This window comes from Halomonas sp. CnH100-B, from assembly GCF_024124605.1.
GTDB lineage: Bacteria > Pseudomonadota > Gammaproteobacteria > Pseudomonadales > Halomonadaceae > Vreelandella.
This window is the reverse complement of sequence record NZ_JAMXRX010000003.1, coordinates 343,825-574,510: the sequence shown is the minus strand read 5'-3', so window position 1 is coordinate 574,510 and position 230,686 is coordinate 343,825. Positions and strand designations below refer to the sequence as shown.

Annotated in this window: 201 protein-coding genes, 1 tRNA gene and 1 riboswitch (2 of these 203 running past the window's edge); of the genes, 77 read left to right on the top strand and 125 right to left on the bottom strand. The window is 57.8% G+C overall.

Annotated features, from left to right (window positions below; genetic code table 11):
• Nucleotides 1-519, bottom strand: the 5' portion of a protein-coding gene (gene wrbA, locus NH398_RS09315) for an NAD(P)H:quinone oxidoreductase (RefSeq protein ID WP_253018077.1). Its footprint begins 81 nt before the window's first position; 519 of the gene's 600 nt are visible here — the first part of the coding sequence; it begins with the start codon at nucleotides 517-519; its stop codon lies beyond the left edge, outside the window.
• A 229-nt stretch (nucleotides 520-748) separates the two neighbouring features.
• Between wrbA and NH398_RS09310 the strand changes: the two genes are divergently transcribed.
• The 9 genes from NH398_RS09310 to NH398_RS09270 all read left to right on the top strand — a co-directional run bounded on the left by NH398_RS09310 (nucleotide 749) and on the right by NH398_RS09270 (nucleotide 9,008).
• The gene (locus NH398_RS09310; protein ID WP_159342784.1) at nucleotides 749-1,189 is read left to right on the top strand and encodes a hemerythrin domain-containing protein; all 441 of its coding nucleotides are present in this window, start codon (nucleotides 749-751) and stop codon (nucleotides 1,187-1,189) included.
• 204 nt (nucleotides 1,190-1,393) lie between these two features.
• Nucleotides 1,394-2,380, top strand: coding sequence for a succinylglutamate desuccinylase (locus NH398_RS09305; RefSeq protein WP_253018075.1), 987 nt, complete (start codon nucleotides 1,394-1,396; stop codon nucleotides 2,378-2,380).
• A gap of 228 nt (nucleotides 2,381-2,608) precedes the next feature.
• On the top strand, nucleotides 2,609-3,379 hold the full coding sequence (locus tag NH398_RS09300) for an ATP-binding cassette domain-containing protein (RefSeq protein WP_089676064.1): 771 nt from the start codon (nucleotides 2,609-2,611) through the stop codon (nucleotides 3,377-3,379).
• A 19-nt stretch (nucleotides 3,380-3,398) separates the two neighbouring features.
• Complete coding sequence (locus NH398_RS09295) at nucleotides 3,399-4,100, top strand: ABC transporter permease (protein ID WP_253018065.1); 702 nt, start codon at nucleotides 3,399-3,401, stop codon at nucleotides 4,098-4,100.
• A gap of 1 nt (nucleotide 4,101) precedes the next feature.
• Complete coding sequence (locus NH398_RS09290) at nucleotides 4,102-4,833, top strand: ABC transporter permease (protein WP_253018063.1); 732 nt, start codon at nucleotides 4,102-4,104, stop codon at nucleotides 4,831-4,833.
• A 135-nt stretch (nucleotides 4,834-4,968) separates the two neighbouring features.
• Nucleotides 4,969-5,739, top strand: a complete 771-nt coding sequence (locus NH398_RS09285; protein WP_253018061.1) for a transporter substrate-binding domain-containing protein — start codon at nucleotides 4,969-4,971, stop codon at nucleotides 5,737-5,739.
• Between the two features lie 335 nt (nucleotides 5,740-6,074).
• Nucleotides 6,075-6,872, top strand: coding sequence for a transporter substrate-binding domain-containing protein (locus NH398_RS09280; RefSeq protein WP_253018060.1), 798 nt, complete (start codon nucleotides 6,075-6,077; stop codon nucleotides 6,870-6,872).
• 90 nt (nucleotides 6,873-6,962) lie between these two features.
• Entirely contained in the window at nucleotides 6,963-8,108 is a 1,146-nt protein-coding gene (gene iadA, locus NH398_RS09275; RefSeq protein WP_253018059.1) for a beta-aspartyl-peptidase, read from the top strand.
• 75 nt (nucleotides 8,109-8,183) lie between these two features.
• Nucleotides 8,184-9,008, top strand: coding sequence for a TraX family protein (locus tag NH398_RS09270; RefSeq protein WP_159342790.1), 825 nt, complete (start codon nucleotides 8,184-8,186; stop codon nucleotides 9,006-9,008).
• Here the strand turns inward: NH398_RS09270 and NH398_RS09265 are convergent.
• From NH398_RS09265 to purE, 4 genes are all read right to left on the bottom strand, one after another.
• Entirely contained in the window at nucleotides 8,986-10,611 is a 1,626-nt protein-coding gene (locus NH398_RS09265; RefSeq protein ID WP_253018058.1) for a diguanylate cyclase, read from the bottom strand. The genes NH398_RS09270 and NH398_RS09265 overlap by 23 nt on opposite strands.
• Nucleotides 10,612-10,814: 203 nt before the next feature.
• Complete coding sequence (locus tag NH398_RS09260) at nucleotides 10,815-12,413, bottom strand: sensor domain-containing diguanylate cyclase (protein ID WP_253018056.1); 1,599 nt, start codon at nucleotides 12,411-12,413, stop codon at nucleotides 10,815-10,817.
• Nucleotides 12,414-12,636: 223 nt separating this feature from the next.
• Entirely contained in the window at nucleotides 12,637-13,767 is a 1,131-nt protein-coding gene (locus tag NH398_RS09255) for a 5-(carboxyamino)imidazole ribonucleotide synthase (RefSeq protein ID WP_253018055.1), read from the bottom strand.
• A 33-nt stretch (nucleotides 13,768-13,800) separates the two neighbouring features.
• Nucleotides 13,801-14,319, bottom strand: a complete 519-nt coding sequence (gene purE, locus NH398_RS09250; protein WP_253018054.1) for a 5-(carboxyamino)imidazole ribonucleotide mutase — start codon at nucleotides 14,317-14,319, stop codon at nucleotides 13,801-13,803.
• Between the two features lie 215 nt (nucleotides 14,320-14,534).
• Here purE and NH398_RS09245 point away from each other — a divergent pair, with 215 nt between their 5' ends.
• Nucleotides 14,535-14,807 carry an XRE family transcriptional regulator gene (locus NH398_RS09245; RefSeq protein ID WP_253018053.1) on the top strand — a complete coding sequence of 91 codons (273 nt, stop codon included), beginning with the start codon at nucleotides 14,535-14,537 and terminating at the stop codon, nucleotides 14,805-14,807.
• Nucleotides 14,808-14,861: 54 nt separating this feature from the next.
• Here NH398_RS09245 and chrA read toward each other — a convergent pair whose 3' ends face one another.
• From chrA to NH398_RS09225, 4 genes are all read right to left on the bottom strand, one after another.
• Nucleotides 14,862-16,058, bottom strand: a complete 1,197-nt coding sequence (chrA, locus tag NH398_RS09240; RefSeq protein ID WP_253018052.1) for a chromate efflux transporter — start codon at nucleotides 16,056-16,058, stop codon at nucleotides 14,862-14,864.
• A gap of 101 nt (nucleotides 16,059-16,159) precedes the next feature.
• Entirely contained in the window at nucleotides 16,160-17,845 is a 1,686-nt protein-coding gene (gene ilvD, locus NH398_RS09235; RefSeq protein WP_253018051.1) for a dihydroxy-acid dehydratase, read from the bottom strand.
• A 95-nt stretch (nucleotides 17,846-17,940) separates the two neighbouring features.
• Nucleotides 17,941-18,231 (bottom strand): helix-turn-helix transcriptional regulator, encoded by a 291-nt coding sequence (locus NH398_RS09230; protein ID WP_058578231.1) that lies wholly within the window; start codon nucleotides 18,229-18,231, stop codon nucleotides 17,941-17,943.
• Complete coding sequence (locus NH398_RS09225) at nucleotides 18,231-18,551, bottom strand: type II toxin-antitoxin system RelE/ParE family toxin (protein ID WP_159342797.1); 321 nt, start codon at nucleotides 18,549-18,551, stop codon at nucleotides 18,231-18,233. The genes NH398_RS09230 and NH398_RS09225 overlap by 1 nt, the downstream gene beginning before the upstream one ends.
• 145 nt (nucleotides 18,552-18,696) lie before the next feature.
• On the opposite strand from NH398_RS09225, the gene recC reads away from it, so the two are divergent.
• Nucleotides 18,697-22,251 carry an exodeoxyribonuclease V subunit gamma gene (gene recC, locus NH398_RS09220; RefSeq protein ID WP_253018050.1) on the top strand — a complete coding sequence of 1,185 codons (3,555 nt, stop codon included), beginning with the start codon at nucleotides 18,697-18,699 and terminating at the stop codon, nucleotides 22,249-22,251.
• Between the two features lie 13 nt (nucleotides 22,252-22,264).
• Here the strand turns inward: recC and NH398_RS09215 are convergent, their stop codons facing one another.
• Together NH398_RS09215 and pncB are read right to left on the bottom strand one after the other, a co-directional pair.
• A complete protein-coding gene (locus NH398_RS09215; RefSeq protein WP_253018049.1) occupies nucleotides 22,265-23,851 on the bottom strand; it encodes an ATP-binding protein in 1,587 nt (528 codons plus the stop codon).
• 66 nt (nucleotides 23,852-23,917) lie between these two features.
• Nucleotides 23,918-25,114, bottom strand: coding sequence for a nicotinate phosphoribosyltransferase (pncB, locus tag NH398_RS09210; RefSeq protein WP_253018047.1), 1,197 nt, complete (start codon nucleotides 25,112-25,114; stop codon nucleotides 23,918-23,920).
• Nucleotides 25,115-25,400: 286 nt separating this feature from the next.
• Here pncB and recB point away from each other — a divergent pair, with 286 nt between their 5' ends.
• Nucleotides 25,401-29,075, top strand: coding sequence for an exodeoxyribonuclease V subunit beta (gene recB, locus NH398_RS09205; RefSeq protein WP_253018045.1), 3,675 nt, complete (start codon nucleotides 25,401-25,403; stop codon nucleotides 29,073-29,075).
• Complete coding sequence (gene recD / locus NH398_RS09200; RefSeq protein ID WP_253018043.1) at nucleotides 29,072-31,327, top strand: exodeoxyribonuclease V subunit alpha; 2,256 nt, start codon at nucleotides 29,072-29,074, stop codon at nucleotides 31,325-31,327. The genes recB and recD overlap by 4 nt, the downstream gene beginning before the upstream one ends.
• 221 nt (nucleotides 31,328-31,548) lie before the next feature.
• Here the strand turns inward: recD and NH398_RS09195 are convergent, their stop codons facing one another.
• The 10 genes from NH398_RS09195 to NH398_RS09150 form a co-directional block, all read right to left on the bottom strand.
• Entirely contained in the window at nucleotides 31,549-33,402 is a 1,854-nt protein-coding gene (locus NH398_RS09195; protein ID WP_253018041.1) for an ATP-dependent helicase, read from the bottom strand.
• The gene (locus NH398_RS09190; protein ID WP_253018039.1) at nucleotides 33,399-35,681 is read right to left on the bottom strand and encodes an AAA family ATPase; all 2,283 of its coding nucleotides are present in this window, start codon (nucleotides 35,679-35,681) and stop codon (nucleotides 33,399-33,401) included. The genes NH398_RS09195 and NH398_RS09190 overlap by 4 nt, the downstream gene beginning before the upstream one ends.
• A 207-nt stretch (nucleotides 35,682-35,888) precedes the next feature.
• Nucleotides 35,889-36,587: a hypothetical protein gene (locus tag NH398_RS09185; RefSeq protein ID WP_253018037.1), complete on the bottom strand. Its 699-nt coding sequence runs from the start codon at nucleotides 36,585-36,587 to the stop codon at nucleotides 35,889-35,891.
• Between the two features lie 105 nt (nucleotides 36,588-36,692).
• On the bottom strand, nucleotides 36,693-37,229 hold the full coding sequence (locus NH398_RS09180) for a hypothetical protein (protein WP_253018035.1): 537 nt from the start codon (nucleotides 37,227-37,229) through the stop codon (nucleotides 36,693-36,695).
• Nucleotides 37,230-37,428: 199 nt separating this feature from the next.
• Complete coding sequence (locus NH398_RS09175) at nucleotides 37,429-37,749, bottom strand: DUF427 domain-containing protein (RefSeq protein WP_253018033.1); 321 nt, start codon at nucleotides 37,747-37,749, stop codon at nucleotides 37,429-37,431.
• A gap of 84 nt (nucleotides 37,750-37,833) precedes the next feature.
• Nucleotides 37,834-38,622: a carbon-nitrogen hydrolase family protein gene (locus NH398_RS09170; protein ID WP_253018031.1), complete on the bottom strand. Its 789-nt coding sequence runs from the start codon at nucleotides 38,620-38,622 to the stop codon at nucleotides 37,834-37,836.
• A gap of 92 nt (nucleotides 38,623-38,714) precedes the next feature.
• Nucleotides 38,715-38,981, bottom strand: coding sequence for a Txe/YoeB family addiction module toxin (locus tag NH398_RS09165; RefSeq protein ID WP_159342812.1), 267 nt, complete (start codon nucleotides 38,979-38,981; stop codon nucleotides 38,715-38,717).
• Complete coding sequence (locus NH398_RS09160; RefSeq protein ID WP_062372652.1) at nucleotides 38,974-39,228, bottom strand: type II toxin-antitoxin system prevent-host-death family antitoxin; 255 nt, start codon at nucleotides 39,226-39,228, stop codon at nucleotides 38,974-38,976. The genes NH398_RS09165 and NH398_RS09160 overlap by 8 nt, the downstream gene beginning before the upstream one ends.
• Nucleotides 39,229-39,310: 82 nt before the next feature.
• Nucleotides 39,311-39,589: a zinc ribbon domain-containing protein YjdM gene (locus tag NH398_RS09155; RefSeq protein ID WP_253018161.1), complete on the bottom strand. Its 279-nt coding sequence runs from the start codon at nucleotides 39,587-39,589 to the stop codon at nucleotides 39,311-39,313.
• 162 nt (nucleotides 39,590-39,751) lie between these two features.
• On the bottom strand, nucleotides 39,752-40,114 hold the full coding sequence (locus tag NH398_RS09150; protein ID WP_153842707.1) for a helix-turn-helix domain-containing protein: 363 nt from the start codon (nucleotides 40,112-40,114) through the stop codon (nucleotides 39,752-39,754).
• A gap of 92 nt (nucleotides 40,115-40,206) precedes the next feature.
• Here NH398_RS09150 and NH398_RS09145 point away from each other — a divergent pair, with 92 nt between their 5' ends.
• Together NH398_RS09145 and NH398_RS09140 are read left to right on the top strand one after the other, a co-directional pair.
• The gene (locus NH398_RS09145; protein ID WP_253018029.1) at nucleotides 40,207-40,536 is read left to right on the top strand and encodes a nuclear transport factor 2 family protein; all 330 of its coding nucleotides are present in this window, start codon (nucleotides 40,207-40,209) and stop codon (nucleotides 40,534-40,536) included.
• Nucleotides 40,533-41,306, top strand: coding sequence for an SDR family oxidoreductase (locus NH398_RS09140; protein WP_253018027.1), 774 nt, complete (start codon nucleotides 40,533-40,535; stop codon nucleotides 41,304-41,306). Before NH398_RS09145 ends, NH398_RS09140 begins: the two co-directional genes overlap by 4 nt.
• Before the next feature lie 92 nt (nucleotides 41,307-41,398).
• Here NH398_RS09140 and NH398_RS09135 read toward each other — a convergent pair whose 3' ends face one another.
• Nucleotides 41,399-43,069: a methyl-accepting chemotaxis protein gene (locus NH398_RS09135; protein ID WP_290441438.1), complete on the bottom strand. Its 1,671-nt coding sequence runs from the start codon at nucleotides 43,067-43,069 to the stop codon at nucleotides 41,399-41,401.
• A gap of 630 nt (nucleotides 43,070-43,699) precedes the next feature.
• On the opposite strand from NH398_RS09135, the gene NH398_RS09130 reads away from it, so the two are divergent.
• A complete protein-coding gene (locus tag NH398_RS09130) occupies nucleotides 43,700-44,668 on the top strand; it encodes a putative zinc-binding metallopeptidase (RefSeq protein WP_253018023.1) in 969 nt (322 codons plus the stop codon).
• A gap of 25 nt (nucleotides 44,669-44,693) precedes the next feature.
• Here NH398_RS09130 and NH398_RS09125 read toward each other — a convergent pair whose 3' ends face one another.
• From NH398_RS09125 to trpB, 6 genes are all read right to left on the bottom strand, one after another.
• Nucleotides 44,694-45,587, bottom strand: a complete 894-nt coding sequence (locus NH398_RS09125) for a dihydrodipicolinate synthase family protein (RefSeq protein WP_253018021.1) — start codon at nucleotides 45,585-45,587, stop codon at nucleotides 44,694-44,696.
• Between the two features lie 46 nt (nucleotides 45,588-45,633).
• A complete protein-coding gene (locus NH398_RS09120) occupies nucleotides 45,634-45,954 on the bottom strand; it encodes a hypothetical protein (RefSeq protein WP_253018019.1) in 321 nt (106 codons plus the stop codon).
• A 42-nt stretch (nucleotides 45,955-45,996) separates the two neighbouring features.
• Nucleotides 45,997-46,281 carry a type II toxin-antitoxin system RelE/ParE family toxin gene (locus NH398_RS09115; RefSeq protein WP_089675540.1) on the bottom strand — a complete coding sequence of 95 codons (285 nt, stop codon included), beginning with the start codon at nucleotides 46,279-46,281 and terminating at the stop codon, nucleotides 45,997-45,999.
• Nucleotides 46,271-46,522: a type II toxin-antitoxin system Phd/YefM family antitoxin gene (locus NH398_RS09110; protein ID WP_062372637.1), complete on the bottom strand. Its 252-nt coding sequence runs from the start codon at nucleotides 46,520-46,522 to the stop codon at nucleotides 46,271-46,273. Before NH398_RS09110 ends, NH398_RS09115 begins: the two co-directional genes overlap by 11 nt.
• Nucleotides 46,523-46,634: 112 nt before the next feature.
• The gene (trpA, locus tag NH398_RS09105; RefSeq protein WP_253018017.1) at nucleotides 46,635-47,453 is read right to left on the bottom strand and encodes a tryptophan synthase subunit alpha; all 819 of its coding nucleotides are present in this window, start codon (nucleotides 47,451-47,453) and stop codon (nucleotides 46,635-46,637) included.
• A gap of 20 nt (nucleotides 47,454-47,473) precedes the next feature.
• On the bottom strand, nucleotides 47,474-48,691 hold the full coding sequence (trpB, locus tag NH398_RS09100) for a tryptophan synthase subunit beta (protein WP_253018015.1): 1,218 nt from the start codon (nucleotides 48,689-48,691) through the stop codon (nucleotides 47,474-47,476).
• Nucleotides 48,692-48,814: 123 nt separating this feature from the next.
• Here trpB and NH398_RS09095 point away from each other — a divergent pair, with 123 nt between their 5' ends.
• Nucleotides 48,815-49,705 (top strand): LysR family transcriptional regulator, encoded by an 891-nt coding sequence (locus NH398_RS09095; RefSeq protein ID WP_253018013.1) that lies wholly within the window; start codon nucleotides 48,815-48,817, stop codon nucleotides 49,703-49,705.
• Here the strand turns inward: NH398_RS09095 and NH398_RS09090 are convergent.
• Nucleotides 49,702-50,100, bottom strand: coding sequence for a VOC family protein (locus NH398_RS09090; RefSeq protein ID WP_159342823.1), 399 nt, complete (start codon nucleotides 50,098-50,100; stop codon nucleotides 49,702-49,704). The two genes, NH398_RS09095 and NH398_RS09090, sit on opposite strands and share 4 nt — an antisense overlap.
• A gap of 33 nt (nucleotides 50,101-50,133) precedes the next feature.
• Entirely contained in the window at nucleotides 50,134-50,823 is a 690-nt protein-coding gene (locus NH398_RS09085) for a VIT family protein (RefSeq protein ID WP_253018011.1), read from the bottom strand.
• A gap of 243 nt (nucleotides 50,824-51,066) precedes the next feature.
• On the opposite strand from NH398_RS09085, the gene NH398_RS09080 reads away from it, so the two are divergent.
• The 5 genes from NH398_RS09080 (at nucleotide 51,067) to NH398_RS09060 (ending at nucleotide 57,650) form a co-directional block, all read left to right on the top strand.
• Nucleotides 51,067-52,002 carry a glycerophosphodiester phosphodiesterase gene (locus NH398_RS09080; RefSeq protein ID WP_253018009.1) on the top strand — a complete coding sequence of 312 codons (936 nt, stop codon included), beginning with the start codon at nucleotides 51,067-51,069 and terminating at the stop codon, nucleotides 52,000-52,002.
• Between the two features lie 264 nt (nucleotides 52,003-52,266).
• Nucleotides 52,267-52,734: a hypothetical protein gene (locus tag NH398_RS09075; protein WP_339119463.1), complete on the top strand. Its 468-nt coding sequence runs from the start codon at nucleotides 52,267-52,269 to the stop codon at nucleotides 52,732-52,734.
• Entirely contained in the window at nucleotides 52,715-53,914 is a 1,200-nt protein-coding gene (locus NH398_RS09070; protein ID WP_253018007.1) for an OprO/OprP family phosphate-selective porin, read from the top strand. The genes NH398_RS09075 and NH398_RS09070 overlap by 20 nt, the downstream gene beginning before the upstream one ends.
• Before the next feature lie 28 nt (nucleotides 53,915-53,942).
• Nucleotides 53,943-56,801 (top strand): EAL domain-containing protein, encoded by a 2,859-nt coding sequence (locus tag NH398_RS09065; RefSeq protein ID WP_253018005.1) that lies wholly within the window; start codon nucleotides 53,943-53,945, stop codon nucleotides 56,799-56,801.
• Between the two features lie 6 nt (nucleotides 56,802-56,807).
• A complete protein-coding gene (locus NH398_RS09060; RefSeq protein ID WP_253018003.1) occupies nucleotides 56,808-57,650 on the top strand; it encodes a PEP-CTERM/exosortase system-associated acyltransferase in 843 nt (280 codons plus the stop codon).
• On the opposite strand, the gene NH398_RS09055 is transcribed toward NH398_RS09060, so the two are convergent.
• Genes NH398_RS09055 through NH398_RS09045 form a run of 3 tightly spaced genes read right to left on the bottom strand, consistent with a single transcriptional unit; the run spans nucleotide 57,647 to nucleotide 60,008 of the window.
• Entirely contained in the window at nucleotides 57,647-58,300 is a 654-nt protein-coding gene (locus NH398_RS09055; protein ID WP_253018001.1) for a hypothetical protein, read from the bottom strand. The two genes, NH398_RS09060 and NH398_RS09055, sit on opposite strands and share 4 nt — an antisense overlap.
• A 10-nt stretch (nucleotides 58,301-58,310) precedes the next feature.
• Entirely contained in the window at nucleotides 58,311-59,042 is a 732-nt protein-coding gene (nfsA, locus tag NH398_RS09050) for an oxygen-insensitive NADPH nitroreductase (RefSeq protein ID WP_253017999.1), read from the bottom strand.
• A gap of 36 nt (nucleotides 59,043-59,078) precedes the next feature.
• Nucleotides 59,079-60,008 (bottom strand): formate/nitrite transporter family protein, encoded by a 930-nt coding sequence (locus NH398_RS09045; protein WP_253017993.1) that lies wholly within the window; start codon nucleotides 60,006-60,008, stop codon nucleotides 59,079-59,081.
• Between the two features lie 178 nt (nucleotides 60,009-60,186).
• On the opposite strand from NH398_RS09045, the gene NH398_RS09040 reads away from it, so the two are divergent.
• Complete coding sequence (locus NH398_RS09040) at nucleotides 60,187-60,954, top strand: methyltransferase domain-containing protein (RefSeq protein ID WP_159342831.1); 768 nt, start codon at nucleotides 60,187-60,189, stop codon at nucleotides 60,952-60,954.
• Nucleotides 60,955-61,053: 99 nt separating this feature from the next.
• On the opposite strand, the gene NH398_RS09035 is transcribed toward NH398_RS09040, so the two are convergent.
• Nucleotides 61,054-62,703, bottom strand: a complete 1,650-nt coding sequence (locus NH398_RS09035; RefSeq protein ID WP_253017991.1) for a methyl-accepting chemotaxis protein — start codon at nucleotides 62,701-62,703, stop codon at nucleotides 61,054-61,056.
• Nucleotides 62,704-62,874: 171 nt separating this feature from the next.
• Complete coding sequence (locus tag NH398_RS09030; RefSeq protein ID WP_253017989.1) at nucleotides 62,875-63,936, bottom strand: NAD(P)-dependent alcohol dehydrogenase; 1,062 nt, start codon at nucleotides 63,934-63,936, stop codon at nucleotides 62,875-62,877.
• A gap of 194 nt (nucleotides 63,937-64,130) precedes the next feature.
• On the opposite strand from NH398_RS09030, the gene NH398_RS09025 reads away from it, so the two are divergent.
• On the top strand, nucleotides 64,131-65,024 hold the full coding sequence (locus NH398_RS09025; protein WP_253017987.1) for an AraC family transcriptional regulator: 894 nt from the start codon (nucleotides 64,131-64,133) through the stop codon (nucleotides 65,022-65,024).
• Between the two features lie 20 nt (nucleotides 65,025-65,044).
• On the opposite strand, the gene NH398_RS09020 is transcribed toward NH398_RS09025, so the two are convergent.
• Entirely contained in the window at nucleotides 65,045-65,470 is a 426-nt protein-coding gene (locus tag NH398_RS09020) for a VOC family protein (RefSeq protein ID WP_159342835.1), read from the bottom strand.
• 144 nt (nucleotides 65,471-65,614) lie between these two features.
• On the opposite strand from NH398_RS09020, the gene NH398_RS09015 reads away from it, so the two are divergent.
• The gene (locus NH398_RS09015) at nucleotides 65,615-66,484 is read left to right on the top strand and encodes a LysR substrate-binding domain-containing protein (RefSeq protein ID WP_253017985.1); all 870 of its coding nucleotides are present in this window, start codon (nucleotides 65,615-65,617) and stop codon (nucleotides 66,482-66,484) included.
• Between the two features lie 64 nt (nucleotides 66,485-66,548).
• Here the strand turns inward: NH398_RS09015 and mqo are convergent, their stop codons facing one another.
• Nucleotides 66,549-68,222 (bottom strand): malate dehydrogenase (quinone), encoded by a 1,674-nt coding sequence (gene mqo, locus NH398_RS09010; RefSeq protein WP_253017983.1) that lies wholly within the window; start codon nucleotides 68,220-68,222, stop codon nucleotides 66,549-66,551.
• A 147-nt stretch (nucleotides 68,223-68,369) separates the two neighbouring features.
• Here mqo and NH398_RS09005 point away from each other — a divergent pair, with 147 nt between their 5' ends.
• A complete protein-coding gene (locus tag NH398_RS09005; protein ID WP_159342838.1) occupies nucleotides 68,370-68,582 on the top strand; it encodes a DUF3820 family protein in 213 nt (70 codons plus the stop codon).
• Here NH398_RS09005 and NH398_RS09000 read toward each other — a convergent pair.
• Nucleotides 68,579-68,926, bottom strand: a complete 348-nt coding sequence (locus NH398_RS09000) for a hypothetical protein (protein WP_253017981.1) — start codon at nucleotides 68,924-68,926, stop codon at nucleotides 68,579-68,581. The genes NH398_RS09005 and NH398_RS09000 overlap by 4 nt on opposite strands.
• A 113-nt stretch (nucleotides 68,927-69,039) precedes the next feature.
• Between NH398_RS09000 and NH398_RS08995 the strand changes: the two genes are divergently transcribed.
• Nucleotides 69,040-69,822 (top strand): DUF1499 domain-containing protein, encoded by a 783-nt coding sequence (locus NH398_RS08995; RefSeq protein WP_253017979.1) that lies wholly within the window; start codon nucleotides 69,040-69,042, stop codon nucleotides 69,820-69,822.
• Here NH398_RS08995 and NH398_RS08990 read toward each other — a convergent pair.
• The 6 genes from NH398_RS08990 to NH398_RS08965 form a co-directional block, all read right to left on the bottom strand.
• A complete protein-coding gene (locus tag NH398_RS08990) occupies nucleotides 69,819-70,187 on the bottom strand; it encodes a ribbon-helix-helix domain-containing protein (protein ID WP_159342841.1) in 369 nt (122 codons plus the stop codon). The two genes, NH398_RS08995 and NH398_RS08990, sit on opposite strands and share 4 nt — an antisense overlap.
• Before the next feature lie 91 nt (nucleotides 70,188-70,278).
• Nucleotides 70,279-70,848 carry a DJ-1/PfpI family protein gene (locus tag NH398_RS08985; protein WP_159342842.1) on the bottom strand — a complete coding sequence of 190 codons (570 nt, stop codon included), beginning with the start codon at nucleotides 70,846-70,848 and terminating at the stop codon, nucleotides 70,279-70,281.
• 173 nt (nucleotides 70,849-71,021) lie between these two features.
• Nucleotides 71,022-71,648, bottom strand: a complete 627-nt coding sequence (locus NH398_RS08980) for an SDR family oxidoreductase (RefSeq protein ID WP_253017977.1) — start codon at nucleotides 71,646-71,648, stop codon at nucleotides 71,022-71,024.
• Between the two features lie 126 nt (nucleotides 71,649-71,774).
• On the bottom strand, nucleotides 71,775-73,886 hold the full coding sequence (locus NH398_RS08975) for a methyl-accepting chemotaxis protein (protein ID WP_253017975.1): 2,112 nt from the start codon (nucleotides 73,884-73,886) through the stop codon (nucleotides 71,775-71,777).
• A 51-nt stretch (nucleotides 73,887-73,937) separates the two neighbouring features.
• Nucleotides 73,938-75,095, bottom strand: coding sequence for an ABC transporter substrate-binding protein (locus NH398_RS08970; RefSeq protein ID WP_253017974.1), 1,158 nt, complete (start codon nucleotides 75,093-75,095; stop codon nucleotides 73,938-73,940).
• 102 nt (nucleotides 75,096-75,197) lie between these two features.
• On the bottom strand, nucleotides 75,198-75,809 hold the full coding sequence (locus NH398_RS08965; RefSeq protein WP_253017972.1) for a flavin reductase family protein: 612 nt from the start codon (nucleotides 75,807-75,809) through the stop codon (nucleotides 75,198-75,200).
• 108 nt (nucleotides 75,810-75,917) lie between these two features.
• On the opposite strand from NH398_RS08965, the gene arfB reads away from it, so the two are divergent.
• Nucleotides 75,918-76,334 (top strand): alternative ribosome rescue aminoacyl-tRNA hydrolase ArfB, encoded by a 417-nt coding sequence (arfB, locus tag NH398_RS08960; protein ID WP_159342847.1) that lies wholly within the window; start codon nucleotides 75,918-75,920, stop codon nucleotides 76,332-76,334.
• 44 nt (nucleotides 76,335-76,378) lie between these two features.
• On the top strand, nucleotides 76,379-76,585 hold the full coding sequence (locus NH398_RS08955) for a DUF1289 domain-containing protein (protein ID WP_253017970.1): 207 nt from the start codon (nucleotides 76,379-76,381) through the stop codon (nucleotides 76,583-76,585).
• Between the two features lie 14 nt (nucleotides 76,586-76,599).
• On the opposite strand, the gene NH398_RS08950 is transcribed toward NH398_RS08955, so the two are convergent.
• From NH398_RS08950 to NH398_RS08940, 3 genes are all read right to left on the bottom strand, one after another.
• Nucleotides 76,600-77,649, bottom strand: coding sequence for a proline racemase family protein (locus NH398_RS08950; protein WP_253017968.1), 1,050 nt, complete (start codon nucleotides 77,647-77,649; stop codon nucleotides 76,600-76,602).
• A gap of 11 nt (nucleotides 77,650-77,660) precedes the next feature.
• Complete coding sequence (locus NH398_RS08945) at nucleotides 77,661-78,833, bottom strand: zinc-binding dehydrogenase (RefSeq protein WP_253017966.1); 1,173 nt, start codon at nucleotides 78,831-78,833, stop codon at nucleotides 77,661-77,663.
• A 64-nt stretch (nucleotides 78,834-78,897) separates the two neighbouring features.
• Nucleotides 78,898-79,476: an NnrU family protein gene (locus tag NH398_RS08940; RefSeq protein ID WP_253017964.1), complete on the bottom strand. Its 579-nt coding sequence runs from the start codon at nucleotides 79,474-79,476 to the stop codon at nucleotides 78,898-78,900.
• Nucleotides 79,477-79,640: 164 nt separating this feature from the next.
• Here NH398_RS08940 and NH398_RS08935 point away from each other — a divergent pair, with 164 nt between their 5' ends.
• Nucleotides 79,641-80,819: an MFS transporter gene (locus NH398_RS08935; RefSeq protein WP_253017962.1), complete on the top strand. Its 1,179-nt coding sequence runs from the start codon at nucleotides 79,641-79,643 to the stop codon at nucleotides 80,817-80,819.
• On the opposite strand, the gene NH398_RS08930 is transcribed toward NH398_RS08935, so the two are convergent.
• From NH398_RS08930 to NH398_RS08915, 4 genes are all read right to left on the bottom strand, one after another.
• Nucleotides 80,816-81,784, bottom strand: a complete 969-nt coding sequence (locus tag NH398_RS08930; protein ID WP_253017960.1) for a magnesium transporter CorA family protein — start codon at nucleotides 81,782-81,784, stop codon at nucleotides 80,816-80,818. The genes NH398_RS08935 and NH398_RS08930 overlap by 4 nt on opposite strands.
• Before the next feature lie 17 nt (nucleotides 81,785-81,801).
• A complete protein-coding gene (locus NH398_RS08925) occupies nucleotides 81,802-83,232 on the bottom strand; it encodes a diguanylate cyclase (protein WP_253017958.1) in 1,431 nt (476 codons plus the stop codon).
• Nucleotides 83,233-83,306: 74 nt separating this feature from the next.
• Nucleotides 83,307-84,686, bottom strand: a complete 1,380-nt coding sequence (locus NH398_RS08920; RefSeq protein ID WP_253017946.1) for a sodium:solute symporter — start codon at nucleotides 84,684-84,686, stop codon at nucleotides 83,307-83,309.
• Nucleotides 84,676-84,779: riboswitch (TPP riboswitch) on the bottom strand. It overlaps the preceding gene by 11 nt.
• 44 nt (nucleotides 84,780-84,823) lie before the next feature.
• The gene (locus NH398_RS08915) at nucleotides 84,824-85,435 is read right to left on the bottom strand and encodes a peroxidase-related enzyme (RefSeq protein WP_253017944.1); all 612 of its coding nucleotides are present in this window, start codon (nucleotides 85,433-85,435) and stop codon (nucleotides 84,824-84,826) included.
• A gap of 174 nt (nucleotides 85,436-85,609) precedes the next feature.
• On the opposite strand from NH398_RS08915, the gene NH398_RS08910 reads away from it, so the two are divergent.
• A complete protein-coding gene (locus NH398_RS08910) occupies nucleotides 85,610-86,299 on the top strand; it encodes a hypothetical protein (protein ID WP_159342857.1) in 690 nt (229 codons plus the stop codon).
• Nucleotides 86,300-86,348: 49 nt separating this feature from the next.
• Here NH398_RS08910 and NH398_RS08905 read toward each other — a convergent pair whose 3' ends face one another.
• Complete coding sequence (locus NH398_RS08905; RefSeq protein WP_253017942.1) at nucleotides 86,349-87,845, bottom strand: CoA-acylating methylmalonate-semialdehyde dehydrogenase; 1,497 nt, start codon at nucleotides 87,843-87,845, stop codon at nucleotides 86,349-86,351.
• Nucleotides 87,846-88,066: 221 nt separating this feature from the next.
• Between NH398_RS08905 and NH398_RS08900 the strand changes: the two genes are divergently transcribed.
• Entirely contained in the window at nucleotides 88,067-89,128 is a 1,062-nt protein-coding gene (locus NH398_RS08900; RefSeq protein ID WP_253017940.1) for a putative zinc-binding metallopeptidase, read from the top strand.
• Here NH398_RS08900 and NH398_RS08895 read toward each other — a convergent pair whose 3' ends face one another.
• Entirely contained in the window at nucleotides 89,129-90,127 is a 999-nt protein-coding gene (locus NH398_RS08895) for an alpha-E domain-containing protein (RefSeq protein ID WP_253017938.1), read from the bottom strand. It lies immediately after the preceding gene.
• 4 nt (nucleotides 90,128-90,131) lie between these two features.
• Nucleotides 90,132-91,616: a circularly permuted type 2 ATP-grasp protein gene (locus tag NH398_RS08890; RefSeq protein WP_159342861.1), complete on the bottom strand. Its 1,485-nt coding sequence runs from the start codon at nucleotides 91,614-91,616 to the stop codon at nucleotides 90,132-90,134.
• Between the two features lie 434 nt (nucleotides 91,617-92,050).
• Between NH398_RS08890 and NH398_RS08885 the strand changes: the two genes are divergently transcribed.
• From NH398_RS08885 to NH398_RS08875, 3 genes are all read left to right on the top strand, one after another.
• Nucleotides 92,051-95,404, top strand: a complete 3,354-nt coding sequence (locus tag NH398_RS08885) for a transglutaminase family protein (RefSeq protein WP_253017936.1) — start codon at nucleotides 92,051-92,053, stop codon at nucleotides 95,402-95,404.
• 73 nt (nucleotides 95,405-95,477) lie between these two features.
• On the top strand, nucleotides 95,478-97,886 hold the full coding sequence (locus NH398_RS08880) for a circularly permuted type 2 ATP-grasp protein (RefSeq protein WP_159342863.1): 2,409 nt from the start codon (nucleotides 95,478-95,480) through the stop codon (nucleotides 97,884-97,886).
• A complete protein-coding gene (locus tag NH398_RS08875) occupies nucleotides 97,883-98,761 on the top strand; it encodes a transglutaminase family protein (protein WP_159342864.1) in 879 nt (292 codons plus the stop codon). Before NH398_RS08880 ends, NH398_RS08875 begins: the two co-directional genes overlap by 4 nt.
• 18 nt (nucleotides 98,762-98,779) lie before the next feature.
• On the opposite strand, the gene NH398_RS08870 is transcribed toward NH398_RS08875, so the two are convergent.
• The 4 genes from NH398_RS08870 to NH398_RS08855 all read right to left on the bottom strand — a co-directional run bounded on the left by NH398_RS08870 (nucleotide 98,780) and on the right by NH398_RS08855 (nucleotide 102,451).
• The gene (locus tag NH398_RS08870; RefSeq protein ID WP_253017935.1) at nucleotides 98,780-100,045 is read right to left on the bottom strand and encodes a TRAP transporter large permease; all 1,266 of its coding nucleotides are present in this window, start codon (nucleotides 100,043-100,045) and stop codon (nucleotides 98,780-98,782) included.
• A complete protein-coding gene (locus tag NH398_RS08865; RefSeq protein ID WP_253017933.1) occupies nucleotides 100,042-100,578 on the bottom strand; it encodes a TRAP transporter small permease subunit in 537 nt (178 codons plus the stop codon). The genes NH398_RS08870 and NH398_RS08865 overlap by 4 nt, the downstream gene beginning before the upstream one ends.
• 43 nt (nucleotides 100,579-100,621) lie before the next feature.
• On the bottom strand, nucleotides 100,622-101,608 hold the full coding sequence (locus NH398_RS08860) for a TRAP transporter substrate-binding protein (RefSeq protein WP_253017931.1): 987 nt from the start codon (nucleotides 101,606-101,608) through the stop codon (nucleotides 100,622-100,624).
• A 135-nt stretch (nucleotides 101,609-101,743) separates the two neighbouring features.
• Nucleotides 101,744-102,451 carry a DUF3581 family protein gene (locus tag NH398_RS08855; RefSeq protein WP_159342868.1) on the bottom strand — a complete coding sequence of 236 codons (708 nt, stop codon included), beginning with the start codon at nucleotides 102,449-102,451 and terminating at the stop codon, nucleotides 101,744-101,746.
• Nucleotides 102,452-102,558: 107 nt separating this feature from the next.
• Here NH398_RS08855 and NH398_RS08850 point away from each other — a divergent pair, with 107 nt between their 5' ends.
• Nucleotides 102,559-105,507, top strand: a complete 2,949-nt coding sequence (locus NH398_RS08850; protein ID WP_253017929.1) for a hypothetical protein — start codon at nucleotides 102,559-102,561, stop codon at nucleotides 105,505-105,507.
• Here NH398_RS08850 and NH398_RS08845 read toward each other — a convergent pair.
• Nucleotides 105,504-106,217 carry a trimeric intracellular cation channel family protein gene (locus NH398_RS08845; protein WP_253018159.1) on the bottom strand — a complete coding sequence of 238 codons (714 nt, stop codon included), beginning with the start codon at nucleotides 106,215-106,217 and terminating at the stop codon, nucleotides 105,504-105,506. The two genes, NH398_RS08850 and NH398_RS08845, sit on opposite strands and share 4 nt — an antisense overlap.
• 235 nt (nucleotides 106,218-106,452) lie before the next feature.
• Here NH398_RS08845 and tssI point away from each other — a divergent pair, with 235 nt between their 5' ends.
• From tssI to NH398_RS08800, 10 genes are all read left to right on the top strand, one after another.
• Nucleotides 106,453-108,564 (top strand): type VI secretion system tip protein TssI/VgrG, encoded by a 2,112-nt coding sequence (gene tssI / locus NH398_RS08840; protein ID WP_253017927.1) that lies wholly within the window; start codon nucleotides 106,453-106,455, stop codon nucleotides 108,562-108,564.
• On the top strand, nucleotides 108,549-109,373 hold the full coding sequence (locus NH398_RS08835; protein ID WP_253017925.1) for a DUF4123 domain-containing protein: 825 nt from the start codon (nucleotides 108,549-108,551) through the stop codon (nucleotides 109,371-109,373). Before tssI ends, NH398_RS08835 begins: the two co-directional genes overlap by 16 nt.
• Complete coding sequence (locus NH398_RS08830; protein WP_253017923.1) at nucleotides 109,370-112,630, top strand: hypothetical protein; 3,261 nt, start codon at nucleotides 109,370-109,372, stop codon at nucleotides 112,628-112,630. The genes NH398_RS08835 and NH398_RS08830 overlap by 4 nt, the downstream gene beginning before the upstream one ends.
• Before the next feature lie 29 nt (nucleotides 112,631-112,659).
• A complete protein-coding gene (locus NH398_RS08825) occupies nucleotides 112,660-113,658 on the top strand; it encodes a tetratricopeptide repeat protein (RefSeq protein WP_253017922.1) in 999 nt (332 codons plus the stop codon).
• The gene (locus NH398_RS08820; protein WP_253017920.1) at nucleotides 113,658-114,611 is read left to right on the top strand and encodes a tetratricopeptide repeat protein; all 954 of its coding nucleotides are present in this window, start codon (nucleotides 113,658-113,660) and stop codon (nucleotides 114,609-114,611) included. The genes NH398_RS08825 and NH398_RS08820 overlap by 1 nt, the downstream gene beginning before the upstream one ends.
• 61 nt (nucleotides 114,612-114,672) lie before the next feature.
• Complete coding sequence (locus NH398_RS08815; protein WP_253017918.1) at nucleotides 114,673-115,680, top strand: tetratricopeptide repeat protein; 1,008 nt, start codon at nucleotides 114,673-114,675, stop codon at nucleotides 115,678-115,680.
• Nucleotides 115,680-115,811 (top strand): hypothetical protein, encoded by a 132-nt coding sequence (locus tag NH398_RS16740; RefSeq protein ID WP_290441437.1) that lies wholly within the window; start codon nucleotides 115,680-115,682, stop codon nucleotides 115,809-115,811. The genes NH398_RS08815 and NH398_RS16740 overlap by 1 nt, the downstream gene beginning before the upstream one ends.
• Nucleotides 115,812-116,021: 210 nt before the next feature.
• Nucleotides 116,022-116,444 carry a hypothetical protein gene (locus NH398_RS08810; protein WP_253017916.1) on the top strand — a complete coding sequence of 141 codons (423 nt, stop codon included), beginning with the start codon at nucleotides 116,022-116,024 and terminating at the stop codon, nucleotides 116,442-116,444.
• A 23-nt stretch (nucleotides 116,445-116,467) separates the two neighbouring features.
• A complete protein-coding gene (locus NH398_RS16810; RefSeq protein WP_366070380.1) occupies nucleotides 116,468-116,929 on the top strand; it encodes a DUF3304 domain-containing protein in 462 nt (153 codons plus the stop codon).
• A gap of 1,083 nt (nucleotides 116,930-118,012) precedes the next feature.
• Complete coding sequence (locus NH398_RS08800) at nucleotides 118,013-119,251, top strand: DUF2235 domain-containing protein (RefSeq protein ID WP_366070334.1); 1,239 nt, start codon at nucleotides 118,013-118,015, stop codon at nucleotides 119,249-119,251.
• Between the two features lie 9 nt (nucleotides 119,252-119,260).
• On the opposite strand, the gene NH398_RS08795 is transcribed toward NH398_RS08800, so the two are convergent.
• The gene (locus NH398_RS08795) at nucleotides 119,261-119,695 is read right to left on the bottom strand and encodes a DUF305 domain-containing protein (protein ID WP_253017914.1); all 435 of its coding nucleotides are present in this window, start codon (nucleotides 119,693-119,695) and stop codon (nucleotides 119,261-119,263) included.
• 163 nt (nucleotides 119,696-119,858) lie between these two features.
• Here NH398_RS08795 and NH398_RS08790 point away from each other — a divergent pair, with 163 nt between their 5' ends.
• Together NH398_RS08790 and NH398_RS08785 are read left to right on the top strand one after the other, a co-directional pair.
• The gene (locus tag NH398_RS08790; RefSeq protein ID WP_253017912.1) at nucleotides 119,859-120,353 is read left to right on the top strand and encodes a nodulation efficiency, NfeD-like protein; all 495 of its coding nucleotides are present in this window, start codon (nucleotides 119,859-119,861) and stop codon (nucleotides 120,351-120,353) included.
• 1 nt (nucleotide 120,354) lies between these two features.
• The gene (locus NH398_RS08785; protein WP_253017910.1) at nucleotides 120,355-121,404 is read left to right on the top strand and encodes an SPFH domain-containing protein; all 1,050 of its coding nucleotides are present in this window, start codon (nucleotides 120,355-120,357) and stop codon (nucleotides 121,402-121,404) included.
• Nucleotides 121,405-121,443: 39 nt separating this feature from the next.
• Here NH398_RS08785 and NH398_RS08780 read toward each other — a convergent pair whose 3' ends face one another.
• The 3 genes from NH398_RS08780 to NH398_RS08770 form a co-directional block, all read right to left on the bottom strand.
• Entirely contained in the window at nucleotides 121,444-122,772 is a 1,329-nt protein-coding gene (locus tag NH398_RS08780; protein WP_253017908.1) for a DUF2252 family protein, read from the bottom strand.
• Nucleotides 122,773-122,834: 62 nt separating this feature from the next.
• Nucleotides 122,835-124,325, bottom strand: a complete 1,491-nt coding sequence (locus NH398_RS08775) for a sodium:solute symporter family protein (RefSeq protein ID WP_253017906.1) — start codon at nucleotides 124,323-124,325, stop codon at nucleotides 122,835-122,837.
• Complete coding sequence (locus NH398_RS08770; protein WP_083024844.1) at nucleotides 124,318-124,545, bottom strand: hypothetical protein; 228 nt, start codon at nucleotides 124,543-124,545, stop codon at nucleotides 124,318-124,320. Before NH398_RS08770 ends, NH398_RS08775 begins: the two co-directional genes overlap by 8 nt.
• A gap of 106 nt (nucleotides 124,546-124,651) precedes the next feature.
• Between NH398_RS08770 and NH398_RS08765 the strand changes: the two genes are divergently transcribed.
• Nucleotides 124,652-125,830, top strand: a complete 1,179-nt coding sequence (locus tag NH398_RS08765) for a glycosyltransferase (RefSeq protein ID WP_253017904.1) — start codon at nucleotides 124,652-124,654, stop codon at nucleotides 125,828-125,830.
• A gap of 68 nt (nucleotides 125,831-125,898) precedes the next feature.
• Here the strand turns inward: NH398_RS08765 and NH398_RS08760 are convergent, their stop codons facing one another.
• Nucleotides 125,899-126,654, bottom strand: coding sequence for an NAD(P)H-dependent oxidoreductase (locus NH398_RS08760; RefSeq protein WP_253017902.1), 756 nt, complete (start codon nucleotides 126,652-126,654; stop codon nucleotides 125,899-125,901).
• A gap of 88 nt (nucleotides 126,655-126,742) precedes the next feature.
• Between NH398_RS08760 and NH398_RS08755 the strand changes: the two genes are divergently transcribed.
• Nucleotides 126,743-127,612: a LysR family transcriptional regulator gene (locus NH398_RS08755; RefSeq protein WP_253017901.1), complete on the top strand. Its 870-nt coding sequence runs from the start codon at nucleotides 126,743-126,745 to the stop codon at nucleotides 127,610-127,612.
• Nucleotides 127,613-127,671: 59 nt separating this feature from the next.
• Here NH398_RS08755 and NH398_RS08750 read toward each other — a convergent pair whose 3' ends face one another.
• Nucleotides 127,672-128,157, bottom strand: coding sequence for a MarR family transcriptional regulator (locus NH398_RS08750; RefSeq protein ID WP_253017899.1), 486 nt, complete (start codon nucleotides 128,155-128,157; stop codon nucleotides 127,672-127,674).
• A 97-nt stretch (nucleotides 128,158-128,254) separates the two neighbouring features.
• Between NH398_RS08750 and NH398_RS08745 the strand changes: the two genes are divergently transcribed.
• Entirely contained in the window at nucleotides 128,255-129,259 is a 1,005-nt protein-coding gene (locus NH398_RS08745) for a DMT family transporter (protein ID WP_253017897.1), read from the top strand.
• Between the two features lie 10 nt (nucleotides 129,260-129,269).
• Here the strand turns inward: NH398_RS08745 and NH398_RS08740 are convergent, their stop codons facing one another.
• The 6 genes from NH398_RS08740 to NH398_RS08715 all read right to left on the bottom strand — a co-directional run bounded on the left by NH398_RS08740 (nucleotide 129,270) and on the right by NH398_RS08715 (nucleotide 136,006).
• Entirely contained in the window at nucleotides 129,270-129,695 is a 426-nt protein-coding gene (locus tag NH398_RS08740) for a GNAT family N-acetyltransferase (protein ID WP_253017895.1), read from the bottom strand.
• Between the two features lie 56 nt (nucleotides 129,696-129,751).
• Nucleotides 129,752-131,110 (bottom strand): N-succinylarginine dihydrolase, encoded by a 1,359-nt coding sequence (gene astB / locus NH398_RS08735; RefSeq protein ID WP_253017893.1) that lies wholly within the window; start codon nucleotides 131,108-131,110, stop codon nucleotides 129,752-129,754.
• Nucleotides 131,107-132,579, bottom strand: coding sequence for a succinylglutamate-semialdehyde dehydrogenase (astD, locus tag NH398_RS08730; protein ID WP_253018153.1), 1,473 nt, complete (start codon nucleotides 132,577-132,579; stop codon nucleotides 131,107-131,109). Before astD ends, astB begins: the two co-directional genes overlap by 4 nt.
• Before the next feature lie 81 nt (nucleotides 132,580-132,660).
• Nucleotides 132,661-133,692, bottom strand: a complete 1,032-nt coding sequence (gene astA / locus NH398_RS08725) for an arginine N-succinyltransferase (protein WP_253017891.1) — start codon at nucleotides 133,690-133,692, stop codon at nucleotides 132,661-132,663.
• Nucleotides 133,692-134,756 carry an arginine N-succinyltransferase gene (locus tag NH398_RS08720; protein WP_253017889.1) on the bottom strand — a complete coding sequence of 355 codons (1,065 nt, stop codon included), beginning with the start codon at nucleotides 134,754-134,756 and terminating at the stop codon, nucleotides 133,692-133,694. Before NH398_RS08720 ends, astA begins: the two co-directional genes overlap by 1 nt.
• A 35-nt stretch (nucleotides 134,757-134,791) precedes the next feature.
• Nucleotides 134,792-136,006, bottom strand: a complete 1,215-nt coding sequence (locus NH398_RS08715; protein WP_139526614.1) for an aspartate aminotransferase family protein — start codon at nucleotides 136,004-136,006, stop codon at nucleotides 134,792-134,794.
• 229 nt (nucleotides 136,007-136,235) lie between these two features.
• Between NH398_RS08715 and NH398_RS08710 the strand changes: the two genes are divergently transcribed.
• Complete coding sequence (locus NH398_RS08710; protein ID WP_253017887.1) at nucleotides 136,236-137,030, top strand: SDR family oxidoreductase; 795 nt, start codon at nucleotides 136,236-136,238, stop codon at nucleotides 137,028-137,030.
• Nucleotides 137,031-137,034: 4 nt separating this feature from the next.
• Here NH398_RS08710 and NH398_RS08705 read toward each other — a convergent pair whose 3' ends face one another.
• The 4 genes from NH398_RS08705 to fabV form a co-directional block, all read right to left on the bottom strand.
• Complete coding sequence (locus tag NH398_RS08705) at nucleotides 137,035-138,009, bottom strand: GlxA family transcriptional regulator (protein WP_253017886.1); 975 nt, start codon at nucleotides 138,007-138,009, stop codon at nucleotides 137,035-137,037.
• Nucleotides 138,010-138,164: 155 nt separating this feature from the next.
• The gene (locus tag NH398_RS08700; RefSeq protein ID WP_253017885.1) at nucleotides 138,165-139,010 is read right to left on the bottom strand and encodes a PRC-barrel domain-containing protein; all 846 of its coding nucleotides are present in this window, start codon (nucleotides 139,008-139,010) and stop codon (nucleotides 138,165-138,167) included.
• A gap of 283 nt (nucleotides 139,011-139,293) precedes the next feature.
• On the bottom strand, nucleotides 139,294-139,509 hold the full coding sequence (locus NH398_RS08695) for a hypothetical protein (RefSeq protein WP_253017884.1): 216 nt from the start codon (nucleotides 139,507-139,509) through the stop codon (nucleotides 139,294-139,296).
• Nucleotides 139,510-139,577: 68 nt separating this feature from the next.
• Nucleotides 139,578-140,783, bottom strand: a complete 1,206-nt coding sequence (gene fabV / locus NH398_RS08690) for an enoyl-ACP reductase FabV (protein WP_159342886.1) — start codon at nucleotides 140,781-140,783, stop codon at nucleotides 139,578-139,580.
• A gap of 161 nt (nucleotides 140,784-140,944) precedes the next feature.
• On the opposite strand from fabV, the gene NH398_RS08685 reads away from it, so the two are divergent.
• Nucleotides 140,945-141,328: a hypothetical protein gene (locus NH398_RS08685; protein ID WP_159342887.1), complete on the top strand. Its 384-nt coding sequence runs from the start codon at nucleotides 140,945-140,947 to the stop codon at nucleotides 141,326-141,328.
• 18 nt (nucleotides 141,329-141,346) lie between these two features.
• Here the strand turns inward: NH398_RS08685 and NH398_RS08680 are convergent, their stop codons facing one another.
• Together NH398_RS08680 and NH398_RS08675 are read right to left on the bottom strand one after the other, a co-directional pair.
• Nucleotides 141,347-141,832, bottom strand: coding sequence for a glutathione peroxidase (locus tag NH398_RS08680; protein WP_159342888.1), 486 nt, complete (start codon nucleotides 141,830-141,832; stop codon nucleotides 141,347-141,349).
• A gap of 76 nt (nucleotides 141,833-141,908) precedes the next feature.
• Nucleotides 141,909-142,526 (bottom strand): LysE family translocator, encoded by a 618-nt coding sequence (locus NH398_RS08675; protein ID WP_159342889.1) that lies wholly within the window; start codon nucleotides 142,524-142,526, stop codon nucleotides 141,909-141,911.
• Between the two features lie 232 nt (nucleotides 142,527-142,758).
• On the opposite strand from NH398_RS08675, the gene NH398_RS08670 reads away from it, so the two are divergent.
• Nucleotides 142,759-143,490, top strand: coding sequence for a YebC/PmpR family DNA-binding transcriptional regulator (locus NH398_RS08670; RefSeq protein ID WP_159342890.1), 732 nt, complete (start codon nucleotides 142,759-142,761; stop codon nucleotides 143,488-143,490).
• A 4-nt stretch (nucleotides 143,491-143,494) separates the two neighbouring features.
• Here NH398_RS08670 and NH398_RS08665 read toward each other — a convergent pair whose 3' ends face one another.
• The 3 genes from NH398_RS08665 to NH398_RS08655 are packed head-to-tail and all read right to left on the bottom strand — an operon-like array spanning nucleotide 143,495 to nucleotide 146,265.
• A complete protein-coding gene (locus NH398_RS08665; protein ID WP_253017883.1) occupies nucleotides 143,495-144,250 on the bottom strand; it encodes a DUF429 domain-containing protein in 756 nt (251 codons plus the stop codon).
• On the bottom strand, nucleotides 144,250-145,077 hold the full coding sequence (locus NH398_RS08660) for a mechanosensitive ion channel domain-containing protein (RefSeq protein WP_159342892.1): 828 nt from the start codon (nucleotides 145,075-145,077) through the stop codon (nucleotides 144,250-144,252). Before NH398_RS08660 ends, NH398_RS08665 begins: the two co-directional genes overlap by 1 nt.
• A 9-nt stretch (nucleotides 145,078-145,086) precedes the next feature.
• Nucleotides 145,087-146,265: a hypothetical protein gene (locus tag NH398_RS08655; protein WP_159342893.1), complete on the bottom strand. Its 1,179-nt coding sequence runs from the start codon at nucleotides 146,263-146,265 to the stop codon at nucleotides 145,087-145,089.
• A gap of 137 nt (nucleotides 146,266-146,402) precedes the next feature.
• Here NH398_RS08655 and NH398_RS08650 point away from each other — a divergent pair, with 137 nt between their 5' ends.
• Nucleotides 146,403-146,669, top strand: coding sequence for a hypothetical protein (locus NH398_RS08650; RefSeq protein ID WP_159342894.1), 267 nt, complete (start codon nucleotides 146,403-146,405; stop codon nucleotides 146,667-146,669).
• Between the two features lie 101 nt (nucleotides 146,670-146,770).
• On the opposite strand, the gene NH398_RS08645 is transcribed toward NH398_RS08650, so the two are convergent.
• From NH398_RS08645 to ybaK, 6 genes are all read right to left on the bottom strand, one after another.
• Nucleotides 146,771-147,778 (bottom strand): NAD(P)-dependent alcohol dehydrogenase, encoded by a 1,008-nt coding sequence (locus NH398_RS08645; RefSeq protein WP_159342895.1) that lies wholly within the window; start codon nucleotides 147,776-147,778, stop codon nucleotides 146,771-146,773.
• 45 nt (nucleotides 147,779-147,823) lie between these two features.
• On the bottom strand, nucleotides 147,824-149,716 hold the full coding sequence (locus NH398_RS08640; RefSeq protein ID WP_290441435.1) for an ABC transporter ATP-binding protein: 1,893 nt from the start codon (nucleotides 149,714-149,716) through the stop codon (nucleotides 147,824-147,826).
• A 67-nt stretch (nucleotides 149,717-149,783) separates the two neighbouring features.
• On the bottom strand, nucleotides 149,784-150,827 hold the full coding sequence (locus tag NH398_RS08635; RefSeq protein WP_253017882.1) for an AbrB family transcriptional regulator: 1,044 nt from the start codon (nucleotides 150,825-150,827) through the stop codon (nucleotides 149,784-149,786).
• A 98-nt stretch (nucleotides 150,828-150,925) separates the two neighbouring features.
• Nucleotides 150,926-151,783: a PA4780 family RIO1-like protein kinase gene (locus NH398_RS08630; protein ID WP_253017875.1), complete on the bottom strand. Its 858-nt coding sequence runs from the start codon at nucleotides 151,781-151,783 to the stop codon at nucleotides 150,926-150,928.
• 48 nt (nucleotides 151,784-151,831) lie between these two features.
• Complete coding sequence (dbpA, locus tag NH398_RS08625; protein ID WP_253017873.1) at nucleotides 151,832-153,229, bottom strand: ATP-dependent RNA helicase DbpA; 1,398 nt, start codon at nucleotides 153,227-153,229, stop codon at nucleotides 151,832-151,834.
• A gap of 108 nt (nucleotides 153,230-153,337) precedes the next feature.
• Nucleotides 153,338-153,805: a Cys-tRNA(Pro) deacylase gene (gene ybaK / locus NH398_RS08620; RefSeq protein WP_253017871.1), complete on the bottom strand. Its 468-nt coding sequence runs from the start codon at nucleotides 153,803-153,805 to the stop codon at nucleotides 153,338-153,340.
• Between the two features lie 107 nt (nucleotides 153,806-153,912).
• Between ybaK and NH398_RS08615 the strand changes: the two genes are divergently transcribed.
• Nucleotides 153,913-154,101 (top strand): DUF3008 family protein, encoded by a 189-nt coding sequence (locus NH398_RS08615; RefSeq protein WP_139526597.1) that lies wholly within the window; start codon nucleotides 153,913-153,915, stop codon nucleotides 154,099-154,101.
• Nucleotides 154,102-154,158: 57 nt separating this feature from the next.
• Here the strand turns inward: NH398_RS08615 and NH398_RS08610 are convergent, their stop codons facing one another.
• Together NH398_RS08610 and NH398_RS08605 are read right to left on the bottom strand one after the other, a co-directional pair.
• The gene (locus NH398_RS08610) at nucleotides 154,159-154,428 is read right to left on the bottom strand and encodes a hypothetical protein (RefSeq protein WP_253017869.1); all 270 of its coding nucleotides are present in this window, start codon (nucleotides 154,426-154,428) and stop codon (nucleotides 154,159-154,161) included.
• Between the two features lie 104 nt (nucleotides 154,429-154,532).
• Nucleotides 154,533-155,396 (bottom strand): cation diffusion facilitator family transporter, encoded by an 864-nt coding sequence (locus tag NH398_RS08605; protein WP_253017867.1) that lies wholly within the window; start codon nucleotides 155,394-155,396, stop codon nucleotides 154,533-154,535.
• A 117-nt stretch (nucleotides 155,397-155,513) separates the two neighbouring features.
• On the opposite strand from NH398_RS08605, the gene NH398_RS08600 reads away from it, so the two are divergent.
• Nucleotides 155,514-156,383, top strand: coding sequence for a LysR family transcriptional regulator (locus tag NH398_RS08600; RefSeq protein ID WP_290441453.1), 870 nt, complete (start codon nucleotides 155,514-155,516; stop codon nucleotides 156,381-156,383).
• 214 nt (nucleotides 156,384-156,597) lie between these two features.
• The gene (locus tag NH398_RS08595) at nucleotides 156,598-158,007 is read left to right on the top strand and encodes a PhoH family protein (RefSeq protein WP_159342903.1); all 1,410 of its coding nucleotides are present in this window, start codon (nucleotides 156,598-156,600) and stop codon (nucleotides 158,005-158,007) included.
• 77 nt (nucleotides 158,008-158,084) lie between these two features.
• On the opposite strand, the gene NH398_RS08590 is transcribed toward NH398_RS08595, so the two are convergent.
• From NH398_RS08590 to NH398_RS08565, 6 genes are all read right to left on the bottom strand, one after another.
• A complete protein-coding gene (locus NH398_RS08590; RefSeq protein WP_253017862.1) occupies nucleotides 158,085-159,080 on the bottom strand; it encodes a YihY/virulence factor BrkB family protein in 996 nt (331 codons plus the stop codon).
• Entirely contained in the window at nucleotides 159,081-159,746 is a 666-nt protein-coding gene (locus tag NH398_RS08585) for a dienelactone hydrolase family protein (RefSeq protein ID WP_253017861.1), read from the bottom strand.
• A 72-nt stretch (nucleotides 159,747-159,818) separates the two neighbouring features.
• Complete coding sequence (locus tag NH398_RS08580) at nucleotides 159,819-161,588, bottom strand: SLC13 family permease (RefSeq protein WP_253017860.1); 1,770 nt, start codon at nucleotides 161,586-161,588, stop codon at nucleotides 159,819-159,821.
• Nucleotides 161,589-161,883: 295 nt separating this feature from the next.
• Nucleotides 161,884-162,090, bottom strand: a complete 207-nt coding sequence (locus tag NH398_RS08575; protein ID WP_054641278.1) for a cold-shock protein — start codon at nucleotides 162,088-162,090, stop codon at nucleotides 161,884-161,886.
• Between the two features lie 190 nt (nucleotides 162,091-162,280).
• On the bottom strand, nucleotides 162,281-163,957 hold the full coding sequence (locus NH398_RS08570) for a GMC family oxidoreductase N-terminal domain-containing protein (protein ID WP_253017859.1): 1,677 nt from the start codon (nucleotides 163,955-163,957) through the stop codon (nucleotides 162,281-162,283).
• Nucleotides 163,958-163,984: 27 nt separating this feature from the next.
• Complete coding sequence (locus NH398_RS08565) at nucleotides 163,985-165,496, bottom strand: CoA-acylating methylmalonate-semialdehyde dehydrogenase (RefSeq protein WP_253017858.1); 1,512 nt, start codon at nucleotides 165,494-165,496, stop codon at nucleotides 163,985-163,987.
• A gap of 138 nt (nucleotides 165,497-165,634) precedes the next feature.
• On the opposite strand from NH398_RS08565, the gene NH398_RS08560 reads away from it, so the two are divergent.
• From NH398_RS08560 to NH398_RS08550, 3 genes are all read left to right on the top strand, one after another.
• Complete coding sequence (locus NH398_RS08560) at nucleotides 165,635-166,543, top strand: LysR family transcriptional regulator (RefSeq protein ID WP_253017857.1); 909 nt, start codon at nucleotides 165,635-165,637, stop codon at nucleotides 166,541-166,543.
• A gap of 73 nt (nucleotides 166,544-166,616) precedes the next feature.
• Nucleotides 166,617-167,240, top strand: coding sequence for a peptide-methionine (S)-S-oxide reductase MsrA (gene msrA / locus NH398_RS08555; RefSeq protein ID WP_159342910.1), 624 nt, complete (start codon nucleotides 166,617-166,619; stop codon nucleotides 167,238-167,240).
• Nucleotides 167,241-167,471: 231 nt separating this feature from the next.
• On the top strand, nucleotides 167,472-168,854 hold the full coding sequence (locus NH398_RS08550; protein WP_253017856.1) for an NAD-dependent succinate-semialdehyde dehydrogenase: 1,383 nt from the start codon (nucleotides 167,472-167,474) through the stop codon (nucleotides 168,852-168,854).
• Nucleotides 168,855-168,958: 104 nt separating this feature from the next.
• Here NH398_RS08550 and NH398_RS08545 read toward each other — a convergent pair whose 3' ends face one another.
• From NH398_RS08545 to NH398_RS08515, 6 genes are all read right to left on the bottom strand, one after another.
• Nucleotides 168,959-169,438: a phosphatidylglycerophosphatase A gene (locus NH398_RS08545; RefSeq protein ID WP_253017855.1), complete on the bottom strand. Its 480-nt coding sequence runs from the start codon at nucleotides 169,436-169,438 to the stop codon at nucleotides 168,959-168,961.
• Nucleotides 169,438-170,166: a tellurite resistance TerB family protein gene (locus tag NH398_RS08540; RefSeq protein WP_253017854.1), complete on the bottom strand. Its 729-nt coding sequence runs from the start codon at nucleotides 170,164-170,166 to the stop codon at nucleotides 169,438-169,440. The genes NH398_RS08545 and NH398_RS08540 overlap by 1 nt, the downstream gene beginning before the upstream one ends.
• A gap of 109 nt (nucleotides 170,167-170,275) precedes the next feature.
• Complete coding sequence (locus NH398_RS08535) at nucleotides 170,276-173,341, bottom strand: SMC family ATPase (protein ID WP_253017853.1); 3,066 nt, start codon at nucleotides 173,339-173,341, stop codon at nucleotides 170,276-170,278.
• Complete coding sequence (locus NH398_RS08530; protein WP_253017852.1) at nucleotides 173,338-174,486, bottom strand: exonuclease SbcCD subunit D; 1,149 nt, start codon at nucleotides 174,484-174,486, stop codon at nucleotides 173,338-173,340. Before NH398_RS08530 ends, NH398_RS08535 begins: the two co-directional genes overlap by 4 nt.
• A gap of 61 nt (nucleotides 174,487-174,547) precedes the next feature.
• Nucleotides 174,548-175,870: an ammonia-dependent NAD(+) synthetase gene (gene nadE, locus NH398_RS08525; RefSeq protein WP_366070317.1), complete on the bottom strand. Its 1,323-nt coding sequence runs from the start codon at nucleotides 175,868-175,870 to the stop codon at nucleotides 174,548-174,550.
• A 185-nt stretch (nucleotides 175,871-176,055) separates the two neighbouring features.
• Nucleotides 176,056-177,726 carry a DASS family sodium-coupled anion symporter gene (locus NH398_RS08515; RefSeq protein WP_253017851.1) on the bottom strand — a complete coding sequence of 557 codons (1,671 nt, stop codon included), beginning with the start codon at nucleotides 177,724-177,726 and terminating at the stop codon, nucleotides 176,056-176,058.
• 226 nt (nucleotides 177,727-177,952) lie between these two features.
• On the opposite strand from NH398_RS08515, the gene NH398_RS08510 reads away from it, so the two are divergent.
• Both NH398_RS08510 and NH398_RS08505 read left to right on the top strand, forming a co-directional pair.
• Nucleotides 177,953-178,564: a CDP-alcohol phosphatidyltransferase family protein gene (locus NH398_RS08510; protein ID WP_253017849.1), complete on the top strand. Its 612-nt coding sequence runs from the start codon at nucleotides 177,953-177,955 to the stop codon at nucleotides 178,562-178,564.
• 572 nt (nucleotides 178,565-179,136) lie between these two features.
• Entirely contained in the window at nucleotides 179,137-179,454 is a 318-nt protein-coding gene (locus tag NH398_RS08505) for a hypothetical protein (RefSeq protein ID WP_253017847.1), read from the top strand.
• Nucleotides 179,455-179,529: 75 nt separating this feature from the next.
• Here NH398_RS08505 and NH398_RS08500 read toward each other — a convergent pair whose 3' ends face one another.
• Entirely contained in the window at nucleotides 179,530-179,859 is a 330-nt protein-coding gene (locus tag NH398_RS08500; protein WP_253017845.1) for a hypothetical protein, read from the bottom strand.
• A 234-nt stretch (nucleotides 179,860-180,093) separates the two neighbouring features.
• On the opposite strand from NH398_RS08500, the gene sstT reads away from it, so the two are divergent.
• The 9 genes from sstT to NH398_RS08455 all read left to right on the top strand — a co-directional run bounded on the left by sstT (nucleotide 180,094) and on the right by NH398_RS08455 (nucleotide 188,263).
• Nucleotides 180,094-181,311, top strand: coding sequence for a serine/threonine transporter SstT (gene sstT, locus NH398_RS08495; protein WP_253017843.1), 1,218 nt, complete (start codon nucleotides 180,094-180,096; stop codon nucleotides 181,309-181,311).
• An 81-nt stretch (nucleotides 181,312-181,392) separates the two neighbouring features.
• Nucleotides 181,393-181,923, top strand: a complete 531-nt coding sequence (locus NH398_RS08490; RefSeq protein ID WP_159342921.1) for an XRE family transcriptional regulator — start codon at nucleotides 181,393-181,395, stop codon at nucleotides 181,921-181,923.
• On the top strand, nucleotides 181,920-182,660 hold the full coding sequence (locus NH398_RS08485) for an AzlC family ABC transporter permease (protein ID WP_062362169.1): 741 nt from the start codon (nucleotides 181,920-181,922) through the stop codon (nucleotides 182,658-182,660). The genes NH398_RS08490 and NH398_RS08485 overlap by 4 nt, the downstream gene beginning before the upstream one ends.
• Entirely contained in the window at nucleotides 182,657-182,992 is a 336-nt protein-coding gene (locus NH398_RS08480; protein WP_253017841.1) for an AzlD domain-containing protein, read from the top strand. Before NH398_RS08485 ends, NH398_RS08480 begins: the two co-directional genes overlap by 4 nt.
• A gap of 159 nt (nucleotides 182,993-183,151) precedes the next feature.
• Entirely contained in the window at nucleotides 183,152-184,612 is a 1,461-nt protein-coding gene (locus NH398_RS08475) for a DHA2 family efflux MFS transporter permease subunit (RefSeq protein WP_253017839.1), read from the top strand.
• Entirely contained in the window at nucleotides 184,609-185,589 is a 981-nt protein-coding gene (locus NH398_RS08470; RefSeq protein WP_253017838.1) for an iron-siderophore ABC transporter substrate-binding protein, read from the top strand. The genes NH398_RS08475 and NH398_RS08470 overlap by 4 nt, the downstream gene beginning before the upstream one ends.
• Complete coding sequence (locus NH398_RS08465) at nucleotides 185,579-186,583, top strand: iron ABC transporter permease (protein WP_253017837.1); 1,005 nt, start codon at nucleotides 185,579-185,581, stop codon at nucleotides 186,581-186,583. The genes NH398_RS08470 and NH398_RS08465 overlap by 11 nt, the downstream gene beginning before the upstream one ends.
• A complete protein-coding gene (locus NH398_RS08460; protein ID WP_253017836.1) occupies nucleotides 186,580-187,620 on the top strand; it encodes an iron ABC transporter permease in 1,041 nt (346 codons plus the stop codon). The genes NH398_RS08465 and NH398_RS08460 overlap by 4 nt, the downstream gene beginning before the upstream one ends.
• A gap of 19 nt (nucleotides 187,621-187,639) precedes the next feature.
• Nucleotides 187,640-188,263, top strand: coding sequence for an RraA family protein (locus tag NH398_RS08455; protein WP_253017835.1), 624 nt, complete (start codon nucleotides 187,640-187,642; stop codon nucleotides 188,261-188,263).
• Nucleotides 188,264-188,316: 53 nt separating this feature from the next.
• Here NH398_RS08455 and NH398_RS08450 read toward each other — a convergent pair whose 3' ends face one another.
• The 6 genes from NH398_RS08450 to NH398_RS08425 all read right to left on the bottom strand — a co-directional run bounded on the left by NH398_RS08450 (nucleotide 188,317) and on the right by NH398_RS08425 (nucleotide 198,382).
• Entirely contained in the window at nucleotides 188,317-190,224 is a 1,908-nt protein-coding gene (locus tag NH398_RS08450; protein WP_253017834.1) for an IucA/IucC family protein, read from the bottom strand.
• A gap of 43 nt (nucleotides 190,225-190,267) precedes the next feature.
• Nucleotides 190,268-191,041 carry an aldolase/citrate lyase family protein gene (locus NH398_RS08445; protein WP_253017833.1) on the bottom strand — a complete coding sequence of 258 codons (774 nt, stop codon included), beginning with the start codon at nucleotides 191,039-191,041 and terminating at the stop codon, nucleotides 190,268-190,270.
• A complete protein-coding gene (locus NH398_RS08440) occupies nucleotides 191,035-192,915 on the bottom strand; it encodes an IucA/IucC family protein (RefSeq protein WP_253017832.1) in 1,881 nt (626 codons plus the stop codon). Before NH398_RS08440 ends, NH398_RS08445 begins: the two co-directional genes overlap by 7 nt.
• A 35-nt stretch (nucleotides 192,916-192,950) precedes the next feature.
• Complete coding sequence (locus NH398_RS08435; protein WP_253017831.1) at nucleotides 192,951-194,219, bottom strand: type III PLP-dependent enzyme; 1,269 nt, start codon at nucleotides 194,217-194,219, stop codon at nucleotides 192,951-192,953.
• Nucleotides 194,212-196,029 (bottom strand): IucA/IucC family protein, encoded by a 1,818-nt coding sequence (locus NH398_RS08430; RefSeq protein ID WP_253017830.1) that lies wholly within the window; start codon nucleotides 196,027-196,029, stop codon nucleotides 194,212-194,214. The genes NH398_RS08435 and NH398_RS08430 overlap by 8 nt, the downstream gene beginning before the upstream one ends.
• A 217-nt stretch (nucleotides 196,030-196,246) precedes the next feature.
• A complete protein-coding gene (locus NH398_RS08425; RefSeq protein ID WP_159342926.1) occupies nucleotides 196,247-198,382 on the bottom strand; it encodes a TonB-dependent receptor in 2,136 nt (711 codons plus the stop codon).
• Between the two features lie 271 nt (nucleotides 198,383-198,653).
• Here NH398_RS08425 and NH398_RS08420 point away from each other — a divergent pair, with 271 nt between their 5' ends.
• Together NH398_RS08420 and NH398_RS08415 are read left to right on the top strand one after the other, a co-directional pair.
• Entirely contained in the window at nucleotides 198,654-199,475 is an 822-nt protein-coding gene (locus NH398_RS08420) for an ABC transporter ATP-binding protein (RefSeq protein WP_253017829.1), read from the top strand.
• Nucleotides 199,472-200,368, top strand: a complete 897-nt coding sequence (locus tag NH398_RS08415) for a sucrase ferredoxin (RefSeq protein WP_253017828.1) — start codon at nucleotides 199,472-199,474, stop codon at nucleotides 200,366-200,368. Before NH398_RS08420 ends, NH398_RS08415 begins: the two co-directional genes overlap by 4 nt.
• A 72-nt stretch (nucleotides 200,369-200,440) precedes the next feature.
• Here NH398_RS08415 and NH398_RS08410 read toward each other — a convergent pair whose 3' ends face one another.
• A complete protein-coding gene (locus NH398_RS08410) occupies nucleotides 200,441-202,441 on the bottom strand; it encodes a TonB-dependent siderophore receptor (protein WP_253018147.1) in 2,001 nt (666 codons plus the stop codon).
• 630 nt (nucleotides 202,442-203,071) lie between these two features.
• Here NH398_RS08410 and NH398_RS16735 point away from each other — a divergent pair.
• Both NH398_RS16735 and nadS read left to right on the top strand, forming a co-directional pair.
• Complete coding sequence (locus NH398_RS16735) at nucleotides 203,072-203,398, top strand: type II toxin-antitoxin system RelE/ParE family toxin (protein ID WP_366070378.1); 327 nt, start codon at nucleotides 203,072-203,074, stop codon at nucleotides 203,396-203,398.
• Entirely contained in the window at nucleotides 203,395-203,679 is a 285-nt protein-coding gene (gene nadS, locus NH398_RS08400) for a NadS family protein (RefSeq protein WP_253017824.1), read from the top strand. Before NH398_RS16735 ends, nadS begins: the two co-directional genes overlap by 4 nt.
• Nucleotides 203,680-203,722: 43 nt before the next feature.
• Here nadS and NH398_RS08395 read toward each other — a convergent pair whose 3' ends face one another.
• The 12 genes from NH398_RS08395 to NH398_RS08340 form a co-directional block, all read right to left on the bottom strand.
• Nucleotides 203,723-204,139 carry a DUF6088 family protein gene (locus NH398_RS08395; protein ID WP_253017822.1) on the bottom strand — a complete coding sequence of 139 codons (417 nt, stop codon included), beginning with the start codon at nucleotides 204,137-204,139 and terminating at the stop codon, nucleotides 203,723-203,725.
• A gap of 250 nt (nucleotides 204,140-204,389) precedes the next feature.
• Nucleotides 204,390-205,556, bottom strand: a complete 1,167-nt coding sequence (locus tag NH398_RS08390) for a hypothetical protein (protein WP_253017820.1) — start codon at nucleotides 205,554-205,556, stop codon at nucleotides 204,390-204,392.
• A gap of 93 nt (nucleotides 205,557-205,649) precedes the next feature.
• Nucleotides 205,650-208,535: a DUF499 domain-containing protein gene (locus NH398_RS08385; RefSeq protein WP_253017818.1), complete on the bottom strand. Its 2,886-nt coding sequence runs from the start codon at nucleotides 208,533-208,535 to the stop codon at nucleotides 205,650-205,652.
• The gene (locus tag NH398_RS08380; RefSeq protein ID WP_253017816.1) at nucleotides 208,535-210,898 is read right to left on the bottom strand and encodes a DUF2357 domain-containing protein; all 2,364 of its coding nucleotides are present in this window, start codon (nucleotides 210,896-210,898) and stop codon (nucleotides 208,535-208,537) included. The genes NH398_RS08385 and NH398_RS08380 overlap by 1 nt, the downstream gene beginning before the upstream one ends.
• Nucleotides 210,899-210,970: 72 nt before the next feature.
• Nucleotides 210,971-213,487, bottom strand: coding sequence for an AAA family ATPase (locus tag NH398_RS08375; RefSeq protein ID WP_253017814.1), 2,517 nt, complete (start codon nucleotides 213,485-213,487; stop codon nucleotides 210,971-210,973).
• Entirely contained in the window at nucleotides 213,484-214,080 is a 597-nt protein-coding gene (locus NH398_RS08370; protein ID WP_253017812.1) for a hypothetical protein, read from the bottom strand. The genes NH398_RS08375 and NH398_RS08370 overlap by 4 nt, the downstream gene beginning before the upstream one ends.
• A complete protein-coding gene (locus tag NH398_RS08365) occupies nucleotides 214,073-215,122 on the bottom strand; it encodes an AAA family ATPase (RefSeq protein ID WP_253017810.1) in 1,050 nt (349 codons plus the stop codon). The genes NH398_RS08370 and NH398_RS08365 overlap by 8 nt, the downstream gene beginning before the upstream one ends.
• Before the next feature lie 8 nt (nucleotides 215,123-215,130).
• Nucleotides 215,131-218,037, bottom strand: coding sequence for a DUF1156 domain-containing protein (locus tag NH398_RS08360; RefSeq protein ID WP_253017808.1), 2,907 nt, complete (start codon nucleotides 218,035-218,037; stop codon nucleotides 215,131-215,133).
• Complete coding sequence (locus tag NH398_RS08355) at nucleotides 218,034-218,774, bottom strand: retron system putative HNH endonuclease (RefSeq protein WP_253017806.1); 741 nt, start codon at nucleotides 218,772-218,774, stop codon at nucleotides 218,034-218,036. Before NH398_RS08355 ends, NH398_RS08360 begins: the two co-directional genes overlap by 4 nt.
• Nucleotides 218,771-220,144: an AAA family ATPase gene (locus NH398_RS08350; RefSeq protein ID WP_253017795.1), complete on the bottom strand. Its 1,374-nt coding sequence runs from the start codon at nucleotides 220,142-220,144 to the stop codon at nucleotides 218,771-218,773. Before NH398_RS08350 ends, NH398_RS08355 begins: the two co-directional genes overlap by 4 nt.
• Nucleotides 220,141-223,692 (bottom strand): helicase-related protein, encoded by a 3,552-nt coding sequence (locus NH398_RS08345; protein WP_253017793.1) that lies wholly within the window; start codon nucleotides 223,690-223,692, stop codon nucleotides 220,141-220,143. Before NH398_RS08345 ends, NH398_RS08350 begins: the two co-directional genes overlap by 4 nt.
• A gap of 511 nt (nucleotides 223,693-224,203) precedes the next feature.
• Nucleotides 224,204-224,280, bottom strand: a tRNA-Ile gene (locus tag NH398_RS08340).
• 138 nt (nucleotides 224,281-224,418) lie between these two features.
• Here NH398_RS08340 and NH398_RS08335 point away from each other — a divergent pair.
• On the top strand, nucleotides 224,419-224,994 hold the full coding sequence (locus tag NH398_RS08335; protein ID WP_139526549.1) for a hypothetical protein: 576 nt from the start codon (nucleotides 224,419-224,421) through the stop codon (nucleotides 224,992-224,994).
• A gap of 25 nt (nucleotides 224,995-225,019) precedes the next feature.
• On the opposite strand, the gene NH398_RS08330 is transcribed toward NH398_RS08335, so the two are convergent.
• The 5 genes from NH398_RS08330 to NH398_RS08310 form a co-directional block, all read right to left on the bottom strand.
• Nucleotides 225,020-226,795, bottom strand: coding sequence for an ABC transporter ATP-binding protein (locus tag NH398_RS08330; protein ID WP_253018145.1), 1,776 nt, complete (start codon nucleotides 226,793-226,795; stop codon nucleotides 225,020-225,022).
• A 112-nt stretch (nucleotides 226,796-226,907) separates the two neighbouring features.
• Complete coding sequence (locus NH398_RS08325) at nucleotides 226,908-227,708, bottom strand: ABC transporter ATP-binding protein (RefSeq protein WP_253017792.1); 801 nt, start codon at nucleotides 227,706-227,708, stop codon at nucleotides 226,908-226,910.
• Nucleotides 227,705-228,835 carry an iron ABC transporter permease gene (locus NH398_RS08320; protein ID WP_253017790.1) on the bottom strand — a complete coding sequence of 377 codons (1,131 nt, stop codon included), beginning with the start codon at nucleotides 228,833-228,835 and terminating at the stop codon, nucleotides 227,705-227,707. The genes NH398_RS08325 and NH398_RS08320 overlap by 4 nt, the downstream gene beginning before the upstream one ends.
• Before the next feature lie 25 nt (nucleotides 228,836-228,860).
• Nucleotides 228,861-229,829, bottom strand: a complete 969-nt coding sequence (locus NH398_RS08315) for an iron ABC transporter permease (RefSeq protein WP_153842620.1) — start codon at nucleotides 229,827-229,829, stop codon at nucleotides 228,861-228,863.
• 62 nt (nucleotides 229,830-229,891) lie between these two features.
• Nucleotides 229,892-230,686 carry the 3' portion of an ABC transporter substrate-binding protein gene (locus tag NH398_RS08310; RefSeq protein WP_253017788.1) on the bottom strand. 141 nt of this gene lie beyond the right edge of the window, so the window shows 795 of its 936 coding nt (coding positions 142-936); its start codon lies beyond the right edge, outside the window — the gene reads right to left on this strand; its stop codon occupies nucleotides 229,892-229,894.

The window sequence follows — 230,686 nt, the reverse complement described above, 5'->3', positions numbered from 1 at the left end:
GCGGGAGCCATCGCCACCGGCCAGCGTCGCGGCACCGTAGGGCGTGCCGCCGCTTACTTTCGAAATATCGAACTGCTCTTCGATGCCGTAGCCAATCGGCACGATAACCATGCCGTGGTGGGCCAGCGTGGTCCAGGTGGACGTAATGGTCATCTCATCGCCACCGCCGGTACCAGTCGAGGTGAACACGCTCGCCACCTTGCCACGCAGCGCGCCGTTGGCCCACAGGCCGCCGGTTTGGTCGAGGAAGGTACGCATCTGACCGGCCATGTTGCCAAAGCGAGTCGGCGTGCCGAAGATGATGGCATCGTAGTCCGCCAGCTCTTGGGGCGTGGCTTCCGGCGTCGTGAAATCCTGCTTGCCGCCCGCGTTTTTGAACGCGTCTTCCGGCATGGTCTCAGGCACGCGTTTAACCGTGACGTCGACACCTTCAACCCCTTTCGCGCCTTCAGCGACAGCGGCGGCCAGCGTGTCGATGTGACCATACATGGAATAATACAGCACCAGTACCTTCGTCATTACTCACTCCTTTGCATCTGCATTCAAGCATCAGACAGGTTGCCCGTAGCGGGCGGCTAAAACTCATTCAAACATAGCCTAATCAAGCGTAGAGAAAAGCGAATGTTTTCGATGCCCCGCTTCGATTTCATCGATGCGCCGACCTTGCGCTTTTGCCACTTCGGCACTAATTTTTCTTGTATCGTTTTTACGGTATGTTTCATTCACGTATAACGCCAAGGAGTCCGGCATGACGATTTTCGAAGCCCTGCGCAAAGACCACGACATTCAGCGAGACCTGCTGGCCCGCCTGGTAGAGACCCATGGCGATAGCGAAGAGCGCGACACGCTCTATCAACAGGTGCGTGCCGAGCTGAAATATCACGCTAACGCCGAAGAGCGCGCGCTGTACATCCCTATGATGGACATCGACCTCACCCAAGAGAAAGCGCGCCACAGCGTGGCCGAGCACCACGAGATCGACGAACTGATCGAACTGTTGGACGACACCGACTACAGCGCCAGCCACTGGCTTACCCATGCCAAACAGCTTCAGCATCTGGTCACGCACCATCTCGATGAAGAAGAGCAAGAAGTCTTTCAGTTGGCAGGTCGTGGCCTGCAAGAGAACCAAAAGTCCTCGCTGGCCAAAGAGTACCAAGAGGAAATGCAGCGACAGCGAGCAGGCTAAACGTCTCTCGTGCGTGACACACTCATACGCACCGGTGAACAAAGCGCTTGTGGCCACGGGCCATGAGCGCTTTTTTGTACCGGCCACTTTCATCATCCCACCGGCCATTTTCACGCGAACGACGCCTCCCCTTGTGAACAGCCGCGAGCGTGGTTAAAGGTAGGAGCAATAAAAAAGCGAATGCCCATGCTCAAGGACACTTTCATGCTAGGCCAATGGCTCGACTGGACCCTCGACGAGGAACGCCCCACCCCGCGCATCGGCCGCTTCCCAAGCGGCACGTATCATCTTCACGGGCCAGGGATTCTGGAGCTCACCCCTAACATTCTTCGCCCCGGCGCCCGTGCCTGCGTTTTCTCTGCAGCCATTCATGGCAATGAAACCGCCCCGGTAGAACTGATCGGCGACTGGCTGAGTGCCCTGGAAGCCAGCACACTGCAGCTAGGCGCACCGGTGCTGGTGATCTTGGGCAATATTCCGGCGCTAAAAGCACAAAAACGCTTCATCACCACCAATCTCAACCGGCTGTTCAAACGCGACCTCGACGACAAGGGCAGCGAACCCGATCGAGCGCGGGCGTTGATGGAAGCCGTGGATGCGTTCTTTGCCCGCCATCATGCGCTGCCGAAGCTGCACTACGACCTGCACACGGCCATTCGTGGCAGCTTGTACACCCGTTTCGTGGTAGAGCCTTATGCGCTCTCGACCACCGATGCAGAGCAGTGGCAGTGGCTGGCCGCTGCTGACATGCAGGCGGTGCTTCACCAGCATCAGCACAGTTGGACCTTTTCCCACTACAGCAAGCATTACCACCACGCTCAAGCGTTTACCTTCGAGCTTGGCCGCGTCGCCCCGTTCGGTGCCAATGACATGGCGGCGCTGGCGCCAATGTTGCGTCTGCTGAGCGCGCTCAGCGCGGGTTACGAACCGCCGAAACAGCCCGCAGACAGCCTGGTCTTTTTCAAAGTGCAGCACGAGCTGATGCGCCAAGCGGAGGACTTTACCCTCTGCTTCGACGACGACGTGCCCAATTTCAGCCGCTTCGAACCCGGTACCTGCTTAGCCAAAGATGCGACGGCAGGCGACTTCGTGGTAGAAGAGACGCCGCTGCACGTCGTGTTTCCCAATGCCCAGGTCGACATCGGCGCACGCGCTGCCTTGCTGGTGGTGCCAAGTCATGCCATCACGTGACCGTCATACCACCCGTACAACCGATTAGCGTCACAAAGTCGCTTTCATAACAACAACGTAAGGGGCCGTCAGGACGCACGGCAACGTACCAAGACCAATGTCGCCCTGATAAAGTACGCGCATTTGGCACAGTCCTGATAGAATCGCCCCTTTTTTCGCGCCAGCCGCACCGAAAGCACATTGATTCATCCGTTGCTGCTGCGGCAACCCTGTACTGGAGCCTAAGTTATGGCCGCTACGCCTACTCCCCTTGAAGTGCGCAATATCAAAAAGCGCTTTGGCGATACAGAAGTCCTCAAAGGCCTCTCTCTGGAAGCCCAAAAAGGTGACGTCATCACCCTCATTGGTGCCTCAGGGTCAGGCAAAAGCACCTTCTTGCGCTGCATGAACCTGTTGGAACAGCCCGACGATGGCGAGCTGTACGTTCACGGCGAGCAAATCCGCTTCAAGACCACCAAGCATGGCCGCGAACCCGCCGACTGGAAACAGGTGGTACAGATGCGCGCCAAGCTCTCGATGGTGTTCCAGAGTTTCAATCTATGGGCGCACATGACGCTGCTGGAGAACATCATCGAAGCGCCGATTCACGTGCTCGGCAAGCCGAAAAAAGAGGCCATCGAGCACGCCCATGCGCTGCTAGACCGCGTAGGACTGAGCGCTCGCGCCAACGCCTATCCGGCACAAATGTCCGGTGGCCAGCAGCAGCGCGGTGCCATTGCCCGAGCACTCGCCATGGACCCAGAGGTGATGCTGTTCGACGAGCCGACCTCGGCGCTGGACCCCGAACTGGTGGGCGATGTCCTCAAGGTCATGCGTGACCTGGCCGATGAGGGACGCACCATGGTCGTGGTCACTCACGAGATGAGCTTTGCCCGTGACGTTTCCAGTAAAGTGATTTACTTGCACCAAGGCTTGGTAGAAGAGCAAGGGGCACCCGACGATGTGCTCGGTAACCCGCAGTCACCGCGCCTGAAGCAGTTCCTGGCTCCCAAATACTGATCCGCGAGGCACGCACACCATGCTCGATTTGCAAGGTTACGGCCCCCGCCTGATCGAAGGGGCGGGCGTCACTGTTCAATTGGCCGTTCTATCGCTGATCCTGGCGATCGTCCTGGGCCTTCTCACCGCTAGCGCCAAGATGTCGCGTAACTGGCTATTACGCCGCACGGCGACCGTCTACACCACGGTCATCCGTGGCGTACCGGATTTGGTCCTGATGATGCTGCTGTTCTTCGGCGGCCAGATCGGTGTCAACGCCATCAGCGACCTGCTGTACTATAACTATGAGATCGATATTTATATCAATTTCAACGCCTTTGCCGCTGGCGTGCTCACCATTGGCTTCATTTTCGGTGCCTACATGGGCGAAACCTTTCGGGGAGCGTTCATGGCGGTGGACAACGGCCAAATCGAAGCCGGTAAAGCCTACGGCATGAGCAGTGGCTTGGTCTTTCGGCGCATTCGCTTTCCCCAAATGATGCGCCACGCCCTACCCGGCCTCTCCAACAACTGGATGGTCCTGCTCAAAACCACCGCGCTGGTCTCGGTGATCGGCCTGACCGATATGGTCCGCGTCGCCGCCGAAGCCTCCCGCGCGACCCACGAGCCTTTCGTGTTCCTGATTCCCGTCGCGCTGGCTTATCTCCTGATCGCCAGCGTGTCCGAGTGGATCTTTGCACGGCTACAAAAACGTTACGACATCGGCTTTGGGGGGCAGTGACATGCTAGATATCTCTGCATGGTTCAATGAGCTGCTGGCAGACAACCTGATTTTTACGCCCACCACGCTGGGCTACTATTGGGAAGGTTTGGTGACTACCACGCAGCTAGTGTTTCTCTCGCTGGTGGCAGGTTTGATTCTGGCGGTGCCGCTGGCCATCATGCGCAGCTCCAAGCGCAAGTGGATCAGCCTGCCGGTCTATCTCTATACCTACGTGTTCCGCGGCACGCCGCTGCTGATCCAGCTCTATATCATCTACTACGGCGTGGTGTTCATCGACGGTATTCAGGAGACCTTCCTGTGGGCCGTGTTGAAAGAGGCCTTCTACCCCGCCCTGATCGCCTTTACGCTGAATACGGCGGCCTACACCACCGAGATCTTCCGCGGGGCAATCAAAGCCACCTCGCAAGGTGAAATCGAGGCTGCACGCGCCTACGGCATGTCGCAACGCCTAATGATGCGGCGGATCATTCTGCCCAGCGCGTTCCGCCGTGCACTGCCCGCATACGGCAACGAAGTGATCTTCATGCTACACGCCAGCGCCATTGCCAGCGTGGTGACGCTGATGGACCTGACCGGCGCGGCACGCTTTGTGTATGCCCGTTTTTATGCGCCCTTCGATGCCTTCCTGTTCGTCGCGGCGATCTACCTCTGCTTGACCTTCGCAATTTTGTACTTCTTCCGGTTCTTGGAGAAAAGACTGCTGGCCCATCTGCGGCCGCTAAATAGCTAGCCCTAACAAATCCAACACGCGCCAGCGTAAAACAAACGTTGGTTTATATGCAGGCTCCCCCTTTTCGCCAACCTCAACCTGGGGTACGTTAAAGGGGATCACCTTGGGTGAACCTGCTTCTTTTGGAGTTTAAAAATGAAAAAACTACTGACTGTTTCTCTGCTGGGCTTGGCCGTTGCGGCGGCATCTTCTGTGCAAGCGCGCGACTACGATAACGTGCGTATTGGCGTTGACGTTCCCTACGAGCCCATGGAGTACCGCACCGCTGAAGGCGAGCTGACCGGTTTCGATATCGACCTGGGCAACGCTCTTTGCGAGCGCATCGGCATTACCTGCGAGTGGGTCGAGCAAGAGTGGGACGGCATCATTCCGGGCCTGATGTCGCGTAATTACGATGCGATCATGTCCTCCATGACCATCAACGACGAACGCCGCCAGCAGGTGCTGTTCTCCGACCCCTACATCACTATGCCGTCTGCCTGGTTTGCACCCAGCAGCCTCGACATCAGCGAAGCCAACGAAGAGACCCTGGCGGGCAAAACCATCGGCGTTCAGCGTGGCACCCTGCAGGATAACTACGTCACCGATAACTTCAGCAGCGTCGCTGACATCAGCCGCTACTCCACCGCCGACGACATGGTGCTGGACATGGAAGCACAGCGTCTGGATATCGTCTTTCTCGACTTCCCGATCGGCCAGTCCACGCTGCTAGAGAGCGAAGAAGCTGAGTACGTGGTCGTAGGTGAGCGCATCAGCGAACCGAAAGAGTACTTCGGCGACGGTTTCGGTATCGCCTTCCGTCAGCGTGACGAAGCGCTGGCCGAACAGTTCAATGAAGCCCTTGCTGAGCTTCAGGAAGACGGCACTTACGATGAAATCTACGCCCGTTACTTCGGCGAAGAGTAAGCGCTAGCTGCTTAAGTGTGCCTCCCCGCCAGGGGAGGCATGCAAGCGAGACGCCATCATGCCCTCACGCCGCCTCTTATCCCCCGCGCTGCATGCGCTCCGCCCAGGTACCCGTGGCACCATTGCCCGTTTTTACCTGAGCGAATGGTTCGACGAATAGCCTTCCCCTTTGGCACGCCCGTGCCAACGCGCGCCTGCGTGTACGTTGCCATGCGTAAACGACGCACGGCACTCCCGCGCTTAGCGCACCCCTTGCCATAGCTGCCTTACGTACGCGGCACTTGGCATTCAGTAACACCATCATCGCTACTAACAATCGCTTCAGGAGACTGACTATGCGTTATGCAACGCTGTCCGTGGCCGCTATTCTTGCGGCAGGTGTTTCACTCTCATTGGTATCCACTGCCGCACTGGCGCGGGACTACGACGAGATCCGTCTGGGGGTCGATGTTCCCTACGAGCCGTTTATGTACCGCGAGGCTGACGGCACGCTCACCGGTTTTGAAATCGAGCTAGGCAACGCCGCCTGCGCCTACCTGGAGGTCAGCTGCACCTGGGTAGAGCAGGACTGGGACGGCATCATTCCCGGCCTGCTGGCACGCAACTACGACGCCATCATGTCCTCCATGGCAATCACCGACGAGCGCGCCCAGCGGGTGCTGTTCTCCGAGGCGTACTACACCACGCCCAGCGCCTGGATCACCACCCGCGATAAAGAGATCAATATCGAAGACCGTGCCAGCCTGGAAGGCTTGACCGTTGGCGTGCAGCGGGCGACGTTGCAGGACAACTACGTCACTCAGCTTTATGGCGATGTCTTGGAGATCCGTCGCTATACCGGCGCGGACGATGTGGTCACTGACCTGATGGGGGGCCGCCTGGACCTCACCTTTATGGACTACCCCATCGCCGAAGCCACCATCGACATCGACACCCCGGAAAGCGATTTCCAGCGCATCAGCGACTTCATCAAGCAGCCCGAAGAGATCTTTGGTCAAGGCGTGGGCATGGCATTTCGTCCCCGTGATGAAGCGCTCGCCGAACGCTTTAACGAGGCTCTGCGTGCGCTCAAAGAGAACGGCACTTATGATGAGATCATGAACCGTTACTTCAACTACGATGTACGCTTATAAGCGATCTGTTTAAATAGTGTAACGATACCAACACCAGCGCCGACCCCAGGTCGGCGCTTATCGTTTGCCCATTACTCTCCTGGGAAACCCATGCTGACACTTGTAAAAAACGCCCAGCTCTTTGCCCCTGAACCTCGCGGGTTGTGCCACCTGCTGATCGCCGACCAGCGCATTGCGGCGGTACTGGATACCAGCGAGGCGTACCAGCTTGGTACGCTCATTCAGACCATCGACCTGGAGGGCCGACGCGTGATTCCCGGCCTGGTCGACCCACTGGTGCACTACATCGGTGGCGGCGGTGAAGGCGGCTTTGGCAACCGCACCGCCGAACTCAGCCTGGAAGACGCCTGCGCTTCGGGTGTGACCACGCTGATTGGCGCGCTGGGCACCGATGCGCTCACCCGCACCCCCGCCAACCTGATTGGCAAAGCGCGGGAGCTGGCGGCAGGCGGTCTGAGCACTTACGCCTACACCGGCTCTTATCAGCTGCCGCCCGTCACGCTAACCGGCTCGGTGGCCAGCGACATTCTGTATATTCCTGAATTCATCGGCGTGGGCGAAGTGGCAATCAGCGACCATCGCGGCTCCCAGCCCACCACCCAAGAGCTGACACGGTTGGCGTCTGACGCCCGCACCGCCGGGCTGCTCGCGGGCAAATCGGGCATCGTGTTCATTCACACCGGCGACGCCGACTCCCACTTGGAGCCGCTGCGCCAAGTCGCCAAAAACAGCGCCATTCCGCTGGCACAGTTCTACCCCACTCACATCAACCGCACTGCCGCGCTGTTCGAAGATGGCCTGCGCTTTGCCCGTGAAGGCGGGCGCATCGACTTCACCACCAGCACCACGCCGGAGCTGCTGGCCGGTGGCGAAGTACCCGCTTCTGAAGCAGTGGCGCGGGCGCTAAAAGCACGGATCGAACCGAGCCAACTCAGCCTCTCCTCCGATGCCAACGCCTCGCTGCCGGAATTTGATGATCAACACCGGTTTATTGGCTTGAAACCCGGTAAACTCAGCAGCCTATTCGAGGTGCTAGGCGAGTGCGTCAACGACCACCAGATCAGCATGGAGCACGCGCTGCGCTGTGCGTCCACCACTGCGGCCGATGCCCTGAAGCTACCCCAAAAAGGCCGCCTTCAGCCCGGCGCGGATGCGGATTTCATCGTGCTAAGCGAACAAGGCTGGGCCATTGATCATGTTTGGGCGCTGGGTAAACCGATTTTCAGCGCCAGCTAATCCCCCATCCCCTCAGCGAACTTGCTCAGCCAAACCGGGTCTTTACTATCACTGAACCACATACAAGGAGGTAGCATGGCTGAAACAACGGCGGCTCACTCGGCCCCAGCCACAGATGCGGCGGCCGCGCTACGGCCCTCATCCCACTGGACGGCCTGGGGGCAGTGGCTGGCGCTCTTCACCATGACCGTGGATCACCTCACCCGCTACGTACTGCCTGGAGATTGGGATTTAAGCTGGGCGGGCTCTTCGATTGGGCGCATAGCGTTTCCGCTGTTTGCCGCCATGGTGGCGTGGCACGGCTTGTTCAACACCCGCAACCCGCTGCGCTATTCACGGCGAATATTGATCATCGGGATCGCCGCGCAGCTCCCCTATATGCTAATGCCCCGCGCCTCCGATGCGTTCATCTTGAACGTCTGTTTTACCCTGGCCAGCGGCTTGGCACTGGGTGCTTTGGTGCGCCAGGGGTGGCAACACTACCAGCAACAAACCTTAGGTTTGGGCTGGCTGATGCTGGGAGCCGCCGTCGGCGTGACCGCGTGGTACCTGCTCGGGTTCTGGGTGGAGTATGGTCACAACGGCCTACTGCTGATTCCGCTGTTTATGTTTGCCATGCAGACGCTCAGCGAAACTCGTAACGTGCTGAAATCTCGCCTCTGGGCGGGGCTAGCGGCGTTTCCCGTACTATGGATTGCCGGGCAGATGAACGCCTCCGACATGGCCAAATCGTTCACCGTCGCCACCTGCGTACTGGTCTTGATGCTTGCCGCAGGCGCGGCTCAGCGAGTGCCGCCCGTAGCTTTAGCCATGCCCCGCCGTTTATGGCTGGCGTGGTACCCTGGGCACTTTGCGTTGATTGCCCTGTGGCTGCTGCTTAGCGGTCAACTGGCAGGTTAGGAGCCTGTTCGGCCACGCGCTTATTGATTTCGTCACTCATCCAGGGCTGGTAGCGGCGTAGCCGCGCCCGGCCCTCGGTTTTCGCTTGATACATCGCCGTATCGGCCTGTTTGAGCACATCCGCATGGTCGCAGTCGGCCGCATTGAAGCAGGTATAGCCCATGCTGGGGGTGACCTCGACCCAGCGGCTCTCCAGGCGGTACTTGCCCGCCAGCGCCTGCTGCACGGTCTCCATATAGCGGGCAGCGGCGGCGATGAGCGACTCCCCCTCCGTCACTTCAAAAAGTGCGAGCAGCACGAACTCGTCGCCACTCAGACGGGCGGCCATATCATCGTTCTGCAAACAGGACTCCAAGCGGCGTGCCACCTGTACCAGTAGGTCATCCCCCGCCGCGTGGCCCAAGGTATCGTTGATCAGCTTGAAGCGGTCCATATCCATGAACATCACCAAACCACCGCGCCGGTCGCTGGCCTGCTCGCTGCACAGCGCTTCTAAACGCTCGATGAACAGCCGTCGATTGGGTAAATCGGTCAGCGCATCGTAGTAGGCTTGGCGGTAAATGATCGCCTCGCTGCGCTTTCGTTCGGTGAAGTCCTCGATAATCGCCACGCCGCCTACCCTTTGATTGCTGGCGCTATGGACGCCGTTGAAAAACGCCCGCAAAGGGATCCCCACACTGGCGTTGGGCAGCCGGTAGGTGCCTTCGTAATAGCCGGTACCTTTTTCCAGCGCGTCTCTCACGGCTTGCGCCACGTCAAGGTCAGCAGAGCGGTCCAGCATGCGGTAGCCGAGCAGCTTTGGGCGCTCCACGCCCAGAATATCCAGCAGCTTGCCGTTGCAGTCGGTAATCTGCCCTTGCTCATCGAAGTGCAGCACCCCCAGCGGCGAGTGCTGAAAAATGGAGCGATAGCGATTTTCGCTTTCGCGAAGCTGCGCTTCCCGCGCCGCCATACTTACCCGCAGGGCAATGTTGTCATGGATGGTGCGGCTAAAGCGGCGGCTGGTGGCAATGATTAACCCCAAAAAAAGCACAAGCATGAGGCCAATCAGAATGGAGAGTGGCGAGCCCTGGAGCCAGAACTGTATCTTCAGCGGCAATAAAATAGGTAGTACGAAGCCAACCGCAATCCAGCCCACCGAGGAAAGCGTGGTCACGCCCCCTGCCGCAATGCCAGCCAGTACGATCGAGAGCGCCGCAATTTGGCCGGGGTGATCATGACTGAACAGCAGCACGCCGGATGCCCCCCAGACGCAGCCTGACGCAATGGCTCCAATAGCAAACCAGCGCAACCAGCGTTGACGCTGCTGCTGGAGCGCGGGCAACCGTTTGAACCGCTGCGCCAGCAGTAGCCTTAGGGTAGAAATCAATGCCAGTGATACAAACCACCCCAACAGCAGTGGGGTGTCCACTACGGGCCACATGGCCGCCACCAGCAGCCCACCTGCCAGTACACTGCTCAACACCGGTTGCCATAAGTTGTCGTAAAGCAAGCGCACTTTTTCACCGCGCAAACGCTGCAACGTAAGGTGGTGATCACGCTGATAACCACTGCGCAGCCCAGAGGCCGTTGCCGTGGCGGCAAGGGGGGTGGGGGGCGACATACAAACTCCCTGTTTTTAGTCGGCTTGACGCCAATCTTATTGGTTAGGTTGTTTTTAATACACCTGTTTTATCACGTTTACGCGCTATTAAGGAGTAGCCGCCGACAATAAAAAAGCCGCGTTATTAAGCGGCTTGCCTTACGAAAAGAGGGCGGTGACGTCAGCCCATCAGGACTGCCTGGATCGCTTCATGCCCTAGAGATCTAGTGGCGCGGGGCCACATGGGAAGATTGTTCGCTAACACGCCTGTTGATCTCATCACTCATCCATGGCTGATAGCGACGCAGCCGCGCACGGCCTTCGGATTTGGCCTGATACATGGCGATATCGGCCTGCTTGAGCACGTCGACATGGTTATAGGCCGCCGTATCAAAGCAGGTGTAACCCATACTCGGAGTAACATCGACCAAGCGGTTTTCCAACCAGTATTTCCCCGACAGCGCCTGCTGAACGCGGGCCATGTACTGCTCGGCAAGAGCGTCCGTTTGGCTCGAGTCCCCTTCGTCAAACAGGGCCAGCAAAACAAATTCATCGCCACTTAACCGTGCGGCCATATCGCCGTCGCGTAGGCAAGACTCCAAGCGCCGCGCGACCTGCACCAGCAATGCATCCCCAGCCGCATGCCCCAGGGTGTCGTTGATCAACTTGAAGCGGTCCATGTCTAGAAACAGAACCAACCCGCTGCGCTTTTGGTCGATCGTGTGGGTATCGAGCGATTCCAGCCGTTCGATGAACAGGCGCCGATTGGGCAAATCCGTGAGCGCATCGTAATAGGCTTGGCGATAAATGATCTCTTCACTGCGTTTACGCTCGGTGAAGTCCTCGATAATGGCCACCCCACCGATGATGCGATTGTCCATGCCGTGCACACCGTTAAAAAAAGCACGCAGTGGCGTCTTTTTTTGAGTGTTGGGGAGATGGTACGTGCCTTCGTAGTAACCCGCCCCTTTTTCAATCGCATCCCTGACGCTGTCGGCCACCCGGGGGTCTGCGGAAGGCACAAGCAAGTCATGGCCCACGATGCAACGACGATCAACGCCCAGGATCACCGGCAGCTTGCTATTGCAGTCCGTCACCTTGCCGTCTTCATCGAAGTGAAGCACGCCCAGCGGTGAGTTTTGAAAGATGGAGCGGTAGCGATTTTCGCTCTCAAGCAGCTGCGCTTCACGATCGGCCATGCTCATGCGTAGCGAAATATTATCGTGAATGACTTGTCCCAGGCGTCGGCTGGTAAGAATCAACAAACCGACAAACACAATAATCAACCCACCGATAGCCTGCTGGGTCGGCGCTGGCGAGAGCAGTAGCAGCACTTGCAAGGGCAAGCTAATCGGGATGATGAAGCATACGGCCACCCACCACACAGCCGAAAGCATCGTAACGCTACCCGCTGCCACGCCTGACAGCACAATCACGAGAAAAGCCACATAATCCGTTTGCTCACCCTGAAACATCAAGACGCCACCGCCGCCCCACGTGCACCCCGCCACCAGCGCTCCCAGAGCGAATCGCCACAGCCACTGGGCATTCGCCTGTTCTTCCAGCGACGACCGCAAAAAACGACGGGCGTCACACAACCGCCAGGCAGACACGGCTAAAAGGACGATAAACCACATCACTACATGTGCCGTATCCACTACGTTTCGCATGACGGCCGCTAATACGAGAGCACCTAAAATGCCTGCTGACACAGGCTGCCAGATGTTGGCGTAAAGAAGGCGTACTTTTTCGCTGCGTAAACGCATGGTGTCTACCGAGCATGGTTGAGGAAAATCACTGGGCAAGCCTGAAGACGTTATCATGGGCAAGACACCATACGTTCAGTGATACGGAGAGCGACCTTTCACGTAGGTAATGCCTTTCACGCATTCATGGGGGAACGGTGGCGACATCCAGACGGTTTCGTCCTTGTACCATGGTGGCGTCGTTTGAGGAGTCCTTGTCACAAAAATTCACCTCCATCGCTGGGGCATCCAACGATGGAGGTGCAGTAGTAAAAGGCGAGGGGTCGACCTGTAGGAATCCCTATAGCGTCGATTCGAAACTCCACTCCACGGGAGGCGCATCGGGGATCAACGCTTGGCAAGCGCGGACTTTCTCCAACAGCTCGGCGTGGGTGGCGGCCACGACGTTAACGTGGGCTAGTTTACGCCCTGGACGCTCGGCTTTGTCGTAGCGGTGCAAGTGAGTGTCGGCAATGGCTAGCAGTGCGGCGTTATCGCCTTCTAGGCCAATCACGTTCACCATGCAGGTGGGCGCAATGGCATTCGTGGCGCCTAACGGCAAGCCCTGTACCGCCCGCAAATGGTTCTCGAACTGGCTGGTAGCCGCGCCATCCATCGTCCAGTGGCCGGAGTTATGCACCCGGGGGGCCATTTCATTGGCCAACAGGCTGCCGTCGCGGGTTTGGAACAGCTCCAGCGCCAGTACGCCTACGTAATCCAGCTCATCCAGCAGCGCTCGGATGTAGCTGTCGGCCGTCTGTTGAACGCTGGCGTCCAAATCCGGTAGCGGCGCCACGGAGTAGCGCAGAATGCCGCCCACGTGCTGGTTTTCGGCCATGGGGTAGAACACCACCTCCCCATCGCGGCCGCGCACGGCAATCATCGAGACTTCGCGCACGAAATCGACGAAAGCCTCGACGATGAGCTGTGAATGGCCAATGGCCTCCCACGCCTCTTGGGCCTGCTCCGGCGCTTTCAGCACCGCTTGCCCCTTGCCGTCGTAGCCTTCAGTGACCGACTTGGCCACCACCGGGCAGCCCAGCTCGGCGGCAGCGGCGGCGAGCTGCTCAGCGCTTTCCACCACGCGGTAAGCGGGTGTTGGAATACCCAAGCGATCGAACAGCGCCTTCTCTTCTACCCGGTTTTGGCACACCGCAATGGCGCGACTGCCAGGGTACACCGGCTTATGCTGCTCGATCTGCTGAACCAGCGCCACAGGCAGGTGTTCGAACTCGTAGGTCACCACATCGACCTTGTCGAGAAACGCCGCCAGATGCTGGTTATCCGGGTCGACGATCACCTCGCCGATACCCGCACTGGGGTTACCGGTGGTATCCAAAAACGTGAAGGTGTTACCTAGCGGATAGCCCGCCAGTGCCAGCATACGGCCTAACTGGCCTGCCCCAAGGACACCAATATTTTTTGCAATCATACGGTTTGCACTCTGTGCGCTCATGATGGCTACCTATTGGGCCTGAGGGTCGGCGTCGGGGCGCGGGTCGGGGTTATCCAGAACAAGTTGGGTCTGTTCGGCACGGAAGGCTTCGACGGCGTCACGTACGGCGCTGTCCTGCAGGCCCACGATTTGTGCCGCCAAAAGGCCCGCATTGGTCGCACCGGCTTTGCCGATGGCCAGGGTGCCGACCGCAATGCCGCCCGGCATTTGAGCAATCGAGAGCAGCGAATCCAAGCCCTTGAGCGCTTTGGACTCTACCGGCACACCCAGTACCGGCAGCGCCGTTTGTGATGCGACCATACCCGGCAAATGAGCGGCACCACCGGCGCCGGCCACGATCACCTGCAGGCCGCGCTCAGAGGCACTTTTCGCATATTCGAACAGCAGGTCGGGGGTGCGATGCGCCGAGACCACACGGGTTTCGTAGGGAACGCCCAGCCGCTCCAACATCGCCACCGCGTGCTCCATGACCGGCCAATCCGACTTCGACCCCATGATCACGCCCACCTTGGGTGCGCTGTTCGACATGCAAAACTCCTCGGCCAACGGCCTCTTCAAGCTAGAAAGCAGTCCATAAGCCGCGCAACGCGCCGCTCACTCAGAAATAGGAAGGCGCATAGTTTACCAGAGCTACGGGCGTTTGCGGGGGTGACGAGAGGCGTGAAATTTTCCTCAAATTAAGCATTGAAAACCGCGTGAGTTGGCGGCATTGTGTGCTTGTCATTTCCGACTGATGGAGTCACATGAGTACGGCATACTCAACTGCTCACGCAGAAGCGCTGGATCCTCCGCGAAGCAGCCCTGACCTCGATGTCAGGGATCTTGAAAAACGTACGCGCCTCATGCGCATCATTACCCGTCTGATCGCCGTATCAGACCTGGGAAGCCGTGAAATCGCCCGCCGGGCTGGCCTACCAGTGCAAAAGATCAGCGACCTGCTCGCCGGAAGGCTAGAGCATCTGGACATCGATGAACTGAATGTCCTGCGTCGCACGTTAGAGCTGGAGGCGCCATAGCAGCCACGCCACCTCCACGCTAACTATCACCGCTTGATTATCTTCCCGCCCCGGTTACTGGGGCGGAATCATGACGCCGCCCAACGCCACCACGATGACCACCAGCCAAGCCGGCAGTTTCCACACGGTGAGCAGCAAAAAGCCCGTCAACGCCAGCACGAACTCGTAAGGCCCAAGAATGGCGCTGGTCCACACCGGCTGATAGAGCGCCGCGCCTAAAATCCCCACCACCGCCGCATTGGCACCACGCATCAGCGCTTGAGCACTGCTCCACTGGCGAAACTGATTCCAAAACGGCAACACGCCGACCAGCAGCAAAAATCCCGGCACAAAAATCGCCAGCAGCGCCAGTAACGCGCCAATCACGCTGGGTATCCCTGGCAGCAGCGCCCCCAAGTAAGCAGCAAACGTAAACAGCGGCCCCGGCACTGCTTGTGCCGCGCCGTAACCCGCTAAGAATTCATCTGCCGTGACCCAACCCGATTGCACCACTTCCGCTTCCAGCAGCGGCAGCACCACATGGCCACCGCCAAATACCAGCGCGCCTGAACGGTAGAACGCATCGACGACGTTCAACCAACCGGTGCTCGCCGCTAACAGCGGTAAGAGCACCAACAAAGCGGCGAATAAACCTAATGCTAGCGTGCCCGCTCTACGCGTTACCGGGAAGTGCAGCGATTCGCTAGACGATGCTGCAGCGCTTTGGCGACAAAGCAGCAGCCCCGCCACGCCACCTAGCACAATCGCCGCCACCTGCCCCAACGGCCCGCTGACCAGCACCACCGCCAACACCGCTGCCAGGGCAATGCCCGTGCGGGTTTTATCCGGGCAGAGGTTACGCGCCATGCCCCACACCGCGTGGGCCACAATAGCCACCGCCACCACTTTCAAGCCGTGAATGATGCCGCTGGCCACCGGGCCATCCAGCACTGCCGCACCCAATGCAAACAGCACCAGCACGATGGCAGAGGGCAGCGTAAACGCCAGCCACGCCATCGCCGCCCCCCAGGGGCCTGCGCGCATCAACCCTAAGGCAAAGCCTACCTGGCTACTGGCGGGACCCGGCAGAAACTGGCACAGCGCGACCAAATCCGCGTAGGCCTGCTCGCTGAGCCACTGGCGGCGTTCGACAAACGCCGTGCGAAAGTAGCCCAGGTGCGCCACCGGCCCGCCAAAGGAGGTCAGCCCCAGCGCCAAAAATGCCCAGAACACCTCGTTGGCCCGCCCTCGAACCGGATTCTTTTCTGACATCGTGCTCACCGTTTACCCATTAAAAAGCGCAAAGCGTTTAGGGTACGCCTTGCGCTTGACGACTTAGTGACAGCCTAATCGTGCCGGTGACTCTTCACAGATTATTCTTGGTCGGTCACCGCACCGGTACTGGCCGAGCTGACCAATTTGGCATACTTCGCCAACACGCCTTTACGATAGCGCGGCTCAGGCTGTTGCCAGGCCGCACGGCGGCGCATCATCTCTTCATCGCTGATATGCACATCAATGGTATCGGCTTCGGCATTAATGGTGATCGGGTCGCCATCTTCCACCAGCGCCAGCGGGCCACCGTCGAAAGCTTCTGGAGACACATGCCCCACCACGAAACCGTGGCTGCCGCCGGAGAATCGGCCGTCGGTAATCAGCGCCACGTCGTTGCCCAAGCCACGGCCCATAATGGCCGAGGTCGGCGTGAGCATTTCACGCATGCCGGGGCCGCCTTTCGGGCCTTCGTAGCGAATCACCACCACATCGCCCGCCACTACGGTGCCATCGTTAATGCGCGCCTGGGCTTCCTCTTCCGAGCCAAACACCCGCGCCGAGCCGCTAAAGCGCGTGCCCTCTTTACCGGTGATTTTCGCCACCGCCCCTTCCGGCGCTAAGTTGCCAAACAGAATACGCAGGTGGCTTTCGGCTTTAATCGGGTTACCCAGCGGCGCGATGATTTGCTGATCCATCGGGTACGGCTCGACGTTGGCGAGGTTTTCCGCCAGCGTTTTACCGGTCACCGTTAAACAGTTGCCGTTAAGCAGCCCAGCATCCAGCAGGATTCTCATCAGTGGCTGAATGCCGCCAATCGCCACCAGCTCGCTCATCATGTAGTGGCCGCTGGGGCGCAGGTCGGCCAGTACCGGCACGCGCTTACCGATCTCGGTGAAGTCCGCCAGGGTCAGCTCGACACCGATGGTGCGCGCCATGCCAATCAGGTGCAGCACCGCATTGGTGGAGCCACCCAGGGCAATCACCACAGTCACGGCGTTCTCGAACGCCTCGCGGGTCATGATATCGGAGGGCTTGATGTCTTGCGCCAGCAGCGCCAGCACGGCTTCGCCAGCGGCTTTGCAGTCGTCGCGTTTCTCTTGGGAGATGGCATTCTGCGCCGAGCTTCCCGGCAAGCTCATGCCCAGCGCCTCAATGGCCGAAGCCATGGTGTTGGCGGTGTACATGCCCCCACAGGAGCCAGGGCCAGGAATGGCGGTCTCTTCGATGTTTTTCAGCTCGATCAGGTCGATGTCGCCACGGGAGTGGGCGCCCATCGCCTCGAACACCGAGACAATATCGGTGTGGCCCTTGCCGGGCATGATGGTACCGCCATAAACGAACACGCTGGGGCGATCGAGCCGTGCCAGCCCCATCACGCAGCCCGGCATGTTCTTATCGCAGCCGCCAATCGCCACCAAACCATCAAAGCCTTCGCAGCCCGCCACGGTTTCGATGGAGTCGGCAATCACTTCCCGCGAGACCAGCGAGTACTTCATACCTTCGGTGCCGTTGGCAATGCCATCAGAAATGGTAATGGTATTGAACACCACGCCTTTGCCACCGGCGGCATCGGCCCCATCCCGAGCAAGCTCCGCCAGCTCACCAATATGGCTATTACACGGCGTCACCATACTCCAGGTAGACGCGATACCTACCTGAGGCTTTTGAAAATCGTCATCGTTGAAGCCCACGGCGCGCAGCATGGCGCGGCTAGCCGCTTTACCGGGGCCATCCACCACTTGGGCAGAGTGGCGGCGGGTATTATGGTTGGTCGGCTCGGTCATCACGGACTCCTCTCAATTGCATGGCAAAGGGCACAGCTTGGCGGCGGTAAGCCGATGACGCAAGGAGAGTTCCAATATTGCAGCGCGTTGACTGCTTAATGGGCTGGCTGTTTTTGTTGTTCAACATGTACCGTCAGCTCAAAACCACAGGCGTGTGCATAGCGCTGTAATGTTTTCCAGCCGGGGTTACTGCTTCCCCGCTCCAAGCGGCTAATGTTACTTTTTTGTGTATCCAAGCGTTTGGCAAGCTCTTCTTGGGTCAACCCGGCACGCTGGCGCATAGAAATCAGTGTGGAAGCCAAGGCAAACTCCGGTGCCAAACGCTCATACTCCGCCTCTACTTCAGGGTTTTGAAGCGCCTGCTCTTTTAGTGCCTTTAAGTTCATTATGACTGCACCTCGCGCTGTCTTGTCCGCGCTAACGTTAACGCCTGACGCGGCGTTTTTTGGCTTTTTTTGACGAACGCATGAAGAACGACAATATGTTTCCCATGCACATAACAAAACAGAGAACGGCCAATTCCCTCTTTTGCCTTTGCCCTAATTTCAAACAAACCGTCGCCCATCGATTCCGTGTGTGGTGGCCCAAGGTTAGCGCCATGAGTCTCTACCATCTCCAGTAACCGGAGCATTCTGGCCTGTATTTTGGGCGGCATACTTAAAATTTCTTGCTCGACACCTGGATAAAACTCAACCTGCCACTCCATAGCATAACCCCGCTCAAGTTATCTTTTATGATAACCCAACGTACATAAAAGTTCCTACTCCAGATACACGCGAGTACCCCCAACTTATGGCACCATAGCGTCACCGCTACCCGTGATGCTGATTGCCGTGAAGGAACGCCGCCGTATGCCTGCCAATGCTTTGTTCTCCCCCACTTCGCTCCCCCCCGGTTTTATGGTGGTACATGCTAACCGCTTGGAAGATTTACGCGGTTTGGCGGTGGAGTGGATGCGCCGCCAGCCGTTGGGGCCGTTGGAGAACGAAACCATTCTGGTGCAGAGCAACGGTATTGGGCAGTGGCTGAAACTGGCGTTGGCGGAAGAACCCAAGAATGGCGGCGCGGGCATTGCGGCGGCGCTAGAGGTGATGCTGCCCGCGCGGTTTCTATGGCAGGCCTACCGCACGGTGCTCACTCACGTATCGCAAAACGCCGATGCCGTGCCGGAAACCTCGCCGTTCGATAAATCGCGCTTGGTATGGCGGCTGCTGCGCCTGCTGCCTACCCTGGCCGGGCAGCCGGTGTTTGAGCCGCTGGCGCAGTTTCTAGAAATTGACCGCGACCAGCGCAAGCATTACCAATTAGCCGAGCGGCTGGCGGATCTCTTCGACCAGTACCAGGTCTACCGCGCCGACTGGCTGGACGCCTGGGCTAACGGCCACGATGTGCTAATTACCGCCAGAGGCGAGCACCGCCCGCTGGAAGAGCACCAGCGCTGGCAGCCCGCACTCTGGCGCATCCTGCGGGACGATGTGGCCGCCACCCAAGGCGATGCCGGATTGAACAGCAGCCGCGCCCAGGTTCACCAGCGTTTCTTGAAGGCCACCGAGCACCTGGAAGGCCAAGACTGCCCGCCGGGGCTGCCTCGTCGGCTGATCATCTTCGGTATTTCATCGCTGCCCCAGCAAACCCTGGAAGCGCTGGCGGCGCTCTCCCGCTGCTGCCAAATCGTGCTGTGCGTTCACAACCCCTGCCAGTTCTACTGGGCGGATATCATCGAGCACAAAGACCTGCTGCGCGCCCAGCGCTACCGCCAGCGGCGCAAAACCGGCATGCCCGAAGCGCTGGATGTACTGGGCACTGGCGATGCCGATGACGCCCTGCACCTGCACGCCCAGCCGCTGCTAGCCGCCTGGGGCAAGCAGGGCCGCGACTACCTGCGCCTGCTCGATGAGCACGACGACGCGGGCAACTACCAAACTCTATTCGAGCAGCAGGCACTGCGCATCGATATGTTCGAGCCGTTCAGCGGCGAGGATCGCCACTGCCTGCTCAGCCAGCTGCAAGACGACATCCGCGAGCTGCGCCCCGTGGCGGAAACGCAAGGCCACTGGCCCGCACTGCCCGCTTCCGATGACTCCATCGTGTTCCATATCGCCCACGGCCCCCAGCGGGAAGTGGAGATTCTCCACGACCAGCTGCTGGCCGCCTTCAGCGCCGACCCGCACTTGCGCCCACGGGACATCATCGTCATGGTGCCGGATATCGACCGCTACGCGCCGCACATCGAAGCGGTGTTTGGCCAGCTGCCCACCGACGACCCGCGGCACATTCCCTACACGCTCTCCGACCAAGCCAGCCGCCACCGCCTGCCGCTGATGATTGCGTTGGAAAAGCTGCTACGGCTGCCGGAGCTGCGCCTGTCGGTGAGCGATTTACTCGACCTGCTGGATGTCCCCGCCCTCCGCCAGCGCTTCGGCCTAGAAGAGCGCGACCTGCCGGTGCTGGAGCGCTGGATGGAAGGCGCGGGCATCCGCTGGGGGCTCAACGCCAAGCAGCGCCAGCGGCTGGAACTGCCCGGCGGGCTGAGCCAAAACACCTGGGCATTCGGCCTGCGCCGATTGCTGTTGGGCTACACCGTGGGCGACGGCCACGCGTGGCAAGGCATCGAACCGTTTGATGATATTGGCGGGCTGGAGGCGGGCTTAGCGGGGCCGCTGGCGACGCTGCTGGAGAAGCTCGAAGCCACTTGGGAAGCTTTCTGCCAACCCACCGATGCCGCTACTTGGGTAGCGCGGCTACGGGAGCTGCTGGAAACCTTCTTTCTTACCGACGACGCCCAAGAGAGCATCATGCTCACCAAGCTGGAGAGCGGCTTGCAGCAGATGCTGGAAAGCAGCCGGGAAGCCGAACTCAACGACCCGCTGCCGCTCTCTATGGTACGGGAGCACTGGCTGGCGCAGATTGATGAGCACAGCCTTTCCCAACGCTTCTTGGCCGGAGCGGTCAACTTCGCCACGCTGATGCCCATGCGCGCCATTCCCTTCAAGCGGGTGTGCCTGCTAGGCATGAACGACGGCGAGTACCCCCGCTCCCAGCCGCCGCTGGATTTCGACCTAATGGGCAGCGACTACCGCCCCGGCGACCGCTCCCGCAGGGAAGACGACCGCTACCTGTTTCTGGAAGCGCTGCTCTCCGCCCGCGACCAGCTCTACGTGAGCTGGGTCGGCCGCAGCCAGATTGATAACACGCCGCTGCCACCCTCGGTGCTGGTGGGCCAACTGCGCGACCACTTAGAAGCCGGCTGGCAAACGGAAAACGGCGCGCCGCTGCTGGAAACACTCACCACCGAGCATCCGCTGCAGCCTTTCAGCCGCGCTTACTTCAACAGCCCAGCAAGCCGGCTGTTCACCTACGCCCACGAATGGCGCGAGGTGCACGCCCCGCGCACGCCACCCGCCGCTAGCCGCACGCTGCCAGCCCCGGAAAACGCCCCCACCAGCCTCTCGCTTGGGCAGCTAGGCAGCTTTCTACGCGAGCCGGTGCGCAGCTTCTTCAATACTCGCTTGGGGGTCTATTTCGAGCAGGAAGCCATCGCCGAGCTGGACGCCGAGCCCTTCGCCCTGGATGGCCTGCAAAACTGGCAGCTCCAAGACCAGCTAATTGCCGCCCAGCGCCACGCGGTGGATAACGGCCAGCCTCGCATGCAAGCATTGCATGACGCGTTGGAGCGCTTTCAAGGCCAAGGCGTGCTGGCCATGGGCGCGTTCGGCGAACGCATGCGCGCGGCACTCGCCGAACCCATGGAGGCGCTTTTCAACGCCTACGAAGACGCGTTAGACGCGTGGCCGCATACCCTGCCCGACACCATGATTCACTTCGAAGCCCACGGCCTCACGCTGGAAGAACCCTTGGGCGAGCTGCGCCAGGACGAAGCAGGCCACCGCTGCCGCCTGCTGCTACTCAGTAGCAGCCTGATTAGCCAAGGCAGCGGGCGCGGCCAGTACCGCTGGAGCCACCTGCTGCACCCTTGGGTTGCGCACCTAGCTGGCAACCTGGATGGCCCGATGACGACGCAACTGCTCTCCAAAGCGGGGCATGTCACGTTAGCGCCGGTGGATGCCGAGACCGCTCGCCAGCACTTGGAAACCCAGCTAGCCGCGTGGCAAGCGGGCCTAGAAACCCCGCTGCCGCTTGCACCGCAAGCCGCGTTTGCTTGGCTAAGTAAGCAAGGCACGCCGGATATGGCGCAAGAAAAAGGCCGAGACAGCGACGCCTACGCCGCCGCCGAAAGCGCCTATGAAGGCGGCCGCTACCAAACCGGTGAAGTAGCCCAAAGCGCGTATTTAAGCCGCCAGTGGCCCCGCTTCGAGCGCCTGTTCTTCGAGCAAGCCAACGGGCACACCTTTGCCACGCTCACAGAAGCGCTCTACGCGCCGCTTCATCAGGCGGTCAAAGGGTAAACCAGCGTGGGTGTTACATAGCGTCGAGCGTTTCCACATCGAACGCCACAATCTGGCGTTTGGCACTGGAAAACTCGACGCCGATCAGGTGTATGGGCTTGCCAGAGGCGCGGTACTTGTCCGCATACCCTTTGTGTTTGATTTGAGCCAGCGCCTCACCTTCCGGCAGTTGCTCCACCACTTTGAACTCGAACAGGTAGATATGCCCACCAAAATCCACGCTCATATCTACCTTGCCGTGGTGGCTGGCATCTTCCACCGTCACATCCAGACCCAGGGCCGCGAAGTGGCTGTAGAACACGCTGGCATAGACCTTCGAGACAGTATGGCCTTCGTAGCGAGCAATCGGGTTGTTACGATACCAGTCGTGAGGGAGTCCGGCATAGAGCGCCTTTAGATGCGCTTCTAGCCCGACAAGATCATGCTGGCTTAAATGGCGGAACAGCGTCCTGCGTTCGCGTGGGGCATTTTCGACCCCCAGCGATGGCAGCAAGGCGTGGTTGAGGCTGGTTTCGACTTCACGATTAGGAAAGCCCAGCGTGTACTGGCGGTATCCCAACAGCGGCTCCTCTACCTGCTGGATGGTCAGGTAGCCGGTTTGAAATAACAAGCCCTCGGTACTTATGTGGTCGACGTCGAACTGGCTGAGCAGTTCATACTCGGTTTCCCAGTGGTCTAACGAAGGCGTAAATACCCCCCGCTGCTTGAGAAGATCGACCAGAAACGTCGGCGTAGCAGACTCGAACCAGTAAGGGCCAAATTCTTGCTCCTGGAACAGCAGCAGCACATCGAAGGGGTTATAGACGGACTCTACCTCACGGCCACCCCAGCGGTAGCCGTTATACCACTGGCGAATCTCCTCACGATCCAGGCCGGGTAGCTCTGGCGCGAACACCGTATCGATGTTCTCATCGGTGTAGCCACAAATGGTCGTATAGTCGGGAGACAGGGTAATATCGCGCAGATTGTTCAACCCCGAAAACAAGCTCACCTTACTGAACTTGGAAACCCCGGTGAGCAGCACGAAGTGCAAATGAGGATCGGCGTCTTTCAGCACGCTGTAGAGGTTTTTCAGCCCTTCGCGCACCTCCCGAGCACGCTCAGGTTCCAGAATGTTATCCAGAATCGGCTTGTCGTATTCATCGATCAGCACCACCACCCGTTGGCCGTATTGCTGGTGGGCAATGCGAATAAGGGCGGAAAACTCGCCGGGAATATCGGCTTCATGGTATTGAGTAATGCCCAGCCGCTCGCGCTGAACCCGAAGCTGCTCACGGATACGTTCATCCAGCCCTTCACGGCTCTGCATGACGCCATCGGCAAAGCTGATACGAATGACCGGGTAACGCTGTTGCCAGTCCCACTGATCGTGAATATAGAGCCCTTCAAACAGCGCCTGGCGGCCCTCGAACAAGCAGCGCAGCGTATCCAGCAACAGGCTTTTACCAAAGCGGCGCGGCCGCGAGAGAAAGTAGTATTTGTTCTGGTTAACCAAGCGCTCGATATGCGGGGTTTTATCGACGTAGTAATAGTCGCCCTCACGGATATCCGAGAACGTCTGAATCCCGATGGGTAGCTTACGGCGATGGGCATCCTGCACGGCGGCCTCCAGAACAAAAAACAGCGATATGAAAAGCAGTTTAGCATGCGGCTGATTCGGGCAGCGTCAGATCAGCGGGCTTTCATCCCCCTTTCCACCCAGCGATAAAATGCGCTTCGCCAACGCAATCATCTCCGGGTCGCCGGTGTTCTTAGTGGGCACATCGGACAGCTTCACCACTGGCAGCCAGCCCTGCCCTTCGGGGCGGGCCTCGACCATTTTGATCACCATGTTCATGGGCGCCACGCCAATATCGTTGGTAAAGTTGGTGCCAATGCCGAAGGCCATGCCAATCCGCCCTTGGCAGAAGGCGCGGATGCGCTCCACTTTTTCAGGCGTGAGGGCATCGGAGAAGATGATGGTTTTGCTCAGCGGGTTAATGCCCAGGCGCTGGTAGTGGGCAATGGTGGCATCGGCAAATTCAATCGGGTCGCCGCTATCGTGGCGCACGCCGTCGAACAGCTTGGCGAACTTCTTATCGAAGCTCTCGAAAAAGGCGCGGGTAGTAAACGTATCGGTCAGCGCGATGCCCAGATCTCCCCGGTACACGTCCACCCAGTGCTCCAGCGCCAAACTGTTGGCCATTTTGAAACCAAAGCGAGCGCCGTGGAACATAAACCACTCATGGGCGTGGGTGCCGATGGGCTTCACCCCGTGGCGCATGGCCAGCAGCACGTTGCTGGTGCCGCTAAACGCCTCGCCGCCGTAGTGGCGCAGTGCTTTGACGACTCGGTCGTGCACCGCAAACGAGAAACGCCGGCGGGTGCCGAACTCGGCAATCTTCAGTCCGTGCTGGCGGTACAGCTCAATTTTCTCCCGCGTACGCTGCTCGATGAGCGCTTCGTCATCTTCCGACACGCTCACGCCACGCAGTTGGTACCAAAGCTCGCTGATCAGCGCCATCAGCGGCACTTCCCACAAGATGGTGCGGTACCAGGGGCCTTCCATCACCACCGAGAGCTCGCTGCCCTGCTGCTCGATCGTCACTTCGCTGGGGTCGTAACGAAAGCCCGCCAGAAAATCGAGATAGGTGGGGTCTAGATAAGGGCAGGTGGTTTGCAGGTAGCGCTTCTCTTCATCCGACAAGCGCAGCGTCGCCATGCGATCCACTTCACCACGCAGCGCCTCACCAAAGCCCTCAGGAAACGCATGCTCGCCGCGATTGATAAACGCGTAGCGGGCATGGGCATAGGGGAAGCGTTTAATCACGGCGTTCTGCATCGTGATCTTGTAAAAATCGTTATCCAGAAGCGAGGTCAGCATGAGATCCCTTCACCAGCATCAACAGATCGCCAAGAGCGGCTAGCCCGCTAGATTACCAGTTGGCGACGATACCTCACAGCCTAACCCCTGTTTACTGTGGCTTACGGCCATGGAAGCCGAGCGTGCCTACCTGTTTACAACGAATTCGATACCGTCTTTCAAACCAGCCTCTAACGCTGCTTTGCTCTTTTGCCCAGCTCTTGGCAACGCGATATAGTGCCGGTGCCTTTGGCTACCCGCCAAAGGCGCTTTGCTTTCCGCCTGCCGTGATGTTCGGAGAATGAGAATGAGCCAGCCCGCCCCGCTGAACCCGCTGACGCTACCGCTTCACGGCAGCCGTTTGATTGAAGCCAGCGCGGGCACAGGGAAAACCTTCACCATTGCGCTGCTGTATGTGCGCTTGGTGCTGGGCGGGCAGCACAGTGAAGACGACACCGCCTTCGTACGCCCGCTCACCCCGCCGGAAATCCTGGTGGTCACGTTCACCAACGCCGCCACGCAAGAATTACGCGAACGTATCCGTCATCGGCTGGTGGAAGCAGCGGCGGTGTTTCGGCATCAGGGTGAAGACTCACTTCTGCTAGCACTGCGCAGCCAATACCCCGAGGCCACTTGGCCCGCCTGCGCCCGCCGCTTAGAGCTGGCCGCTGAGTGGATGGACGAAGCCGCCGTTTCCACCATCCATAGCTGGTGCTACCGCATGTTGCGGGAGCACGCCTTCGATAGCGGCAGCCTGTTCTCGCTCAATTTGGAAAACGACCAGCAAGAGCTGGAGCAAGAGGTAGTGCGCGACTACTGGCGCACCTTCTACTACCCGCTGGACGCCGAGGCGCTGGGCAGCATTACCGGCTACTGGAAGTCGCCGGACCAGCTCCACGGGCAGGTGCGCAAACTACTGGCCGAAAGCGAGGCCCTAGGCAGCCCCCGCCCCGCCCCCGAGCAAACCCTAAGCGCCGCCCAAGCCGAGCGCAGCGCACGCCTAGCCGAGCTAAAAGCCCCCTGGCCTGCGTGGCTGGATGACCTAGTGCCCGCACTAGAAGACGCCGCCAAACGCAAAGCCTTCAAAGGCCAAAGCTTCAACGCCAAAAGCCGTGCCAACTGGCTAGGCGCGCTGCGGGAGTGGTGCGACAGCGACGCCACCCGCCCCGCACTCACCGATGCCGCCTGGAAACGCCTCACCCCAGACGGCATGGCCGAGATATGGAAAGAGGGCGCGCCCCCTTGCCCCGCCGCCTGGGAAGCGCTGGCCGAGCTGCCCGCCGCACTGAACGCCCTGCCCGAACCGCGTAACGACTTGCTGATTCACGCCGTGCAGTGGTGCAAAGTACGCCTGGAGCGGGAGCAAGAGCGACGCGCCGAAATGGGGCCCAACGACCTGCTCACCCACTTGGACCGCGCCCTGCAAGGCCCCAACAAAGAGGCCCTGGCCGCGCAGATACTGCGCCAGTTCCCCGTGGCGCTGATCGACGAATTCCAAGACACCGACCCCATCCAGTACCGCATTTTCAACGCGGTGTATGAGGTCGCCAAGCCCCGCCGAGACGCCGCCATGCTGCTGATCGGCGACCCCAAACAGGCCATTTACGCCTTTCGCGGCGCGGATATCTTCACCTACTTAAAAGCCCGCGAAGATACCGCTGGCCGCCACGTGACGCTGGGCACCAACTATCGCTCCAGCCGCGCCATGGTAGAGGCGGTGAACCACTGCTTCCGCTACGCCGATGAGCACCCGGCCGGGGCGTTTCTGTTCCGCGAAGAAGACGGCGACAACCCGCTGCCGTTTCTGCCGGTAGAGGCCAAAGGCCGAAATGAACAGCTTGTTCACCAAGGCCAGCCGCTGCCCGCCATGACGCTCTGGCCGCTGGAAGCCGACGAGCCGCTTTCCAAAACTGCCTACCAAACCGAGATGGCCGAACGCTGCGCCTCTTTCATGGCAGAACTGCTCAGCGCAGGGCAGAAAGGCGAGAGCGGCTTTCAAACCGACGACGCGCTCACCCCGCTCAAACCTTCCGATATGGCGGTACTGGTGAACGGCCTGCAGGAAGCCCGCGCCATTCGCCAAGCGCTTGCCAGCCGTGGGGTGAAGAGCGTGTATCTCTCTGATCACGATAAGGTGTTTAGCTCGCCCATGGCCGCCCAGGTAGAGCGCTGGCTGCGCGCCTGCGCCGAGCCGCTGGCTAGCTCCCGCCAGGCCGAAGCGCACCTGCGCGCCGCGCTGGCCACGCCGGTGCTAGGGCTAAGCCTGGCGGAGCTGGACCACCTGCAGCAAAACGAGCTGGCCTGGGAAGCGCGGGTAGAGCAGTTCAGCCACTACCACCGCCTGTGGCAGCGCCAGGGCGTGCTGCCGCTGGTGCGCCGCATGATGGTGGATTTTGATATTCCCGCCCGTCTGCTGGCGGAGTTTGAAGAGGGTGAGCGCTTGCTCACCGACCTGCTGCACCTGGGCGAGCTGCTGCAGCAGGCCAGCGCCGAACTGGACGGCGAGCACGCGCTGATTCGCTTTTTGTTTGACGCCATTGCCGACCCGGAAAGCCACGGCGACAGCCACAAACTGCGCCTGGAGAGCGACGCAGATTTGGTCAAGGTGGTCACCATCCACAAATCCAAAGGGCTGGAGTACCCGCTGGTATTCCTGCCCTTCATCGCCAACCACCGCCCGGTCAAAGCCGAGGACGTACCGCTGCGCTGGCACGACGGCGAGGGCAATCTACAGCTCAGCCTAGAAGCGGATGACGCGATACTCGCCACCGCCGACCGCGAACGGCTGGGGGAAGATCTGCGCAAACTCTACGTGGCGCTTACCCGCGCCCGCCACGCCACCTGGCTGGGGCTGGCCCCGCTGAAAGGCCTGGAGAACAGCGCGCTGGGCTACCTGCTAAAAGGCGGCAATGCCCTTTCACCGGAGGCGCTCAATAACGCGCTTGGTGAGCTGGTGGAAGGCAGCGAGATACAGATTCACCAACCACCCGCGCCCACCGCAGAGCGCGTTGCTACCGTGGAGCAAAGCAGTGCGCTGGGCCACGCCCGCACGCCCACCCGCCCCGCCAAAGAGCACTGGTGGATTGCCAGCTACTCCGCGCTGCGGCTTTCCGGCACGCTCACCGCCCCGGTACTGCCACCGCTGGAACCCACCACCGCCCAAGAAGCCACCGCCTTCGAAGTGCTGGATGAACCTCGGGATCTATCTCAACCGGAAGCATATCACCTGCACAAATTCCCCCGTGGCCCTGGCCCCGGCACCTTTCTGCACGGGCTGCTGGAGTGGGCGGGCAAGCAAGGCTTTAATACCGCCGCCAACGATATGGACGCCCTCAACGACATGTTGTGGCGGCGAGTGCAGCTACGCGGCTGGCAGGCATGGCAAGAACCGCTGGCGGGCTGGCTAAGCGCCCTGCTCACCACGCCGCTACCGCTGGCCGCGCCCACCCCGCAAAGCGTGGCGCTGAATGAGTTAGAAAGCTATCAGGTAGAGCTAGAGTTCTGGTTTGCCGCCAAGCGGGTGAACACCCAAGCCATCGATGCGCTGGTAAGCAAGCACTTACTACCAGGGGTAGAGCGCCCCGCGCTGGATGCCGACACCCTGCACGGCATGCTGAAAGGCTTCATTGACCTGGCCTTCGAGCACCAGGGGCGCTTTTACGTGCTGGACTGGAAATCGAACTACCTAGGCCCCAACGACAGCGCCTACGAACCCGAGGCCTTACGCCACGCGCTGCTCGCCAAACGCTACGACCTACAGGCCGCGCTCTACTTACTCGCCATGCACCGGCTGTTAAAAGCGCGCCTGCCGGATTACGACCCGCACCAGCACTTGGGCGGTTCGATGACGGTATTTTTACGCGGCAGCCGCAGCCTTGGGCGCGGCGTAGTAGGCGAACCCGCCCCGGTTAAACTCATCGAAGCCCTGGACAGCCTGTTTGCAGGCGAGCCACACGCCACCCAGCAGGAGGCCACGGCATGAGCCGCCAGCACGACACCCACACCTTCGATATGTCCGGCGATGCCGCCAGCGCCCACCCGGCACTCAGCAGCACCCCGGAACTGCTGGCCCTGTGCGAACGCTGGGTAGCGCGGGGCTGGCTGCGGGATTTAGACCGCGCCCTGGTGCGCTTTCTCGCCAGTGAAGCCCCGGACGCCCCCACGCTGCTGCTACTGGCGGCAGCACTTGCCAGCCACCAGCTAGGCCGCGGCCACGTATGCCTGGATATTAACGCCACGCTCAACGCGCCGGATTTCGCCCTTTCGCTACCACCCGAAGGGGACGACCTCACCGACCCGCCGCTGCTACCCAGCGACGTGCTGGCCACGCTCACGCTCAGCGAATGGCAAGCCGCCTTGCACCACCCGCTGCTCACCAGCGAAGGCCCCGGCAACACGCCGCTGGTCGTAGTGACCACTCACTCAGCCAGCGGCTCCCCCAACACGCGGCTCTACCTGCGCCGCTACTGGCAGTACGAGCAAAGCCTGCACCAACACATCGCCGCCCGCCTGGAAGCAACCGACACAGAAAGCACGAGCACAGAAGGCCAACGTGGGAGGCCAATTCATTGGGCGACGGGTGACGCCAGTCACCCTGGGTTACTCCCCCAAGCCCTGAACATACTGTTCAAGCAAAGCAGCGGCCTAGACTGGCAAAAAACCGCCTGCGCCCTGGCCGCCCGCAGCCGCTTCGGCATTATTACCGGCGGCCCCGGCACCGGCAAAACTACCACCGTTGTCCGCCTGCTCGCCCTGCTGCAAACCCTGCAACTGGCCCAGCAGCCCAGCCAGCCGCTGCGCATCCGCCTAGCCGCCCCCACCGGCAAAGCCGCCGCCCGCTTGAACGAATCTATTGCGGGGCAGGTGAATGCGTTACCGCTCGCTGAGTTGGCAACGCTACTCAGTGAACACTCACCTGCGGCGGCAGCCAGCGAGATCGCGATTCCCACGGAAGTCACCACCCTCCACCGCCTGCTCGGCGCACGCCCCGACACCCGCCACTTCCGCCACAGCGCTGCCAACCCGCTGGCGCTGGATGTGCTGGTGATCGACGAAGCCTCGATGGTGGATATTGAAATGATGGCCGCCACCCTCAGCGCCCTCCCCGCCCACGCCCAGTGCATTCTGCTGGGGGATAAAGACCAGCTCGCCTCAGTAGAGGCAGGCTCGGTACTCGGCGACCTATGCCGCCGCGCCGACGCCGCCCACTACACCCCGGCCACCGCCGAATGGCTAGCCCAGGCCACCGGCCAGCCGCTGCCAGCCGAGTTCATCGACCCCGCAGGCCAACCGCTCGACCAAGCCATTACCATGCTGCGGGTTAGCCACCGCTTCAATGAACACAGCGGCATCGGCCAGCTGGCAAAAGCCATTAACCAGCCGGGCCATGCGCAAAGCGAGCGGGAAAAACAGCAGGCCGTCACCGCCGTGCTGCGCCACGGCTACCCGGATATTCACCATTTGGTGATGAATGACGGCACCGCGCTGGATAAGCTGGTAATTCACGGCAGCCCCAACGGCTTTGCGGGCAACGGCGAAGGCCGCACCGACCACGAAGGCCAGCCCATCGCCCCGCCCACTGGCTACCACCACTATTTAAACGTGCTGCAAGCTCAGCGCCCACGAGGGGAGTCGTTCGAGGGTAACCAAACCGCTTTTGACGCCTGGGCCAGCGAGGTGCTCAGCGCCTACAGCCACTTCCAACTGCTGTGCGCGCTGCGCAAAGGCCCCTGGGGAGTAGAAGGGTTAAACCAGCGCATCGCCAGCACGCTACGTAGCGAAAAGCTGCTATACGGCAGCGATTACACGTTGGAGAAAGGCTGGTATGAAGGCCGCCCGGTACTGGTGACCAAAAACGACTACGGCCTGAAACTGATGAACGGCGATATCGGCATCACCCTGGCCGTGCCCGACCCGCGCAATCCGCAGCAGAAGCTATTAAGAGTCGCCTTCCCCACTAGCGACACCGAAAAACCCATCCGCTGGGTGCTGCCTTCCCGCCTGCACGCGGTGGAAACCGTGTTTGCGATGACGGTTCACAAATCCCAAGGCTCGGAGTTCCTGCACACCGCCCTACTGCTACCGCCCACGCTAAACCCCATTCTGACCCGCGAGCTGGTATACACCGGCATCACCCGCGCCCGCGAATGGCTCACGGTGGTGGAAGCCAAGCGCGGGGTGTTGCATGAGGCGGTGGTGAGGGAGGTGGTTAGGGTTAGTGGGGTTGGGGGTTGATTGAAACCGACACCACCAGCGCTGGTAGTGTCGGTTTTCGACTAAGAGCAGTTTTTGAGATAGTGCTGATATAACGCTTTGCTCACCAGTAAATGGCGAGCGCAGCGAGTAATTTATCCGCGTGCAGCAAATTTTGATACGTGATCTCTATGTTCACATCCAACCAATAGCCAAAGTTGAATCCTCTTAAAAAGAAGCTGAGGTGAAGATAAATATTGATACTACAATGTGACAATTTCCTCTTCCGCAAACCATTTTTGTCTTAAAGCATTTTCCTTCACTTTAATAGGCTCACTGGTGTAAGCAATGATCGCCAGACTTTCTTCTGCTCTACTGCAAGTCACATAAAATAAACGTCTAGTGCGATCGATACTGGTTTCTTTACCTTTTTCTTGATTCTCAATGTCTGATTTTGTCGGGGCCTTCACGCCGAATAACTTTTCATAACTAAAAAAATTACCACCGGCATCTTCATCATCAAGAACCACTATTACGCGCGGGAATTCGAGCCCTTTGATTCCCTGATGCGTTCCAAAACGGGATTTATCGGAGATGTAATACACATATTCTTTGAATTCACTAAAGTGCGACGCCAATGCCTTATCCCAAGCATCAATAATGGGATCAACATCATCTTCGAATAATTCGAAGTCTTTTTCCTGTCTGCCTGCAATAGTAGCTAGGCTATCGGGCAATTCAAATATACCACTGCGATAAATTTCTTTGAGAATGCTTTGTAATGTTGGGTCCGAATCGTTTTCCCATAAGGAGTAAAGCGCATCTACTGCTTCCTTCGCTTTTTTAATTTCGGCTTTAGGATTTTCACTATTTTCAAATTTCTCCTTGATCATTAATGGAGAATGATTGCTCAGCATTCGAGATACAGCAAATTGGTTATTAATTTCTAGGCTATTAATTAGCGGCAGAACCCTTTGAGAAAATAAAGTAATGCTGGATAAAGTTCCATCTATTAATCCAGTTTTGAGTTTATCGACGTACAGAGCGCTGAAAAAACTTGAAAATCCACCACGCTGAGCCGCCATATGGTGCTCTAATGTCAGAGTCTTATTTTCTTTTGGATCGGCCCAAAGCATGTCATTGGTAAATTCAGACATTTTTTGACAAACAACATTTTCAAATTCCATTTTATCAATTGGCTGGCCAACATCTTTAATAAACAGCCTTACTAAACCTTCATTTTCTTTAACAGGTTCTTGTGAGTTTTTATCAACATCCTGCCGAATTTTATTGATGAGTTTAACTACTCGGCGCGAGCATCTGTAATTGTATATTTTCTTCGGGGTCACCCAATCATCAGGTAATGCCAGCCCTAGATCCTCTTTGCCATCCATGTAGATTCGCTGCATGACGTCGCCAAAAAGCCCAAGTGAAAATTGAGCTTTATGTATTCGCTGAACTGTAAAAAGCGCTTCGATTAATTCCTTTTTTGTGTCTTGGCTTTCATCTACAAGCAAGACTGGAAATTTACGTGTCAAAATTTTTTGCAGAAGCGGACGGCTTGTGAGTAATTCCGCCGTTAATGCTATTACCTCAGCATGATTAAGCGCGTCTCTGCCAGAGTTTTCCCCATTGGGGTTGTAGGTAAATTTTCGTACTGTACTTAGTGACTCAAGCCGTTTGCATTTAGACGCTATTTGTCTAGGCCTATCCTCAGCCGCCTTTGAACCTGATCGCCCTTTGCTTTGCGCTAGTTCAAGTTCATAAATATCTTTTTGAAGGCGTACTCTAAGAAAGTTTTTAATATCGGTTGTATGTGACTTAACAAGCTCCCAAGCGAAGCTATGAATGGTTGATACACTGAATGCTGGATCGAATTCTAGTCGCCGTTTAATTTCATCACAGGCTGCATTGGTATAAGTGATAATTGCCACTTGTTGTGCATTTGCTCGTAAGCGATGGATATTATTTACCCGAAACCGTTTTAGCACTTCGACCAATGAGCGAGTTTTACCTGATCCTGCGCCTGCAAAAAGAAAGAAGCTTTTAGGCTTGTCGAGGTCGAGACAGCTATAGATTTCATCATCAACAGCTTTTGTGTCGATTTCATCTGTCATAACTCTTCCTCCTGCATAACTAACGAAGTCGTTACCAATGATGCGTCATTGATTAACATAGCATTAAGCCAATCAAGGCCTTCTTTAATATATGCGGGAGGTTCAAGTAAATTTGGCTCGGTGGTGTAAAGCAATTCAAGAGCCATTTCAGCCTTCTTAGCATTCTTGTCGAGAGCATCAAACATATCCTTGCAGGCCTCATCGAGAGTTGCTTTGTTAACAGCGACGGCCATTTTCTTTACAAGACCTTTGCTATCCGTCATCGTTTTAAAGAGCGTGAGATTTTCCAGAACTAAAGCGTCTTCAAACGTATAGGGTATAGCGTCTTCTTTTTCTGAGAGATATTGAACCTTTGTAAGGCAGGGATACGCCACCCGAACCAATCCTTCGTCAGTTATTTTTTCCTGAGGTGTTGCTGCCAAGACTTCATCTAAAGCGGTTTTAGCTGGCGCCCAATTTTTTAATGTATCATTCCCCGTTCTAAGGCTTTGGCCTCTCTTCGGCTGTGCTTTACCAGTAGATTCTTTTTTAATTGAATCAAGATCGGTGAGCACAAGCGTGGGAATTCCTAAGGCTTTAATCAGCGGGCGCAATGTATGCGCGTGGCTACCACCTATTTCTAGTAGAGATATATAGCTTCTCTCTAACTCTGGATAATGTTCTCTAATGAAGTGAGGAACCACCATGCGCTCTACCGGCCCCTCAACAAGAATTGCAGCGTCAGCAAAAAATAAGTCGCAATGTGTCGTTTTTAAGTAGCGACTCGCAAACTTCGATGTTTCAGTCCCACCACCAAATATTACGCTCATGCTTACGACTGAGGCGCAGGGTATTTCTAGCCCGCTTGCCAGCAGTTTTCTCCGGAAATAGCGTAATCCAGTAAAGTCTGTCTCATGCGCGATATGACTAGAATGCGTGCTCACCACCATCTGGCTAGAAAATTGAGGTTTTTCAGCTAGTTCAGAGTGGTTGCGTAATACGCTATATGCCTTCTTAATAAAAACCTGCTGCACTTGTGCGTGTAGATGCGCTTCCGGTTCTTCAATGAGCATTAAGTGCAAAGGCTCTATAGGCGTATTACCAATTTTCACCCGCTTACCTACTTTCCCAACACGCATCCATTCATCACGAAAGCGGATCAGATTAAAAATCATAGAGATCAGGTTTTGGTAGCCTAAACCGTTGTATTTTTCAGGTAGGCATAGATCGTTAACCGATGGGTCTTCACTGCGAACAACTTTAAATTGAACGGCTGAGTCATGGTTTAAACCTTCAACAGGTTTCACTTTACTTGACAGTAAAATTTGTGGGTCACTAAACCCTGGGTAATTCAGACCTTCAAGTTCGCCAATGGCGACACTAAAGCTACTCTTCAATTTCTGATCGAACGCTGTTCTCGCAGCTTCCATGGCCTCAAGTGCATCCAAATCACTTGCGTCCGGTAGCTCGCTTGGGTCCAGATGCTCATTAAAGTAATGCCTTAATTGCGAGGAGAGGCGGCGATCGGTGTTGGCAGTTCCCTCACCTGAATTCGGATCAGAGAACCCTCTTTGAGCGTTAATGATGTCGATTTTGAACAGCCCATCAAAAGGGTCGCCTTCAAGTGGTTCCATGAATTCTGTAAAAGGTTGAGGCAAATCCGATTGTGCATGCGCTGGATCTAACACATAAGCATTAATAGAGAAAAAGTCTTGTAGCTTTCTATCCAAAAAATCACGCATCGACGTAGGCCATAGCGCCAGTGTCGATAGAGATTCATTGGCACCTTTATTTTCTTTTGTACTCTTGCGCGCTGCTAACGTTCCTTGGGCTGCTGAATACGCTTCCATATAGGAATTATAAATGGCTTCTGGAGTTTCTTGCTCTTTCGGCTCCAGTATCAACCTGACACCCAACAAGCCACCATCCCAATCTAAAGTAGGCAGAATATGGCTAACGTAATGAATTTGTAATTCATCTACCTCAAGCCAAACATCAATAGCTGGTAAAAATGGTCGCCAAATATTTAGAGATAGGTCTGATGGCTTTGGTGGTTCTGCAGAAGCATTAGCAACCCAGTCTCTTGCAATTTTATTAATTGCTTCCCAATTAGATAATGTTATATCAGTAGTGCTTATTTCTCGGCGTTTTGATTTTTTCAAAAACATAATTAGCGCATCCATAGCGGAGGTTTTCCCGCTATTGTTTGCACCAACAAAAATTGTACTTTTATCCTCAATTTCAACTCGACATGTTTTTAATTTTCGGAAGTTTTGAATATCAATATGAGAAATTTTCAATTGGGAAATCCTTTATTTTGTTAATCTTGTATATAACTTACTTTTCATAATATAAAAATTCACCATTTTTTCCAGTTCATATCTTGCTGTCCGCTTCGGATCTTAATCTTAATTATCCTCATCATCGTATAGCGCCCAAATAACCGGCGCGCGTTTTTTTGCGCGTCCAACGCCGTAGGCGCGTAGTTAATTTTATTTTTATAACTTTTATAGGTCAAAATCTCTCAGTCTAGATTCTCTCAAATCTTTCGGTAAAAATTGTAGCCACTTTGACAATCCAGAAATCTGTTCTTTAGTTAGACTACAATACATCTTGATTCCGCTTTCTCCATTGAGCAAATCGCTGACATATGAAACTCCATCAGCATTATCTTTAGCGTCCAATGATGCTATTGTTCTTTCTAAAATGTATTGATATGCATAACAGGTGGAAAGGTTTTTGAGAGACAATCTCTTATTATTTTTTGATACTTTTTTTTCAATATTCAATATGTGAGATACAGCACTTTCTGGTAAATCATGATTTTTATTGTATTCATTGTAATACTTTTTTAGCACATCGTACGACAAAGACTTACCTTTAAACTCATAATCAGAAAGTTTTTCTTCCCTTAGAAGCATATAAGCCACTGCTTGGGGTTTAGATAAATCATTTTGATCGCCACCTGAGCCTGTGTCACTACCACCTTTTGAGTGCCCCTCGCGTCGAGCAATTAATGACTTAGTAAGATCTGGGACTTGGCTTAAATCGTTGGTTCCGTGCATTTCGGCGCATTGCTTTCCACCAAAGTATATTTTTCCATTCTTGTCTTGTAGGAAATACGCTTTTCCAGAAGAAAGCTTCTTGCCTTTTGCACAATATGACTCTGTGTTTTCATCTACAAAATCTTTTTTCAATATATACATTTATAGACCATCTCCATTTTGGTATAACGCCGCCAACACGGCCCGAGCGATAGCGAGGTCCAGCCCGCGTTTTTTGCGGGCGATGTGCTTGGCCTTGTTAATGGTTTACTCACTATGAACCACGACCATTTCGCCATCACTGTTTCTTTGCATGATTGTTCTCCCGATGTAGCACTGTGCTATTGGAGATAGTAATTCGATCAAATCCGCGATTTTTAGCATATATAGTTCCCTCTTCTTGCTGCGATCCGAGTTGAACAGAATCCCTTCGATATTACTTTTTGACTTGAAAGCGAATAAAAACGTATAGCTATGTATTATTTGATTAATAACATATGAAAACGGTTTTTTTATTTCTTGAGGCTGCTCAACTTCGTATAAATCGTCTACTCGATGCCAATTTAGCAGATCTACAGTTTTCCCTTTATTTTTATAGGAATACAACTTCACTTGGCATTCGAAAATATCTTTTGTAATCTTATTAGCTTCTGCCAGCTTCCTAACGATATAGCAAGACAGCATTACTCTTTTCTCTAAAGCAGCAAAGGAAGCTTCCCTCCAAGTGGTCTGATAAAGCTTGTTGTGGAAGAATTCGACGTTCTTCTGTAGGTCATTTTTCCAGTATTGTGATTCAGAAATCATTGCTTTTGACCATTAACAGCGTATTAGACGGCGCGCTTTATGATTGAATGAACGTGCTGGCACTTTTTTCCGGCAAATGCAGCCTGCCAAACTCTCACAAGTCTATGATTCTTTGAGCAATTAATTTAAGTTAAGCTATATATCCAAAACTCGCGTGCCTGGTGGATTTCCCGGCATGTCCACTGCGGTTCGAAAAGCGTCATTTGTTTACATCTCCATAAAACGCCACCCTATCCGCAATAGCTTCCATCCCCTCAACCGGCTCCTCATAACTCCAAGCAATATCCCGTCGCCCACCCAGCGAAAAATACACCGTATGCCCTTTAAACGGGCAGTAAGTGGTCGTTTCTGAAACGGTGAGTAAGTCCATTCGCACGTCTTTACGTGGGAAGTAGTGGCGCGGCGGGTAGCCGTGTTCGCGGAGTTCAAGCGTATTGGTGGAGTCGGCTAGCAGAATGCCATCCACCTGCACTTGCATGCGCTGCTTGCTGGGGTGAAGCGTTATGCGGACATTCTGCATCGTGTAGTCCCTGCGGCATTGTCTGCTCTAATGCTTCGAGACTAGCAGTTAATTTAGGTTAAGCCTACTTTAGGTGATTAGTTTTTAGTCGGTAATGGATGCTTTGGAAGGTAGGTGAGTCATCACTTCCACGTAACCGCTTATAACACCGTGATGAATGCGGCACAGCACTAAGCTAGGTTCCGTGCCGTTAGCCTTAACAATTAGCTCCCCCGCTGCGTTCCAGCCACCGCTATTGCCACAGGTTTGCCAGCCGCCCGTGGTGGAAACGTGGTTGGCGAGCAGTACCGGCAGTTGGTGGCGCTTTGCGATGGCGGCGAGCAGCTCGGCATCTTTTGCATAACCGCCAGGGGAAATCAGCGCGCTGGCGAGGTAGACGTCCGCCTGTTGTTTAGCGGCGGTGGCAGCGTGGCTTGGGTGGGTGAAGTCGGCGCAAACGGCCAGGGCGATGCGGGTGCCGTTAACGTTGATCAGGCCACTTTCATGGCCGGGGGCACAGTAAACCTCTTCCCCTTCGTGAAGGTGCTGTTTTAGGTAGAAGGTATGTTCACCGTTGGGGAAGCAGATCACCGCTGCGATGTAGGGCTTGCCGTTCGGGTTGTGCAGTGGGCAGCCTGCGATTACCACCGTGTTATTGGCTACGGCTGCGGCGGTGAGGGCGGCAAAGGTGGCATCGTCGCGGGGCATGGCCAGTTGGCTGAGTAGCGGCAGCTCGTAGCCGGTGAGCGAGAGTTCGGGAAAGGCCACCACGTTGGCCCCCAGCGCGGCGGCGCGCTCTATGTAGGCCAGGTGCGTTTGTAGGTTGTCGTCTACCGCTGCTTTAGTGACGGGCAGTTGGGCGAGTGCGATGGTGATGGCTTTGCTGTTGGTCACTTTTGTCCCTTGGCTGGCTGGGTGCAGGCACAGTCGCGGGCTAAAGTCACCTCCCACTGCTGGCTCACTCTCGGGGCCGATTCAGTTGCGGGCTAATAGTGATAGCGGCAAGAAATGACAGTGATCGCGTGGTGATCGACTGCATAAACAAGCCGATGAGTATCGTCTATACGCCGAGACCAAAAGCCCGCTAGGTTTTCTTTTAAGGGCTCTGGCTTGCCGATTCCCTCAAAGGGGGAGCGCTTTACATCGTTTATCAGCTTATTAATGCGCTTAAGGGTTTTCTTATCCTGCGCTTGCCAATAGACGTAGTCGTTCCAAGATTCATCTGTCCAACACAACAGTCGCTGACTACTCATCCATTAACTCTCGTGCGCTTGTTTGGCCAGCACGATATTGCGCTATTGAGCGGTTAAGGTGTTCAGCATTTTTAGGCGAACGAAGCAGGTGCACTGTTTCCATTAGGCTATTGTAATAATCCAGCGACATCACCACGGCATCTTCAGCATCCCTGCGCGTGATCACGGTGGTATCCGCATCATTAACGACGCCATCCAGCACAGCTTTCAAGCCATTCCTCGCTTCTGTAAAAGACACGATTTTCATACACGCCTCACATGTACTATTTAGGGTACAAGTCTAGCCGTTGCCCGCAAACATGTACAGCTAACAAGACAGAACGACTGCTTCAAGCCTTTTTCACAAACTGCGCGGTCACCATCATGTCGCCTGCGCCGTCTACTTTGCAGTCTAGCTGGTGGTCTTTGCCCTCTTTTAGCCGTTTGATGACGGCTTTGGTGCCGATCTTGAGCACTTGGGAGCTGCCTTTCACCTTGAGGTCTTTGATCAGCGTGACCTTGTCGCCTTCGGCAAGCGGCGTGCCGTTAGCATCCGCCACGTTAACGGCCTCTTCGGCGGCGGCTTCTTCAGGGTTCCATTCGTGGGCGCATTCGGGGCAGATGAACAGGCGTTAGTCCTGATAAACGAATTCCGACTGGCAGCGGGGGCATGGCGGGCAAGACATAAGCAGTGGCTTCTGTGGTGAATGAGCGGGTGATGATACTGAGCCAGAGCGGCCTTAGCGACTGGCGAGCGCCTTGGGTAGCGCCGCCGTGGGCGCTGGCGAGGCTCAGGCGCTGGCATCGTCCGCGTGTTCGCTGGGGTGAAACGCTTCTTTCTGCTCAGCCCATTTCAGCAGCGCATCCAGCGCAGGGCAGAGCGCTTGGCCCCACTCGGTTAGGCGGTACTCCACTTTGGGCGGCACTTGCGGGTACACCTTGCGCGCCACGATGCCATCGGCTTCCAGTTGCCGTAGCTGCTGGGCGAGCATCTTTTGCGAGATGCCGGGGATCAGCTTTTCAAAATCGGAGTAGCGCTGCACGTTACCGTCGAAGAGGTGGAAGAGAATAATCAGCTTCCAGCGCCCTTCCAGCATTTTTAATACATCTTCCACTCCGCTGGCCGCGCTAGTGGGCGTGTAAATCCTTCTCATGGGTAAGCCACTTACCTTTTTGTGCGTTCTTGATAATCGGTAAGCCTAAGCAGAAGATCCTCGTACAGCAACCACCATGAGGAAGGCTTACCATGAGCGTGTCACTCTCTACTCCCATTGCCACCTATATCGCCATTAGCAACGGCGCGGATGATGCCTCACTGGCGGAGTGCTTTACCGCCGATGCCCGCGTGGTGGATGAAGGGCAAACCCACCAGGGCATTGCCGCCATTCGTGCCTGGTTACGCGGCACCCGCCGCCAGTTTGAGTACCACGTGGAGCCCACCGACGTCTCTCGCGATGGCGACAAGATGGTGATTACCACCACCGTGACCGGCGATTTTCCTGGCAGCCCGGTGCAGCTGTTTCACCATATCGAACTGGCCGATGAACGCATTCAAAGCTTGGAGATTACCCCATGAACCTGCAGCTTAGTGGGCGTCGCGTATTGATCACGGGTGGCGGTAAAGGCGCGGGCGCGGCGGTGGTGGCGCTGTTTCGTGAAGAGGGCGCGCAGGTGCTGACGACTGCCCGCAACCGCCCCGCTGCCCTACCTGAAGAGCTGTTCGTCGCTGCCGATCTCACCACTGTGGATGGCTGCGCCACTGTGGCAGAAGCCGTGAAGGCGCGCATGGGCGGTGTGGATATCATCGTGCATGTGGTGGGCGGCTCGTCTGCCCCGGCGGGCGGCTTTGCGGCCCTGGGTGAAGACGAGTGGCAACAGGAGCTGAACCTGAACCTGTTCCCCGCCGTGCGGCTAGACCGCGCCCTGCTGCCGGGCATGCTGGCCCAGGGTGAAGGGGTGATCGTTCACGTGACTTCTATTCAGCGGGAGCTGCCTTTGCCGGAATCCACCACCGCGTACGCGGCGGCTAAGGCGGCGCTCTCGACCTATAGCAAGAGTTTGTCGAAGGAGGTCTCTCCACAAGGCGTGCGGGTGGTGCGCGTCTCGCCGGGTTGGATCGAGACGGAAGCCGCCGTTGCCTTGGCGGAGCGGCTGGCCGAGCAGGCAGGCACCGATTACGAGGGCGGCAAGCAGATCATCATGGGCGCGCTGGGCGGCATCCCGCTGGGCAGGCCTTCTACCCCGGCGGAAGTGGCGAACCTGATTGCGTTCGTGGCCTCGCCGCTGGCAGGCTCAATCACGGGCACGGAGTTTGTGATTGATGGCGGCACGGTGCCGGTGGTGTGAGGCCGTGATTGCAGCGTGATGGATGGCCAACAGCATCAGCGGCATATAAAAAAAGCGCCCCGGCTGGGGCGCTTCCAGATAATGTGCTTAGCTTAGAAAGAGGCCCAGTCCTCGGCCTCCTGGCGAGTAGCCAACGGCGGACGAAGAGTCTTCTCCAGCGGCTTGACGACGGGGCGTTGAAAATTAGAGGGTAACGCGGCCTGAGGCTTCTCCGCAGCCCCCCCTTTGAAGAACGCTACTTCTTTCATCAGCGCCTCGGCTTGAATCTGAAGGGAGCGGCACGCCGCGCTGGACTCTTCCACCAAGCTCGCATTTTGCTGGGTCACACTGTCCAACTGTGCGACGGCCGTATTGACTTGATCGATGCCTTGAGACTGCTCGTGGCTGGCCGTGGCGATCTCCCCCATCAATAAGGAGACGCGCTGGACGCCAATAACGATATCTTCAAGCGCTTTGCCCGCCTGATTGACGAGAGTAGACCCATTACCAACTAAATCGATACTCTCTTCCACCAGTTGCTTGATCTCCTTCGCCGCGTTGGCACTGCGCCCCGCCAGGTTTCGCACCTCACCAGCCACCACCGCAAAGCCACGGCCATTCTCGCCCGCACGGGCGGCTTCCACCGAGGCATTGAGCGCCAACAAATTGGTTTGAAATGCGATTTGATCGATCAAACCAACGATACCGGCAATCTTGCGGCTAGACGCATTGATGCCTTCCATCGCATTCACAGCGTTACTTGCGATTTCACCGCCCGCATTGGCTTGTTGCGTCACAGCGTGAACAAGCTTTTCGGCTTCGGAGGCGTTGTCTGCGTTTTGCCTAACGGTGGATGTAATTTCATCCATCGAGGCGGCAGTCTCCTCGATGCTGGCCGCCTGCTGCTGCGTCCGACTGCTAAGGTCTTCGGTGCCATGAGCAATCTCTTCAGCCGCCCCATTCACCGATTCGGCGTTGTGACGAACGGACATCACCACCTGTGAGACCTTGACCTCCATGGCCTTTAATGACCTCAGCATGTCGCCAAACTCATCTTGGCAAGTAATGTTGATGGCGTTATCCAGCTGGCCTTGCGCCATAGCGTTTGCGAGCGCTTGCGCTTTGCCTAGTGGGGTCATAATGCCGCGAATCAGCCATATCGCTAAAAGAATGCCCACGATCACCGCCCCTGCGATCACGCCGATGACGATATTGCGCGTCCATACGTAGTCTTCGGACGTTTGCTGATGAGCCGACGCTGCTTGGGCGCTGTTACGATCGATCAGCGCGTGAAGCGTATCGAGCACTTGGGGGTAGGCTGCCCGTAACGTCGTGGTGGCGATGCTGCGGGCCGCGTCGAAATCATTGTCGATCATTGCTGCGTTGACCTCGTCGATCCCCGCACGCAGCACCGCCAGCGACGCGATGAACTCTTCGGCGATACCTCTTTCGACCTCGTCAGACACCCGCTGAGGAAAATAATCATTCCAGGCGGCATCGATAAGAACATCGTTTTCGGCTATTTCTTGCTGTGTCGTCACAGCAGAAGCAGGATTCCGGTCGCGCTGTTCCGCCGTGATTTTAACTCGCGTGCTAAGCAGTGCTTCATTCACTTTCCCCAGGTCGATCAGCGTCAACACGTTGCCTTCAAACGTTTGGGTAATGGCATCGTTCATTTTGCTCAAATGGTAGAGGCCGAATACCCCAACAGCGATCAGCATGACAACGCATACGCCCAAACTCACCGCTAGCCGCCTTTTAACGCTTTTTTTTAGGTATAGCATGGCAATTATTCTCATTAGTCCGCAACGAACCGCTTCGATAAGGGAGTCTCATTGCGCCAGTAAAGGTGCTGACGCATAGCACGTTAGAAAGAGGCAATGAGTATCATCTGTTGCTGGGGTCATTGGATACCTTGAGAAATAGAAACTTTCTTACGAAGCAGCAGGCCAAAGTCTTACACAACAGATAGAAAATATCCTACAAAAGAAATGGCAGATGTCTTACAAAAATCATTACTGCAAAGAGTGAAAAAAAGTTAAAACCATATAAAACAAGAACTTAAAAATAAAAAAATCAAAACCATGCTTTTATCAAATAATAACTAACCAGCCAAGCTTATCTATCGGTCAAAAACCCTTCATCATTAAGCACGTTTACAATTAGCACGCTATTAAGTAACACCCGCGTACAGCAATTGGTTAAATTAGTGTCTAAGAAACACCTATTTTTTATCTGTTCTTTTATTCAATATGACAGTTATGTGAACTAGATCGACTTACGGTAAGGATAGATTTTTATGCTGTAATAACATCGTCAGAACCACTATTCATTTCCCCGTTCACAGCTGCCATTGGCGTCGGCGTGCCTCGGCGCCTAAACTGAAGCTTCGTTTCGCTTGAGATACCCGACCTATGCGCGTTTTTTCTAATCCGGTCGGTGCCGGTTCACTCTGGTTCGATAATTTGGTCACGGCGGATGGTGTGCCGGTGGCCTACGACCCCCAGGCGCGGGCGTTCATTCCCATGCCGCCCTTCTGTGCCAACCGCGACGTGATTGGCTGTAACTGGATTGCCACGAAGCCGGGCGAGTTCTGCCGCGCCTGCGCGATGACCGCCCTAGCCCCAGACCCTTCCATTTCCGATGCGATACCCCACTGGGCGCAAACCGAGGCAGCCAAGCGCTGGGTGATTGATAACCTGGGCCGCTGGCACTGGTTTCGCCCGGAAGACCCCGGCGCGCCGCCGGTGTTTCATATGCTGGCGGAAGGCGACACCCCGGTGCCCATGGGGCACGTGGGCGGCGTGGTAACGATTAGCGTGGCGGAAGCCGATGCCGTGCTGCGCACCACCCGCAAAGAGGCGTTAGATGAGCCTTACCGCACCATGATTGGCCATATGCGCCATGAAATTGCCCATATGCTGTGGTGGCGGCTTAGCCTGCGGGAGGATTTTCTGGATGCCTTCCGCGAGATGTTTGGCGATGAGCGGGAAGATTACCCGGCGGCCTTGCAGCGCCACTACCAAAACGGCCCGCCTGCAGATTGGCACACGCGGTTTCTCTCCACCTATGCGTCTTCCCACCCCCACGAGGATTGGGCGGAAACCACCTCGCACCTGCTGCACTTAACCGATATCACCGATAGCTTTGTATCGTCGGGCATGACCTCGCCCGTGCTACCGGATGACCACAACTGGGATGCCTACGCTGAACCGGATTCAGAGCGGCTGATTCATATTGCGGCATCCTTAGTGGCAGGCGTGAACCATGTAAACCGTTCGATGGGGCTGTCGGATCTCTACCCGTTTGTGCTTTCCGAAGTGGCGCTGCGCAAGCTGGCGTTTGTTCATAACTGGCTGCGGCGCGGTGCGCAAGGGCTGTAGCCACTTGCGCTTTGCTTGATGCGGGTTAGTGAAGTCCCAGCGTTTCAATCACCGCTTCAACCTGTTGGCGAGCTTCCCCTTGCAGGGTGTTCAGCGGTTGGGGCAAGCAGGGGGCGCTAGCGCGACCGGTGAGTTCAGCAATGGTCGCCGCCACCCGCAGGCTCCCGCCGTATTCGTGATACAGCGCCCATAGCGGTGCTAAGGCGTCTGAACGGGTTTGAGCCTGTTCGGCGTCGCCCGCTTGGGCGGCGCGTGTTAGCGCCAACGCTAATTCTGGGTAGAGCCCGCCCATCACCGAATACCAAGCCTCGCAGCCTGCCAGCAGGCCCGTCGCGGCGGCGGGGTCGCCGCTGATGCCGATGGTTACATCATTAGGAATCAGCGCCCGCAGCCGCGCCACGCGGGCTTTGGCGTCTTCTAGGTTATTGGGCACTGGCGGAATTTTAATCGAGCGCACCTGGGGCAACTCGGCAATGCGCCCGTGCAGCTCGTCGCTGAACGTAAAATGCGTGGTACCGGGGTTGTCGTACACGCACAGCGGCACGCTGATGGCGCGGCTGACGGTACTGAACAGGTTAAAAACGTCGTCATCAGTCAGCTTTTGGTACGACACAGGCGCTAACAGCACCCCACTCGCCCCGGCCTGCTGGGCATGTTCGGCATTGGCCAGCACATCGCGGGTGCGCAGCGCGCCAATGCCTACCACCACCGGCACCCCCGCCGCACTCTCCACACTCAGCTTGGCCACCCGCGCCCGCTCTTCCACGCTTAAATAAGCATAACTCCCGGTAGAACCCAGCACGCCAATGGAATCCACCTGCGCCCGTGCCAAACGGGCCACTAGCTGGGTAAATTCCTGCTCGTTGATGCCCTGCTCATTCATGGGGGTTAGCGGAAACGCACTCAGGCCGGTAAACATGGGGTGTCCTTTTAGATGGTTGTTTGCACGAGGCGGCTATTCAGCATTACTGCCCAAAGCTAAGTCCCAAGCGCAGCGCTTGCAGGCTATCGAGCTGTACCGTGACCTCATCAGAAAACAGCGGGTGGCCTTGTAGCTGCATGTTGACCGCTGCTTGAGAGCCACGGTAGCCAAGCGTGACGGCCACATAAGCGCTGTCACTCACTGGGGCCAGCCAATCGTACTCGACGTTATCCACACTCACCGACGACAGCCCACGGGCTTCTAACTGCTCCGCGACTTCCTTCTCAACCACAACGCCGTAGTAAAAATAGAGTCCTGCGTAGCCCAGCCCCAGCAGTACCAGCAATGAAAAGAGCTTGCCCATTATTTGCCTCTGTTTGTGGTCATTTGCACGATAGGTGATGGATTACATCCGGCGCTTTAGCGACGCGTAGACTTTGCCTTTGTCACGCTTACCCACAGCAATAACGTAGATAAACAGTTCATCATCCACTACTTCATAGACCAGACGATAGCCTACGCTTCGAAGCTTTATTTTATAGCAGGCATCGAAACCACTGAGTTTATCGGCAGGCACACGTGGGGTTTCTAGCCTTTCAGCCAGCTTCTTTTTGAACTGTTGTTTGACGGGTGGGCTAAGCTTTTCCCACTCTTTCAAGGCCGCGGGCAAAAAGCGTAGCTTATAGGTCATCCAGTGATACCGTGACGGCCTTGTCTTTATCGGCGCGACGCTCTTCCACTAGCTTGGCCAGCTCGTAGTCTTCCAGCATCTCCATCATCGCCTCATAAGTTTCTACAGGGACAAGGTAAGCGGCGGGCTTGTTGTGATTCAACACAGCAATGGGGGCACCGCTTGCCTGGCTCAGCAGTGCCGAAGGGTTTTTCTTTAGCTCAGAAATACTGACCGAAAAGTTAGCTAATACTTGGTGCATGGAAACCTCCTGAAGCCATAAAAAAGCTCCTTTTCTAGCCCTCATATTAGCTCTTTTTTTGCAACTACTCCAAGCGTTCGCTGTTTACATTCACTGCTCAACGATGCGATGCCTAATGTCTACAACCTCTCACACTCTCCGCCAGTTCTTTCACCAGCCCATGCACCCGCGTCACGACGTCATCACCGCTGCTGGCGTGTTCGATGCAATCTACCAGCGCAGAACCTACAACCACGGCGTCGCTGAAGCGGCCAATGGTGGCGGCCTGTTCGGCGGTGCGAATACCAAAGCCTACGGCGATGGGCAGCGGCGTGTGTTCACGCAGCTGATCAACGGCGCTTTCTAGACGCTCCGGTGTGGGGGCGCTGCCGCCCGTCACCCCCGCCACGGAAACGTAGTAGATAAACCCGGAAGCGTTGGCCAGCACTTTGGGCAGGCGCTTGGCATCGGTGGTGGGCGTGGCGAGGCGGATAAAATCGATGCCGTGCTGGGCGGCGGGCTGGCACAGCTCTTCGTCATGTTCGGGCGGTAGATCTACCACGATCAGCCCGTCTACCCCGGCCTTGGCGGCATCGGTTAAGAAGCGCTCGACGCCGTAGCAGTAAATCGGGTTGTAGTAGCCCATCAGCACGATGGGGGTGGTGCTGTTCTGTTCACGGAACCGGCGCACCATTTCCAGCGTTTTGGCTTGGGTCTGGCCGTTTTCCAGCGCACGCAGGGCGGCTTTTTGAATGGCGGGGCCATCGGCCATGGGGTCGCTGAACGGCATGCCGAGTTCGATGATGTCCACGCCTGCTTCCGGCAACCCATGCAGCAGGCGGCGGGAGGTCTCGGCGTCCGGGTCGCCAGCGGTAAGGTAGCTGACCAGCGCGGGGCGGTTTTGTTGCTTGAGCGCGGTAAAGCAGTGTTCAAGACGAGAGGTGTTAGTCATGTCGTTCTCCTGTAGCGCGCTCATACGTTTTTTACTCCGAACTTATCCCCCAGATGATGGGCCACGCTCATCATGTCTTTATCACCACGGCCACTGAGGTTGACCACCATCAGGTGCTCGCGGGGAAGTGTCGGCGCGCGCTTAGCCACTTCCGCCAGGGCGTGGGCAGTTTCCAGCGCGGGGATGATGCCCTCTTGGCGGCAGCAGATTTGGAATGCTTCCAGCGCTTCGTCATCGGTGGCGGAAACGTACTCGACCCGCCCTTGCTCGTGCAGCCAGGCGTGTTCGGGGCCGATGCCGGGGTAGTCCAGCCCTGCGGAAATCGAGTGAGCGTCGATAATCTGACCATCTTCGTTTTGAAGCAGGTAGGTGCGGTTGCCGTGCAGCACGCCAGGGGTGCCGCCGTTCAGGCTGGCGGCGTGCAGGCCGCTGTTGACGCCTTTGCCGCCTGCTTCCACTCCCACCATGTGAACGCTGTCGTCATTAATGAACGGGTAGAACAGGCCCATGGCATTAGAGCCGCCGCCCACGCAGGCAATCAGCGAATCCGGCAAACGCCCCTGTTTTTCGAGCATTTGGGTGCGGGTTTCGTGGCCAATGACCGCTTGGAAATCGCGCACCATGGCTGGGTACGGGTGCGGGCCTGCCACAGTGCCAATGATGTAGAAGGTGTCGTCGACGTTAGTAACCCAGTCGCGCAGCGCTTCGTTCATGGCATCTTTCAGCGTGCCGGTGCCGGAAGTGACCGGCACGATCTCTGCGCCCAGCAGCTTCATGCGGAACACGTTGGGCTGCTGGCGTTCGATGTCGGTGGCGCCCATGTAAATCACGCAGGGCAAACCAAAACGCGCAGCCACGGTGGCGGTGGCAACGCCGTGCATGCCTGCGCCGGTTTCCGCGATGATGCGCTTTTTGCCCATCTGCTTGGCCAACAATACTTGACCAATGCAGTTGTTAATCTTGTGCGCGCCGGTGTGGTTAAGCTCTTCACGCTTGAGATAAATGCTCGCGCCGCCGAAGTGCTCGGTGAGCCGCTCGGCAAAGTAGAGCGGGCTGGGGCGGCCGACGTAATCACCCTGAAAATAGGCGAGCTGGCGCTGAAACTCCGGGTCGTTTTTGGCGGCGGTGTACTCATCCTGCAGTTCAAGAATCAGCGGCATTAGGGTTTCAGCGACAAAGCGGCCACCGAAACTGCCAAACAGCCCGTTGGCATCGGGTAGGCTTAAAGGTTTGTTCATCACGACCTCTGCGTTTTGGGTGCGATTTAGGGTTGTGATGACGTTAGCGCAGGCAGGCGGGAAGAAAAATCGATAAGATGGCAATCACCTGTGAGTTTTACGCAACTATTTGAAGAGGCACCCATGCACCACAGCCTGCCGCCCTTAAGTGCTCTGCGCGCCTTTGAAACCACCGCCCGGCTAGGCAGCGTAACCGCCGCCGCCGATGAGCTAAGCGTGACCCACGGCGCGGTAAGCCGCCAGCTAAAGAGCCTGGATGAGCATTTTGGCGTAGCCCTGTTCGCCAAAGCTGGGCGGGGGCTAGTACTCACCCACCACGGAGAGCAATTGCAAAACGGCGTGGGGGAAGCCTTCGCCAAGCTTAGGGATAGTTGCACCCGGCTCAAGCATGAGGTGGAAGAAGCGCCGTTTACCCTGGCCTGCCCCGGCAGCCTGCTGGCCCGCTGGCTGATTCCTCGTTTAGACCGCTTAAACCAGGCGCTACCGGAGCTAAAACTTCAGGTAGTTGTGAGCGATTCTGAGCAGCCCGGCCAGCCGGAGACCAGCGCAACGCTGGCCTTTTTCGAGCCACCGTGGCCTGACGAGGGCGAGCTGATTGAGCTGATGTCTGAGGAAATTTGCGCCGTGGCCAGCCCACGTTTGGTGGATGGGTGCGATGCCGCTCATCCCGCATCGCTGTTTACCAACAAGCTCCTTTACACCGCCTCACGCCCCCAAGCGTGGCCCCAGTGGGCAGACGCCCAAGGGCTGGAAACCGCCGCATTGAAAACAGCCCTCCAACAGGGCCAAGGCTTTGCGCACCTGTACTACCTCATAGAGGCTGCTGTGGCGGGCCTAGGGGTCGCCATCGCCCCGAAGCTACTCGTAGAAGATGATCTAAAAAGCAGACGGCTTGTCGCCCCTTGGGGCAGCATCGCAACCCCGGCACAGCTTTGCCTGTGGCTGCCCAAACACGCCAACGCCCGCCGCAGCGAATCGCTGGCTGATTGGTTACGTAAGGCGTTGGAAGGTTAAAGCCCTACTCGGTGCGGGTACACCACAAACGCCAGCTTGTTGCCATCCGGGTCGCGGACGTAGGCGGCGTAGAAGCCTTCGCCGTATTGGGGGCGAAAGCCCGGTGCGCCTTCGTCGCTTCCGCCGCTTTCCAGGGCGAGCTGGTGCAGCGTGTCGACTTCTTTGATGTCGGTGAATTGAAAGGCGGTCATGGTCCCGTTGCCCACCGTGGCGTCGTGGCCATCGAAGGGATAGCCCACGAAGTACTGGGGTACGTTGACATCGTCCGGGTCGCCAAACGAGACACCGCTATCCTCCTGCCAGCAAATATCCAGCCCCATGGCATTGAACAGCGGCGTATAAAATTGCAGGGCACGCGCTAGGTCTTGGGTTCCCACCATTGTATAAGCCAGCATACGGTTCTCCTTATCGCGCTTGGTCCCCCTAGGTTATGCCATAACGCCAAACAGTCGGCCAATCAGCGACGTCAACGCCATGGCCAGCGCTCCCCAAAACAGCACACGCAGGGCGGCAGTTCGCACCGGAGCGCCGCCCACTTTGGCAGCCAGCGCGCCCAGGAGCGCCAAGCACGCTAACGAGGCCATGGCCACCAGTGGGATCAGCAGCACCGAGGGTGCCCACCAAGCGACGAGCAGCGGCAGCAGTGCCCCCAGGGTAAACATTGCCGCCGATGAGAACGCGGCCTGCAACGGCCGCGCTTGGCTGACAGTAGTGATGCCGATTTCATCGCGGGCATGAGCGCCCAAGGCATCTTTTTGCATTAGTTGATCGGCCACTTGACGGGCTAGATCTGGCGTTAATCCTCGCTCGACATAAATAGCGGCCAGTTCCTCTTTTTCGTCGTCGAAATGGTGATCTAACGCTTTTCGCTCCATGGCCAAATCGGCGCGCTCGGTATCCGATTGCGAGCTGACCGAGACATACTCCCCCGCCGCCATCGACATGGCCCCTGCGACCAACCCCGCAAGCCCCGCCAACACGATCTCATTTTGCGCAGTTGACGCCGCTGCCACCCCTAAAATCAGGCTACTGGTGGACACGATCCCATCGTTAGCACCAAGCACGGCGGCTCTTAACCAACCTGAGCGATGAGAGCGGTGATGTTCTTGATGGGTCATGGCTATCCTATCCGTTGGATGAGTGACGTGGCGCTGATGTCTCATCGGCCCTCTTTTTAAACTAGCAGGTTATGACCCGACCGCAGCAGGCATATTGTCTGCCTCCCCCTCACGCCGCGCAGTGACTGGCTCCCTCACGTCGTTTAGTCGTATGGCGAGATCATCATCGTGGCCTGCCCCACGACTTCGTGCGTTTGTCATGTGAGACAGGTAAGGTCATACCTCTCTCGACGACAAGGAGTGATGACGTTGCGCATCTCATGGATCACCCCCCTCACGCTGCTGGCCAGCACTTCCTCGTTGGCCCTGGCAGCCGACGCCACCCCGCTAGCTGAACAGCTCGATGATCTGAATCGCTTTCAGGTCATTGCTCACCGAGGGGCCAGCGGGCACGCCCCGGAAAGCACGCTGGCCGCTTACGAGCTAGCCCACCGCTGGGGGGCGGATTACCTGGAATTGGATGCACAGCTCAGCGCCGATGGCGAGGTGGTCCTGTTTCACGATAGCACCATCGAGCGCACCAGTGACGGCGAAGGGCATATCCACGATTACACCTTGGCCGAACTGAAAACGTTGGATACCGGTTCATGGTTCCATGAAGCCTATCCTGATCGCTTGGACGAGGATTATCGCGGCACACAGATCCTGACGCTCGATGAGCTCTTCGATCATTTCGGCCATACCACCCGTTACTACATCGAAACCAAGTCTCCCGATCTCAACCCTGGGTTGGAAGAAGCCCTGGTGACGCGTCTGGAAGCCTACGACATGATCGAGCAAGGCCGCGTCCTGGTGCAGTCCTTCGATCAGGAGAGTTTGCTGAAAGTGCGCGACCTGAATCCAGACGTGCCGCTCATTCAACTGTTGTGGTACTCCCCCAGCGAGCAAGATAACGCCACTTTCACCGAGTGGAACGACACCACGCCGGGGGCCGACACGATCCGTGACGAGGATTTCGAGCGCATTGCTGAATACGCCGTGGGGATTGGCACCAATGCCGCCTACCAGGGCCAACCCGTGATCGATGCTGCGTTTGTTCGTCAGGCACAGGCAAATGGCCTGCCGGTTCACGTGTACACCATCAATGAACAAGAGGACATGAAGCGTTTGATGGCGCTGGGCGTCAATGGCCTGTTTACCGATTACCCTGACCGCCTGCTGGAACTGGTAAACGAATAAGCCGGAGAGTGAGTGGCAACGTTGATACGCCGCAGCGCAAGGGCGCTTAGGGTGATGTAAATTACCCTAAGTGCCCTGTCACTTTTTGCCATTTTTTGTTGCTTGCGTTACGTAAAAAAGCCGATAAGCTCTTTTCTCTAACTCAACTTTTTGGTTGATCGCCGCAAGGGAGAAACGTCATTCACTCATTCACAGCTAACGTGTGGGCCACCCCCACAGGGTGCATGAACCTGACGTTCGGCAAGCCAAGGTACCCCCTGAGCCATGCCGTTTAAGAGGCCGCGACGCACGCTCATTAGCGCTTCACTGACAGCGTTAATGACGCTCGGCCTGTTCTTGGTAACGACGTCAGCCCAGCCCAACGAATTACCCGATACGATCGTGTTGATTGCCCACCCGTCCGTGGGCACGCTAAAGGTGCACCGCGATACGGTGCGGGCCATGTTCGCCATGCGCCAGCGCACGTGGCCCAATGGGCAAGCCGCCCAAGTCTTCGTGCTGCCTAACCGAGATCCCGTTCATGGCCGGTTTACCAAGGAGCAGCTGGGGGTCTATCCCCATCAGCTACAGTTAGCGTGGGATCGAATGGTGTTTTCCGGCATGGGGCAAGCCCCCAACCGAGTACGCGACCAAGCCGAGATGCGTGAGCGGGTCGCTGGCACTCCGGGTGCGCTGGGTTACCTTGAAAGGGAGTACTTGGATGAGAGCGTCCTTGTCATTTCAATGGAGTGAATACCGAGCGCCGACGGCGTGGCTAGCCGCAGGGCTGTTGGCCCTGCTGCCCCTGAGCGCCCATGGCGATGGAGGCCGCTGGGATACGCTTCAGGTTCACGGTTTTCTCAGTCAGGCGTTGGTCATTACCGATGATAACGACGTTTTTGGTGCCAGTAGCGATCACGCGGGTAGTCTGGAGTTCACCGAGCTGGGGCTGAACGCCTCGTACCGCCCTCACCGTCAGGTGCTGGTGGCTGCCCAACTGCTCAGCCGTCGTGCCGGCGGCGATACCGAGGATGCCGTGCCGACGCTGGATTACGGGGTGATCGACTACCAAATGCGCTCGACCACCTCGCGCACGCTGGGTGTCCAGCTAGGTCGCTTCAAGAACCCTTTTGGCCTGTACAACCAAACCCGCGACGTGGCGTTTACCCGGCCCAGCATATTGCTGCCGCAATCCATCTATTTTGACCGCACCCGCGCCCTTGGCTTGGCCGCCGACGGCGTTAGCTTTTATTGGGAAGAGCACACGGACGCGGGCACACTGCGTTTTCGTAGTGGGCTGGGCCGCCCGCAAACGGGCTCGGAGCTAACGCGACAGCTCTTCAACGGTGCGGCCAACGATGTCTCGGCGGCAGAGCCTTCCGCGATTGCCCAGCTGCTATACGAAGCCCCTTCCGGCCAGTGGGTCGCGGCGCTAAGCACCGCCACGGTGAACCTCGACACCTCGTTCGGCGGGCAAGCGGCCGACTTCGATTTCCAGCCCTGGATTGCGTCGCTTCAATACAACGAAGAGTTCTGGAGCCTGACGGCGGAATACGCGCTACGCCAGCAGTCGCTGGTTGGCGAAAACCTGCCGCGCACGTTCGATATCACCGGCGAGAGTTGGTACGTGCAGTATCAGTATCGCTTCACGCCTAGCTGGAGTGGGCTAGTTCGTTTTGATCGCCTGATCAACAATACCGACGACCGCTCGGGCCAGCGTTACGAACAGTCAAGCCTCGGCCCAGCCCACTCACAGTTCGCCGATGACGTCACGCTGGGCGTACAGTGGTCGCCCACGCCTACGCTCATGTTAGCGGGTGAGTACCACGCCGTGGATGGCACCGGGTGGCTGCCGAAACAAGACAACCCAGAGGCCAGCGCCACACGCCAACACTGGAACATGCTGCTGTTTCAACTATCGCTGCGCTTCTAGCCCATTGAACGGATCGGGAACTGCCGTGATGAATCGGTTTTCACCATTGCCAACACGTCATCGGTTTAGTCTCGCCTGGCGGGTCACCGCGCTTAGCAGCCTGCTGTTGCTGATCTTGGTCGCGCTGTTCATTTGGTTAGGGCATCACCATCTTGCCCAGCAGTTCGAAAGTAGCCGCTTGGCCCACCATGAGCGCCAGCAGCGCGAAATACGGCTCGCCCTTCAACGCTCAGCAAACAACCTGCGTCAACTAGCAGGATTGACCGCCTCGGCACCGCCCCTCGTGGATGCGCTGGCCGTGGGAGACACCACCGCCATCGACGACGCCCTACGCGCTCAGTGGCCCTCTTTGCAGTTGGAGGCGGGGATCGATGAGGTCTTCGTCTTCGATCCGCTAGGGCGCTTGCTCGGCCACTCCGGCGGCATTCAAAGCGCGGTGGATATCCCCGTCGAGGGGTGGGTGGAGGACGTGCTCGCCCGCGAGACCCCCATCACCACGCTACGCTGTGGGCTGAACTGCCAGCAGTATGCGGCCGTGCCCATTTTGATGGAGGGCAGCAGCATTGGCATGGTGGTGCTATCCCGCTCGCTGGCCGACGTGACCCGCGAAGCCAGAGAGGTGTCCGGCAGCGAAGTCGCGTTGATGGTGACGGGCTATAGCGGCACGCCCGGCATGGACGCCAGCCGCCGGATAGCACAGTGGAACGGCCATTTGGTTGCCCTCACCAGCCGCGAGGTCACGCTCCCCTTATTGGAGCGCGCTGCGCTCACGGCGCCCATCGTGGAGCTGGCCGAGCGGCCGCTGAATTTGCCGTACGCGGAGCGCTACCTGGAACTCAGCGCCGTGTACATGGAGGACGATGCCGACTGGCGCAGCACGGGCTATTTTCTACTGATTTCCGATGTCACGGCGCAAACCGTGGCCATTCAGAAAGCCACCAATACGCTGCTATTACTCGGCGTGGTGGGCTGGCTGGCCGCCGAGCTGCTGCTGCTCGCCATTCTGCTCGGGCCCATGGCCCGGCTGCGCCGGGTCGCCGCGCTGCTACCAGCACTAGCGAGGGGCGACTTTACGGGAGTGCGAGGCAAGCTGCCCCAGCGCGCGCCTCGGCTCTCCAATGAGATCGATGTCCTGGAGAACGCGACCCGCACCCTGGCGAACCAGCTCGAGCACTTGGAGTCCAGCGTGACCGAGCACAGCAGCCAGCTTGCCGAGCGCATCGACGAGCTGGCCCATGAAAGAGACTTCGTGAATAGCCTGTTGGATACCGCTCAGGTCTTCATCGTGGTACACGACCGTGAGGGGCGCATTCAGCGAGTCAACGCGTACACGCGCACCCGGCTCGCGCTGAAAGATAGCGAACTGATGGGCCGGTATTTTGCGGACATTTTTGACCATGCCCCGCTCACCGGGCTGCCAAGTCGTTTCATTGCCAAAGACGCGCCGCTCGATACCGCCCTGACCACGCCCCAGCAGGAAGAAAAAATCCTGCAAACTGCCGACAAGCGCTGCTGTACCGTGGTCTGGTACCACTCCGTGCTGCCAGTCAGCCCCCGAGACGATGCGCTGCGCATTTCGGTCGGGCTGGACATTACCGAACGCAAAGCCGCCGAAGAGCGACTGACCTGGCTCGCTGAGCGCGACCCGCTGACCGAGCTGTTCAACCGTCGCTATTTCCAGGATGCGCTGCAGAGCGCCCTGCTGAAGAACAGCGAAGGGGCCATCGTGCTGCTGGATTTGGATCAGTTCAAAGAGATCAATGAACTCAGCGGCCACCATGTCGGCGATCACTTGCTGCGTGAGGTCGCCGAGACGCTGTTCTTGAACCTTGGCCAGCGCAGCATCATCGCCCGTCTGGGAGGCGACGAATTCGCCCTGCTACTGGAGGGCGTCAGCAGTGAGCAGGCCATTAGCATGGCGGGGTACATCAGCCAGCTACTGAGCGGCATCGGTTTTCAATCGGCAGGCCGAAAGCACCATATTTCTGCCAGCATGGGCATTGCGCTTTTCCCTCTACATGGCCGCACCCCCGCCGACCTGCTGGCAAGCGCCGATATGGCGATGTACAAGGCCAAAGAGAGCACTCACCAGCGCTGGTATCTACTCTCTCAGGCCGAGAACGCCAAAGACGAACTACAAGATCGCGTTTACTGGGTCGAGCAGCTCCATCACGCGCTGGAGAACGACAGCTTCGAACTGATGGTGCAACCCATCGTGCACTTGTCCGACCAATCAATGAAGCACTATGAAGTGCTGCTGCGTCTTCGCGCGCCGGACGGCAGCCTGATCGCCCCTCAGCACTTCATTGCCATTGCCGAACAGAGCGGCTTGGTCGTGCCGCTTGACCGATGGGTCCTCCGACATAGCCTGGAAGCCCTGGGTACGCTGCAAGCGCGGGGCATTTCCTTGGCTGTGAATTTGTCGGGGCAGTCGCTGCACGACCTGGAGCTCAAACAGTACTTGACCGACGAGTTACAGCGCAGCGGCACCGACCCCCACCATTTGATTCTGGAAGTCACCGAAACCGCCGCGATCACCGACTTTTCGACCGCGCGCAACGTGCTGCAAACCGTACGCGATTTAGGCTGCCGTACGGCCCTGGACGACTTCGGCATTGGGTTCAGCAGCTTTCACTACTTGGGTCAGCTACCGGTGGACTACATCAAAATAGATGGCTCGTTCATTCGCAGCTTATTGATCAATCCCGATAGCCATACCATTGTGAAAGCCATCGCCGACATCGCCAAAGGGTTTGGCAAACAAACCATTGCAGAGTTTGTCGACCAGGCGGCACTGCTGCCTATTTTAAAAGAGTACGGCATTGCTTACGGACAAGGCTTTTATGTAGGCAAACCCCTGCCCCTGGCGCAGCTACTAAAAGGATGAACGCTGGTGATAACGACAATAACCCCCGCCATGACCACGCCAGAGATCCTCGAAGACACGACCTTTAGCCCTACGTTTTTCAACGACCACTTCAGACTGCTGATTGCCCAAACCCCCGACGAGCAGCACCGGGCGTTTGCACTGCGCCACGCCGTCTTCATCGAAGAACTCAACTACGCCATTGGCAAGGAAAGCGCTCTGAACATCGAGCGCGACGAGCACGATCAACACTCGCTGCTCTGTTTGCTTCACCATAACGCCACGGGGATCGACGTGGGCTGCGTCAGGGTGGTATTGATCGACCCCGCCCCAGGACAACCCGCCCGAGGCCTACCGCTGGAAGATTACTATCATGCCCACCTCTTTATTCCCGACGCCCACCCGCATACGTTTCCACTTCATAAAACCTGCGAAGTATCGCGCTTAGCCGTTCACCCCACCGTTCGTAAAAAGCCGAAAGGCCGCGCTGGGCCAGCCGCTTCCACCTCTGATGCACGACGTCCCTCGCCTTTTCCAGCGCTTCAAACGCCTTACGAAAGCATCAAAGAGAGCCCGGCGCTCTTAAGCCTGAGCCTCTTTTTAGCGGCCACGGCCATGGTGGGGCTCAGCGGGCGCTACCATGTTTTTGCCATGTTAGAGCCGCGCTTTAGCCGTTTATTGAAAGCCTCGGGGCTGCATTTCCATCAGGTAGGTGGGGTCATCAATTACTGCGGCAGTCGCGCGCCCTACTACATCGACCAGCGGGTCGCGGAAGAGAGCCTGCCTAAGCGCATCGTTCCGCTTTACCACACCATCAAGACGCAGCTTGCCGCCCAACTACCGGCCACCACCTGCGTCTATGCTCATTAAGCCGCAGGCGCAGCGGTAGATGGCGTCGACACGCTTTGGGGGGTGATGCTGGCAAACTTGTCGACGAAATAGACCAGCGTTTCGGGATGTCGGAAGCGACGTTCGAAGGTTTCCTGGCGAACCTCGTCTTCGGTGTGATAGCGACGCGTGACGTTGGCGAGGTAGTCGCTGCCCACCTTCGCCACCTTGACGCTGTTTTCATGGCCCGGCTCCCGGTGTAACAGCGTGACGTTTGGCTGCTGCGCCAGCAGCGTCGCTAGCCGCTGGGCCGCGTCACGCTCTTCGTCAGTGGCCCATAGCGGCTGGTCGCGGTTGCCGTAGTGGTAGAGCAGCACCGCCAGCAGCACGGCGAAAATGCTGCTGGTGAGCATCCAGGTCAGCAGCACGCCGGACACCGGCATGGTCAGCATGATGACGAGCTGCAGCAAACTCCCCAACGACAAGACCGCTGCCAATGGTCGCCACATGCGCTGACTCATGACGGCGCGATTCAAGATGTATCCCCACAGCCCTGCCACGCCCAGCGCCCCGAAAAACAGGTGCGCCATGGCAAGCGGTGTTCCCCCACCGGAAAAGATCGCCACGACTCCCATCACGGGTAGCAGGCTATAAAGTCCGGCCAGTAGCACGTAGGCACGCTGTAGAGACATAGAGGACTCCTTATTTCATGGTAAAGCCGCGTTTCACCAAGAAGTCACGCATATGGGGGCGCAGCTTGCTATCGAACAGAGGGGTTAGGTTGTGCGACCAATCACTGTTTTTATTGCCGCTACTCCGAGACTGATAGTACGCCTGCATGGTGTCGTCAAAGGCGGCCACATGATCGCTATCATCAGTGTAGTAGTCCTCTTTCAGAATCGCTTCAACGGGCAGGCGCGGCTTCACTTCCGGCTGATGCGCTGGGTAGCCCAGACACATGCCGAACACCGGGTAGACATGGGCTGGCAGACGCAGCAGCTCACTGACGGCGTCCGGGTCATTGCGAATACCGCCGATGTAGCAAATACCCAGGCCTTCTGATTCGGCGGCGACCGCCACGTTTTGCGCCATGAGCGCCGTATCCACGGTGGCGACCAGTAGCTGTTCGGTCATGCCGCGCTCGACGTTGGCGCCGGTACGCTCAGAGGCGTCGGTGGGGCGCTTCATGTCGGCACAGAAGACCAAAAACGCCGCGCTGCTAGCCACGTAACCTTGGCCACCGGCCAGCTCGGCAATCGCTTCGCGATTGGCGGTATCTTTGACATGAATCACCGTGTACGCCTGCACATGGCTCGATGTCGCTGCCGCTTGGCCCGCTTGAATCAGTTCACGCAGTAGCCCCTGGGGAATCGCTTGATCGGTGAATTTACGAATCGACCGGTGGGCATTGAGTAGCTTGATCACATCGTTCATATCACGTACCTCTTGGGTGGTTGTCCATTGGGCGGGTTAGTGTTTACGGCGGTTGAACAGGCCCTGCTTACACTCCCGCTGCGCCTCGACGTCGCCACGAATCTGTGCATGGCTGATCAGCGCGAAAATGAAGGTGCCGCCAATGACGTTACCGGCCAGCGTCGGCAGTGCAAAACCCACCACCGCGTCATACCAGGAAATATGGCCATCGAACACCAAATACAGCGCTTCGCTGGTGCCGACGATGATGTGAGTGAACTCTCCAATCGCCATGACGTAGGTCACGATGATGATGATCCACACCTTGGCCTGGTCGGCGGCGGGAATCAGCCACACCAGGGTCGCAATCATCCAGCCAGCGAGAATCCCTTTAGAGAACATTTCCATGGGCGTATTCGCCATCATGTGCTCCCCAAGGGCGATGAACGCTTGGTGCGTTGCCTCGTCGAACATCGGCATGTGCAGGAAGGTAAAGGAAGAGAGCGCGGCCCCCATCAGGTTGCCTACCAGTACCACGCCCCATAACCTGCCCAATGCTCCAAGGTTCGGCAACGTTGGGCGGCTCATGACGGGCAGCACGGCCGTGACCGTGTTTTCGGTAAAGAGCTGTTGGCGGGCCAAAATGACGGCAATGAAGCCCACGGTATAGCCTAGGCACTCGACTAAAAAACCAATGTCGGTTTGCGGCAGATGGGCATGCATGACGCCGCGCGCCACCATGGAGAAACTCATCGAGATACCCGCCGCAATGGCCGACCATAGCAGCGCCATGGAGTCTCGCGAGAGCTCCTTTTGCCCCTCTAAGCGTAAATGCTGATGCACCACGGCAGCTCTGGAGGGCAAGTTCGCCTCTCGCGCTTCCTGCTGATTACCCGACGCCTGGGAAGTTGGCTCATGCTGGCCGTGCTCCTCACGACGCTGATCCCCCCCTTCAAAATTGTCATCCGCTTGGTGCTGTTGGTTCATGCTGGCTCTCTCCCTAGTGAGTTTTCAGCGTAACGCTATTGTCTAAGATTGGGTAGCCACTCAAGGGGGTTAACGTACGGTGGATAAAGAATTTTTACGCGATGTTGCACGCGAGAAAGACAACGCTCGCTATACTATTTCTAACCCTCAGGCCTCATCACGTTGCTAGGAAGCCGATATGTCTAACGCCTCTCACACACCGCCCGGCCAGGCATGGAACGCCGGTCGGTATGCGGAGCACGCCAGCTTTGTTCCCGATCTAGGTACGGAGGTCCTCCGCCTGCTTTCGCCCCAACCAGGGCAGCGCATTTTGGACGTGGGCTGCGGCGACGGTGCCCTCACCGAACGCATCATGCAGCTTGGCGCGGACGTCGTAGGAATCGATGCCTCAGCAGAGATGGTTGCCGCCGCCCAACAGCGCGGCGTAACGGCGCGCGTGATCGACGGGCATCAGCTGCCCTTCGACCACGAATTCGACGCGGTCTTCAGCAACGCGGCGCTGCACTGGATGCTCGACCCGCAAGCCGTCCTGGCGGGCATAAAACGCGCCTTGAAGCCCGGTGGGCGTTTCGTGGCAGAGTTTGGTGGCCATGGCAACGTGGCGGCTATCTGCACCGCGCTGATTGCCTCGCTCCAGTTCCGTGGTATCAGCTCGAAGGGCCGTCACCCGTGGTACTTCCCCACTACCCAGGAGTACACCAACCTGCTGCAAACGGTCGGCTTTCGGGTCGATAGCGTCGAGCTCATTCCCCGCCCTACGCCGCTGCCGACGGGCATGGCGAGCTGGCTGGATACCTTTGCCACTCCTTTCTTCCACGGCCTGGAAGAGGACCTGAAAGATGCCATTTTCGATAACACCCTCAACCTGCTGGCCCACAGCCTAAGCGACGGCCACGGTAACTGGACGGCAGACTACGTGCGTATCCGCGTCGTCGCCCACGTTTAAACGCGCTCCCTCTTATCGTTCCCTAAAAAAACAGGGCGGCTCAATAGCCGCCCTGAGAGGGATGTACGGATGAGAAAGATAGACAGATAGGGCCGCTGGCTAGAACTCATCCCAGTCGTCGCTGCTCGACACCGTCGACTGCGCAGCAGGCTTGGCCGCCGGTCGCTGCTCCACCAACGGGGCACTGGCCGCAGGCGGCTGGCTCCCTTCGGCTAGCCGGAACGTCGCCATGAGCGTCGCAAGCTGGCTGGCTTGCCCTTCCAGCGCGCTTGCCGCCGAGCTGGTTTGCTGCACCAGCGCAGCGTTTTGCTGGGTCACCGAGTCCATTTCCGTCAGTGCGGCGTTGATCTGTTCGATGCCACTGTTTTGCTCTCGGGTAGCCGTGGAGATCTCCCCCATCAGCGTGGTGACCTGACGAATGGCGTCGACGGTCTGGCTCAGCGTCTCGCCGCTCCGTTCGGCCTGCGTAGCGCCGCTGTTGATTTGGGTGGTGGTTTGTTCGATCAGCCCCCGAATCTCTTTGGCCGACTCCGCACTGCGGGTCGCCAGCGAGCGCACTTCGCTCGCCACCACCGCAAAGCCACGCCCCTGCTCGCCTGCCCGCGCCGCCTCTACCGAGGCGTTGAGCGCCAGAATGTTGGTTTGGAAGGCAATCGAGTCGATCACACCGATGATATCGTTGACCCGATCGGCGCTGGCGGCGATCTCGCGCATGAGCTGGACGGTACGCTCGACCTCTTCGCCGCTCGCCTCGGCAGATTGGGAGGCCGCGACCGAGAGCTGGTCGGCCTCCTGGGCTATTTCGGCATTTTTGCTCACCGTGGTGGCCATTTGCTCCATGCTGGAGGCCGTTTGTTGCAGCGCCGAGGCCTGCTGCTCGGTACGTGAAGAGAGGTCTTGACTGCCCGACGAGATATCGCTGGCGCCGCTGTAGACGTGTTCACTGCTGCTACGCAGCGACATCACCAGTGTCTTCAGCTTCTCTTGCATGGTCGCTAAACCGATGAAGAGCTGACCAATTTCGTTACGGCCACGGTCTTCGATACGCCCGGTCAAATCACCGTTGGCAATGCGGTCGAAATGCCCCAGCGCCTGCTGGAGCGGGGTCACCACACCACGCATCATCGCCATACGAATGACGACCGCCGCCAGCAGGGAAAACAGCAGCAGACCAACCGCTACCACACCGCCAATCGTCGCCAAGCGCTCCACCTGGCCCATGACTTGCTGGCCGCGTGCCTCGGTGTAGGCCACGAACTCGCCCATCGCGGTATCCAGGTTAGCCCCCAGCTCGCCCAACGCTTCCTGTTGACGCTGAATTTGAAACGGCGCGGCATCCAATAACGGCACGATGCCGTCGGTCACGAAGGCGTGATAGGCCGCGATCACGTTGTCACGCCGCTGGGCCAGCTCGCTTTCTGGTGTTACGGGAATCGCCGAGAACTCGTCAAAGCGGCTTTGCGCTGCCGTCACGGCGTCTGCCGCCATGGCCAGGCTCTCCTGCCCTTTATCCGGATTGCCCTGGGTACTGAAACTGGCCGAGCGGTCGAGGAAGGTTTGCGCCCTAAGCGCATTCACTTGGGTGCGGTTCGCCAAGTTGGCGAGTCGCACGTTGATGTTATTGATCTCGCTGAGTGCTCGATCGCTGGTGGTATTGGTGTAAAACCCCAGCGCGCTGATCAAGCCGATCATCACTACGAGCAGTGCCAAGGCAGCCGTCAGGCTCCACTTGATGGAGAGTTGTTTCATCGCTGCGTTCCCTTCTGCTTTATTAGTTGTTACCCCACCTGTCAGGAGGGTAAAGCAAGACGAGCAGAAATATGACGCCACTACGACCTTTGTATACCAATAAATTTTACATAACGACAAAACAAAAAAGCCCACCGCCTTGAGGGGGTGGGCTTGCCGACGCTCGATGGCTTAGACAGCGGTCTCTTTTAGAGTCGCCATATCAATCACGAAGCGATAGCGCACGTCACCTTTCTCCATGCGCTCGAAGCCTTCGTTGATCTTGTTGATATCGAGCATTTCGATATCGCAGGTGATGTTCTGCTCGGCGCACAGCTTGAGCAGCTCCTCGGTTTCTGCAATGCCGCCGATCAAAGAGCCTGCCACGACGCGACGCTTGAACACGAGGTTGAACGCTTCGATGGCTGGTTCGATGGGCTCTAGCAGGCCGACCAGAATGTGCGTACCGTCATACTTCAGCGACGCCAGGTAGGGGTTCAAGTCGTGCTGAACCGGCACGGTATCGAGCATGAAGTCGAAGGTTTCGGCCACGGCATCCATCTGTGCTTGGTCGCTGGAAACCACCACGTGGTCGGCACCGTTGCGCTTGGCTTCTTCGACTTTGGCATCGGAGCGCGTGAATACGGTCACTTCGGCACCCAGCGCCTTGGCCAGTTTGACGCCCATGTGGCCCAGACCGCCCATGCCGATCACGCCGACCTTGTGGCCTTTGCCCACGCCGTGATGCTTCAGCGGCGAGTAGGTGGTGATACCGGCACACAGGATGGGCGCAGCGGAGGCCAGATCGATACCGTCAGGCATCTGCAGAACGAAGTGCTCGCTGACCACGATGGAGTCGGAGTAGCCGCCCTGAGTCAGGGTACCGTCCTGGCGGTCCGGGCTGCCGTAGGTCATGGTGAACCCTTCCAGGCAGTACTGCTCTACGCCATCTTGACAGGCAGAGCAGGTGCGGCAGGAATCGACCATGCAACCCACGCCGACCAGGTCACCGGCTTTGAAACGGGTCACGTCGCTGCCCACGGCCGTGACGCGGCCCACGATTTCGTGGCCCGGCACGACCGGGTACTGGCTCATGCCCCAGTCGTTACGGGCAAAGTGCAGGTCGCTGTGGCATACGCCGCAGTAAAGGATTTCAATGGCAACATCGTCGGGACGCGGCTCACGACGATCAAAGGTAAACGGCGCGAGGGGCTTATCAGCGGAAAACGCGGCGTAAGATTTTGCTTGGCTCATGAAAACTCCTTTTTAATACATCCCGCAGGTGCGGAAAGGTGCTTCCATTATTGGCCGCCTAAGGGGAGATAGCGATGAACGAAGCTACGTTTTTTTTGCTTATTTCTCTAATCAGGTGCAATAAAATAACAAAATAAGTCAGAAAAACGTCATAATTCTCGCAACCCAACGATTGCAAAGCGTAAGGAGAGTCCATGGCCAGCACCGCCCATGTCGGCAATGCCCTTGCCGACCTCATCACTCCGCTCGTAAAGAGCGATGGACCCACCCCCTCCCGCCTGAACCGCGTCAGCCTGCTCTGCCTAGGCCGACACCAGGTACGCACGCCGCTGATGTATGAACCGAGTCTCATCATCATCGCCCAAGGGCGTAAAGTAGGCTATCTGGGCGATCGGGAGATTCACTACAACCCTGGGCACTACCTGGTTCAAACACTCCCTCTGCCATTCGAGTGCGAGACCCACGGCTCTCCGGAGGCACCGCTACTGGGCATTTCGGTCAAACTCGACCCGGCACTGCTCAGTGAAATGGTCACCGCCATGGGCGACCGTTACCAGCCGGACATCACGCCCCTGCCGATGGCCTCGGTGGCAATGAACGAGGGGATGCAGGCGGCCGTCTTACGCTTGGCGCGCACCCTGCACGATGCGGTGGAGTGCAGCACCATGGGCGATGCCCGCATACGCGACGTGGTATTCGAGGCGCTCAAGGGCGAACAAGGGCCTGCCTTACGCGCGCTGGTACAGGGGCACGGCAACTACTCACGTATCGTGCAAGTGCTCTCGCAGCTCCACAGCCACTTTGCTGACGATTTTTCAGTAGATCAGCTCGCGCAGCAGGCGAACATGAGCGTGTCGACGTTTCACCAGCACTTCAAGCAAATTACCCGCGCCTCGCCTGCCCAGTACCTCAAACGGCTGCGCTTGATCAAAGCGCAGCAGCTCCTCTTGCAGGATAGCCACAACGTGAATCAAGCGGCACTGGCGGTGGGTTACCGCAGCGTGCCGCAGTTCAGCCGCGACTATAAACGCTATTTTGGTGAGTCGCCCCTCCAGCATCGCCGCCAGGAGCAGGCGCTGCGCGCGTGAGGCGCACGGGCGTTCGACGCTTATTTAGCGAAAATTTGGCGCTTGTCTTTGAAGGCCTTGAACTCCAGCGCGTTACCGCAGGGGTCGAGCAGGAACATGGTGGCCTGCTCGCCCACTTCGCCTTTGAAGCGAATGTAAGGCTCGATAACGAAGTCAGTGCCACGCGCTTTCAACCGCTCGGCCAGCGCTTCCCACTCGTCCCATTCCAAAATCACCCCAAAGTGCGGCACCGGCACGTTATGACCATCTACCGGGTTGGTATGGGCGCTCTCCTGACCCGGCGTTTTGGGGTGCTCATGAATGACGAGCTGATGGCCGAAGAAGTTGAAGTCAACCCAATGATCGCTGGAGCGACCCTCTTCCAAACCAAACACATCGTTGTAGAAAGTGCGCGCCAAAGCGACGTCGTAGACGGGAATCGCCAAGTGAAACGGGGAAAGGCTCATGGGTGTCTCCTGATAGAGTGCTTTTGTTGGTAGATGGCTAGCGCGCTGCGCTAGGCCCGTGTCACTATCCTAAAAGGCGACATGTAAAAATAAAATCAATTGTTTTTGATCTATTCACAACTTTTATTGATGAATACATAGACCATGATCCGCGAACTCAGGACGCTCATCGCCGTTGCCCAGCACGGCACCTTTGCGGCAGCGGGCCAACGTATCGGCTTGACCCAAGCCGCCGTCAGCGCGCAGATGAAGCGCTTGGAGGCCGAGCTTGGCGTGGCGCTGTTCGAACGCAGCGGGCGGGCAGCGGTTCTCACCCAGCGCGGACACGAAACGCTACAACAAGCCCAGGCACTGCTGGCTCTTTACGGCACCTTAGGCGCCTCCTCCGCTGGGCAAGAGGCCGCTACCCGCGTTACCTTGGGGGCGATAGCCTCCATTCAGCGCTCGCTGTTACCAAGCGTATTGGCGCGCTTTCATCGCCAATTTCCCGAATGCCGCTCCCGCGTGGTGCCGGGACTGTCACTGGCGCTGATGAATCAGGTGGATGCGGGGGAACTGGATATGGCGGTGATCATTCGTCCACCTTTTTCGCTACACAGCGACCTACGCTGGCAGCCTCTTGCCCATGAGCCGTTTCGGTTACTGGTGCCCCGCCAAATGGCCGGTAACGATTGGCGTGAGTTACTCTCCAGCCAGCCGTTCGTGCGCTATGACCGCGCCTCGTTTGGCGGGCGCCAGGTCGACCGCTTTCTGAGAGACAATCACTGCCAAGTACATGATGTGTGTGAAGTCGACGAGCTCGACGCCATCGTACAGCTAGTGGCCAACGGCGTGGGCGTCGCGCTGGCACCGCAACCAAGCGCTCTCCAGCGCTGGCCCACTGGCGTGCGGGCCATCGACTTGAACGAGCACACCTTCCATCGCGATATCGGTATCGTTCACCGCGCCAGCGGTCAGCTCAGCGAACCGGCCCAGGCCCTGGCCGCCCTGCTGACGCAAGTAGCCACCAAGTAACCGCTGCTGCACACTAAAACGCCAGCCCGAAGGCTGGCGCAAATGAGCCCATCCTGCACGTGGCCTAGGCCTCGGTGGTGTTCTCGTCTTCCGTAGCGCTGTCTTCTGTAGCGCTCGGCTCTTCTTGCGATGCCTCGTCAGCGGCTTGGTTGGATTCGTCTGCGGCGTCGGCCTCGTTGGACAGATTCATGGGCTCGTCTAGCGCGAGCGTCCGTGCCGTGTAAGCGCGCACCTCGCTCAACAGCTCAGGGTTCTCTGCCAGCTTTTGGCCGTAGGAAGGAATGATCTCGGTCAGCGTGGCCTGCCACTCGTCGCTTGCCACGTGAGTCGGGAATACGCGATCCAGCAGGCCAAGCATGATCGACGGCGCAGTCGAAGCACCCGGCGAAGCGCCCAGCAGCGCAGACATGGTGCCGTCTTGCGACGTCACGACTTCCGTACCGAATTGCAGCACGCCGCCACGCTCGGGGTCGTTCTTGATGATCTGTACGCGCTGACCCGCCGTCCACAGTTCCCAGTCGTCGCGGTTAGCGTTGGGGTAGTAGGCTTGCAGCGCTTCGAAGCGGTCATCGTCAGACATCAGTACCTGGCCCACGAGGTAGCTCACCAGATTGAAGTTATCCAGACCGACTTCCACCATGGGCCAGGTGTTGTTCAGCGTCATGGAGCCAAACAAGTCCGTCCAAGAGCCCTCTTTCAAGAACTTGCTGGAGAACGTGGCGAAGGGGCCGAAGAACAGCGCCGGTTCACCATCCAAGTAGCGCAGGTCCAGGTGCGGAACGGACATGGGCGGCGACCCTTCCCCCGCTTTACCGTACGCTTTCACGTCGTGCTGCGACACCACGTCCGGGTTGGTGGTGTAGAGGAACTGGCCGCCAACGGGGAAGCCCGCGTAAGCCTCGGCCTCGGGAATCCCCGATGCCTGCAGCAGCGGAAGCGCAGCCCCGCCTGCGCCGATAAACACATAGCGCGCATCGACGGTGCTCTCTTCACCGCTTTCCAAGTTGGCAATGGTGACGTGCCAAGTGTCATCGTCGTTGCGGGTCAGGTCGCGCACTTCGCTGTTCAACCCCAGCGTGAAGTGCTCGCTGCGCGTCAGCGCTTCGACCATCTCACGGGCCTGAGCCCCGTAGTTCACCTCGGTTCCCATCTGCATGCGCGTGGCAGCCACCGGGCGGTCGTCGTTTTCACGACCTTCCATGACCAGCGGCATCCACTCGGCCAGCTCAGCGCGATCTTCCGAGTACTCCATGCCCGCGTACAGCGGATTCTGCGTCATGGCGTCGTAACGCTCGCGCAGGAAATTGACGTCCTCATCGCCCCACACCACGGCAATGTGCGGCACGCTATTGATAAATGAGGAGGGCTCACCAAGAATGCCGTTCTCGACCTGATGCGCCCAGAACTGACGAGAGATCTCGAACTGCTCGGTGACGTTGATCGCGCGCTGGATCTCGACACGGCCACTGGCATCCGGCGTGTAGTTCATTTCCATGAACGCAGAGTGGCCGCTACCGGCGTTGTTCCAAGCATTGGAACTCTCTTGAGCGACTTGATCCAGGCGCTCATAGAGATGAATGTCCCACTCAGGCTCTAACTCTTGCAAGTAAGTGCCCAGGGTCGCGCTCATGATACCGCCGCCAATCAGCACTACGTCGACCGGTTCATCGGCGGCGACGGGCATGGTGGCAAGGGCTAACAGTGGTGAACAAAGTAACAGACTTAAACGTTTTTGCATGTCATGTCCCTGACGATACAGAAATGACGTGCCGGAACAGCGGGTGCCCAGCGTCGAGGGGATAAAAATTGCGACGAAAGTCTAACAAATAACCCTGTTCACGGGAACATAAAAGAAATCTTAAATGAGAATGAAAGGAATTAACGCATGAAGCCAGAAGACCTGGAAACCTTGGTGACGCGAACGATGCCGTTTGGCAAATACGAAGGCTGGCTCATCGCCGATCTACCGGGCCCTTATTTGAACTGGTTTGCCCGGGAGGGGTTTCCCAACGGCGAGATTGGACAGCTCTTGCAACTGATGCATGAGATCGACCATAACGGCCTGAGCGATCTGCTCACACCGCTACGCAACCGTTAACGAGCGCGCAGCGCCTGCGCTCGCTCTTCCATGTAACGGTGGCGATGCTGGTCGGGGTCGTCCGGAAACCGGCCTAGCGCGACGGCTTTCTCGAAAAAGCCGGTGGCCGGTATGTCGTCACCCCGACGGCTGATGACCAGTGCGGCGATCATGGGTCGCCCGGCGGCAACGTCCTCGTCCATCAACTGCTCGAGCGCTTGGGCCGCCCGTGCAATGGTGCGCGGGGGCGTCAGCCCTAGCGCGTTGGCAACGTGCTGATAGGTCATCGGCAACGCGTTGGCGGGAGCTTGCATCAGAAGGGCACGGACTTGGCGGGCAAGAGCGTCGACATCGGCTGAGCGCATGGGGGAGTTACTCGTTCTAAGCGGCGGTAGAGAAAGATAGCCACGCTACCACATCGCTGGCTATGCTGTTGCCAATGCGTGACGATTGAGTGGCAATCACCAAGAGGGAGCTTATGGTTAGACAACGCCCACATCAGCCCGCTAGACGCCGCTGGCTCCATGTCATCGTTTGGTTGAGCGTGCTGGCGCTGCTGGCAGCGGCACTACTCATGGCAGGCGCTGGTCCCGCCTATCGCTGGCAGTGGATCTCCTTAGGGAAGGCCTTCAATCTACTGCGAAACGGCGTTTATGCGGCGACGGCCGCCGTCGCGCTGAGCGTACTCGTGCTGCTGGTCAGTGCCATCCTGCGGCGCGGGGGAACGGCTATCGCGGCCATTGGCGTTCTGCTTGCCACGGCCGCCCTACTCTACATGCCATGGCAACAGTGGCAGCGCGCCCAAGAAGCGCCGGTGATCCATGACATCACCACCGATACCCAGCAGCCGCCCCCATTCGTTGCCCTACGCGATGAGCGCGAGGCGGCCCCTAACGGGGTGGCGTATCCAGGCGATGCCACCGCCGAGCAGCAGCGGGCCGCTTACCCGAACGTACAACCCCTGGTGGTGAATGCTCCCGCCGCGACCGTGCTGGCCGCGGTTCAAGCCGAAGTAAATGCCGCCGGCTGGGACATTGCCGAGATCACCCCGACCCGTTTGGAAGCCACTGCCGTGACGCGCTGGTTTGGCTTTGAGGATGACGTGGTGATTCGACTGACCGAACAGGGCGAGCGTACTCAGGTGGACATGCGGTCGGCATCGCGGCTGGGTGCCAGCGACGTGGGCACCAATGCGCTGCGCATCGAGACCTTTTTGAACGCACTACGCAAGCGCGTTGGAGTAGCTTCGGGCCGACCTTAGTGAACGCGTTTTTGGTGGTCATGCCGCGTACGTTCGCGGGCCAAAATCTGCTGGGCGTCCAGCTCGCCAATGGGCACGGTCACGCTGGCGGGAATCTCCCCACTTAGCTGTAGCGCCTGGTAGCGCAGCGCACACACCCGCAAAAACGAGGTGAAGTTACCCAGGTCATGCCCGGCATCGATCGATTCATGGTACAGCCGGGTGATCATCTGCGCGGTGTTCATTCCGTCGCGCTGGGCAATCTCTTCCAGCAGTTGCCAGAAATAGTTCTCCATCCGCACGCTGGTCACCATGCCATCGATACGCAGTGAGTGCGTGGCGCTGCGCCACAGTGCCGGGTCCGCATCGATAAACAGTTTGCACATGGTCACTTCCTCCAAACCAACCGTCTCCGATTAGCATAGCGGCTGAGCGAGTGCGCGCCCAGCAGAGGCGCGCACCTTCACGACGAGGCCACTATTTGTCGAGTAGCGCCATGAACTGCGCCAGCCAAGCGGGGTGGGCGGGCCAAGCGGGGGCCGTGACGAGGTTGCCATCGGTCACCGCCTCGGTGACGTCTAACGCTGCGAACCGACCACCGGCCAGTTCGACCTCGGGCTGGCAAGCGGGGTACGCCGAGCACTGCTTGCCCTCCAGCACCTTGGCTGCCGCCAGCAGTTGAGCCCCGTGGCAGATCGCCGCGACCGGTTTCTGGGTATCGAAAAAGTGTTTCACCATGGCGAGCACGTCTTGATTGAGCCGCAGGTACTCCGGCGCTCGACCGCCGGGCACGACCAGGGCGTCGTAATCCGCCGGGTCGACGCTTGCGAAATCCGCATTGAGGGCAAACCGGTGGCCTGGCTTTTCTGTATACGTTTGGTCGCCTTCGAAGTCGTGAATGGCTGTGGCCACGGTATCTCCCGAAGCCTTACCCGGGCAGACTGCGTCGACGCGATGCCCGACCGCCATCAGCGCTTGGAAAGGCACCATGGTTTCGTAATCTTCGGTGAAGTCGCCGGTGATCATTAAAATGCGTTTGCTGCTCATCTCCGTTCTCCTTGTGATTGTCGTCGGTCGAGCACGCGGTGGGCGTGTCATGGCAGACTAGCAAGCCATCAGGCGGGATAGGTAGTACGCCGTTACTACACGCCCAATGGCACCCGCTTATCATAAAAAAAAGCCCGCTACGAACGAGCGGGCTTGAGCTGGATGGATATCGATTACAGCAGCGCGTCGATGGGCCGCTGCCCATCCAGCAGCGTTATCTCCTGGTTGATGAGACTCGGGGTCTGCACCACGCGAAGCAGTGCATAAGCCACGTTGGCCCGGGAGATCTGGTTGTCTCCCGCTTCCTCGACGCTGTTGGCGAATTTGTGCGTCGGCGCCTCATCGGTGAGACGGCCGGGCTTCAAAATCACATGGGAAACGTCGCTTTGCCGCAGGTGCGCATCGGCTGCGAATTTGGCGGCCATGTAGGGGCGCATTTTTTCGGGGGCTTCCAAGGGTTTTTCCGCCCGAATGGCGCTGACCATGATGTAACGCGACAGGCCCTGCTGGCTGGCGATATCCGCCGCACGGATCGCGCCAAACAGATCGATGAGTAGCGTTTTGTCCGGCCCGGTGTGCGGGCCAGAACCGGCGGTAAAGACGACTTGATCGCACCCTTCGAAGGCGTGTTCCATGTCGCCTTCCAAGTCGCCCACGACGGTTTGAATGCCCCGCTCTTGGAACCAGGCGGCCTGCTCTTCATGGCGAATCATGGCTTTGATGGGCGTGCCAGCCTCTTGGGCTAACGCGCAGAACTGTTTACCGATCTGACCATTGGCACCAATCACTAGGGTCGTCATTTTGCCTCCTTGTCTATCGTGTCTGCTTTATCAGTGTAGGCGGCACGCCTAAAGTTCAACCCTAGAGGCAAAAACCGCGGGCACCTTTCGGTGCCCGCGGTAAGAACGTTGGTCCCGCTCATCGGCTTACGTCAGGCGCGCGTGCTCCTCACGAGCAGGCAGCACAGCCTGTTGTCCGGCGCTGGGACTGACGTGAAAGCGGCTGACCAGCGTATGCATGTCGCCCGCGCGCTCATCCAGCGTTTGGCTAGCGCTGGAGGCATCTTGAACCAAGCGCGCGTTTTGATGCGTCACCTGATCCAACTGGGAGATGGCTTGGTTGATCTGATCGATACCCGCCGACTGCTCTTTCGTGGCATCGGCAATTTCGGTGACGTAGCGGGTTACCTCCGAGAGGCTGTCGATGATGTCCTGCAAGTGATGGCTCGACGCGTTGACCAACTGCTCGCCTTCGCTCACTTTTTGCACGCTGTCGTCCACTAGATGGCGAATCTGCGCTGCTTCTTCTGCGCTGCGCCCCGCCAGCTTGCGCACTTCCTGTGCCACCACGGCAAAACCGCGCCCCTGCTCACCGGCACGGGCCGCTTCTACCGAGGCGTTCAGCGCCAGCAGGTTGGTCTGGAAGGCGATGTCGTCGATGGCTTTGATGATGGACGTGATCTTCTCGCTCGCCTGACGAATATCGCTCATGGCGGCCGTGGTGCGTTTAGCCACGTCGCCTGCAGAGCGCGCCCGATCATCCACACTGCTGCTGGCGCCTTTGGCCTGATCGGCGTAGTCAGCGGTCTGCTTGACCGTGGCGGTAATCTGCTCGAGGCTGGAGGCCGTCTCCGCCAGCGATGCCGCCTGTTGGTCCGTGCGCTGCGACAGGTTTTCATTGCCGGAAGCGATTTGGCGGCTGCTGGCGGCAATCGCCTCGGCGCTTTCACGAATCTGCGACACCATGCCTTCGAAGGTGTCCATCATCCGGTTGAACGCCTGGGCAGCTTGGCCGACCTCATCGTTACGCTGAAGCGCTAACCGCATGGAGAGGTCGGCGTTTTCACCGGCGGCACCGCTAATGCTCTCCATTTGACGACGCATGGCCACCAGCGGGCCAAGCACACGTACCAGCGTGCGCCAGCCAAAGATGGCCAGCACCCCGATGACCCCTGCCGTCACCAAAATCAGTAGCGTACGCCCTGCATTGGCCAGTGTTTCGGCTTCTTCGCTGGCGCTGGCTGCCTGGGCAACGGTATAGGCTTCGATGTCACTAAGCGCTGCGCGCATTTCGGTCGTCGCGGCAGCCACGTTGGTCAGTGCGGCCTGTACTTGGGCCCCCAGCTCCAACTGCTGCTGGCGCAGCGCATAGACCGAATCGGCGTCTTCCACCATCACGCCGTTCAACTCGACGATGACCTCATCGAGTTCGCTGATCAGGGCGCGCTGCTCGACGGTGGTGCTGGGCGCCTCGGCGATCGCCGCCAGGGACTGGCGCGCCAGCGACACCTGTTGGGAAATCTCGTTGCTGCGCAGGTTGACCAGGGCATCGATGCTATCCACCTGCATCATTTGTCGCCCTAAATCGGACAGCGTGGCGACGGCCATGCGCGCATTGCCACTCAGGCGACCAATATCGACTCGGGCGGTAAACATGTTATCCAGCAGCTGGGTAGGCAGCGTCGTGGTGCCCTCCTCCCGCCAGGCTTCCATCAGTTCCCGCTGGCGGCGCTCTTCACGCACTTGAGCCAAGGCAGTACGTCCGGCAATGTCTTCGGCACTGCGCATGACGTTGGTGATGGCCGCTTGCATCTGAACGATCTGCTCGTCCATCTGCGCTTGCAGAGTCAGCGCATCACGGCGCACGTTTTCCAGCGCCTCGTCACCGGCCAGCAATGCGTCATACTCGTTGTCCAGCGCGGCAAGCTGTTCGGCGGCATCGGTTTGCTCGATACGCGCCAGCCCCGTACGCGCTTGGCGATAGCGCGCGTCCAACTCACTACGAGGCGTCACGTCATCTAGCGCTTGGTTGCTGTCGACCGCCAGCAGGTCGGCATGGCGCTGCCCAAAGGCTCCCATGGTCAACACCATGCTACGGCTGGCGTCTTGCAGCGGCAGCACCTCATCGGTCACAAAGTGCTGGACGTTGATCAGCCGCTGGTTGGTCATCCAACCCGTACCTGCCAGCACCATGCTACCCAGCACGGCGGCAGCAAAGAGGCTAATGAGCATCGCGCGGATACTTATGGTTTTTTTCATCAGGGGTATTCGCTGTGTCAGAGATAATGCATACGGAATATGGAACCACGATTACTGCACTAAGTTGTTCCAATCCACCGGCTCGAACTGGCCGTTTCGGATAATGGTGGGCCATACGGCATCGCTGGCTTGATGGTCGTTCGGCCCTAGCGTCAGCGGCTCGCCAACGCCGATATCGATGCTGCCCAGGCTCAACAGGCCATCCACGATGGCTTCACGATCTGGTTGATCACCTGCGGCTTTGACGCCTTCGGCAAACAGTTTGGCGGCCAAATAGCCTTCCAAGGAGATAAAGTCCGGGTTGGCATTGGGCGCGAATTCCGCCAGTGCCTGACGGTACTCTTTGACCGCAGGCAGGTCGGCGTCCAACGGGGGCACGACTTGCGTCACGATGACGCCTTCGGCCAGCGGGCCGAGCGTGTCCAGCAGCGCTTGGCTACCCACGAACGAGACGTTCAGGAACAGTGCATCGGGCAGGTCTTGTCGCGCTTCGCGAATGAAATCCGCAGCGGGGCCAAACGTGCCGACAATGATCACCGCCCGAGGAGTGACCGGCGCTTGCAGAATGCTGGCAAGGCCTTGGTGAATGTTACGCGTACCGCGAGTGAAGCGGCCATGCACGAGCTGAGACGTGTTCGAGAAGCCCTGCGCATTGAGCGCGCGAATCGCGCCGTTGTAGCCCGCATCGCCGAAGCTATCGTTCTGGGTAAAAAATGCGATTTCCTCAGGCTCGATACCGGCGGCCAACAGCCCCTCGATCATCGTCGCCGTCTCTTGCACGTAGCTGGCCCGATAGTTGATCACATAGCGGTCTGGCGGGGAGCGACGCAAAATACCGGCGCCGGTAAAGGCCCCAAATAGCAGCGTCTTTTCCTGGTTGTAGATGGGTATAGTGACGGCGGCGGTGGGTGTTCCTACGTTGCCGATGGCCGCCAACAGGTTGTCATTTCCCACCAGGTCGCGGGTGTGTTTGGCCGCCAGCAGCGGCGAGTATTGGTCATCGAAGGTCGTTAGGCTGAGCGTTTCTCCATCGATGCCGCCTTCGCTGTTGAGTTGGGCGAAATAGGCCTGCACCCCTTGCTGCATGCCGATGCCCAACGGCGCCGCGCTGCCGCTCGCTGGGGCCACCATGCCAACCTCAAGCGCTGCGTGCGCCAGTGGTGCGGTCAATAGTCCCGCCGTCATGAGCCATGTCGTGATTCGTCGCATCGATTCTCCCCCACATCGTGATGCTTTTTCTCTTATCGGCGGAAGAATATACGACTTAAGCCTAGCTAGCTTTAAACAGAATGTAATAAAACGTGTCTTGGACTAAGAGGGGCGTTCGATGGCGAAACGGTCGGTGATACGCACGTAGTCGCTCCCAGCCAAACGGCCGATGGGCTGGAGCGCCTCCATATCCACATGCCGTCCATCCCAGAGCGCATCGTCGATATGTATCGCGACGACTTGCGCCAGCACCAGGCTGCCCGCCAGCGGCCGGTCACCAAAGCGAACCACGTCCACCAGCTTGCAGCCAAACGCCACTGGGGCTGCTGCGATGCGAGGCACGCGAACGCCCGGCATGGCGGCCTTCTCGAGCCCTGCCAGGGTGAACTCGTCCTCCCCCCTGGGCAGGCTCGCGCTGGTGGTGTTGAGCGCGTCGACCAGCCCTTCCGTGCCTACATGCACCACGCACTCATCGACCTCTGCCAAGTTGCGCAGCGTATCTTTGGGTTGCGCGCTACCATCCAGCAAAGGCGAAAACGCCAGGATGGGTGGATCGATGCTGGCGACGTTGAAAAACGAGAACGGCGCCAAATTGGCGTTACCGTGCTTGTCTTGGGTGGCCACCCACGCAATGGGCCTTGGGCACACGCTGCCCGACAGCAAGCGGTAGAGCGTGCCTGCACTGAGAGGGGACTTTTCGAGTAGGGTATCCATGGGCGCTCCTGATCACTGGGTGATAACGATGCCCTTAATAGGCCGCCGACGCCCGCCCCCTGTCAAGTGTGTTAGCCTTGTACGCACATTGAAAGACGAAGGATCTGAATGCTCACTATTTCCAACAGCGTTAGCTTGGCCGATTGGGAAATCGACTTGAGCCAAATTCGCGCGCAGGGGGCTGGCGGTCAAAACGTCAACAAAGTCGCCTCTGCCGTGCACCTGCGTTTCGACATTCAGCGCTCGACGCTACCGCCGGTTTACAAAGAGCGGCTGATGGCCCTCTCGGATCAGCGCATTAGCAAAGAGGGCGTGGTGATCATCAAAGCCCAGAGTTACCGCACGCTGGAGCTGAACAAAGAGGATGCCTTGAAGCGTCTTCAGGCGCTGATCAAGAGCGTGGCCAAACAGCCTAAAACGCGCCGCCCTACAAAACCCACGAAGGGCTCACAGCGTCGCCGGGTAGACCATAAAACCCGCAAAGGAAAAATCAAGTCGCTGCGTGGTAAAGTGCCGGTAAGCTAGCGCTGCACGCGCCGCTTTTCTCTCTACCTGACACAGTGACCTTGATGCCAACGACACCCCGTCCGCTTTCGCCCTGTATCCACGTTTGCCAAATCGTGCCAAGCACCCAGATGTGCAAAGGGTGCGGACGTACGCTGGATGAAATTGCCTGCTGGGGAAGCATGACCGAGGCCGAGAAGGCCCCGGTGTGGGAACGTATCGAACAAGCGGGCTATGTCGAGCGGCAGTCCGATGATGCCGCCCCAGAGTGAACGCTTGGGATCGCTCAACGCTCTTCGTCGTGGCGGTCGCTCAAGATATGGTGAAGTTCACCACAGGCCACCATCGGGTCATCGCAGTTGATGACGATGTTAGACTCCGCCAGCACGTAGCTGCGTCCGGTAATGGTGTTTTCTACTACTTGGTAAGCGCCTTCTTGATGCGTACCGGTAAAGGTACCGATGAAACCGGTCTCCCGCAGCGATATCGTTTCTAACTTGTCGCCCAGCTTTAACCGCCCTTCGTAATTCATCAATGCCAGCCGTGCCGACGTACCGGTGCCCGTCGTGCTGCGACAAATCACGCCCGGGTGAACATACGTCGTGGAGCGAGAGCGGATATAGCCTTCCGCCACCGGCTCTTCTGGCCCCATGAAGTGCAAAAACGGCAGCGGCCCCACATCCCCGAGAGTGTAGTGGGAGAAGCCGCGCTGCGCCTGAATCGCCTCGACGATTTTGTGAGCGCACGCCGCCAGCGCCTGCTCTTCATCACGCACCAGTTTGAAGCCCAGCGCCTCGGCATCGACCAGAGCGTAAAAGCCGCCGCTGTAAGCGACCGAGTAAGTCACTTCACCGATCCCCGGGACTTGGATGGTATCGCGGTAGGTGTCGATATAGCTGGGCAAGCCTTCGCAAGTCACGGATTCCACCACGCCGTTATGCACCCGCGCTTCGATTTGCACCAAGCCCGCCGGGGCTTCCAGCTTGAAGCGCTGAATCCCCTCCTGCTTGGGCACGATACCGGTCTCGAGCACGGCCGTCGCCGTACACAGCGTGTTCGAGCCCGAGTAAATTGGGTAACCCATCACTTCCATGATGATGTACCCGGCAACTGCTTCTGGGTCGGTGGCGGGCACCAATAGATCCACCGACATTTCGGGAATGCCGTAAGGTTCTTCCAGTAGCAAACGGCGCAACCCATCGGCGTCGTCACGCAGGTACTCCATCTGCTGGCGAACCGTGGCACCGGGCAGCGTATCGATACCGCCAGTGACGATGCGGCTCACATCGCCCCCGGCATGTGTGTCCAACAATTGAATCGTATGAAGGTTTTTCACTCACCCGGCTCCTAGGCAGTGGTAATGGCAAACGGTGCACCGTGGGTGTCCCACTGAGCATCGGGGACAATAACGATTTTCCCCAGGTAGTTGCTGCCCCGGTTCACGAAATAGCGCTCGGCCTGATGTAATGCCGAGAGTTTGAACGCGCCGTGCAGCACCGGCTTCAACTCACCGCTACGAATCCAGGCGATTAGCTGCTCTGCCTCCTCGCGAGTGCCGTGGGAGACCCCGAATATCTGCACCTGATACAGGTAAATGCGGGTCCACATGATTTCGCTAAGATTGCCACCGCTGGCACCGGCAATGGAAAGCCGAGGATACGTGGTGCGGCGCTGCATGTCGCCAATCATGGTATCGATGAACAGGTCGGTCATCTCACCGCCAACGAGATCCATCACGGCATCGATGGCTTGCCCCTTGGTTTCCGCCAACACACGCTCGACAAACGTCGGTAAGTCACCGCGATCGATCACCGCTTCTGCGCCCAGCGCGCGCAGCGCGTCGGCTTTATCAAGCTGACTGACGGCGTAGGGAATCGCGCCGACGATGCGGCAGAGTTGAATCAATGCCGTGCCGACCCCTCCGCTGGCACCGCTGACCAGTACGCGCTCGCCCGCTTGAACGTTGGCGGCGGTCATCATGTGATAGGCCGTTTGATAGGAGCACATGCCCATGGCCGCCAGCTCCGCATCGTGCAATTCGGGGTTGGCCACGTGGTGAAACTGATCGGCAGGCACCGCCACGTACTCGGCGTAGCCGCCATCGGCACCGTGGCCGTAGTAGTCCGGCGTCAGGTTGATGTCGCGACGCTCATCGGCGTATAGGTTGAAATCCAGCAGACCGCGCTCGCCGATGCGCTGGGCGTCAACGCCCTCCCCCACGGCGACGATCCGCCCAGCCACGTCGGCCCCCTGTATGCGGGGGAACGTCAGCGTTGGGGAGCCGCCCATGGCAAACGAGGTGACGTCCTCTTTCCCTTTGGTGGGGTATAGCCCTTCGCGTGCTTTGCGGTCGGTGTTGTTTTTCGCCGTGGCCGTGACCTGCACCAACACCTGGCCGGGGCCGGGTTGTGGCGTGGGCACGTCTTGGCGGTACTGCAGCGCGTCCACATCACCGTGGCCGGTTAAGAGCATCGCTGACATCGTGGCCGGTATCGCCGCGCTGTTATCGGTGTGGGCCATGGGTAGGCTCCTTATTCAGTGCATATGCCGCGACAATAACAAACGCCGGGCGAGGTTCAAGGGACTAGCCGAAGACCGGCACACCGATGATCACCGGGTGTAGATAGAAGGCAAACAGGGCATACGCCACTACGCCGATCGCCACCGTGGCCAGCGTCGCCGCCAGCGAAGTTGATTGCGGTGCAGCGGGCTGTTGACGGCTACGCTGTTTCGCGGCTTTAAACGCCAAGATTGCCCAGACGAGAAACGCTGCAAAGAAGAGCACATCGCCCAGTCGGCCATTCACAAGCAGGTGCGAAAACGCCCAAATCTTGACGGCCAGCATCATCGGATGGCCCAGTTTGGCTTTGATCGCATTGCCCGGCACATACGCCGCCACCAGCATGATAAAGGCGGGCAGCATCAGTAGCGCTACTGCATGGCGTAAGCCCATCGGCGGAAACCATAGGTAGATAGGGTCGAGGCGCGTTTGACCGTAGCCATATATGGCGATGGCAAGGCCAATGAGGGCCACCACGGAGTAAGCCAGCTTCCACGTGCTCTGGCCACGGTTAGCGATCTGCTGCTGTCGCCAGGATTCCGCAAAGATACGTACCGAGTGCCCGCCTAAAAAGATCAGCAGGCCTAAGATCATGAGGGTCATGGTGGTCACTCTCCGGTGAGTTGCAAGTCGTTGGTCGAGTGGGAGCATGCCACACTCCTTGGCAAACCACATGGCGCGGCGTCAACTTTTCGCCAATAGTGATGGAGAGCAAAACCCGTCAAGCTAGACGACTGACTGTGCCTCTGCCCTCGCCAAGGATCGGTATGCTTCACTTCCCCTCGACGTACCATCGCCGTCTCACCTGGACCTATTTTGGGCTGTTCATTGCCATTGGCATGACCGGCGGCCTGCTTGGCCCGGCCCTGCCACACCTGGCCGAGGTCAGCGGTGCCTCCATGAGCCAGATCGCCGTGCTGTTTACCGCACGCGCCGTGGGCAACATGAGCGGCGCGATGGTCACCGGGCTGCTCATGGACCGCTTCAACGGCCACCGCGTGCTGGTGATGATGGGCATGCTGGCGGTGGCTGGGCTAGCCGTGGCTCCGCTTAGCCCGCTTTTGCTGCTGTTGACGCTTCTATTCATGCTGCTGGGGTTTGCGGAGGTATCGCTCAACGCGGGAGGCAACACGCTGCTGCTATGGCTGCATCGAGATGCGGCAGGCCCCAACGTGAGCGCCCTGCACTTCTGCTTTAGTTTCGGCAACATGCTGACGCCGTTGATCATGATTGCCGCGCTATCGCTCACCGGGCAGTTCCACCTCACGTTTTGGATCGTTGCGGCTAGCGTGGCGGTCATGTTGTGGCCGCTGTCCCGCTTCGTCAGCCCGTCCATGCCCGCCGTCGACCCTCATCCCGACACCGCGGCCGCCCTCAAGCACCGCGACCCGCTGCTGCTGGGGCTATTCATGCTGCTGTTTTCCGTTTATGTGGGCATCGAGATTACGTTCGCCGGTTGGGTTACCGCGTATGGCACGCTCTCCGGGTTGAGCACCGAGCAGGCGGCGCTGCTGGCAACGCTGTTTTGGCTGGCACTATCGGCAGGGCGTCTTCTGGCGATTCCGCTGCTGCGCGTTTGCTCACCTTGGCAGGTGCTTGCCGGCTGCTTGGCGCTGGGGTTGAGCGCGGCGGCAGGGCTGCACGCCAACGCGCTGCCGCTTAGCGTCGGCGCGCTGCTGTTTGGCCTATCCGCCTCGGCTTTCTTCCCCACGCTGTTTGCGCTGTGCAACCAGTCGATCGTCATGCGAGGACGCACCACCGGCGCCATCTTCACCGCTGCGGGCAGCGGTGCGCTGGTCATCCCGTCACTGACCGGCCCACTGTTGGATATGGCGGGGGCCCAGGCGTTTCCCATTCTACTGGCCACGCTCTGGCTACTGATTGCACTGGGGCTGATGCTGCTGGCGTACCGTCTGCGGCAGTTGACGGCTCGGCAAGGGCTTTAAAACCAGTCTTTCCGTTTGAACAGCCAAATGAGAATCCCACCAATTCCGAGCATGGCGCCCCAAACGAAAAAGTAGCCGTACTGATAGCTCAGCTCAGGCATGTACTCGAAATTCATGCCGTAAATACCGGCGATAAACGTCAACGGAACGAAAATAGCGGTAATCACCGTCAATACGCGCATGGTGATGTTCAGCTGGTGAGACGAAATGGAGATATAGCCATCGACCAAATCACCACAAATGTCGTAGTACATCTGCGTCAGCGTATAGAGTCGCTCGAAACGCTCTTCGACATCGGTAATGGCATGCAGCGTTTCGCTTTCGCCTCGGGGTAAATGCGCGTAATCATACGCCGTCAGCTCTTGTGTGATGCCTTTGTGGTAGCTGAAGATGCGGCGCATTTTGACCAGACGAGAACGGTAAGTGGTGATTTTACGCATCAACACATCGTTGCCGTTCTCCAGCAGCTCATCTTCGAGATCGCTCAACTCCGTCTCGAACTCCAGCAAGCTGTCGATGTAAAAGCCCGCAGAGGTATACATCACTCTTAACGCGACCTGCTCGGGCGATTGGGCCAGCAGGGCTTTGCCGTGCTCATTGAATAAACGCTCGATACTGAGCGCCTCGCCGGGGTGCAGCGTGACCAGAAAACGCTCGCCAACAAAGAAACAGACCTGCTGGGGCACGAAATTGAGCTGGGCATCGAACGACGAAATACCGCGATAGATGATCAGCGTGTGATTGTCGAACTCTTCGATCTTTGGGGGGTGGCGCTCTTTATGAGCATCTTGGATCGCCATGGGGTGGCAATCGAAACGCTCTAGCACGTCACGCTCCTGCGCTTCGCTCTCGCCTTTCATATCGACCCACAGATGTGCCGTGGGCATGCGTTTCCACTCGTCCATCAGGCTCAAATCGCCCTCACGCACATCGCCTTCTGGGGTGGTTAATAAACAACGAATCATACGCGTCCCTGGGTTCGTTAAAGAGGGTTGGGGGTATCCGCCGGACGCGCCAACGCGACACGCGCTTTACCTGCGCGTTTGGCGTTATACATGGCGTCGTCGGCACGTTTCAGCAGCTCCTGTGGCGTCTCAGCCGCGTTGGGCACGAACAGCGCCACGCCAATGCTGGTGCTCACTCGCAGCGTGGCACTCCCCACGTGTAGCGGCTCTTCGATCACCTGAATCAGCTTGTTTGCCAACGGTGCAAGAGCCTCGGTAGTCACCCCTTCGAGCAGTACAACGAACTCATCCCCCGCCCAACGGGCAATGAAGTCCGTCTCGCGGACGGCGTTCTGAAGGCGCTGCGCGACCTCACGGAGCAGCTCATCGCCCATGCCGTGGCCGTGCTGGTCGTTGATGCGCTTGAACCCGTCGAGGTCCAGAAACAGCACGACAAGCGGCGCCAGGGTACGACGTACCCGCGCCATCGCTTCGGGAAGCCGCTCATCCAGGGCGCGACGATTGGGCAAGCGCGTCAGTACGTCCTCTCGGGCCTGCTGGTCACGCAGACGCTCGAGCTGCTGGCGTTCGGTAATGTCGTGGATGAAGACGCTGCGGCGCGGGCGGCCATTCACTTCAAAGCTCTTTAGCCGCACCTCGACCGGCAAGCGAACCCCGTCTCGTCGTATGGCGTCGCAGGTCAAGGGCATCGCGGCGTCGTCACAGGTCAGCCCCTGCGGGAACATGAGCGAGGTGAGTGGGCGCGTCAACGCGTCTTTGCGGCTCCAGCCGAACATGCTTTCGGCGGCCCGGTTCCAGTCCAACACGCGCCCCTGCGCATCGATGCACAGATAGGCGTCGTAGGCAGACTCGATCACCAAATTGAGCTCACGCGTGCGCTGCTCAATACGCTGTTCAAGACTTTGATGAAGCGCCGTGAGCGACTGCTGAGTGGCGGCGCGAATTTTCTGCTCGTTGATGAGCCGCTCGCGCAGATGAATTTCGCCGATCACGATATCGGCCAAATCCTGCATCGCAGCTTGTTCCTGAGGAGTCAACTGGCGCGGCTGCGTATCCATCGCACACAGCGATCCAAGCACTAGACCATGGGAGTTGCGCAACGGTATCCCGGCATAAAAACGGATGCCGCCGGGTTTCGTCACGATGGGATTGGTAGCGAAGCGCTCGTCACTCTGAGCGTCTTCGACCACCAGCGGTTCGTCCTCCAGCACGGTATAGGCGCAAAACGCCATGTCCCGGGGGCTCTCGGAGAACTCCATGCCTACTTGCGACTTGAACCACTGACGGTCGGTATCGATCAAGCTGATGGTGGACTTAGGAACGCCGAGCAGCACGGTGACCAACCGCGTGATGCGATCGAAAACGGGCTCGTTCGGCGTATCCAGCAGGGCCAGCTCGTTAAGCGCAGCCAAACGGGCGGTTTCGTTAGGGGGTAACAGGTGGCTCATGGCGATCACACCTAAGTGGTCATCAGTCCCCTAACAGCATACCGTGAAACGGAATTTTCTGCTCAACGCCCCACTTAACGCACGGCGATACGCCGCGGGGTCAACCCGGCCCACACAACGCTCAACACCGTGGAGAGCAGCAGCGCCCCCACAAACGGCCCCAGTGTCGGTACACTGCCGGGGAACGTCGCGGCCAATACTCCCGCGCTGACGCTACCTTGACTCAGCCAGCCAGGCAGCACGGCGCCTACTAGCCCCGCTAGCCCACCGCTGATCGCAGCCGTCGGTGTCATTCGTTGCCACAAGCCCAGCAGCACCGGCACCACGATCGCTGCACACAGCAGGTCGGCAATCAAAAACAGCCGCAGCACCGACAGCCCCTGTAAAGCAATCACGATCACGGGCAGCATGATGGCCACGGTGAGCCAGCGCGCTTTGTTAAGGGCCTCGGGCCGGTGGCCGCTGGCCCACAGTGACGCAATACCGTTTTGTAAAGTGTCGACGCTCGAGGTGACCAGCGTGACGGCCAGGACCAGGGATGGCAGCGTGATCCATACCGGGGCATCGCTAAGCAGCGCAAAAAACGGCATGGGCGGCTCGCCGAGGCTGACCCCGCTCATCGCTGCCATGATGCCAACACCACCGATCACCATGACGACCAGAACGGTCAGGCCGCCGCCCAGCCAGGCACCGCGCCCCAGGCTCGCGTCGTCTTGGGCCGCCCACACCCGCTGCCAATAGCCTTGGTGAAACAAGTTCGCTGCCGTCACGGCGATCACCAGCGTCAACGCGACGCTGAGCGAGCTGCCGATGGGGAGCGACGGGAGTTGTGCGTCACTCGGCATATTGGGTAGTCGCCAGAGCGTTACGCTGGCGACGGCGAGCAGCAGCGCCAAAAGCAGCCACGCTTGCCAGCGGTCGGTGGCGAGACTTGCCCGAAGCCCTCCCATCACGGTGTAGACCAGCGTGGTGAGCGCCACTCCGATGATGACCACGGCAGGAGGCACGTCGGAGAGTAGCGCGGTAATCGCCCCGATGGCGGTGAGTTCAGCAGCCAGGAAGCAGCCCATGTAAGCCACGGAAACGAGCGCGACGAAGCGGCGCACGCCCGTGCCGTAGCACGTATCGGCAAACTCGGCGATGCTGCGCCCTTCCGGCAGCGCTTGGCGTATTTTGGGGCCATAAAGGCCCAGCACGATGAACGGCAGCGCCGAGCCAAGCGCATAGCCCAGCAGCGCTACGGGGCCCACGAACGCGCCAATTTCCGGGGGCGCAAACAGAATCCACGCCCCCATACCCGAGGCCAAAAAGGAGAGCCCCAAGGTAGACGCGGTTTGAGAATTGCGGGCGGTGACATAGTCATCCAACGAACCGCCACCAAAGCGGGCCCGAAGGCCCAAAAAAGCAAAGCAGCACAACGCTGCGCCTAATACGAGAGACGTTAGGTAAGGCATGTCGCGCTTCCTCCGCCGGTACGAACCGGATCAGGTTCCAGGGTCTGCGTTACGCGCATTCTCAGCCCCGATGGGGCTCCCCTGGCGACAGTGAATGGAGGCGACATCCTCAATCAAACTAGCGCATTAGTAAAGTCTCAGGTGGTCTGCCGAGCACTCTCCTCCGGCTGTTTGGGGACGCGCCCTATCGTATAGAACTCGGCGTTGGGCGGCGTTCCCGCCAGCGTCACCAAGCGGTTGGACATGCCGAAAAAGGCCGCAATGGCACCAATGTCCCAACAGTCGTCCAGGGTAAACCCAACGGTTTCCAGGCGCATTTGCCACTCGGTTGAAAATTCCCCCAGTTCGATGGCGCTATGCAGCGCAAAATCGAGCATCAACCGATGACGCTCGCTGAGTCCCGCCACGCGATGGTTAATGGCGATATTGTCCGCCAGCAAAGGGTCTTTACTATAAATACGCACCAGTGCGCCATGGGCGACAACGCAGTACAAACAGCGATTACGGGCACTGGTGGCCACGACGATCATCTCTTTTTCCGCTTTCGTCAGCGTATCGGACGCCCGCTCCATCAACGCATCGTGATAGGCAAAAAAAGCACGGAACTCCTGGGGACGATGCGCGAGCATGAGAAACACGTTGGGTACGAAGCCCGCTTTTTCCTGCACCGCTAACATGGCTTCCCGGATATCCTCGGGAACTTCTTCTAGCGTCTCAGGAAGTGTAAATCGACTTATCGAGACAGACATACGCACTCCTGTTTTTTGTAACGTGGCGCCTAACTGCTGAATGGCGTTTACTCGTAACAAATTGCTAACTAAAGAGTCTTTAAATACGCCTTAACGCTCGCCATACTCTTAATGATTTAATGTCATAAGAGCCGTACGCTATTAGCCAAGCGGTGTACTAACAGGGAAACCACCATGTCATACTCCGAAGCAAAAGAGCACACGCCAGGGCGTTTGCATGAACTGTTCGCCGACCCTTACCGTGCGTTCGAAAACGATACGGATGAGCGTCAGCTGCATATCCGCGTCATGCTTCACACCCTGCTGGCCCGCCCCATGAAGCGAGGTCAGGTAACGCTTCGTGTGATTCACGGCTGGGAGAACGGTGGCTTCGAACCCGCCGACCTGCAGCACGCCGACTTTACCCTGCACAGCCTGACAGATTTCGATGCTGCCGTGACGCGCTTCGCTACGGCTGCCGAGAAAAACGCACCGTTGCCCGCAGATCAAACCGCCATTCTGGCCGAGCCGCTAGCCGATGCCATTGCCGATGCCGAAGCAGATGGCAACGCACTGACCGACGACATCCGCGAAACGCCGGCCCGTTGGCCCGCGTTCGAAGGTGGGCTCGCCCTCTACACGCTGTTCAAGATGTACCACCGCTTGGTTTACGGCGAAGATGACACCTACCGCTGCTCCCAGTGCGACACCCCCCACGGCCCTCGCGAGATCCATGAGTTTCATTTGGAGGAGGGCGAGTTTGCGCTGCTGGTGCCCATCAGCGAGGAGCAGGACGCGCCTTATTTGCTAGTCCTTCACGAAAGTCAGCTGGGTCCCATCGCCCAACTGCTCTCGGAAAGCCTGCCGCTGTTCGAACGTTATTGAGCTGCGCGCCTCCTCGGCCGAGGAGGCGCTTCACTGCGCCCGGGGCGCGCTATAGCGAAATCGTGCTGTTGATACCGCTTGAGACGTTTTCCGGCTCGAACCAGCGGGCAGTGACCGTTTTGGTTTGGGTCCAGAAGGCAATCGCCTGCTTACCGTTGGGCCCCAAGTCACCCAGTTTCGAGGCCCGAGAGCCGGTAAAGCTGAAATAAGCCACCGGCACTGGAATCGGCACGTTGATACCGATTTGGCCCACGTCGATGTCGGTCTCGAAGCGCCGTGCTACCCAGCCCGAGTTGGTGAAGATCGAGGTGCCGTTGCCATTCGGGTTGGCATTAATGAACGCGATGGCGTCGTCCAGCGTCTCGACGTTGACGACGCACAGCACTGGGCCAAAAATTTCTTCGCGATAGATCGTCATGTCTGCCGTCACATCGGAAAACAGGGTCGGTCCGACGAAGTTACCATCCGGGTAGCCGTCGACCGTGTAGCCGCGACCATCCACCAGCAGCGTGGCGCCCTCTGCTTCGCCTGCGCTAATCAAGCGCTCGACGCGGGCCTTGGCCTGTGGCGATACCAGCGGCCCTAGGTCCGCTTCACGCTGAGTGCCCGGCCCCACGGTCATACCGCGCGCACCGGCTTCGATATCCTTGATCCACTCGCGCGCCTCTCCCACCAGCACGACCACCGAGTTCGCCATGCAGCGCTGACCGGCGGCACCAAAAGCAGAGCCCAGCAGGCTATCGATGGCTTGACTACGGTTGGCATCCGGCATGACGACACAGTGGTTTTTTGCGCCCATCATGGCCTGCATGCGCTTGCCAGCGGCGGCAGCGCGGTTGTACAGCAGTGACCCCACATGGGTCGAACCGATGAACGACAGTGCCTTGATATCCTGATGGTCGGCAATTTGGTTAGCGACATCCGGCCCACCGTGGACCACGTTCAAGACCCCGGCAGGAATACCCGCTTCGTGCGCCAGCTCCACGAGCCGCATGGTCGAGCTGGGGTCCTGCTCGGAGGGCTTCAACACGAAGGTGTTGCCCGTGGCAATGGCCAGCGGAAACATGAAACAGGGCAGCATGATCGGGAAGTTGAAGGCCGTAATGCCCGCTCCCACGCCCAGCGGCTGGTGCATGGTGTATACATCGACGTCATTGGCGGCATTTTCGGCCAGCTCGCCTAGCTGAAGCGAGGTAATGGAGCACGCATGCTCGACCACTTCCAAGCCGCGCCCCACTTCACCTTCCGCATCCGGCAGGGTTTTACCATGCTCTTCGGTAATCAGTGCCGCCAGCTCCGCCGTGTTGTCTCGGATGAGCGCCTGCAGTTTGAGCATGATGCGCATGCGTTTGCCCAGCGGCACTTTACGCCACTCTTTGAACGCCGTCTTGGCGCTGGCGATGGCGCGCTCGACCTCGTCGGACGTACAGAAGGGCACCCGGGCGACCACTTCTTGAGTCGCTGGGTTCACCACGTCGCGCCACTCTTGGCTTTGGGACATGACCGGCTGGCCATCGATATACATCGGTATTTCACGAACAGACATGATGCGTTTCCTCGGGTTGTGTTTGTTATGGGATCGAATAAGGCGCTACTAGGGTATATCAGCAAGTTAACGTAAACGTCAATTAGCCTCTGGACAAAGATAATTTCCGCATCGAGCGACGATTTGCTTTCCCTCTCAGTCAGGGCCTCGCTATGCTGAGACAGTTGCGTATCAGCACTCACCTTCGTGAGATGCGCTGTGGTGATCACAAGGAGGCATCCATGCAGACGTTTAGCTGCCGCTGTGGCAATCCGCTGTTTTTCGAGAACACTCACTGCTTGGCCTGTGAGTCGGAGGTAGGCTGGTGCCCCGCTTGTCGTCATATCGTGGCACTAGCACCGCTGGATAGCGGCGGCTACCGCTGCACCCATGAAGGCTGCGGTACGGCGCTGATGAAGTGCCACAACTATGCCGTCGAAAACGTTTGCAATCGGATGGTCGTGATGGCCGAAGGGCACGCGGATACGCTGTGCGACTGCTGCCGCTATAACGAGGTGATTCCCGATTTAGAGGTCGACGGCAACCGGGAGCGTTGGGCAGCGCTGGAGAGTGCCAAACGGCGGCTTTTCTATACGCTGGATTTGCTCAAGCTTCCCCATGGCGTCGAGGGCGAGGACATCCGCGTTCCGCTGAGCTTTTCGTTCATGGCCGATGCGCTGCCCGACCAAGGACTATGGCGCTCCACAGCGAACCAAGAGAAGGTCTACACCGGCCACGCCAACGGCCATATCACCATCAACGTCAAAGAAGCCGATGACGTAGAGCGTGAGCGGCTGCGTGTCGACATGAACGAATCCCACCGCACGCTGATCGGCCATTTTCGTCACGAAATCGGCCACTACTACTGGGATCTGCTGGTCAAAGACCAAGACGAAGCCGCCAGCATTCGCGTATTCGGCGACCACAACCACCCTACCTATGGCGAAGCCCTGGAGCAGTACTATCAGCAAGGCGCGCCGGCAGACTGGCCCTCGCGGTTCATTTCCGCCTACGCCGCCATGCATCCGTGGGAGGATTTCGCCGAGACGTTTGCCTTCTATCTGGACATGGTGGCCGTGCTGGATACGGCACTGCACATGGGCCTCTCACGTGCCGAGTACGACGGCTCTTTGGAGAGCATGCTTCAGGCGTTTCATCAGGTGGGCATGGCAGTGAACGAACTCAATCGTGACATGGGCCTGCTGGACTTGGCACCCGGCGTCATCGCCCCGGCGGTGCGTGAGAAGCTGGCGTACCTGCATGAACTCATTCAACAGGCGAACGCCAGCTCTCAAGCGGCCTAGTTAATCGTTGTCATGGTCGCCTGTGTGGCTTTGGGGTTGACGCTGGGTGACCCGAGGAACGCCGTCGCCGTTCACGAAGTAGGTAGCGCTAAGCGTATCGTGGATGGCGGCAAAGCCAATTTGCAGTTCGTCCACGAAAGCGTGCAGCTTGCTCGGCGAGTGCGCCAGCGCCTGAATATCCGCATCGACCACGTCGGCCCGTACCAACGACACCGTCGCCGCGACGCGGTCTTGGCGGGGCAGTAGCTGTAGCTCGTGCCCCAAGGTTTCCAAACTACAGGCAATGGAGCGAGGCAAATGCGGATCTTGCAGCAGAAAACGCAGCACGTCCGGGCCGCGCACCCGTAGCCTGACCTGTTGACGATACATCTGATACGCGGTGAGTGACTTCAAGACGCTCATCCACTGCAGGTTCTCGAACGGCAGCAGCTCTTCAGGGTTTTGCGGCAGCAGGCTGGCCGAACGCACATCGACGATCCGCGTGGTCATATCTGCCCGCTCAAGCTGGCGGCCCAGTTTGATGAACGTGCGCGCCGGGCCGTGGCTCAAGGTGCCTTCGATCAACCCGGTCAACGTTTGGCAGCCACGAATGACGTTTTTCAAAAATGCGTCTCGACGTCGAGGGCTCACGCCGTTTTCCGCGTGGTCCGCGACGTTGAGATAGAGCTGATTGACCTCTTCCCAAATCTCGCGGGGCACTACGTCCCGGGTGGTGCGTAAGTTCTCCCGGGCGCTCGCCAGCGCCGAGAGAATCGAGCTGCCGTTTTGGGCATCGGCACACAAAAAGTGCACCACGCTACGCTCGTCGAAACTGGAGTGGCGGGCATTGAAGGCCTCCAGCGTCCCGGTCATTTCGATGAGCGGCGCCCAGCCCAGTGGCAAATGCCGAGGCAAGTCCAGCATCAAATGGCTGTTGACGCTCAGTAACCGCGCGGTATCTTCGGCACGCTCGATGTAGCGCGCCATCCAGTAGAGGTTTTCAGCAACGCGTGACAGCATGGCGCTAGGCTCCTTTCTGCTCAGCGGCACCCGCCGCGTTCTCGTCGGTCTCGACGATCCAGGTGTCTTTACTACCGCCCCCTTGGGACGAATTGACCACCAACGAACCCTCGACCAGCGCCACGCGAGTGAGTCCTCCGGTGGTGACGTGGGTTTCCGGGCCGGAGAGAATGAAGGGACGCAGATCGACGTGGCGAGGCTGAGGCAAGCCGTTGGCCAGCGTTGGCGTGGTCGAGAGGGCCAGCGTCGGCTGGGCCATGTAGTTACGCGGATTTTCGTTGATCAAGCGCGCGAACTCGTCGCGCGTCTCTTTGGTGGAGCGTGGGCCGATCAGCATGCCGTAGCCGCCGGACTCGTTGGCGGGTTTCACCACCAGCTCATCCAGATGGTCCAGCACGTACTTGCGATCCTCTTCGAACATGCATAGATAACTCGGCACGTTCGGCAGCAACGGCTCTTGATCCAGGTAGTAGCGGATCAGCTCAGGGACGAAGGCGTAGACGACTTTGTCGTCGGCAACCCCTGCCCCAGGTGCGTTGGCCAGCGCGACCTTTCCTGCGCGCCAGGCGCGCATCAGCCCCGGCACGCCCAGCATGGAGTGCGGGTTGAACGCCTCTGGATCGAGGAACTCATCGTCCACCCGGCGATAGATCACGTCGACACGGCGCAGGCCCTCTACCGTGCGCATGTAAACCACGTCGTCGTCATCGACCAGCAGATCGCTGCCTTGCACCAGCTCGACGCCCATTTGTTGGGCAAGGTAAGCGTGTTCGAAATAGGCAGAGTTATAGATCCCCGGTGTCAACACGACCACCTGTGGGTCATCACCCGGGCGCGGCGACATGGCTGCCAGCATGTCGTAAAGCTGCGCGACATAGTCATCCACCGGCAAGATCTTGCCCGACGCGAACAACTCCGGTAGTACGCGTTTGGTGACGTTGCGGTTTTCCAGCATGTACGAAACGCCCGACGGAATGCGCAGGTTATCTTCCAACACATAGAGCGTGCCATCACCGCCACGCACCAAGTCAGACCCGCAAATATGTGCCCAAACGCCATGGGGAGGATTGATGCCTACACATTGAGGTCGGAAATTGGCCGACTGAGCCAATACTTCCGCGGGGAGTACTTTATCTTTAACGACGCTCTGTTCGTGATACAGATCGTCGATAAACAAGTTCAGCGCTTGCACCCGCTGCTTCAAGCCCGCTTCCGTTTTACGCCACTCATTGGCGGGTATGATGCGGGGAACGATATCGAAAGGCCAAGCACGGTCGATCATCGCCCCTTCCGAATAAACGGTAAACGTAATACCCATCGTGCGAATGGCAATTTCTGCCGCCGTTTTGCGTTCGGCCAACTCTTCAGCGCTGAAGCGCGCCAACATGTTACATAACTCATCCGCAGAAGCACGTGGTTTGCCCGGTGCCGCCAGCAGCTCATCGTAAAAATCACGGCACGCATAGTTATTCCAATCGACTTGGCTCATGGGCGCTCTCCTGGCGCTAGGGTGGAAGCGGCAACTTCCTTAATTCAGTAGTGTAGGCCTGCCGCGTGCAATGTACGTAGCAACTTGACCATATAAACACGCAAAACTCGTACCATATTCCCCGCTATTTCAACGCTTAATCCGAGTTTGATACTCGCGGTTCTCTCTATCTAACGTTATTGGCTCCCTTGTTATGCATAAATGCACTGATACTGCTCTTTTTTAGTCATCCATTAAATTAAAGGCACCAAAACAGTGCATGAAAGTTAATACTCATGAGGCGATGACAATTTTCCACACTCTTTAAACGTCTTAGTTCATATTGCAGCTGCAAAATGGTTCAACTCCAACGATACTTCTGGGTACTTATTTTCTTCACCGTCGCGTTACGCTGGCGTCGCGCGGTGACTTTTGGCTTTCTTTGAGGGTGGCTCATGACCATTCGCGTTGCCTTGCATCACCGCACGACCTACCGCTTCGACCGCCCCGTCAAGCTGTCACCTCATGTGATCCGGTTACGCCCGGCCCCTCACTGCCGTACTCATATCGATGCCTATTCGCTGACTATCTCTGGAGATGATCATTTTCTGAATTGGCAGCAAGATCCGTTCGGTAACTTCAATGCTCGTGTGGTATTTCCTGAACCGCGCAAAGAGCTGACCATTGCCGTCGAGCTCGTTGCGCCGATGACGGTGATCAATCCGTTCGACTTCTTTTTGGATGACGCTGCCCAGAAGATTCCGTTCACCTACCCCGACGAGCTCACCAAAGAGCTTGGCCCCTACCTGGAAGTGACCGAAGCGGGGCCACGGCTGCTGGAGTGGCTAAAAGACGTCTCTCTCGAGCCGACCACTAGCGTCGACTTCCTCGTCGCTCTCAACCAGCGCCTGCAGAAAGACATCAGCTACTTGGTACGCATGGAGCCTGGCGTACAAAGCTGCGAAGAGACGCTGACCCTGGCGAGCGGCTCTTGTCGCGACAGCGCTTGGCTGTTGGTGCAGATACTGCGCCATTTGGGCCTGGCGTCGCGGTTTGTGTCGGGCTACCTGATTCAGCTCACGCCGGATGTCAAAGCGCTCGATGGCCCTAGCGGCACCGACGTGGACTTTACCGACCTCCACGCCTGGACCGAAGTCTTCCTACCTGGTGCAGGCTGGGTCGGCCTCGATCCCACCTCTGGCCTCTTTGCCGGTGAAGGGCATATCCCGCTAGCCGCCACCCCCACCACCGGCAGCGCTGCGGCCATCACTGGTTTTTCTGATAAGTGCGAGGTGGAGTTTGATGTGGAAATGCGCGTTGAGCGCATTCATGAAGACCCGCGTGTCACCAAACCGTACAGCGACCAACAGTGGGAAAAAATTCTTAAGCTAGGCGACCAAGTGGATCGCGAGCTCAACGAGCAGGATGTTCGCCTCACCATGGGCGGTGAGCCAACGTTTGTTTCCATTGATGATATGGAAAGCCCCCAGTGGAACACTGAAGCATTGGGTGAACATAAGCGTGAACGTGCCGAAGCGCTGCTAACACGGCTTCAAGCTGCCTACGCTCCGGGCAGCGTCATCCAACAACAGCAAGGCAAGTGGTACCCCGGCGAGCCGCTTCCCCGCTGGGCATTGGCCTGTTACTGGCGCAAAGATGGCGTGCCGCTATGGCGCGACCCGACCTGGCTCGCCTGCATGGAGGGTGCGCCCTCTGTGGCCGTCGATGATGCTATGGCGCAGCGCTTTACCCGTGCGCTTAGCAAACAGTTGGGTATTGCCGAGCGCCACTGGATTCCTGCCTTTGAAGATGCCTACTACTACCTATGGAAAGAGCAAACGCTACCGGTCAACGTGGACCCACGCAAAGCTGATTTGAAAGACGACGCCGAGCGCCGACGCCTCGCTCGCCTGTTGGAGCAGGATCTCAGCGCGGTCGTTGGCTATGCGCTGCCGCTACGCCACTCTATCGCCCAGTCGCACCGCTGGGAGAGCGGTCGCTGGCCGTTGAAGCGCGACCACCTTTTCCTGGTGCCCGGCGACTCGCCCATGGGGCTGCGCCTGCCGCTCTCTGCCCTGCCCTGGGCCGACCCAGAAGACCAGCCCCAGCCGCAGTCGCTGTTTGCCCCACGCCCGGCGCTGGGCGACATCCATGGCGAAGTGGCCTGCCGTAACGCCGAACAGCACCGCTTCACAAATGCCGAGCGCTTGGGGCAGACCATCCATCCAAGCCATCGTCACCCGGAAGGCGAATCGGTCCAGCAGCAACCCAGCGCAGAGGAGGATCGAGAGCACACGATTATTCACACGAGCCTGTGTGTCGAACCCCGTGAGGGACGATTGCATATTTTCTTGCCGCCCCTGACTCAGCTCGAGCACTACCTCGACCTGCTCAGCAGCATCGAAGAGTGCGCCCGCGAGCTTGCCTGCCCGGTCATGATCGAAGGCTACGCCCCGCCCCGTGACCCGCGCCTGGAAAGTTTCCAGATCACTCCCGACCCGGGCGTCATCGAAGTCAACATCATGCCCGCCGCCAGCTGGCAGACGCTGGTTGCCCAGACCGAACGGCTCTATGACGAAGCGCGTCAAGCACGCCTGGGTACCGAAAAGTTCATGCTGGATGGCCGCCATACCGGCACCGGAGGCGGCAATCACGTTACCTTGGGCGGCGTCACCCCGGACGATTCGCCGTTCTTACGTCGTCCCGACTTGCTGGCCAGCCTAGTGACTTTCTGGCAGCATCATCCGAGCCTGTCGTACTTGTTTTCTGGGCTGTTCATTGGCCCCACCAGCCAAGCGCCGCGCGTCGATGAAGCGCGCCACGAAGCACTCTACGAACTGGAAATTGCCCTACAGCAAATGCCCAAGGGCGAGGTAGTACAGCCATGGCTGGTCGACCGCCTACTGCGGCACCTTCTCACCGACCTGACCGGCAACACTCACCGCGCCGAGTTCTGTATCGATAAACTCTATTCGCCGGATAGCGACAGCGGCCGCCTGGGGCTACTGGAGCTGCGTGGCTTCGAAATGCCTCCCCACGCGCGGATGGGACTGATGCAAATGTTGTTGATTCGCGCGCTGGTCGCCCGCTGCTGGAAAACGCCGTACCGTGCCAAACCGGTTCGCTGGGGAAGTGCGCTACAAGACCGCTGGATGCTGCCCCACTATTTATGGGAAGACTTGAACGACGTGCTCAGCGACCTGCGCCATCATGGCTTCGATTTCGAGCTGGCTTGGTTTGCGCCGTTCTTGGAGTTCCGCTTCCCGGTGCACGGTCGTCTGAATACGCCGATGCTCTCGATCGAGCTTCGCCAAGCCATTGAGCCATGGCACGTACTGGGCGAAGAGGCGACCGCAGGCGGCACCGCACGCTACGTCGACTCATCGGTGGAGCGTTTGGAAGTCAAAGTGAGCGGCATGAGCGGCGACCGCTACGTCGTTACCTGCAACGGCCGTCCGGTGCCGTTGGCCGCCACCGGACGTAACGGTGAAGCCGTGGCTGGGGTACGCTACCGCGCTTGGCAGCCCCCCTCTGCGCTGCATCCGCAGATTCCGATTCATGCGCCGCTGGTGTTCGATGTCATCGACACCTGGAACCAACGTTCAGTAGCAGGCTGCACTTACTATGTGGTACATCCCACAGGGCGCAGCTTTGAAACCTTCCCTGTGAATGCGTTTGAAGCCGAAGCCCGCCGTTTAGGGCGTTTCAGCGACAGTGGCCATACCCATGGCTATCGGGTTCCTACGCCCGAAATGCCGAGCCAGGAGCTGCCCTGCACGCTAGATCTACGCTGGAACCCACGCTCATGAAACGGCTAATGCTTTCTTATCCGCGCTAGCTACAGGATAATCCGCCCCCTACCCGCTTAGGACAAACAGGATCATGACCGCCCCTGTCTCTCCCTCACTGCTCGAGCTCGGCGCTGCCGGGCTCGTTGAGGATTACTCGAATCAGCTAGGCAAGGGACAGCCCGGCACGTTTGATGCGATGCTCGATCGGCAGGGGCAACTGCGCCCCGGCTGGCAGAGCTTGCTCAACGCCCTGGAAACACTCGGCGCGGATGGCCGCTACCAGCAGCACGAAGAGATTCAGCGCCTGCTGGCGGAAAACGGCGTGATTTTCAATATGCACGAAGATACCCAGGGCCGCTCCTGGCGGCTCGACCCGCTCCCCTGGGTGATCGATCAAGTGCAGTGGCAAGCGCTAGAAGTCGGATTGATGCAGCGCACGCGCCTGTTCAATGCGCTCTACGATGACCTGTATGGCCCGCGCAAACTGGTCGACGCGGGGCTACTACCGACCCAGGCCATTCTCGCTTCTCCCCACTTTTTGCTGCCTTGCCACGGTTCGCAACCCAGCGACCGCCCCGCGATCAGCTTTCATGGCATTGACGTTATCCAAGATACCGACGGCCAGTGGCGGGTGATCGGGGATCGCCTGCAGGCCCCTTCGGGCACCGGGTTCGCGCTGGAAAACCGGATCTTGATGGCCCGCGCGCTGCCGGAGATGTACCGCAACGCGCCGCTCAAGCGGTTGGCCGGCTTCTTGGACAAGTACCACCGCACCCTGACCGCGCTGGCCTACCAGCACCGCGATAACCCAACGATCGTGCTGCTCACCCCCGGTCCTGGCAGCCCACGCTACTTCGAGCACGCGTATCTGGCGAACTACCTGAACATCGACCTCGCCGAAGGGCAAGACATGGTCGTGCGCGATAGTCAGCTATGGCTGCGCACTTTAGGGGGATTGCAGCCCGTGGATGTGGTGCTGCGCCACTGCGACGACGCTTACTGCGACCCGCTGGAGCTGCGCGGTGACTCGCAACTGGGCGTGCCGGGGCTGCTACAAGCGACCCGCGCCAGCGGTGTGGCCATGTCGAATGCGCTAGGCGTGGGAGTGCTGGAGATGGCCGAGCTGGCAGACTACCTGCCTGCCCTTTGCCAGCATGTGCTGGGCGAAGAGCTGCTGCTGCCCAATGCCGACACGAGCACTCGACCGGCCACGGCACCGGTGTTCGATGCCCATATGCAGCGGTTATCCCCAGCGACGCTCAACCTACGCTGCTTCGTCTCGCGGATGCCGGGCAGCGTCGCGACACAGCGCCAGCAGCCCAGCGACTACCACGTCATGCCAGGCGGGCTTGCGTGGGTGGGTACGCCGGGGTCTCCATCACTGAGCAGCCCGATCGTCAAAGATGTGTGGGTGACCGCAAATACGCCCCAACCCCATGTCAGCCAGCTACGCCAAGCGCGTGGCCCGGTGGTCGCCACCCGCGATGGCACCGACCTGCCCAGCCGAGTGGCGGAAAGCCTGTTTTGGCTGGGTCGCTACGGCGAGCGCTTGGATGCGCGCGCCCGCTTGCTGCGTGAAGCGCTGATGCGGCTGATGGAGTACGATCAGGACGAAATCGCAGACCAACTGCTGGATGAGCTGCTGCTAGCCCTCGACATCACCACGCTCCATCGTGATGGTGAGGATGCCAAACCGCCGCTCGTCGGCTTTGCACAAAAACGCACGGCGCTGTTGGCCCAGTTCGATGAACGCGACCCTCAAGCCCTGCAGCCGCTCTTTGCGAACATGCTGCGCAATGCCCGCAGCGTTCGCGACCACCTGGGAGATGACTCCTGGCGAGTCGTTCACCAACTGCGCCAGCGGGTGGATACGTTCAATCCAAGCCTCGGCGCCAGCGCCGCACGCCGCGCCTGCGAAGGGCTTTCCGCGCAGATCGCTGCGTTCTTTGGCTTGTGTAACGAAACCATGCCCCACCACTACGGCTGGCGCTTCATGGATATCGGCCGCTTCCTGGATCGCGTGCTGGGGCTGCTGTCGCTGCTCAAACTCACCCTCAACGCGCCCCACTCGCCGGGGCTGGCGCTATGGGAAGTGGTGCTTGCCACCACCGATAACTTTACCGCCTACCGGCGGCGCTACCGCAGCGAGCTGCACCCAGAAGCGATTCTTGATCTGCTGCTGTTCGATGAGACCAACCCGCGCTCGGTGGGCTATATGCTCAAGCGCTTGGAGCGGCAGATGGACCGACTGCCCGGCAGCTCATCGCCCTACCGGAATGCCGAACGGCGCTTGCTCATTCAAGCCAACGCCGCGCTGCATCTCGCCGATATCGACCGGATCAGCCACTTGGCCGATACCCCGGATGCACAGGCCGCGCTGGAGCAACTGCTGGACGAGCTGATTGCCCCGCTCAACGCGCTCTCCGATGCCATTAGCCACAGCCACTTTAGCCACGTGGAGCGGCCGCGCCAACTTGTCAGCATGGAGCCCGACGAATGAATTACACGCTGCGGCACACCACACGCTACCACTACAGCGCGCCGGTGACGCTCTGCCATAGCGAGGCACGCGTGCTGCCGCGCAAAACCCAGCACCAGCAGTGCGGTGCATCCACGCTTACCATCAGCCCCGAGCCCCAGGTGCAGGCCGAGCGGCGCGATGTGTTTGGCAACCGCGTGCTCTACTTCGCACTAGAGGACGTGCACCAAACGCTGGACGTGACCGTCGTGACGCCGCTCAACACCCAACCTCTGGGGCCACTGCCAGGCAGCTCGCCAGCGTGGGAGCGTGTAGCCGACCAGCTGAGCAAAGACAGCCGCTTCGATCGGCAGCTCTACCGGCTCGACTCGCCGTTCATTCGTCGTAACGACGAGCTGGCGGCGTTTGCCCGCAGCTGTTTCACGCCCGGCCGCCCGCTCGTCGATGCCGCGCTGGCGCTCAACCAATTGATTTACGACACCTTCGACTACGACCCCAGCTTCACCACCCTGGCGACACCACTCAGCGAGGTGCTGGCCAACCGACGGGGGGTTTGCCAAGACTTCGCCCACCTGGCCATTGGTGCACTGCGCTCGGTCGGCTTGGCGGCACGCTACGTGAGCGGCTATTTGGAAACTCAGCCGCCGCCTGGGCAGCCACGGCTGATAGGTGCCGATGCCTCCCACGCGTGGCTGGCCGCATGGATTCCCGACTGGGGCTGGCTGGCGCTGGACCCGACCAACGGCACGGTGGCCGGAGAACAGCATCCGGTGCTGGCGTGGGGTCGCGATTACGCGGACGTAGCACCGCTCAAAGGCGTGATGAACGGCGGCGGCGACCACCGTCTAGAGGTGGAGGTGGACGTCATGCCCCTCACCGACAACAGCGCGGCCTGAGCCGCGCCCGTGGAACGTTCACCGTTGAATCAACCCGTTGGTTAACCACGGCAACCACGCCAGCAGCACCAGCGTGACCAGCGTCGCCAATAGAAAAGGCAGCAGCGCTCGGAAAATTTTCAGCGGCGGCGCGCCGGTCATGGAGGACGCAATGAATAGCCCAGCCCCCACCGGGGGCGTCAGCAAGCCCATCACCAGCGTCAAGCAGACCACCACGCCAAACTGATAGGGGCTGATGGCAAACTGACTCTGGGCGATGGGCATCAAAATGGGCACCACCAAAATCAGCGCGGCAATGCCATCGATCACCATTCCCACCAGAAGTAGCGCCCCAATCACCAACAGCAGAAAGAGAAACGGGCTGCTGGTCAGCGCGGCAATCCATTCAGCGGCCATTTGCGGTAGCTGCTCGTAAATCACCACCCAGCCAAACACGCCCGCTGCGGCAATCAACATGATCACCAGTCCGGCATTGATCGCCGTGCGCGTGAGCACCTGAGGAAGCTGACTCAAACGCAGATCGCCATACACAAAGCGTCCCATTAACAGCGCCGCCAGCGAGGCCAGCGCCGCCGACTCCGTGGGCGTGGCAATGCCCAGCAGAATGCCGCCGATGATAATTACCGGAATCAGCAGTGCAGGCATCCCCCATAGCGCATCGTGCAGCGCCTGTTGCCGACTGGGCCACTGCCCTTTCGGGTATTGCTGCACCAGCCCCACCAGAGCGATGACTATAAAAAAGCTCGCGCCCAATAACAGCCCCGGCAGTAGCCCGGCGATAAACATCTCCGCAATGGGTACTTGGGCCATCACACCAAACAGCACGAACAGCATGGAGGGCGGAATGATCGGCGACAGCAGCCCGCCCGCCGCCGTAATCGCCGCGCTGTAGGGCGTGTCATACCCCTCCTCCTCCATCGCAGGCACCATGGCACGGGACATGATGGCGATTTGTGACGCCGCCGACCCAATGATCGCCGCCATCATCATGTTGGCCACCAAGTTGATATAGGCCAAGCCACCGCGAAAGCCTCCCACCAGAATCCGCGCGAGGGCAATCAAGCGCTTGGTGAGTCCGCCCTCGTTCATCAACTCCCCGGCCAGCATGAACAGCGGGATCGCCAACAGGCCGTAGCTTTCAATGGCACTAAACAACTGCTGCGGATAGGAGTCGAATAGCACCGTATTGCCGGAAGCTTGGATGTACCACATCGCCGTGAGCGCTAGCACCAAAGCAATGGGGACCGCCCCCAGTAACAGCAACAGAAACACCACGACTGTCATACGCGCCCCCTCATGGCCGTTAGCGATTGCACCAAATTCGACACGCCGTGTAGGCTCAGCGAGAGCGCAAACCAGGGCACGATCAGCCACGCCCAGAACTTCTTGATGCCCAGCGTGGAGGTGTTTTCCGCATAGATGAAATTGAACGTTTGCCCCTGGAAGGCTCGCGTATCGAAGCCGGTTTGGGCCAGCGTCAGCGGCTGGTACCAGCGCCAGCAAAGCCATACCAGCAGCAGGGCGAACAGCAGCACCATGGCATCCACCGCCACGCCAACCAGCTTTCTCCCCGTTGGCGGCAGCAGGTCGCTCAACAGCGTCACCGCGATGCCCTGGCGGCGTTTCAGCACCGCCCCGGCAATCAAAAACGTCATCCAGATCATGGCGTAGATCGCCAGTTCACTGACCCAGTAAAGCGGGCTGCCCAGCGCGCGAAAGGCGATGTTCGTAAGGATCAAACACGTCACCGCCGCTGCCAAGACAGCGGCGGTGATCTCTTCACAGCGGGCCAGCCCGTTGGACAGGCGTTGCAACATGATGATTAAAGGCCTTTATCAACGGCTTGTTTGACGTTAAGGATTACTCGTCGCGCAGGCGGTCCGCCTCGGCGCGCAGGGTTTCCAGCATGGGCGCTTTGGGTGCCCAAATACGTTCCCACTCGGCAATCGCCTCGGAGAAGAACTCGGCATCGGCTTCGACGATATTGATGTCCAACCCGCGAATCTCCTCTTCCTGAGCGGCGTCCATCTCTTCGAACCCCGTCAGCACGTTCTCCAGGTGTTCGGCCATGGCGGTATCGATCAACTCACGATCTTCTTCAGAGAGCTCGCGCCAGACGCGCCCAGACACCACCCCCACCATCGGGAACATCATATGGTTGGAGATCAGCAGGTTATTCGCCTGCTCGTAGAATTTCAGAATCAGAATGGAATCGAAGTCCATGTCGATGGCGTCGACCTGCCCATTGGCGAGGGCATCGTAGACTTCCAACAGCGGCATAGGCGCAGGGGCAGCGCCAGTCGCGGTGTAGAAGTCGCGGATCGGCTCGAAGGGCGTAATACGCAGCCGCTGACCTTGCAGATCGTCAGCGCTCTCGATGGGGCTGCGGCTCAATACTTGGCGCATGCCTACCATGCCGTAACCCACACCGACCAAGCCGACACCTTCCGGCATCAGGTCCAGCAGCTCTCCGGCGGCATCGGAGCGCAGCAGGCGCGCCGCGTGATTCACGTCGTCCACCAGATACGGGGCGTAGAGCGCGCCAAAATCAGGAATGCGGTTGGAGATTTCGGCAATGGTCAGAAAGGCCATGTCCAACGCGCCGGTTTGCAGCTGCTGCACCATCTGCGCTTCGTTACCTAACTGCTGAGCAGGAAACACGCTTACGCTATGCTCACCGCCTGAGCGCTCGCTCAGCGTTTGGGCAAACGCTTCGGCTTCGGTAGACCACAGATGCTGGGCGGGGGTAATCAGCCCCAAACGGAAATCACGCGCCTGGGCGCTAACGGAAGAAACGGCCAGAGCGGCTGCGGCGCAGGCAAACGTCAGCGTTTTCATTCGGTTCATGCAAAGCCTCGTTGTCCAGCCAAAGCGCCATACGGCGCTTTGGGTGTTTTTTTAATTAGCGGCTTTGAGAATACCTTAGCGATGGCGTTTATGGCACCCGCCATTGCGCTAACGCAGCGTAGCGCGGTCGGCTACTTAGGCAGCTTCGTAGGCGGCTTTCAAGCGATAAAACTCGTCGACGATGGCCGCCATTTCGGTGGCATCGTAGTCACACAGCCCGCTCACCACGAGCTTCTTCGAGCCCACGCCGACCGATTCACCGGCAGACTCGATGGAAAACTCCAACAAGGCATCGGCACGCTTGCCTTGTACGTCTAACGAGGATTGTGTGAGCGCCAAGTTCGGCGAGAAGCCATCCAAACGCTCCAGGCAGAACCCCATGCTGTCGTAAATCACTAACGGACGTTTGGGGTTGAACATCACCCCATGCTGCTCCATAAGCGGTTTGAGATAGTGGGGGAAGTTCTTACCCGAAAACGCTACGTAGCAGCGGGCAAACCCTTCTACCACCGCTTCATCGCGGGTCATCTCGCCACTACGAACAACCTGTAAGTAGCACTTTCCACTGTCGTCACAGACGTGGATATCCCCGTTCTCGGTTTCACTGAACTTGATGGGTGTATCGGCCCCCACCATATTGGTGAAGCGAAATTCCATTTGTCGCGACAGCCCGAACTTCACCAGTACCAGCGTAAACAGCAGGTCGCCGGGGACGCAGAAACGCCGCGCATCCGGGTTGTGAATCGGGTTGTAGTCGCCGGCCACGCCTTTAGCGAAGCGGCTGGCCTGCTCAGCGGAGATCACCACATACTCTCCGCGCTGCGCGTAAAAATCCTTGAACATGGCTTTGCTGCCTGCCTAGCGTTGAAATCGAAAACCCATAACTGCCCCACGTCGCGCATAATGCCATAAAACACGCGCCAACAGGAGTCATCTGCTAGGAAGCCCGTATGACGAGTGACACGCCCGCTACTCCACGCCGTTTTCGCCTTCTCATCGCCCTGCTGTTTGGCGCGCTAGCGCTCGTGCTGATCTGGCTGATCGGCAGCCACTGGCTTCTCAACAGCCAGTGGCTGCCGCATCGAATCTCCACCATCGAAGGGGTCGAGGTGCGCTGGTCTAACGCCCAGAGCCTTCACCCAGGGCGTTGGGAGGTCGACAACCTCTACCTAGCCCGGGAAGACGAAGCGCTACCGATTACCGTCGAGGCCAGCCAAGCCACCCTGTCGCTATCGCTGCTTGCCCTGCTGCGCGGAGAGCTACATATCCAAGCACTGGAAGCGAACGGCATTCGCCGCTTTACCGTCGGGGACATTGCCCTGGAGGCAGAGGGCCAGCTGAAGGTCGAGGATACCCAGTTCAGCCAAGAGACCCTTAGCGTGCCTTATGTAGGTTTGGACATCACCCAAGGCCGCCTCGTCCGCTTGAGCGATCAAACCACGCTGGTGCAGGATATTCAGCTACGCAGTACGGCGTCACTGGACTCACTTTCCACCCAGCAAAGTAACGATGCGCTGACGGAGGCGCTGCTCGACGCCCTCACCGCCCAGCTTGCCATCACGGCTCAAGCGGATGCCTGGGACGTGTTCATGCCTTACTTAGAGGCACTGCCTTGGCTAAGCTTGGCAGGCAACGGCGTGTTGGAAGGTGAGCTAGCGCTTGCCGAGGGCCAACTACAGCCGGGCAGCGAGCTCACGTTAGCAGCCCCCGAGCTTGCGCTCGCTCTCGATGAGCAGCGCTTGAGGAGTACCGATAACACGCGCCGCTGGCTGGTAGCGGATGACACACCGCCGCCGCATACCGCCACGGGCCAGGGGCGCGTCAGGCTCGCCGTGGAAGATAGGCAACTGCGCTTCGCTACTCAATTGGAAGACGTCACGCTAGCCGACACGCACCCCTACGCTACAAACACACGGCTCGCCCTTTCTACACACATCCCCAACCAGCGCCTGGATCAGCTCGACTTGCCCACTGGCGCCTCACTTGAGCTATCGGGCGAGGTAACGCGCCTGAACATGCTTGACCGCTATCTCGCAACGGCCTTCGATGGCCAAGGGATTCGGCTATCCGGCCAGGGGAGCATCACCGCGAGCGCGACGCTGCGGGATGCGCGCCCTTATGAAGCATCGCTGACCGTTCAAGCCCCCACGCTAGGCGCAGAGCTGCTTGAACTCACCGCGCAAGGCAGCGGTACGCTCGACGCGACGCTCTCCCCCGATGAGCAAGTAGCGGCAACGCTGGCCTTCACAGACGCCACGCTGCGCCATCAGGAGCGAACCTTACTGGCGAACGCAGCGCTCACGCTAGCCGCACAAAGCCCCCTCGACCCCGAACAGGCACAACAAAGCGCCACGGCGCAACTGAGCTGGGAAGAAGCAACGCTGCCCAATATCCAAGCGCTACAACCCTACCTTGCGGCGGTGTTGCCCAGCCCTTCTCCGCTAACGTTAAACAGCGGCTCAGCCACCAGCCACGGTCAGCTTCGCTTCACGACCGAGCAACTGAGTGGAGAGCTTTATTTAGCTGGCAACGCGCTGACCACCGGCTGGCAACGAAGCGAGCAGAGCGGCACGTTGGTGAGCGATACGCAGCTTGCGCTGACCATCAACCAAGCGGCGCTGGATGGCACAGCGCTGGACATCAGCGGCTCGCGGTTAAGCTGGCAGGTGGCCGACCCGCAACGTCCCGGCGAAGCGCTGGAGAGCACGCTGGTGCTGCGCGACGGTCGCTTTCAGCGCCAAAACGCCACCCCAAGCGGGCAGTTCACGCTGGAGGGCAGCGTGCAGCGACTGGAGTTTCTCAACACGTTTTTACCGGATGCCCACGGCGTATCGCTTTCCGGCAACGGTCAGCTTTTTTTACAGGGCGCGTTTATAGACGACACGCTGCAAGCCCCTACGCGGCTGCGGGTCAATGCTAACCAGTTGGAAGTGACGTTTCTCGACTACTTAGCCACCGGGCGCGGCGAGCTCACCGCCCAGCTAGATAGCCCCGAGCAAGCACAGCTTTCGCTGGGCATTCCACAGTTCGCCCTACGTCGGCAAGATGATGACCGCCCGCATCTGGAAGGCCGCCATTTTGCGCTCACCACTCAAACCGATCGCTTTAGCGATGTACTCGACGCCCCCGCTCCCGAACACTTCACTACCCGCGTTGCGCTGCCAATTACCGAGGTGCCGGACATTGCCCGCTACAATCGCTACCTGCCAGAAGATGCAGGGGTTGAGCTACTCTCCGGCAACGCCAGCCTAACCAGCGAATGGCTGCTAGAGGGGCTACGTGCCCAAGGTGATATCACGCTGCGCGCTTTCGAAACCGAGATGGCGCTACTGGAGCAGCGCCTAAAGGGCGATGTGACGCTGCACTTACAGCTCACCGAGGGCGATATCGAGACGCGCCGCTTTGTCGCCAATGACTCCTACCTCCGCCTGGAAAACGTCTTTCGCCGAAGCGACGACGGCACTCAGGACGCAGGCTGGTGGGTGCAGCTCACCATGGAAGAAGCGCAACTCAACTGGGGTGACCCGATACAACTCACCAGCCAGCTACGGTTAGGCATGCGCGATACTGGGCTGCTGGCACGGCTATTTCTCGCCCGTGCCCGGGAGAGCGACTGGCTGGGCAGGCTTTTAAACGTGCATGACATCAACGGGCACGCCATGCTCACAGTAAGCGGCGAGCAAATACACCTGCATGACCTCACACTCACAGGCGGCCCGCTGCTTCTGCTTTCCGATGTGACCTTAGCGGACGGCCAAGCCAACGGCGCGCTCTATGCGCGGCTGGGTGCCGTGGGCCTCGGCGTGGAGCTGAATGACAGCGAACCGGCCCTGCGCGTACTCCAGCCTAAGCGCTGGTTTGACCGCTGGCGAGAGGCCCAGCGCTTTCCAAGGCCTTAGCGGCGCGTGCGTTCTCGACGAATCATACGCACGCGCTCTTTGGCTTTTTGCGGTGTAGACAGTGGCGCGTTGGCGTCTTGGTGTTTAGGCGGCACCGTGACCCAGGCAAACACCGGCAGGGCCAAGTGCCAATGAATCGCCGCTAATCGCAGGCCTAGCGTCACGCTCAATGAGGCGGCAATGGCGAATGTTAGCGGCGCATCGAGCGCCTGCAGCGCAACATAGACAATCCCGCCCGCCATGGCGGCGGTGGCATAAATCTCTTCGCGCAGCACCATCGGCACCCGCTGGGCCAGTACATCGCGAATCATGCCGCCCGCCACGCCGGTCATCATGCCCATCAGTACTGCCACCACGCCAGAGGTACCCAGCAGCAGCGCTTTGTGCGTGCCGATCACGGTAAATAGCGCCAGCCCAAAGGCGTCGGCTACTGGCAAAAAGCCCCTGGAAAGACGATGAATATAGTGAAACCCCACCAGCGACACGCCCACCGTGGCCAAGATCACCCAGAGATAAGTCGGGTCGGTCACCCAGAACACAGGCCGCACGCCCAGCACCAAATCACGCAGCGTACCGCCCCCAATGCCCGTCACCGCCGCCAGCACCAGCATACCGAAAGGGTCCATCCGCGAGCGGCAGGCCAAAATCACGCCCGACAGGGCAAACACAATCACCCCCGCCATATCCAACCAATAAATCACACCCGACACGCGGCTCTCCTTTTCATCGCCATAAGAGGCGAAGATTACCACTTCTGGCCAAACCCACCGTGCCAAATCTGCTCATTTTTTAATCAACCAGCGCTAATTTTGTAAGATATTGCCGACACGGCTTGTAAGACATTGCCGCTTTGTCGCCTTGGCAGGTTGCAGTATCGATTCTGATGATTACCCTGATCGTTTCTCATTTGTACTCATGAGCATTGAAAACTTCCCAGGAGGGGGCATGGCACTCTGCACCGGATTGCACTTTACCGTGACGCTACCCGGCGTTGACGAGATCGCCGTGGTCGACTTCACCCACCGTGAAGCCCTCTCCCAGCCCTTCGAGCTGGTACTCAACCTCGCCAGCCGCGACGGTAGTCTCGATGCCGCCGAGTTACTCGACCGCGAGGCAAGCCTCACGATTTGGCAAGATGGCGAGCCCCTGCGCCGGGTGCACGGCATCATCAGCGAGTTTGGCCGGGGCGACCGAGGCCACCGCCGCACGTTTTACTCGCTGGTGCTGCGCCCCGCGTTATGGCGGCTTTCGCTGCGCCAAAACTCGCGCATCTTCCAAAAAGTCGACCCGCTGACCATCATTAATACCCTGTGCGACGAGCGGGGCATTACCGATGTGAGCTTTGCCGTCACCCGTGAACTCGCCGAGCGCGAGTACTGCGTGCAGTACCGGGAAACCGACCTCGCCTTTATCGAACGCCTCGCCGCCGAAGAGGGCCTGTTTTACTTTCATCTGTTTGATGAGAAAAGCGAGGAAAAAGAGGGTGGCACCCACCGCTTAATCTTTGCCGATGACCCTAAGGTACTGACCAACGTCGGCGAGCGCACTTACCATAGCCGTGCAGGTGGCACCGCCCCCACGCGCCATGTGCGCAAGCTCAGCCAGACCGCCCGGGTGGCCGCCGCCACGGCAACGTTGAAGGACTACAGCTTCAAAAACCCCGCCTACGCCCAGTTGCATGAGCACCTGGGCCGTGAGGTAGAAAGCCACGGTCAGCGCGACGATTACGAACACTACGACTACCCTGGCCGCTACAAGCAGGATGCCTCCGGCAAGCCCTTTACCCGTATTCGCCTGGAACAGCTCCGTCGAGAAGCTATCACGGCCAGCGCTGAAAGCGACCTGCCTGAACTCGCCCCTGGGGTGCGCTTCACCCTCACCGACCACGACACCGACAGCCTCAACCGCGACTGGCAGGCCATTGAAGTCAGCCACGTCGGCGAGCAACTCCAGGCCCTGGAAGGGGATGGGATGCTGGTCGGTAAAGAGGCTCAGGGTGACGCGAGTGGAATGACCCGCTATCACAACCACGTCACGCTGATCCCTGGGGATACCCCCTGGCGCGCCACGCCCAATCCCAAGCCCCGCGTCGATGGGCCGCAAGTTGCCTTTGTGGTCGGCCCAGAAGGTGAAGAGATCCACTGCGACGAGCACGGCCGGGTCAAGGTCCAGTTCCCCTGGGACCGCTACGCTGAACCCAACGACACCGCGAGCTGTTGGGTCCGTGTTGCCCAAGGCTGGGCAGGGGGTGGCTACGGCAGTATCGCCATTCCTCGGATAGGTCACGAAGTCATCGTCTCATTCCTGGAAGGCGACCCGGACCAACCGCTGGTTACCGGGCGCACCTACCACGCGGTGAACACCGCCCCGTACCCGCTGCCGGAACATAAAACCCGCACGGTACTGCGCACTCAGAGCCACAAAGCCGAAGGTTTCAACGAACTGCGCTTTGAAGACGAAGCCGGCGAAGAGCAAATCTGGCTCCACGCCCAGAAAGATTTAGAGCTTTTAACCCTCAACGACCGCACCGAAGAGATCCGCCACGACAGCTTTTTAAAGGTCAAGAACGACCGCATCAGCGAGATCGGTAACGACGACCACCACACGGTGCACGGCAACCGTTTTGAACACACCGAAGGCCAGCAGCACCTCACGGTACAAGGCACGCTGCACATCAAGGCAGGTCAAGCGTGGCTAAGCGAAAGCGGCCGCGAACTGCATATTAAGGCAGGCCACAAGGTTGTGCTGGAAGCCGGTAACGAACTCACCCTGAACGCAGGGGGCAGTTTTCTCAAACTAGATGGCGGTGGCGTGACGATGGTCGGCCCCAAAATACGCATCAATGCAGGCGGCAGCCCTGGCAATGGATCCGGGCAGGCAGTTGAAGGCCCGCTATTGCCGGGGCGGGCGGTGGCGGAAGTGCATGAGGCCATACCGCCTACCTCGCTACCCAAGCTAAAGGATTACCAACTCAGCGAAGCGGCCATCATGCCGCTGTGCGGTAAGATTAATGACACTCAGTGCAGTCGTGAGGATTGCCCATGTCTCGCTGGTTGAGCCAACTGGCGGAACGTACCCGCCACGCCCAAACGCTAACGGGAAGCCTCACGGCGAGCCAAACCGCCTATATGGTGCTCGATCAACGGCGTGCTCCCGAACAAAGCCGAACACTGCTGGCCTGCGAAGGCAAACGCGATTTTACGAGCCTATTTGCAGGCACCGCTTTATCGCCGTTGTTGGACGCCAGCCCTTGGCTGCTAGAACTCAGCGTGGGCAGTGCCGCTTGGCGGCATGCCCAAATCCTCTGCCACCAGCGCCTGGGATGGGTATGCCAGCCTGCCACCGACCAGACACTACTCAGTCTCGCCAACTATCTTCAGACGTTATTCGTGCTGGATGACTCACAGGGTGGCAAATCGCTCATCAGTCTTCAGCAGCCCGCCGTGTGGAGTGCGTTGTTGGCCAGCGCCCCCCCAACCTACCACGCCCAATGCTCGTCACTCCTGGGCCAGTTGGCCACTCCCACGCCACAGGGCCAATGGCTCCTCTGGCAGCCAGGCACATCCAAAGAGCCTGCCACCCCCACCTGGGCACTGACGAGCGATATGGAAACCGCACTGAAGGAGAGCCAGCAAGCGTGGTGGCTGAGCCGCATGACAGAGACGTCACTCACCTCTTTACCCGCTATATGGCTGGCTCGCATGAACACCCTGGTGAACGCAGGCATCAGCCGCTCTGATCATTTGAAACGCCTGCTACCGCTGATGACGGATGAAAGCGATAGGCTGCATGATCAGTTAGACATCATTCTCAACACCCACCTTCCTACACGCCAAAAAGTACAGCAGTTGGAGCGCCTGTTATGAGTGCCGAGCAAACCCAAGAGCGCCATTTGGACCCAGTGGTGGTGAATGTGTTTGAACCACCCGCGTCGGATGGTGAAAGCGCTGGTGAAAACGCAACGCATGTGTGTCAGGAGAAATGCTGGGCCGATATTGTGTACCTTCCCGGCACCCATACTTTTTGGCTGCTGACAGAAGAGGTCTCAGACATTTTGCTGGAGGCCGCCGAGCAGTTGAAGGCTTGGACCCAAGAAGAGGACGCATTCGAGCGACTTCGCCTGCTCAATGATGAAGCGGGTCTGATGGAGTGCTTGTTACCGACGAGAGCCGAAAATTTCCTCGACGAGAGTGAGCGAGCGCGTTACCAGTCATGTTTCGAGCAGTTGATCGACATCACGACCGATGACGAAGCCACACTTGAGGAGCGAATCGCACACCAACGCTCTTTTCTGGAAAGCCTTTGGCAGTTGACCACGCCAGCACTACTGAATCAATTGTCGCGTCATCTAACCAATTCGGAAGCGGTGCGACTGGAAAGTGAGCTAAGTGACCTTTATCAAGCAGGTTTGCAACGTGCTCAGGAAGCGGGCTACAGCGTAGAAGGCGAACGCTATTATGGCCCTTGGGAAGCTGAGATTGCAGAAGCATTGGAAACCTACCGCACGTGCCGAGCTGCGGCGCAGCGTGAATATCATTTCAACCCTGGTAGCGAAGGAGAGGCCACCCCTTTTTCACTACAAGAGGTGCTTGCCGAGTATCAAACCTTCATTGGCTTATGCGAATCCATGCCCCCTGAGGAGGCAGCGCAGGCGTGTCGTTTCGTAGGCTACGTACAGCAGTTGTCAGCGCAGCAAGAAAGCAAATACACCGACTACCTCAATAGCATCTTAACGCTCGCTTCCCTGGGGATTGCCACGCCTGAACTGGCGCTGTCGTTCGCGGATGATGGAGCACCACCGCTAGAAGACGGCGTGAGTGCCTTCGATACCTACTGCCGCACCCTGAAGCACAGCGTTGAGCTGCACCGTGCGGTCGAAGAAAAACTCAGCGAATGGGAAAGCGGCACGGCTGGCCATGCCAAGCTGCCTATCTTTCTATTCGAGCAAGAGCGGCAAAGCTATGAGCGCCTTCAGGAGACATTAGGTACGCTGTTCCAACAGGCGGATGCGGCCATCAAAAAAATGGAGCCCAGCCGCGTTTTGGTATGGCATACCGATCTCGACGATGACCGTCATGCCATGGGCTACCAGAAGCGTCAGATCGAACTGCTGGTGCGTCGTGACTTCCCCTTAAGAGAGTTCAGCTCTCCTCAGGCGGACCAATCGCTCAGCCACATCAGCCTGTATCAATTGATGCCCACCATGACGCCCATCGAGCGGCAACGGCTAGACACGGCGATGAACGCGGATGGCGTTCTGCCCGCTCAGCTATGGGAGTCACCAGAAACGGCGCTTTCGCAGTGGCTACTTGGGCGTGGGTGTGAACCCATCGAGCACCGAGGTGAGTGGCACGATGACCCATTGGGGTTCTTCCAGCCCGAGCGTTTTTTTGCGTACCTGGAGGAGCAAGGGCATGACATCGCTTCCCTAAACGGCGACAGCAAGGAGGGCTGGGGAGCCGCCTTGCAGAAAGTACTCTTTACGGGGCCAGGGCGTGAACAGCTACGCCTGTTCGATGCCAGCGCCCAGGCACAAATGATGCGACTAGTCGGCATGGCCAGATTTGATCTTAACGAGCCACGGGGTGACGATGAACGCGATACGCCATGGGAGATCGTCGCCCAGCAACCCACTCTCACCTTCTTCGACGCTGATCTTGAAATGAGCAGTGGGGGCAGCAATGGGCTTTCTACCACGCGGCGCGATGAGCTAGCCATTAAAAGGCCCTCCAATGGCCAATGGCAACTGGATGAGAGCGACCCAAACAAGACGGCAGCCTCGGTGGCCTACCGCTGGGAGGCCAAGGGTACCTTCAGCTTGGCACGGGGAGAGCTGCCCTTGGGGCGCCTAGTGCTTCCCCGTGAAGAGCAGGCCCAGCAAGTCGTTGCCACCCTACCTGAAGTGAACGAGCAGCGTGAACTGGGCCGTTATGTCGTCGTGGTGGATGCCGTAGCCAAAGGCTTTGCCGGTGCCAGCTTGGCCCTGGCCACCGAGACAGGCTTTTCGCTTGGCGAAGACGGGCTCAGTATTACCGGGATTGACTGGGCAAAACGGGAAGCCCAGGGCGCGACCATCGAAGCCTTCGCGGGTGCTCGGCTGGGCGTCGAAACACGTTGCTCGCTGAGCTGGGAGCCCCCCGCCAACCTGGAACGCATCCTCCCCGGCCGCGCAGCGCTCTCCGACTTGAGCATGGCCAATCCCAACCAGTCACTCACTGGATGGCGCAATCTGGGCACTGCCACCCTGACGGTGGAGCTTGCAGCAGGCTTAGGGGGGACACTCGGTTTTGCGCTGGGCATGCAGAACGGTAAGTTCGTGTTGCGCATGGCCGCGCGTGTCGTCATCGGCAAGGGCGCCGGGGGCGGGCTCTCGGTAGAGCTGGATGTCGATAGCCTAGACCTGTGGCTCGCCATGCTCCATCGGGCCATGGTGGACAACAACTACGTGAAGCCCGAGTGGATCGATCAAGACGCTTACGACAGCATGAGCTGGCTGGGCTACCTCGCTACCACAACCCTGCTGAACGTCGGCCTACTGGCAGCACGAGGACAAGCCGGTATTGAACGACTCTACAACGCCATGACAGGCGGCCAAAATGCTGGGCCGATTGCTTATGTGATTGCAACGCGCGATGGGGAGGACTTAGAACACATGAAAGCGTGGGTACAACAACTCACGCCTGACTCGCTCGGGGCCTTGCTCTACTTGCTCGTTAGCGAGCCGCGGGCATTTGAAGTAGAAGAGCCCGGTAGGGGGAGGAGTGCCGGCAGAAGCCAACGCTTTAACGCTCAGGAAGCACTAGATTTTCAGCAGATGGCCATTGCCAACTGCTTGGGCTGGATAGTGGAAGGCGTGACCATGAGTGTTTACGGCCCGCTTTGCCGCTTCAGTCGCGACGACCCCACCCCTTCGCAGTACCTATTTACCAAAGCAGTGGTCAGGATGACCGCCGACGGTCAGCCTCCGCATAATTACCCAGACACCGCTTACCATAACCATAAGCTTGCCTTAGATCGGTTTATGGATCAGGTTTCAGGAACAGGTAATCGTCAAGTAACTATTTCCAAAGGTAATTACCGTCGCCATATTGCAGGCTTGGGCACTGAAGTCTGTGCAAGCTAATTAAAGCCGCTATGTAAAGGAATGACACAATGCGCTCAATTACTCTGACGATGCTAGCCAGTTTAACGCTAACGTCCTTTCTGCCACTCGCATGGGCACTGGATGACAAGGCGCAAGCTGCCAAGGATGAAGGCATGCGCCTATACAATTCACATCAGCGTTCTATCAGCACGCCTTATTTGGAAAAAGCAGCAGAGGCTGGTGATGCCGAGGCGATGTATTACCTGGGCGAAGTGAACCGTTTACGGCATATGGGGATGAACCAAGCCGCTCTTCATTGGTACTACCAAGCGGCCCAACACGGTGAACCTTACGCCATGCTTCGCCTGTTCGATGGCGGTGCCTGCGAAGTAGGCGATGTCTGCCCGGAAAAAGGTGACGACTGGCCTCAGACGGCACTGGAACTTACCCTACCCAAAGCCGAGGCGGGTGACCCTGAGGCGATGTCAGTCCTGTATGACATCTACTTCTACGTTGAAGAGCCCGACGAAAAAAAAGCCATGGATTGGTTACTGCGTGCCGCTGAGGCAGGCCATGTGGAATCCATGAACTTGCTCGGCAAAATCGCCCGTAACGATGAAGAGAGTTACGCCAGCGACACTGAGCGCTTAGAAGCCGCAGAGCCATGGTTCCGTCAAGCTGCAGAGGCGGGCTATGCGCCAGCGATGAATAATCTTTCAGTAGTTTTGAACCAACTGGAGCGTAATGATGAAGCATGGGAATGGATGATGAATGCATCCGCAGCTGGTCATATCAATGGGCGCTTATGGCAAGCTTCCTGTTATTTCCAGATAGATGAAGAAGGTACTGACATTTGCCAAACCGAAAAAGACCCAGCCAAGGGTTGGGCCATTCTTCTGGCATTACAAGAGGAAGTTCCGGGCAGCAGCTCTGAAAATGCACTCACATATTATGGACATGGCAATCTCGTTACTCCCGAACAGCGCGAGGAAGGAGAGCGTATGATGGATGAGTGGCTGAACCTCGAACCGCCCCTCTCCTACTTCCCAGAGAAGTTTGGTCCCTGATGTCGTTACTGCAACGCTTGAGCTGGCGGGCAATACTAGCCGGACTAACGCTGACAACGCTCGTGGTGCCGAAATCCTGGGCACTGGATGACGAGGCGCAAGCTGCCAAAGAGGAAGGCATGCGGCTATATGGTACAAGTAGACCCCAAACAGCTATACCTTATTTGGAACAAGCGGCCAGCGCAGGGGATGCAGAGGCGATGTATTACCTAGGCGAAGCGAACCGCCGCTTAGTAATGGACGGCATGAACCAAGCCGCACTAGACTGGTACTACCAAGCAGCCCAACACGGTGAACCTTACGCCATGCTTCGCCTGTTCGATGGCGGTGCCTGTGAACTAGGCGATGTCTGCCCGGACAACGGCGACGACTGGCCTCAGGCGGCACTGGAACTTAGCCTGCCCAAAGCCGAAGCGGGCGACCCTGAGGCAATGTCCGTCCTGTATGACATCTATTTCTACGTCGAAGAGCCCGACGAAGAAAAGGCCATGGATTGGTTACTGCGCGCCGCCGAGGCAGGCCATGTGGAATCCATGAACTGGCTTGGTGAGCTTGCCCGAAACGATGAAGAGAGTTACGCCAACGACACTGAGCGCTTAGAAGCCGCAGAGCCATGGTTCCGCCAAGCCGCAGAGGCGGGCTATGCACCAGCGATGAATAATTTGGCTGCTATTCTGACCAATTTAGGACGCAACGATGAAGCTTGGGAGTGGATAACAAAGGCTTCTGAGGCAGGACATATAAATGGCCGCCGATGGATAGTGGCTTGCCATATTGTGCCTGATGAAGAGGGGCGGAACTTATGTAATTCAGCACCAAAGCCAGATCCAGTCCAAGGATGGGCAATGATGCTGGCAATCCAAGAAGAAGTGCCAAACACATACTCAATAGCCACCACAGAGCGTTTTGGTGAACAATCCCCCCAGAACAGCGCGAGGAAGGAGAACGCATGATGAATGAGTGGCTCAACCTCGAACCGCCCCTCTCCTACTTCCCAGAGAAGTTTGGCCCCTGATGTCGTTACTGCAACGCTTGAGCTGGCGGGCAATACTAGCCGGACTAGCGCTGACAACGCTCGTGGTGCCGCACGCCTGGGCACTGGATGACGAGGCGCAAGCTGCCAAGGAAGAAGGTATGCGGCTGTACAATTCAAATCAGCGTTCTATCAGCACGCCTTACCTGGAAAAAGCAGCAGAGGCTGGTGTTGCCGAGGCAATGTATTACCTGGGCGAAGTGAACCGTTTACGGCATATGGGGATGAACCAAGCCGCCTTAGATTGGTACTACCAGGCAGCTCAACACGGTGAACCCTACGCCATGCTTCGCCTGTTCGATGGCGGTGCCTGTGAACTAGGTGATGTCTGCCCGGACCACGGTGACGACTGGCCTCAGGCGGCACTGGAACTTACCCTGCCCAAAGCCGAAGCGGGTGACCCTGAGGCGATGTCCGTCCTGTATGACATCTACTTCTACGTCGAAGAGCCCGATGAAGAAAAGGCTATGGACTGGTTACTGCGCGCCGCCGTGGCAGGCCATGTGGAATCCATGGACTTGCTCGGCAACATCGTCCGAAACGATGAAGAGAGTTACGCCAACGAGACTGAGCGCTTAGCAGCCGCAGAGCCATGGTTCCGTCAAGCCGCCGAGGCGGGTTATGCGCCAGCAATGAATAATTTGGCTATTACATTGAGTCATTTAGAACTTTATGAAGAAGCATGGGATTGGATGAGCAAAGCTTCTGAGGCAGGGCATATTAATGGTAGGCAATGGCTAGCATCCTGTTACATAGAGCCTGAAGCAGAAGGCCGTCAAATGTGTCAAACAGAGAAAGACCCTGCTAAGGGCTGGGCTATTATGCTTGCCAGGAATGAAGAAGTGCCCGGCACCTCCTCAGAAAGAGCACTACGGGTTTATAACGATAGCGTCACCCAAGAACAGCGCGAGGAAGGAGAGCGCATGATGGATGAGTGGCTCAACCTCGAACCGCCCCTCTCTTACTTTCCAGAGAAGTTTGGCCCCTGATGCCGTTAATGCAACGCTCGGATTGGCGGGCCGTGTTAGCCGGACTAACGCTGACAACGTTCATGATACCGCTCGCCTGGGCACTGGATGACGAGGCGCAAGCTGCCAAGGATGAAGGCATGCGGCTTTAGGTATTAGCAAACGCCAAACAACTCCCCTCTGTTCAGAACAAGCAGCAAAATTTGGGAGTGTAAAATGGTAAATTTGTGTTACGCACCACCAGTTTCTAAAAATATTAGCAGAAACCAATTGAAGCAGCGCTCACTATCACGTTCTACTTACCTAATATGATCAAAAATGTATAGCAATGAACTCACTAACCCTACGAACATGTTCTGCGCATGGTTACACATCTGATGTATCGAGATGCAACATTAGGCTGGACGGCTCTTGAAGGGAAAGCCTTGCCAGAGAGTTTGCCCCCATGGCAACTGACAGTAGATGAAGCTCGCTGGCAATCCCTACACGGTGAGCCGGAGGTTATGCAGTTGACCGCCGAGTTAGTCGATTTTTCACCGTCATTATTTGAAGGAATATGTCTTTGCGAGCGACCCCGTCAGGTGGCTAAAGCGCTAATGCAAGCCAGCAACTATGGTTTAACCGCCATTGCCGACAAAAGAACCTTTGTTTATGTGCAATTAAGCCAGGGTAGTGACACTTGGTCATCAGAAGATATGCAAGGTCTTTTACAGCGCGCGTCTGGCGGTGAAGCCACGCTGGCTGATTTACTGACAACCACTTACCAGCAGGCTGAGGAGTGTTAGTTCGCTGGGCAATAAGCCGTTTTATGCGTCTGATACCTGTTTGGCTTCAGATAGTATTGGCCGCCTTAGTTATTGTATGGCTTGCATGGAGCATGCTATTTAACCCATCAATAAGTGGTTCTTTAATAGGACATAATCATACTGATAGGCCCATTGGCAGCTTCTGGCTAGATGACAATTGGGGCGGAAATCTATCCGCTTACTCTAGCGGTCTATATACAAGAGGTAGTGCTACCTGTTGCTGGTCTTTTAAAGGAGACTCTGTTGAGGTTGTGTGGGTTCTAAGTATGACGGGAGAGCAGAAGCGACAGGGAATTGAGGAAGAGAGACGTAGCGTAAACCTCTCTATGCCAGCGTATAGCCAAGAAGATCAGTATTTGCATGTCCACTTTCTCTCTGACAATCAAGTCGAGCTTGCTTGGAGTCCAGACTTACAGTCTCCGCTTTCTGAGCGACTCCAAGATAAGCAACATAGCTATGAATAATGATAATTACTGTGCGGAATTCATTATAAAAAAAAGGAATTATTTACCATGTTAGTTCGCTGGGCAATAGGCCGCTACATGCGCCTCATACCCGTTTGGCTTCAGGTGTTGCTAGGTGCAATGATTACTGTATGGCTAGCTTGGAGCATGCTTTTTAGCACATCAAAGAGTGGTTCTTTAATGGGTCACAATCTTACTGAGAGGCCTATTGGTAGTTTTTGGGTTGATGGTAATTGGGGGGGGGTAATCTATCCGCCTATTCTGGAGGTTTATATACAGGAGGTGGAACTACCTGCTGTTGGTCCTTTAAAGGAGATTCTCTTGAGGTAGTTTGGATTCTAAGCATGACAGGAGAACAGACACGCCAAGGGATAGAGGAGGAAAGGCATAGCGTAGAACTTCCCATGCCAGAACATAAGCGAGAGGACCAGTATCTACACGTATATTTTCTCCCAGATAACCAAGTCGAGTTTGCTTGGAGCCCTGACCTGCAATCTCCTCTGTCTGAGAAACTTCGAGAAGAGGTTCAAAATGATTGACCAGAGTACACTGGAGTGCATCCAAGCGTTGAGCGTGAATAACTGTATTACTTAAATGAGTATCTAGGGGCTGACTGCAACCAGACAATTGATATTGGTTTCTTTTTTGATGGCATTAGCAGAAATCTTGAGCAAGATATACAAAGCCGAAAAGTAAGTAATATTGGTCGTTTATATAGCGCTTATCCAGAAAGAGCCCACAGTACCATTGCTCATAAATTTAATAGGCATTATTACTCAGGCCTTGGAACATCTTTCGATTCCAGCTTTTCTGACGATGTGGTGGGTGCTGCGCATCGTGTTCCTGGCGAAGCCGTCGGAACGGGTGAAGGGCAACTGCGCTCCAGTGGAACGGATGCAGCAAAAGAAGTGCTCTTTGGTGGTGGTTCGGGGCGTTGGTACGAGGTTTTTGGACGTTCATTTAAAGTATCCATAACTCAACCCTGGAACTGGGTAAAAGCAGCCCGGGATGCCGCTATTCGCACGGGTATTGAAGCCGCTGCCCTTATCCGGGACACCTCCATTGCCGCCAACCTGTTAATGAGTGGAAGCCACACCCGCATCTCCTCCGCTGTTCGCGATTTCCACAATAGCGTTGCTGATGTTAAGCAAAACAGTGAGCTACCGTTGGCCCGAATACGTGTCTCTGTCTTTGGCTTCGATTTTGGTTCCGCCATGGCAAAAGCATTTGTACGGCGGCTGCTGGATGAAGTGTGCAATCGGGGAGCGCTTTGTTTATCAGGACAGCGATGTGGAGGTGGTATTTGTAGGCTTGTTGGACTGTGTGGATCGTACCCATGCCGAGATGGGACTGCTGGATTGGTTTCACCCGATAAGCCCGGCGCTTGATGATGGCGGAGAGTTACACCCAGGTTGCCAGCGAGCGTTGCATCTAGTCGCAGCTCATGAGCGGCGTTTTTACCGCCGCTGCCGTCCGCTTGGAACGGAAAACTCTCAGTGGCATGAAGAACTGTGCCCCGGCATTAGCGAAGATATAGGCGGTGGCCTAGTAGCCGACGAACAGAAAGCAAGCGCAGAATTATCGCGTGCTGCCCTGCATCGCATGTATCGCCGTGCCACTATCGCCGGCGTCCCTTTCCCACCGCTAGACACGCTAAGAGAACAGAACGAGTTTACTGCTCAAATGTTTGAGCTGAACGATCAAATCGAAGGCTATTCATTACCCGCCTTAGCACGCCACTATCAACGATATACCAATTCTCTACAAAGCCCCACAGCTGAAAACTTCCGTTCCCATACACTTGTTTATCTGGCCTGGCTAGCGCAACGTTACCGCGACTATCAGGATACGCTAGCCGCTCTAGAAACACGCGAAGATGCGTTGCCTAACCGTTATTACCATCGCACCATTGGTTCACTGGTGGCATCTATCTCTGGGGAGCAAGAAGAGTGGTCACTTCAGAGGGCTGAGCAAGCCGAGATTGATGCAGCTATAAACTCATTAAAGCAGTCTTGGGGCTGGCTAGAAGATGTTGACAGCGAGGCAAGGGATATATGCCGACGCGAACGTTCATCAGACAGGAATACCTATTTGCATGCGCGGGCGACGCTTCGTCACCACTCTCAATTAGCTAACATGTGGTATCAGTGGACAAGAGAAGAGTCGCCTCCTGAGCTACCCGAGCCAGTAGGGCTGCTGTTTGCTTATGGATTGCATGACAAGCAGCCCGAAGAGATGACCTATCGAAATCGACAGCCCTCACAGCTTGTTGGCGGGTATCGTTTTATGACGTGGCGGGGTATTGATCAACCTGAAGAATAAAGTCGCTAATTAATACCCTTTACTGGCCAACCACGCTTTCAAAAAAGCAATTTCACTCTCTTGGGCGGCGATAATGTCCTCGGCCAGTTGACGAATTTCATCATCTTCGCCGTGCTCCAGCACGATTTCCGCCATGGCGATAGCACCCTCATGGTGAGGAATCATGCCCTGCGCAAAGTCCACATCCGGATCACCCGTAAAAGCCATGTTCATATCTTTGTGCATGCGGTCATTCAAGGCTTGATAAGCGATGACAGTAGGATTGTCGCTATGGGCAGCGCTGTGCTCTCCCCCATGCTGCTGATGGCCGCCATGCCCCTCTTCTGTGTGTTGGTGCGCATAGCTATTCGAGGAGATTAAAAAGCCTGACAGCAAACAAAGGCCCAATACCGGCATAACAAGTGGCTTTGCAGATACCGCACTCAGTGCAACATAACGAGACATAGACTTCTCCCTGATGGACGAACGCATGACCTTGGGGTGACAACCATCAACACTTGTCAGGACAAACTGAACGAAGTGTAAAACCTACAGGCTGCCCACAGGTCAAGATGCGCTAAGTACGTTACTCTGGTAAACATCCTTAATCGCTAGCCATGGAGTAGATATGGACTGGAACCCTGCTTACAGCTGGCTGGTGATCGCCTTGCTGTTGAGCCTAGCCGAACTGACCTCTGGCGCGATGGTGCTGTTGGCGCTCGGCATCGCGGCGGCGCTCACCGCCGCCGTCACGGCTTTGGGACTATCGCTGCCCTGGCAGTTGCTCAGCATGGGCATCTTTGCGGGGGTGCTGGTGCCGTTAGGCGTGATGGTGATTCGGCCACGCTTCTCCCCCAAAGGCGTTGCCTACGGCACCACCGGTACCGGCGTAGAAAAAGGCAATTGCTATACCACGCTGATTCGTGAGTATGACAATGCCACAGGGATTAAAGTGAACGGCGATTTTTATCGTATACGTGTGCTCGAAAGTGGCCAAACAGAGCTGCCCGAAGGCACCCAAGTGGTGTTCAAACACTTTGAAGGCACGACCGCTCTGGTGAATGTATTGTCACCTGAAGCACTCGATAGTGAACGCAGTACGCCCGACACCAAGGAGTTTTAAAATGGATTTACCGATTAGCCCCGGCCTATTGATTAGCCTGATTGTTGTCATCATTGGCATTTTGATCATCTCAAAAGGCTTGGTGATTGTTCGCCAGTCGGAAGTGATGGTGATTGAACGCCTCGGCTCTTTTCACCGCGTGTTAGAGAGCGGCATTAATATCATCATTCCATTTATCGAACAGCCCCGCGCCATCACCATGCTGCGCTATCGCAAAATGGGCGAGGAGTACACGGCCATCACTACTGATGAGACCCGCATCGACCGCCGCGAAACGGTGATGGATTTTCCCGGCCAGCCCGTGGTGACCACGGATAACGTCACGGTGCGCATCAACGGCGCGCTGTATTACCAAATCATCGACCCCAAGCGGGCGGTCTATGAAGTCGAGAACATGAGCCAAGCCGTGGAGGTATTAGCGAAAACCACGCTGCGCTCGGTGGTGGGTAAAATGGAGCTGGATAAACTGTTTGAGTCTCGTGCAGAGGTCAACAACGAGATTCAGGCGGCGATGGAAGAGCCTGCGTCTAAATGGGGCGTGAAAATTTCCCGGGTGGAAGTGCAGGATATCGCCATGCCGGAAGAGGTCGAGTCGGCCATGCGCCTGCAAATGGCCGCCGAGCGGAAGCGGCGCGCCACAGTGACCGAAGCCGAGGGTGAAAAGTCAGCCGCCATTGCCATGGCCCAGGGCCAGCGTGAATCTGCCATCCTAAACGCCCAGGGCGATAAAGAGTCCGCTATTCTGCGCGCCCAAGGTGAGCAAGAATCTATTAAGCTGGTGCTTAGCGCTATAGGCGCTAGCGAGGAGAACAAGCGTACGGTGGTGGGTTACCTGCTTGGCCAAAGTTATATCAAAGTGCTGCCCACCATGGCGAAAGACGGCGAGCGAGTGTTCGTGCCTTACGAGTCTTCTGCTCTGCTGGGTTCCATGGGGATGTTCCGTGAAATGGCAGGCTCCCCAGAAGACACCGTGTCCCATCATCTAAAAAGCCGCTCCGGTCAGGAAAGCGGCTTAAGAAGTGGCATTCTCGGTGGTGCCAGTAGCAGCTAGCGCGTCACGCTGTAAACCACTGGCACGGTACTGCTCAACCTATGATGCCGTGTCAGTGGCTAGAAAGTGCTCCATAAACACTTGGTAGTCTTGATTCACACAGTCGGCGTAGGCCTTAGCAAGCGTTGAGACCACGCCGATAAACTGCTCCTCACGCCCTTCTAACCGCTGGCATACCGCGTCGGCAAACGGTGAGGCTTTGCCTCGGTTAAGTGCCTGCGCACCGCGCAGGTGTTCACGGGCCAGAATCTCGCCCCACTGGCGCGCCAGCTTGCGGTAGGCTTTACCGCCAGAGAGCTTGTGGGTGGGGTAATCTTTTTTGAAAGGCGAGCGTTCGCGAACCGAAAACACCTTGCCGTTCATGGTCAACCAGCCAAGGTAGGCATCCGGGTGCTCCGCAATGGCATGGAACGCCGCGGCATGGCGAATGCCTTCATTGGGAAACAGCTTGCGCCACGCCTGCTGCTGCGCTTTGTCCATCAGGCGGTAGGCCTCTGGCGTGACCTGCTCTTTGATGTCCAGAATCACATCGTCGTGTTCGTGGTCCGCCCCGCCTTCGATTAGCACGTAGTACCGCTCGACGCCCAGCGACCCAGTGCCTGCATCCAAGCGCCGGGCGGTGTCTTTGACGAAGAAGTGCTGCGGGTCGCTCTCCTTGATGGGGTGCTGCAGCGTTTGCTGGTACTCCTGCTCAATGATGCGCCGTAGCTGGCTTGCCACATCGGCAGGCAGATTGGCGAGCTTGCCGGGGCGCTCGGCAAACTGACGCCCGTTATCTGGGTCTAGCGTCGTCCACTTCTCCAGCATGCGCGCACGGCTCTGTTTATCGGCCACCTTGCCCATAAAGGATTTGAGCGGGTCTTTGGCGCTATCCAGCGTAATCGCATGGATCGCCACGTCATCCTCACGATGAATGCTAAGGGTATCCATATACCCTTCTAACAGCTTGCTCAGCGCTTTATCAATGGCTTTGGGGCTCAGCTCGGCGTTCTCGCGGGCATCCAGCACTAGGCTAATCGCCAGCCGCCACACGTCGTACTGGTAATCCCCAATCAACGCATCGTCGAAGTCATCCATGCCGTAGCGTACTTGGTCATCGTGATGGCCGTAAGCGCCAAAATTGTAGGCATGGGCATCGCCCTGAAGCCAGGTTTGCGTATTCGGCCAACCGCCGAACAGCGCAAAGCGCCAGTCGTGCCATACGTCTTGCCAATAAAGGTGATTTGAGCCTCGAAAGAAGCGATAGGGAGAGGCCGCCATTTTGGCGTATTTCGCCTGCCGATGCGCCGCGCTTAGCGACGCATTCGCCTGTTGAATGGCCTCAATGACCTGCTGAGGGCGGTTATGTCCTGTCAATGCGTGGCTCATACAGTCCCTTTATGTGTGCATTAAATCGCTTAGGTTAAGCGTAGACGATGCACGTTAACAGATTAAGACACCTGCTTGCCCAAACGCGTCAGACCACGGGGCGCTGAAATGCGAAAGAAGCGCTCGACCACCTCTTCACGCGTAGCAGGGGTCACTAGCGACACCAGCACAAACAGCGGCAAATTGACCATCAGCCCCCAAAACCCTGCATGAATGCCGAGCGGATGCCGCCATAAGGTGGTGAACGCCACGGTAACCACAAAACCGCCTAAAATGCCCGCCATAACGCCCAGCCTTGAGGCGCGAGACCAAAAGAACATGCCGATAAAGGCGGGCAAAACCTGCGAAGCAAAGCCAAGCCCCACCAGCAAAATCATCACCAGGCTCCCCGGCTCAGCAATCGCCAGCGGCGCAATCACCAGAAACATAATGGGCAGAATCAAAAGACGCGCCAGCTTGGCGGTGGTGCCCTCCGAGAGCTTGAGCAACGGCTGCAGCACGTCTTTACTCACAGAAAGGGAGACCGAATGAATAAACGGCTCGCTGGAGGACATAGAGGCGGCCAAGGTGCCCGCGCCCAGCAGTCCAACTAACACCACGGGCAAGTGCTGCATAGCGTACTCCAGCACCACGGTATCTGCCCGCGCCAGCTCCGGCAGCGAGAAAATACCGATAAAGCCCACCACCACCATGGGCAGAATCACCACGTAGTAGGTGGGTAGCCACGTCGCGCTGCGGCGAATGGTCCGCGCTGAAGAGGCGCTCATCCACTGCGTCCAGACGGGGGGCATAAACGAGAACATCGAGACGATGATCGACGTGGTCCAAAAGCTAAAACTCATATCGTCACCCGCACCGGGTAGGGTCAGAAACTCGGGGTGCTCGGCGGCGATGCGTTCAAACACCCCCGCAAAACTCAGTCCGCCGGTGGCACTGTGTATGGCCCACAGGCCTACCGCCCAGGCCACCACCAGCATCAGCACGCCCTGGAACGCGTTGGTGCGGCCAATCGCCCGCTGCCCGCTGGCGTAGAGATAAACGGCAATGCAAGCCAGCACCAACAGCACGCCCAACCAAACAGGAATCTGCCCGCCGCTCATCACGAACAGAATATAAGCAGAGCCAATCGTTTGTAGCACCGCGTAGGCCACGGAGCCTACCGCCATGACCAGCGCGGACAGCGCCCCCAACGCGGGGCTTTGATAGCGGTCGGCAATGGCGCTTGCCTGCGTCACATGGCCAAACTGCTCGCCGAACTGCCATACCTTTGGCCCGAAATACCACGCCACCAGCGCCAAATACGCCAGATAAATCGCTACATAAAAAACCGCCACGCCTTTGGAATAAGCCCAGCCCGGCGCGCCCATGAAGGTGTAAGCACTCACACTGCCCGCCGCGATTAGCAGGTAAAGCGTCACCGGCCCCATGCTGCGCCCCGCCACGCCCCACTCTTCAAGACTGTTCATTGAGCGGCCTGCCCGTGCGCGAAGGCCGATCAGCATAGCAGTGGCAACATATAACAGCGTAATGACCAGCGGCCAGGCACTACTCATGGTCGTCTCGCTCTACAATGCGGTTGCCCACTAGCATGACTGCCACGCAGGCAAACATGATCACGTAGCTCCACACCACCAGCAGCGGCAGTCCCATCACCAGCGTGGCCCGGTTCACCCAACCAATCACTGGCCAAATACCGGCCAATACCAGCGCCACAAAGGCAATGAAAAGCCCCCAGCCCGCCCGGGACGTGGGCAGCACTAAAAAACGTCGCATGTCATATCCATAAGATGATGAAAAGAAGTGGTAGCCTCAGCGGCTGTCATGGCGGTGTCACGGCACATTGCCACACTAGGCCGCAATGCCAGCCGTTAAGCCGCTTATGATGAAGATTTTAATGCTTTCCGACGTCTACTTCCCCCGGGTGAACGGCGTTTCCACGTCGATTGAAAGCTTTCGTGGGGCGCTGGAGCGCTTGGGCCACGAAGTACATCTGATTTGCCCTCGCTATATGGATCACGCCAACGAAGACCCGCACCTTTGGCGTATCGATTCACGAGGCGTATTAGGTGACCCGGAAGACCGCATGATGCGCTACCAAGCCATCATGGCGCTGGTTCCGTCACTGCACGCCATCGAGTTCGATCTGATCCACATTCACACCCCGTTTGTGGCGCACTACGCGGGCGTGGCATTAAGTAAACGGCTCGGCGTACCCGTGGTGGGCACCTACCACACGCTGTTTGAAGAGTATCTACACCACTACGTGCCGTGGCTGCCTCGCCGCAGCCTGCGCTTTGCCGCCCGGCGATTTTCGGTGCACCAGTGCCATCAGCTCTCCGCCGTCGTCGCTCCTTCGTCCGCCATGACCACTGCTCTCACCGCCTATGGCGTTCGCTCCCCGATCGCGACCATCGCAACGGGCTTGTCGCTCACTCATTTCGTCGTGCAAACCGTTGGTGGAGAGTTTCGCAAGCGTCATGGCCTCCCAACACAGGGTCGACTGCTGCTGTTTGTAGGTCGCGCCGCATATGAGAAAAATATCGGCTTTCTGATCGATATGCTGCCTCAGGTGCGCCACCTGCACCCGGAGACTCACTTGGTGATCGTCGGCGAAGGCCCGGCACTCGCCTCACTGAAACAGCATGCCCAGCAAGCAGGCCTCTCCGATGCGGTTCACTTTTTAGGCTACCTTCCGCGGGATGGCGCACTTCAAGATGCCTACCGAGCAGCCGATGCCTTTGTGTTTGCCTCCCGCACCGAAACCCAAGGCTTAGTGCTGCTGGAAGCCATGGCGTTGGGCACTCCGGTCGTCTCAACCGCCATCATGGGCACTCAAGATGTATTGCAACAGGATGAGGGCTGCCTGATCGCGGAAGAGCACCCTGCCCGCTTTGCAGAACACGTCAGCCGACTGCTCTCTGATGACGCTCTTCGCACCACCCTCACCCACCGCGGCCAAGCCTACGCCCAGCGTTGGAATGAAGATACCAAAGCCGAAGCACTGGCAGCGCTGTATGAGAGCCAATGCCCTAAGGGGTTTGCTTCATCGCCTGCTTAACCATCCAGCGTGGTTACAACTTGCCCGGCAACTCCCACGATTCGCAATATGGGAGTCATGACTCTTACTCACGCGAGACGCCATCTCATCGGACTCGTTTGACGTAGTACTCCCTCAGCATCCCAATCATTCCAACCCGTAAAAGGAATGGGCTGTTCGCTACCAATAGACATCAGGCGAGATACCCACGTCTCTTTACAAGCCTCTAAGTGTCTCAGCATAGCGGCCTCTTCTTGGTAACGAATTCCTCCTCCTTGGATACCGTAGTTCACCTGCGGCGCTAGAACGCCGAAGCCGACGTAATACAAGGATGAATGAATTGGCCAAAGCCATTGAGCCATGTTACCTGCGCGGCCAAAGGGCTGAAATGCTTTCTCGGGTGATCCGGCAGTGACCGAAAGCATTGCCATTTTTCCTCGAAAATAGCCTCGATCATAACGCATCCGACTGGAGTAACGCCCTCCATACACCAGTACACGATCAAACCAGCCTTTCAAAATAGCAGGTTGGGCGTGCCACCATAATGGAAACTGGAAGATAACTAGATCCGCTCGTTCCAACCTTTCTAGCTCGCGCTGAACATCTTGCGGTAACGTGCCTTGCTGGTAGTGATCTCTTTGCTGGTTCAGCGGGTAAAAATAATCAGCGTCTACATCATGATGCGAATAGTGCTGAACACGTTCTACTGGATCAAACTGCTCACTATAGAGATCATTCACCTCTACAGAGTGACCAGCTTCCATAAGCTGTGTAACAGCCACATCTACAAGCCCCCCGTTAAATGATTTACGTTCTGGATGAGCCAAAACAATTAACACATGCATACTAAGCCTCACCTTTTGATTAGTTCACCATCAGGCTAACCTGTTTGCGTATGATCAAAAATTGGCAAAAAATGAGAATCAGGCTTGCATGAATGAACAACAAATAAGATGGGACGATCTGCAAATTGTGCTAGCAATTGCCGAGGCGGGTTCGCTCTCCGGTGCTAGCCGCACGTTGCGTATCAGCCATGCGACCGTCTTTAGACGTTTAAACGAACTGGAGCGGGGGCTGAGAGTGACCCTTTTTGAGCGCAGCCGCACAGGTTATACGCCAACCTTGGCAGGAGATGACTTGGCGGCCTCTGCTAAGCGGGTGCAAAGCGAAATCAACGGGGTGGAACGCCGGGTTATTGGGCAAAATTCAACCCTAACCGGCAGCCTGAGAATCACCACCACCGACACACTTTTCGCAGGTCTACTCTCGCCATTAATGGCAAGCTTTCGTCGATGCTACCCAGATATTACGTTGGAAGTCGTGATCTCTAATCAACTGCAAAGTTTGTCACGGCGCGAAGCGGATATAGCGGTTCGCCCAACTCGCAAACCACCCGAAACCCTGGTAGGCCGCAAGGTTATAGATATCACTCAAGCGGTTTATGGCCAAAAATCACTTTGGTTAAACACGTCTCTGCCGATGCAAACAAGCTCACTCCCATTAGAAAACTGGATAGGCCCGGATGTTCATCTGGGCGATGCTACGCTGGAAAAGTGGATGATGGATAAAAACGCCGCTTACCGGCTGGACAGTATGCTAGGCATGCAAACAGCGGTTCGCCACGGTGCAGGAATTGCGGTGCTGCCCTGCTACCTTGGCGATGCAGATAATGCCCTTATACGCCTAAGCGACCCTATTGAGGAGTTAACTACTCAACTCTGGCTGCTCACACATCCGGATTTGCGCCATGTGACCCGTGTTTGCACGTTTATGGATGTAATGACAGAGAGGATCCGAAGATAATAATTTCTCATCCACAATATTTGAATATTGTGGATGTTTTACCGTTACAGACTAGCTCACTACTGTTCAAACCCTATTAGAAACTGCTTAAGCAGGTCATCAAGCTGTATCTGTTGTTCTTTAGTCAGCCCACTTACCAGTTGTGCCTGTGTCTCCACGTGGGCAGTCACCGCTTCATCGATCAGATCAAATCCGCGTTGTGAAAGTGAGATCAGAAAACCACGCCCATCGGCAGGATTCTTAACTCGCTCGACCAGCCCTACCTTCTCCAACTGATTGATACGGTGAGTCATGGTGCCCGAGGTCACCATGGTGGATGCCATCAAATCCCCAGGCGATAGGGCATAGGGCACCCCCTCACGTCGCAGCGTTGCCAAAACATCAAAGCTCGCGTCAGTCAGCCCGTATTTCGCCCAGGTCTTCTCCATAGCACGCATTAACGCCTGATTGAGCCGTTTGATACGCCCTATAGTACCCATTGGTGCGACATCAAGATCAGGCCGTTCCTGTTGCCACTGCTTGAGAATGTTATCTACATGATCCATAGGAATAGTGTGCACCTAATTACCTTGACGTCAAGATTGATCGCACATACCTTGATATCAAGATATTAACAGAAACGTGCTGTCGAGAACTTCACTAATGCCGCCATCGAACACCACCCGCCTGCCTTCAACGCAACATGCCAAGCTCGCCCCGCTGCTGTACCTATTGTCAGGGGGTGCTTTGCTTGGCCTATCAACGAATTTAGCTAAATTTGCAAACGACGCGCAGCTATCAGCGCTTTCGTTTCTATATTGGTCTATTTCGGGCGCAGCGCTCATTCTGATGGCACTCGCAGTCTACCGACGCAATTTGCCACCAGTGACCATTCATACCGTCGAATATTACCTGATCTCTGCGCTACTAGGCGTGGCAGGTGCCAACTTGCTCTTTTTCTCAGCGATTCCCCACGTTGGCGCTGGGTTTGTCGCATTAATCATCACCCTGCCGCCGCTGCTCACTTACGTAGGTGCTTTAACGCTAAAAATGGAACGCTTTCGGCTCTTACGAGCGGCTGGGGTCCTATCAGCTCTGGCGGGAGCGTTCACCCTCGCGTTTCATAAGCTCTCTGCTCCTGATGCGGACTACCTCTGGATTTTTCTCGCCTTGGTCGGCCCAGTGCTGCTGGCCATCGGCAACCTCTACCGGACCCTGCGCTGGCCAGTGGGGGTATCTAGCGATGCACTGGCACCCGGGATGCTGATTGCCGCTTCTCTTATTCTGCTGGCAGTAGGTCAACTGCCCAATTTCTCGCTTCACGTACCCACAGACCGGTATCTGCCGATTGTTTTAATTACCGTGCAAGCAGTGGTGTTCGCTGGCCAATTTTTACTGCTCTTTCTACTGCAAAAAAGCGGTGGTCCGGTATTGCTGAGCCTATTGGGCTCCGTAGGTGCCGTGGTGGGTGTTCCAGTCGCTATCTTGCTGCAGGGTGAAACTGCTCCAGAGGGCTTGTTGCTCGGTATTCTTCTGATCGGCGCAGGTATTACGCTGCTTAATATTGGCAAAATAAAGCAATCGCCTAGTCAGCAGAGTGCTAACAAAAAGAGTCAACATCAGGGCAAAGCAATGACTTCCCACGTTCGACTCGGTAAGAAACGTTAACTCACTTTTATCACACAATACGCCGCTCCATGGCATGCACTGCGTCTTCGGTGTTCAGCACGCGAAACCCCATGCGTTCGTATAAAGCGATAGCGGGATTGGTACAAAAGACTCGCAGCCGCAATCGGTGAATCCCCGCTTGCCGGGCATGCGCTTCGGCGAAGTGGAGCGCCGCCGTTCCCAAGCTTTGGCGCTGCCACGGCGGGGCAATTTGCAGCTCTCGAATATGGTAGGCGTCACCTTCCTGATGGAGGCATAGCACGCCCACTGGGGTCGCATTGATGACTAACTCAAAGCTCTCTAACTCACGCCACTGCTGATGGAACAGGGCGGAGTCCCAGTGCCATCCTAGCTGCTGGTGGTAAGCCGCCATGTTGTGACGAATGGGCGTTTCGGCAAACGTTTTGTCGTTTGTCGGCCGGATCACAGGCGTCATCTTTTAACACCTGAACCATCCGGCCGTTGGTAAACACAAACTTGGCCATTCATTGCCTACCCCAACTGGAACGGATACACCGGCCCGATTTGTAGGAGCTGAGTCAGCTCGTCCAGCGCGGTGAGCACTTCGGTGGCGAGCTGTGGGTCTGCGAGGTCTTCACTAGTGAGGCGGTCGCGGTAGTGGCGGTTCACCCAGGCGGTGAGGTCGCTATAAAGTGCATCGTTGAGCAGTACGCGGCCGGTAAGGGCGGCGCGCTCGGCTTCCGTTAGCACCACCCGCAGGCGCAGGCAGGCGGGGCCGCCGCCGTTGCGCATGCTCTGCTTCACGTCTTTGACGATCACTTCGCCAATGGGGTTATTGCCCGCCAGGATGAAGTCCTGAATCGTGCGCCACACGGCTTCGCGCTCTTGGCATTCGCTGGGCACCACCAGGGTCATGGTGCCATCTGGGTTGGAGAGCAGTTGGGAGTTGAACAGGTACGACGCCACCGCGTCTTCCATGCTCACCGCTTCCACCGGCACCCGAACGGGAATCAGCGGCGTGCTCATCTTGGCGCGCAGCTCGTCCAGCGTATGCTCTTCATGGAGAAACGCCATTTCGTGGTAGAGCAACACCGGGCCGTTACCCACGGCAATCACATCGTTGTGGAACACCCCGGCATCGATGGCCTCCGGGTGCTGCTGGGCGAAGACGGTTTGCGCGTCGCTCAGCCCGTGCTGACGAGCCACCGCTTGGCTGGCTTCAAGAGTTTGCCGGGCGGGGTAACGCTTAGGTTCGCGCCCACTGCTACTCGCGTCGCTAAACGCTTGGCGACCGTAAACGAAGAGATGAACGCCCGGCTCGCCGTATTCGCCGCACAGACGGGTGTGGTTGGCCGCCCCTTCATCGGAAAATGCGGGCGTGGCGGGCAGCACCGGGTGATGGGCAAAGCGCTGCTCGTCGCGGAAAATCGCTTGTAGCACGCGGCCGGTAGTCTTCGGCTCTAGGTAGCGGTGGAAGCTGGATTGCAGGTTGGCGGGGGTGAAGTGCACCCGGCCATCCGGTGCATCGACGCTAGGCGTAATGGTGCCTGCGTTAGCCGTCCACATGCTGGAGGCTGAACATACTGCCCGCAGCAGCTGCGGCGCTTGCTTCGCGGCTTGAGCGAGGATCTCGCTGTTGCTGCCGCTAAAGCCTAACGCTCGCAGTGCGCCCAAATCCGGGCGCTGCTGAGGAGGCAGCACGCCTTGGGCATAGCCTGCATCCATCAGCGACTTCATCTTCGCCAGCCCCTGCAGCGCGCCCTCTTTAGGGTTGGAGACCAAGCCGCCGTGGCTCATGGAGGCCACATTGCCGTGGGCAAGCCCCGAGTAGTTGTGGGTAAGCCCTACCAAGCCATCGAAGTTGACTTCGCGAATGCTGTTGACGCTCATAAATTGACTCCCGGCGGCAGGGTTTCGGGCATTTCTAGGCTCTCGGCTTCCATGGAGGCGACCGGGTAGGCGCAGTAATCCGCCGCGTAGTAGGCGCTGGGGCGGTGGTTGCCGCTGTCGCCTACGCCGCCAAAGGGCGCATCGCCAGAGGCACCGGTGGTCTGGCGGTTCCAGTTAACAATGCCTGCGCGAATACGCAGCAGGAAATCGTCCCAATCCGCCTGCTCGCCACCGATCAACCCGGCAGAAAGGCCGTAGCGGGTGTCGTTGGCAAGGGCCAGCGCCTCATCCCAATCCGCGTAGCGATGGATTTTCAGCAGCGGGCCGAAGTGCTCCTCGTCGGGCACGTCCAGGCCCGTCACGTCGATCAGCGCGGGGCTGAGCAGGCTGGTGTTCTCTTTGAGGCGCTGCATACGGTTAATGACCGTGCCGCCCATGGCTTCCAGTTCATCTTGGGCGTAGAGGAGGCCATCGGCTGCAGCAACGCTTACCAAGCCGCCATAGAACGGCGCAGGCTCCTCGTCGAACTGCCCCGCTACGTGCAGCTTGGCGATAGCATCAGAAAGCGCATCGATGAGACGGTCGCCCACCTCGCCTTGAGGCACCATCAAGCGGCGGGCGCAGGTGCAGCGCTGGCCGCCGGAGAGAAACGCCGACTGTAGAATCGTCAGCACCGCCGCACGCTCGTCATCCACGTCCTTCACCACCAGCGGGTTATTGCCGCCTAATTCCAGCGCGAGGATTTTATCCAACTGCCCGGCGAACTGCTGCTGCAGCATTCCACCCACTTTGGCGCTGCCGGTAAACAGCAGGCCATCGATACCGGGATGGGCGGAGAGCGCCTGCCCGACCGGGACACCGCCCTGCACGAGGTTGATCACGCCGGCAGGCAATCCGGCTTCTAACCAGCACTGCAGGGTAAAATCCGCAGTGAGCGGGGTTTGGTCGCTGGGCTTGAATACCACGGTGTTACCTGCCAACAAGGCAGGCACCATATGGCCGTTGGGCAGGTGGCCGGGGAAGTTATAGGGGCCAAACACCGCCATCACGCCGTGGGGGCGGTGGCGCAGTACCGCTTTGGCGCTGCCCACTTCTTTCTCGCGCTCCCCGGTGCGCTCGTGGTACGCCTTGATGGAGAGCGCGACCTTGCCAATCATCGCGCCTGCTTCGGTGCGTGCTTCCCACAATGGCTTGCCGGTTTCCGAGGCGATGGCAATGGCCAAGTCCTCGCGGCGGTCGGTCAATACGTCGACAAACCGCTCCACCAGCGCCTGACGCTCTGCAAAGGGCGTGCGCGCCCAGACAGGAAACGCCGCACGGGCTGCTTCCACTGCCGTGCTTACCTGACGGCTAGAGGCAGCCGCCCCTTGCCATAGCAGCGTTCCCGCAACGGGGTCGTGCTTGGTAAAGGGCTCGGCGTCGCCGACGACCCAGGCGCCGTTGATCAGTTGCTGCTGCTGGGCGTGCATGTTCTGGGGGTGCATCGTGCTCTCCTTCACTGAGTTTTTGTCGTCTTGGCGCGGGCCGAGGGGGCGCTTAGATTGCCAATATTAGGTTTCCAGCAAACGAACGGCGTCGCCGGTGGAAACGCCTAGCCGCTCGGCCTCGTCGGGGGTGAGCACAATCGTGCTGCCATCTGCCGGGCCGCGGCCGATCCAGCTCGCGGTAAAGTTCAGCATCTGGGTAGACGCCGCTAGCCAGCGGCTAACGCTCTCTTGTGGCGCGTTAGAGGAGACTTCCACCTGATAAAGCTGCGAGTTGCGAATCGCCCGCACGTCATCGATGTAGGCCTCCACCGTGGGGCCACCATCGAAAATGTCGATGTAGCCTTCCCAGCGCAGCCCCTCTTTTTTAAGCATCTCCAGCGCTGGCCGGGTGTGCCGGTGCACCTGCCCGATACACGCCCGCGCCTCTTCCGACATGAAGGTGGTGTAGATCGGGAACTTGGGCATCAGCTCGCCGATGAAGCTCTTCTGGCCCAGGCCGGTCAAGCGGTCGGCTTCGTTGAAATCCATGGGGAAGAAGTGTTTCCCCAGGCTTTCCCAGAAGGGGCTAACGTTGTTCTCATCGAACACGCCGCGCATCTCGGCCAGCACTTTCTGCGGAAAGCGGTCGCGGAACTGGGCAATAAACAGCCAGCGCGCTTTGGAAAGCAGCGCCCCGTTACGCAGGTGTTTGTTGGCCTCGCCGCGATACTCCGGACGCAGAAACAGCGAACACACTTCGGCGTCGCCGGTGTGGTCGGAGCTTAAGAACAGCGTGTCGATGGTGCGATGCAGATCGAGCTGTACAGACGAGTGCGCCAGCGTGCCAAGCCGGTAGTTGTAGAACGGCACTTCACGCCCTACCTGGCCTTCGATGGCGCAACAGCCTGCTAGCTCGCCGTTGGTTTCATCTTCCAGCACGAAGAAGTAGAGACGGTCATCCACCGGCGTACGCTCTTCGAACGCGCGGGCGGCAGACTCAATCTTACCGGCTAAAAACTCGCGGTTATCCGGCAGCGAGGTAAAGCCAACACCGGCCTGCTGCGCAAGCGCCTGGAGCCCATCCAGATCATTACGGGCAATGGGTCGAATGCGCATTACATCTCTCCTTCATCAAGCGCATCGATGGCGCTTGGCAGGGTTAACGGTGCCGCCAGCACCGCCCGACCCTCTTCTACACCCAAACGCTCCGCGTGCTGCGGGGAGAGCATCAGCTGTCCCGTGGGCGATAGCGCGTAGCGCGCGACGATACAGCGGAAATCGCTCAGCGTTTGATTGGCGATCATCGCCGGTTCGGCATCCGGAAGCGCGTGCTCTGGGCGTATCCGTACCGGGTGCCAGGCCGCGCGGCGGCACGTTTCCAGGCGCTCGCGTTCGGCTTTGACGATGGGGCCTGCATCGAAAATATCCACATGCCGGGAGCGCACGAAGCCCTCGGCCAGCATTTCGGCCAGCGCCTCTTCGTGGGCCGGATGCTCGCGGCCAATCGCAGCGCGGGCCTGGGGCGTGAGTAGCGGCAAGTAGAGCGGAAACTGCGGCATCACTTCCGCAATAAAGCTTTTCGAACGAACGCCTGCCATGTGATTCATCTCTTGGAAGCTGCGGGCAAAAAAGTGGCGGCCCACGCTCTCCCAAAAGGGGGATTCGTTCTGGCTATCCAAATAGCCGGGAAAAGCCACCGCCAGAATCCGCGAGAAGCGCTCCGGGTACTGGGCGATAAACATCAGCCGCGCCCGGCGCAGCAGGCTCTCCGCGCTGGTGCCTTTGTAGCGCGGGTTGAGCGACAGCGCGCAAAGCAGCGTAGCATCCGAGGCCTCATGAGAAAGCGCCAGCGTTTGCACTTCACGGCGCACGTTAAGCTGCTGAGAGGCGTGAATCAGCGTCTCTTGGCGGTAGGTGTAGTAGGCCTCGGCGGCCCCCGCCTGGGCACGGATGGTGGCCGTGCCCAGCACGTCGTTGCGGCTATCGTCCGCCAGTACGAACATATAGTGCTCGTTACCGGGGAACTCGATCTCGCTGGCGAACGCTTCCTGGGAGCGCACAATGCGCTCCTCAAGGCGTTCACGGTTGGCGGGCAGGTTGGTCAGCCGTGGCACCGCGTGCTCTGCCAGTTGCTCCAAGGCGGGAAGGTCAGCCAGGGTGACCGGTCGGATTACCAACATGTTCAGCGCCCCCTCTTGTGTGACTTGCGCTCTACTCATGCGCTGGCGACAAGTCGCTCGATGGCACGTTCTAGGCGCGCCATGCCTTCGGCAATGTCTTCCTCGGGAATCACCAATGACGGCGCCATACGCAACACGTTGGGCCCCGCGATGAGCGCCATCACGCCCTCTTCAATCGCCAGCGGCAGAATATCCTTGGCGCGGCCTTCGAAGGCGTCCGACATCTGGGCCCCCATCAGCATGCCCATACCACGTATCTCTTTGAAAACGCCATGCTTGCGGTTGATGGTTTCCAGGTGCTCGCGGAACAGATCGTGGCGATGTTTGACACCTTGCAGTACCTCCGGCGTATCGATGAACTCGACCGCCGCTAGCGCTACCGCTGAGGCCAACGCGTTGCCACCGTAAGTAGAGCCGTGGGTACCGATGGCCAGCGATTTGGCGATAGCGTCGGTGGTCAGCGTGGCACCAATCGGGAAGCCGCCGCCCAGGGATTTGGCGCTGGTGAGAATGTCTGGCGTGATGCCGAAGTTCTTGTAGGCGTAGAGCTCACCGCTGCGGCCAACGCCGGTTTGCACTTCATCGAAAATCAGCAGCGCGTTGTGCTCGTCACACAAATCGCGCAGGCCCTGCAGGAATTCCTGAGTAGCGGGAACGATGCCGCCCTCGCCCTGCATCGGCTCGACCATGATGGCGCAGGTGTCGTCGCCCACGAGCTTACGCACGCTCTCCAGGTCGTTGAAGTTGGCGTGCAGAATGCCGCCCGGTACCGGGCCAAAGCCTTGAGAGTACTTGGGCTGGCCGCCTACGCTGACGGTAAAGAACGTGCGGCCATGGAACGACTGGTAAAACGAAATGATTTTGTCTTTATGCTCGCCGTAGTGGTCGACCGCCCAGCGGCGTGCGAGCTTCAGCGCGGCTTCGTTGGCTTCACCGCCGGAGGAGCATAAAAAGACCTTATCGGCGAAGGTTCGCTCGGTCAGGGTTTTGGCCAGTTTGAGCGCCGGTTCGTTGGTGAATACGTTGGAGAGATGCCAAAGCTTTTCGCCCTGCTCTTTCAGCGCATTGACCAGCACCGGATGGCAGTGACCCAGGGAGTTCACCGCAATACCGCCAGCGAAATCGATGTACTCGCGGCCTTCTTGGTCCCACAAGCGGCTCCCTTCACCACGTACCGGAATAATCTGCTGCGGCGCGTAGTTAGGCGCCATGTAGTGGTCGAAGTCTTGACGGTTCGGGGTGTGGCTCATGGGACAGTACCTCCAGTGGAGTAAGCGATTGAATCAGTATACGGGGGGCGTAGGACGCCCTGCTTTCAGTATTGGGACGGTAAATTATGAATAGAGACGTGTGCATTTACATCTAAGTACTGGCTCGCATCTCCTTGAAGAATGACTAAAGCGCCCCATTGTCATTAGTAGGGCATTCACTAGTGCCTTGTGGAGCGGCACGGACATTTTTGACCCAAGGAGCTGAACCATGAAGATCGATCTACGCGGCAAGCATGCCATTATCACCGGATCTACCGCCGGTATCGGCTATGCCATCGCAGAAGGACTGGCCAACGCGGGCGCAGAAATAGTCGTTACCGGGCGCACGCAGCAGCGGGTGGATGATGCCATCGCTGCCCTAAAAAAGCGCCTCCCCGAGGCCCGCGCGACCGGGGTAGCCGCCGATCTAGGCACTGCTGAAGGGTGTCAGGCTCTGATTGACCAGCAGCCCGAGACCGACATCCTTATCAACAACGTAGGCATCTTTGGCCCGCAAGACTTCTTCGACGTAGATGACGCCACTTGGCAACAATTCTTCGATGTTAACATCATGAGTGCGGTTCGTTTGTCGCGTCATTACGCCAAGGGCATGCGTGAGCGCGATTGGGGCCGTATCCAGTTCGTGTCCAGCGAATCCGGGATCAACATTCCCAGCGAAATGGTTCACTACGGCATGACAAAGTCTGCGCTACTGTCCATTTCACGAGGATTGGCAAAAGTATTGAGTGGCACCCAAGTCACGGTCAACGCTATTCTTCCAGGACCCACGCGCTCAGAGGGCGTGTTGAACATGCTCAGCGACATCGCTCAGAAAGAGGGTATCTCGCAGCAGGAAGTAGAAGCGCGTTTCGTCAAAGAGAACCGTCCGTCGTCGATCATTCAGCGCTTGGCGACGCCCGAAGAAGTCGCCCACATGAGCGTCTATGCAGCCTCGCCACAGGCCAGTGCCACTACCGGTGCCGCGCTTCGCGTAGAGGGCGGCATTGTGGATACGCTGACGTAAAGCGTTATCCGAGCCGTTCCTCTCTCGGCGTCATACCGAAATGGTGGCGATAGGCGGTTGAGAAGTGAGCCCCTGAAGAAAACCCAGTGGCAAAGGCAATATCACCGACGGCCCGGTCGCTCTCACGCAGCTGTTTGCGTGCTTCCTGCAAACGCAGGTCGAGGTAGTAGCGGCTGGGCACCGCCTGCAGGTACTTCTTGAATAATCGCTCCAACTGACGCCGGGAGATCCCCAAATGCTCGGCCAGTTCCAACGTCGAGAGCGGCTCTTCAATATTAGCTTCCATGAGAGTCACCGCATCTACCAAGCTCTGGGGCGCGTGGCCCAAACGGTTACGCAACGGCACGTGCTGGCGCTCATCGGCCAAGCGAATACGGTCGCAGACGAACTGCTCAGAGACCTGCTCGGCCAAGCGTGGGCCGTGATGCTTGCCAATTAGCGTGAGCATCATGTCCATTGCAGCGGTGCCGCCCGCGCAGGTCAGGCGGTCGCGATCAATTTCAAACAGCTGTTGGGAGAGCGTCACCTGGGGATAGGCTTGGGCAAACGCATCGAAGCGCTGCCAAGGCAAGGTAGCGCGGTAGCCTTCCAACAAACCACAGCGGGCGAGCACCTCGGTGCCTCCGGCCAAACCGCCGATAGCAACGCCACGGCCCTGATGGCTCCGCAGCCACTCGTTGAGCTTCGCGGGCAGCGCATAAGGCAGCGGCGTGGGCGCACAAACAAACAGCAGATCCAGCGGGCCAAGGGGCACCCCTAGTGCGTGCTGCGCGATGAGCGAAAGCTGCGCGCCGCTGCGCACGGGCTCTTCATCCAGGCTGAGGGTCAGGGTGTGATACAGCATCTGGCCGCTCAGCTGGTTGGCCATGTGCAGCGGCTCGATGGCACTGGCATGGGCCAACAGCGAAAATCCCGGCAGCAACACGAACGCCACCCGCCTGCGGTGGCTAGGGGGTGGCGTTAACGTACTGGAATGCATGTGAATTCGCTGTGCTGCCTGTCGCGCTGCATGAAAACCGCCGCTGGCTAACTGAGTCGTTGATGTGACCAACATCTTACCCAATTGTGCCACTGAAGGCAGCGCCTGCTGTCGCTATCTCAAAAAAGGCGTCGCAAGGCTATAGCGAGTGCGGGTTAGACATTCTCTTCGGCGTCTGAGAGCGTCGTTTGGTTATCGATAATCTGGTAATCGCTCTCGCGATACTCATCGGCAGACGCTTCGATCTCTTCGCTACCGTAGTCGGTATTGACGACGAGCCGATCCCCTTCGCGCTGCATCTCTTTCACGGGCAGCGCTACATCACTAGCACCGAAGCCCCAGATGCCGCCAATCGAGACAATCGCAAACAGCTCACCGCTCTCTTGATGACGGGCAATGTGCTGGATTTCACCTACGTCATCACCCTGCTGATTAGCGACGGTCATGCCTTCAAGATCCCGTGCGCGCTCCGCCATCAGCGAGTTGCCCTGGTCGCTTTGCTGAACGTCTTCCTGCACGACTTGCTGATTCTGCTGCTGCGCTGACGGCTGTTCTTGATCGCGCCCTTCGTTATCCCGGTTAACCTCTACCTCTGCAGTGTCAGCCTGCTCAATAGTCACCTCCGGTTCGCCGCGCTGCTCAACGGTGACGTTCGGCTCCGCCTCTTCCACCGTCACTTCCGGCTCGGGCTGTTCAATGGTCACGTCGGGCTTAGGCTGCTCGATGGTGACGTCAGGTTTTGACTGTTCGACCGTGATGTTGGGCGACTCCTGCTGCACCTGAACATCCGCAGGCGCTTGGTCAACCGTGACATCCATCGTCTCGTTGCCATCTGGGGTTTGGCTGTTTTGGCGCTGCTGTTCGGCCACTTCGTTCTGTCGCTGTTGCGACATGTCTCGGGTGGTCGAAGGATCGGTGTGATCATCGTTTTGCGCGAGGGCAATACCTGAGAGGCTAGCGCATACCGTGCCCATGGCGACTGCGAGTGCTGTCCGTTTCATGCTCGTTCTCCGTTTACTGACGTGCATCGTTTCTAAAGCACACTTTGTGCTGAAGTACACGTTGCACACTAGTTAAGCACGGCGCATCGAGGCAAGATGAAACGGCACACAACCACTACGTTGTACCTAGATTAACGGACGTTTAGCAGAAGATGGGCACAAAAGCTGACAAACATTAAACACAGGCACTCCTAGTGACCGCCATGGAACGTTCGCTACCAAAGGCCTGAAACGCATATCGCCGGGCCACAGGCCCGGCGATATGCGCTGCAACAACGACGTCTCAGCCGCCGCTATTGCCCATTCCCAGCATGACAATACCCGCCACGATGATCCCCATCACTATGATGATCAGCGGCAGCATGTTGTGCAGCCCGTTAGCGGATTTCTTCGCTTCTGGCTGCTGCTGAGGTTGCGAGGTTTCGAAATCTTCGGGTAAGCGCTCGCTCAATACGTGCTCTTTCTCTTCTTCCGGGGTTTTGCTCTCTCGGGTATCCATACGGCACCTCATCCAGTCCGGTCGATGATCAACAGCGCGGCGGCCAGCGTTACCCGTCGCGCGTCGCCTTATAACGTCACGACATCGAATTCCACGTCCGGGTTCACATCGGCGTCGTAATCCACGTCGTTACGCTCGAAGCCAAACAGCTTCAAAAACTCATGCTTGTAACCAGCATAGTCGGTAATGTCGAAGAGGTTGTCCGTCGTGACTTCCGGCCACAGGTCTTGGCAGGCTTTTTGAACGTCGTCGCGCAGTTCCCAGTCGTCCAGGCGCAGGCGGCCTTGGTCGTCGGTGACCATGTCGCCGGGCTCACCGGAGTAAAGCCTTTCGCCGAACAGGCGGTTCAGCTGATCGATGGTGCCTTCGTGCAGGCCCTGCTCTTTCATGATGCGGTAGACCATGGCGATATACAGCGGCATGACCGGAATCGCGGCGCTCGCCTGGGTCACCACGGATTTCAGCACGGCCACGTTGGCACCGCCGCCGCTCTCTTTGAGCTTGGCATCGATGGCGGACGCTGCGCGGTCCAGGTCCTCTTTGGCTTTACCCAGAGCACCGTGCCAGTAGATCGGCCAGGTAATTTCGGTGCCGATGTAGCTAAAGGCCACGCTGCGTGCGCCTTTGGCGAGCACGCCCGCGTCATCCAGAGCGCTCATCCACAGTTCCCAATCTTCGCCGCCCATCACGGTGATGGTGTCGTCGATTTCTTGCTGGGTGGCCGGTTCCACTTCGGCTTCGATGATGGCGTCTTTGTTGGTATCGATCGCCGTGGCGCGATAGGTTTCACCAATCGGCTTCAGGCTGGAGCGCTTCAGCTCACCGCTGTCAGGCAGTTTGCGCACGGGAGACGCCAGGGAGTAGACCACGAGATCAATCTCACCCATGTCCTGCTTGATCAGCTCGATGGCTTTTTCCCGCGCTTCGTGGGAGAACGCATCGCCGTTGATGGACTTGCTGTACAGACCTTCCTGCTTGGCAAATTTATCGAAGGCCGCGCTGTTGTACCAGCCCGCCGTGCCCGGCTTTTTCTCGGTGCCCGGCTTTTCGAAAAACACGCCCAAGGTGTCGGCGCCATAACCAAAGGCGGCGGTAATACGCGCTGCTAGGCCGTAACCGCTAGAGGCACCGATCACCAGCACTTTCTTCGGGCCTTGGCGTTTATCCAAACCACGGGCGCGGGTCGCTTCGATCTGCTCGAGAACGTTCTGCTCGCAGCCTTTCGGGTGGGTGGTGGTGCAGATAAAGCCACGCACTTTCGGTTTAATGATCACATTGGACCCCTTCATCAGATGAGTATTGCGTTCGGCACGGCAGTGCCGAGTTACCAATGAGGGGTATTCTAGCGGTCTCGGCGCGCCCTGTCCGCTCTTGAGCTTCTTCGCCATTCGCGGCAGGATAGCGGCCTGCCCACCACTTGCCGACGAGACCTTTGATGAATGCACAGCAGCTAGTCGATGAGCGAGGCGATCTGTGGCTTGCCCTGGCCCCGCTCTGGCTTGATCGCGAACCCAGCGAGCGCGACTACGCCCGTATGATCGAAGTGATCGAACAGCACCAGATGTCGCTCAAGGAGTTGGAGTGGATGCTGCGTCTAGAGCTGGCACCGGTCATGTCGCGCCACCAGCTCTCGGTCGCCAGCGAGTGGCGCAAGTTCGACGATTATAAACTGATGAAGCAACTCGTGAGCCACAACATGAAGCTGACCGGCTGGCGACGCAAAAGCTGGGCACTCTTTTCAGGGCTGACGACCATGATGGTGCGTCACCGTTGGAACGAGCTGATGCAGCGTCTGGTGGTCGCCCGAGGTGAGGTGTAGCGCGTCACGTCGTGAGGCTTACTCTTTGTCCAGAGCGGCCTCCAGGGCCAAGCGCAGCGTCAGCCCGCGATCTTTGGGGCCAAAACGAGCCACCACCTTGCCATCGCGCCCCACCAAGAACTTGGTGAAATTCCACTTCACGGCCTTGGTTCCCAAGATCCCCGGCGCCTCTTGCTTGAGCTGAACGAACAGCGGATGGGCATCGTTGCCGTTGACCTTCACTTTCTCCATGAGCGGAAAGCTCACGCCAAACTGCTGCTCGCCAAAGGCGCAAAACGCTTCGGCACTTTCAGGAGACTGACGGCCAAACTGGTTACAGGGGAACCCCAGCACGGTAAAGCCGCGATCTCGGTACCGCTGGTAAAGCCCTTCGAGCTCTTTCAACTGGGGGGTAAAACCGCACTGACTGGCCACATTGACCACCAGCAACACCTGTCCGCGCAGCGCGCGAAGGTTGAACGGCTTACCTTGGTGGGTATAACAATCCTGCTCGTAAATCGTCATCGCCAGGCCTCTAGAATGCCTTTACCAGCATGCGCCTTACCTTGCCACGGCAACGGTAACGACACCAGCATGGAGATTAAATGATGGGCCCTGCCACCACCCGCAGCGCCAGCGCGATCAGCAGCACACCGGTGAGGCGGTTAATCCAGTGGGCGCGGCGCTGCAGCCAGGGCAACACCCGCGAGTGAGACAACCCAACGGCCACCAACACGTACCAGCCACCATCAATCATAATAGCCGTGGCGACAATAATCGCCTTGGCCAGCAGACTCATGTCCGGCGTGACGAACTGGCTTAACAGCGCAACGAAAAAGATGATCAGCTTTGGGTTACCCAGTGCCACCAACACGGCCTCTTTGGCTGCCTGGCGCGGCGTGGTGACCACAGCGTTCGGCGACAGTGCGCCGCCTCGGCCCGCCCGTAACGCTTTGACTCCCAACCACGCCAAATAGGCCGCGCCACACCAGGTAATGATGTGAAACAGTTCGGGAAAGCGCACCATGACCGCGCCTAATCCCAAGACCGTCAGCAACGCGTAAACTCCGACACCCAGGGCATGGAAGATGGCTGCCGTTACGCCCGGCACACGGCCACCTCCCAAGGTGTGGCGCAGCACCAGCGCAAGGCTTGGTCCGGGCGACATGGCCCCCATCGCACAAATGGCAGCCAGCGAAAGCCAAAGGGTCAGCGGCATGGTGTCCTCCCTGAAACGTCATGGAACAAGCGTGCCAGTATACGCCAGCGCTGGCCTCTTCGGCGCTCGTCCTAACGTCGGGAGTGGCCGCAACACCTCGCAGCACCGCATTAACGTGTCAGACGCTTAAATAACGCTGTTAGCATGGTACGCTGTTGGGTAAAATTTTCCCCTTTTTGAACACGATGACGCCTGCCATGCAGGCGGTTCATGGCTAATAAAGGACTTCAATATGGGTAGGGCGTTTCAAAACCGTAAGGAATCCATGGCCAAAACGGCCGCTGCGAAAACCAAGGTGTACAGCAAGTATGGGCGTGAAATCTACGTCTGTGCCAAAGCTGGCGGTACGGACCCCAACGGTAACCTCGCGCTGCGTGGATTGATGGAGCGCGCCAAGAAAGATCAGGTGCCGTCCCACGTGATCGACAAGGCCCTGGACAAAGCCAGCGGCGCAGGCGGTGAAGATTTCTCCCCGGCGCGCTACGAAGGCTTTGGCCCCGGCAACGCCATGGTGATCGTCGACTGCCTGACCGATAACCCCAACCGCACCTTTGGCGACGTGCGCGGCTGCTTCACCAAAACCAAAAGCAAAATCGGCACGCCGGGCAGCGTGAGCCACATGTTCGACCACTGCGCGATCTTCTCTTTCGCTGGTAGCGATGAAGAAACCGTACTGGAAGCGCTGATGGAAGCCGACGTGGACGTGACCGATATCGAACAGGAAGAGGGTCGCATCACCGTCTTTGCGCCGCATACCGACTACGCCAAAGCCAAGCAGGCACTGTTGGATGCGCTGGGTGAGATCGACTTCGAGGTCGACGAAATCCAGTTCTTGCCACAAACCACCACGCCCATCGAAGGCGACGACGTGGCGATGTTTGAAAAGTTTCTGGGCATGCTCAACGAGCTGGACGACGTCCAGAACGTCTTCCATAACGCGGAACTGCCGGAAGACGAGGCTTGAGCCGCTAGTCGCTCAACGCATCCCTCGGCACGAAGATCCACCCTTCCGCCGCTGGCATCTCTGCCGGCGGCCACGCAATCTGCGCAGGCGCCTGCTCGAGACTCCAGGCAAGCAGGGCACAAAAGCAGGCGTCCTGGCTATCCTGCTGCTTCGGCGTTGGCTGATGCAGCAGGGTAACGACGGCCTCGGGTGCGCGAACCCTCTCTAGCAACGCGGCAAACGCTACCGAGCGTTTCGCCGGCGACGGATACCCCTCGACAGCCAACAGCTCCCCCTGCTCGCTCGTCCACTGGCCGCACTGCACGCGATGGGGCGCAAAGCGCGCCAGCACGTGCATGCCCTTGGTGGCCTGGCTACCAATCATGTCCTTGATCGGAGAGAGCGGCGTCACCCCACGAGCAAAGAGCCAACGCTCCGTTTGGCGATACAGGTAGGGATTGTCCTGCGAGCGGCCCAGGGCATCGACGGGCTGACCCTGAGCGAGGGCCAGCAGTGCTTGGGGAAACGCCAAGGGCGTGTCGATGGCCATGACGACCCGTTCTTGGCCACTGGCCGTGATTTGGCACAGCGCCAACAAGCGATTCAACAGGTCACGAGTCGAGCTCGCGTCGTTGAGCGTTTGGCGTAGATTGCCCCGCCAGGGCGTGCCCAGCAAGGTTAGCGACTCGTCCAGTACGACCAGCGCATCGCGGCTGGCGGGATTGTGGTCGCAGTTCCAGCCGCCCACATCCCATCCAAGATATAGGGTGGTCGTCGTCATTAGCTGGCCGCGCCTTTGGCATCGAGTGCCGCATCGGGCGGTAGCAGCGCGGGAGTGACGCCTGCCGCACTCAGTACCGCCTTGCCACGCACCGTCAAATCGGTAATGAAGAGAAACTGCTGACGCGGGTCTACCGGATACGCGCGAATACGGTAGTGAGTTCCCCAGGGTTTCTCTTCGGCGACCACGACAATCGGCTCGTCGAACTTCAAATAAGCGCTGGTCAGCGCGACATCGCGCAGCGCTTTGCGCACCCAACCCGCCTCGTGCTCGGGGTGTAGATAAAAACTCGCCACGCACTGAAGGCTGGTGCCACCGTTATTGGCGTTATAGATCGCCGAATCCCACAGCTTCAAGTGTGGTACGGCGACCAAGTCATCATCGGGAGTCTGCACTTCCACCGTGCGCATGCCAACGTGTTTCACCTCACCGTACGTGCCTTCGATATTGACCCAGTCGCCGGGGCGATAAGGCAGCTCCACCGCCGAGACGACCCCAGCGATAAGGCTGCTCACATAATCTTTCAGCGCAAAGCCAATGGCCAAGCCAATGGCACCCAGCAGAGTGACCATATTGCGTAGCGACGGCTCAATGATGATCGGGACGGCGATGGCCAGCGCAACGATCAGAATGATCAGCCGCGTCAGCGGTACCAGTGCAAAGACGCGGAAGCGCACTTGACCATGCAGCCGATTGGCCAGCCAGTTGAGACCACGCTGACTGGCAATGATCAACAAGATCGTACTACCTAAAATGATGCCCAGCGTGATCAGCGCTTGACTGTCCATCTCGTTAAACAGTTTGGCGTACTGCCCTTGATCGTCCATCTACGCTCCTTAAAGCGGGTCTACCAGATAATTACGCGACTCTAGCAGTTGCCGTACGCTGGCATAGCTCAACGGTGCGACCTGCCAACGCCCCTGCTGACGGCTGAGAATGCCACGCCGCGCCAGCGCAAAACGTGCGTTCAGCGCTTCGTGATCGGAAAACGGCAGCACGTGCTTCAGGGCTTGGTCTTCAAGCCCGCCGTGAATCAGCAGCGTGTGCAGTAGCAGCGTGGCTAAGTCGCCGGTATCTGCCGGAAGCTCGGCATCGGCTAGGGCATCGAGTAGCCATAGCTCTTGCGCGTTGCTGCGCGTCTCTGGCGCGTCGTCGGAGGTATTCGCCTCCGACGGCTCCCGCAGTCGCTCTCGCCAGTAGTGCCACGCAATTCCCAAATGTCCGCGGCAGTGCGCTGCCAGCCGCTGCAGTTCTTTGAAGACGGCCTTACTATCGCTTTCGCTCGATAGAATCGGTTTCCCGGTCCGCGTGCTATATACCGTCGGACATGCTCCCGCCGTTTGGGTCACGCGGTGGGAGAAGTAGTGGGCTAACTGCTCGCCTTCGAGCCCTTGCAGGGTCAATACCGGTACGCCCTCGAGGCCGACGGCGTGCTGCAAGTAGGCATACGTCCAGCTATCACAGCCGATCACGCTCATGCCCAGACGCCCGCTCAGAGCGCGTTCGACCAGTTCACGCACGCCCTGAAGGCCGTTGGTATGTCGCAGAAAGTGACGCTCCAGCGCTGGGATGGCCCAGCGTTTGAGTGGCGTGGCATGATCGACCCAGGCCAAGCGCCCGTCGACCAGCTCGGACAGCGTAGGAGCCGTGAGGCACTCGATACCTTGCTGCGCGGCCCAGTGGCTCACTACCGCTTCGTGCCCACCGTGGGGCGGTGAGATGAACAGCACGACGGGCGTTTCTTCATAGGCGCGTAGTGCCTGCTCCAAACGGTGGGCAGCAGGCGTCCAATCGATACTGGGTGCCCAGTGGGCCAGCTTGACCTCCGGCAGCGCGCGCAGTTCGCTCTCCTGCTTGGCTTGGCGCTCGGAGGCCTCGCGGCCGATCATCCAAGTCGTGGCTGCTCGCCAGCTACGCCGCCACTGGCTGGCCTGGGTGCGTTCGGGGGTGTGAAAGGTGTCCAGTGCCACCACGTTCCATGGCGATAACGCCGCGTTCGTTGAGCCTTGCGCCATCGTCTGCCTCGGTTCGGTAAAGTAGATTAAGGTTAGCATGCCTGAGGCGCTGCCCTCGGGGCTAGTCGAACTTATCGGCTAGAATAAAGTCGTTATAGCCAAGCAACTCCCCTTTGAGCGATGTGCAGGAGGCAACGATGAGCGTGGTGAATGTCACGATGGCGGAGCTTCACGAGAAGCTTGCAAAGTGCATTGCGGGCGAGCGGGTGCTCATTGAGCAGGAAGGGAATCGATTCAGCGGCCGTATCCAGCATGTCGGTGTGATGGGGGTAAAAGTCATTCCTGAAACCGTCATCAAAAACAGTACCGGTGACCCAGGGGATATGGATGGCGTGACCGTGCCCTACGACGATATTTGGGAGCTGGAAGTCAAAGGCGTGGTCTACAGCCGACTGGGGGAGTAACGTAGCCTCCCCCTCATGGCAAAAAAAGCGCGCCTGCTTTTGGCAGACGCGCCTTTGACTCGTTGCTTTTTTTACTCATTGTGCAAAGCGTCGCGCTTCGCTCAATAGGTCAGGCAGATCTTACCAAAGTGCTTGCCTGACTCTTGATGACGAAACGCATCGGCGATCTCGCTGAGCGGGAATTCACGGTCGATGATCGGTTTGAGCTTCGCCGCTTCGATCGCTTGGATCATCTCGATCTGATGACGACGGCTGCCTACGATAAGCCCCTGCAATTTAGCCTGTTTTGCCATCAGCTTAGCCGTCGGAATCTCACCTTCACGGCCGGTGAGCACACCAATCAGTGAGATATGCCCGCCAATCTTCACCGCATCGATGGATTGCGGCAGCGTGCCTGGGCCACCCACTTCAACCACGTGATCCACACCTTCGCCATGGGTGAGCGCTTGCACGGCTTTGCCCCACTCCGGGGTCTCACGGTAGTTGATGGTGTGATCCGCGCCTAGCGTGCGCAGGCGTTCCAGCTTTTCATTAGACGAAGACGTGCCGATCACCCGAGCGCCCATCAGTTTGGCAAACTGTAAGGCGAAGATAGACACACCGCCGGTGCCGAGTACCAGCACGGTATCGCCAGCCTTCAAGCCGCCGTCTACTACTAGCGCGCGCCAGGCGGTTAGGCCTGCGGTCGTCAACGTGGCGGACTCGGCATGGCTGTAGCCTTGCGGCTGGCGAGTAAACCACTCAGCCGGGCGAATCACCTGCTCGCGGGCATAGCCATCGACGCCATCGCCTGGGGTGGTGGTGAAGTCGCCTACGCGCGCCGGGCCTTCCAGCCAGTAAGGGAAGAAAGTCGAGACGACCGCATCGCCCACGGCAAACTCTTCCACACCTTCGCCAACGGCTTCCACCACGCCCGCACCGTCGGACATTGGGATGCGCTTATCATCGGTGGGAATCATCCCCGCCACGACCGCGTAGTCGTGGAAGTTCAGTGAGCTGGCGTGCAGGCGCACTTTGATCTCGCCGGGGCCTGGCTCCCCTGGGGCTGCCACGTCGACAACGTTCAATTTATCTAAACCGCCGGGTTGTTGAAGCTCAATCGCTTGCATCACTCTCTCCTGTTAACGCGCCCTTACTAGGCGACCGGTCTAGTCTCAGATGGGGGCGTTGTCATCAGGATCAAGGTCGTTGCCCAAAAAGCCGCCCGACTGACGCTGCCATAGGCCTGCGTAGATGCCGTTTCGGGCCAGCAATTCCTGATGAGTGCCGCTCTCCACCATGCGCCCTTCATCCACCACAATCAAACGGTCTAGCATGGCAATGGTAGAGAGCCGATGGGCGATGGCAATCACGGTTTTGCCCTCCATCAAGGCATCCAACTGCTCTTGAATCGCCGCTTCGACTTCGGAATCCAGCGCCGAGGTGGCTTCATCCAACACCAGGATGGGGGCGTCTTTGAGCAGCACCCGGGCGATGGCAATGCGCTGGCGCTGGCCGCCTGAGAGCTTCACACCCCGCTCACCCACATGAGCATCCAAACCTCGCCGCCCTTTGGGGTCGACTAGGTCGTTGATGAAGGTATCAGCATGGGCGCGGCACACCGCCTGCCAGACATCCGCATCGCTGGCATTCGGGCTGCCGTAGCGGATGTTGTCCCGCAGCGAGCGGTGCAGCAGCGAGGTATCTTGGGTCACCATGCCGATCTGGTGGCGCAGCGAGGTCTGGGTGACCTCGGCTATGTTTTGGCCGTCGATCAAAATGCGCCCGCCCTGCAAGTCGTAAAAGCGCAGCAGCAGGTTCGCCAGGGTCGATTTTCCCGCCCCGGAGCGGCCAATCAGGCCTATTTTCTCGCCGGGCTTGATGGTGAGGCTCAGCCCATCGAACACGTTTTTGCTCTCCCCTTTTGCTTGGGCATACTGGAAGCGCAGTGTGTCGAAGACGATCTCGCCGTTGGGCACGGTCAGCGCTTTGGCGTTGGGCGCGTCTTTCACCGTCGGCTCCTGGGCGATGGTGTTCATGCCATCCTGCACCGTGCCGATGTTTTCAAACAGCCCGGCCACTTCCCATAAAATCCAGTCGGACATGAAGCGGATCCGCATCACCAGGGCAATGGCGATGGCCAGCACACCCAGAGAGATCGCCTCCATGTACCACGCTGCAATCGCCATGCCTGCCGTGCCGACCAGCAGCAGCGTATTAAGCAGCGTCAAGCAGACGCTCATCACCGTGACCAAACGCATCTGGCGATGCACGGTGACCATAAAGCCCTCCATAGCATCTTTGGCGTAGCGCTCTTCGCGCTGAGTGTCGGCAAATAGCTTGATAGTCTGGATATTGCTGTAGCTATCCACCACGCGACCGGTCATTTGCGCGCGCGCATCCGCCTGGGCCATGGAAACATCCCGCAGGCGCGGTACGAAAAAGCGCATGATCCCCAAGTAACCGATCAGCCAAAGCCCTAGCGGCAGCAGCAGCCATGGATCGGCGCGGCCTAGCAAGATGGCCGCCCCTGTAAAATAGACGATGGCGTAGACCAGCAGATCCATCACTTTCGTGACGGTTTCCCGCACGGCCAGCGCAGTTTGCATCACTTTTTGCGATACCCGCCCGGCAAACTCATCCTGATAGAATGCCAGGCTCTGGCTGAGCATATGGCGATGAGAGAGCCAGCGGCCAATCATCGGGTAGTTACCAAAAATGCTCTGGTGAGTGACCAGCGACTGCAGCAGCACCAATAGCGGCAGGCCCACTACCACTAACAAACCAAGGCCCGCCAGCCACAGCCCGTGGTTGGCCCAAAAATCGGCGCGCTCAACGCCGCCCAGCCAATCCACCAAATCGCCCATATAGCTAAAGAACACCACCTCTGCAGCAGACACTACCGCCGTTATCAGCGACATCACTAACAGCCACGGCCATACCGGGCGGGAAAAGTGCCAAATGAAAGGCAACAGCCCTTTGGGCGGTGTGGTGACCTCACCCTCTGGATAAGGGTTGACGCGCTCCTCAAAGAAACGGAACAGCGGCGAGAGCAGACGTGACAGCATGGAAAGTCCTTACAAGACGCGATAAAAGGGAGTACAGCGTAGGAATGTTTACATAATGATCGCGATGTCAGGCGTCAGGATGATGACGCATTAACCAGCGGGCCCAGAAGGGAGCGACAATCATCAGGGTGACCATCCGCAGCAGGTGATGAAACGCCACGAACACGGGATCGATGTTGAGCGCGACGGCAAGTATCGCCATTTCGCCAATACCGCCAGGGGCCAGCGCCAAAAGCGCCACATCGCGCCCCACACCCACGGTTTGGTGGATCAGTTCGGCAAACACGGCCAGCACGATGAGGGCCAACAGCGTCGCCACTCCGGATTGCCAAAGATAGCGCCCCAAGAGCCGCCGCGTCATGCCTTGAAAGCGCGAACCAATGGCGCTGCCCAGCACCCAGAGCATCAGGTTCATACCCCAGCTTGGCAAGGCGAGGCTAGCAATATCCAGCCCGGAGAGTAGCGCGGTGGCTAACAAGGGAGCGAGCAGCGCGGGGCTTGGCAGGCGTAGCCATTTCCCTAGCGGCAGCAACAGTGGAATAGCCAGCAACAACCAGCCATCGGTAAGTGCTGACGCTGTCGGACCCAGCGTGCCTTCTCCCCCTTCGAATGCCCAAAACAGCGGCGGTAGAAAGAGGATCACCAGCACGATACGCAGCGACTGGGCAATGGCAATGCGCTGCGGGTCGCCGCCGCATCGTTCACCCAGTAGGATCATCGCGGTCATGGCGCCCGGCGAGGCACCAAACCAAGCGCTGACCGAGTCGAAACCGCAGCGGCGGTACCAGGCTGACGCCACGGCGGTTGACGCCGCGACCCCCGCCAACAGCAGTATGGCCGAAACGGGCCAATCCAGCACCCGGTGGGCCAGCTCAGGCGTGACTTGGCTGCCGAGGACCATGCCCATCACCGCTAAAAACACGCTGCGCAGCGATTCAGGCACTTCAACCTTCACGCCTTTGGCAGACACCAGCAGGTTCGCCACCAAGGGGCCAAGCATCCAGGCCAGCGGCAGCCCCATAATGTGAAACAGCACACCGCCTGCTGCACCAACACTGAGCGATAAGACAAGCGCTTTGGCTCTCCCTGCACTGAAACGGCTGCCCTTCACACTCCCCTCCGGTGATCTTTCGGCTATGCGGTATGGCAGAGTCGTTTCATCCAACTACTTACTCTGCTAAGCGTTGCCTCAGTTTATCACTATTGGGGTTAATCCTCGTCGTCGTCATCACGCATTCGCGCTTGGCGCTCGGCCTCTTCTTCTTTGGCGTCGTCGATGACTTCCATCAGCTCATCCACGTTGGCAATGTGGCTATCAAACTCGAAGTGGCCGGTGAGTTGGCTATCGGGGTGCAGCTCACCCGCTTCATAGAGCGCCCACATCTCCTTACCGTAGTGAGTAGTGAGCAGCTCGGGAGCAAAGCGACCAAAATAAGCGCGCATGTTATCGACATCGCGCTCCAGCATGGCGGCGGCGCTGTTATTACCGGCCGCATCGACCGCTTGGGGCAAGTCGATAATGACCGGGCCATCGGCATCGACGAGCACGTTGAACTCAGATAGGTCACCGTGAATCAGACCCGCGCAAAGCATTTTCACCACGTCTTGAATCACTTTGGCGTGATAGCGCAGCGCCTGCTCTTCGGTCAGGGTGACATCGTCCAAGCGCGGTGCCACGTCGCCTTCGGCATCGGTGATCATCTCCATCAGCAGCACGCCATCCACGAAACCGTACGGCTTAGGTACACGCACATCGGCGGCAGCTAGGCGGTACAGCGCGTCCACCTCGGCGGTGAGCCACGCCTGCTCCTGCTCTTTCTGGCCGTAGCGAGTTTTCTTGGCCATGGCACGGGCCCGGCGGCTGTTGCGCTCTTTACGCCCCTCTTGGTACTGCACCGCCTGTTTGAAACTGCGTTGCTTGGCCTCTTTGAAGACTTTGGCACAGCGCGTGTCGTCGCCGCAGCGCACCACATACACCTGCGCTTCCTTGCCGCTCATCAACTGCATCAGCACCTCATCGATCAGGCCATCATCGACCAAGGGCTGTAATCGTTTGGGTGTTTTCATAGCTTGCTGCGAAGGCTCCTTCTGGTAACGACCCCGTCGTGGGGGGCGTCAATGGCGAATGCGTCGCACGCGGAAAGCGCGCCCTTTGAGTTTATCCCGCTCCAGCTTGGCCTGAGCTTTCTGGACGACGCTGCGCTCGACCGCGACGTATGCACTTCGGGCCAGCACTTTGATTTTGCCCACCTGATCCCCGCGCAAGCCGCCTTCGCTGGTCAATGCTCCCAGAATATCGCCTGGGCGCAGCTTATCCTTTTTACCACCCGCCAACTGTAGCGTAGCCATGGGAGCCTCGAACGGTGTGCCGTTAGCCGCTGTCGGCAGCGGCTCGGTCGAAAGCGGCTCGCCCAGCAGCTCAGCGAGGCGTTCGAGTCGATAATCTTCCTGCGGTGTCACCAGGGTACAGGCGATACCGCTGGCCCCGGCGCGCCCCGTTCGGCCTACCCGATGAACGTGGACGTCCAGCTCGCGGGCGATTTGGTAATTGAAGACGGCGTCCAGCTGGGCAATGTCCAGCCCGCGGGCGGCGACATCGGTGGCGACCAAAATCGATGCGCTCTGGTTGGCAAACAGCACCAGCAGCCGGTCGCGGTCTTTCTGCTCGAGATCGCCGTGCAAAGCGACGGCGCTGAAGCCCGCGTCGACCAAACCATCGGCTACCGCCTGGGTTTCTCGCTTGGTGTTACAGAACACCACGCTGGTGGTAGGCCGCGTGGCGAGCAGCAGCTCGGTCAATGCAGCAAAACGGTCGTCGTCATGAGACACACGGTAAAAGTGCTGCTCGATGGTCGTCGCGTCATGGGTCTCTGCGACTTTAACGCTGACCGGATCGCGCATGACGCCACGCGTCATGGCTGCGAGACCGCCGGAGGCCTGCTCATCGGGGAATGTCGCGCTAAAAAGCAGCGTTTGGCGGTCGGCAGGCGTATCGGCAATGATATCGTCGATGGTGACCTGAAAACCCATGTCTAGCATGCGGTCCGCTTCATCCAGCACCAGCGTGGTGAGTGACCCAAGGGTGAGCGAACCCTTGCGCAGATGCTCATCCACCCGGCCCGGCGTGCCCACCACGATGTGGGCGCCGTGCTCCAGCGATGCGAGCTGCGGGCCAAACGGGGCGCCGCCGCAGAGTGTGAGCACTTTCACGTTGGGCATCCCACGGGCTAGACGGCGCAGCTCTTCCGCCACTTGGTCGGCCAGTTCACGGGTGGGACACAGGACCAAACCCTGGACGCTAAACGCCTCGAGGCGCAACTGGGAAAGAAGCGCCAAGCCAAAGGCGGCGGTCTTGCCTGACCCCGTTTTGGCCTGGGCCATCACATCGCGTCCCACCAGCATGGGTGGCAGGCTTTGTGCTTGAACGGGCGTCATCGCGTGATAGCCCAGGGAGTCGAGCGTGCTCAGCAGCGCGGGCGAGAGGGCAAGAGAGGCAAACGAGGTATCTGACACGAAAAATTCCTGAAGGGGGCGTGATGCCCAGCAAACCGATAATGTGAAGCACCATACCAGAAAGTGCCACCCCCTGCTTTGCCACGCGCTGATCCTGACGCGTCGTGCCTACGCAGAGAGCGCTGCGAATCGCCCTTGGCTGAGTGCGGCAAGGTCCTCCGGCGAGAGCTCGATTTCCAACCCACGCCGCCCGGCGCTCACGTATAGCGTCGACCACGCCTGCGCCGACGCATCTATAAAGGTAGGCAGGCGCTTTTTTTGGCCCAGCGGGCTCACACCGCCCAGCACGTAGCCGGTGGTACGCTCGACGACATCCGGTGCGGCCATCACGGCCTTTTTAGCGCCAGCGGCTTTGGCGATCAGCTTCAGCCCCAACTGGCTATTCACGGGGACGATACCAACGGCCAACTGCTTGCCATCCAAGCTAACGACGAGGGTTTTGAACACTTGCTCGGCCGTCACGCCAAGTTTGTCCGCCGCTTCCAGCCCGTAGGACGGGGCGGCGGCATCGTGCTGATACTCATGGAGTTGAAACGCAATACCTGCATGCCTTGCGCTGTTAATCGCCGGTGTCATGGAGTTCTCTTAAGTTAAACGCGTCAGCCTATCTGAAAACATCACTTCCCACTGCTAGGCTTAATAGCGTGAGGACCTCATGGAAGTCAACTGACAGGAGTCGTTAAATGAAAGCCACCTCTAAAGCACAGCAGAAAGCCGCTGGCGCGGCCCTTTCCGCCAAACGCGGTGAGACCAAGCCGAGCGAGCTATATGACGCTTCGAAAGAGATGTATGACTCGATGAGCGAAGAGGAGTTGGAAGAGATGGCGGGTACCCAGCGTAAGGGCAAACCGCAAAAGAAAGAGGACGATTGATCGATGCTGCGCCAGCGGCTTGCGCTGGCGCAGCTTGCGTGAACCTATGTCAGCCAATTATTGGCAAGGCACCACGCGGCGCAGCGTATCTTTCGCCCACAGCGTTTGGCCATCCGGCGTGCGGCCATGTTCGTTCCAACGCTCGGTGGTTTCCAGGCAGAACGAACCGGCGTTTTCGGTACGCGGGTCCGCGCTGATGGGGCGCTCTCCGCCGATCCGCATGACGTCCGGATTTTCAGTGGTGTAACGTGGGGCAATGGTAGAACTTGCGCAGCCAGCCACCAAAGCGGTGACCAGCAGCACGGGCAAACAGCGGCGCAGTGGCATGTTTTTGCAACCCTCAAAAGTGCAGTGTTAGGCCGACACCAGTTGTCGGTAGCGCTAAATATCACCACACCTTCGACAGCGTCAACACTTTTTCAATGCAAGCATTACGTGACCAGCGTAATGCTCGTCACCGGGCGCAAATTACGCAGCTTACAGTGCTGCTCGACGCTCTCGACGATCTCTTCTGCGTCATCGATCTGCTGCTTATCGAGCTGAATGTCGACCATCAAGAAGCTGCCTACCTGGGCAAGGCGCACATCGTCGTCGGCGATATCGAAATCCGCCACTTCTTGCACCACTTCTTGGCGGACGCTGCCTACCGGTTCGCCAAACATCAGCTCACGCAGCGCTCCTTTGACCATCCGAATGGGCATGGGCAGGAAGTAACCGGCAATGATCAGCACCATCACCGGGTCGGCAAAACGCGCCAAGTGCGCCCAGGGCGAGAGGGTTAACCCCCAAGTAAGGGCAAAGCCCAGCATGACGGCGGCACTTAGCCAGGTATCCATCTGCCACTGGCGAAGCTCTGCGGCCAGTAGCGAGGACTGCGCTACCTTGGCATAGCGGGTCAGCCACCACCAAGTGAGCAAACAACCGGTCACGTTGACCACGCCAAACATCAGCGCCAAGTCCAACGTGACCAGACGCCCTCCTTGCGCCAAACTCCAGATTGCTGAGACCAATGAAAACAAACACACCAGCCCAATCACCACGCCTTTGAGCAGCACGGCCAGCGGTTCGACCGTCAGCCGCCCAAAGGGGTAGTGATCATCCGCCGGTTTGCGGGCCTGCTGCAGCGCAAACAGAGAGAGCGATGCCAGCACTAAACTTAATAGCGAATAGCCACTATCGAAGAGTATCGTTATCGAGCCACTCGCAAGGCCCAAGGCAAGCCCGGTAAAGGCAAACAGGCTAGCGGAAATGGCGGAAAATCTCAGCGCACGGCGCTCGGCGACAAAGGGGGTCACGCGGGTTGCTCCAGTAAAGAGTGGTAAACGCAGGCCATCATAGTGAGTACACTGACGCTTCACCAGTCGCTCAGCGCCAACTATTTTGGCACTAAGCACGTTGATCAAGGGACCATCATGCGCGCAGAACAAGTCCAGGCGTTTATCGATGTCACGGAGCAAGGGTCGTTTGCCGCCGCCGCACGGCACACCGGCATGAAGCGCAGCACGCTAAGCGCCGCCGTCAATGCGCTGGAAGATAGCCTGGGCGTGGCACTCTTCGAGCGTTCGGGGAACAGCCTTCAGCTCACGGCCGTGGGGGAAAGCGTGCTGCCCGACTGCTATCGCCTGCTGACCAGTGCCAACCGCATCAATAAGCACTGCCAGCAACACTTACAAGGCGTGGAGAGTCAGCTTTGCATCGCGCGGGACGACGCGCTGCCCGAGGCATTTTGGCGACAGGTCATGCACGACCTGAAACAGCGCTACCCACTCACCGCTATTTCGGTGTACCTGCTGCCCCCCCAAGAGCACGCCCAGTTCGTGCTGCGTCAAACGGTGGATATCGCCTTTGGGCTGTATACCGCCGAAGGGGCGGCGGTGAATGCCAGCAACCTGGCGCCTGTGAGCATGAGCCTGGTCGCGGCGCCAAGCCATCCACTCAGCCGCCTGCCGAACGTCACCAAAGATGATTTGGCCCAGTACACCCAGGTATGCCTGACCTTCGATCAGGGCGACAAACTGGTGAGCGAAGCGCTGTTTTCCACCAACTATCTTGGCCTGACCATGTTCGAGGTGATTCGCGATGCAGTGATCAATGGCACCGGCTGGGCCCTGCTTCCCTACCCGCTCGTCAAAGAGGCATTGGCCAGCCACAGTCTGTGTGCGCTCAACCACGACCTGCTGCTGGAAAGTCACTACTACCGTTACGTGGAAGGCGAGAGTCTCGGCGTGGTCGCCACGGCGCTGCTAACCAACGTCATCCGTTTTTTAGGCACCACACGCTGAGCGCTCCTCTCAGTCGAAAAGCGGAGCACCGCGCATGAGCAGCGTTGAAATTTAGCAGTGGCGAAAAAAGCAATTGCCCGCCACGCTGTAAAAAAACAGGCCATTGAAGGAGCCCAAAGGACACGCTAGAGAACCGACACAGGCAAGTGTCATCTAAGCGTAAAGTGCATCTGCCAGTGTCGATGTTGCCGTCAACCAAGGAGTAGTTTCCGCGATGGTACGACTCGATAAGAAAGCGACTAGGCTGTACGTCCTAGACACGAATGTCCTGATCCACGACCCCGCCGCGCTCTACCATTTCGATGAGCATGATGTGGTCATCCCCATGACCGTGCTCGAAGAGCTGGACAAGCACAAGAACGGCATCCGCGAAATCGCCCGTACGGCACGGCAAATCAGCCGCACCCTGTCCGATCTCACCAGCCAAGTGACGTTCGACGAAATACAGCAAGGCATTCCCATCCCCCGCATCAGCGGAGAGTCCGGCCGCCTGCACTTTCTGTGCTACAACGACCTCAAGCCCTTCGACTCGTTAGACGATAGTCCCGACAACCGAATCCTGGCAGAAACCTGCCGTTTGCGTGACGAACGCCCGGATGCCTCGGTCATTCTGATTACGAAAGACATTAACCTGCGGGTCAAAGCCGCCGCGCTGAAAGTACCGGTAGAGGATTACCTCAACGACCGCGCCTTCTCCGATAGCGATGCGATGATCGAGGGCGCGCAGGTATACAGCCAGGCAGGGCATGACGGCGCTTCGCTATGGGAAGCGCTGAATGTCGACGTCACCGTCGAGCGCGTGGGCCATCACACTTTCTATCAGCTCAGTGGCCAAATGCCTCGCGACTGGCACGTGGGCATGCTGGTCTCCGATAGCGAGAACGGCGCCGAGTTCGAGGCCATCGTGCGGGAGCTGTCATCCTCTTCTGCGCGGCTGCAGCTACTCACCAACTATCGCCACCACGCAGGGGTGTGGGGCGTGCACGCCCACGACAGCCGTCAGAACTTTACCCTCAACCTGCTGATGGACCCTGAGATCGACCTCGTCACCATTGCCGGTAATGCGGGCACCGGTAAAACCTTCATGACCCTGGCGGCGGCTTTCCAGCAAACCCTGGACGCCAAGCGCTTCGAGCGTATCGTCTTCACCCGCGCGCCGATTCCCATGGGCGAGGACATTGGTTTCTTGCCAGGTACCGAGGAGGAGAAAATGTCACCGTGGATGGGCGCCTTCCACGACAACATGGATAACCTGCTGCGCAACGAAGAGGGAGAGTCGACGTGGGACAACGGTGCCACACGACAGCTAATTGGTTCACGGGTACAAATCCGCTCACCGAGCTTTATGCGCGGGCGCACCCTGAACGATACCTTCTTGATCATCGACGAGGCGCAAAACTTCACCCCTAAACAGCTAAAGTCGTTGGTCACTCGTGCAGGGCGCAATACCAAGATCGTTTGCTTGGGCAACGTCGGGCAGATCGATACGCCCTACCTCACCGCCAATACCTGCGGCATGGCCGCCGTGGTCGAGCGGTTCAGAGATTGGCCTCACGCCGGGCATATCACTTTGAAAAGCGTCGAGCGCTCCCGCTTGGCCCTGGCGGCCGAAGAGCTGCTGTAGCGCTCTTTGCGCTTCTCTCGTTACCCTTCTCTCGCTACTCTACCCCGCCCAGCTCGCTGGGCGGCTCTCCTTTGTCTTCAATCGCACGGCGGCTGCCGTTTTGCAGCATTGTCGCTGTTCCAGGGGTTCTCGACGCCGATGGTATCGGCAGCAAACGCCTCGCGATCACCTAGCGGGCGCGCTTCGCCCACGGTGGTGTCATGGCAGGTTTGGCGCTCCATTTCGCTATTGAGCTCCGCTCCGAACAGCACGACGAATGCCGAGAGCCAAAACCACAGCATCAGCGCCACGACCGCCCCTATCGAGCCGTACAGCTCGCTAAACGTCGAAAAGTAGCGCACATAGAGTGACAGCGCGCCAGAGCCTAGCAACCACATCAGCGTCGCAAACAGGGTGCCGTAACTCAGCCAGCGCCACTGCGGTGAGCGCCGATAAGGCGCGAAGCGGTAGAGCAGCGCGATCAGTAGGCTCATCAACACCAACAGGGCCGGCCAGCGCAGCCATTGCAGCACGCGATCCAAGGGGGGGTCGATCATGAGCCTATCCACCATGGCAGGCACGATAGCGATGAACCCCAACGAGACCAACGTCATGCCAATCAAGCCCAGGGTCAGCGACACCAGCACCACGCCCCGGTAGAGCAGCGAGCGCTTTTCCTGCTCGCCGTATACCGCATTGAGACCGATCACCAGCACCGAAACGGCTTTCGAGGCAATGAACATGGCAATGAGTAGCCCCGCCAACGCGGTCATGACGTTACCCGCTTCGGTGCTCTCGACCACTTCCTGCGCCTGTTGATCGATCAAATTGGCCGCATCCGGTGGCATGAAACGGCTGATCGTGTAGAGCTGACGCCCCGCCTCCACCGGATCGAACAGCAGCCCCCACACCGAGATCACCGCCGCAATGGTTGGAAACAGCGCCAGCAGCGCGTAAAACGCCACCCCTGCGGCAAACATGGTGATTCGATCCCGGCGAGCCGCACGCACAACGCGCCAGGCAATATCGTGCCAGCCCCGCCGCGGGATATCGCTGGGCACGTCGGCGGCACGACCTCGACGGTGGCTATCCATTTAGCCCAACCGCTCGCTCAGCCACTTGCCGATATCGTTGACCTGCTGCGGGCAGAGCGCATGGGCCATCGGGTACTGGCGATAGTTGACGTTATATCCCATGGCCTTCAAACGCTCGACGCCACTACGACCTAGGGTTTCGGGCACGATGGGGTCGAAGTTACCGTGATGAACGTCGATCGGCACCTGACGGTTCGCCTCAGCAGGCTCGATGCTGTCGGCGGTGGCAAAGTAGGTCGACATCGCCAACAGCCCACCCAGCGGCTGAGGAAACGACAGCGCGGCCTGATACGCCACTGCCCCGCCCTGGGAAAAACCCGCCACGATGATGCGCTGACTATCCATGCCTTGTTCGATCTGCTCTTGGATCAGCGCCTGAATACGCTCGGCGGATTTTTTCAGCTGCACCTCATCGACCCGACGCCCCAAGTCCATCGCCAGGATGTCGTACCAAGCGGGCATCACCATGCCGCCGTTGATGGTCACCGGTAGGCGCGGGGCATGGGGCATGATGAAGCGCACGTTGACGCTGTCCGGCAGCGCCAAGGCAGGCACTAGCGGCTCGAAATCGTGCCCATCGGCACCTAAGCCGTGAATGATGAACACACACGCATCGGCGGGTTGACCATTTTTCGGTTCAATAATCAGTTCGCCTGGGGCTGTCATGGGCTATGTCCTTGCTGATATGAAAAGCGCCACCCTAGCGTAAAGCAGCGCGGGGAGCGAGTCATTAGCGGCTTAGAACGGCCATACCCAAGGAATCAGGCTCACGGCAATCCCCCCCGTCAGCACGTTCAAGCCGCCGCCGACGCGGAGAAAATCAGTGATGCGATAACCACCGGGGCCGTGCACCATTAAGTTGGTTTGATAGCCAATCGGGGTAAGAAAGCTGGCCGACGCAGCAAACATCACCGCGACTACGTAAGGCATGGGGCTGACGCCGAGGCTTTCTGCGGCCGCCATAACCACCGGAAAGATGATCACCGCCGCCGCGTTGTTGGTCACTAACTCCGTAAGCAGCGCCACGACGCAGTAAGTTCCCACCAGCAGCAGCCACGGGCTGCCCGCCACCAGCGATAGCACGCTGCCTGCCATGGCATCCGCAGCACCTGACGACTGTAACGCTGCCCCCACCCCAAACGAAGCGGCGATGGTCAAAAGCACTTGGGTGTCTAGCCCGCGCTTGGCGGCGCCCACCGTACAACAGCCGGTCAACAGTGCCATGGCCGCGCCCAGCATGGCGGCATTGAGCATGCTCAGCACGCCCAACGCCGCCAGCAGCACCGCACCTATTAAAATTCCCCACGCCAGCGGCGCCTTTTCATGAATGGGCCGCGCCGAGCCGTTGAGTTCGCTGATCAATAAGAAATCTTTCGACTGCCGGTGGCGCTCGATGAACGGCGGGCGTGCCTCCAATAGCAATACATCGGCAGGCTGCAAGCGCACTTGGCCGAGGTTCCCTCTCACGCGCTCGCCGCCGCGACAAATCGCCAGCACGGCCGCGCCGTATAGCGTTCTAAATCGACCGTCACGAATCCGTTGACCAATAAACTGGCATTGATTGGAGACCACCGCCTCGACCAAACGGCGCTCTTTGAACTCTTTTTCTAAGCTAGAAGCGCCATCCCGAGAAGGGATCAGCCCACGGATCTGCTGAAGCTCCACAGCGGCATCCGAGGTACCCACGAACACCAAACGATCCCCGCCTTTGAGCTGCTCCCCTGGTCCAACTACACTGACCACGTTACCGGCACGCTCAATCTCTACAAGGAACAGTTCCTGCAAATGGCGCAGCCCCGCCTCTTCGACCGTGCGGTCTACCAGCACCCCTGCCGGGTCGACTTCCATTTCGATCGTGAACTCGCGTGGGTTGGCAAAGGCTTTAGCCGTGCCGCCACGGGCGGGCAATAAACGCGGGCCAAGGAAAATCAGGTATGCCAAGCCCGCGACCGCGACCGGAATGCCTACCCTCGCCAAGTCGAAAAGCCCCATGGCCAAATCAGGGTAGCGCTCGATCAGTAGCCCATGCACTACCAGGTTAGTGCTGGTACCAAATAGCGTGATAGTACCGCCTAAAATAGAGGCAAAGCTCAGCGGCATGAGCAAACGCTGTGGGGAAAGCCGCAAACGGCGGCTCCAACTCAAAACGGCGGGAATATAGGTCGCCACCACCGGGGTGTTATTGAGAAAGCCGCTGAGCGACGCTACGGGTAACAATAGACGTGTCAGCGCGCCGCGTTCACTCGATGGACGCCCCAACACGTAGCGAATGATCAGATCGATACCGCCAGTCTCACGAATACTAGCCACCAGCACGTACATGAACGCGACGGTAAACAGGCCGCTATTGGAAAATCCACCCAGCGCCTGTTGAGGATCGATGACGCCCAGTGTCATTAACACCACTACTGCGCCCATTAAAATGATGTCCGGACCGAGGCGAGAGAGCGCCATCAGCGGAAAAATCGTCAGCACGACCCCTATTGCAATCCAAGCATCCAGCGACATAACCCCACATCCTTTCTCAAGCCCACTCAACTGACATAACCGAACAATATGAAGGGCATTGTGCCGCCTAGCAGATATTCTAAAAAGTTATTTTTAGAAACACAGTCAGAACAAAAAAGAATATGCGTGTGAGGTGTGAGGTGTGAGGTGTGAGGTGTGAGGTGTGAGGTGTGAGGTGTGAGGTGTGAGGTGTGAGGTGTGAGTCAGATAATAATCCACAAACAAAAAACCCCGCGCAAGGCGGGGTTTTTCTAGCGCGCTAGCATCGAGTGCTAGCGGCAAACATCAAGCTGAATTAACCCAGAACTTTGATGTTGGAAGCCTGAAGGCCTTTTTTACCCTGAGTGACGTCGAAGGAAACCTTCTGGCCGTCTTGCAGAGTTTTGAAGCCGTCAGCTTGAATTTCGGAGAAGTGCGCGAACAGGTCGTCGCCGTTGTCGTCCGGAGAAATGAAGCCGAAGCCTTTAGTGTCGTTAAACCACTTAACGGTACCAGTTGCCATGATCGAAATCCTCGATTTAGCTTAATGTAGAGCCGGGTAATACCCGAGTTGCAGTGGGTAGAACAAGAAACTTTCACCAGACTCAACGCTAGAGCGTTTCGATACTGCTGACAACGTTCGACTTGCTAACCAACTGCATGCAGCATGCGCTTAACGACGCCGCACGTCAACACTATGATGGAAAAAAAAGTCAATGCAATGAATTTTCTTTCAAAATCCATCCCGCCGCCTTTTCGGCGATCATCAACGTCGGAGAATTGGTGTTTCCACTGGTGATGGTCGGCATCACGCCCGCGTCTGCGACCCGCAGTCCCACCACCCCACGCACCCGTAATTTTTCATCCACCACCGCCATTGGATCATCACGTTTGCCCATCCGCGTGGTGCCGACCGGGTGAAAAATCGTCGTACCAATATCTCCCGCTAGCCGCGTTAGCTCGTCATCCGTTTGATACTCAACGCCCGGCTTTACCTCTTCAGGTGAATACTTCGCAAAGGCAGGCTGTTCAGCGATACGCCGGGTTACCCGCAGCGAATCAGCCGCCACCTTGCGATCCTCCGCCGTGCTGAGATAGTTCGGCGAAATCGCCGGTGCCTGACGCGGGTCGGCGCTTTTCAAACGCACCGTTCCTCGGCTGGTAGGATTCAAGTTGCATACGCTCGCGGTAATGGCCGGATACGGATGCAGCGGCTGCCCAAAGGCCTCTAGGCTGAGCGGCTGCACGTGATACTGAATATTGGGGTACGGCTGATCGTCAGAACTGCGGGTAAATGCGCCAAGCTGCGAAGGCGCCATGCTCATCGGCCCGGTGCGCTTGGTCACGTACTCCCAGCCAATCCCCGCCTTGCCCCACAGCGTACTGGCAATAGCATTGAGCGTTTTGGCATGACTGACACGATACACCGAGCGAATCTGGAGATGATCTTGCAGGTTTTCACCTACCCCAGGCAGGTCGTGCACCACCTCAATGCCGTGTTCACGCAGATGCTCAGCAGGCCCAATGCCCGACAGCTGTAAAAGGTGGGGCGAGCCAATGGCCCCCGCACACAGCACCACCTCTTTTCGCGCCTGTACGCGCTGGATTTTGCCGCTGCGCACCACCTCTACCCCCGTACAACGAGGCGCTTGTGTATGATCGAAGCAGAGCCGATTTACCTGGGTGGAGTGCCAAAGCGTCAGGTTGTCCCGCTTTAGCGCGCTACGCAAAAATGCCTTGGCGGTATTCCAGCGCCAGCCGTCACGTTGGTTTACCTCAAAATAGGCAACCCCCTCATTACTCCCCCGGTTGAAGTCATCGGTGCGGGGGATACCCGCCTGCACCGCTGCTTCGGCAAAGTCATCCAACACTTCCCATTTCAGGCGCTGCTTCTCGACCCGCCACTCGCCGCCATGGCCATGAAAAGCGCGGTGAGTCTCATCACCGTCGCTGCCTTTATCCAGCCGGTAGTGGTTTTCGTGTTTAATAAAGTCGGGCAGGCAGTTCTCCCAACGCCACTCGTCGCTGCCGGTGACCTCTGCCCAGTGGTCGTAATCCCGGGCCTGACCTCGCATGTAGATCATGCCGTTGATGCTAGAACAGCCTCCCAAAGTTTTCCCTCGGGGGTAGATCAGCGAGCGGCCATTGAGCCCTTTGTCCGGCTCGGTGCGAAACAGCCAGTCGGTGCGCGGGTTATTGATGCAATAAAGGTAGCCCACCGGAATATGAATCCAGTGGTAGTTATCCCGACCGCCTGCCTCAATCAGTAGCACCCGATTATTGGGGTCGGCGCTCAGCCGATTGGCCATCAGGCACCCGGCGGTGCCTGCGCCAACCACGATATAATCAAAAGCTTCCGCGGTGGGATGAGTGGTTGTATTTGTTGGCATGGGCTTGGCTCCCGTAACGGTCAGGCGCTACTTCGCCGTCGGCATCACAAACTCTGCACCCGCGTCGATGGAGTCCGACCAGCGCTGCATGATCGACTTCTGCTTGGTGTAGAAGCGCACACCCTCTTCGCCATACGCGTGAGTATCGCCGAACAGCGAGCGCTTCCAGCCGCCAAAACCGTGCCACGCCATGGGCACCGGAATCGGTACGTTGATGCCGACCATGCCCACCTGAATACGGCGGCCAAATTCCCGGGCAACGCTGCCGCTTTCGGTAAAGCAGCTCACCCCGTTACCAAACTCATGGTCGTTGATCAGTTGAATGGCGGTCGCCACATCCCGCACGCGCACGCATACCAGCACCGGGCCAAAGATCTCCTCTTTATAAATAGTCATCTCCGGCGTGACGTGGTCGAACAGCGTACCGCCCATCCAGAAACCGTCAGCACAGCCCTCACCCGCTTGAGTGCTATCAAACTCGCGGCCATCGACGATAAGCTGCGCGCCTTCTGCCACGCCCTTTTCGATGTACTCGGTGATCCGCTGATGCGCTTGGCGAGTCACGATGGGCCCCATTTCTGCATCCAGCTGCATGCCATCTTTGACTTTCAGCGTCTTAGCCCGCTCGGTGAGCATCGGCACGACTTTATCGGCCACATCGCCGACCAGCACGGCCACGCTAATCGCCATGCAGCGCTCGCCCGCACTGCCGTAGGCTGCGCCAATTAACGCATCCACCGCTTTATCCAGATGGGCGTCCGGCATCACGACCATATGGTTTTTCGCCCCGCCCAGCGCCTGCACGCGTTTGCCGTGCTTAGCCCCGCGCTCGTAAATCAGGTTGGCAATCGGCGTAGAGCCGACGAACGACAGCGCTTTAACGTGTGGGTGGTCGATCAGCGCTTCAACGGAGTCTTTATCGCCCTGCACCACGTTGAACACGCCATCGGGCAGGCCTGCTTGTGTCAACAGATCCGCGATCATCAGCGAGGCGCTAGGGTCCAGCGGGCTGGGCTTGAGAATAAAAGTATTACCGGCGGCAATAGCGATGGGGAACATCCACATCGGCACCATCGCCGGGAAGTTAAACGGCGTAATACCGGCGACCACGCCCAGCGGCTGGCGCACGGTCCAGTTATCGATGCCGGTGCTAACCTGCTCGGTGTAATCACCCTTTAATAGCTGGGGAATACCGCAGGCAAACTCGACAATATCAATACCCCGTGCCACTTCGCCCTGGGCATCGGTAAATACCTTGCCGTGCTCTTTGGTGATTGCTTCGGCCAGGGCATCTTTATTGGCGTTCAGCAGCTCCAGGAATTTGAACATTACCCGAGCGCGGCGAATAGGCGGCGTATCGGCCCAGGCTGGAAATGCTGCGTGGGCGGCTTGCACGGCGGTATCCACATCGTCGGCCGAAGCCAGGGCAACGCGGCCGGTGACCTGCCCGGTGGCAGGGTTGAAGACATCCTGGGCGCTGCCGGAGGCGCCTTCGCTGCGTTGGCCGTTAATAAAATGATGGATGGCGTTGGTTGTCATTGTCGCTACCTTTATAACAAAAGCTTAAGTGATCGGAGGATGATCACTAGACTACCCCGCCTAACAGGCCAAGCAATTGAGTAATTTTTAACCCAGATATAAGCTTTGCTAATAACACAACAATGAAGGTTCACCACCATGCAGGAGTACGCCACGCTGCGGGCCTTTGTGGCCGTTGCCCATACCGGCAGCGTCTCAAAGGCGGCCGAGCAGCTCCACCTGACCCAGCCCGCCGTTAGCCTAAAGTTGAAGCAGCTACAGCAACATCTGGGACTAACGCTGTTTACCCGCCGCCCGCAAGGGTTAACGCTGACCGCCGATGGTTACGCCTTGCTACCGGCCGCTGAAAATGCCCTGGCCAGCGCGCTGGCCTTCGAGCAGAGCGCCAGCGCTTTACACAGCACCCTGCGGGGCAAGCTGCGCATTGGCACCATTGTTGACCCGGAATTTATTCGCTTGGGTGATTTTCTCAGCCGCTTGATGGCCCGCGCGCCACAGCTGGAAACCGAGCTTCACCACGGCATGAGCGGCAGCGTATTGGACAACGTCGAGCAGGGGGAGTTAGATGTGGGCTTTTTTCTCGCCCCGCCCGGCGAAGGCACTGGCAATCCTACGCTAGCATGGCGAGAGTTAACCCACTTTCACTACCACGTGGTGGCACCGCCGGGCTGGGAAGCCAAACTTGCCGACACCCGCTGGGAGGCGCTTGCGCAACTGCCCTGGATTGTGACCCCCGCTGTGTCAGCGCACTCCCGGCTACTCAAGCGAGCGCTAGCCGCAAGCGGCGCGACCCCGAACCGTGTTGCTCAGGTCGACCAAGAGGCGTGTATGCTGGATTTAGTCAGAGCAGGCGTGGGCCTGAGCCTAGCGCGAGACGCGCTGGCCATGGCCGAACGCCAAGAGAGCGGCTTGGCGGTGGCGGACAACGTTCGCCTGCCCTGCGCATTAAGCCTGATCTGGCGCAGCGACCGCGCCACCGAGCCTACGATTAAGGCGGCGCTGGACACCCTCGATACGGTATGGCCGCATCGTCTAAGGTCGCTGTAAGGAAGCGGAACCTCTCGACACTAATGGGCTCAATAACGAGCATTGATTCGTCACCGCCACCGGAGTGTTTACAATGATCCGATTTCCCTCTTTTCGCCCTTTAACCCTGTGCGTGATGGCCGCCGCCGGTCTGGCAAGCGCATCGCTTCACGCGCAGTCCAATAGCGAGGCGACCTTTGCTGGCGGCTGCTTCTGGTGCATGGAACCGCCTTACGACAAACAGCCGGGCGTGAGCGCCACCATATCCGGCTACATGGGCGGCGAGCTTGAGAATCCGACCTACGAGCAGATCTCCCGAGGCGGTACTGGCCATGCGGAAGTCGTGCAAATTGAGTATGACGACAGCCAAATCAGCTATGAACAGCTGCTGGAGATTTTCTGGCGGAACATAGACCCCTTCGCCGTCGACCGCCAGTTCTGCGATAGCGGTGATCAGTACCGGTCGGCGATCTTTTATCATAATGATGAGCAGCGGGCCTTGGCCGAAGCGTCGAAAGCCGAGATGGAAGCCCGTTTCGATCAAGAGATAGCGACTCAAATCGTTCCTGCCAGCGAGTTTTGGGCAGCCGAGGAGTATCACCAGGATTACTACGAAAAAAATCCGCTGCGCTACAAATTCTACCGCCTGAGCTGCGGTCGGGATGACCGTCTAGAAGAAGTGTGGGGCGAAGAAGCGGGCGGCCCTACTGTCGAGTAATCTCACCCCGTTAGCCTCAAAACGCCAAGGCGGTTGATTCGCCTTGGCGTTTTTTATGGAACGATTCCCTATGCGCCCTGCCCTACTAGCAGGTTTATATGATGGCGACTCATTCATTTGGGCAAACCGCCATTTTTCTACTAAGGTAGAAAGTCAGCATTAATAGACCAGTCGGCTAAAGGGCTGCTCTATCTGATTAAACGCCCCGTTGATCTAAAGATAGGAGATCTTATGAGCAACACCATTACGACAGTGAACCCGACCACCGGCGAAACGCTTGAGACCTATGCGCTGATGGATGAAAGCCAGGCCAAGCAGGTAGTCGAGGCCAGTCATGAGGCGTTTCTGGATTGGCGGCTCAAACCGCTCGAGCACCGCGCCAAGGTGGTGAAAGCCATTGGCGAAGCAATGAATGCGCATAAAGAAGAGCTTGCCGACCTGATGGTCAAAGAGATGGGTAAGCTGCCCTCGCAAGCGCGCCAGGAAGTGGATCTTTGCGTCGGTATTTGTGATTACACCGCCGAACATGGCCCCACCAAGCTGGCCGATGAAGAGCGCAAACCCGGCAACGGCGAGCGCGGCATCGTCACCTACTCCCCCATGGGCGTGATTTACGGCATTCAGCCGTGGAACTTCCCTGCTTACCAAGTGGTGCGCTACTCCATCGCCAATATCATGGCGGGTAACAGCGTGCTGCTAAAACACGCTGAAAACGTGACGGGCAGCGGCCTGCTGCTGGAAAAAATCTACCGCGAAGCGGGCCTGCCGGAAAACGTTTTCCGCACACTGCTGATTTCACACGATGTGTCCGACACTGTCATCGCCCATAAAGCCGTGCGTGGCGTGACCTTGACCGGCAGCGACGGCGCTGGCCGCAAAGTGGCCGCTAAAGCCGCCGAGCATCTGAAAAAGACCGTACTGGAGCTAGGCTCCAACGATGCCTACTTGGTGTTGGACGATGCCGACCTGGACGTGGCGGTAGATACCTGTGTGTCTGGTCGCGTGTTTAACGGCGGCCAAACCTGTGTGGCGGCAAAACGCTTTGTGGTCACCGAGAAAAACTACGAAGCGTTCAAAGAGCGCTACGTGGCGCGCATGAAGGACTTGAAAGCGGGCGACCCGACCAAAGAAGATAGCGACCTAGGCCCGATGGCCCGTGTCGATCTTCGCGACGGCCTTCACGAGCAGGTGGAAGAGAGCGTGCGTAAAGGCGCGAAAATCCTCTGCGGCGGTGAGAAGCCGGAAGGCAAAGGGGCATTCTACCCGGTCACCGTGCTGGATAACGTCACCCCCGGCCAGCCCGCCTACGACGACGAGCTGTTTGGCCCGGTTGCCGCGTTGATTCGCGCCAAAGATGATGAAGACGCCATGCGCATCGCCAACGACAGCCGCTACGGCTTGGGCGGCGGCATCATCTCCAAAGACGTGAAGCGCGCCACCGAGCTTGCCAGCAAGTATTTCGATACCGGTATGGTATTTATCAATGGCTTTGGTGTGGCAACGCCTGAAATGCCGTTTGGCGGCGTGAAGGATTCAGGCTATGGCCGTGAGCACGGCGGCTTTGGTATGCACGAGTTCGTCAACGCTAAATCGGTGATTGTGGTGCAAAGCTAACATCGCCAAGCCCATCGGCTCACGATGGGCTAACCCATAAAAACGCCGCAGTGTCGTTTCACGACCTGCGGCGTTTTTGTAAGTGGCGCATTTTAAAAGTGGCGTTAGGCGAGTTTTTGCTGCCGACGCTGCCATAGCGTCACCAACAGTGCCACCACCAGCCAGCTTACCAGCGCGGCAATCACGTCATCCAACACAATGCCCAACCCGCCGTTAACGTATTCCGCTAAATGAATGGGGGGCGGCTTCAAACCATCGAAGAAGCGATAAACGCCAAACGCCAAGGCCAGTACTAGCGGATGGCGAGCGGCTGTTAGCCCCAGCACTACCAGCGGGAAGGCGACGTACTCATCGGCGACAATGCTACCGTGATCCAAACCATCGTAGTGCCACGCCGCGATATGACACACCGGCACCGCGGCCACCAGCATCAGCGCGATGATGGCAGCCTGCTGCCCGGTCGGGCGACCCAAGAGCCACCACGCCAACGGCAAGCCAATCAATGAACCAAAGGTGCCTGGCGCAACGGGCGCTAGCCCCAGCCCAAAGCCGGTAGCTAGCCAAAAATTAAACGTATCGAGCATTAGCCAGCCTGCTGTGCCTGACGTTCAAGCTCCGCCGCCATCTCTGGCGTTAGGTTTAGCGCGCTGGCGAGTTGATCCAACCATGCCCGCTCCATGGGGTTTTGGTCGTCAATCACTGCCACGCTGATCAGGTACATCTCGCGGGCCGCCTGGGGGGAATCCGCCTCACGGGCGAGTGCCTGGGCATCCAGCGGTGCTTTTAACTGCTGTTCCACCCAGCGGTGCATCTCCTGATCCGCGCCTAGGGCATCGATCTGATCGGTGATTAGCGCCTGCTCCTGCTCATCGATATGACCATCCGCCCGGGCGGCCATGATCATCGCCTGCAGCAGCTCCAGGCTGCGGCGCTCTTGATACTCACCGCTCAACACCTCGACACGCTCGCCTTCTGATGAGGATTGGGTCGCCGCTCCTTTCTTTTCCTGAGAGCTTTGCCATGCTTTCCACGCCAGCATGCCTACACCCGCAATCGCGCCATATTTCAACGCTTTGCCGCCCATGCTGCGGCCACGTTTTGAACCCACCAGCATGCCCATGGCACCGCCGCCCAGCAGGCTTTTCACATCAAAACCGCTGGAACCGCTGCTTTGACGCGTACCTTGGCTGCTATTACCGCCTAAATGGCGGGAGAGCCCATCAATCACGCCTTTGACATCCATGCCGCCGCTGCTGCCTTTGCTACCACTGGCCTGGCTCATCAGCTGCTGCAGAATTTTGCTTGCGTTCATCCTTGCACTCCTCAATAAACATTCGTTCGACGGATCGAACGCGGGTCGTTTAACCCTTGTTATAGCGCATGCTACATGAATGCAGCATGAATTAACCTCGCGTTAGCGCTCAGCTCAGCGTCCCTTTCACCGCGACCGAACTGCCATGACGGCTAGCGCTCACCTCAATACGAACCGGCATCTGCTCTTTGAGTTCGCTGACGTGGGAAATAATCCCAATCATGCGGCCGCTCATTTGCAGCTCGCTCAGCATGGCAATGGCTTGATCCAGGGCGTCTTGGTCCAGGCTGCCAAAGCCTTCATCAATAAAGAGCGTATCGAGCTGAATACCGCCCGCGTAGGCCTGCACCACATCGGAAAGCCCCAGCGCCAGCGACAGCGCCGCCATAAACGACTCCCCACCAGAGAGCGTGGCCACCGGGCGATTTTTTCCGGTGTAGGTATCAGCCACGTCTAGCTCTAGGCCAGACGCTTTATTGCCTTTGGAGGGGTCTTCCCGGCGCACCAACTGGTAACGCCCGCGGCTCATGCGCACCAAACGTTCAGACGCTTGAATCAACACATCATCCAGCAGCACGCCCAGCACGAAGCGCTGCAGGCTAATGCGATGGCCGGTGCGGCCATTGGCGACGTCGCTCAGCGTGCCCCACAGCTGGTATTGGGCTTCAAGCTCCGCCTGGGAGGCGTGGGCAGCCGCCAGCTTTTGGTGAATGTTTTGCAACGTGGTTAATCGCCCATCCAGTTGCCGCCAGGTCTCTAGCTGGCTGTTTTCTTGGGCCTGTGCACTTTCAGCCTGGGCAGTCAGTGCGGCGAGATCCGGCGGCGTTTTTTCCGCCAGCTGGGTTTGGTAATTCTCTAGCGCGCCCTCAAGCTCGGCCAAGCGGCGTTGATACGCCTCCACCCGATGCGTCAGCTCATGCCGCTGGGCATCATTCAGTTGGGCGGCCTGATATTCCGCTTCATCACCAAAGGGGCTAGCCTGCAGCGCGGCCTGCCACTCGATGTGGGCCTGCTGAAGCGACTGCTCGCTACGCTCGACCCGCTCGTTCGCTCCGCGTAACTGCTCTTCCGCCCGCGCCAGTTTGGTCTGGCTAGTCGAAAGTGCTTGTTGAGCGCTCTCCCAGGCCTTTTCAAGCTGGGCGATGTGCTGCTCCAGCTCAGCCAGGGTTTGGCGCATTGCCTCAGGATGCCGGGCGTCTTCCGGCAGCGACTGGCTCAGCTGATCACGCTGGCTCTCTAGGCGTAACGCGCTCTCTTTCGCCTTTTCCACCTCAGGACGCTGGGCTTTAAGCTGCTTATCCAGCGTGCCCCAATCACGTCGCAGCGACTCCCGGGCAGCGGTTTGCTGGCGAATCTCGGCCTCAACCTGCTCCCGGCGCTGTACCTGTTGGCGCAGGTCTTCATAGGCCTGTTGTAGTGCAAGCAGCGGCTGGCTAGCCCACTCCCCCAACTGCTGGGTAAGCCGCTGAGCCTGCTCGGTGTGGCTGTCGATGTGTTGAGCGAGCTGATGGTGGTGACGCTCTGCACGTTGCAGTGCCTGGCGCGCCTGTTCTTGCGCCGTTCTAGCGTCTTCCACCTGTGCCTGGGTGACCAACTCGGCGCGATTTATCGCTGGGGCGGGATGCTCCAGGCTGCCACATACCGGGCAGGGGGAATTCTGCTCAAGGGTCAGCGCTAACAACGCGGCCTGGCCCTGGTGCCAGCGCATCTCCTGCTCAGTGGCGTAGCGTTCGGCACGCTCGGTCTCGCCTTGTTGGTGGCTGAGCGCGTTTTTAGCCTGCTGCTGTTGCGTGGTTAACCCCTGGCGCCGCTGGGTGAGTTCATCCAGCTCTTGGCGCAGGGCTAGCAGGTGGTGATGGCGGCTTAGCTCAGCGGGGGCGCTCGCCAGTTGCTGAAACTCACTCTGCAAGCGTTCCAGGTGAACGCCAATGGCTTCGCCCTGCTGGCGAATGCCATCTAGCTGCTGCTCATCGCGCTTAAGCGCCTCATCGGCTTGTTGCCAGGCAGTCTGAGACGTTTGAAAGTGCCGCTGCAGCTCACTGAGCTGCTGGCTCTTTTGAATAAACTCTCCCAATTGACGGTGCCGCTCCCTTAGTTCAGGAAGCTCTACCTGACGCTGGCGCGCCGATTCTAACGCCTGCTGCGCCTGCTCAGCGCTAGTGCGCTGCGTCGTTAACGCGGCATTCGCCTGGTGCTGTTCCGCCTGAGCGGTGGCCAACGCCTGCTGCGCTTGGTCTAAAGCGGCTTTTTGGGGGCGCAGCGCTTGGGCATGGGCGCTTTGCGCTAACCGTAACTGGCTGTTTTCGACCTCGCCGCGCTGCTCAAAATGGCGAGCTTTATCGGCAGCCAGGGCGTCCCGAGCCTCGAATTGGCGCTGCAGCGCCAGGGCTTCATCGCGCTGCTGTTCCGCGCGGCGGCGTTGCTGCTGCGCCGTTTCAAAGCGCTCACGCGACAGGCCTACCTGAGGGGTAAGCGCCTCCAGCTCTTGCGCCAACGCGGCTTCGCTCTCAAGCTCCCCCCCGGCAAGAATGCCATTGATATGCTGGCGATGATCGCTCACCGCCCGCTCGATTTGATTGGCCCGAGTGCGCAGGCGCTCTTCAATACGCTGGAACACCTGGGTTTGAAACAGCTGGGAGAAAATGACTTCGCGCTCTTTGGAGCCTGCCAGCAGCAGTTCGCGGAACTTACCCTGAGGGAGCACCATCACCTGACGAAACTGATTGGCGTCTAGGCCTATTAGCGCTTGCAGCTCCGCCGTGGCGTCGGTGACCTTTCGCGCCACTAGGCACTCGTCCTCCTCACCTTCCGAAGTGAGTCGCCACAGCTGAGCTTCTGCGGTTTGTGTCGTTGTGCCTTCGCCGCTGGCCTTGGGGCGCTCCTGCAGAGGCACTCGGCGCACCCGATACATGGCATCACGCAGGCGAAACGTCAGGCTGACTTCGGTGAGCAGAGAGGCATCCGCCTGATCGCAGCGCATTTGAACGGCGTCCCGCTCGTTGCCGGTGGTCTGGCCGTACAAGGCAAAACAAATCGCATCAAGGATCGAGCTTTTACCCGCGCCGGTGGGGCCGTTAATCAGAAACAGCGGGCTTCTGCCCAGCGCGGTGAAGTCGATGGTTTCGCTACCGGCAAAGGGGCCAAAGGCCTGCATGGTCAGCGTTAATGGCGTCATGCTTGGCCCTCCTGCTCACGGCTCAGGGTAGTGATCAACTCGCCCATGGCACGGGCCTGGGCGTCGCTCATTGGCTCGCCGCTGGTTTGAGCGAAAAAGTCGCTGAACATATCCAGCGCGCTGAACGCAAGCCGCTCGCGGTCTAGCTGTTGGCGGCCTTTTGCTTCCAGCATGCCGGGCTTTTCCAGGTGCAGCACGTTGGGGTACACCGCCCGCAGTTTGCCCATGGGGTCGAGAATGGCGTGGCGGTCGGTGAGGCGCACCAGCAGATAGTCATCGGCGTGGGGGTCAGCGGCCCCTTGGGCCAGCAGCTGAGCCAGCTCACCTTCCAGCACGCGGACATCCCGGCGGGGCAGCAGCGGATGGTGGGCTATTTGGGTGACGCCTTCGCTGCCCACCTCAACAAGGGTGACGCCTTTGCGCTGGGTGGCTTCGGAAAAGCTGTACTTTAGCAGCGAGCCGCTATAGCGAATATGCTCGCCACCGCGAATCTGGGGGCCGTGAAGGTGGCCCAGCGCCACGTAGTCAAAGCCCTGCATGGGTTCCCACGCCACGCTTTCCGCCCCACCTAGGGTGAGCGGGCGTTCGGAGTCGCTGGCGGTCCCGCCATCCACAAAACAGTGGCTCATCAGTAGCGTCGGGCGTCCCGGCTGGCGCTGCGCCTCAATACGCTCCAGCAGGTAGCGGTGGGCGCTGTCGAAGTCGCGCACGTCTTCGCCAAATTCGCTGCGTACGTACTCCGGATCGGCGTAGGGGATGCCGAAGATATCCACCGTGTCATCGCCAATCGTGAGCGTGACCGGCTGGTCGCAGGTGGCTAGGTCGGTGAGAATATGCAGCCCGGCCTGGCGCAGGTGGCGGGCGCCAAACCCCAACCGCTCGGCACCGTCGTGATTACCGGAAATCATCACGACCGGCAGGCCGCGCTTCTCGCACAGCTCGCCCAAGACCTCATCCAACAGCGTGACCGCCGCTGCCGGGGGCACCGAGCGGTCGTAAATATCGCCCGCCACCAGCACGGCATCCACCTGCTCGCGGTCGATGATCTCCAGCAGCTGCTGCAACACATGACGCTGGTCTTCCAGCAGGGAAAGGTTGTGAAACAGCCGCCCTAAATGCCAATCGGCGGTATGAAGTAATCGCATGACAGGCTCGACACAGAAACGTTAGCTGCATCATAACAACCTGACACCGCGACGCTAGCGCTTAGGGAGTGATGGGCAGCCGCCGCTTGTGCGCCGAGCGCTGGTAGGTTTGGATAATGGTGGCACGGGCGCTCTCGCTTATTTGCTCGCCGGTAAGAAAGGCATCGATATCCGCATAGCTAACGCCCAGCGCTTCTTCGTCGGCGAGCTGTGGTTTGAGGGTTTCCAGGTCGGCGGTGGGCTGTTTTTCCACCAGCGCTTCCGGTGCCCCTAGCACGGCACCAAGCTGCCGCACCTGGGCTTTGGTCAACCCGGTGAGCGGCGCAATATCGCAGGCACCGTCGCCATACTTGGTAAAAAAGCCCATCAACGCTTCGGCCGCTTGGTCGGTGCCTACCACCAACCCTGCGTTGGCGCCTGCTACGGCGTACTGGGCCACCATCCGCTGGCGCGCTTTAATGTTACCCAGCACGAAATCCCGTTGATGGGCGTCGGTAAAGCCCAGCCCACCGGCTTCAAGCGAGGCCAACAGCGCATCGCTGGCCGCCTGAATATTGACCGTCAGTACGTTATCCGGCTGGATAAACGCTAGCGACTGCTGGGCGTCTTCTTCATCCTGCTGGGTGTCGTAGGGCAAACGCATAGCGTAGAAGTGCGCCTCGACTCCCTCTTGGCGGGCTTTTTCTACCGCCCGTTGCGCCAGCCGCCCGGCCACAGTGGAATCGACACCGCCACTAATCCCCAGTACTAGGCTCTTCTGCCCGGTGCTCACTAGCTGGCGATATAAAAATGTCACACGACGCTCCACTTCCTGCTGTGGGTCGATGGTGGGAGACACTTGCAGCGCTGTCTGGATATGGGCCTGATTGGCTTGATGGTTGATAGCACTCCCCTGCCCCTCTACCACGGCTGAGTGATGCTCCGGTAGGCGCTTCAGCGCGTAGTGGGCGGCAGCTAAACGCACCTCGTTGCGGTCACCGGAAAAGCGCCGCGTCTCGGATATCAGGTAGTACTGCTGCTCATGGTAAAACGCCCAGGCAAAACATACCGTACCTACTGGAATGCCGTCGTGGGGCTCTGGCCCGGCAATGCCGGTATTAGCCAGGGCCACGTTGGCATCGTTGTTGGTCAGCGCCCCCAGCGCCATCTCTTTGGAGGTGGCCTCGCTGGTTAATCCGCACGTCTCAATGGTATGGGCGCTCACGGAGAGATAGCGCTGCTTTGCGTCCGGGGAGTAGACGGCCAGGCCGCAATCTATTGATTGGCCGCTGCCGGGCACCCGCGCCAGTTCCGACACGATCAGCCCAGCCGTGCAGGACTCGGCGGTGGCGAGTTTCAAGGCGTGTTTTTGCAGATAGTCGCGGACATGTTCGAGCAGTTCCATTGCCATTTCCTTTTTTGGGGGTATGCCTGCGTGTTGAAATCCCTCAAGCCACTATAAGTAATCCCTGCCATTTGTCGAAAGGCGGCCAACCCACCCCGGCACGCCGTTTCGCGCTGAAAGCCGCATACAAAAAGCCCCCATCGCAGGATGGGGGCTGAAGACTTACCGGATAAATTTAATCTAGATTAGTCTCGAAACGCATCCGGATAGGTCGTTAAGTCAACGCCCCACAGCATCGGCAGCAGGAAGTAGACCGCGGCCACGATGAGGAACATCGCAATGATGTTCAGCCAGAAGCCGTTACGCACCATCTCGATGATTTTGATTTTGCCGGTGGCGAAAATGATCGCATTGGGCGGCGTGCCCACGGGCAGCATGAAGGCGCAGTTCGCCGCCATGGCCGCCGGTACCATCAGCACGAACGGGTGAATATTCAGCGCCAGCGCCAGCGACGCCAGTACCGGCAGGATCATGGTGGCCGTGGCCGTGTTGGAGGTGATTTCGGTCAGGAACAGCACCATACCGGTGGCCAGCAGAATCACTAGCAGGAAGTTCACGCCTTCCAGCACGCTCATTTGGCCGCCAATCCAGGAAGCCAGACCCGACGAGCCAAAGCCTGCAGCAATCGCCAAGCCGCCGCCGAACAGCAGCAAGATGCCCCACGGTACGTCTTTGGCCACGTCCCACCCCAGCAGGCAGCCGCCTTTGTTGGGGGAAGGAATGAGAAACAGCGCCACGGCAGCGGTAATCGCAATCATGGTGTCGTTAATGCCTGGGATGTTAAGGATCTGGCCTTGCCATAAAAACGACCGAGTGATCCAGAAGAACGCGGCGAACAGGAACACACCGAGTACCGCCTTCTCTTCGAAGGTGATCTTACCCAGCGCCTCTTTCTCTTTACGGATCAGCGCTCGACCGCCCGGCAGTTTGGCGAGCTTGATCGGGTAGATGAAGCGCGTCAGCATCACCCAGCCAATCACCAGCAGCGAAACGACCACCGGGAAAGCGAACATCAGCCACCCCGCGAAGGAAATCTCGACGCCAAACAGTTCATTGACGATGGCTGCCAGGATAATGTTCGGCGGCGTGCCAATCAGGGTGCCCAAACCGCCAATGGTGCCGCCATAGCCCACACCAAAAATCAGCGCTTTGCTGAATTTATCGATCTCGTCGCTGTGGTCCCCTTCGGTTTTGTTCAGCTCCTGGGTGACCTGGTAGACAATCGCGGTGCCAATGGGCAGCATCATCATGACGGCGGCGGTGTTGGATACCCACATGGACAAAAAGCCCGTTGCCGCCATGAAACCGAACACGATGCTGTTAATGCTGGTCCCGAGCACGGAGATGATCGACAGCGCAATACGCTTGTGCAGATCCCACTTCTCCATGGCCAAGGCAATCATGAAGCCGCCCAAGAACAGGAAGATGATCGGGTTACCGTAAGCCGCCGTGACGGCGCTACCCTCCAGCGCACCGGTAATGGGCAGCAGTATAATCGGCAGTAGCGAGGTCACGGGAATGGGAATGGCCTCGGTGATCCACCACACCGCCACCCATAAGGTGGTGGCCAACACCATGCGCCCTTCGAAGCTCAGATCGGCCGGGTGGAAAAACAGCACCACCAGTGCAAACAGCAGCGGGCCCAGCACCAGACCGATCGTCTGAGCCCGGTTGTAGGCAGGGGGTTTTGGTGGTTGGCCGCCGGGGCCGTGATCGTCTTGGGCGTCGTGTGACTCTCCGCGCGATGCAGCGCCACCCGCACTCGAGGTCGGCAACGCACACATCAGGAGGTTTTTGACTTGGTCGTGGGAGTGCCAGAGGTGGTCCCACAGCGTCATCGTGGCAGTTCTGCGCATTATAAATGTACCGCTCGCAGTCAGGGGGAACGAAAGGGCTCAGGAGGTGGCTGGCCCGATGGCATGTCTAACCAACGCCACTGGCGTTTTCGGTGCCCTTTATTCACTGCAATAGGCCATTAGTCCAGTCAATTGGCGACGATTACAACCAAAGTCTAACCACTTTAGTCGCAATGTTTAGTCACTACTAACATTAAACGGAACCACCTTTTACGGAGATATCATCGTGTTAGACCGCTTTACCATGCCGATGACCCAGCGCCCGCTTCGCTATCTGGCGCACGCCTTGCATCATCGACACATCACCCCGGATCAGGTCACGCTGGCAGCTTTTATCATTGGCATCTGCGCCCTGCCGCTGCTGGCGTTCGAACAGTATGGGTTGGCACTAACCGCCATCGTGCTCAATCGTCTAGGAGATGGGGTAGACGGCGCCTTGGCCCGCCTGAGCGGCCAGCAAAGCGATGCAGGGGGCTTTCTGGACATTGGGCTCGACTTTGTCTTTTACGCGGCGGTGGTGCTCGGTTTTGCACTGGCGGACTCGGCGCAAAATGCCCTCCCCGCCGCGCTACTGCTGTTTGCGTTCATTGGTACCGGCACCTCCTTTTTGGCCTTTGCTATTGCCGCCAAAGCCCGCCAAGTAGAGCGCCCCAATTTTCCTAAGAAAGCCTTTTATTATTTAGAGGGCTTGACCGAAGGCACTGAGACGGTTGCCGCCCTGGTACTGTTCTGCCTGTTTCCGAAGGCGTTTCCGCTGCTGGCCAGCCTGTTCGCCGCTGCCTGTCTAATCACCACGGTCACACGTCTATGGGGCGGCTACTGGACACTGCGCGCATGACCCGACGATGACACCATTGTTAACATTTTGTATAGCTTTTATGAACGCCTTTTCCGAGTCGCTGGTCTATTCTGTGAGTATGAGTCAGCCGTGCCTAAGGGGTCTGGAAGACGACACGGCTGCTCTCTTTGAGGGGGATCACCCACATTACCCGAATTGGGGAGGTCAGATGATCCGTCAACATATTTTCAAAGGCACTCAGCCTGGCAGCCGAGAACATCTTGAGAAATATCTTATGGAACAAAAACATAGTCGTGCAAAAGCAAAACAGTTAGACGTAGTGACCGTCGCGACCGTGTCGTTCTTCGCGGGATGCCTGGTCACTTTACTAGCCACCTTCACGTTCTAGCACCTACCGCTTCGTGCCCACAGACAGCGAAATCCCCACGTGAATCGTGGGGATTTTTTTGTCCTGCTTGATTCATGTGAATTTTTGCAGACAGCCGAAACGGGTGATTGATTCTCACCCACCCCTGTATTACTCTCGAAGAGTACAAGACGCGTATAAATAGCGTTTTGATATTTCTGTTGCTCTTGCCGAGCAGCCGTTGGCATTCACAAGGAGTCGTGGCATGCATACTCATTCTCTAGTCGATATCTCACAAGCGGGCTTGAAACTCGCCATTCAAGAAATCAAGGAAGAGATGTTCGATACCCCGCAGTGTGACTACACCATTGCTAAACTGCTGAGCCACTGTGGCCAGTTCGACGCCGCCGAGCGACACATCGACGACATGCTATTGAAGTGGGGAGCTTCCCCGGACGTCGTAGCCCTGACCGAACGCGCCTATGCCGACATGGCGAGCCTAAACGCGCAGCATGCCGCCAACGCGTCCGTGGCAATGTCTCAGCGCGCCTCAGCCTTGACCACTTCTAGCGCCGTTGCTTAAGCGTTCAAGCGACCGTGTAACTCCCTATCGCTATAAACGGCTTGCCTCTTTCCAAGTGGCAAGCCGTTTTTATGTTCAGTCCAAATGATCCAGCGTCACGACGATGTCCTGGGTGGAGACGTCTACGTTCCAAAAGGTGTAGCTGTCATCATCCTCGTCGACCAGGCGGATATCGAATAAGGGGCTCTTGTAGCCCGTCAACGTCACGCGCTGGGTATCCCCATCCATCAACACGTCGCTACCCAGCACGTCTTCCTCCCAGCTTTTCGAATCCGCCGGGCTTACGTACATGTAGTAAATGGTGTAGCCAGTGCGATTGGTGATATCGACGTAGTAGTCGGCAGCCATGACGAGCGACGAGCTACACAGCATCAGCAGTGCCGCTAACAACACTTTCATACGCATGGAACGTTCCTTCTTCTTTTTTTGAGATAGGCGGGGGTGGCACCAAGGCCACACTGCGGTGATGCCCCGCAGCAAGCGAAGTATAGTCGGGCGCTCACGTCCGCGATAGCGAGTGACGATTTTTGACACACCCACCCAAGAGGGGCTCGCAACTGATAGAATGCTGCCCCTTTCAGGCGCGGTTGCGGTTACCGCCGCATCGTTTCCCTCCCTCTACTACCTGAGAGTCGCGCAATGATTGCCACCGCTAATGCCGTTTTTCGGCCCTTGTTACGGCTGGGACTTATCCCTCAAATCGTGATCGGTATTGTCGCTGGGGTTCTGCTGGCCCTATTCGCCCCCGAGATGGCCAGCCATGTTGCGCTACTGGGCCAGCTATTCATTGCCGCGCTGCAGGCCGTGGCCCCTATCCTGGTCTTCGTACTGGTGGCAGCGGCCATTGCGGCCCACCAAACGGGCCAACCGACCCGTATTCGCTCGGTGCTCGTTCTGTACGTCGCGGGAACGCTGATTGCTGCGTTGATTGCCGTGGCAGCAAGCTTTGCGCTCCCCACGGAGCTGGCCTTGGATGCAGGACAAGTCGATGGCAACCCGCCTAGCGATATTCTGACCGTGCTGCGTGATCTGCTGCTCAACGCGGTCGCCAACCCCGTCACGGCCCTGATGGAAGCCAACTTCATCGCCATTCTGGCCTGGGCAATTGGTTTGGGGTTGACGCTGCGCCAGGCCAGCGACACGACTCGCCAAGCGCTGAGCGATTTATCCGCCGCTGTTACGCGCATTGTCACGCTGGTGATTCGCTTAGCCCCATTAGGTATTTTCGGCTTGGTGGCCGGTACGCTGGCGGAGTCTGGCGTTCAGGCACTGTTGAACTACGCTCAGCTACTGGGGGTAATCGTTGGCTGCATGCTATTTGTGGCGCTGGTGAGTAACCCGCTGCTGGTCTATTTAGCCACCCGCCAAAATCCTTATCCGCTGGTCTTCGCCTGCCTACGGGGCAGCGCCATTACGGCGTTTTTCACTCGAAGCTCGGCGGCCAACATCCCGGTCAACTTGGAACTTTGCCGCCGCTTGGACCTGGATGCCGACACCTATGCGATCTCCATTCCGCTGGGCGCCACCATCAATATGTGCGGCGCGGCGATCACGATTACCGTGATCACTCTGGCCACCACGCATACGCTGGGCATTAGCGTCGACTTCCCCACTGCGCTGCTGCTCTGCGTGGTGTCGGCCCTCGCGGCCTGCGGCGTTTCTGGCGTGGCGGGCGGTTCGTTGATGCTGATTCCCATGGCCGCTAGCCTGTTCGGCATTCCCACCGAAGTCGCCATGCAGGCCGTCGCTATTGGCTTCGTGATTAGCGTGATACAAGACTCCACCGAAACGGCGCTCAACTCCTCCACCGACGTGCTGTTTACCGCCGCTGCCTGCCGAGCGCGCAAGCCTACCTAATCACTTCTTTACTGCTTCTCGATTGACAGCCCATTGTTCCTTATATAGAACGTTCTATAAAAGGAACAACGGGCAATCACCATGGACGCGCACTCTCTTGTTACGCTAGGCCAACACCTTCAAACGCTTCGCAAAACCCAGGGTTTCTCGCTTTCACAGCTTGCCAGCGCGGCAGGCATCGCAAAATCCAATCTATGCCGCTTAGAACAGGGCAACGGTAACCCGACGCTGGACACCATTTGGCGGCTGGCCGTCCAACTCAACGTTCCGTTTGGCACCCTGGTGGCACCAATCAGCGTACCGCTCGGTGAGGATGGCGTGCAGGTGCAGTTGATCGACCAGGGCAAGGGCGTACCACAGGTGGATGCCTACTGGATGCGCTGCGCGCCCAATACGCTGCGCCACGCTGAGGCCCATACCCCAGGCACGCGGGAAACGCTGACGCTCATTAGCGGCTGGCTAGAAGTAGGCCCAGAGGGTGCTACTACGACGCTCACCGCTGGCGAAAGCGTCACGTTTCAGGCCGACCAGCCGCACCTGTACCGTACGCACACTGATGAAGCCACCCTGCTACTCACCGTTACCTACGGCCAAGAAGGCACCCCACCATGAGCCAGCCAGCCGATCACACGGTGCACGCCAACCACTCACCGCTGCGCTCTGCCTTACAGGGCGTGCGTGAAGCAATTCCGCTGTTAGGCGGCTATATTCCGGTCGCGCTCTCGTTTGGTTTGGTCGCGACCCAGGCCGGTTTTACCACTTGGGAAGCGGCCGCCATTTCAGCGCTGATTTACGCGGGTGCCTCGCAGTTTCTGTTCGTGGGCATGATTGCCGCTGGTGCGCCGCTCTGGCTGGTGGTGGCCATGACGCTACTCATCAACGTGCGCCACGTGGTGTACGGCCCCAATTTGGCCGCGCTGCTGCCCCGAAGCCGCCACTGGCCTTGGCTGATGCACGGCCTGACCGATCAAGTCTTTGCTTTGGCGCTCACACGGCTCCCCCAGCTACCGGAGGTCAAACGGTTTAGCTGGTTTGTTGGCGCCTCGCTGCTGGCGTGGGGGGTGTGGATTATCGGCACGGCAGTGGGTGCGACCGGCGGCGAAGCGGTCACCGCCCGCTGGCCGCTACTGGGTGAGATTATGCCCTTCGCCCTCCCCGCGCTGTTTCTCACCATGGTGGCACCGCGCTTTACCGACAAGCGCTGGGCCGCCGCCATGCTGTGTACCATTCTTGCCGCACTGGGGTTGAACCTGGCCGGGTGGAGCAATGTGGCCATTCCTCTCGCAGCCGCCTGCGGCGCGCTGTGCTTCTACACGGTCACGTTCCAACCACGGAGGAGCCGCCCATGAGCAGCGCCATGTGGATCGCCGTCATTATCTGCGCACTCGGCACGCTGCTTATGCGAGTGGTGCCCTTTTTATGGATGCAGCGGCGGTTGGGCAGCGCAACGGGAATGAACGCCATGCCCCAATGGCTGGTGATTCTGGGCCCCATGATGATTGCCGCCGTGTTGGGCGTCTCGATGGTGCCGGTCAACCCCAGCACTATCTCTTGGTTGGCCACCGCAATTGGCCTGAGCGTTACGCTGTTGGTGTGGCGTCGCCTGCGCTCACTGGGCTGGCCGGTAGCCGCCGGGGTGGCGGTGTTTGGAGCGGTGGAGGTAGCGGCCGCCCTCATTTAAAGAGCACGATCATCGCGCACGTCGATTCAACGGCCCAATCACAATTGATAACTATTTGCATTAATAAGCCTTAACATGGCATCATCACTTTCTGGGTGAGGCGTCATAGCAGCACGTCTGCTTTGCCATATCCCCATGACATCTCAGAAAGTGGGTCTCATGCCGAACGCGACTTCCAACGGCAAAAAAGTGCTGATTAGCGTGCTACTGGGCACCTTTACCGTCAGCCTCAATAACAGCGCTCTTAACCTAGCCGTCGCTGAACTCATGGTGACGTTTAACGCTAGTGCCACCCAAGTCAGTTGGGTGGTGACCATCTTTATGATTGCCATGGCGATGACAATGCCGCTGACGGGCTATTTGGCAGGCAGATGGGGGCGAAAAACGGTTTACCTCTTGGGCCTATGCGGGTTTTTGGCCGGCTCGGGGCTCGGTGCCTTAGCGCAACATCTCAATGGCATTATCGTGGCCCGAGGCGTCCAAGGGATCGCCGCTGGCTTGATGATTCCGCTGTCTCTGTCGTTGATTTTTTCTGCTTACCCCCACGAACAGCGGGGGCGTGCCAGCGGCGTGTGGGGCTTTGCTGTGATGATGGCGCCCGCCATAGGCCCGACGGTGGGAGGCCTGCTGTTGGAGATCAGCCACTGGCGAGCCCTGTTTTTGATGAATATGCCCTTCGCGATCGTAGGGTTGATATGCGGTTACCGTTATTTATCCGCCGACTCGCGGCCGCCTCAACGTCGGTTTGACCTAGCGGGCTTTTGTCTCATCACGTTGGGTAGCGGAGGCGTACTGCTGTCTCTCAATGGCGTGGAAACGCTGTCTGACCTGTTGCGCCCCGCTACCCTCTTGCCGCTTCTCCTGGGCGCCATCGCGTTAACGCTGTTCATACGTGTTGAACGACAGCAGGCCGAGCCGCTGCTTGATCTGTCCCTGTTTAACCATCATCGCTTTCGCTACAGCGTGCTGCTTGCCAGTTTGCAATCGATCATCCTGTTTGGATGCATCTTGTTAATCCCTCTGTGGATGCAAAACACGCTGGGCTTTAGCCCGCTGACGACAGGCCTCGTGTTTCTCGCCACCGCGCTTGCTGCCGCTGCCTGTTCGCCCATCGCAGGCCGTTGGATCGACCGGGCGCCCCCTCAGTGGTGTATCGGTTTAGGCCTGATCGCCACGGTCATCAGCTTGATAGGACTCGGCACGCTGAGCGCGGCAACGCCCGTTTGGATCATCGCGGCCTGGATGGGGCTTCGTGGGATGGGACTGGGGTTCGCTTACTTACCGGCGACCACGGTGGGCATGAAAGAGCTTCCTGAACAGCAGGTGGCCCAGGCCTCGGCCATGAACAACATGGCGCGTCGACTCGTCTCCTCACTCGGGGTGGTCGCCCTATCGGTCTACTACGACATGAGTGTTCGCGCCTCCCTGGAGCTGGGCATTGCCTACTCCGAAGCCAGTGCCTCTGCCCTGCATGTGGCCTTTTTTGTCTTGGCGGGTATCGCGCTGGCATGCCTCCCTCTGGCGTGGGTACTGGGTCGCGCCGGTGTCCCATCGGACATGGCGATGTCGTCCTCCTCGAACAGCCCGCCGCAAACGTCGCTTCAAGGAAGAGCCAAATGATCCCTTTTCGAACGCACCGAATGACATGGCGACCTTCATGGGGCAAAACGCTGCTGGGCGTTGCCTTCGTCGTGAGCTTGATAGGCGCTACCTGTGCCGCCCAACCCCATATGCGCCAAACACCCTCCGATGAACGCATCGTAACGCTTTACCAAGGAGCCACAGATAGCGCCGTCGCCTTGGGGATCACCCCCATTGGCGTGGTGGACTCATGGTTGGAAAAACCCATGTATCGCTACCTACGCGACGACTTAAACGACGTGCCGCACGTGGGCCTGGAAACACAGCCAAACTTGGAAAAAATCGCCTGGCTGAACCCCGATGTCATCGTGGCTACGGATTTTCGTCATCAGCGGATACAACCGTTACTGACGGCCATCGCCCCCACTACCACGGCCGATAACGTTTATGACTTCAAAGAGACGCTGACCCTGGTGGCCGATGCCACGGGTCGAGAGGAGGCAGCCAATGCGTTACTGCGCGATTGGGCAACGCGCGTCGACGACTTTCACCGGCAAATAGCAGACGCACTTGGAGACGCGTGGCCGCAAAAAGTCGCGGTGATCCGCTTCAAAAGTGATCACCTGCGCATCTACTCTGGCGGCTTTGCGGGTTATATTCTCGATGAGCTAGGGTTCGAGCAACCCGATATCCTGAACACGCACGGTTGGGGCATGAAGCTTTCCAGCACGGAGAACATCCCTACGTTGGATGCCGATGTCATTTTCGTGCTGCTGGAGCCAGACCCCGCCATTCTCGATAACTACCAGCACTGGTCATCCCACCCTTTGTGGCAGCAGCTAGAGGCCGTTAAACATCAGCGGGTATTTGAGGTCGACCCCGTCAACTGGATGATGGGCGGCGGTATACTCGCCGCCAATGCCATGCTCGATGACCTCTATCGCCACTATGGTCTTGAAGGCCTCGAGCAACGTGATGCGCTTGCAAGCCGCCAGGAGACGCAGGATGCTAGATAGCCACGTCGCTAAAAGTCTCGGTCTGCTGGTTGGGGTGGTGGTGACCTGCAGCGCATTGTTAACCAGCACGCTATCAGGAACGACCGATATTGCGTGGCACGCGCTGTGGTCAGCCTTACATCACTACGATCCCGGCAATGTCGCACACATCATTCTCATCACCGAGCGTCTTCCTCGAGCGATCATCGCAGCGTTAGTGGGTGCGAGCCTCGCCATTGCCGGAGCTCTGATGCAAACCATCACACGCAACCCGCTGGCCTCACCTAGCCTCTTAGGCATCAATGCGGGGGCCATGTTTTTTGTCGTGGTTGCCGTGTCGCTCCTGCCGCTATCAGCGCCTGCCCACTATGTCTGGGCTGCTCTTCTCGGTGCATCGGTGGCCGCGCTCTTGGTCATTCTGCTAAGTAGGGGGCGACACGGAGAGCTATCGCCGCTGCGTGTCGTACTGGCCGGGGTGGCCGTGACGGCCATGTTCGTCGCCTTGAGTCAGGGGCTACTGGTGATCGATCAGCAAAGCTTCGAAAGCGTGCTCTACTGGCTGGCAGGCTCGGTATCCGGACGAGAACTTGCGCTGGTGGTTCCTTTATTACCGTTATTTGGCGCGGCGCTACTGCTCTGCACCCTGCTGGTCCGACATGCCAATGCACTCTTGTTAGGCGACGACATGGCGACTGGCCTGGGGTTACAGGCCACCACGATCAAACTGCTGCTCGGACTCGTCGTGATCGTGCTGGCGGGCAGCTCCGTGGCCCTATCGGGGATGATCGGGTTCGTAGGGTTGATCGTACCTCACATGGCGAGGGGGCTGTTTGGTATCGATCACCGCTGGCTGTTGCCCGCTTGTGCGCTACTAGGCGCCAGCCTGCTACTGGTGGCAGATGTGGCATCGCGCTTTTTAATTCCTCCCCAGGAGATCCCCGTGGGCGTGATGACCGCTTTACTGGGGACGCCTTTCTTCGTTTATCTGGCGCGACGCAACATGGCTGGCCAATGACATCACATACTTCAAGCTCCTTTATCTCTTCTGAACAGCGCCATGATGATCGGTCGCTGCTCACAGTCGTCGGCTTGGCCATTCTGCTGTTTGCCAGCGCAGGCGTATCGCTGAGCTTGGGTAGCTTTCCTACCTCGTTCGCGGACGTTTTAAAGGCGTTAGCAGCGCCGCAGAGTAGCGACATTGCCTTTATCGTTTGGGAGTTGCGTCTACCGAGAATCGTATTGGCTATCTTGGTGGGTGGCGCCTTGGCGATGGCCGGCGCCATTTTGCAGGGTATCGTCCGCAATCCGCTGGCATCTCCTGATGTCATCGGCATGACTAGCGGCGCTGCACTGGCGGCAGTTTTATTTTTGGCGCTATTCAGCAGTACTTTGGGTATTCACTGGCTGCCACTCTTCGCCATGCTGGGTGCCCTGGTATCGGCCTTGCTGGTCTTTGTACTCGCTTGGAAAAGCGGGCTGCACCCGTCGCGTATGGTACTCGTGGGTATTGGTTTGGCCGCGGCCATGGGTGCAGGCACCACGCTATTGATCGTCATTAGCAGCGACGCTGCTGCCATGTCGGCCTACGTCTGGCTCACCGGCAGTCTCTATGCGGCACAGTGGCGGGACGTCAATGGCTTACTGCCGTGGCTGTTGGTGACTACGCCGGTATGCTTGGCCTTCGCTCGCCATGCAGATGCCATAGCGCTGGGGGATCAGGTGGCGGAAGGTCTAGGCGTGGCGGTGATGCGTAGCCGAGTCATCCTACTGGCCTGTGCCGTGGTTTTGGCAGGCGCTGCGGTGGCCTATGCAGGGGCCATCAGTTTCGTGGGCTTAATGGCACCTCATATCGCAGCGAAATGTGTGGGACGCCATATGGCACGTCTCATTCCTGCATCGGCGCTGGTCGGGGCGCTGATCGTCCTGTATGCCGATTTGCTGGGCCGGGTCGCTTTTCTTCCCAAAGATCTGCCCGCAGGTATTTTCGTCGCTGGCATCGGCGCGCCCTTCTTTGTTTATTTATTGCATCGTACGCGCTACCAGCGCGCTTGAGGGAATCAGGGAGAGTTCTATGTTTCATGTCCTTCCACGCAAGGAGAGCATCACCCCCCAGCAGAGGCAGCGATTCGAAGACATTGCCACCTCGACACTCGGACATTTTACCGATATCGGAGCCATCGCGACCCTTCTGCCAGTCAAGCGCCCGGTTCGGCTTTTAGGCACGGCCATCACGGTACGCATCCCCCATGTGGATGGCAGCATCATCCGTGAGGCGCTGACCATGGCACGCCCAGGCGACGTGCTGGTGATCGACGTCGGCAGTGATGTTCAGCGTGCCTGCTGGGGGGAGTTTCGTGCTTACGCCGCTTTACAAAAAAGCCTGGCGGGCGTGGTGACCAATGGATCGGTCACCGATTGGGCCCATCTTTCTCAGCTAACGCTACCCACGTTTGCGCGGGGAACAAGCCCGTTAACCACCCGAGCACTCTCGCTAGAGGGCGAGATCAATACGCCCATCACGATCGAGGGGTGTGCCGTAACCCCAGGGGATCTAATCATCGGAGATGACGACGGGCTCTTCGTTATACCTCCCCACCGTGCAGAGGCGCTAGCGAGTGCTGCAGAGAAAAAGCAGGCGCAGGAGAACGAAAAGCGACGTGCGCTGCGAGCAAAACATCCCGCTTGGTTTTGCTAGTTCGTCGCGTTGATTGAATAGCCGCCTAGCTGATCTACTAGGCGGCTTTTGCCTTAGTGTTCCGTTACCGCTTCCTTATGGTGCCGCTGCTGGGAAACGTCGACTCGGCGAAACGGATTACAGGTTGCGCTGGTACCGAAGGGCATGCTGCCTGGCCCCCCCGCTCGCTCGATGATCGGTGAAATTAGGCGTTTATAGGGCCACTGCTCCTGCTCGAACAACTGCTTCAGCAGCCTATCCCGGTCGTGTTGGTCAAAAGCAACCTCATCCATCTGTGCTCTCAACCGTATCGCCAACGTCTCCCATAGGATGTGCGCCGAGACTCCGTAGTAGCCTACCAGCGCGTCGATGATGGCGCGTAGATTGACTTGAATGGCAAGGGTTTGTAGCCAAAACAGCAGTGCTTCCAAGCTATGGTGGTAAAGGGTATTAGAGTGCCCTTGCTTGATCCGGTAGCACGGGTCCTTCATCCCCTGCTGCTCCAGCCGCTCAACACAGATACGCAGTGAGTCATGATCGCGTAACAGCACGCCGTGACACCGGCCTGATTTAAAGACCATGACCGCATTCTGCCCATGGACTTCTGCCAGCATACCCAACCGAAACAGGCGTAGGTTGATCTCGAAAAAGCAGTCGCACAGCTCGCCGAAGAGATCTGTCACGGATGATGCACTCGCTTGCCACTCCCGCTCGGCTAACCAGTCATCGAACACATGGTGCTCACAGCCCGGTAGTGGCGTTCCCAGCGTGGCCATCGGCACCAAACGCACGGTATCGTCTTCTAGTAACTCGGTGGGGTAGCTGCGCACCATGGCCGACAGGTGGCGAGGCGCTTCATCAAAGAGCGTTGCTCCTTGCGGCATATACGCCCACCACTTGCTTTCATCACATAGATAGAGGCCTTGAGCTAGCCGAGCGTCTCGTGCCTTGGCCTGCTGCAGCAAGCGGGCACTGAGATCGCCATTGATCATTTTCACGGCCGGTAGATAGCGAGAAGCCCCCAGAGAGTGAATGGCCATTGGCAGTTTGAGAAAGTGCGGGCTGGCCGTGGTGGGTGCAAGCGACCGTAGCGATGAGGTGGCTAGCCAGGGTTCCGTGACGGTCGTAAGCGACACGCAGACACCGGCTTCAAAGGCGTCTTGCAGCCAATGGGGCAAGGCATGCTCGTACTGCCACGGATGTACCGGAATGGCGGTATGCGTATGCGCCAGCCCTCGCTCGACCATCTCCTGTTCCAACCTCTCAGCGTTGGTCTTGCTGGCGAGCCAGCGCACTGGCAGCGGCGTTTCTTCGTTTACACCGTCACCGCTGAGCAAAGCGTTATTGTCGATGGCGACCCAACAGAGCTCGATGGGCCGATTGAACTCCGCCATATAGGCGTGATACTCCTGCTGACTCAACCCCTGCTTAGCTTTCGCCGTGGGGTGATAAGGGCGATCCAACAGCGATGCCCACTGCTCCATCACGGCAAAATGATCAGCCGTGGCAAGCGCTGGCAAGTCCGCCGTTTTCACCTGATGATTCACCGAGCTGGCCGCTTGCCAAAGCGTATCGGAGAGCGCCTTCAAAAACACCTCCTGCCCCTGCGTCAAGGCTGCGTCATCCCCGGCCCCTTTAGCAAAGAGGTAATGCATGAAAGCCTCCGGTGACAAAGAGTGATGCTGCTCTGCGGCGTGGTCGACCAGCATGACCGGCGTCTGAGGCACTTTCTCCCAAACCTGCGTTATGCCAGGCTGAAGCAGCATCGTGACATACCAACCCGGCTTTGCTGGCCAGCGCCAAAGACGCTGCGCGGGATCACGAGTAAAACGGCCAGACAAGGCAGTCAGTGCTTTCTCGTCATCACCGACGACGCTCCATTGCGCATCGAGCCCCTCTAGCAAGCCTTCTACCAAGCACCCATCTACCAAACATTGCAGAATCTGCTGTTGCGCATAGTGCTGAGCATTAACGGATGTCATGTGCCTAAACTCCAAAACAGTATCAGTAACGTGAAAAAATCGATCAGTGTGAGACGTCTTTAGCTTCGTGAAGGCTCTTTTGCAGAGCGCGAAACGCAATCCCTCGCTCATCTCCCAACATGAAGGTGTGAACGCCCCGTGCCCGCCATCGCGCTTTAGCTCGGGAGTGTCGGAGAAAGGCCCCGTAGGGGATACCAAATGCCTGAGCCGTCCGCTGAACATGCTCGAGCGACTGAACGACGTCTGGATGATCGGTTTGCCACGTCACCCCCAGGGACTGGGAAAGATCCGCTGCGCCTTCCAGCACCATATCCAAGCCAGGCACGGCACAAATCGCTTCTATCTGCTGCACACCTCGACAACTTTCAATCATGGCAATGACCATCGTTTCTTGGTTGGCTTGCCCCACGTACTCGGCGAGAGAGGACTTACCAAATCCACCAGGGCGACCGGCGTTGAGGCTTCTTGCTCCTTCAGGCGCGTATTTACAGGCAGCAACCGCGTTTGCTAACGACGCTGCCGACTCCACATTGGGCAATACGATGCCTTGCGCGCCGCCATCCAGCAGTCGGAGCAGCTGCTTGGGTTCCGTATCCGCCACTCGAACCAGCGGCGTCATCCCATAGCTTTCTGCGGTACGAATCATGTGTTCGACGGTTTCTGGATTGATCAGAACGTGCTCGGTATCGATGACCACGAAGTCAAAGCCTGCTTCTCCAATCAACTCAATCGAGGCAGCGGTCGGCATGGAGGCCATTACGCCGAAGACTTCCTTACCCTCTAACAGCGCACGCTTTAGCTGGTTCGTTCTCAACATGCGCGCTCTCCTACAGGCGCAAAGGCGGCCAGCGGATTGGGCACCTTTTTGACCTGGGGCTGTTTGTCTCCAAAGAGACGGCGACGCGTGAGCGCCTCCACTTCCCACTCCGGAGTAAACACGTCAAAACAGCGATAGCGCTCAGCGTGCTGGGGATGCTCGCGCTGGTACTCTTTGACGACCTCTGCCGTCATGGCCCAAAAATGAGCCTCCTCCAAGCCAAAGTGGCGCTTCAAAAAAATCGCCATGTCACCAAGCGCAATGAAGAAAAAGGCATCGCAGGAGTAGTCACGCACCGCCGCTAGATCATCGGTGACGATAAAGGAGTTGCGATTGAGTGCGGCATGACGGGGAGGGACCGGCTCGAGCTTAGGCGCCAGCTCGGGACGGGCGAGATGCGCCTTGCTAAAACGCACGCCGTCATGAAAATCTTTGAGGGCAACGCGCGTAGGCCAGCCATCACGATGGATGACGACGATATTTTGCCCGTGGGATTCCATCCCAATACCTTCCGCAAACAGCAGATGGATGATCGGTAGCGTCGTGACGTGAATCAGTTGGCGCGTCCACGCCGCTAGCCCGTAGCGCTCTACCCAAGGCGTGATAAATGGATCAGAGGGCTCCCCTTGCGACGTGCGTGTAAGCTGACTTAACCCGTTGAGCGGGGCAGCTTGCTCGCCCTCATGTAAATATTGGCGGACATTTTGTCGCCAAATGGCCCCGACCTTGCCATACACCTCTGCATAGCGCTTGGCAGCAAACGCGCGCTCATCCAAGGCTACGCCAGCGACCTCCCCTAACAGGACGAAGCCCGCAGAGGAAGCGGTATCATTCGTCTCGATCAGCCGCTGAAGCCACTGCGTGATGATGGGGGCGTTGGTGACGGTATGGCGCGCCAAGATGCGTGTGCTAGACGTATTCGTGATACTCATCGCCAGCTTGAGGTAGGGTCGATGACTCGTTACCGGGGCCAGGGTACGTATCGACTGCTGAGGGGTATAAACCGTTTCGCCCTCCCCCAGGAAAGCAATATCGCCACTGGCAAGCTCGGGATAGAGCACATCTACCAGAGCATTTTCCCACTGCCATGGATGCACGGGCATGAGCACGACCTCATCGCGCCGACGCTGCTGGCGTTCGAGATAGACCTCCAACCTCGCTAGCACCTCTGGCCCGACCTCCTCCATGGCCCGGCCCAGGCAGGTTTCACCGTCTACCGCACTTGCATGGGCTAACTGGTTGGGCACCGCTAGCCAAACAACGCGAAGCGGTTGAGCAAACTCGGGGCCATAGCGCTGGTTATCCTGTAAGGAGAACCCCAGCCGTGACTTGTAGCAAGGGTGGTAACTATGGGCATCCGTGAAATAGCGCTCTAATGCATCCGCCTCCAGCGTTTGAGGCGATGCGGTGTCACTCAGCGCCAACGCAGCCGACTGGGTGTCTTTGATGAGTGTCTGAATCAACTCGTTGACGAATCCTGGCTGAATGGCTCCCTCCCCCAACGTCTCTTCGAGATCCGTAATGAAGCACTGCAAACTGATGATGCCGGATTGGTTCGGCGCGCCACTCACCGACAGCGTGGCATGGTCAAGACGAATCAGGTGGAAGCTGTGGCAAACCCAACCCTCAACGCAATAGCAGCGGCTACCTAGCGTGATTGAAAATCGTGACGCCCCAACCCGCGTGGTGGCTGGGTTAGGCACGACGGTATAGCTCAGCACATCCTCATACAGTAGGGTTTGCAGCAACTGTCCAATGACACGCTGCTCAATACGCCGGTAGTGGCGCCAGCTATCCAAAGAAGAAAAAGGTGTGGAGACAGCGGAGTTCTCGATGACCGCCCGCGTGGGCAGCCAAGATGCTTGTGACGTCATGGAGTACCTTCACAACATAGAGACATGGATAACGATTAGCCTGAGTAACCTTCAGCCAACACGCGACGAAGCCCGGGGCGAGAATGCAGCGCTTCAGCAGTGTCCGTCACAAAGTGCTGAGATGGCCGGGGATGACAAAGGAAGTCCGCATGGGAAATGTTGTAGCCATAGGCACCTGCCAAAGGCAGCACCAATAAGTCCCCCACCCTGACGCCACGCAGCTCTTGGTGTCGGCTCAATACATCTTTTGGGGTGCAAAGCTGCCCCACGACCGTCCAAGCGCGTTGTTCGCCATTGCTCGACTGCTCTGGGTCGCGGGGTAAGTGAATAACCGGATGGTCGTGCCCCTGCGCCACAGGCAAGCGGAATTGATGCGTTCCCCCTCGACAGACTAAAAACCCTTCACCATGACTGACTTTGGCATCCAACACTTCCATGACGTAGTAGCCACAAAAGGCGGAGAGGTAGCGCCCAATCTCGAAACGAACGCGTGGCGGTTCGGATAGGGTGTCGAGCTGTTGCCCAAGGGCGTTGCAGAGACTAGCCCAGTCGAACTGATGGGAAGGCTGGCGATAATTCACCCCTATGCCGCCTCCCACGTTGAGCTGAGTCAGTTGCTCCGGGTAACGGGCCAGCGCTCGCCACGATGGCCAACGCTCCAGGTAGAACGCGAGTAACTGTTGATGGCGCTGCTCGCTTGTTTGATGCGACATGGCATGCACATGAAAGCCGCAGAGCTTTAGGTTTGACGCGTTATCAACGGCACTGACAGCCTGGGGGAGCTGTGCTTCATCTATACCAAACGGTGTCGCCGTGCCAGCCATGCGCAAACGGCTGGAAAACGATTCAGGTAACCAAGGGTTGATACGCAAAAGAACGGGCTGTGTATGCCTCAACGCTGCAGCGATGGACTGCAAACGCGCAATTTCTCCGAGACTTTCGACATGAAATGCCTCCACGCCCCGCTCGATGGCACTACGCATGTCCGCATCCAGCTTGCCAGGCCCCGATAACACCCATGGCCGTGGCGTGGCACTTCGGCACGCGCGCTCTATTTCTCCACCGGAAGATAACTCTAGGCCATCCACAATAGGGGACAAGGTATCGATGATGGCGGGTTCGCTGTTCGCCTTGATGGCGTAGTACAGTTCCACTCCCGGTGGCAGCGCCGCTTTCATGGCGTTAGCGTGGGCGGCCAAGGCAGGCAGGTCGTAGAAAAAGGCGGTCATAGGGTCGCTACACTGCTGTCGGTATCGCTCTATTGCTGAAAGGATCGAACGCGGCAGCTCATTAGGTTCAGCCATAGGCCACCTCCCGCCCCATAACCCGAGGAACGTGCCACGGGTTGGGCAACGACACATAGTGCGCCTGGCGGTCTGCCTGAGCCATGAGCCGTAATTTGAAGTTGGTCTTGCAGGGCAGCGCGCCGCCTTGTAACAGCGCATCGAGCTCTGGCGCGGCTACTTCCAGCTTGTTACGCACACGCTGCAACGCCGTCGACGTGTCTTGCCATAACGCATCCGCCAACGCTGGTCGTTGCCAGCTCAGCGCGAGAATAGCCTCCGCAATGTGGTTGACGAACAAGCAGTAGGCAATTCGGTTCCAACCTTGCTCCCGGCTATAGATCATGGAGGCTTCGACGCGAGGGTGAAGGACTTCACCCGCCAACCATGCGGCGCCCTTATCACGGGTCAACTTGACCCCCTCGAAGTCACGTAACAGCATTTTCTGGGGCGTTCCCGCCTCATGAATCAAGACGCAGTTTTGTAAGTGCGGCTCCATGACGATACCGTGCCGGAAGAACAGCCCCAGCACCGGTGCCAGCAGCGTCCGCAAATACGCCTGAAACCAAGCTCTCACCTGACTCTGTTCAGGCAAGGTGCTGGTACTGCGCGAGCCTTCATACCCCTGTGAAATGAAGGAGAGCACCATAGGCACCAGCGTCGTATCACGCGCAAATAGCGTGCCCGTGAGTAAGCAGGCTTGAGGAGAGAACCGTCGACAAAAATTTTCTCGCAAGATGATGCCTGTTTGTTCGCGGAACCAACGCTGCTGCTCCTCGTTGCCCTCGTTAGGCGTCCAATGCACCGTGGCGGGTTCCTCGGCAACGAGTAGCGTTGCCAGGGAAGGGTCTTCCAAGCGACCCAGTTGATGCATGATGCGATCAATCACCAGCGTGCTTTCCAGCTCGTACCACGCGTTTTTACGCACGCAGTTGGTGATGCGCACATTGAGCGATCCTTTGATGAACCAGGGATGCCCTTCGATATACCACGTGCGCATGGAGGCCGTTGGCACTGCGCTAAAACCACTTTGACCAAGATCTCTGATCACGTTGCGCTGAAGCAGTGCTTTGACGGCAGGCGCTTGTTTGAACATGGCCGCTTGCACCGGATGCATGCTCAGCACGACGCGTTCATCGCTCTCGGCGGCCGCTTGATCTGCCACGTAGGACAGTACGTCCTCTTCTTCAACGCGGTTGGCCTGAACGCGTACCCCGTCTGCGGGAAAGGAGAACTGATAGAGCGAGGTGGCGACGCCACCTTCCGGGGCGTAAGAAGGAGTGCCATCAGCCAAGCATTCATCAGGCCACTGGCGTGCTTTGGGCGTGGGATGATTCGGATGGCCAAACCATAACCCTTGCTCGCTGCTCGGATAGTCGGCTAACGGCTGCCGGTGAGGCTGCTTGGCAGCATGCCTGACAATCGCTGACATCACTTGACGACTTTGACGAACCTGCTGCGCCAGCTCCTGATTGATACCGGCATCGACACGCGGTAGATGTCTGAGCAGACGGCTGATGAGCATCTCGGCACCAGCGGCCGTCCACTCAGAGTCACCTTTGGCTTTTAAGTAAACATCGGAAAGATAATACTGGCTACCTATCGTCGACTGGCGGTCTACCATTACCCATAAGTGCAGTGAGGTTGACCACTCGATCAGAAGGGGTACTGCTGACAACGCCTCAGGTAACCCGCGACGATGACTCGGCCATTGAAACGCTAACCTTCGTTCAGGTATGGCGACTTCTTTGATAATACAGTTGAGTAACGCATGCACCGAGGCACGCTGACTGATATCGCTCGCTGAGCGATGCTCCTGTGCGTAGCTCATATAGCCCCCGCAGAATGTCATCCTTTTGAAAGGTTTACTTACCTATCGATAGGTAAACCCACGCATCCATGGCTAGTCACATCGCGCGGTTTTTATTGTGTTACTGCTTGAACGAAACACTCTCCTTCATGCACGTTCAGTTGGTTGACGGCTAGCCACCCCTTCCACCGAAGGAGTGGCCATGCATTAGACAGCACTAAAACAAGACGCCGGAACCTTAGAAATCCAGCTGATACCCCACCGTGAATGTGCGCCCACGACCGGTGAAGTAGTACTCATCGCTGATGCGAGCGGCTTGAGAGTAATAAGTGAGGTAGTCTTCGTCGGTCAGGTTCTCGATACCCAGCGATAGCTGCCCTGCGGGAAGCTGGTAAGCCAGCGAGGCATCCACCAACCCGTAGCCATCGAAGTCGAGCGCCGGGTTATCGACGCTGCGGTCGAAGTAATAGCTACCCTGTAGGCGCGTCGAGAGACGGTCGTTCCATACGGCGCTCCAGCCCAACTTGAGCGTATCGGGCGCGATGTTGATCCCGGTGAGCTTGGTGTCCACGCTGCCATCGCCGTCTTGGTCCGACTTGCCTTCGGTATGGGCATAGGAGAGCGACAGATCATGCTGGTCATTGACCTGCATGTTGCCGGTCACTTCCACCCCTTGGATTTCGGTTTTCTCCCGGCTGCCCACCCACGTACCGTTCTGTTCGGCCAAGCGCTGGCCAAAGTCAGAGTTCGATTCGTAGTAGCTGACTTCCAGGCCGTAACGCTCCCAGTCGAAACGCGCGCCAATTTCCTGGTTATCGGTGACGATGGGCTGCAATTGAAGCAGCGTATCCACATCCTGGCCCGGTTCGCTGATGCCCCGCAGCACACGGCCAACGTCCGGCATGCCAAAACCTTCCGAGTAGCTGGCATACAGCTGTGCCCACTCCGTGGCCTGGTACGTCAACCCCACGTTGTAGAGCGTTTCATCGAAACTGGGATTGCCGCCCCCTACCGCGACGTTGTCTTGAGTGACGTTGCTACGGTCAATCGTCTCGTAGGCATCCACCTCAAGATCGGCGTGCTCATGGCGAACGCCGGCATGCAGCGTGAGCGGGTCGGCGATCTTGAACTGACCCTGCAAGAACGGCGCAATGTTGCTGTAGCGGCTTTCCGGCACGTAGGTACGCCCGGTCTCTACCAGCATTTGGCGGGTTTCATCCTCGAGGATGTCTAACCCCACCGTCACACCGAGCCGGTCGTCCAGCATACCCTGTCGGTTCAGGGTGAACTTGGCGCCCTGCTTATCCGATTCGTTACGGGTTTGGTCGAACTGGGTATTACCGTTGCCATCCAGGTAAGGGAAGAACGGCGTGGTGGCAAAGCGCGCCCGGAAGCGCTGGCGATACACCTGGGCATCGACCGCGTTGCCGTACCAATCCGCGTGGGAGTACGCCAAGCGGGCGGTGGTGACTTCATTGAAGCCTGGCGCGCCGTCGGGTGTGCCCCGCTCGGCGCTGGTCGGGATGCCCGCATCGCGGTCGCCCACCACGGGCACGTAGTCGTCGCCCTCTTCCAAATCAAAATGATTGAGCGACAGCTCGATATTCTGATTGTCGTCGATCCAGTAGCCTAACTTGCCGAACAGGTCGTAACTTTCCGAGTTTTGCAGCTCGCCGGGATAGGCAATGCCCACGCGACGGTCGCCGCCATCGTAAAACACGCCCCGCTCTTGGCGAGTGGCCGCGGCTACAAAATCCCAGTCGCCCTGCTGGCCGCTAATGCGATAGTTGAGCTTGTTGCCCAAGCCTTCGGAGTGCAGGTCGTCGTCAATGGTGACGCTAATGCCCGCGCTTTGGCTAATACCGCCCCCTTCGGCCCGACGGGTGACGAAGTTGATCAAACCGCCGGTGGCTCCCAAACCATGCTCGGCGCTAGCCCCGTGAATCACTTCAATCCGCTCGACCATGGAGAGGTCGATGGTGTAACTGTCACGAGAGCTATCGCGCAGCGGATTGGACTGAGGCACGCCATCGATCAGGAACAGCGCATCGCGCCCGCGCAGCGTCTCTCCGGCGTTGGACAGTTTCTGACGGCTAGGTGAAAAGGAGGGAATCAAGTTGCTCAAGACCTGGCCAGGGTCGTCGGTGATGGCGAGCTGCTGTTCGATCTGCTCACGCGTGATCACTGTCACCCGCTGCGGGGTTTGGCCTTCTTCGCTGCGGCTACGCGTCGCCGTCACGACCATGGTGGGTGATGACTCGTTGAGCGCCTGCCCCACGTCAGTTGCCTCTTGCTGGGCATTGGCCTGAGTGGCTGCCACTAATCCTGCCAAGGTGACCGTTGGCCAGAAAGCGGCGTGTTTCATCGTTTGCATGTCTGCTCCCTTGCGTTGTGTGTAACGTCGTACGAATGAACCCTTGGTGAATTATCATTTTAGCGGCCGCTGAAATGCTAACGCGGATCTAAATGATAATGATTATATTATGCACAAAGAAACAGGCAGGTCTACCGTTGCGAACGCACCGTTCGAACGTCCGCAATGACACAGAACAGGCAGCCACAAGAACAACATTGAAAATGAGAATATTTTGCCTTAGGGTGCTGACTGCCCTAATTCTGTGACTGAGCTTGCCTGAGCCTACCTTATGCCCGCCTATTCCCACCCTGCATCACGACTCACCGCTGACGGCCTGCACGCTGGCTACGACACCAAGCGCATCCTGCAAGGGGTAGATATGGCTGTAGCGGAAGGCCAACTCACCGTGCTGCTAGGGCCCAATGGCAGCGGCAAATCGACCCTGCTGAAAACGCTGGCGCGCACGCTGACGCCTAACGGCGGGCATGTCTATCTCGATGGCAAGGACATTCATCGCAGCAACACCCGGGAGGTCGCCCAGCGGTTAGGCATTTTGCCGCAAGGCCCCATCGCCCCCGAGGGGTTGAGCGTAAAACAGCTGGTGGGGATGGGACGCTTTCCCCACCAAGGGTTTTGGAAAAAAGATCCGCAGCAGGATGCCAACGCCATCGCCGAAGCCATGGCCTATATGCACGTGACCGAGTTTGCCGACCGAGATGTGGAAGCGCTCTCTGGCGGCCAGCGCCAGCGCTGCTGGATCGCGATGGTGCTCGCCCAGCAGACCGATTTAATTTTGCTGGATGAACCCACCACCTTTTTAGATTTGAAGGTGCAGGTAGACCTGCTGGCACTGCTTTCTCGGCTGGCCCACGACCATGGCCGCACACTGCTGCTGGTACTGCACGACTTGAACCTCGCCGCCGCCTACGCCGACCATCTAGTGATGATGCGCGACGGACAAATCGTCACCAGCGGCGCGCCAAACGACGTGTTCACCGCGGCCAACCTAAAGCGCGTCTTCGACCTAGATGCGCATATTCTGCGCGACCCCGCTAGCGGCAGCCCAGTGTGCGTGCCCTTCACCTCGGCGACGTTACAGGCAGCTCTATGAACCATACCTTCTGCGCGGATTTAAGCCGTGAACAGCACGATCCGCTGGCCGGTAGCGCCGCCCATGCCGAGCGTAACTTACTGCTCAGCTGGCCACGCGCAAAGTGGCAGCGCAAACTGCGCCACGCCAGCGATATGAGCGATTCATTAAAGCAAACGCTAGATACGCTGGCTGACGATGGCCTGCGCATCAACCTGATCCAACAGCCGGGCATGGAAAAGTACCAACATCAGATCTTTCTGATGCCGGAGCGGCGTTGTTTTCGGGTAGCACGATGGGAGTTAGAGACGTTTTTCAGTGCGTTTCAAAGCGGTACCAGCCTTAGCCAGTGGGAGCAGCCGCCGCTGCTAGAGGACCTCGTGCTCTGCTGCACCCACGGCACTAAAGACAAATGCTGCGCCAAGTACGGTTATAAAACGTTCAAAGCGCTAGCCAGCACGGTGGCGGAGCACCCGCTGCCGTTCGAGGTATGGGAGAGCAGCCACCTCGGCGGCTGCCGACTCGCTGCCAGCGTGATCATACTGCCCAATGTACGCAAATATGGGCGTATCACGCCAGAACAGGCCCTGCCTTTCTTACAGGCGGAAGCCCACCAGCAGCGCTACTTACCCGGTTATCGCGGCGGCTCGCAATCAACCCCCGCACAACAAAGCGCTGAAATCGCTGCGTTAACACACCTCAGCACAGATACCGCACAACCAACGCTGGCTCTGATCAGCGATCAGGGCGATGACCAAGCGCGAGAGATACGCTTTCAGTGGCAGCTCGACCAGCAGCAGGGGGAACTAACCGTGCACTGCCAAGCCACCACGCTATGGCGGGTAGACACCTGTGCCGACCTTGAGCAAGGCCCCACCGAAAGCATCGTATGGCACGCGATGGTGAATGGGTAGTACATAGACGAACAACAACGCCCGGCTTAAAGCCGGGCGTTGTGGGTTAAAGCTGAGTGCGAGTGATCGCTCTTACCAGCGGTATTTCACGCTGCCGATGATGCTGCGAGATTCGCCGTAGTAGCACCAGTACTCACAGCTGGCCACATACTCTTCATCAGTCAGATTATTGACGTTTACCTGAGCCTGCCAGCCATCGGCAAACTCATAACCGACCATGGCATCCGCCACCATATAACTATCGACGGCGGTATTGTCCGCAACGCTCGTGTCCACCGTACTGCCCACGTAGCGTACACCAGCACCCAAACTCACGCCTTGCAAGGCCCCATTGGTAAAGGCGTAATCCAGCCAAGTAGACGCTTGATGGCGCGGAATTAATGGCGCGCGCTGATCATCTTCCAAGCGTGAATCCGTGTAGGTATAGGCAGCCGTCACTTTTAACGCATCGGTGAGGTAACCCACGCCCTCCAGCTCAAACCCTTGAGAAGTACGCTCGCCTTCCTGAACCTGGAACCCGGCAGGAGAACTCACGAGCGTATTGTTCTCTTTCAGGTCGAACACGGCAGCCGTCACGTAGCCATCCCAGCCAAACGGCGCGATTTTGATACCGGCTTCCCACTGCTCGCCTTCACGGGGCTCGTACAGATCGCCCGCGTCATCTACACGCCCCACCGGATCGAACGACTCGGTGTAGCTGATATACGGGTTGATCCCTTGGTCGCTCAGGTACATCGCGCCGCCCGACCAAGAGACTTGGTCATCATCGGAGCGCTGCGTGACACCGGATGTCAGGTTGCTGTTTTCGGTCTCGGCTTGGTCAACGCGCACGCCGCCAAGCAGCACCCAGCGGTCATCAATACGAAGTTGGTTTTGAGCATACAAACCGGTCTGCTCTTTATCGATCTCGCGGCTCAGCAAGTCATCCGCGCCCACCGGCGTAAAGTTGCCGTAGGTGGGGTCGAACACGTCGATAGGATCACCAAATGGGAACGGGTCGGCTTCTTGCCCACTCACCCCCAGGTTCTGATAATCGACACCCAGCAACAGCGTGTTTTCGGTGCGGTCCGTGTACCAGTTACCCACCATGCGGTTATCGACCGTCCAGCTGTCGATAGAACCATCGCGGTAGACATGGCCACGCGTTGCCCGACGGGCGTCCGACATGAAGAACGCATAGGTGCTGCGTAGCTCCAGGTCTAGCTCGCTGTAGCGTAAATCTTGTTCAAACCGCCACGTATCGTTGAGGTCATGGCGCAGCTCGTAACCCAGCGCCCACTGCGTGCGGTTATCACGGTCGTAGCCCGGCTCGCTGAGGTTGGTTTGCGGGTCGACTCGGCCAAACGGCGTATCCTGCACGGTGCCGTAGGGCAGCTTGAACGGGTTGACCGGCACGCCATTGTCTTTCTGCACGCTGGCCAAAAAAGTAACACTCGTATCGTCGCTCATATCGACGGCGAGGCTAGGCGCGAAGTAATAGCGCTCATTATCCGTGTGGTCAAGATCGCCATCGCGCTCTTTGTACACGCCCACCAACCGATAGCGAACGTCACCAGACTCACCCAACGGCCCGCTGGTATCGACCCCCACTTGGCGATGATTACGGTTGCCCAGTTGGAAATTCACCTCGCCCTGCGGCGTTTCCGTAGGACGTTTGCTCACCGCATTGATCAAACCACCGGGAGGCGCCTCGCCGTATAGAATCGAGGAAGGCCCTTTGAAGACTTCGACTTGCTCCAAGCCATACGGCTCAGGCAGCCACTGGTAAAAGCCTTCACGATAAATGCGCAACCCATCCTGATAAGTGGACTGGTCAAAACCACGCACCTTGAACCAATCCGTATTGTTATCACTTCCAAAATGGCCTGATAGCACACCGGCACGATAGCGGAAGGTTTCATCCAACTGCTGCACGTTACGGGTTTCCAACTCTTCCCGATCAACGCTAGAGACCGGGCGCGGCGTCTCCACCAACGGCGTATCGACCTTCAACGCGGTCGCGGTGACCACGGTGGTGCCGGTGTTAATGGTGTCTTCTTGGGCAAGCGCGGCCAGCGGCGCAACGCTCAGCATTCCACCCAACGACACCACCAGCGAACGGCGAACGGCAGCAGGCATCGGCGCGACGGAAAACGGTAGGGTTTTACGGAGCATGAGGAAGTCTCAACGGGTATGAGGAGAAGTATCGTTATAGTAAGGCGAATGATACGGATTTTTATTCACAACCACAATCACTCGGGTAGGGCAAGGGATTGGACTGGAACGGGGTGTTCGAGGGAATCGGCTAGAGAGTCAGCAGAAACAGGTGGGGATGAAAACGGAGAATATGGCAAAGAAGCCATTTACTGATGTTAGTCAGCGGCTTAAAGAAAAGGCGATCTAGGGGGAGAGAATAAGAAATGGTGGGCCCAGTAGGACTTGAACCTACGACCAAGGGATTATGAGTGCAACCAAACAAACTTTGGGATCGCGCCTGCAATGCGGAAACAAAGGTTTTTCAATTAGTTAAGTTTTCCATGGTTTACATTACTCACATGGTTTTCACCCTGTTAGCAGCCAAATGGCAACCGTATGACAACCAGTTGGCAACCAAACCACTGCCAGCCACAGCAAAATATAGGGTCGATAATTGATAACCAAAAATGTACTATGTACACTAAACGACGCATTGGCTAAAGGAAGTACCCTAACGTGAGTCATTCGATTGAATTTATCGCAACTCCGACTTTCACACGGCAGATCCAGGCCATTGCGACAGACGACGAACTAAAAGAACTGCAACGTACTCTGATTGCTCAACCCGACAAAGGTGACTTGATTCAAGGTACGGGAGGTCTGCGCAAAATACGCATGGCGTTGGGCAACCAAGGCAAGAGCGGCGGAGCCAGGGTTATCTACTTTTTGGCAACAGCAGATAGAGTCTATCTGATACTGGCCTACCCAAAGAGCGTGAAAGACAGTTTAACGCCCGCTGAAAAGGCCGCACTAAAAACGCTGACCCACCAATTGAAGGGGGAGGTTTCAAAATGAGCATTTTTGACGAACTGCAATCATCGCTGCAGGAAGCCGTTGAGATTAAACAAGGCAAAGCGCAGTCCAGCCGCATCACACGTCATGAGGTAGCCGACGTGAAGGCCATCCGCGCCAAGCTGCATGTCTCTCAGGCCGAGTTTGCTGAAGCGATGGGAACCAGCGTGGACACCATCAAAAGCTGGGAAACCAAGCGACGTAACCCTACAGGACTAGCTGCCAAGGTACTGGCGACGATTCAGGACAACCCAGCATTTTTCAACGAACTTGCTGCGCATTAGGGCTTTTTACAGGACGAATGTAGCGTCAATACCTACTTGATTTTCATGAAGAATATCGCTCGATACTCAAATAATGTTTGCCGTAGACAATCTGACGATGAAACGGGCCTTTGACTTTGACCACGACCCGCGCCGGAATTTGTGCGTGGCCAGCTTGATAAGCTTTTTCTGCACTGGCTGGCTCCCACTGCACCCCTAGTCGGCTTAATGCCTCTTTGGCAGCCTGGTCAAAGCCACCGGGCGCCGCAATCATCGGTTTGCCAGTGATACGGTTCATACGCGCTTTAGCGTATAGCCCCTTACCAATACGTACTAATCGTCCCTGCGCTTCCAATTTTCGAAGCACACGACCAACTTGGTCATAACCACCCAGTGCAGCGAAATCATCACGTAGAAATACCATTCGCCGACTTTTACGAATTTTCTCACGAATGCTGGACTCAAGCGTTTGAATGATCATGTAACACGTTTGGCAAGTTTGAGTTTTTTCCCACCGAATTCCTCTGTGTTCCGTCTCGTCTATAGCAACATAAGCCAGGCCCGCCATGGTGGCGGGGCCAAACAAGGAGGCTCTCATGGCCAAGCATGATGATGACAACCGCAGCCGACAGTTAGATCCAGTAAACGACGCATACTGGCAGTCTCGAGGAGAAGACGAACGTCCAGATGGTTGGGAAGACCTTATCTAATGATAAAACAGGCAGGGGCGGCTAGTTGTCGCCCCTCGCTTCGGCTATAGTCTGTGACGCTTTTTTATACTCTTTACCATACACAGAGAATATCTCTTCGATCATGGAGTCAGGTAACTTATACGCACTAAGATATGCTCTAAACTCCCTGCATGTTTCAAGAAAAACAAAAGCCATAGCATAGCCTATCGCCATGACATCCGTTTCATGATCGTTGTGTGAAGCTTGCCTATCAGCTACTGCTTCGGTAAAACCCTTGATGGAAGAATGCTCGGGACGTCCACTGCCTGTCCCTATCCAGTTTCTTAGTAGCCTTTTCTTCGAATCGATGTTTTCTCCCCGACCGCTCCCCTCGACGTCTTTCAAGTACTCATATTCTGCCCACAACTTGCCCAGAAAAGCGCTAGTTGTGCTACTAGGTGGGCAACCGGAATTGGCTGCGATGTAATCTAGGAAGGACGAGACTGGATTACTCCACTCACCTACTTGAGGGTAAAACTGCGGCAAGAACTTATCAAGCGGCACTCTCTCTTTGTGGCAACCAGTCAAGTATTCCCATTCGGCTGCTAGCCATGCAGCAAAGCGAAGCAACATAGACGAGAAAGCGCACAGACGAAAGCGAATCAACTCAGGATAAGCCTCAAAGCCCCCACTAGTTGGATCGATAGACAGTAAGCCTTCTACATCTTGTCGAGAAAGCAAGCAACCCGGCTCGGAGGCAAGGTCACACGCCAATAAAACCCGCAATTTATTATGAGCACCCAGCGTATTGAGTAATTCCTTGACCAAATCTCGCTCCGCATCGATTCGAGACTGCCAATACTCCTTGCTAACAGTTTCTTGAAGGCATTTGCTCGCAATCAAGGCAGACCATTCATGATAAGGCTGCCAAAAAAATTCAAGTTCTTGTGGGTCGAGGCGGAGCGCCTTCAACTCAGGCTTGTCGGCTACGATACGCTCTATTTTAGCCTGGGTGCTCGGCCTGATTTCTTTCTCATTGGAAAGATTCAAAAAATTTTTAAACGTTCGCCAGGTTAGCCAGCCAGGATTTCGTGCCTCTTCGTAGCCATGCCTAAGAGCCGTTGGGGCATTAAGCAATTCGCAAAGCTGTTGAGTTGGATAAAAAAACAAAAAACCTTCAACAACCAGTATTTTCTTTTCATTTTTTTCCAACACTTTCTTAGTCATATTGACATTGCCCTCTAACCCCAACTCATGGACAACATTAACCCGCCCCTTCTGCCATAGCGTTAGTAGCCATTTGCTTGAGCGGCTAGCACGTTACTTACCCTCAAATTCTGAACTGATGAACTTCAGCACGTTGCAGTTCTCCTTGATCGTCCGCTGAAGCGCCTCATCAAAGCCATCGGCACTCGATGCTTCAATCTCTACAGAGATCTTCACCTGTACGCCTGTGCGCAGAGTAAACTGCTCAACGATCTCATCAACCACGGTGGCAAAGTCCATTTTGGCCTTTACGGGATCAAGACTCACCGTACCGTAAAATTGCTTCTTGGCAATGTTAGTAGAAGCAGCCTCTGGACCAGCCGAACTACCGACGCTTTCTCCAGCGCCCATAGGATGAGCTATTCCACTGCCTCCTACGTCTGAACTACCACCTATTACCCCTTCATCGCTTTGGCCAGATGAGTTGTCTGTATTGCGATCAGCTAGCTCTCTGGCGCGCTGGGCAGCATCAGCTGCGAGCTTGTCTCGGTAGGCTTTAGCAGCCTCACGCTCGATAATGAGCGCCTCACCATCTAGCCCACCAATACTCCCTTGCCCAAAGGTAAAGCCAAGATAAGTATCGCCTTCTTTTCCTGAGGCGTAGCCAAAGAAATCCTCCGATGCGACACCTTGGTTCATGGCATTTTTAAATACCTGATCGTTCACCAGGCGAGGTAGGTAAAGGTAGTGGCAGCAGTCTTGCCATACTTTCAGGGCGCTAACCTCAGTAACACCATCCTTGAAGTACCATTGGTTGAGAATATTGCGCAGGAAAATTGGCGACCATTCGTAGATCAGCCACTCTTCTTCACGCAGCTTGTTCTCAATGGTATCTACTAAGTTCGGCGTCGTAGTCGAGACCTGAACCACTTCCCACTCTAGCGTTGGCTTGCCTTTTACAAACTCCTCTACTGGGGCCATCAGCCACTTATACGTCTCACGGATTAACTGCGACAGCGATGAATCTGCTGCGTCACGGCTTTGTTTGGCCTGCCGCAAGTGAGTCATATCGTGATTCAACGAACCGTTTTCAATGTCTTCTACAATCGACTTCCATGCCAAATAGGTGCGTCCCTGATCCTTCAAACGACTTACCACATCGAAATCGGCTGCCAGAAAAATCAACCGGTTCTGCTTTTGACGTGGTTGTTCCCCACGGTTGCGCAAGATGTCCTGCGCCGCCTGAAAGGCCTGATTACTCTCTGTGCGGCTATAAGCGTACTCTGTCGGCAGCACCACCAGACGAGGCCCGATGCCATATTCGTCCGGCACATCCCCTGACGCAGTGAAAACGTGGATGCCCGCAAAGTGATGTTGGCGTCCCATTAGACGGGTCGTGCGATCTTTGAGCAGCGGAATCAACGCATCCCGTTCATGGATGTTTTGTTTGCGACTTTCCATTTCCTTTCGGAGGTTAGGTTTCGTATCAAACCAGAAGCGATCCTGTTCGGAGTAGAGATAATGAAGACGGTCGCGCAAGCGCTTGAGCACGTCTTCAAAAATCCCAATAGACTGACCCGGTTGAACGGCACCCAGCAAGATGCGCTCCTGCTTGATACCTCGGGCCGCCTGGGTGCTGCTGGAAGCAGCACTACCCAAAAAGATAGTACGTGCAGCACGACGGGCTGCATGCACGCCACCAAAGAGTGCAACATCATTATCAAGCGTTTGAGCAGCCGAGCGAGGCCCATCTATCTCTCGCTCAATCACCGGCTGCCAACCTCCGGGTAGATAGTGAATGCTCTTATCGCGCACATGGCTGTCTTCTAACGGCAGCGACCCCGGCATGATTAAAGCGTCACGATTGCCCGACTCCCACAGTTTATGGATCACGAACGCCATGTACTGAAGCACCCCACGGGTGCGCTGGAATTTATCCAGCGTCGACCAATCTTCGTAAAGACGGTCGAATACTTCAGGGTGGATCGGATAAGAGCGGCAAAGTCGCTCAAAATAGTCGTTAGACTGCGTCTCGTTGGGAAACTGCGCGGCGTGCTGCCGGTAGAAGTCAGAAAACTGACGGCTGATGCCTTCTATTTCGGCACGCTCACCGGCATGTTCGAACAAGCGGCGGCGAACAATCTCGAATGCCTCTTCGGTAGCCACTGGCTTCCACACTGATTCTACACGACCAAAATACTTCTCAAGGGCTGTCAGCGTTTGCTGGCCCATGGTGCCGCCCACCTCAAGCTCAGACTCCGGCAACGAAGCAAGTAGGATGGCATTGGGTACCGCCTTCATTGCCTCAGTCAGCGCTTGAATGAAGCTGATATTGCTATCGTAGGTACCTGCAGAATAGGATTTTCCTAGCTCAAACTGACGAATGTAAGCTAACAGCTCGTCTACCAGCACTACACAAGGGGCAGCTCGCTGCAGCAAGTCTACTAATACCTGTTTACCAGGCGACGTGCCTTGCTCGTGGGATTCCTTTACCAACGCTAGGCCTTCATCACCCAGCAGCTGCCACGCTAACTCACCCCATAGCGTCGTGACTTTTTGCCCTTGTTTCTTCACCGACTGCTGGCTCGGGGCCATGTTGATACCGTCGATAACGGCTACACGAGCGTGGGGCAGCTCATGGATACCAGCCTCATCAAGAATAGGTGAAATGCCATGCAGCTTATCGGTAGACGTCTTGCGAGATGCGAGGTGATAGACCGCCAGCATCGTGTGGGTTTTGCCGCCACCGAACGCTGTCTGCAACTGAATGACGGGGTCGCCACCGTTGCCAGAGAGGCGCTGGGCCACCGAGATCAGCAGCAGTCGCATACCCTCGGTAATGTAAGTCCGCGAGAAAAACTTCTCTGCGTCCTGGTACTCTTCAGGCGCCGTGCCGGTTGCTACCTGGGTGATATCCGCAGCAAACTCCGATTGTTTGAACAGGCCTTTTTGAACATCCTTATGTGGCGTGGCGATATCTCTCCAGGCTTTCAATGACATTATGACGGCTCCACGTCTTCTTCTACGATGAATTCAAGGTCATCCACTGGTTGGCCAGTAGGTGAATCTAATAGGCATCGCCGCTGAACACGCACAGTTGAATGGCGCGTTTTCAGGGTCTTCCACTCAATAAATTTTTCCCAGCTGCTAATAAACTGCAACTCAGGCACCTGCTCCTGAAGCGCTACTTCCAAGCCCAGCCGGGTGATGAAATAACGCCCTGTACGATTACCCTTCATCTGGCCACCCGCCTTCAAGTTAGCGTGCTGTATCGAATCCAGATGATAGACATAGTAAGGCTGATCAGGCTTGCTTGGTTTCCACTGGGTGCCCGTCTGATGAAGTTCATTCCCTAGCAGCACTTCAATACTAACGACATTGGCCCAGCCTATAATTTTGCGCTCCAACTGATCATACAGCGCTACAGCTTTCACCTCATGCAGTGGATAGCGCGATGATTCAGGACACCGGGTATAAAATATCTGTTGTTCAAAATGATACTTAATCCTAGCATCTCGCTGCTTCTGGGGCACCAAGCCGACCATCACCATGTCTCGGTTAGACTGGCGGCGCTGCTGATAGGTACGATCATCGTAATGATAGAGCGACTCAGTGATGACCTCGCCCGGCTGCTCAAAAAGGCTATCCAGATACTCCTGAAACAGCCTGTTTTTGCGAGACTTGCCTGGCTGCAGCGGTATCGCGCCAATATTGACCTGCTCGATGCTTTGATAAAAAGGGTGCGCTACAAATTCCTGTTCGTCCTCCGGATAGGGAAACAGGATCACACCACCAATGCTCTTGTTGGCCATTTTGACGGTTTTCTGCTGTTCTTTCTTATCTTCCCACAAAATGGCGTCACGGTAGCGATGCAGCTGAGCGATGGTATCTAGTGGCGGCCCGTAGGGTGTGCCTTCAGAGCCGGTAGGATACCCCTTTGATCCACGGTCAAAGCGATACTTGGCATCCATGATCACTTTGAACGACTTTTTATCACGACTGCTGCCGAACCCACTGCGAGAGAACTCGATAAACTGATCTGGCTTCTGGTCGAAAGTGTAAGTGTAATCTTTCCTGGGAAACGTGCGGTTAAAATAGATCGCGATGTCATCACCCGTGCCCCGCTGCACGAAATTGACGGCCGATTTCTTGCCCTTCTTGAGGCTCACCTTAAAACGGTGATGTTCCAACTTAACAATATCGTTGCTAGCCAAATCGTATTTTGGGTTCTCCCGTAGCAGCTTCACGGTCTTCAAGAAGCACCAATACTCGTAAATGGTCGCGATGTCCTTATAATCCATCTTGAACAACGGGTGCTCGGCCATGGTCAGGCCTTTACGCAACAGCAGAAAGCGGTGATAGAACTCCTTGTACCCCGGCGCCATCGTCAGGGTAGTCGAGAAGAACATCTGATGATTAAAGGTACCCACTTCAGCGAGCACTGGGCTTCTGAGACGGCGCCGCAGGTGCGATTTGCTACGTTCAAGTGCTTTCACCTCTAGCTGAACCCGCTGGCTATCCAGGCCGCGACCTCTGTTTAAGTGGCGAACGGTACGCTGAATCTGACGCAGGATATCGGTGATTGCCCAAGCAACGAACCGGTTTTCTTGGGTGTCGTAACTTATGCGCTTATGCTGCTCGGTAAGATGCGAAAGCCGTACACCGGGCGCTACCGACAGGCCACCGCCACGACAATAACGGTCTGGGCGCTGTGTCGCCACCTTGATCGCTTGAGGTGTCGCTCGCTTCACTCGGTGAACAGGCTTCACCCTCGATTCTTTACGCAAATCTGATTTGGGTGAGCGAAGTAGCGTGTCCAAGCTCTGCTCTAAACTGTGGTAGAGCGCTTTGAACAGATTTAGCCACTCTGAAGTGAGCTGGTGGTAGGTCGAACGTGGACGCGTCGAGGCAAACGTCTTAGTAAACGCATCGAAGGCAAGTGAGTAGAGAATTTCAGTGATCTCATCCAGCATGGCCGGAAAGTCATCTTTGTAGTCCAGCTTCTGGGGAAACACCTCACTATCTAAGCCAAACAGCACCTTGCTATTTGCATCACGAATCTCAAAGCGCGTCAGCCCGACGCTATTTTCCAAGTTCGTGGTACCCGTCAAGCGTACCTGACCATGCAACAATCTCGACCGAACCCGTTTCTGGTACACCCCATTCACATAAAGCGCTAACGGAGGTTCGCACCGGCAACTTGGCCCAGGCTCAAACAGCCACTCCAGCTGCTGCCACTCGAAAAACAGTGGCGAACTCAGCGGCTGCTCTAGCGCTGACTCCTCCGTATTGAGTGACAAGCCGTGCACGTTAAAACGGGCGCGTGTCTCAATGTGTCGCTGGGCTTCAATGGAACGCGGCAATGTCACCTCGCTCACAGCGAGCTGGCAGATAGTACCGTCAGGGTGGTCAAAACAGAGCACGGTCATATCAAATTAGAGCCAAAACGACGTGAAGCCGTCATCATGGAAGCGTTGTAACATAAACAGCAGCTTCTTGACGCTTCTGGGGTAGCGGGTGTTCTGCGGGTTGACCTCCTTCTCAATAACACCGTACTCAGCGTCTTCCTCGAGCGGCGTGTTGGCCAGTAAGCTTAGTAGGCCTATCAGTACCTTGAGCACGCTTAGCGAGCTACCCTGGATACGAGGCAGCACTTTCTGCATCAGCTGGAAATCCATGGCGGCGTCGGTATCAAAGCCTTCCAGGCTTTCTAACGCCTCTTCCTGATGCAGAGTCAGGTAGAAAGCGACCTCGTCACGTACCCGATAGCCAAAATGCAGCCCAGCCGGTTCGAGAATACCGTTGACCTGCATTAGCATCTGCATAGAACTGGCAAGCGCTTTTTTATGGGCATCGCTAAGATCATTCGAATTGAGAAACGGTGCTCTAAGCGCATCAGCATAGACGCCAGAAATCGGCATCACATCACGCTCTGGGTTCACCCACGCCAAATCGATATCGTTCATTTCAATGGCATTGGCGCGGTCCAATACCTTACGACTGAAGGCATGGGTAGATTCGTCCATATTCACCGTGCCCACCACCATCAGATTCTGCGGCAGATAAACCGGGCGACCGCCATTCACATCGGCACGGCTGATCAGCGGCTCAGTGACGATAACGTCATCACTGTCACGCTCTCGCGTCTCGATAAAGCTCAAGAATTCTGAAAAGTAGTGCTCCACACGAGCCAGGTTCATCTCATCCAGAATCACGAAGTAAAGCTCATCAGGGTGCTCAATGGCGCGTGCCATCACATCCAACAACGGCTTAGTCTCGAACTTGCCCTGGATGTTGGCATAGCCGATGAGATCGGAGCTGTCGGCCCAGTCTGGGCGCACAGCGATTAGCACGCAGTGGTCAGAGTCACCATAGCCAATGGCTTTAGCAAACTGGCGCACTAGCTGAGTCTTGCCAGTACCTGAAATACCGGCCAGCATCGCTAGGGGCTTGGTACGCATACTGAGGTAAAAGTTAGCAACCTCTGCCAACGAATAATGAAAACCCTGACTAGCCATAAATGCTTTAACACGAGGCAGCCACACCCTAGCCGGGGTTTGGGTCTCTTCAATCGGCAGGCGGCGTTCCTGAGCTGCCTCATGAAAGCCTTGTTCGTCAGGTGTTTCCTCTAAATCCTCGAACAGCTCGTCTAAAATCGGCATCCAGCGTTGAATCTCTTCGGGCAATTCAACAGAGTGGCCGCCCAGAAGAATCGCTAGCGCCTCCCAGGTAAACTCAAAGAGATACCCCTGCTTTCCAGAACCATCTGTGCTGTAAGGTCCTCTTACATCACTTAGAGCTTTCTGTAGTTTCGACTTTTTCTGCCGTATGGCATCTAAGGTCACAGGATTTTTTAATTGAGTAATTACCTTTAGATCAACGCGCTGACCGTCACCACTCCTAACATCATGCAAATCATCAGGCTGTGATGTTACATATGGCATCGAAACTGCCTGAGAAAGAGCTTTAACCTCGCCTGCAGAATGATGGACGATGACATCACCAGGCCTGATCTCTCCTACTGCCAACCAATGATTTAATAAACGTCCATCTTTTCCCTCAAGCTTGGACAATAAGTAAGACAACCCCATCTCAGGGGTAAAACTTTTACCCTGCATGACATACCAAACGCGGGGTTCATGCTGCTGCTCTGGCTCTTCTTGATCGCCTACATGGGCGCGCAACGCCTGATAGCAAGTCTGCAGCTGCAAAGCGACCTCTTCTTCCCGCGCGAACACCTCGAGCAATAGGTTAACCCGCTCCAGGTTATTCTTGGCAGCATTGGCACCAACCTCCGGCCCAGAAATGTAGGAATGTTCACCACTACCAAACGTTTTCCACTGCCAGCCCGGCGGCGGGTGCTGCAGTGACCGGACTTCGATGCAGACGAACTCAGGATACTCACCGCTGACCTCAAAGGTCTCACCCTGATGGGTGAAGCGGCTAACATGACTTTTCTCATCGTATTCGGCACGGATCAGAGTATCTTGAATAAAGCCAAACAGCACACGAGCATCGCTGTTATTGACCACGAATACCGGGGCGCCGCGCTTCAGTTTGGCAAATTTCTCGCGGTTCCAGTAAAAGCGGTTCTGGTTGGCCGAGAACAGACGCTTGAAGTTTTCCTGTACCAAAGGCGGTTTCTTCACCTCATAAACCATCACCGTCAGGTTGGTATCACCGAGCTGACGCGGGTTACTAACCACCGCAAACTCACGTTCCTTAAGCGCTTCCACAAAGGGTTCATAAAGCGCCTGTTCTAGCTCTTCTTCATCAACCCGATACTGTTTAGTCGTTGCTAATGCCTCTGCAATTAATTGCTTAGGGTCAAAGCGACGACCCTTGTACAGGCAAGAAACGCGCTCACCAGGCGGTATTGGCTGCGTGCTTGCATCTATGGTGCGGATCACATCGGTGCGGGTTAGCTGCTGAATGGCCTGCTCAATGCTCATGCTTCGTTCCTTGTTACCTGGCAATGTAACCCAGCGTCGCCCGGGTTCTGCTCGTTCACGACAAACCCTTGGACTCCATAGGGCGCCAGAGCAGTCTCCAATTTTGACCGCAAACGAGTCGCCAAACGTTTGAAGTCTCGCTGATTCCAGGTCAGCAATAAAACCACCTTAAGCGTTGGCGCTTGTGGCCAAACGATGTGAAAACTTGCTAGCTCAGGATCACCTTCCCGCTGAGCGACGGTGAGCGCCGCCAGGGTGTCGCGGAGCTTTTCCTCGACTTCATCAACGATAAATGGCTTGCGACGTGCCACTTGAACCGTGGGCTTGAGCCCCTGTTGCTCAACCCACTGCCTGGCCTGGATGACTTCACCTGGGTCCGCCCCTGAGAGCCGCGGACGGTTTTCTGGCTCATAGCCTTCGCAGTCTTTGACTTCGACCCACCAGTGGGTGGGGCCACCATTGTGGGCCAGTATATCCACTCCCTTAAGGCGACTCTTCATCCGCTGGCGATACCAGGAACTGTCATCGTATTTAGCCAGTTGCCAGCCCTCGGGAAAGCGGAAGGTCAGTTGGCCCTCTGTCACTTCAGGCATTGACCAGCTCCATCTCACGGTCGTATTGGGCCAATTCTTCATCAAGACTTACCAGATGCTCTAGGCCACTGAGGCGGTCGGCCACCTCGATACGCTCAACTAACCCCTCGCCGCGAACCAGAGCAAAGTAACGCTGCGCCACTGCCTGCTGGCGAGTGAGGAGATCAAGCTCCTTGAGCAAGAAATAGCTGTGGGTGGCAATCACCACCTGAATGCCCTGCTGGCTGAGTGTTACGGCTGCCAAAGCCACCAACTTGATCAGCTTAGGGTTGAGATTGGCCTCGGGTTCATCCCAGAACAGGTAGCCCTTATCCAGCAACGAGCCGGTGGTGATCAAACGAGCGAGCATCGCTAGCTTACGCAGCCCTTCTGCCACCAATGGCATTTCCAGGTTGCCTTGCCCAGGAATACGCAGATAGAAGCGCCCGTTCTTGTCCAACACCACCTTGCCGCCCATCGCCTCTTCCAAGGGTGCCACCAGCTCGGCGACCGTCTTTTCGCGACTGCCCTTGACGGCAGGGGCCCCTAGCAGTTTGCAGAGATCGATATGGTGCTCTTCGATATCCACGTGACGGTTTTCGTAGAGCGGCAACAGCCAATGGTATTGGCTTAACAGTTCGCGTGTCGGCATAAAGACCGGCGCCTTCTCCTGCCAGGCGCTGGGTAAGCTGTCGATCTTAACCTCGGTCTGAGAGCGGGTACTGAAGCTGAAAGCGGTATCCAGCACGGACTGCTCAAAGGCGACGGAGACCCTGCAGGTCTGCGCCCCCTGGCGACGGCTCGCTAACCGGCCCAATGACTCAGGACGAAACACCTTGATCAGCTTGTCGGCAATGCCCTTCTGAAGCAGCGACTTGGTGGGGTCGGCTACGCTCGGCTCGTTAGCCTGCTCGTAGGCGTTAGCGATGACGCTGTAAGCCACCTTGAGCAGATGCGATTTACCGGTGCCATTTTCACCCACGATAACGTTTAGCCCCGGCGCGAAATCCAGCCGCGCCTTGGGAAAAAGCGTGAAGTTATCCAGTTCTAACCGCTTCAGCATGCTGCCTCCTAAATATCTAAGCCGCCCTGTTCGCCAGCATGCCCCGTTTCATGGGATGCCGCCACGATGGCATGCCAGGAGCCAATTAGCTCGTTGTAGGCGCGCGCCTCTTCGGCCCACTTCTTGCGCTCGCAGAGGGTATACAGGTGGTACGACAGCTGACGGATCGCCTCGCCCTTCTCCGGCATCTTGGCCAGCAGCTCACCGGCGGCAGATTCACCGTGATTTTGCAGGCGGCGGATCATCTGGTGGCAAGCTTCCCATACCGGCGTGCGCTTGTCGGTGGCCGGGTCCCACTCAGACTGATACTCGCTCCATTTCAGCAAACGTACCTTACCGCTACCGGATTCGATAACACCGGCCTCCTTCAAGCCAGCCTCACTGGTGCCCTTGGCCCGTGCAAGCGTATCCGCTTCACCGAAAGGCCCAGCGCTCCAAGCGTACTGGTCGAACCAGCTGGCACAGAACTGCGTATCGGCATCGAAGTTGCCGGAATCAGGATTCAAGAACTCGGTAATCGCCCGGTTAATCAGCACCAGGGCATCATGGACGCTCATCTTTGAGCCGTCCTGGTTTAGCACTGCTTCGTACTTGGAGTAGATGGCCATACCCGGTCCTATGGCCGCCTGGGCCAGATCAACCGGCGCGATAGGTGCCTGGCCGGTTACGCCACCAATCATGGTTTCCAGAGCTTCGGGCATTTCCTCGCGGAGCTGACGCTGGAAGTCGCGGCGGGAAATGGTTTCAGCGGTAATTAAGCGTTTGCGGCAGACAAGAACGATAGAGGATGCAAGCGCATTGGTACCCATTCCAATCATTCGATGGGTTTGCTCGCTTCGCATTGGCCAAGTGCCATCAATGGAAAAGCCCGCTTGAATTACTGCTTCAAGAAAGGTCACCCAGCCGGTGCTGGTAGTACTACCTTGCTTAGTTTCTGATTGCTTGAACGCATAGTAGATTGCTACCGGGAAACACGGGTGGGATTGGATAGCCAAGTTATGAATGGCGCGAGTCATGCCATCCATAAAGAAATTTTCAGCTTTTTCTTTGCTACCGTGTCGATAAGGAGTTGCCACCAGCTCTTCAGCTTTAGGTACTGCCATCGTACCAAATAGGGAAGGATAGATGTTACGCAGCGATCGACGCATCCATACATAGAAAAAGTCCGAGAGATCAGCGTAACCAATATTGTCGTAGTATGGCGGATCAGTAGAGATAACCTTAAGTTTGCTAATATCTTGGGTAGCAGCATCAAGCTGCAAGGCATTACCTTTTACAGCTGAAGTACCAAGTTTCAGTAAGCACTTGACTTGGTATTCAAGATTGGTGATGAACCCTCCAACTACATTTTCCATAATATTGGCTTCCCCAAAGTCCCAAGCCATTGGAATAGACTGACGGGCAAACAAATACATTATTTTCTCATTGCCTTGGCGCCATCCCGTCAATGAGTTATTGAAATCTGCGCAACGATCCACACAGAAAGTTAAGTAAACCGACACCGCCTCCCCATAAGCAGTAGAACCAGCCCCCCCTTGAGCTAGGCCTTGGCCGTCATCCGGCAGGCTAACTGCTTTAGCATCGGCAATCGCCTTTTTACGGGCCTCCTGAACTAGATCGGAGAAGGTGGTTAAGGCTACCAATTGGCGAGCAGTGAAGAGGTCACCATAGGTTTTCAGTCCGTAGGGAATAGTCCAAAAATTTCTTGGATCATTTGGTAGGCTGGTTTCTGGCTTCCACTCAGGCTGAGCACTCTTTGCGACTGCCTCTGCATCTTGCGTGGGCGATAAATAAACACGCCCGCGCTTGCCTTCAACCACGACGGCCATCAAGCGAGCACCTAAGCGTCCTGCTTCTCCCTCACTTTTGATATGCAAGCCCGATATCGGTGCACCAGACAACAAACAGGTAAAATTAGCCCCTCTTGCTGCTTTAGTTCCTAGCTTAGCGGCAACCGGAGGCTTTCCTACCTTGATCTCAAAACGATACTCATCACTCTCAACCACAGGTTCCACATAAGCTTCTTTACCCTTTTTACTAGACAATACAAAACTTGAAGCCAATGGCACATCAACATGGCTAAACGCCGGATTAGGACTTTTTACCGTTCTAGCCCACAACCATGCAATCACCGTCAGCTCTTCGCCTTCGTACTGCTTGAGATCGGGGCGCTCGGCAACCATCTCTGGTGTGATCTCCACCTTGGGATAGAGGTGGCCAATACGCTTGAATGCCTCCTCACGCATCCAGTGGCCGTAGCGGCGCACGTCTTCAGCTAACCCCTTGGCGCCTGACCAGTCCTCATGCATTTTCTGCTGCTTTTCGCCTTCGGGAATCGGCCCCATCGGCGGTTGACCAGCGAACTTGGGCGGAATCTCGATCATCGCCTTGTTGATCATCACCGCTACGGGGTTGAGATCAGAGGCATAGCTTTCCAGCCCCAGCCGTTGGGCTTCCAGCGGGATAGCCCCACCACCGGCAAATGGGTCATGAAAAGCGGGCAGCTTCTCAGGGTTGAATAGCTCAGCTGCCTCAGGATGGTTGCGGTTGAGATGGCAGGTTTCTCGCCAGCTCTCCCAAATCGCTACACGGGCACGGTTCAACACCTCTTCGTTGTTGGTGTTTTCCCACTTCACCAGGTCGCGGATAATATCGAACAGCTTCTCGCGCTTACGCTCCGCTTCCTGCTTATTCACCCCGTAGCCTAGTTCACGCTGATAGCCGGGGTCGTTGACCAACTGGGCAAACAGCACTGCCCGCGCCGCTGCCAATGGTCGCCGCGCCCACCAAAGATGTATGCCCCTAGGGTGTGGCCCAATGCCTGGCATTTTTTCATGTGCACACGCAGCATTGATATCATCCAGCGGCAGTGCCACTTCGATCAGCTTTTTGGGGGATTTAATAGGTGATGTCATAGTAATTCCGGGGCATCCTGTTGCAGCACTTGCTCGGCAATACGACCAAAAAACTTTCTTGTCAGGGTAAAAAATGGATTCAAACCTTGAGAGATAGGCAGAAGATAAATGGCTGCCAGACAGTCAATATCCATATCTTTATCCAAGTGCTCATCGAACAGCTGTTCGAGCTCATCCCACCACTTCTGACGCTCAACTTTTAAAAAGCCGCTATCTAAGTTGAGTAGATCTATCGTGTACCTAGCACGCTCCTGATCCCACTCATTGAGGTTCTCTGCTGGCACTATGCGTCCATCTGATAGGAAGGCGAAAAAACGAGCACAATCCTGCTGATGTGGCGAGATAAATCGCTGCATATCCACTGACTGTTGCTTACCCTGAGCATGGCCGCCAAAGAAGTCTCCAGGCAGATTCTCTTGAACCAGCCGGTCTTTAAAAGCTCTAAGCCGGTCACTGTCGAGTGCGCTGGCAGCCAAGTTGGTGTAATCAAAGGTGCGCTGCGGCGCTTGGCCTTTGTTCTCAATATGCTCGATGTGGTAGCCAAGCTCGTGATGGTCTGAGCGTAGTTCGCTGTAACAACAGAGTTGGTACTGCTCCTCCAGTAAGCTCTCCAACACTTTCTGTTTGTGATTAAAACTTCGCCACCGACTAGTGGCTTCTTGATTAGTTTGAGGCGGTCTTAGATGAGCTTTTTGCAAATGATGACCACCACTCCCCTGCTTGGTGATATGCCTCATCCCTGAAGTGCCTTTTGTCGTTTAATACTGCGTTGCAAGCGCTGCAGTTGAGGGTGTTGTTCACCAAGTGCTGCAGTTAGCCGTTGCGTCAGTTCCGTTGCTTCCTGCTGGTCGTAAAGGCCTTGATCAACCAGTTCTGTCAGACGCTGTAGGTCTTTCCTTTCAGCAACTGGCGGTTGGGGATCCACATCCATCACGCCGTGCATCACATTCCCACTAGGTTCACCATAAGTTCTAGCCAAGGGTTGATTGCTTCCATTGACTGAAAGTATGCGAATATTTTCTCGCCGCACTGTACTCAGTACTTGGGGACTATGGGTAGTGACAATGAACTGTACTTCTGGAAATGCCTCATGCAGCTGCTGCAGCACCACCTGTTGCCAACTCGGATGTAGGTGCATGTCCACTTCGTCAATCATTACGATACCAGTGGTTTTTCTGGCTGCGTTCTCACCCCAGTATGGGTTTAAGCGCACACAGCGATAAGCAATGTCAGCCGTCATCGCTATCATGCTCTTTAAACCGTCACTAAGTTGATCAACCTTAAGTGTGCCCAAATCATCATGGTTCATCACCAAGGTTTTCTGACTCGGGCTGTAGCTCAGGTGTTTCCATCCTAGTGCTCCAAGTACTTGATCTACAGGCCTTCTAATAGCTTGCATCAAGTCTGCATAGACAAACTTATCGTCCACCAACCCAGAAAACCCCTCTTCCTCCATTTCTTTTGTTTTCTGTTCAAAATCTGAGGCATAAAGATAAAAAAACCAATCTGCGAAGTGTTTGTAATCGGAGCCTGAGTCTAAGCAGCCAACGTATGCAGAAGTGCGAGAAAAAAAATCACTACTAGATTGATTTTTGAGCGTTAAGTAGCGCTGCTTCCATAAACGCCCTGTGCCGTAATAAGCAACGATAGGCAAAGGTGTCTCTAGTGAACTGTCATGCTCAGTATTATCTGCAGCCAGCATCCTGATTTTTTCTTGTAAACGAGCCCCTAATTCAGCGATAGGTTTAGCATCCTTGACCGTCGTTTTGGCACCTTTGCTTACTTTATCGCGCTGCCTTGCCCAACGAACAGGCTGCCCGTTGATCTTGGCTACTGCTTCGATTCGTGCAGGGAGCTGAGGCTCCATATTTCTATGTTTACCTCTAGCAAGGTGAACATCATCCACATCAATTCCTGAATTTGACATAGTGCTCGTTACAGCATCGAATGAGCTAACAAAGGGCCAAAGGCCAATGCGGATGGCATCCAGCACTGTCGACTTACCCTGACCATTTTCTGCTATGAACACTGTCAGTTTTTCATTGAGGTCAACCTCAACATCTTGAAAACAGCGGAAATTCTTGATGCGTAGTTTTGAGAGTTTCATTCGAGGACACCCACTGGCGCTGCTTTAGAAAGCAGCTCCTCCAGGTCATAGTTGATACTGGCCACGCCAAAGTCAGGTTCACTTGTAAAGGGCTTCTGCACGTAATAAGGCCCTTCTACGCTTTTCCCATCCACGATGACGATAGCCAGCCAGAATTTATCGGCTTGGTTAAGGCCGTAGATGATCTCGTTGCGAGAGACAGTAATGGTGCTCTGCCCTTTTGCACGCCCCTTCACCTCAATATGGCGGTCAGGCAGAATCGAGCCATCCGGGTTGGCTGGCGGGCGAGCCGTTACATCCCAACCACATTTCTGGTCAGAGACGTCAAACACTTGATTACCCATGGCACGCTCGGCGTCCATTACCGCCTGCATGGCAAACTGTTCGATGCGGGCACGGGCCTGAGCATCGACGCTGAACTGGGTCTCGCCTTGGCGCTGGGCCAGCAAGCCCTTAGGAATCATCAGGGCGCCGCCGATCACCACCGGCGTGCTGGAGACCACCTGCTTCATGGCATCGAGTTCACTGCGGCGCTGGTTGAGCCGCTCGGTCAGTTCATCCACCCGCCTGCGCGCCATCTCTGGCTGCATGCGCGGCTGCTTTCCGGCCTTCATATCGTCGGTGAGCTTTATGTAACGGTCAGACCAGTAATTGATCTCCTTGACCAACCGCTCATTGACGGCATTGAGCACCTTGTCGGCGTGGCGTTCGCGGCGCCCCTTCACCTCGCGGAAGTGCTTAGGCACTAGCGCCTGCACAGCGTGATTGAGCGCCAGGGCCTCTAGGTCGCCAGTGATCCATGGCGCTTTCAGCACATCCTGCATCAGATTGAGTTCATGATCATCGATGGGCTGCATGTCCAAATGCGGCGCCCAGCCCGCATGGGTCGCTCTGCCCTGCTCGTCGATTTCCACGAACTGTAGGCAGCGTGAAACAACCCTGGGTGAGCCGTTGATCTGTTTCTCAACTTCACGCACCGAGTGATCGACCATGAACAGCACTTTAGGCTCAGTGCTGTCGTCGTTGGGGTCTACCAGCACGGCGCCCTGCTTTAGCTTGGCTCTGTGGGCCTGCAGCACCAAATCGGTCGTGGCATGCATTAGCGGGTGCATGGGGTGAATCAAGTCCGCCATTGGCTTGCCAGGCAGGCGCACATGCTCCTTCTCGAAGCAGATACGCTCATATTTTCTCAGCACTGGCGTTCTACTTTCTCCAACGATGCGATCCCGCTCACGTATGGCGGCGGGAACGTGGCGTACTTCATAGCGCCCTTGCTCTCTTGGGCGCATTTCGCCTCGCAGCCCTTGAAATGCTTCAGTGAAAAAAGCGCGGATAAAGTAGGGCTGTAGCTTGCGTGCTTCGGCCTTTTCCATCTCCTCCTTCACCGCGTAGAGCTCTTCCAGGCCCATATGCTGTTCGACGAGGGCATTCCGGCGAATGATCTCGCGCAAGTGGTCGGTATCCAACGCACCTTCAATCACCTGCTCTAACCGCGACTTCACTTCGTCGGACTCGCCATAGCGAATGGCTTCTACTAACAGGTCTTTCAGCGAAGTATTCTCAAACGCCTCACCAAGAATATCGAAGACCTTGCCACCAAGCGCGCTCTTCTCCACCTCGAGCTTGTCGAAAAGCTTCTGAAATACGGCACCTTCACGCGTCTCATTAGCCACCAGGTTCCATAGGTGGCAGACCTCAGTCTGGCCGATGCGGTGAATGCGCCCGAAGCGCTGTTCCAAGCGATTAGGGTTCCAAGGCAAATCATAATTCGCCATCAAGTTGGCATTCTGTAGGTTAACGCCCTCACCGGCGGCATCGGTGGCCACTAATACCAGCACATCCGGGTCGTTGCGGAACTGCTCTTGGGCTTTACGGCGCTCATCACGGTTAGTGCCGCCATGGATGGTGATCACCGCCTCAGGGCAGCCCAACAGGCTGCGGATGCGATCGACCAGATAGTTGAGCGTATCCTTGTGCTCGGTGAAGATGATCAGCTTTCGGCGGCTGCCGCCGGACGTGTACATCTCAGGGCTGTCTTGTAGCAGGTGCGAAAGCTCTTCCCACTTGCGGTCGTTACCAGATGCGACCAGCTGCGAGGCCTGCTCCTCTAAGTCCTGAAGAATCAGTATCTCAGCCTCCAATTCGGACACAGTCTCCGCGGCGGTGGCCTGATCCACTACCTGTTCGGCGTAGAGCTCGTACTCCTCGGCGCTCAGTTCTTCATCTAGCTCGTCTAAATTATCTGGCAATTCAATCTGCTTCTGTACCGCATAAGTGCCCAGGGTGGAGGCGACTTTCCCTTCATGAATAGCCTGACCACGAGCCATGAGCTTCATCTCATTAAGGCGGTCTTCCAACTTGCGACGGCGCCGCTTGAGAGACTGGTAAATCGCTTCTGGGCTGGACGCCAACCGCCGCTGCAGCTGAGTTAGCGCGAAACCTACAGTGCCCTTTCGTTTACCAGAGAGCGCATCGGCTCGGTTCATTTCGTTGCGAACGTAGTCGGTCACTTGCTCGTAGAGCGAAGCCTCTGCGTCGGAGAGATCGTAATTAGCGGTGTAGGCGCGGCGTTCAGGGAAAAGTGGGGTGCCATCGAACTTGAGCAGTTCTTCCTTAACCCTACGCTGCATCATGTCGGAAACATCGACCTTGTGGGCACCTTCGCGGAACTTGCCGTAGAAGCGGTCGCTATCAATCAGCGATAGCCAAATCTGGAAGTCTTCTTCCTTGCCATTATGCGGGGTGGCCGTCATCAACAAAAAGTGGCGGGTAATCGAGCCTAGCAGCTCACCGAGTTGGAAGCGCTTGGTCTTGTTGATCTTATTGCCGAAGTAGTTGGCCGATAGCTTGTGGGCCTCATCGACAATGATCAGATCCCACTCCGTATTGGCGAGCTTCTGTTGATAAAGCTCGTTGCGCGAGAGCTGGTCCAAGCGGCAGATCAGTTGGTTTTGCTCGTCGAAGTAATTTCCAGAGGCGCACTGCTCCTGCTTCTCGCGACTGAATATTTCAAACTGCACGCCAAATTTCTCTAGCAGCTCATCCTGCCATTGGTCGGTCAGCCCGCCGGGCGACACGATGAGGATGCGCTTAGCATCGGCACGCATCAGCAGCTCGCGAATCAACAGGCCCGCCATGATGGTTTTACCAGCACCGGGATCATCAGCCAGTACAAAACGTAACGGCTGACGAGGTAGCATAGCCTCGTAGACAGCAGATATTTGGTGGGGTAAAGGCTCCACGTTGGAGGTATGAACCGCCATCATGGGATCAAACAGCGCCGCCTGGCTGATGCGGTAGGCCTCTAGGCCCAGCTTGAAGTCAGCGCCTGGGGCGTCAAAGGCCCAAGGACGCCCAGCCTGGGCCAGCGAGAGACTGGGCTCGTTGTCACGAAACAGCATCTGCTCATGAACCGCGCCCTGGCTATCCTTGAAGTAGATGGTCAGCGCATCGGCGCCCACTGGCACCACGGCTACAACTCGTACCACCTCATCAGGCTTGATGCCACGAACTTGGGCATCCTGTTTGATCTCTTCCAGCTTCAGCATGCAGCTCCCTCCGCAAGTCGGCTTTTGCCGTTTCTTCACTTATCGTCAATCTGGGCCAGCTGGAGTATTACCCCTCACCCCGGCCAATACTAACTGATACACTGCTGTTCTTCAGTGCATCCCATCCAAACTCTATCAAAGCTCGCCTGACCACTCGCCCAGAAACAGGAGATCTTATTTCGCACCTACAACGGCACAAACCCCAGGAGGTAGGAGCCTTGAACTGGCTATTGGGCTATGTTTACGCGAATGCAGCTTAACGAGACGCTCAATATGCAAAATGCCTTACCCACAAGGCACGGGGCTAAAGCCTTGGGTACAATTCAAGAAACTACTGCATTCTATAAACGAACTTGCCTCATACGAGTAACAATAAACTCAAGAGTGCCTAGCTACCTTTTACCAAGCGGATGAAAAAATAACGATAGAAACAACAAGCGGCGGGGAGCCAAGGACAAAGGGACTCATAATCCCCTGCTTTGAAGAAATATTTAGGAGAAGCATATAGAAATGGTGGGCCCAGTAGGACTTGAACCTACGACCAAGGGATTATGAGTCCCCTGCTCTAACCAACTGAGCTATAGGCCCGAAAAGCGTGCATATCATAGCGAATGTGGGGGGGCGAGGCTACCCCTTCGGGCGCTATCTTACGGCGTGATCGGCATTTTTTCGGCACTAATTACCGGCGCTGGGGTCTGGTGGTGAATGCTTCTATGGAGAACCGCTTTGAAAGCTTTGATGGCTCTTTTCCCGCTGCTGTTGGCGCTGCCGGTGCAGGCGGATTGGCAGCTCGATCCTGGCCAGTCCCGGGTGCAGGCGTCGATTACCCAACTGGATGGCGAGGCCCCGCAAACCCATCACCATCGGGTGAGCAATTTACAGGGCGATATTTCGGCCGATGGCACGCTGCGCCTGCCGCTGCGCTTGAGCCAAACCGACCTGCTCGACCGCTTTGGAGAGCTGCCGCCGTGGGTGGGCATGCTGGCGAACACCCCGCTGGTGACGCTGGTGGCGCAAATGCCGCCGGAGCGGTTAGACGGCTTGGATATTGGCGAGTCGATGGTGGAAACCCTCACCTTTCGGGTGCAAACCGATCTGATTAACCAGGAAGAGGCGGTGCCGCTGCGCTTTACCCGCGAGGGGTTGAACGAGGTGCGCGTGACCCACGCCGAACCCATGGCATTGGATGGCAACGCGCTGATGGCCAACAGCACGGTACGCACCGTGCTGTCGATGTTGGGCTACCAGCAGATCGATGAGCATGTACCCGTCACGCTGAATGCGCTGCTGGTGAACCGCTAACGTTGGCTTAGCCACTGATGAGCGCTTAGTGGCTAAGCGCTTCCACATCGCCTGCTTGGGCGGCCCCGGTTTGTACCCGCCACTGGGCGGCGTAGTGGCCGTTGGCGTCTAGCAGGCTGGCGTGGGTGCCGCGCTCGGCCACTTGGCCTTTCTCGATCACCACGATCTCGTCGGCGTGCACGATGGTGGAAAGCCGGTGGGCAATCATGATCACCGTGCGGCCATGGGCGATGCGCTTGAGCGAGCGCTGAATGGCCGCTTCGGTTTCGTTATCCACCGCGCTGGTGGCTTCATCCAGCACCAGAATCGGCGGGTCTTTTAATAGCGCCCGCGCCAGTGACAGCCGCTGGCGTTGGCCGCCGGAAAGGCGCACGCCCCGCTCGCCCACCGGCGTATCCAGCCCTTGGGGCAGTGTTTCGATAAAGCTCCAGGCTTCGGCGGTTTTAGCGGCGTCGATAATCGCGGCATCGCTGGCATCCGGCTGTCCGTAGGCGATGTTGTCGCGAATGCTGCCTTCGAATAGGTACACGTCCTGGCTGACAAGGCCAATCGCTTGGCGAAGTGAGTGCATACTGACGTCGGTGATCGGCTGGCCATCTACCAACACACGGCCGCTGGCGGGGTCGTAGAAACGCAGCAGCAGTTTGATCAACGTCGATTTACCCGAGCCGGTGGCCCCCACTAGCGCCAGTGTTCTGCCTGCGGGCACGTGAAGATCCACGCCGTTCACGCCTACTTGGCTAGCCTCATATTGAAAGCTGACCGCCTCGAAACGCACGTCGCCTTTTACCGGGGCGGCCAACGGCGTGGTGCTGTCGTCCTTCACGGTAATCGGCACTTCGAGCAAATCCAGAATCCGTTTGGTGCTGGCCATGGCGCGCTCGAACAGATCGATCACCTGAGCAAGGCCGGTAAGCGGCCACAGCAGGCGCTGGGTCAGGAACACCAGCACGCCGTAAGCGCCGACGTTGAGGCTGCCGTTCAGCGCCATCATGCCGCCCACGGTGAAGGTGGCAAGAAAGCCCGCCAGAATCGCCATGCGGATGACCGGAATGAACGCAGAACTGACTTTGATCGCGCGGCGGTTGGCGTCCACGTAGGCTTCGCTGGCCTCCCGCAGCCGCTCGGCTTCCCGCGCTTCGCTGGTGAAGCTTTTGATCGTGGCGATGCCGCTGAGGTTGTTGGAGAGACGGCTGGCCAGGTCGCCCACTTTTTCGCGCACGTCGCTGTATAGCGGCCCCGCTTTGCGCTGGAAGAAGAACGCGCCCCAAATGATCAGCGGAATCGGCGTGAATGCCAGCAGCGCGATCAGCGGAGAAAGCACGAAGAACACCGCACCCACGGCCACCACCGTTACCACCACTTGAATCAACGCGTTGGCACCGCCGTCCAAAAAGCGCTCTAGTTGGTTGACGTCGTCGTTCATGGTGGCCACTAGCTGGCCGGAGCTTTTCGATTCGAAAAACGCCATGTCGAGGCGCTGGGCGTGCTCATACGTGTCCTGGCGCATATCTGCTTGCAGCCGCTGGGCCAAGTTGCGCCAGAGGATCTGGAACAGGTACTCGAACAGCGACTCCCCCGCCCAAATAAAGAAGGTGAGCACCGCCAAAATGGTGATTTGTTCCTGGGGAGACTCGAACCCCAGCCGCGCCACGAAGCTGCTCTCCTGGTTCACTACCACGTCGATGGCGACACCGATCAAAATCTCTGGAGCGATATCGAACAGCTTGTTGATGATCGAGCAAATCGTCGCGGTAATGATTTGCCGCCGATAGCCTTTGGCGTAGCGCAGCAGGCGCATCAAGGCATGAAAGCTTTGATTGACGGACGCTTTGTCAGCGCGGGGTGGGGAAGAAGCCACATCGATTCCTTTTACGTCGTTATCTAGCATTGTTATAGAGCATTAGCCGCCTTTAAACGGGTGGCGCTGCTCGGCGCACGTTGGCCAGCAAAGGGCTGCCGGTATCGGGGTCGAGCAGCAGCGTGCACTCTACCTGATACAGCTCCCGCACTAGCGCTGGCGTAACCACTTCAGCGGGCGCCCCCTGGGAAACGATTTGCCCGTCGCGCATGGCAATCAGGTGGTCGGCGTAGCGGCAGGCACTGGCCAGGTCGTGCAGCACCATCACCACCGTGCGGCCGTGGCAGGCCAAGTCGCGCACCAGCTCGAACACCTCTATTTGGTGGCCTAAGTCTAACGCGGAGGTGGGCTCGTCGAGTAGTAAAAGCGGCGTTTGCTGGGCGATGGTCATAGCGATCCAGGCGCGCTGGCGCTGGCCGCCGGAAAGCGCCTCCAGCGGCCGGTCGGCCAGCGCTTCCAACCCGGCAGCGGCCAGCGCATGGTGCACCACCTGCTGATCTTCCGCTGACCACTGGCGCAGCCAGCCTTGGTGGGGCTGGCGACCAAAGCGAATCAGCTCGGTCACGGTCAGCCCTTCCGGCGCAACCGCCTCTTGGGGCAGTAGCGCTAGCTTAGTAGCCAATTTGCGGGCGGGCATCTGGGCGATGTCGTGGCCGTTAAGCAGCACGGCACCGCTATCGGGTTTGTGCAGGCGGGCAAGCCCAGAGAGCAGCGTGGATTTACCGCAGCCGTTGGGGCCAACGATGGCGGTTACTTGCCCGCTGGGCAGACTAACGCCGAGGTCGTGAATCACTTGGCGCTGGCCGTAGCTCATGCTGAGCGCATCGGTGGAAAGCGTGGGTAACGAGATCATGGGCGGCTCCGTTGCGGGCGCATTAGTATCCAGAGTAGCCAGGGGCCACCCACCACGGCGGTGACGATCCCCACGGGAATCTCGATGGGGGCAAACAGCGTGCGGCCCGCTAAATCGGCCAGCACCATCACCAGCGCCCCCACCAGCGTGGCGGCTAGAATGGGCACATGGCGGGCGCTGGAGAGCGAACGGGCAATTTCAGGGCCGATCAGCGCCACCAAGCCCACCGGCCCCGCCACGGCAACCGCCAGCGCAGTGAGCACCACTGACAGTAACAGCACCTGCAGCCGCCGCGCTTTCACCGCGGTGCCCAGGCCGCTGGCGGTCGCATCTTTAAAGCGCAGCAGCGTGAGCGAGCGGGCCAGCGCCAGCGCTGCCACCAGCCCAAGCGCTAAGCCAATACCCAATAGCTGTACCGCGCTTGCCGGGCGGGCATTGAGGGAACCGACGGTCCAGGGGTAGGCGGCGTTGGCGGTATCGATCGCTACCCGCGCCAGCATCAGCTGCGTGACCGCACCAAATACCGCGCCCACGCCGATGCCCGCCACGATAAAGCGGTAGCCCTGGGTGCCGCTGCCCGCCGCCAGGCCAAAGGTGAGTACCGCGGCGGTAGTCGCCCCCGCCAGCGCCATGGCGGGCGGGGCGATGCCGACGCCCAAGCCGACGATCGAGGCCACCGCAAAGGCGGTGGCACCGTTATCGATACCGATGATTCCGGGGGTCGCCAAGCGGTTGCGGGCCAGGGTCTGCATCAGCACGCCGGCCAGCGCAAAGGCGGCCCCGGTGAAACAGGCGGCGACCAAGCGCGGCAGGCGCAGTTGCTGAACCATGAACGTGGTCATGCCATCGCCCTGCCCTATCAAGGCAGCCACCACCGCACTGGGGGAAAGCGTCACGCTGCCCAGGCTCAGATAGAGCACGCTGGCGGCCAGCAGGGCGGCTCCCAGCCCGAAGCTCACCACCACGGCGCGCTTTTCGATCAGCACGCTCACCCCATAGCGGGGCAGCGCGGCGCGCCAATAGCCCTGCGGGGCAGCCACCGCCTGGGCACTCGCCTCTTCTTGATACGAGGGAGATGTGCGAGGAAGTGCCACGCCGCTCATCGACTGTTTTGCCGTGATTTTCATAGCATCAGATAACCAAAAAAGTGCGTTAGAGCATCGGCAGGCGCTTGGCCCGCACCACCGCGATCAGCACCGGCGCGCCGCATAGCGCGGTGAGCACGCCCAAGGGCAGCTCGGAGGGAGCAACGACGACGCGGGAGATGATATCGGCGGTAAGCACGATCAGCGGGCCAATGGGCAGGCAGAACCAGAGCGTGCGGCGAATATCCGGCCCGGCGATGGCACGGGCCACGAACGGTACCACTAGCCCCACGAAGGCAATCGGCCCGGCAATGGCGGTCGCCGCGCCGACCAGCAGCGCCACACAGCCTACCGCCAGCCAGCGAATCAGCCCAGGGCGGTGCCCTAGGCCGCTTGCGGCCCGCTCCCCTAGCGCCAGTGCGGCCAATGGCCGGGCAATCACGACAACGCCCGCTCCTGCTATCAACAGGCTTGGCAGCACGGCCCATAAATCGTCCAGTCGCCTTCCTGCCAAGCTGCCTACCACCCAAAAGCGAATTTCATCGGCGGCGCGCTGGTCGTAAAGCAGCATCAGGGCGCTGAGCGAACCGAGCAGCCCAGAAAACGCAGCCCCCGCTAACACTAAGCGCACCGGGTCGCTACCAACACCGCGCAGCCGCGCCACGCTGAGCACGCACACACAGCCGATCAGTGCGCCTAGCTGGGCCACGGGGATGCGTAAAGTGGCCGCGCTGGCCCCTAACACCAGCGCCAGGGAAACCGCAAATGCCGCGCCTGCGCTCACGCCCAACAAGCCTGGCTCGGCCAGCGGGTTGCGGGAAACCGCCTGCAGCAGCGCCCCCGCTACGCCCAGCGCCACGCCAACGGCAATGCCAATCAGCGTGCGGGGCGCGCGCAGCTCCCAGACGATAAAACGCGCTTCCGCGTGATCACTACCGCTCAACAGCCCTAACACTTGCCGGGGGCCAACGCTGCCTGCGCCTATCAATAAACTAACGACGCTCACCGCCACAAGGGCGGTGAGCAGAATAAGCATCCAAGCACGTGGCGAACAACGCCAGCCGCTCGCGAGGTGAGCAAAACGATTCACGGCACTCGTCACGGCAGCAGGGCGTTCTCGATATCATCCAGAATCGCCTGGGCCGCCAGCGGGCCGTTGGCACTGCTCCAGAGTTGGCCGTTCACCGGCACCACGCGCTCGTTCTGTACCACGTTCAAGCGATCGAAAGCGGCACTCTGTTTAGCGCTCTCCAGGGCGGCTTGGCCATCGTCGTTCAGCGTGGCCAGGAACAGCCAGTCGCCGTCTACCTGGGAGAGGTTTTCAAGGCTCAACACGTCGCTATGCACACCCCGCTCCCCAATCAGCTCGCCGCCTTGAACGTCCAGGCCAACGCGCTCCAACAGGCCAGTGGCAATCAGCTTTTCCGACATCACCATGGGGCCGCCGGGCATCCAGCGCACCAGATAGGCGTTGTCGCCTACATCGGCGTCAGCCACCGCCTCTGCCATCGCGTCGACCCGCTGATCGACGGCGCTGATCGCTTCGTCAATGGCCTCTTCCTGGTTCAAGGCCTGGCCGAACAGGCGCGCTTCGGCTTCCCAGTTATCGGCTGCCAGCGGCTGTGTGGGGGGCACCACGGTGGGGGCGATTTGCGATAGCAGCTGGTACTGCTCCTCCGGCAGTTGGGCCGCGGCCAGAATCAGATCCGGCTGCTGGGCCAACACGGCTTCGATATTGATTTCCCGCACGACGCCCACGATCTCGGGGTGCGCAAGCTCGTGGGCATTCAGGTAGTCAGTAACGTATTGCGCCACGTTATCACCGCCACGGGTGGTGACGGCCCCTATCGGCGTCACGCCCGCCGCCAGCGCGGCATCCAGCGCGCCTTCATA

Coding starts and splice junctions, on each gene's coding strand:
- NH398_RS09270 (WP_159342790.1), top strand. CDS start 8,184: ATGGCTGAAACAACGGCGGCTCACTCGGCCCCAGCCACAGATGCGGCG.
- NH398_RS09230 (WP_058578231.1), bottom strand. CDS start 18,231: ATGAACTTAAAGGCACTAAAAGAGCAGGCGCTTCAAAACCCTGAAGTA.
- NH398_RS09305 (WP_253018075.1), top strand. CDS start 1,394: ATGCTAGGCCAATGGCTCGACTGGACCCTCGACGAGGAACGCCCCACC.
- NH398_RS08640 (WP_290441435.1), bottom strand. CDS start 149,716: ATGCTGTCACGTCTGCTCTCGCCGCTGTTCCGTTTCTTTGAGGAGCGC.
- NH398_RS08440 (WP_253017832.1), bottom strand. CDS start 192,915: ATGACGTCACAAGCATCTTGGCTGCCCACGCGGGCGGTCATCGAGAAC.
- NH398_RS08785 (WP_253017910.1), top strand. CDS start 120,355: ATGGATTTACCGATTAGCCCCGGCCTATTGATTAGCCTGATTGTTGTC.
- NH398_RS08755 (WP_253017901.1), top strand. CDS start 126,743: ATGAATGAACAACAAATAAGATGGGACGATCTGCAAATTGTGCTAGCA.
- NH398_RS08590 (WP_253017862.1), bottom strand. CDS start 159,080: ATGGATAGCCACCGTCGAGGTCGTGCCGCCGACGTGCCCAGCGATATC.
- NH398_RS08920 (WP_253017946.1), bottom strand. CDS start 84,686: ATGCCTTACCTAACGTCTCTCGTATTAGGCGCAGCGTTGTGCTGCTTT.
- NH398_RS09260 (WP_253018056.1), bottom strand. CDS start 12,413: ATGATAACGTCTTCAGGCTTGCCCAGTGATTTTCCTCAACCATGCTCG.
- recD (WP_253018043.1), top strand. CDS start 29,072: ATGAGCCGCCAGCACGACACCCACACCTTCGATATGTCCGGCGATGCC.
- NH398_RS08465 (WP_253017837.1), top strand. CDS start 185,579: ATGCTAGATAGCCACGTCGCTAAAAGTCTCGGTCTGCTGGTTGGGGTG.
- NH398_RS08455 (WP_253017835.1), top strand. CDS start 187,640: ATGTTTCATGTCCTTCCACGCAAGGAGAGCATCACCCCCCAGCAGAGG.
- NH398_RS08990 (WP_159342841.1), bottom strand. CDS start 70,187: ATGTGCAAACTGTTTATCGATGCGGACCCGGCACTGTGGCGCAGCGCC.
- NH398_RS08860 (WP_253017931.1), bottom strand. CDS start 101,608: ATGAACCGAATGAAAACGCTGACGTTTGCCTGCGCCGCAGCCGCTCTG.
- NH398_RS08345 (WP_253017793.1), bottom strand. CDS start 223,692: ATGCTGAAGCTGGAAGAGATCAAACAGGATGCCCAAGTTCGTGGCATC.
- NH398_RS08900 (WP_253017940.1), top strand. CDS start 88,067: ATGCAGACGTTTAGCTGCCGCTGTGGCAATCCGCTGTTTTTCGAGAAC.
- NH398_RS08360 (WP_253017808.1), bottom strand. CDS start 218,037: ATGACATCACCTATTAAATCCCCCAAAAAGCTGATCGAAGTGGCACTG.
- NH398_RS08875 (WP_159342864.1), top strand. CDS start 97,883: ATGAATTACACGCTGCGGCACACCACACGCTACCACTACAGCGCGCCG.
- NH398_RS08685 (WP_159342887.1), top strand. CDS start 140,945: ATGAATGCACAGCAGCTAGTCGATGAGCGAGGCGATCTGTGGCTTGCC.
- NH398_RS08630 (WP_253017875.1), bottom strand. CDS start 151,783: ATGAAAACACCCAAACGATTACAGCCCTTGGTCGATGATGGCCTGATC.
- NH398_RS08955 (WP_253017970.1), top strand. CDS start 76,379: ATGCCAACGACACCCCGTCCGCTTTCGCCCTGTATCCACGTTTGCCAA.
- NH398_RS08585 (WP_253017861.1), bottom strand. CDS start 159,746: ATGACAGCCCCAGGCGAACTGATTATTGAACCGAAAAATGGTCAACCC.
- NH398_RS08645 (WP_159342895.1), bottom strand. CDS start 147,778: ATGCAAGCGATTGAGCTTCAACAACCCGGCGGTTTAGATAAATTGAAC.
- NH398_RS08965 (WP_253017972.1), bottom strand. CDS start 75,809: ATGGATACCCTACTCGAAAAGTCCCCTCTCAGTGCAGGCACGCTCTAC.
- NH398_RS09045 (WP_253017993.1), bottom strand. CDS start 60,008: ATGAACCAACAGCACCAAGCGGATGACAATTTTGAAGGGGGGGATCAG.
- NH398_RS08445 (WP_253017833.1), bottom strand. CDS start 191,041: ATGTTGAGAACGAACCAGCTAAAGCGTGCGCTGTTAGAGGGTAAGGAA.
- NH398_RS08375 (WP_253017814.1), bottom strand. CDS start 213,487: ATGAGCATTGAGCAGGCCATTCAGCAGCTAACCCGCACCGATGTGATC.
- NH398_RS08660 (WP_159342892.1), bottom strand. CDS start 145,077: ATGGACGATCAAGGGCAGTACGCCAAACTGTTTAACGAGATGGACAGT.
- NH398_RS09295 (WP_253018065.1), top strand. CDS start 3,399: ATGCTCGATTTGCAAGGTTACGGCCCCCGCCTGATCGAAGGGGCGGGC.
- NH398_RS08550 (WP_253017856.1), top strand. CDS start 167,472: ATGAGCAACACCATTACGACAGTGAACCCGACCACCGGCGAAACGCTT.
- NH398_RS08650 (WP_159342894.1), top strand. CDS start 146,403: ATGAGCGTGGTGAATGTCACGATGGCGGAGCTTCACGAGAAGCTTGCA.
- NH398_RS08940 (WP_253017964.1), bottom strand. CDS start 79,476: ATGACCCTCATGATCTTAGGCCTGCTGATCTTTTTAGGCGGGCACTCG.
- purE (WP_253018054.1), bottom strand. CDS start 14,319: ATGTCGAACAGCGCACCCAAGGTGGGCGTGATCATGGGGTCGAAGTCG.
- NH398_RS08980 (WP_253017977.1), bottom strand. CDS start 71,648: ATGACGACCCTAGTGATTGGTGCCAATGGTCAGATCGGTAAACAGTTC.
- NH398_RS09125 (WP_253018021.1), bottom strand. CDS start 45,587: ATGTTTACCGGCCTGAGTGCGTTTCCGCTAACCCCCATGAATGAGCAG.
- NH398_RS09280 (WP_253018060.1), top strand. CDS start 6,075: ATGCGTTATGCAACGCTGTCCGTGGCCGCTATTCTTGCGGCAGGTGTT.
- NH398_RS08540 (WP_253017854.1), bottom strand. CDS start 170,166: ATGAACGCAAGCAAAATTCTGCAGCAGCTGATGAGCCAGGCCAGTGGT.
- NH398_RS08790 (WP_253017912.1), top strand. CDS start 119,859: ATGGACTGGAACCCTGCTTACAGCTGGCTGGTGATCGCCTTGCTGTTG.
- NH398_RS08370 (WP_253017812.1), bottom strand. CDS start 214,080: ATGCCTGAAGTGACAGAGGGCCAACTGACCTTCCGCTTTCCCGAGGGC.
- NH398_RS08825 (WP_253017922.1), top strand. CDS start 112,660: ATGCGCTCAATTACTCTGACGATGCTAGCCAGTTTAACGCTAACGTCC.
- recC (WP_253018050.1), top strand. CDS start 18,697: ATGCCTGCCAATGCTTTGTTCTCCCCCACTTCGCTCCCCCCCGGTTTT.
- nfsA (WP_253017999.1), bottom strand. CDS start 59,042: ATGAACGATGTGATCAAGCTACTCAATGCCCACCGGTCGATTCGTAAA.
- NH398_RS09020 (WP_159342835.1), bottom strand. CDS start 65,470: ATGAGCCTTTCCCCGTTTCACTTGGCGATTCCCGTCTACGACGTCGCT.
- NH398_RS08905 (WP_253017942.1), bottom strand. CDS start 87,845: ATGTCTGTTCGTGAAATACCGATGTATATCGATGGCCAGCCGGTCATG.
- chrA (WP_253018052.1), bottom strand. CDS start 16,058: ATGTCAGAAAAGAATCCGGTTCGAGGGCGGGCCAACGAGGTGTTCTGG.
- NH398_RS09225 (WP_159342797.1), bottom strand. CDS start 18,551: ATGGAGTGGCAGGTTGAGTTTTATCCAGGTGTCGAGCAAGAAATTTTA.
- NH398_RS09180 (WP_253018035.1), bottom strand. CDS start 37,229: ATGATTTCTGAATCACAATACTGGAAAAATGACCTACAGAAGAACGTC.
- NH398_RS08425 (WP_159342926.1), bottom strand. CDS start 198,382: ATGCAAACGATGAAACACGCCGCTTTCTGGCCAACGGTCACCTTGGCA.
- NH398_RS08595 (WP_159342903.1), top strand. CDS start 156,598: ATGGTACGACTCGATAAGAAAGCGACTAGGCTGTACGTCCTAGACACG.
- msrA (WP_159342910.1), top strand. CDS start 166,617: ATGATCCGATTTCCCTCTTTTCGCCCTTTAACCCTGTGCGTGATGGCC.
- NH398_RS08565 (WP_253017858.1), bottom strand. CDS start 165,496: ATGACAACCAACGCCATCCATCATTTTATTAACGGCCAACGCAGCGAA.
- NH398_RS09055 (WP_253018001.1), bottom strand. CDS start 58,300: ATGTCTCTACAGCGTGCCTACGTGCTACTGGCCGGACTTTATAGCCTG.
- NH398_RS09255 (WP_253018055.1), bottom strand. CDS start 13,767: ATGATTGCAAAAAATATTGGTGTCCTTGGGGCAGGCCAGTTAGGCCGT.
- NH398_RS08460 (WP_253017836.1), top strand. CDS start 186,580: ATGACATCACATACTTCAAGCTCCTTTATCTCTTCTGAACAGCGCCAT.
- NH398_RS08765 (WP_253017904.1), top strand. CDS start 124,652: ATGATGAAGATTTTAATGCTTTCCGACGTCTACTTCCCCCGGGTGAAC.
- NH398_RS08390 (WP_253017820.1), bottom strand. CDS start 205,556: ATGACTAAGAAAGTGTTGGAAAAAAATGAAAAGAAAATACTGGTTGTT.
- NH398_RS09165 (WP_159342812.1), bottom strand. CDS start 38,981: ATGAGTAGTCAGCGACTGTTGTGTTGGACAGATGAATCTTGGAACGAC.
- NH398_RS08850 (WP_253017929.1), top strand. CDS start 102,559: ATGACGAGTGACACGCCCGCTACTCCACGCCGTTTTCGCCTTCTCATC.
- astB (WP_253017893.1), bottom strand. CDS start 131,110: ATGAGCGTCAACAGCATTCGCGAAGTCAACTTCGATGGCTTGGTAGGG.
- NH398_RS08435 (WP_253017831.1), bottom strand. CDS start 194,219: ATGGCTGAACCTAATGAGCTGCCGCGTTCGATCCTTTCAGCAATAGAG.
- NH398_RS08910 (WP_159342857.1), top strand. CDS start 85,610: ATGTCATACTCCGAAGCAAAAGAGCACACGCCAGGGCGTTTGCATGAA.
- NH398_RS08885 (WP_253017936.1), top strand. CDS start 92,051: ATGACCATTCGCGTTGCCTTGCATCACCGCACGACCTACCGCTTCGAC.
- astD (WP_253018153.1), bottom strand. CDS start 132,579: ATGCACGCCCAGCAGCAGCAACTGATCAACGGCGCCTGGGTCGTCGGC.
- NH398_RS08740 (WP_253017895.1), bottom strand. CDS start 129,695: ATGACGCCTGTGATCCGGCCGACAAACGACAAAACGTTTGCCGAAACG.
- NH398_RS08395 (WP_253017822.1), bottom strand. CDS start 204,139: ATGATCATTCAAACGCTTGAGTCCAGCATTCGTGAGAAAATTCGTAAA.
- ilvD (WP_253018051.1), bottom strand. CDS start 17,845: ATGACCGAGCCGACCAACCATAATACCCGCCGCCACTCTGCCCAAGTG.
- NH398_RS08830 (WP_253017923.1), top strand. CDS start 109,370: ATGAGTGCCGAGCAAACCCAAGAGCGCCATTTGGACCCAGTGGTGGTG.
- NH398_RS09115 (WP_089675540.1), bottom strand. CDS start 46,281: ATGACCTATAAGCTACGCTTTTTGCCCGCGGCCTTGAAAGAGTGGGAA.
- NH398_RS08945 (WP_253017966.1), bottom strand. CDS start 78,833: ATGGCCCACACCGATAACAGCGCGGCGATACCGGCCACGATGTCAGCG.
- NH398_RS08350 (WP_253017795.1), bottom strand. CDS start 220,144: ATGAAACTCTCAAAACTACGCATCAAGAATTTCCGCTGTTTTCAAGAT.
- NH398_RS08930 (WP_253017960.1), bottom strand. CDS start 81,784: ATGATTCGTTGTTTATTAACCACCCCAGAAGGCGATGTGCGTGAGGGC.
- NH398_RS08890 (WP_159342861.1), bottom strand. CDS start 91,616: ATGAGCCAAGTCGATTGGAATAACTATGCGTGCCGTGATTTTTACGAT.
- NH398_RS09110 (WP_062372637.1), bottom strand. CDS start 46,522: ATGCACCAAGTATTAGCTAACTTTTCGGTCAGTATTTCTGAGCTAAAG.
- NH398_RS08710 (WP_253017887.1), top strand. CDS start 136,236: ATGAAGATCGATCTACGCGGCAAGCATGCCATTATCACCGGATCTACC.
- NH398_RS08870 (WP_253017935.1), bottom strand. CDS start 100,045: ATGACAGTCGTGGTGTTTCTGTTGCTGTTACTGGGGGCGGTCCCCATT.
- NH398_RS08970 (WP_253017974.1), bottom strand. CDS start 75,095: ATGCGACGAATCACGACATGGCTCATGACGGCGGGACTATTGACCGCA.
- NH398_RS08490 (WP_159342921.1), top strand. CDS start 181,393: ATGGACGCGCACTCTCTTGTTACGCTAGGCCAACACCTTCAAACGCTT.
- NH398_RS08515 (WP_253017851.1), bottom strand. CDS start 177,726: ATGCGCAGAACTGCCACGATGACGCTGTGGGACCACCTCTGGCACTCC.
- NH398_RS08750 (WP_253017899.1), bottom strand. CDS start 128,157: ATGGATCATGTAGATAACATTCTCAAGCAGTGGCAACAGGAACGGCCT.
- NH398_RS08880 (WP_159342863.1), top strand. CDS start 95,478: ATGACCGCCCCTGTCTCTCCCTCACTGCTCGAGCTCGGCGCTGCCGGG.
- ybaK (WP_253017871.1), bottom strand. CDS start 153,805: ATGACACCGGCGATTAACAGCGCAAGGCATGCAGGTATTGCGTTTCAA.
- NH398_RS08560 (WP_253017857.1), top strand. CDS start 165,635: ATGCAGGAGTACGCCACGCTGCGGGCCTTTGTGGCCGTTGCCCATACC.
- NH398_RS08975 (WP_253017975.1), bottom strand. CDS start 73,886: ATGAAAAAAACCATAAGTATCCGCGCGATGCTCATTAGCCTCTTTGCT.
- NH398_RS09290 (WP_253018063.1), top strand. CDS start 4,102: ATGCTAGATATCTCTGCATGGTTCAATGAGCTGCTGGCAGACAACCTG.
- NH398_RS08795 (WP_253017914.1), bottom strand. CDS start 119,695: ATGTCTCGTTATGTTGCACTGAGTGCGGTATCTGCAAAGCCACTTGTT.
- NH398_RS08715 (WP_139526614.1), bottom strand. CDS start 136,006: ATGAGCCACACCCCGAACCGTCAAGACTTCGACCACTACATGGCGCCT.
- NH398_RS08385 (WP_253017818.1), bottom strand. CDS start 208,535: ATGTCATTGAAAGCCTGGAGAGATATCGCCACGCCACATAAGGATGTT.
- NH398_RS08760 (WP_253017902.1), bottom strand. CDS start 126,654: ATGCATGTGTTAATTGTTTTGGCTCATCCAGAACGTAAATCATTTAAC.
- NH398_RS08705 (WP_253017886.1), bottom strand. CDS start 138,009: ATGCATTCCAGTACGTTAACGCCACCCCCTAGCCACCGCAGGCGGGTG.
- NH398_RS08995 (WP_253017979.1), top strand. CDS start 69,040: ATGGTTAGACAACGCCCACATCAGCCCGCTAGACGCCGCTGGCTCCAT.
- NH398_RS09075 (WP_339119463.1), top strand. CDS start 52,267: ATGCCGTTTAAGAGGCCGCGACGCACGCTCATTAGCGCTTCACTGACA.
- NH398_RS08430 (WP_253017830.1), bottom strand. CDS start 196,029: ATGAGCTACGCACAGGAGCATCGCTCAGCGAGCGATATCAGTCAGCGT.
- NH398_RS08575 (WP_054641278.1), bottom strand. CDS start 162,090: ATGGCAACTGGTACCGTTAAGTGGTTTAACGACACTAAAGGCTTCGGC.
- NH398_RS09090 (WP_159342823.1), bottom strand. CDS start 50,100: ATGCTGGCTTATACAATGGTGGGAACCCAAGACCTAGCGCGTGCCCTG.
- NH398_RS08475 (WP_253017839.1), top strand. CDS start 183,152: ATGCCGAACGCGACTTCCAACGGCAAAAAAGTGCTGATTAGCGTGCTA.
- NH398_RS09120 (WP_253018019.1), bottom strand. CDS start 45,954: ATGGGCAAGCTCTTTTCATTGCTGGTACTGCTGGGGCTGGGCTACGCA.
- NH398_RS08665 (WP_253017883.1), bottom strand. CDS start 144,250: ATGACGACGACCACCCTATATCTTGGATGGGATGTGGGCGGCTGGAAC.
- nadS (WP_253017824.1), top strand. CDS start 203,395: ATGAGCATTTTTGACGAACTGCAATCATCGCTGCAGGAAGCCGTTGAG.
- NH398_RS16810 (WP_366070380.1), top strand. CDS start 116,468: ATGCGTCTGATACCTGTTTGGCTTCAGATAGTATTGGCCGCCTTAGTT.
- NH398_RS08480 (WP_253017841.1), top strand. CDS start 182,657: ATGAGCAGCGCCATGTGGATCGCCGTCATTATCTGCGCACTCGGCACG.
- NH398_RS09040 (WP_159342831.1), top strand. CDS start 60,187: ATGTCTAACGCCTCTCACACACCGCCCGGCCAGGCATGGAACGCCGGT.
- pncB (WP_253018047.1), bottom strand. CDS start 25,114: ATGCTGACCTCGCTTCTGGATAACGATTTTTACAAGATCACGATGCAG.
- NH398_RS08780 (WP_253017908.1), bottom strand. CDS start 122,772: ATGAGCCACGCATTGACAGGACATAACCGCCCTCAGCAGGTCATTGAG.
- NH398_RS08775 (WP_253017906.1), bottom strand. CDS start 124,325: ATGAGTAGTGCCTGGCCGCTGGTCATTACGCTGTTATATGTTGCCACT.
- NH398_RS08720 (WP_253017889.1), bottom strand. CDS start 134,756: ATGTTGGTAATCCGACCGGTCACCCTGGCTGACCTTCCCGCCTTGGAG.
- NH398_RS08820 (WP_253017920.1), top strand. CDS start 113,658: ATGTCGTTACTGCAACGCTTGAGCTGGCGGGCAATACTAGCCGGACTA.
- NH398_RS09145 (WP_253018029.1), top strand. CDS start 40,207: ATGAGCGTGTCACTCTCTACTCCCATTGCCACCTATATCGCCATTAGC.
- NH398_RS08680 (WP_159342888.1), bottom strand. CDS start 141,832: ATGACGATTTACGAGCAGGATTGTTATACCCACCAAGGTAAGCCGTTC.
- NH398_RS08365 (WP_253017810.1), bottom strand. CDS start 215,122: ATGCTGAAGCGGTTAGAACTGGATAACTTCACGCTTTTTCCCAAGGCG.
- NH398_RS08315 (WP_153842620.1), bottom strand. CDS start 229,829: ATGCTTATTCTGCTCACCGCCCTTGTGGCGGTGAGCGTCGTTAGTTTA.
- NH398_RS09140 (WP_253018027.1), top strand. CDS start 40,533: ATGAACCTGCAGCTTAGTGGGCGTCGCGTATTGATCACGGGTGGCGGT.
- NH398_RS08330 (WP_253018145.1), bottom strand. CDS start 226,795: ATGCGCCTGCTGCGCTACGCCAAAGGCTATCGGCGGCAAATCATTACC.
- NH398_RS09300 (WP_089676064.1), top strand. CDS start 2,609: ATGGCCGCTACGCCTACTCCCCTTGAAGTGCGCAATATCAAAAAGCGC.
- NH398_RS09035 (WP_253017991.1), bottom strand. CDS start 62,703: ATGAAACAACTCTCCATCAAGTGGAGCCTGACGGCTGCCTTGGCACTG.
- NH398_RS08745 (WP_253017897.1), top strand. CDS start 128,255: ATGCCGCCATCGAACACCACCCGCCTGCCTTCAACGCAACATGCCAAG.
- NH398_RS09135 (WP_290441438.1), bottom strand. CDS start 43,069: ATGCTATACCTAAAAAAAAGCGTTAAAAGGCGGCTAGCGGTGAGTTTG.
- NH398_RS08700 (WP_253017885.1), bottom strand. CDS start 139,010: ATGAAACGGACAGCACTCGCAGTCGCCATGGGCACGGTATGCGCTAGC.
- NH398_RS08610 (WP_253017869.1), bottom strand. CDS start 154,428: ATGCCACTGCGCCGCTGTTTGCCCGTGCTGCTGGTCACCGCTTTGGTG.
- NH398_RS08415 (WP_253017828.1), top strand. CDS start 199,472: ATGAACCATACCTTCTGCGCGGATTTAAGCCGTGAACAGCACGATCCG.
- NH398_RS08500 (WP_253017845.1), bottom strand. CDS start 179,859: ATGCGTATGAAAGTGTTGTTAGCGGCACTGCTGATGCTGTGTAGCTCG.
- NH398_RS08915 (WP_253017944.1), bottom strand. CDS start 85,435: ATGTCTGTCTCGATAAGTCGATTTACACTTCCTGAGACGCTAGAAGAA.
- NH398_RS09160 (WP_062372652.1), bottom strand. CDS start 39,228: ATGAAAATCGTGTCTTTTACAGAAGCGAGGAATGGCTTGAAAGCTGTG.
- NH398_RS08410 (WP_253018147.1), bottom strand. CDS start 202,441: ATGCTGAGCGTTGCGCCGCTGGCCGCGCTTGCCCAAGAAGACACCATT.
- NH398_RS09030 (WP_253017989.1), bottom strand. CDS start 63,936: ATGAGCCAAGCAAAATCTTACGCCGCGTTTTCCGCTGATAAGCCCCTC.
- NH398_RS09080 (WP_253018009.1), top strand. CDS start 51,067: ATGACGTTGCGCATCTCATGGATCACCCCCCTCACGCTGCTGGCCAGC.
- NH398_RS09310 (WP_159342784.1), top strand. CDS start 749: ATGACGATTTTCGAAGCCCTGCGCAAAGACCACGACATTCAGCGAGAC.
- NH398_RS08420 (WP_253017829.1), top strand. CDS start 198,654: ATGCCCGCCTATTCCCACCCTGCATCACGACTCACCGCTGACGGCCTG.
- NH398_RS08320 (WP_253017790.1), bottom strand. CDS start 228,835: ATGAAAATCACGGCAAAACAGTCGATGAGCGGCGTGGCACTTCCTCGC.
- NH398_RS09195 (WP_253018041.1), bottom strand. CDS start 33,402: ATGACAGATGAAATCGACACAAAAGCTGTTGATGATGAAATCTATAGC.
- astA (WP_253017891.1), bottom strand. CDS start 133,692: ATGCGCATTCGACCCATTGCCCGTAATGATCTGGATGGGCTCCAGGCG.
- NH398_RS08600 (WP_290441453.1), top strand. CDS start 155,514: ATGCGCGCAGAACAAGTCCAGGCGTTTATCGATGTCACGGAGCAAGGG.
- NH398_RS08450 (WP_253017834.1), bottom strand. CDS start 190,224: ATGACATCCGTTAATGCTCAGCACTATGCGCAACAGCAGATTCTGCAA.
- NH398_RS08580 (WP_253017860.1), bottom strand. CDS start 161,588: ATGTCGCTGGATGCTTGGATTGCAATAGGGGTCGTGCTGACGATTTTT.
- NH398_RS08535 (WP_253017853.1), bottom strand. CDS start 173,341: ATGACGCCATTAACGCTGACCATGCAGGCCTTTGGCCCCTTTGCCGGT.
- NH398_RS08815 (WP_253017918.1), top strand. CDS start 114,673: ATGTCGTTACTGCAACGCTTGAGCTGGCGGGCAATACTAGCCGGACTA.
- NH398_RS08855 (WP_159342868.1), bottom strand. CDS start 102,451: ATGTTCAAGGATTTTTACGCGCAGCGCGGAGAGTATGTGGTGATCTCC.
- NH398_RS09245 (WP_253018053.1), top strand. CDS start 14,535: ATGAGTACGGCATACTCAACTGCTCACGCAGAAGCGCTGGATCCTCCG.
- NH398_RS09015 (WP_253017985.1), top strand. CDS start 65,615: ATGATCCGCGAACTCAGGACGCTCATCGCCGTTGCCCAGCACGGCACC.
- arfB (WP_159342847.1), top strand. CDS start 75,918: ATGCTCACTATTTCCAACAGCGTTAGCTTGGCCGATTGGGAAATCGAC.
- NH398_RS09185 (WP_253018037.1), bottom strand. CDS start 36,587: ATGTATATATTGAAAAAAGATTTTGTAGATGAAAACACAGAGTCATAT.
- NH398_RS09095 (WP_253018013.1), top strand. CDS start 48,815: ATGCACCACAGCCTGCCGCCCTTAAGTGCTCTGCGCGCCTTTGAAACC.
- NH398_RS09130 (WP_253018023.1), top strand. CDS start 43,700: ATGCGCGTTTTTTCTAATCCGGTCGGTGCCGGTTCACTCTGGTTCGAT.
- NH398_RS08770 (WP_083024844.1), bottom strand. CDS start 124,545: ATGCGACGTTTTTTAGTGCTGCCCACGTCCCGGGCGGGCTGGGGGCTT.
- NH398_RS09150 (WP_153842707.1), bottom strand. CDS start 40,114: ATGAGAAGGATTTACACGCCCACTAGCGCGGCCAGCGGAGTGGAAGAT.
- NH398_RS08985 (WP_159342842.1), bottom strand. CDS start 70,848: ATGAGCAGCAAACGCATTTTAATGATCACCGGCGACTTCACCGAAGAT.
- NH398_RS09085 (WP_253018011.1), bottom strand. CDS start 50,823: ATGACCCATCAAGAACATCACCGCTCTCATCGCTCAGGTTGGTTAAGA.
- NH398_RS09285 (WP_253018061.1), top strand. CDS start 4,969: ATGAAAAAACTACTGACTGTTTCTCTGCTGGGCTTGGCCGTTGCGGCG.
- NH398_RS09000 (WP_253017981.1), bottom strand. CDS start 68,926: ATGCGCTCAGCCGATGTCGACGCTCTTGCCCGCCAAGTCCGTGCCCTT.
- NH398_RS09005 (WP_159342838.1), top strand. CDS start 68,370: ATGAAGCCAGAAGACCTGGAAACCTTGGTGACGCGAACGATGCCGTTT.
- NH398_RS16740 (WP_290441437.1), top strand. CDS start 115,680: ATGCCGTTAATGCAACGCTCGGATTGGCGGGCCGTGTTAGCCGGACTA.
- NH398_RS08675 (WP_159342889.1), bottom strand. CDS start 142,526: ATGCCGCTGACCCTTTGGCTTTCGCTGGCTGCCATTTGTGCGATGGGG.
- tssI (WP_253017927.1), top strand. CDS start 106,453: ATGGCACTCTGCACCGGATTGCACTTTACCGTGACGCTACCCGGCGTT.
- NH398_RS08835 (WP_253017925.1), top strand. CDS start 108,549: ATGTCTCGCTGGTTGAGCCAACTGGCGGAACGTACCCGCCACGCCCAA.
- NH398_RS09265 (WP_253018058.1), bottom strand. CDS start 10,611: ATGTCGCCCCCCACCCCCCTTGCCGCCACGGCAACGGCCTCTGGGCTG.
- nadE (WP_366070317.1), bottom strand. CDS start 175,870: ATGGAACTGCTCGAACATGTCCGCGACTATCTGCAAAAACACGCCTTG.
- NH398_RS08325 (WP_253017792.1), bottom strand. CDS start 227,708: ATGATCTCGTTACCCACGCTTTCCACCGATGCGCTCAGCATGAGCTAC.
- sstT (WP_253017843.1), top strand. CDS start 180,094: ATGATTGCCACCGCTAATGCCGTTTTTCGGCCCTTGTTACGGCTGGGA.
- NH398_RS08925 (WP_253017958.1), bottom strand. CDS start 83,232: ATGAGCCACCTGTTACCCCCTAACGAAACCGCCCGTTTGGCTGCGCTT.
- NH398_RS09025 (WP_253017987.1), top strand. CDS start 64,131: ATGGCCAGCACCGCCCATGTCGGCAATGCCCTTGCCGACCTCATCACT.
- NH398_RS08655 (WP_159342893.1), bottom strand. CDS start 146,265: ATGGCGCAAGGCTCAACGAACGCGGCGTTATCGCCATGGAACGTGGTG.
- trpB (WP_253018015.1), bottom strand. CDS start 48,691: ATGAACAAACCTTTAAGCCTACCCGATGCCAACGGGCTGTTTGGCAGT.
- NH398_RS08530 (WP_253017852.1), bottom strand. CDS start 174,486: ATGCGATTACTTCATACCGCCGATTGGCATTTAGGGCGGCTGTTTCAC.
- NH398_RS08810 (WP_253017916.1), top strand. CDS start 116,022: ATGGTTACACATCTGATGTATCGAGATGCAACATTAGGCTGGACGGCT.
- NH398_RS08355 (WP_253017806.1), bottom strand. CDS start 218,774: ATGAGGCATATCACCAAGCAGGGGAGTGGTGGTCATCATTTGCAAAAA.
- iadA (WP_253018059.1), top strand. CDS start 6,963: ATGCTGACACTTGTAAAAAACGCCCAGCTCTTTGCCCCTGAACCTCGC.
- NH398_RS08570 (WP_253017859.1), bottom strand. CDS start 163,957: ATGCCAACAAATACAACCACTCATCCCACCGCGGAAGCTTTTGATTAT.
- NH398_RS08865 (WP_253017933.1), bottom strand. CDS start 100,578: ATGTTGCAACGCCTGTCCAACGGGCTGGCCCGCTGTGAAGAGATCACC.
- NH398_RS08485 (WP_062362169.1), top strand. CDS start 181,920: ATGAGCCAGCCAGCCGATCACACGGTGCACGCCAACCACTCACCGCTG.
- NH398_RS08895 (WP_253017938.1), bottom strand. CDS start 90,127: ATGCTGTCACGCGTTGCTGAAAACCTCTACTGGATGGCGCGCTACATC.
- NH398_RS08695 (WP_253017884.1), bottom strand. CDS start 139,509: ATGGATACCCGAGAGAGCAAAACCCCGGAAGAAGAGAAAGAGCACGTA.
- NH398_RS08935 (WP_253017962.1), top strand. CDS start 79,641: ATGCTTCACTTCCCCTCGACGTACCATCGCCGTCTCACCTGGACCTAT.
- mqo (WP_253017983.1), bottom strand. CDS start 68,222: ATGCAAAAACGTTTAAGTCTGTTACTTTGTTCACCACTGTTAGCCCTT.
- trpA (WP_253018017.1), bottom strand. CDS start 47,453: ATGACTAACACCTCTCGTCTTGAACACTGCTTTACCGCGCTCAAGCAA.
- NH398_RS08670 (WP_159342890.1), top strand. CDS start 142,759: ATGGGTAGGGCGTTTCAAAACCGTAAGGAATCCATGGCCAAAACGGCC.
- NH398_RS09065 (WP_253018005.1), top strand. CDS start 53,943: ATGAATCGGTTTTCACCATTGCCAACACGTCATCGGTTTAGTCTCGCC.
- NH398_RS08545 (WP_253017855.1), bottom strand. CDS start 169,438: ATGCTCGATACGTTTAATTTTTGGCTAGCTACCGGCTTTGGGCTGGGG.
- NH398_RS08505 (WP_253017847.1), top strand. CDS start 179,137: ATGCATACTCATTCTCTAGTCGATATCTCACAAGCGGGCTTGAAACTC.
- NH398_RS08470 (WP_253017838.1), top strand. CDS start 184,609: ATGATCCCTTTTCGAACGCACCGAATGACATGGCGACCTTCATGGGGC.
- NH398_RS08615 (WP_139526597.1), top strand. CDS start 153,913: ATGAAAGCCACCTCTAAAGCACAGCAGAAAGCCGCTGGCGCGGCCCTT.
- recB (WP_253018045.1), top strand. CDS start 25,401: ATGAGCCAGCCCGCCCCGCTGAACCCGCTGACGCTACCGCTTCACGGC.
- NH398_RS09175 (WP_253018033.1), bottom strand. CDS start 37,749: ATGCAGAATGTCCGCATAACGCTTCACCCCAGCAAGCAGCGCATGCAA.